205 protein-coding genes and 2 pseudogenes (2 of these 207 cut by a window edge) are annotated in these 228,655 nt (G+C 64.0%); 88 read left to right on the forward strand and 119 right to left on the reverse strand.

Features of this window, described 5'->3' with window-relative positions; genetic code table 11:
• The 11 genes from NLN62_RS13565 to cysG all read right to left on the reverse strand — a co-directional run.
• On the reverse strand, positions 1-961 hold the 5' portion of the coding sequence (locus NLN62_RS13565; protein ID WP_254109115.1) for a patatin-like phospholipase family protein. The gene continues 221 nt to the left of window position 1, outside the view; the window shows 961 of its 1,182 coding nt (coding positions 1-961); the start codon lies at positions 959-961; the stop codon falls past the left edge of the window.
• A gap of 79 nt (positions 962-1,040) precedes the next feature.
• Positions 1,041-1,544: a CAP domain-containing protein gene (locus NLN62_RS13570; protein ID WP_027521796.1), complete on the reverse strand. Its 504-nt coding sequence runs from the start codon at positions 1,542-1,544 to the stop codon at positions 1,041-1,043.
• 175 nt (positions 1,545-1,719) lie between these two features.
• On the reverse strand, positions 1,720-2,754 hold the full coding sequence (locus tag NLN62_RS13575; protein ID WP_027521795.1) for a sulfate/molybdate ABC transporter ATP-binding protein: 1,035 nt from the start codon (positions 2,752-2,754) through the stop codon (positions 1,720-1,722).
• Positions 2,744-3,655, reverse strand: a complete 912-nt coding sequence (cysW, locus tag NLN62_RS13580) for a sulfate ABC transporter permease subunit CysW (RefSeq protein ID WP_254109116.1) — start codon at positions 3,653-3,655, stop codon at positions 2,744-2,746. The genes NLN62_RS13575 and cysW overlap by 11 nt, the downstream gene beginning before the upstream one ends.
• 11 nt (positions 3,656-3,666) lie before the next feature.
• Positions 3,667-4,503, reverse strand: coding sequence for a sulfate ABC transporter permease subunit CysT (cysT, locus tag NLN62_RS13585; protein WP_256575918.1), 837 nt, complete (start codon positions 4,501-4,503; stop codon positions 3,667-3,669).
• 138 nt (positions 4,504-4,641) lie between these two features.
• Complete coding sequence (locus tag NLN62_RS13590) at positions 4,642-5,643, reverse strand: sulfate ABC transporter substrate-binding protein (protein ID WP_371932986.1); 1,002 nt, start codon at positions 5,641-5,643, stop codon at positions 4,642-4,644.
• 112 nt (positions 5,644-5,755) lie between these two features.
• Positions 5,756-6,487 carry a phosphoadenylyl-sulfate reductase gene (locus NLN62_RS13595; RefSeq protein WP_027521791.1) on the reverse strand — a complete coding sequence of 244 codons (732 nt, stop codon included), beginning with the start codon at positions 6,485-6,487 and terminating at the stop codon, positions 5,756-5,758.
• The gene (locus tag NLN62_RS13600) at positions 6,484-6,999 is read right to left on the reverse strand and encodes a DUF934 domain-containing protein (RefSeq protein ID WP_254109118.1); all 516 of its coding nucleotides are present in this window, start codon (positions 6,997-6,999) and stop codon (positions 6,484-6,486) included. The genes NLN62_RS13595 and NLN62_RS13600 overlap by 4 nt, the downstream gene beginning before the upstream one ends.
• Positions 6,986-8,641, reverse strand: coding sequence for a nitrite/sulfite reductase (locus tag NLN62_RS13605; RefSeq protein ID WP_027521789.1), 1,656 nt, complete (start codon positions 8,639-8,641; stop codon positions 6,986-6,988). The genes NLN62_RS13600 and NLN62_RS13605 overlap by 14 nt, the downstream gene beginning before the upstream one ends.
• A 10-nt stretch (positions 8,642-8,651) precedes the next feature.
• A complete protein-coding gene (locus NLN62_RS13610; protein WP_027521788.1) occupies positions 8,652-8,969 on the reverse strand; it encodes a DUF2849 domain-containing protein in 318 nt (105 codons plus the stop codon).
• Positions 8,966-10,393 (reverse strand): siroheme synthase CysG, encoded by a 1,428-nt coding sequence (gene cysG / locus NLN62_RS13615; RefSeq protein ID WP_254109119.1) that lies wholly within the window; start codon positions 10,391-10,393, stop codon positions 8,966-8,968. Before cysG ends, NLN62_RS13610 begins: the two co-directional genes overlap by 4 nt.
• A 244-nt stretch (positions 10,394-10,637) precedes the next feature.
• Between cysG and cysD the strand changes: the two genes are divergently transcribed.
• From cysD to NLN62_RS13630, 3 genes are all read left to right on the forward strand, one after another.
• Positions 10,638-11,432, forward strand: coding sequence for a sulfate adenylyltransferase subunit CysD (cysD, locus tag NLN62_RS13620; RefSeq protein WP_027521786.1), 795 nt, complete (start codon positions 10,638-10,640; stop codon positions 11,430-11,432).
• A 22-nt stretch (positions 11,433-11,454) separates the two neighbouring features.
• Positions 11,455-13,371, forward strand: a complete 1,917-nt coding sequence (gene cysC / locus NLN62_RS13625; RefSeq protein WP_254109120.1) for an adenylyl-sulfate kinase — start codon at positions 11,455-11,457, stop codon at positions 13,369-13,371.
• Positions 13,372-13,730: 359 nt separating this feature from the next.
• The gene (locus tag NLN62_RS13630; RefSeq protein WP_254109121.1) at positions 13,731-15,896 is read left to right on the forward strand and encodes a malate synthase G; all 2,166 of its coding nucleotides are present in this window, start codon (positions 13,731-13,733) and stop codon (positions 15,894-15,896) included.
• Positions 15,897-15,979: 83 nt separating this feature from the next.
• On the opposite strand, the gene NLN62_RS13635 is transcribed toward NLN62_RS13630, so the two are convergent.
• Positions 15,980-16,135 carry a Thivi_2564 family membrane protein gene (locus NLN62_RS13635; RefSeq protein WP_100235107.1) on the reverse strand — a complete coding sequence of 52 codons (156 nt, stop codon included), beginning with the start codon at positions 16,133-16,135 and terminating at the stop codon, positions 15,980-15,982.
• 267 nt (positions 16,136-16,402) lie between these two features.
• Here NLN62_RS13635 and NLN62_RS13640 point away from each other — a divergent pair, with 267 nt between their 5' ends.
• Positions 16,403-18,496: a methyl-accepting chemotaxis protein gene (locus NLN62_RS13640; RefSeq protein ID WP_254109122.1), complete on the forward strand. Its 2,094-nt coding sequence runs from the start codon at positions 16,403-16,405 to the stop codon at positions 18,494-18,496.
• A gap of 316 nt (positions 18,497-18,812) precedes the next feature.
• Here NLN62_RS13640 and NLN62_RS13645 read toward each other — a convergent pair whose 3' ends face one another.
• Entirely contained in the window at positions 18,813-19,460 is a 648-nt protein-coding gene (locus tag NLN62_RS13645) for a DUF2865 domain-containing protein (protein WP_254109123.1), read from the reverse strand.
• Position 19,461: 1 nt separating this feature from the next.
• Positions 19,462-20,265: a L,D-transpeptidase gene (locus NLN62_RS13650; protein ID WP_254109124.1), complete on the reverse strand. Its 804-nt coding sequence runs from the start codon at positions 20,263-20,265 to the stop codon at positions 19,462-19,464.
• A gap of 212 nt (positions 20,266-20,477) precedes the next feature.
• Here NLN62_RS13650 and NLN62_RS13655 point away from each other — a divergent pair, with 212 nt between their 5' ends.
• The 3 genes from NLN62_RS13655 (at position 20,478) to NLN62_RS13665 (ending at position 22,567) form a co-directional block, all read left to right on the forward strand.
• Complete coding sequence (locus NLN62_RS13655; RefSeq protein ID WP_027521780.1) at positions 20,478-21,590, forward strand: AI-2E family transporter; 1,113 nt, start codon at positions 20,478-20,480, stop codon at positions 21,588-21,590.
• A 78-nt stretch (positions 21,591-21,668) separates the two neighbouring features.
• Positions 21,669-22,040, forward strand: a complete 372-nt coding sequence (locus NLN62_RS13660) for a YqjD family protein (RefSeq protein WP_027521779.1) — start codon at positions 21,669-21,671, stop codon at positions 22,038-22,040.
• Positions 22,041-22,108: 68 nt separating this feature from the next.
• Positions 22,109-22,567, forward strand: a complete 459-nt coding sequence (locus NLN62_RS13665; RefSeq protein ID WP_027521778.1) for a hypothetical protein — start codon at positions 22,109-22,111, stop codon at positions 22,565-22,567.
• Positions 22,568-22,590: 23 nt separating this feature from the next.
• Here NLN62_RS13665 and NLN62_RS13670 read toward each other — a convergent pair whose 3' ends face one another.
• From NLN62_RS13670 to NLN62_RS13680, 3 genes are all read right to left on the reverse strand, one after another.
• Positions 22,591-22,989: a hypothetical protein gene (locus NLN62_RS13670; RefSeq protein ID WP_027521777.1), complete on the reverse strand. Its 399-nt coding sequence runs from the start codon at positions 22,987-22,989 to the stop codon at positions 22,591-22,593.
• A gap of 746 nt (positions 22,990-23,735) precedes the next feature.
• Positions 23,736-24,350, reverse strand: coding sequence for a nuclear transport factor 2 family protein (locus tag NLN62_RS13675; RefSeq protein WP_254109125.1), 615 nt, complete (start codon positions 24,348-24,350; stop codon positions 23,736-23,738).
• Positions 24,351-24,524: 174 nt separating this feature from the next.
• Positions 24,525-25,331, reverse strand: coding sequence for a response regulator (locus NLN62_RS13680; protein ID WP_254109126.1), 807 nt, complete (start codon positions 25,329-25,331; stop codon positions 24,525-24,527).
• 208 nt (positions 25,332-25,539) lie between these two features.
• On the opposite strand from NLN62_RS13680, the gene NLN62_RS13685 reads away from it, so the two are divergent.
• Both NLN62_RS13685 and NLN62_RS13690 read left to right on the forward strand, forming a co-directional pair.
• The gene (locus tag NLN62_RS13685; protein WP_027521711.1) at positions 25,540-25,770 is read left to right on the forward strand and encodes a NepR family anti-sigma factor; all 231 of its coding nucleotides are present in this window, start codon (positions 25,540-25,542) and stop codon (positions 25,768-25,770) included.
• Positions 25,770-26,318, forward strand: a complete 549-nt coding sequence (locus tag NLN62_RS13690; protein WP_027521710.1) for a sigma-70 family RNA polymerase sigma factor — start codon at positions 25,770-25,772, stop codon at positions 26,316-26,318. The genes NLN62_RS13685 and NLN62_RS13690 overlap by 1 nt, the downstream gene beginning before the upstream one ends.
• Before the next feature lie 133 nt (positions 26,319-26,451).
• Here the strand turns inward: NLN62_RS13690 and NLN62_RS13695 are convergent, their stop codons facing one another.
• The 16 genes from NLN62_RS13695 to urtA all read right to left on the reverse strand — a co-directional run bounded on the left by NLN62_RS13695 (position 26,452) and on the right by urtA (position 41,304).
• Positions 26,452-28,110: an HWE histidine kinase domain-containing protein gene (locus NLN62_RS13695; protein ID WP_027521709.1), complete on the reverse strand. Its 1,659-nt coding sequence runs from the start codon at positions 28,108-28,110 to the stop codon at positions 26,452-26,454.
• Between the two features lie 339 nt (positions 28,111-28,449).
• Entirely contained in the window at positions 28,450-29,073 is a 624-nt protein-coding gene (gene ureG, locus NLN62_RS13700; RefSeq protein ID WP_254109127.1) for an urease accessory protein UreG, read from the reverse strand.
• Between the two features lie 159 nt (positions 29,074-29,232).
• The gene (locus tag NLN62_RS13705; RefSeq protein ID WP_371933125.1) at positions 29,233-29,961 is read right to left on the reverse strand and encodes an urease accessory protein UreF; all 729 of its coding nucleotides are present in this window, start codon (positions 29,959-29,961) and stop codon (positions 29,233-29,235) included.
• Entirely contained in the window at positions 29,942-30,583 is a 642-nt protein-coding gene (locus tag NLN62_RS13710) for an urease accessory protein UreE (protein WP_254109128.1), read from the reverse strand. Before NLN62_RS13710 ends, NLN62_RS13705 begins: the two co-directional genes overlap by 20 nt.
• A gap of 13 nt (positions 30,584-30,596) precedes the next feature.
• Positions 30,597-30,896, reverse strand: a complete 300-nt coding sequence (locus tag NLN62_RS13715) for a putative quinol monooxygenase (protein WP_254109129.1) — start codon at positions 30,894-30,896, stop codon at positions 30,597-30,599.
• A 130-nt stretch (positions 30,897-31,026) separates the two neighbouring features.
• The gene (gene ureC, locus NLN62_RS13720; RefSeq protein ID WP_027521704.1) at positions 31,027-32,742 is read right to left on the reverse strand and encodes an urease subunit alpha; all 1,716 of its coding nucleotides are present in this window, start codon (positions 32,740-32,742) and stop codon (positions 31,027-31,029) included.
• 34 nt (positions 32,743-32,776) lie between these two features.
• Entirely contained in the window at positions 32,777-33,316 is a 540-nt protein-coding gene (locus tag NLN62_RS13725; RefSeq protein WP_254109130.1) for an HD domain-containing protein, read from the reverse strand.
• A gap of 3 nt (positions 33,317-33,319) precedes the next feature.
• The gene (locus NLN62_RS13730; protein ID WP_035661425.1) at positions 33,320-33,757 is read right to left on the reverse strand and encodes an endonuclease domain-containing protein; all 438 of its coding nucleotides are present in this window, start codon (positions 33,755-33,757) and stop codon (positions 33,320-33,322) included.
• A 389-nt stretch (positions 33,758-34,146) separates the two neighbouring features.
• Positions 34,147-34,452 (reverse strand): urease subunit beta, encoded by a 306-nt coding sequence (locus tag NLN62_RS13735; protein ID WP_027521702.1) that lies wholly within the window; start codon positions 34,450-34,452, stop codon positions 34,147-34,149.
• Between the two features lie 9 nt (positions 34,453-34,461).
• The gene (locus NLN62_RS13740) at positions 34,462-34,764 is read right to left on the reverse strand and encodes an urease subunit gamma (RefSeq protein ID WP_027521701.1); all 303 of its coding nucleotides are present in this window, start codon (positions 34,762-34,764) and stop codon (positions 34,462-34,464) included.
• 24 nt (positions 34,765-34,788) lie between these two features.
• A complete protein-coding gene (locus NLN62_RS13745) occupies positions 34,789-35,619 on the reverse strand; it encodes an urease accessory protein UreD (RefSeq protein ID WP_254109131.1) in 831 nt (276 codons plus the stop codon).
• Between the two features lie 35 nt (positions 35,620-35,654).
• Entirely contained in the window at positions 35,655-36,350 is a 696-nt protein-coding gene (urtE, locus tag NLN62_RS13750; RefSeq protein WP_027521699.1) for an urea ABC transporter ATP-binding subunit UrtE, read from the reverse strand.
• Positions 36,351-36,353: 3 nt separating this feature from the next.
• A complete protein-coding gene (gene urtD, locus NLN62_RS13755) occupies positions 36,354-37,115 on the reverse strand; it encodes an urea ABC transporter ATP-binding protein UrtD (RefSeq protein ID WP_027521698.1) in 762 nt (253 codons plus the stop codon).
• Positions 37,116-37,121: 6 nt separating this feature from the next.
• On the reverse strand, positions 37,122-38,291 hold the full coding sequence (urtC, locus tag NLN62_RS13760) for an urea ABC transporter permease subunit UrtC (protein WP_027521697.1): 1,170 nt from the start codon (positions 38,289-38,291) through the stop codon (positions 37,122-37,124).
• Positions 38,288-39,898: an urea ABC transporter permease subunit UrtB gene (gene urtB, locus NLN62_RS13765; protein ID WP_254109132.1), complete on the reverse strand. Its 1,611-nt coding sequence runs from the start codon at positions 39,896-39,898 to the stop codon at positions 38,288-38,290. Before urtB ends, urtC begins: the two co-directional genes overlap by 4 nt.
• A gap of 83 nt (positions 39,899-39,981) precedes the next feature.
• The gene (urtA, locus tag NLN62_RS13770) at positions 39,982-41,304 is read right to left on the reverse strand and encodes an urea ABC transporter substrate-binding protein (protein WP_254109133.1); all 1,323 of its coding nucleotides are present in this window, start codon (positions 41,302-41,304) and stop codon (positions 39,982-39,984) included.
• Positions 41,305-41,829: 525 nt separating this feature from the next.
• Here urtA and NLN62_RS13775 point away from each other — a divergent pair.
• The 3 genes from NLN62_RS13775 to NLN62_RS13785 all read left to right on the forward strand — a co-directional run bounded on the left by NLN62_RS13775 (position 41,830) and on the right by NLN62_RS13785 (position 44,101).
• Positions 41,830-43,305, forward strand: coding sequence for a DEAD/DEAH box helicase (locus NLN62_RS13775; protein ID WP_254109134.1), 1,476 nt, complete (start codon positions 41,830-41,832; stop codon positions 43,303-43,305).
• A 24-nt stretch (positions 43,306-43,329) separates the two neighbouring features.
• Complete coding sequence (gene infA / locus NLN62_RS13780; RefSeq protein WP_027521693.1) at positions 43,330-43,620, forward strand: translation initiation factor IF-1; 291 nt, start codon at positions 43,330-43,332, stop codon at positions 43,618-43,620.
• Positions 43,621-43,888: 268 nt separating this feature from the next.
• The gene (locus NLN62_RS13785; protein WP_011084262.1) at positions 43,889-44,101 is read left to right on the forward strand and encodes a cold-shock protein; all 213 of its coding nucleotides are present in this window, start codon (positions 43,889-43,891) and stop codon (positions 44,099-44,101) included.
• A gap of 86 nt (positions 44,102-44,187) precedes the next feature.
• On the opposite strand, the gene NLN62_RS13790 is transcribed toward NLN62_RS13785, so the two are convergent.
• From NLN62_RS13790 to NLN62_RS13805, 4 genes are all read right to left on the reverse strand, one after another.
• The gene (locus NLN62_RS13790; protein WP_254109135.1) at positions 44,188-44,769 is read right to left on the reverse strand and encodes a TadE/TadG family type IV pilus assembly protein; all 582 of its coding nucleotides are present in this window, start codon (positions 44,767-44,769) and stop codon (positions 44,188-44,190) included.
• A gap of 23 nt (positions 44,770-44,792) precedes the next feature.
• On the reverse strand, positions 44,793-45,380 hold the full coding sequence (locus NLN62_RS13795) for a TadE/TadG family type IV pilus assembly protein (protein ID WP_254109136.1): 588 nt from the start codon (positions 45,378-45,380) through the stop codon (positions 44,793-44,795).
• Between the two features lie 143 nt (positions 45,381-45,523).
• A complete protein-coding gene (cpaB, locus tag NLN62_RS13800; RefSeq protein ID WP_035661420.1) occupies positions 45,524-46,336 on the reverse strand; it encodes a Flp pilus assembly protein CpaB in 813 nt (270 codons plus the stop codon).
• A gap of 157 nt (positions 46,337-46,493) precedes the next feature.
• A complete protein-coding gene (locus NLN62_RS13805) occupies positions 46,494-47,321 on the reverse strand; it encodes a sterol desaturase family protein (RefSeq protein WP_254109137.1) in 828 nt (275 codons plus the stop codon).
• 281 nt (positions 47,322-47,602) lie between these two features.
• Between NLN62_RS13805 and NLN62_RS13810 the strand changes: the two genes are divergently transcribed.
• The 10 genes and pseudogenes from NLN62_RS13810 (at position 47,603) to NLN62_RS13850 (ending at position 55,958) form a co-directional block, all read left to right on the forward strand.
• Positions 47,603-47,767 carry a Flp family type IVb pilin gene (locus NLN62_RS13810; RefSeq protein WP_027521689.1) on the forward strand — a complete coding sequence of 55 codons (165 nt, stop codon included), beginning with the start codon at positions 47,603-47,605 and terminating at the stop codon, positions 47,765-47,767.
• Positions 47,768-47,845: 78 nt separating this feature from the next.
• The gene (locus NLN62_RS52975) at positions 47,846-47,980 is read left to right on the forward strand and encodes a hypothetical protein (protein WP_256576102.1); all 135 of its coding nucleotides are present in this window, start codon (positions 47,846-47,848) and stop codon (positions 47,978-47,980) included.
• Positions 47,981-48,078: 98 nt separating this feature from the next.
• Positions 48,079-48,603 carry a prepilin peptidase gene (locus tag NLN62_RS13815; RefSeq protein WP_027521688.1) on the forward strand — a complete coding sequence of 175 codons (525 nt, stop codon included), beginning with the start codon at positions 48,079-48,081 and terminating at the stop codon, positions 48,601-48,603.
• Positions 48,604-48,730: 127 nt separating this feature from the next.
• Positions 48,731-48,943: pseudogene (locus tag NLN62_RS13820) on the forward strand (Flp pilus assembly protein CpaB); the annotation flags it as partial.
• 49 nt (positions 48,944-48,992) lie between these two features.
• Positions 48,993-50,468 carry a type II and III secretion system protein family protein gene (locus NLN62_RS13825; RefSeq protein WP_254113482.1) on the forward strand — a complete coding sequence of 492 codons (1,476 nt, stop codon included), beginning with the start codon at positions 48,993-48,995 and terminating at the stop codon, positions 50,466-50,468.
• Between the two features lie 21 nt (positions 50,469-50,489).
• Entirely contained in the window at positions 50,490-51,227 is a 738-nt protein-coding gene (locus NLN62_RS13830; RefSeq protein WP_254109138.1) for a CpaD family pilus assembly protein, read from the forward strand.
• Positions 51,224-52,492: an AAA family ATPase gene (locus tag NLN62_RS13835; protein WP_027521684.1), complete on the forward strand. Its 1,269-nt coding sequence runs from the start codon at positions 51,224-51,226 to the stop codon at positions 52,490-52,492. The genes NLN62_RS13830 and NLN62_RS13835 overlap by 4 nt, the downstream gene beginning before the upstream one ends.
• A 20-nt stretch (positions 52,493-52,512) precedes the next feature.
• Positions 52,513-53,982, forward strand: coding sequence for a CpaF family protein (locus tag NLN62_RS13840; protein ID WP_027521683.1), 1,470 nt, complete (start codon positions 52,513-52,515; stop codon positions 53,980-53,982).
• 13 nt (positions 53,983-53,995) lie between these two features.
• Positions 53,996-54,973 carry a type II secretion system F family protein gene (locus NLN62_RS13845; protein WP_254109139.1) on the forward strand — a complete coding sequence of 326 codons (978 nt, stop codon included), beginning with the start codon at positions 53,996-53,998 and terminating at the stop codon, positions 54,971-54,973.
• A 10-nt stretch (positions 54,974-54,983) separates the two neighbouring features.
• A complete protein-coding gene (locus tag NLN62_RS13850; protein WP_254109140.1) occupies positions 54,984-55,958 on the forward strand; it encodes a type II secretion system F family protein in 975 nt (324 codons plus the stop codon).
• 184 nt (positions 55,959-56,142) lie between these two features.
• Here the strand turns inward: NLN62_RS13850 and NLN62_RS13855 are convergent, their stop codons facing one another.
• Entirely contained in the window at positions 56,143-56,955 is an 813-nt protein-coding gene (locus NLN62_RS13855; protein ID WP_254109141.1) for a tetratricopeptide repeat protein, read from the reverse strand.
• 200 nt (positions 56,956-57,155) lie between these two features.
• Positions 57,156-57,359, reverse strand: a complete 204-nt coding sequence (locus NLN62_RS13860; protein WP_027521679.1) for a hypothetical protein — start codon at positions 57,357-57,359, stop codon at positions 57,156-57,158.
• Between the two features lie 223 nt (positions 57,360-57,582).
• On the opposite strand from NLN62_RS13860, the gene NLN62_RS13865 reads away from it, so the two are divergent.
• Both NLN62_RS13865 and NLN62_RS13870 read left to right on the forward strand, forming a co-directional pair.
• On the forward strand, positions 57,583-58,959 hold the full coding sequence (locus NLN62_RS13865) for a M17 family metallopeptidase (RefSeq protein ID WP_254109142.1): 1,377 nt from the start codon (positions 57,583-57,585) through the stop codon (positions 58,957-58,959).
• Positions 58,952-59,794: an NlpC/P60 family protein gene (locus NLN62_RS13870; protein ID WP_254109143.1), complete on the forward strand. Its 843-nt coding sequence runs from the start codon at positions 58,952-58,954 to the stop codon at positions 59,792-59,794. The genes NLN62_RS13865 and NLN62_RS13870 overlap by 8 nt, the downstream gene beginning before the upstream one ends.
• Before the next feature lie 113 nt (positions 59,795-59,907).
• Here the strand turns inward: NLN62_RS13870 and NLN62_RS13875 are convergent, their stop codons facing one another.
• The 6 genes from NLN62_RS13875 to NLN62_RS13900 all read right to left on the reverse strand — a co-directional run bounded on the left by NLN62_RS13875 (position 59,908) and on the right by NLN62_RS13900 (position 68,434).
• Complete coding sequence (locus NLN62_RS13875) at positions 59,908-61,545, reverse strand: ABC transporter ATP-binding protein (protein ID WP_254109144.1); 1,638 nt, start codon at positions 61,543-61,545, stop codon at positions 59,908-59,910.
• Positions 61,546-61,548: 3 nt separating this feature from the next.
• Complete coding sequence (locus NLN62_RS13880) at positions 61,549-62,727, reverse strand: ABC transporter permease (protein ID WP_254109145.1); 1,179 nt, start codon at positions 62,725-62,727, stop codon at positions 61,549-61,551.
• Positions 62,727-63,836, reverse strand: a complete 1,110-nt coding sequence (locus NLN62_RS13885; RefSeq protein WP_254109146.1) for a microcin C ABC transporter permease YejB — start codon at positions 63,834-63,836, stop codon at positions 62,727-62,729. Before NLN62_RS13885 ends, NLN62_RS13880 begins: the two co-directional genes overlap by 1 nt.
• A 3-nt stretch (positions 63,837-63,839) precedes the next feature.
• Complete coding sequence (locus NLN62_RS13890; RefSeq protein ID WP_254113485.1) at positions 63,840-65,750, reverse strand: extracellular solute-binding protein; 1,911 nt, start codon at positions 65,748-65,750, stop codon at positions 63,840-63,842.
• 14 nt (positions 65,751-65,764) lie between these two features.
• Complete coding sequence (locus tag NLN62_RS13895; RefSeq protein WP_254109147.1) at positions 65,765-67,660, reverse strand: extracellular solute-binding protein; 1,896 nt, start codon at positions 67,658-67,660, stop codon at positions 65,765-65,767.
• 222 nt (positions 67,661-67,882) lie between these two features.
• Entirely contained in the window at positions 67,883-68,434 is a 552-nt protein-coding gene (locus NLN62_RS13900) for a cytochrome c family protein (protein WP_254109148.1), read from the reverse strand.
• A gap of 221 nt (positions 68,435-68,655) precedes the next feature.
• Between NLN62_RS13900 and NLN62_RS13905 the strand changes: the two genes are divergently transcribed.
• Positions 68,656-69,396 carry a 3-deoxy-manno-octulosonate cytidylyltransferase gene (locus tag NLN62_RS13905; protein WP_254109149.1) on the forward strand — a complete coding sequence of 247 codons (741 nt, stop codon included), beginning with the start codon at positions 68,656-68,658 and terminating at the stop codon, positions 69,394-69,396.
• 21 nt (positions 69,397-69,417) lie between these two features.
• Entirely contained in the window at positions 69,418-70,275 is an 858-nt protein-coding gene (locus tag NLN62_RS13910) for a prephenate dehydratase (protein WP_027521669.1), read from the forward strand.
• Between the two features lie 110 nt (positions 70,276-70,385).
• On the opposite strand, the gene NLN62_RS13915 is transcribed toward NLN62_RS13910, so the two are convergent.
• On the reverse strand, positions 70,386-71,405 hold the full coding sequence (locus NLN62_RS13915) for an LLM class flavin-dependent oxidoreductase (protein ID WP_254109150.1): 1,020 nt from the start codon (positions 71,403-71,405) through the stop codon (positions 70,386-70,388).
• A 386-nt stretch (positions 71,406-71,791) separates the two neighbouring features.
• Between NLN62_RS13915 and metF the strand changes: the two genes are divergently transcribed.
• The 3 genes from metF to NLN62_RS13930 all read left to right on the forward strand — a co-directional run bounded on the left by metF (position 71,792) and on the right by NLN62_RS13930 (position 77,622).
• Positions 71,792-72,724 carry a methylenetetrahydrofolate reductase [NAD(P)H] gene (gene metF / locus NLN62_RS13920; RefSeq protein ID WP_254109151.1) on the forward strand — a complete coding sequence of 311 codons (933 nt, stop codon included), beginning with the start codon at positions 71,792-71,794 and terminating at the stop codon, positions 72,722-72,724.
• Positions 72,725-72,727: 3 nt separating this feature from the next.
• On the forward strand, positions 72,728-76,585 hold the full coding sequence (gene metH / locus NLN62_RS13925) for a methionine synthase (RefSeq protein ID WP_254109152.1): 3,858 nt from the start codon (positions 72,728-72,730) through the stop codon (positions 76,583-76,585).
• Positions 76,586-77,055: 470 nt separating this feature from the next.
• On the forward strand, positions 77,056-77,622 hold the full coding sequence (locus NLN62_RS13930; RefSeq protein WP_254109153.1) for a YbhB/YbcL family Raf kinase inhibitor-like protein: 567 nt from the start codon (positions 77,056-77,058) through the stop codon (positions 77,620-77,622).
• 132 nt (positions 77,623-77,754) lie between these two features.
• Here NLN62_RS13930 and NLN62_RS13935 read toward each other — a convergent pair whose 3' ends face one another.
• The 3 genes from NLN62_RS13935 to glpK form a co-directional block, all read right to left on the reverse strand.
• On the reverse strand, positions 77,755-78,384 hold the full coding sequence (locus tag NLN62_RS13935; protein ID WP_254109154.1) for a glutathione S-transferase family protein: 630 nt from the start codon (positions 78,382-78,384) through the stop codon (positions 77,755-77,757).
• A 249-nt stretch (positions 78,385-78,633) separates the two neighbouring features.
• A complete protein-coding gene (locus NLN62_RS13940) occupies positions 78,634-79,227 on the reverse strand; it encodes an N-acetyltransferase (RefSeq protein WP_254109155.1) in 594 nt (197 codons plus the stop codon).
• 7 nt (positions 79,228-79,234) lie between these two features.
• On the reverse strand, positions 79,235-80,737 hold the full coding sequence (gene glpK, locus NLN62_RS13945) for a glycerol kinase GlpK (RefSeq protein ID WP_254109156.1): 1,503 nt from the start codon (positions 80,735-80,737) through the stop codon (positions 79,235-79,237).
• Positions 80,738-81,044: 307 nt separating this feature from the next.
• On the opposite strand from glpK, the gene NLN62_RS13950 reads away from it, so the two are divergent.
• Both NLN62_RS13950 and NLN62_RS13955 read left to right on the forward strand, forming a co-directional pair.
• Positions 81,045-82,403: an MBOAT family protein gene (locus tag NLN62_RS13950; RefSeq protein WP_254109157.1), complete on the forward strand. Its 1,359-nt coding sequence runs from the start codon at positions 81,045-81,047 to the stop codon at positions 82,401-82,403.
• Positions 82,404-82,405: 2 nt separating this feature from the next.
• Positions 82,406-83,281: a hypothetical protein gene (locus NLN62_RS13955; protein ID WP_254109158.1), complete on the forward strand. Its 876-nt coding sequence runs from the start codon at positions 82,406-82,408 to the stop codon at positions 83,279-83,281.
• Positions 83,282-83,504: 223 nt separating this feature from the next.
• On the opposite strand, the gene pimD is transcribed toward NLN62_RS13955, so the two are convergent.
• From pimD to NLN62_RS13980, 5 genes are all read right to left on the reverse strand, one after another.
• Positions 83,505-84,647, reverse strand: coding sequence for a pimeloyl-CoA dehydrogenase small subunit (pimD, locus tag NLN62_RS13960; protein ID WP_254109159.1), 1,143 nt, complete (start codon positions 84,645-84,647; stop codon positions 83,505-83,507).
• A 172-nt stretch (positions 84,648-84,819) separates the two neighbouring features.
• Positions 84,820-86,010, reverse strand: a complete 1,191-nt coding sequence (gene pimC, locus NLN62_RS13965) for a pimeloyl-CoA dehydrogenase large subunit (protein WP_254109160.1) — start codon at positions 86,008-86,010, stop codon at positions 84,820-84,822.
• Between the two features lie 154 nt (positions 86,011-86,164).
• Positions 86,165-87,352, reverse strand: coding sequence for an acetyl-CoA C-acyltransferase (locus NLN62_RS13970; RefSeq protein WP_254109161.1), 1,188 nt, complete (start codon positions 87,350-87,352; stop codon positions 86,165-86,167).
• Complete coding sequence (pimA, locus tag NLN62_RS13975; protein ID WP_254109162.1) at positions 87,349-89,034, reverse strand: dicarboxylate--CoA ligase PimA; 1,686 nt, start codon at positions 89,032-89,034, stop codon at positions 87,349-87,351. The genes NLN62_RS13970 and pimA overlap by 4 nt, the downstream gene beginning before the upstream one ends.
• Before the next feature lie 223 nt (positions 89,035-89,257).
• Positions 89,258-91,354, reverse strand: a complete 2,097-nt coding sequence (locus NLN62_RS13980) for a 3-hydroxyacyl-CoA dehydrogenase NAD-binding domain-containing protein (protein WP_254109163.1) — start codon at positions 91,352-91,354, stop codon at positions 89,258-89,260.
• A gap of 131 nt (positions 91,355-91,485) precedes the next feature.
• Between NLN62_RS13980 and NLN62_RS13985 the strand changes: the two genes are divergently transcribed.
• From NLN62_RS13985 to NLN62_RS14025, 9 genes are all read left to right on the forward strand, one after another.
• Positions 91,486-92,352 (forward strand): IclR family transcriptional regulator, encoded by an 867-nt coding sequence (locus tag NLN62_RS13985; protein WP_254109164.1) that lies wholly within the window; start codon positions 91,486-91,488, stop codon positions 92,350-92,352.
• A 66-nt stretch (positions 92,353-92,418) separates the two neighbouring features.
• Complete coding sequence (locus tag NLN62_RS13990) at positions 92,419-93,216, forward strand: ABC transporter ATP-binding protein (protein ID WP_254109165.1); 798 nt, start codon at positions 92,419-92,421, stop codon at positions 93,214-93,216.
• Positions 93,213-93,926, forward strand: coding sequence for an ABC transporter ATP-binding protein (locus NLN62_RS13995; RefSeq protein ID WP_254109166.1), 714 nt, complete (start codon positions 93,213-93,215; stop codon positions 93,924-93,926). Before NLN62_RS13990 ends, NLN62_RS13995 begins: the two co-directional genes overlap by 4 nt.
• A gap of 13 nt (positions 93,927-93,939) precedes the next feature.
• Positions 93,940-94,818, forward strand: coding sequence for a branched-chain amino acid ABC transporter permease (locus NLN62_RS14000; protein WP_027521301.1), 879 nt, complete (start codon positions 93,940-93,942; stop codon positions 94,816-94,818).
• 2 nt (positions 94,819-94,820) lie between these two features.
• A complete protein-coding gene (locus tag NLN62_RS14005) occupies positions 94,821-95,840 on the forward strand; it encodes a branched-chain amino acid ABC transporter permease (protein ID WP_027521302.1) in 1,020 nt (339 codons plus the stop codon).
• A gap of 20 nt (positions 95,841-95,860) precedes the next feature.
• Positions 95,861-97,087, forward strand: a complete 1,227-nt coding sequence (locus tag NLN62_RS14010) for an ABC transporter substrate-binding protein (protein ID WP_254109167.1) — start codon at positions 95,861-95,863, stop codon at positions 97,085-97,087.
• A 116-nt stretch (positions 97,088-97,203) separates the two neighbouring features.
• Positions 97,204-98,430, forward strand: a complete 1,227-nt coding sequence (locus tag NLN62_RS14015; RefSeq protein ID WP_027521304.1) for an ABC transporter substrate-binding protein — start codon at positions 97,204-97,206, stop codon at positions 98,428-98,430.
• 298 nt (positions 98,431-98,728) lie between these two features.
• Positions 98,729-99,958 (forward strand): ABC transporter substrate-binding protein, encoded by a 1,230-nt coding sequence (locus tag NLN62_RS14020; protein WP_027521305.1) that lies wholly within the window; start codon positions 98,729-98,731, stop codon positions 99,956-99,958.
• Between the two features lie 192 nt (positions 99,959-100,150).
• Positions 100,151-101,434 (forward strand): glycerate kinase, encoded by a 1,284-nt coding sequence (locus NLN62_RS14025; protein WP_254109168.1) that lies wholly within the window; start codon positions 100,151-100,153, stop codon positions 101,432-101,434.
• A 118-nt stretch (positions 101,435-101,552) separates the two neighbouring features.
• On the opposite strand, the gene NLN62_RS14030 is transcribed toward NLN62_RS14025, so the two are convergent.
• From NLN62_RS14030 to NLN62_RS14060, 7 genes are read right to left on the reverse strand one after another with little or no spacing between them, the layout of a single operon-like run.
• Positions 101,553-102,077, reverse strand: coding sequence for an NADH-quinone oxidoreductase subunit B family protein (locus NLN62_RS14030; protein WP_027521307.1), 525 nt, complete (start codon positions 102,075-102,077; stop codon positions 101,553-101,555).
• A gap of 3 nt (positions 102,078-102,080) precedes the next feature.
• Entirely contained in the window at positions 102,081-103,589 is a 1,509-nt protein-coding gene (locus NLN62_RS14035) for an NADH-quinone oxidoreductase subunit C (protein ID WP_254109169.1), read from the reverse strand.
• A 3-nt stretch (positions 103,590-103,592) separates the two neighbouring features.
• Complete coding sequence (locus NLN62_RS14040) at positions 103,593-105,032, reverse strand: hydrogenase 4 subunit F (protein ID WP_027521309.1); 1,440 nt, start codon at positions 105,030-105,032, stop codon at positions 103,593-103,595.
• Positions 105,029-105,691, reverse strand: a complete 663-nt coding sequence (locus NLN62_RS14045; protein ID WP_027521310.1) for a hydrogenase-4 component E — start codon at positions 105,689-105,691, stop codon at positions 105,029-105,031. Before NLN62_RS14045 ends, NLN62_RS14040 begins: the two co-directional genes overlap by 4 nt.
• A 3-nt stretch (positions 105,692-105,694) precedes the next feature.
• Entirely contained in the window at positions 105,695-106,651 is a 957-nt protein-coding gene (locus NLN62_RS14050) for a respiratory chain complex I subunit 1 family protein (protein ID WP_027521311.1), read from the reverse strand.
• Positions 106,648-108,648, reverse strand: coding sequence for a hydrogenase 4 subunit B (gene hyfB, locus NLN62_RS14055; protein WP_027521312.1), 2,001 nt, complete (start codon positions 108,646-108,648; stop codon positions 106,648-106,650). The genes NLN62_RS14050 and hyfB overlap by 4 nt, the downstream gene beginning before the upstream one ends.
• 34 nt (positions 108,649-108,682) lie before the next feature.
• The gene (locus NLN62_RS14060; protein ID WP_027521313.1) at positions 108,683-108,955 is read right to left on the reverse strand and encodes a helix-turn-helix domain-containing protein; all 273 of its coding nucleotides are present in this window, start codon (positions 108,953-108,955) and stop codon (positions 108,683-108,685) included.
• Positions 108,956-109,205: 250 nt separating this feature from the next.
• Between NLN62_RS14060 and NLN62_RS14065 the strand changes: the two genes are divergently transcribed.
• Entirely contained in the window at positions 109,206-111,320 is a 2,115-nt protein-coding gene (locus NLN62_RS14065; protein WP_254109170.1) for a bifunctional diguanylate cyclase/phosphodiesterase, read from the forward strand.
• A gap of 294 nt (positions 111,321-111,614) precedes the next feature.
• Here NLN62_RS14065 and NLN62_RS14070 read toward each other — a convergent pair whose 3' ends face one another.
• Positions 111,615-112,145 (reverse strand): MarR family winged helix-turn-helix transcriptional regulator, encoded by a 531-nt coding sequence (locus tag NLN62_RS14070; protein ID WP_254109171.1) that lies wholly within the window; start codon positions 112,143-112,145, stop codon positions 111,615-111,617.
• A 174-nt stretch (positions 112,146-112,319) separates the two neighbouring features.
• Here NLN62_RS14070 and NLN62_RS14075 point away from each other — a divergent pair, with 174 nt between their 5' ends.
• The 3 genes from NLN62_RS14075 to NLN62_RS14085 are packed head-to-tail and all read left to right on the forward strand — an operon-like array spanning position 112,320 to position 115,863.
• Entirely contained in the window at positions 112,320-113,360 is a 1,041-nt protein-coding gene (locus NLN62_RS14075; protein ID WP_254109172.1) for a branched-chain amino acid ABC transporter permease, read from the forward strand.
• 5 nt (positions 113,361-113,365) lie between these two features.
• Positions 113,366-115,135 carry an ATP-binding cassette domain-containing protein gene (locus NLN62_RS14080; RefSeq protein ID WP_254109173.1) on the forward strand — a complete coding sequence of 590 codons (1,770 nt, stop codon included), beginning with the start codon at positions 113,366-113,368 and terminating at the stop codon, positions 115,133-115,135.
• Entirely contained in the window at positions 115,132-115,863 is a 732-nt protein-coding gene (locus NLN62_RS14085) for an ABC transporter ATP-binding protein (protein WP_254109174.1), read from the forward strand. Before NLN62_RS14080 ends, NLN62_RS14085 begins: the two co-directional genes overlap by 4 nt.
• Before the next feature lie 206 nt (positions 115,864-116,069).
• On the opposite strand, the gene NLN62_RS14090 is transcribed toward NLN62_RS14085, so the two are convergent.
• Positions 116,070-116,693, reverse strand: coding sequence for a pyridoxamine 5'-phosphate oxidase family protein (locus NLN62_RS14090; RefSeq protein ID WP_027521318.1), 624 nt, complete (start codon positions 116,691-116,693; stop codon positions 116,070-116,072).
• Between the two features lie 123 nt (positions 116,694-116,816).
• Here NLN62_RS14090 and NLN62_RS14095 point away from each other — a divergent pair, with 123 nt between their 5' ends.
• Positions 116,817-117,701: a LysR family transcriptional regulator gene (locus tag NLN62_RS14095; RefSeq protein WP_254109175.1), complete on the forward strand. Its 885-nt coding sequence runs from the start codon at positions 116,817-116,819 to the stop codon at positions 117,699-117,701.
• Between the two features lie 133 nt (positions 117,702-117,834).
• Here NLN62_RS14095 and NLN62_RS14100 read toward each other — a convergent pair whose 3' ends face one another.
• On the reverse strand, positions 117,835-118,254 hold the full coding sequence (locus NLN62_RS14100) for a PaaI family thioesterase (protein WP_254109176.1): 420 nt from the start codon (positions 118,252-118,254) through the stop codon (positions 117,835-117,837).
• 235 nt (positions 118,255-118,489) lie between these two features.
• The gene (gene pobA, locus NLN62_RS14105; RefSeq protein ID WP_027521321.1) at positions 118,490-119,659 is read right to left on the reverse strand and encodes a 4-hydroxybenzoate 3-monooxygenase; all 1,170 of its coding nucleotides are present in this window, start codon (positions 119,657-119,659) and stop codon (positions 118,490-118,492) included.
• A gap of 261 nt (positions 119,660-119,920) precedes the next feature.
• Here pobA and NLN62_RS14110 point away from each other — a divergent pair, with 261 nt between their 5' ends.
• The 9 genes from NLN62_RS14110 to NLN62_RS14150 all read left to right on the forward strand — a co-directional run bounded on the left by NLN62_RS14110 (position 119,921) and on the right by NLN62_RS14150 (position 129,378).
• Positions 119,921-120,937: a TRAP transporter substrate-binding protein gene (locus NLN62_RS14110; RefSeq protein ID WP_254109177.1), complete on the forward strand. Its 1,017-nt coding sequence runs from the start codon at positions 119,921-119,923 to the stop codon at positions 120,935-120,937.
• Positions 120,938-121,197: 260 nt separating this feature from the next.
• Entirely contained in the window at positions 121,198-121,707 is a 510-nt protein-coding gene (locus NLN62_RS14115) for a TRAP transporter small permease (RefSeq protein WP_027521323.1), read from the forward strand.
• A 2-nt stretch (positions 121,708-121,709) separates the two neighbouring features.
• Positions 121,710-123,029, forward strand: a complete 1,320-nt coding sequence (locus NLN62_RS14120; protein WP_254109178.1) for a TRAP transporter large permease — start codon at positions 121,710-121,712, stop codon at positions 123,027-123,029.
• A gap of 227 nt (positions 123,030-123,256) precedes the next feature.
• Positions 123,257-123,718, forward strand: a complete 462-nt coding sequence (locus NLN62_RS14125) for a DUF3237 domain-containing protein (protein WP_254109179.1) — start codon at positions 123,257-123,259, stop codon at positions 123,716-123,718.
• 434 nt (positions 123,719-124,152) lie between these two features.
• The gene (locus NLN62_RS14130; RefSeq protein ID WP_027521326.1) at positions 124,153-124,962 is read left to right on the forward strand and encodes a crotonase/enoyl-CoA hydratase family protein; all 810 of its coding nucleotides are present in this window, start codon (positions 124,153-124,155) and stop codon (positions 124,960-124,962) included.
• A complete protein-coding gene (locus NLN62_RS14135; protein WP_027521327.1) occupies positions 124,959-126,842 on the forward strand; it encodes a feruloyl-CoA synthase in 1,884 nt (627 codons plus the stop codon). Before NLN62_RS14130 ends, NLN62_RS14135 begins: the two co-directional genes overlap by 4 nt.
• Before the next feature lie 25 nt (positions 126,843-126,867).
• Positions 126,868-127,629, forward strand: a complete 762-nt coding sequence (locus NLN62_RS14140; RefSeq protein ID WP_254109180.1) for an SDR family NAD(P)-dependent oxidoreductase — start codon at positions 126,868-126,870, stop codon at positions 127,627-127,629.
• Positions 127,630-127,715: 86 nt separating this feature from the next.
• Positions 127,716-128,135: a thioesterase family protein gene (locus NLN62_RS14145; protein WP_254109181.1), complete on the forward strand. Its 420-nt coding sequence runs from the start codon at positions 127,716-127,718 to the stop codon at positions 128,133-128,135.
• A gap of 91 nt (positions 128,136-128,226) precedes the next feature.
• Entirely contained in the window at positions 128,227-129,378 is a 1,152-nt protein-coding gene (locus tag NLN62_RS14150; protein ID WP_254109182.1) for an ABC transporter substrate-binding protein, read from the forward strand.
• Positions 129,379-129,437: 59 nt separating this feature from the next.
• Here the strand turns inward: NLN62_RS14150 and NLN62_RS14155 are convergent, their stop codons facing one another.
• Together NLN62_RS14155 and NLN62_RS14160 are read right to left on the reverse strand one after the other, a co-directional pair.
• A complete protein-coding gene (locus NLN62_RS14155; RefSeq protein ID WP_027521331.1) occupies positions 129,438-130,166 on the reverse strand; it encodes a glutathione S-transferase family protein in 729 nt (242 codons plus the stop codon).
• 36 nt (positions 130,167-130,202) lie between these two features.
• Positions 130,203-130,466 carry a hypothetical protein gene (locus NLN62_RS14160; protein ID WP_254109183.1) on the reverse strand — a complete coding sequence of 88 codons (264 nt, stop codon included), beginning with the start codon at positions 130,464-130,466 and terminating at the stop codon, positions 130,203-130,205.
• A 113-nt stretch (positions 130,467-130,579) separates the two neighbouring features.
• On the opposite strand from NLN62_RS14160, the gene NLN62_RS14165 reads away from it, so the two are divergent.
• Positions 130,580-131,278, forward strand: a complete 699-nt coding sequence (locus tag NLN62_RS14165; RefSeq protein ID WP_027521333.1) for a YafY family protein — start codon at positions 130,580-130,582, stop codon at positions 131,276-131,278.
• Between the two features lie 5 nt (positions 131,279-131,283).
• Positions 131,284-131,610 (forward strand): YkgJ family cysteine cluster protein, encoded by a 327-nt coding sequence (locus NLN62_RS14170; protein WP_254109184.1) that lies wholly within the window; start codon positions 131,284-131,286, stop codon positions 131,608-131,610.
• Between the two features lie 108 nt (positions 131,611-131,718).
• Here the strand turns inward: NLN62_RS14170 and NLN62_RS14175 are convergent, their stop codons facing one another.
• Complete coding sequence (locus tag NLN62_RS14175; protein ID WP_027521335.1) at positions 131,719-132,117, reverse strand: hypothetical protein; 399 nt, start codon at positions 132,115-132,117, stop codon at positions 131,719-131,721.
• Positions 132,118-132,243: 126 nt separating this feature from the next.
• A complete protein-coding gene (locus NLN62_RS14180) occupies positions 132,244-132,591 on the reverse strand; it encodes a DUF3307 domain-containing protein (protein WP_051389621.1) in 348 nt (115 codons plus the stop codon).
• A 399-nt stretch (positions 132,592-132,990) separates the two neighbouring features.
• Between NLN62_RS14180 and NLN62_RS14185 the strand changes: the two genes are divergently transcribed.
• From NLN62_RS14185 to NLN62_RS14205, 5 genes are all read left to right on the forward strand, one after another.
• Complete coding sequence (locus NLN62_RS14185) at positions 132,991-134,445, forward strand: TAXI family TRAP transporter solute-binding subunit (RefSeq protein ID WP_254109185.1); 1,455 nt, start codon at positions 132,991-132,993, stop codon at positions 134,443-134,445.
• Positions 134,446-134,553: 108 nt separating this feature from the next.
• Positions 134,554-134,772 carry a hypothetical protein gene (locus NLN62_RS14190; RefSeq protein ID WP_027521338.1) on the forward strand — a complete coding sequence of 73 codons (219 nt, stop codon included), beginning with the start codon at positions 134,554-134,556 and terminating at the stop codon, positions 134,770-134,772.
• 159 nt (positions 134,773-134,931) lie between these two features.
• Positions 134,932-136,041 (forward strand): cyclic nucleotide-gated ion channel, encoded by a 1,110-nt coding sequence (locus tag NLN62_RS14195; protein WP_027521339.1) that lies wholly within the window; start codon positions 134,932-134,934, stop codon positions 136,039-136,041.
• 12 nt (positions 136,042-136,053) lie between these two features.
• Positions 136,054-136,839 carry an enoyl-CoA hydratase/isomerase family protein gene (locus NLN62_RS14200; RefSeq protein WP_254109186.1) on the forward strand — a complete coding sequence of 262 codons (786 nt, stop codon included), beginning with the start codon at positions 136,054-136,056 and terminating at the stop codon, positions 136,837-136,839.
• Positions 136,840-137,297: 458 nt separating this feature from the next.
• Positions 137,298-137,537: a hypothetical protein gene (locus NLN62_RS14205; RefSeq protein WP_027521341.1), complete on the forward strand. Its 240-nt coding sequence runs from the start codon at positions 137,298-137,300 to the stop codon at positions 137,535-137,537.
• 61 nt (positions 137,538-137,598) lie between these two features.
• Here NLN62_RS14205 and NLN62_RS14210 read toward each other — a convergent pair whose 3' ends face one another.
• The 7 genes from NLN62_RS14210 to NLN62_RS14240 all read right to left on the reverse strand — a co-directional run bounded on the left by NLN62_RS14210 (position 137,599) and on the right by NLN62_RS14240 (position 146,156).
• Positions 137,599-138,297 carry a nitroreductase gene (locus NLN62_RS14210; RefSeq protein ID WP_254109187.1) on the reverse strand — a complete coding sequence of 233 codons (699 nt, stop codon included), beginning with the start codon at positions 138,295-138,297 and terminating at the stop codon, positions 137,599-137,601.
• A gap of 134 nt (positions 138,298-138,431) precedes the next feature.
• Positions 138,432-139,676, reverse strand: coding sequence for an acyl-CoA dehydrogenase (locus NLN62_RS14215; protein ID WP_254109188.1), 1,245 nt, complete (start codon positions 139,674-139,676; stop codon positions 138,432-138,434).
• Positions 139,677-139,787: 111 nt separating this feature from the next.
• On the reverse strand, positions 139,788-141,035 hold the full coding sequence (locus tag NLN62_RS14220) for an acyl-CoA dehydrogenase (protein WP_254109189.1): 1,248 nt from the start codon (positions 141,033-141,035) through the stop codon (positions 139,788-139,790).
• 143 nt (positions 141,036-141,178) lie between these two features.
• On the reverse strand, positions 141,179-142,306 hold the full coding sequence (locus NLN62_RS14225) for an acyl-CoA dehydrogenase family protein (RefSeq protein ID WP_254109190.1): 1,128 nt from the start codon (positions 142,304-142,306) through the stop codon (positions 141,179-141,181).
• 157 nt (positions 142,307-142,463) lie between these two features.
• Positions 142,464-144,335: an AMP-binding protein gene (locus NLN62_RS14230; protein ID WP_254109191.1), complete on the reverse strand. Its 1,872-nt coding sequence runs from the start codon at positions 144,333-144,335 to the stop codon at positions 142,464-142,466.
• A 319-nt stretch (positions 144,336-144,654) separates the two neighbouring features.
• Positions 144,655-145,413, reverse strand: coding sequence for an SDR family NAD(P)-dependent oxidoreductase (locus tag NLN62_RS14235; protein ID WP_254109192.1), 759 nt, complete (start codon positions 145,411-145,413; stop codon positions 144,655-144,657).
• An 83-nt stretch (positions 145,414-145,496) separates the two neighbouring features.
• The gene (locus NLN62_RS14240; protein WP_254109193.1) at positions 145,497-146,156 is read right to left on the reverse strand and encodes a TetR family transcriptional regulator; all 660 of its coding nucleotides are present in this window, start codon (positions 146,154-146,156) and stop codon (positions 145,497-145,499) included.
• A gap of 152 nt (positions 146,157-146,308) precedes the next feature.
• Here NLN62_RS14240 and NLN62_RS14245 point away from each other — a divergent pair, with 152 nt between their 5' ends.
• The 4 genes from NLN62_RS14245 (at position 146,309) to mbfA (ending at position 151,586) form a co-directional block, all read left to right on the forward strand.
• Positions 146,309-147,481: an acetyl-CoA C-acetyltransferase gene (locus NLN62_RS14245; protein ID WP_027521349.1), complete on the forward strand. Its 1,173-nt coding sequence runs from the start codon at positions 146,309-146,311 to the stop codon at positions 147,479-147,481.
• 187 nt (positions 147,482-147,668) lie between these two features.
• The gene (locus tag NLN62_RS14250; RefSeq protein ID WP_254109194.1) at positions 147,669-149,213 is read left to right on the forward strand and encodes an acyl-CoA synthetase; all 1,545 of its coding nucleotides are present in this window, start codon (positions 147,669-147,671) and stop codon (positions 149,211-149,213) included.
• A 181-nt stretch (positions 149,214-149,394) separates the two neighbouring features.
• Complete coding sequence (locus NLN62_RS14255; RefSeq protein WP_305881673.1) at positions 149,395-150,555, forward strand: alpha/beta fold hydrolase; 1,161 nt, start codon at positions 149,395-149,397, stop codon at positions 150,553-150,555.
• A gap of 59 nt (positions 150,556-150,614) precedes the next feature.
• On the forward strand, positions 150,615-151,586 hold the full coding sequence (gene mbfA / locus NLN62_RS14260; protein WP_254109195.1) for an iron exporter MbfA: 972 nt from the start codon (positions 150,615-150,617) through the stop codon (positions 151,584-151,586).
• Positions 151,587-151,810: 224 nt separating this feature from the next.
• Here mbfA and NLN62_RS14265 read toward each other — a convergent pair whose 3' ends face one another.
• Positions 151,811-152,899 carry a Zn-dependent alcohol dehydrogenase gene (locus NLN62_RS14265; RefSeq protein ID WP_254109196.1) on the reverse strand — a complete coding sequence of 363 codons (1,089 nt, stop codon included), beginning with the start codon at positions 152,897-152,899 and terminating at the stop codon, positions 151,811-151,813.
• A gap of 75 nt (positions 152,900-152,974) precedes the next feature.
• Positions 152,975-154,759: an acyl-CoA dehydrogenase family protein gene (locus NLN62_RS14270; protein WP_254109197.1), complete on the reverse strand. Its 1,785-nt coding sequence runs from the start codon at positions 154,757-154,759 to the stop codon at positions 152,975-152,977.
• A 243-nt stretch (positions 154,760-155,002) separates the two neighbouring features.
• Between NLN62_RS14270 and NLN62_RS14275 the strand changes: the two genes are divergently transcribed.
• Positions 155,003-155,704: an SDR family NAD(P)-dependent oxidoreductase gene (locus NLN62_RS14275; protein ID WP_254109198.1), complete on the forward strand. Its 702-nt coding sequence runs from the start codon at positions 155,003-155,005 to the stop codon at positions 155,702-155,704.
• Between the two features lie 118 nt (positions 155,705-155,822).
• Complete coding sequence (locus NLN62_RS14280; RefSeq protein WP_254109199.1) at positions 155,823-156,653, forward strand: enoyl-CoA hydratase; 831 nt, start codon at positions 155,823-155,825, stop codon at positions 156,651-156,653.
• A gap of 68 nt (positions 156,654-156,721) precedes the next feature.
• On the opposite strand, the pseudogene NLN62_RS14285 reads toward NLN62_RS14280, so the two are convergent.
• Positions 156,722-157,613: pseudogene (locus NLN62_RS14285) on the reverse strand (LysR family transcriptional regulator).
• Positions 157,614-157,737: 124 nt separating this feature from the next.
• Here NLN62_RS14285 and NLN62_RS14290 point away from each other — a divergent pair.
• A complete protein-coding gene (locus NLN62_RS14290) occupies positions 157,738-158,580 on the forward strand; it encodes an oxidoreductase (protein ID WP_254109200.1) in 843 nt (280 codons plus the stop codon).
• A 54-nt stretch (positions 158,581-158,634) separates the two neighbouring features.
• Here NLN62_RS14290 and NLN62_RS14295 read toward each other — a convergent pair whose 3' ends face one another.
• Both NLN62_RS14295 and NLN62_RS14300 read right to left on the reverse strand, forming a co-directional pair.
• A complete protein-coding gene (locus NLN62_RS14295; protein ID WP_254109201.1) occupies positions 158,635-159,258 on the reverse strand; it encodes a GNAT family N-acetyltransferase in 624 nt (207 codons plus the stop codon).
• 69 nt (positions 159,259-159,327) lie between these two features.
• Entirely contained in the window at positions 159,328-159,531 is a 204-nt protein-coding gene (locus NLN62_RS14300; protein ID WP_027521360.1) for a DUF1127 domain-containing protein, read from the reverse strand.
• A gap of 112 nt (positions 159,532-159,643) precedes the next feature.
• Between NLN62_RS14300 and NLN62_RS14305 the strand changes: the two genes are divergently transcribed.
• Both NLN62_RS14305 and NLN62_RS14310 read left to right on the forward strand, forming a co-directional pair.
• Positions 159,644-160,537 (forward strand): transcriptional regulator GcvA, encoded by an 894-nt coding sequence (locus tag NLN62_RS14305; protein ID WP_027521361.1) that lies wholly within the window; start codon positions 159,644-159,646, stop codon positions 160,535-160,537.
• 142 nt (positions 160,538-160,679) lie between these two features.
• The gene (locus NLN62_RS14310) at positions 160,680-162,011 is read left to right on the forward strand and encodes an MFS transporter (protein ID WP_027521362.1); all 1,332 of its coding nucleotides are present in this window, start codon (positions 160,680-160,682) and stop codon (positions 162,009-162,011) included.
• Between the two features lie 122 nt (positions 162,012-162,133).
• Here NLN62_RS14310 and NLN62_RS14315 read toward each other — a convergent pair whose 3' ends face one another.
• Genes NLN62_RS14315 through NLN62_RS14325 form a run of 3 tightly spaced genes read right to left on the reverse strand, consistent with a single transcriptional unit; the run spans position 162,134 to position 164,738 of the window.
• Positions 162,134-162,547, reverse strand: coding sequence for a Rieske (2Fe-2S) protein (locus tag NLN62_RS14315; RefSeq protein ID WP_027521363.1), 414 nt, complete (start codon positions 162,545-162,547; stop codon positions 162,134-162,136).
• Positions 162,547-163,656 carry an amidohydrolase family protein gene (locus tag NLN62_RS14320; protein WP_027521364.1) on the reverse strand — a complete coding sequence of 370 codons (1,110 nt, stop codon included), beginning with the start codon at positions 163,654-163,656 and terminating at the stop codon, positions 162,547-162,549. Before NLN62_RS14320 ends, NLN62_RS14315 begins: the two co-directional genes overlap by 1 nt.
• Before the next feature lie 23 nt (positions 163,657-163,679).
• Complete coding sequence (locus tag NLN62_RS14325; RefSeq protein WP_027521365.1) at positions 163,680-164,738, reverse strand: amidohydrolase family protein; 1,059 nt, start codon at positions 164,736-164,738, stop codon at positions 163,680-163,682.
• 140 nt (positions 164,739-164,878) lie between these two features.
• On the opposite strand from NLN62_RS14325, the gene NLN62_RS14330 reads away from it, so the two are divergent.
• Positions 164,879-165,361 (forward strand): CinA family protein, encoded by a 483-nt coding sequence (locus tag NLN62_RS14330; RefSeq protein ID WP_254109202.1) that lies wholly within the window; start codon positions 164,879-164,881, stop codon positions 165,359-165,361.
• 169 nt (positions 165,362-165,530) lie between these two features.
• Here NLN62_RS14330 and NLN62_RS14335 read toward each other — a convergent pair whose 3' ends face one another.
• The 13 genes from NLN62_RS14335 to NLN62_RS14395 all read right to left on the reverse strand — a co-directional run bounded on the left by NLN62_RS14335 (position 165,531) and on the right by NLN62_RS14395 (position 179,862).
• The gene (locus tag NLN62_RS14335) at positions 165,531-165,806 is read right to left on the reverse strand and encodes a DUF1488 family protein (protein WP_254109203.1); all 276 of its coding nucleotides are present in this window, start codon (positions 165,804-165,806) and stop codon (positions 165,531-165,533) included.
• 81 nt (positions 165,807-165,887) lie between these two features.
• Entirely contained in the window at positions 165,888-166,532 is a 645-nt protein-coding gene (locus tag NLN62_RS14340; protein ID WP_254109204.1) for a M48 family metallopeptidase, read from the reverse strand.
• A gap of 155 nt (positions 166,533-166,687) precedes the next feature.
• Positions 166,688-168,178, reverse strand: a complete 1,491-nt coding sequence (locus NLN62_RS14345) for an AMP nucleosidase (protein WP_035661277.1) — start codon at positions 168,176-168,178, stop codon at positions 166,688-166,690.
• Between the two features lie 182 nt (positions 168,179-168,360).
• Positions 168,361-169,695 carry an HlyD family type I secretion periplasmic adaptor subunit gene (locus NLN62_RS14350; protein WP_254109205.1) on the reverse strand — a complete coding sequence of 445 codons (1,335 nt, stop codon included), beginning with the start codon at positions 169,693-169,695 and terminating at the stop codon, positions 168,361-168,363.
• A complete protein-coding gene (locus NLN62_RS14355) occupies positions 169,692-171,443 on the reverse strand; it encodes a type I secretion system permease/ATPase (protein ID WP_027521371.1) in 1,752 nt (583 codons plus the stop codon). Before NLN62_RS14355 ends, NLN62_RS14350 begins: the two co-directional genes overlap by 4 nt.
• Positions 171,444-171,680: 237 nt before the next feature.
• Positions 171,681-171,950 carry a GlsB/YeaQ/YmgE family stress response membrane protein gene (locus NLN62_RS14360; RefSeq protein WP_027521372.1) on the reverse strand — a complete coding sequence of 90 codons (270 nt, stop codon included), beginning with the start codon at positions 171,948-171,950 and terminating at the stop codon, positions 171,681-171,683.
• Positions 171,951-172,327: 377 nt separating this feature from the next.
• A complete protein-coding gene (locus NLN62_RS14365; protein WP_254109206.1) occupies positions 172,328-173,305 on the reverse strand; it encodes an ABC transporter ATP-binding protein in 978 nt (325 codons plus the stop codon).
• Positions 173,302-174,717 (reverse strand): amidase, encoded by a 1,416-nt coding sequence (locus tag NLN62_RS14370; RefSeq protein ID WP_254109207.1) that lies wholly within the window; start codon positions 174,715-174,717, stop codon positions 173,302-173,304. The genes NLN62_RS14365 and NLN62_RS14370 overlap by 4 nt, the downstream gene beginning before the upstream one ends.
• The gene (locus tag NLN62_RS14375; RefSeq protein ID WP_027521375.1) at positions 174,714-174,911 is read right to left on the reverse strand and encodes a hypothetical protein; all 198 of its coding nucleotides are present in this window, start codon (positions 174,909-174,911) and stop codon (positions 174,714-174,716) included. The genes NLN62_RS14370 and NLN62_RS14375 overlap by 4 nt, the downstream gene beginning before the upstream one ends.
• Positions 174,908-175,969 carry an ABC transporter ATP-binding protein gene (locus NLN62_RS14380; protein WP_254109208.1) on the reverse strand — a complete coding sequence of 354 codons (1,062 nt, stop codon included), beginning with the start codon at positions 175,967-175,969 and terminating at the stop codon, positions 174,908-174,910. Before NLN62_RS14380 ends, NLN62_RS14375 begins: the two co-directional genes overlap by 4 nt.
• Positions 175,970-176,152: 183 nt before the next feature.
• Positions 176,153-177,055, reverse strand: coding sequence for an ABC transporter permease (locus tag NLN62_RS14385; protein WP_254109209.1), 903 nt, complete (start codon positions 177,053-177,055; stop codon positions 176,153-176,155).
• Positions 177,056-177,058: 3 nt separating this feature from the next.
• Positions 177,059-178,012 (reverse strand): ABC transporter permease, encoded by a 954-nt coding sequence (locus NLN62_RS14390; RefSeq protein WP_027521379.1) that lies wholly within the window; start codon positions 178,010-178,012, stop codon positions 177,059-177,061.
• A 191-nt stretch (positions 178,013-178,203) separates the two neighbouring features.
• Positions 178,204-179,862, reverse strand: coding sequence for an ABC transporter substrate-binding protein (locus NLN62_RS14395; RefSeq protein ID WP_027521380.1), 1,659 nt, complete (start codon positions 179,860-179,862; stop codon positions 178,204-178,206).
• Between the two features lie 201 nt (positions 179,863-180,063).
• Here NLN62_RS14395 and NLN62_RS14400 point away from each other — a divergent pair, with 201 nt between their 5' ends.
• Positions 180,064-181,659 carry an ABC transporter substrate-binding protein gene (locus NLN62_RS14400; protein WP_254109210.1) on the forward strand — a complete coding sequence of 532 codons (1,596 nt, stop codon included), beginning with the start codon at positions 180,064-180,066 and terminating at the stop codon, positions 181,657-181,659.
• A gap of 194 nt (positions 181,660-181,853) precedes the next feature.
• On the opposite strand, the gene NLN62_RS14405 is transcribed toward NLN62_RS14400, so the two are convergent.
• Together NLN62_RS14405 and NLN62_RS14410 are read right to left on the reverse strand one after the other, a co-directional pair.
• Positions 181,854-184,082, reverse strand: coding sequence for a CHASE2 domain-containing protein (locus tag NLN62_RS14405; RefSeq protein WP_254109211.1), 2,229 nt, complete (start codon positions 184,080-184,082; stop codon positions 181,854-181,856).
• 125 nt (positions 184,083-184,207) lie between these two features.
• Positions 184,208-191,785 carry a FecR domain-containing protein gene (locus NLN62_RS14410; RefSeq protein ID WP_254109212.1) on the reverse strand — a complete coding sequence of 2,526 codons (7,578 nt, stop codon included), beginning with the start codon at positions 191,783-191,785 and terminating at the stop codon, positions 184,208-184,210.
• Positions 191,786-192,409: 624 nt separating this feature from the next.
• Here NLN62_RS14410 and NLN62_RS14415 point away from each other — a divergent pair.
• Both NLN62_RS14415 and NLN62_RS14420 read left to right on the forward strand, forming a co-directional pair.
• A complete protein-coding gene (locus tag NLN62_RS14415) occupies positions 192,410-193,162 on the forward strand; it encodes a transglutaminase-like cysteine peptidase (RefSeq protein WP_254109213.1) in 753 nt (250 codons plus the stop codon).
• Between the two features lie 87 nt (positions 193,163-193,249).
• The gene (locus NLN62_RS14420) at positions 193,250-194,371 is read left to right on the forward strand and encodes a hypothetical protein (RefSeq protein WP_254109214.1); all 1,122 of its coding nucleotides are present in this window, start codon (positions 193,250-193,252) and stop codon (positions 194,369-194,371) included.
• Between the two features lie 195 nt (positions 194,372-194,566).
• Here the strand turns inward: NLN62_RS14420 and NLN62_RS14425 are convergent, their stop codons facing one another.
• The 9 genes from NLN62_RS14425 to NLN62_RS14465 all read right to left on the reverse strand — a co-directional run bounded on the left by NLN62_RS14425 (position 194,567) and on the right by NLN62_RS14465 (position 204,032).
• The gene (locus NLN62_RS14425) at positions 194,567-195,466 is read right to left on the reverse strand and encodes a DUF5677 domain-containing protein (protein WP_254109215.1); all 900 of its coding nucleotides are present in this window, start codon (positions 195,464-195,466) and stop codon (positions 194,567-194,569) included.
• Positions 195,467-196,026: 560 nt separating this feature from the next.
• Entirely contained in the window at positions 196,027-196,200 is a 174-nt protein-coding gene (locus tag NLN62_RS14430) for a hypothetical protein (protein WP_254109216.1), read from the reverse strand.
• Between the two features lie 108 nt (positions 196,201-196,308).
• On the reverse strand, positions 196,309-197,094 hold the full coding sequence (locus tag NLN62_RS14435) for a hypothetical protein (protein ID WP_254109217.1): 786 nt from the start codon (positions 197,092-197,094) through the stop codon (positions 196,309-196,311).
• A 161-nt stretch (positions 197,095-197,255) separates the two neighbouring features.
• Complete coding sequence (locus tag NLN62_RS14440) at positions 197,256-198,455, reverse strand: ABC transporter substrate-binding protein (RefSeq protein WP_254109218.1); 1,200 nt, start codon at positions 198,453-198,455, stop codon at positions 197,256-197,258.
• Between the two features lie 78 nt (positions 198,456-198,533).
• Positions 198,534-200,372 carry a long-chain fatty acid--CoA ligase gene (locus NLN62_RS14445; protein ID WP_027521387.1) on the reverse strand — a complete coding sequence of 613 codons (1,839 nt, stop codon included), beginning with the start codon at positions 200,370-200,372 and terminating at the stop codon, positions 198,534-198,536.
• 79 nt (positions 200,373-200,451) lie between these two features.
• Positions 200,452-201,240: an ABC transporter ATP-binding protein gene (locus NLN62_RS14450; RefSeq protein ID WP_254109219.1), complete on the reverse strand. Its 789-nt coding sequence runs from the start codon at positions 201,238-201,240 to the stop codon at positions 200,452-200,454.
• A 4-nt stretch (positions 201,241-201,244) separates the two neighbouring features.
• A complete protein-coding gene (locus tag NLN62_RS14455) occupies positions 201,245-202,003 on the reverse strand; it encodes an ABC transporter ATP-binding protein (RefSeq protein WP_254109220.1) in 759 nt (252 codons plus the stop codon).
• Positions 202,000-203,151 (reverse strand): branched-chain amino acid ABC transporter permease, encoded by a 1,152-nt coding sequence (locus NLN62_RS14460; protein ID WP_254109221.1) that lies wholly within the window; start codon positions 203,149-203,151, stop codon positions 202,000-202,002. Before NLN62_RS14460 ends, NLN62_RS14455 begins: the two co-directional genes overlap by 4 nt.
• Before the next feature lie 5 nt (positions 203,152-203,156).
• Entirely contained in the window at positions 203,157-204,032 is an 876-nt protein-coding gene (locus NLN62_RS14465) for a branched-chain amino acid ABC transporter permease (protein ID WP_254109222.1), read from the reverse strand.
• A gap of 265 nt (positions 204,033-204,297) precedes the next feature.
• Between NLN62_RS14465 and NLN62_RS14470 the strand changes: the two genes are divergently transcribed.
• Both NLN62_RS14470 and NLN62_RS14475 read left to right on the forward strand, forming a co-directional pair.
• On the forward strand, positions 204,298-205,050 hold the full coding sequence (locus tag NLN62_RS14470) for an ABC transporter ATP-binding protein (RefSeq protein ID WP_254113491.1): 753 nt from the start codon (positions 204,298-204,300) through the stop codon (positions 205,048-205,050).
• Positions 205,047-206,570, forward strand: a complete 1,524-nt coding sequence (locus tag NLN62_RS14475) for a permease (RefSeq protein WP_254109223.1) — start codon at positions 205,047-205,049, stop codon at positions 206,568-206,570. Before NLN62_RS14470 ends, NLN62_RS14475 begins: the two co-directional genes overlap by 4 nt.
• Positions 206,571-206,804: 234 nt before the next feature.
• On the opposite strand, the gene NLN62_RS14480 is transcribed toward NLN62_RS14475, so the two are convergent.
• Complete coding sequence (locus tag NLN62_RS14480) at positions 206,805-208,514, reverse strand: arylsulfatase (RefSeq protein WP_254109224.1); 1,710 nt, start codon at positions 208,512-208,514, stop codon at positions 206,805-206,807.
• A gap of 568 nt (positions 208,515-209,082) precedes the next feature.
• On the opposite strand from NLN62_RS14480, the gene NLN62_RS14485 reads away from it, so the two are divergent.
• The 4 genes from NLN62_RS14485 (at position 209,083) to NLN62_RS14500 (ending at position 212,498) form a co-directional block, all read left to right on the forward strand.
• Positions 209,083-209,604 carry a Cache 3/Cache 2 fusion domain-containing protein gene (locus tag NLN62_RS14485; RefSeq protein ID WP_254109225.1) on the forward strand — a complete coding sequence of 174 codons (522 nt, stop codon included), beginning with the start codon at positions 209,083-209,085 and terminating at the stop codon, positions 209,602-209,604.
• Between the two features lie 273 nt (positions 209,605-209,877).
• Positions 209,878-210,690, forward strand: coding sequence for an MBL fold metallo-hydrolase (locus tag NLN62_RS14490; RefSeq protein WP_027521395.1), 813 nt, complete (start codon positions 209,878-209,880; stop codon positions 210,688-210,690).
• Positions 210,691-210,764: 74 nt separating this feature from the next.
• Positions 210,765-211,292 carry a hypothetical protein gene (locus NLN62_RS14495; protein WP_027521396.1) on the forward strand — a complete coding sequence of 176 codons (528 nt, stop codon included), beginning with the start codon at positions 210,765-210,767 and terminating at the stop codon, positions 211,290-211,292.
• A gap of 150 nt (positions 211,293-211,442) precedes the next feature.
• Positions 211,443-212,498: an amidohydrolase gene (locus tag NLN62_RS14500; RefSeq protein WP_254109226.1), complete on the forward strand. Its 1,056-nt coding sequence runs from the start codon at positions 211,443-211,445 to the stop codon at positions 212,496-212,498.
• Between the two features lie 77 nt (positions 212,499-212,575).
• Here NLN62_RS14500 and NLN62_RS14505 read toward each other — a convergent pair whose 3' ends face one another.
• Complete coding sequence (locus tag NLN62_RS14505; RefSeq protein WP_254109227.1) at positions 212,576-213,031, reverse strand: cupin domain-containing protein; 456 nt, start codon at positions 213,029-213,031, stop codon at positions 212,576-212,578.
• A 235-nt stretch (positions 213,032-213,266) separates the two neighbouring features.
• Between NLN62_RS14505 and NLN62_RS14510 the strand changes: the two genes are divergently transcribed.
• Positions 213,267-213,827 (forward strand): hypothetical protein, encoded by a 561-nt coding sequence (locus NLN62_RS14510; protein ID WP_027521399.1) that lies wholly within the window; start codon positions 213,267-213,269, stop codon positions 213,825-213,827.
• 10 nt (positions 213,828-213,837) lie between these two features.
• Here the strand turns inward: NLN62_RS14510 and NLN62_RS14515 are convergent, their stop codons facing one another.
• On the reverse strand, positions 213,838-215,094 hold the full coding sequence (locus NLN62_RS14515) for an aminopeptidase (RefSeq protein ID WP_027521400.1): 1,257 nt from the start codon (positions 215,092-215,094) through the stop codon (positions 213,838-213,840).
• A gap of 316 nt (positions 215,095-215,410) precedes the next feature.
• On the opposite strand from NLN62_RS14515, the gene NLN62_RS14520 reads away from it, so the two are divergent.
• Positions 215,411-215,800 (forward strand): BA14K family protein, encoded by a 390-nt coding sequence (locus NLN62_RS14520; RefSeq protein ID WP_254109228.1) that lies wholly within the window; start codon positions 215,411-215,413, stop codon positions 215,798-215,800.
• 256 nt (positions 215,801-216,056) lie between these two features.
• Complete coding sequence (locus NLN62_RS14525) at positions 216,057-217,619, forward strand: winged helix-turn-helix domain-containing tetratricopeptide repeat protein (protein ID WP_027521401.1); 1,563 nt, start codon at positions 216,057-216,059, stop codon at positions 217,617-217,619.
• A gap of 185 nt (positions 217,620-217,804) precedes the next feature.
• Here NLN62_RS14525 and NLN62_RS14530 read toward each other — a convergent pair whose 3' ends face one another.
• Entirely contained in the window at positions 217,805-218,227 is a 423-nt protein-coding gene (locus NLN62_RS14530; protein ID WP_027521402.1) for a GFA family protein, read from the reverse strand.
• 47 nt (positions 218,228-218,274) lie between these two features.
• Complete coding sequence (gene mddA, locus NLN62_RS14535; RefSeq protein WP_254109229.1) at positions 218,275-219,063, reverse strand: methanethiol S-methyltransferase; 789 nt, start codon at positions 219,061-219,063, stop codon at positions 218,275-218,277.
• A 133-nt stretch (positions 219,064-219,196) separates the two neighbouring features.
• Between mddA and NLN62_RS14540 the strand changes: the two genes are divergently transcribed.
• Positions 219,197-220,738 carry a winged helix-turn-helix domain-containing tetratricopeptide repeat protein gene (locus tag NLN62_RS14540; RefSeq protein ID WP_254109230.1) on the forward strand — a complete coding sequence of 514 codons (1,542 nt, stop codon included), beginning with the start codon at positions 219,197-219,199 and terminating at the stop codon, positions 220,736-220,738.
• A 6-nt stretch (positions 220,739-220,744) separates the two neighbouring features.
• Here NLN62_RS14540 and NLN62_RS14545 read toward each other — a convergent pair whose 3' ends face one another.
• Positions 220,745-221,554 (reverse strand): alpha/beta fold hydrolase, encoded by an 810-nt coding sequence (locus NLN62_RS14545; protein ID WP_254109231.1) that lies wholly within the window; start codon positions 221,552-221,554, stop codon positions 220,745-220,747.
• Between the two features lie 207 nt (positions 221,555-221,761).
• Here NLN62_RS14545 and NLN62_RS14550 point away from each other — a divergent pair, with 207 nt between their 5' ends.
• Entirely contained in the window at positions 221,762-222,313 is a 552-nt protein-coding gene (locus NLN62_RS14550; protein WP_254109232.1) for a cytochrome b, read from the forward strand.
• Here NLN62_RS14550 and irr read toward each other — a convergent pair.
• The 5 genes from irr to NLN62_RS14575 all read right to left on the reverse strand — a co-directional run bounded on the left by irr (position 222,310) and on the right by NLN62_RS14575 (position 225,703).
• On the reverse strand, positions 222,310-222,795 hold the full coding sequence (irr, locus tag NLN62_RS14555; RefSeq protein ID WP_254109233.1) for a Fur family transcriptional regulator Irr: 486 nt from the start codon (positions 222,793-222,795) through the stop codon (positions 222,310-222,312). The two genes, NLN62_RS14550 and irr, sit on opposite strands and share 4 nt — an antisense overlap.
• A gap of 248 nt (positions 222,796-223,043) precedes the next feature.
• Positions 223,044-223,613, reverse strand: coding sequence for a DUF2147 domain-containing protein (locus tag NLN62_RS14560; protein WP_254109234.1), 570 nt, complete (start codon positions 223,611-223,613; stop codon positions 223,044-223,046).
• A gap of 21 nt (positions 223,614-223,634) precedes the next feature.
• Positions 223,635-224,297 (reverse strand): DUF3313 domain-containing protein, encoded by a 663-nt coding sequence (locus NLN62_RS14565; RefSeq protein WP_254109235.1) that lies wholly within the window; start codon positions 224,295-224,297, stop codon positions 223,635-223,637.
• Between the two features lie 253 nt (positions 224,298-224,550).
• On the reverse strand, positions 224,551-225,189 hold the full coding sequence (locus NLN62_RS14570; protein WP_254109236.1) for a TetR/AcrR family transcriptional regulator: 639 nt from the start codon (positions 225,187-225,189) through the stop codon (positions 224,551-224,553).
• A 175-nt stretch (positions 225,190-225,364) separates the two neighbouring features.
• Positions 225,365-225,703: a hypothetical protein gene (locus NLN62_RS14575; RefSeq protein ID WP_027521411.1), complete on the reverse strand. Its 339-nt coding sequence runs from the start codon at positions 225,701-225,703 to the stop codon at positions 225,365-225,367.
• 123 nt (positions 225,704-225,826) lie between these two features.
• On the opposite strand from NLN62_RS14575, the gene NLN62_RS14580 reads away from it, so the two are divergent.
• From NLN62_RS14580 to NLN62_RS14590, 3 genes are all read left to right on the forward strand, one after another.
• Positions 225,827-226,147, forward strand: a complete 321-nt coding sequence (locus NLN62_RS14580) for a hypothetical protein (protein ID WP_027521412.1) — start codon at positions 225,827-225,829, stop codon at positions 226,145-226,147.
• Between the two features lie 222 nt (positions 226,148-226,369).
• Positions 226,370-227,101, forward strand: coding sequence for an outer membrane protein (locus tag NLN62_RS14585; protein ID WP_254109237.1), 732 nt, complete (start codon positions 226,370-226,372; stop codon positions 227,099-227,101).
• 165 nt (positions 227,102-227,266) lie between these two features.
• On the forward strand, positions 227,267-228,655 hold the 5' portion of the coding sequence (locus NLN62_RS14590) for a methyl-accepting chemotaxis protein (RefSeq protein WP_254109238.1). The gene runs 753 nt beyond the window's last position; 1,389 of the gene's 2,142 nt are visible here — the first part of the coding sequence; the start codon lies at positions 227,267-227,269; the stop codon falls past the right edge of the window.

Here is a 228,655-nt window from a genome sequence, read left to right on the forward strand (position 1 = left end):
CGACGGTCACGGTACTTTCACGCGCCGCCTTGGCGAGGAATTCGACGGAGGGATCGTTCTTCAGATAATCCGGCAATTTGCTGATCAGGTCGCGCACCGCCCTGCGGGCATTGTGCAGCTGCTTGTTCTTGTCGGTGTTCATCCGCGTGCGGCTGGAATAGCGGATGTCCTTCTCGCGCTCGGCGGCGTCCAGCAGCGAGGTCGGCAATTCGCCCCGCGCGCTGAACAGGTCGACCTGGAAGATCAACATGTCGCGATCGATTTGGGCATCGAGCACGTAGTCGAGCGGCGTGTTGGATGCGATGCCGCCGTCCCAGTAATGCTCGCCTTCGATGATGACGGAGGGAAAGCCTGGCGGCAGCGCGCCGGACGCCATGATGTGCTCAGGGCCGATCTTCTTGCCGAGCTTCTTGAACTCGTAATTGTCGAAGTAGCGGAAGTTGCCGGAGGTGACGCCGACCGCGCCGACCGACAGGCGCGTCTTCAGATCGTTGATGCGGTCGAAATCGACCAGCCGCTCCAGCGTCTTCTTCAGCGGTCCGGTGTCGTAATAGCTTTCCGCCTCGGGATGGCCCGGCGGCCAGAGCGGCGCGGGCGGAACGCGCGGGACGAAGAATCCGGGCACGCCGAAGGTCGCGATCAGCGCCGCACTCGTGGAGTTGAACAGCTCGCGGCTGTGATCGCTCTTGCCGATCGGCTTCCACGGCACCGGCGCCGACACCATCTCCCAGAATTCCTTCAGCCGCTTGACGCGGGTCTGGCCCTCATTGCCGGCAATGATGGCGGCGTTGACCGCGCCGATCGAGATGCCGGCAACCCATTCCGGCTCGAAGCCGAAATGGCACAGTGACTGATAGGCGCCCGCTTGATAGGAGCCCAGCGCACCACCGCCCTGGAGCACCAGGACGCGCTGCGCATTGGCGGGGATTCTGTTCGATGCCGGGCCTTGATGATCGGTCATGAGGGGATCAATGGAATGAGGGCGGCCCACCGTGACCCCAGTTCACGGCGGCGTCAATGTTTTGGGGATCAAGACTGGCTTATCGGGGCTCGGTAGATGCCAGAATCATCGTCCAGAACACCTTGTATTTGGTGTTCGGAGCATAGCTCGCCGCTATGCCCAATTTTGTGACACCGCTCTTGAGCATGTTGGCCCGGTGCGGGGGCGAGTCGCGCCAGCCGGAAAATGCTTCCGCCAGCGTATGATAGCCGGCCGAGATGTTCTCGACCGCGACGGTCGCCGGATAGCCGCCGGCGGCGAGCCGCTTGGCGAGCGGCGCGCGGACGTCGTGGTCCATCTTGTTGGCGGCCGCCATCGCCTGGGACTGGGATTCGGCCAGTTTCATCAGGTCGGGATCGATGATGAGGGTACCGAGGCTGTTGTTCTGGCGGTACTGCGAGATCATCACGGCGGCTGCCTGCGCATCGAGCCGCGCGCCTGGTACGGCCATGTCGGCATACATCGACGGCTGTTCGACCGGCGCTTCGTTGCCCGCGCAGCCGGCGAGAAGCAAAGCGATGAGAATTGCGGCCGCAGCGCGCATGAATCAGGGCCCCCAAAAAGACGGGCCGTTGTTGCATACCAACCGTGGCTGAAAGGTGAATTTTGCAGAGAATTATACCGACGTCATTCCGGGCTGTGCGACGCGCAGACCCGGAATCTCGAGATTGTGGCACGAGATTCCGGGTTCGCGCTCACGCCCAGGAATGACGGGCTTCCTAACCCGCAAAGATCCGGTAGCGGCGGGGTACAAGGCCGATCCTGTCGCCTTGTCGCAGTTCCTTGTCGCGGGGGGCGTCGATCTCGATGGTCTCGCCACCGAACAGGGAAACCTCGGCCCGCTGAACGGGACCAAAATTTCGCACATGCTGCACGGCGCCGTCGAAGGCGCCCGATCCGGGCGGCCCGACCAGCATGTCGTGTCGCCGCACGAACAGCCTTGACGCGCCAGACGCCGTCGCTCCGGCTGTCAGGTTGAGCTGGCGCTCGCCGAGCCGTACCGCGCCGCCCGTCACCTCGACCGGCAGCACGATGGACTCGCCGATGAAACCATGGACGAAGGCGGTGGCCGGATTGTCGTAGACATCATCGGGCGAGCCGATCTGCTCAATCCTGCCCTTGTCCATCACAACGACGCGGTTGGCGACTTCGAGCGCCTCCTCCTGGTCGTGCGTGACGAAGATCGAGGTGACGTTGATCTCATGGTGCAGCGAGCGCAGCCATTTGCGCAGCTCCTTGCGCACCTTCGCATCCAGCGCACCGAAGGGCTCGTCGAGCAACAGGATGCGCGGCTCGATCGCGAGCGCACGCGCCAGCGCAATACGCTGGCGCTGGCCGCCCGAAAGCTGGCTCGGATAACGGTCGGCGAGCCAGTCGAGCTGCACGAGATCGAGCAGCTCTTTTACGCGCGCGCGGATGGCGGCCTCATCCTTCCGAACCGCACGCGGCTGCACGCGCAGGCCGAAGGCGACGTTCTCGAACACCGTCATGTGGCGGAACAGCGCGTAGTGCTGGAACACGAAACCGACATGACGCTCGCGCGCACCCCGCGCCAGCGCGTCCTCGCCATTGAAGGAGACTTCGCCGGAGTCGGGCCAGTCGAGGCCGGCGATGATCCGAAGCAGCGTCGTCTTGCCGGAACCGGACGGCCCGAGCAGCGCGAGCAACTCGCCATTGTCGACCTTGAGGTCGACGCCGTCGAGCGCGGCAAAGCTCCCGAATTTCTTGACGAGATTCCTGACTTCAATGGTCACGGGCGTCGTGTCCTTCGTCCAGCTGACGTTCGAGAATGGTTTTGGCGATCAGGGTGATCAGCGCCAGCATCGCGAGCAGCGAGGCGATCGCGAACGCGGCAACGAACTGGTATTCGTTGTAGAGAATCTCGACCAAGAGCGGCATGGTGTTGGTCTCACCGCGGATATGGCCGGAGACGACGGAGACCGCGCCGAACTCGCCCATCGCGCGCGCATTGCAGAGCAGCACGCCATAGAGCACGCCCCATTTGATGTTCGGCAGGGTGACGCGGAAAAACGTTTGCAGGCCCGAGGCGCCGAGCGAGATCGCAGCCTCCTCCTCCTGCGTGCCCTGCTCCTGCATCAAGGGGATCAGCGCGCGCGCAACGAACGGGAAAGTCACGAAGGTGGTCGCAAGCGCAATGCCGGGCACCGCGAACAGGATCTGGATGTTGTGGTCACGCAGCCAGCCGCCGAAATAGCCCTGCGCGCCGAACAGGAGCACGAAGACGAGACCCGAGATCACGGGACTGACCGAGAACGGCAGGTCGATCAGCGTGATCAGGAAGGTCTTGCCCCTGAACTCGAACTTGGCGATCGCCCAGGCCGCGACCAGACCGAACACGAGATTGAGGCCGACCGAAATCGCCGCCACCAGCAGCGTCAGTCGGATCGCGGCCAGCGCCTCCGGCTCCGACAGCGCGGCAAGATAGGCCATGATGCCCTTGGAGAAAGCCTGCGCGAACACGACGACCAGCGGCAGCACGACGAAGACGGTGAGAAAGAGGACCGCGACGGAAATGATCGCGATGCGCACCGCCTTCGGCTCGGTACGAAGGTTTTCGCGCGCGGCGACCGCATGCAGGCGCGCCTTCGCGTCGGGCGTGGAGAGCGAAACTGAATCTGCAATCTGCATCGTCATCGTATCAGCCCTCAATGCACCGGAATCCGGTCCTGCGCCCAGCGCTGTAACCGGTTGACGGCGAAGATGATGACGAAGGACACGATGAGCATGACGACCGCAATTGCGGTCGCATCGGCATAGCGGAACTCGGAGAGCCGGATCACGATGAGGAGCGGCGCGATCTCCGAGACGTTCGGCAGATTGCCGGCGATGAAGATCACCGAGCCGTACTCACCGACGGCGCGCGCGAAGGCGAGCGCCAGGCCCGTCAGCAGCGCCGGCCCGAGCGAGGGCAGGATCACGCGGATGATGGTCTGCCAGCGGCTTGCCCCCAGACTGCCGGCGGCCTCCTCGATCTCGGGATCGAGGTCCTGCAGCACCGGCTGCACGGTGCGCACCACGAAGGGGATGCCGATGAAGATCATCGCAATGAAGATGCCGAGCGGCGTGAACGCCACCTTGATGCCCAGCGCTGCGAGCGGCGCACCCAGCCAGCCCATCTCCGCAAACAGCGAGGTCAGCGCAACGCCGGCGACCGCGGTCGGCAGTGCAAAGGGCACGTCGACGATGGCATCGAACAGCCGCCGGCCGGGGAAGCGATAGCGCACCAGCGCCCAGACGATGATGCTGCCCATCACGAGATTGACGCAGGCCGCAGCGAAGGCGAGCCCGAAGGAGACGCGCAACGCGTTCAGGGTCCGGCGGCTGGAGAGAATGGCCCAGAACTGCTCGGGGCTGAGCTCGAGCGTGCGCAGGAAGAGGCCTGCGAGCGGAATCAGGATGATGATCGACAGCCAGGACAGCGTCAGTCCCATCGTGAGACCGAAGCCCGGCAATGTCCGTCGTCGTGTTGCGATTGCGCTCACCAGGCCCCCTGCTAAAGCCTCCTAAAGCGCGATGAGATTGGAATGAATCATCATCGCGCTTTAGGTTGTTGTTTGAGCATGATCTTTCCGGAAAACCGCTTCACACTTTTCCGGATCATGCTCTGCGACAGCGCCCGATCAGTTCTTGTAGATCTGATCGAAGACGCCGCCATCGGCGAAATGTTCCTTCTGCGCCTTGGTCCACCCGCCGAAAACGTCGTCGATCGTGAACAGCTCGACTTTTGCGAAAGAATTCTCGTATTTCTTCGCGACTTCGGAATCGCGCGGACGATAGAAATTGCGAGCGGCGATTTCCTGACCTTCCTTGGTATACCAATATTGCAGATAGGCATCGGCCACGCTGCGCGTGCCCTTCTTGTCGGCAACCTTGTCGACAATCGTGACAGGCGGCTCGGCGAGGATCGAGAGCGGCGGTGCCACGATCTCGAACTTCTCAGGGCCGAATTCCTTCAGGGCCAGGTACGCCTCGTTCTCCCAGGCGAGCAGCACGTCGCCAACGCCGCGCTCCACGAAAGTCACAGTCGAGCCGCGGGCGCCGGTGTCGAGCACCGGCACCTGCTGGTAAAGCTTGCCAATGAACTCCTTGGTCTTGTCGACGGAGCCGAACTTCTTCTGCGCATAGCCCCAGGCGGCAAGATAGTTCCAGCGCGCGCCGCCCGAAGTCTTCGGGTTCGGTGTGATCACGGCAACGCCTGGCTTGATCAAGTCGTCCCAGTCCTTGATGCCCTTGGGATTGCCCTTGCGCACCAGGAACACGATGGTCGAGGTATAGGGCGAGGAATTCTGCGGCAGGCGCTTCTGCCAGTCGGCAGCGGTGAGCCCCTTGGCCGCGATCGCGTCGATGTCGTAGGCGAGCGCGAGCGTCACCACGTCGGCCTGCAGTCCGTCGATCACCGCGCGCGCCTGCGATCCGCTGCCGCCATGCGACTGCTTGATCTCGACGCTCTTGCCGGTCTCCTTCTGATAGGCGGTCGCAAACGCCTTGTTGAATTCGACATAGAGCTCACGCGTCGGATCATACGACACGTTCAAGAGGTTGATGTCAGCAGCGAAAGCCAAGCTTGCCCAGAGGAGGCCTGCCGCGAGCGGAACGATACGGCGGATCATATCCATCTCCATTTACCTCGACGACATCGGCGTCATCGATGGCATGCGGGCATAACTCGGGTCGAAATGCTCTTAAGTCAACGGAACCGGATTTTCTTGTTTGCGGCGACGTAGCGCGGCTGTGCTACGAAATCTTCATCGTGTGGATGCCGCATTCTGTCTTGGCGCGACCGCGCCAACGACCCGCCCGCTCGTCCTCGCCTTCGGCGGCGCGGCTGGTGCAAGGCATACACCCAACCGACAGGAAACCTGAGGCCTGAAGCGGGTGCTGCGGCAATTTGGCACGCGCGAAGATCGCCTTGATGTCGTCACGCGAGACATTGGCGAACGGATTGAACTTCAACCGCGCGCCGTCATCCTCGACGACCGCAATCTCGGCACGCTCGCCGCCCTGAAAACGCTTGCGGCCGTTGATCCATGCGGCGAACGGTTTTAGTGCCCGCGCCAGCGGCTCGACTTTGCGGATCCGGCAGCAGGCGTCGGGATTGGAGAACCAGAGATCGCGGTCGGGATCTTCGCGCGTCAACGTTTCCTCGAGAGGCGTGATCGAGCGCACATCCTTCAGGCCGAGCGCTGCGATCAATGTATCGCGATAGGCGAGCGTCTCCTCGAACAGCCAGCCGGTATCGAGGAAGACCACCGGGATCGCCGGATCGACGTCGGCCACCACCTTGAGCAGTGCCGCCGACTCAGTGCCGAACGACGACACGACCGCCAATTGTTCGCGGCCGACGACCTTCAATGCCGCAGCAACGACCTCCCCCGGCGAGGCATCGCGCAACGCGCGATCCAGTTCGTCGGTGGACGGCAGCGCCGGCGCGGATGGCAATGATTCCTGAGGCGCGATCGCGCTCATGTGCCGACACCTTCCGAATGGCGCAGTTGCATGCGCCGATGCAGCGCCGTGATGCGGCCATCGCCGGTCGGCTGGTAAAACACCGAATAGCGCTTCACGGTCTGCGTAAAGGCTTCCGCATCGGCCTGCTTCTTCACCTCGAAGCTATCGAAGCCGGCACGCAGCATGAACACGAACTGGTCACGCAGCACTTGGCCCGTTGCGCGCAGCTCGCCGCGATAGTCGTGGCGTTCGCGCAGCAGCCGCGACTGGCTGTAGGCGCGACCGTCACGGAAGGTCGGGAAGACCAGCGCGACCGCGGCAAGCTTGCCGAGATACGGCACCAGCTCGTCGATGTCGCGGTTGTTCGGCCAGATCACGCCGACCTTGCCGCGACGCGCGAGCAAGGCGGCCGCATCCTTCAGGAAGCGATCGCCAGGTACCAGGATATCGCCGGCGGCGGGCAGCGGCGCATCGACGTCGAGCTTGACGAAACTATCCTCGACGATCTTTCCGCCCTTAACGAGTGGCATAAACCCGCTCCTTGAATGGTTCGACGCCGAGGCGCTTCACGGTATCGATAAAGAGTTCTTCCGGCCGCTCACGCAGCGCCAGATAGGCCTCGACGACATCCTCGATGACGTCGGCGACCTCGTCGAACTTCACGCCGGGCCCGATCAGGGTCCCGAGCGCCGCACTCTCGTCGGCGCGGCCGCCGATGGTGATCTGGTAGACCTCCTCGCCGTTCTTCTCGACGCCGAGAATACCGATATGACCGACATGGTGATGGCCGCAGGCATTGATGCAGCCGGAGATGTTGATGTGCAGCCGGCCGATCAGGTTGGCGAGCTCGTGATTGGCAAAGCGGCGCGTCAGTTCCTGCGCGATCGGGATCGAGCGCGCGTTCGCCAGCGAGCAATAATCCAGGCCCGGGCAGGCGATGATGTCGGTGATCAGGTTGACGTTCGGCGTGGCCAGCCCGAGCTTGTCGAGCGCCTTCCACAGGGCCGGCAGATCGCGCTTGGCGACATGCGGCAGCGCCAGGTTCTGCTCATGGCCGACGCGGATCTCGCCGAACGAGTATTTCTCGGCAAGGTCGGCGAGCGCGTCCATCTGCTCGGCCGTGGCATCGCCCGGAGGTCCGCCGGTCGGCTTCAGCGAGATCGTGACGATCGAGTAGCCCTGGACCTTGTGCGGAGCCACCGAGTTCTTCCGCCACGCCTCGAACTCCGGATCGGCCGCGGCCTGGCGGAGCTCGTCCGGCATATGCGGCAGCTTCTCGTAAGCCGGATAGGTGAAGCGCGAGCGGATGTCCTCGATCACGCTGTCGTCGATCTGGAGCGAGGAGTTGCGGATGTGCTGCCACTCGTCCTCGACCTCGCGCGAAAACTTCTCGATGCCGAGCTCGTGCACAAGAATCTTGATACGTGCCTTGTAGATGTTGTCGCGGCGGCCGTACTGGTTGTAGACGCGCAAGATCGCCTCGACATAGCTCAGGATGTCGCGGCCATGAACGAAATGCTTGATGGTCTTGGCGATGAACGGCGTGCGGCCGAGCCCGCCGCCGACCAGCACCTCGAATCCGGTCTCGCCCTTCTCGTTCTTGACGAGGCGCAGGCCGATGTCGTGGATCTTGATCGCGGCGCGGTCGTGATCGGACGCGGTGATCGCGATCTTGAATTTGCGCGGCAGGAACGAGAACTCCGGATGCAGCGTGGTGTGCTGGCGGAGCAGCTCCGACCAGATCCGCGGATCCTCGATCTCGCCCGGCGCGACGCCGGCCCACTGGTCCGAGGTGACGTTGCGCATGTTGTTGCCGGAGGTCTGCATCGCATGGATGCCGACTTCGGCGAGATCGGCGAGCGCATCCGGCAATTCGGCGAGCTTGATCCAGTTGAACTGGATGTTCTGCCGCGTGGTGAAGTGGCCATAGCCGCGGTCGTAGCGACGCGCGATGTGCGCGAGGCGGCGCAATTGTTCCGACGACAGCGTCCCGTAGGGGATCGCGACGCGGAACATGTAGGCGTGCAGTTGCAGATAGACGCCGTTCTGCAGGCGCAGGATCTTGAACTCGTCCTCGGTGAGCTCGCCTGAGAGGCGGCGCTTCACCTGGTCGCGAAACTCCGAGACCCGCTCGTTGACCAGCGTGCGGTCGATTTCATCGTAAGCGTACATCGAGAGTGCCTTAAACCTGGGCCTGCGATCCGATGGTCACACCGGTGCGGCGGATCTGCTCACGCAGGTTTCCGGGGAGGATCTTGCCTTCCTCGTCGACCTGTACAGGCGCGATATAGGCGCCGACTGCGCCGACGTCATCGGCTACCGACTCTGCTAGCAACGCCTTGGCCTCATCCGAGTTGCGCACGATCGCGGCATCCGACAGGTCCACGGACCAGCCCTTGGCGGCGGTACGATAGACCACGATGCCATCCCAGGTGCGGTTGGCGGTCACCACCGAGGGGCCGGCGATCTTGATTTTCTTTTGTTCAAGCGGAGAGGTCATTGGGCAGCTTCCAATAGCTCAGAGATGATTTGCCTGGGGGATTGATGGCGAAAGGCGCCGGCATGCCGGACCACATCGCCGATGATGAGAATGGCGGGACCGCCGTCGAGGCGTTTGACGAGCTCGGGCAACTCGGCAAGCGTGCCGATCGCGCCTTGCGCATCGGGGCGCGTGACACGGGCGAACACGCCGACCGGCGTCTCCGGCGAGCGGCCGGCGGCCAGAAGACCCTCGCGCACCGTGGGTGCTGCGGTCATGCCCATATAGACGACGACCGTCATCCTGGTGTCGGTCAGCGTCGACCAGTCCACGGTCTCGGCATCGCGCGCCTTGTGCGCGGTGACGAAGGTGATGCGAAGCGCTTCGTGACGATAGGTGAGCGGCACCTCGAAATCCGCAGCGGCGCCGAGACCAGCGGTAATGCCGGGCACGATGGAATAGGCGACGCCCGCTGCGCGCAGCGCTTCGACTTCCTCGCCGCCGCGGCCGAATACGAAGGAATCGCCACCCTTCAGGCGCACCACACGCTGGCCGGACTGCGCGGCCTCGATCATCAATTTGTTGATGGCGTCCTGGCCGATGCCGGGCTTGCCGACGCGGCGGCCGACCGGAATGCGCGCCGTGTCGCGACGGATACGATCGAGGATTTCAGGTGACACCAGCTCGTCATAGAAAACGACGTCGGCATCCTGGAGCGCGCGCAGCGCCTTGATGGTGAGGAGATCGGGATCGCCGGGGCCGGCGCCGACCAGCGCGACGTTCCCCGCCGGCTTGTCCGCCAGCGCGAATGCGGAGGGATCGGCGATGGCCTTGAGCGCGGCTTCTGCTTCGGCCTTTCGGCCTGCAAGCACCAGCGCGCCAATTGGACCATCGATCACGCGCTCCCAGAAGCGGCGGCGCAGCGGAAACTCGGCAATCGCGGCATGAATGGATTTGCGGAAGCCGCCGATGAATTCGGCGAGATCGCCAATTCTGGCGGGCAGCAGCGCTTCGATCTTCTCGCGCACGCGCCGCGCCACGACCGGCGAGGCGCCACCCGTGCCGACGGCCACCACGACGTCGCCGCGGTCGACGATCGCGGGGAAGATGAAGCTCGAATGTTCGAGATCGTCCATGACGTTGACGGGCAGCCCGAGCGACCGCGCGCGCGCCGACATCGCCACGCCAATGTCACCCGCGCCTGCGCATACTATGGCGATGACGCCGGTCAGATCAGCGGTCAGCGGATCGCCGGCAAGAAAGGTTACGCGTTGCGCATCATCAGCGCCGACGCCGCTGAGGTCGTGATTGCCGTCCGTCGCATGCACGCGGATACGCGCGCCGGCGGCCGCGAGCACGCGCAATTTGGCGCGCAGCAGCTCGCCGGCGCCGATGAGGACCACCGGACCGGTCTTGATGTCGAGGAACACCGGCAAGAAGCGCATACGGTACTCGCTTCCCCAATTACGGGGTTGACTGGAATTATTTTCTATATATGTCTCATTTCGAGCGCGCAAAGAGAAAATTTTTTCTTCTCTCCCGCGCCGCAACTATAGAATTTTCGCCTCCAAACGCAAAGTGGCAGAGATGCATCTTCTCAAGGACGATTCCGCAGCTGTCGGAGTGAGCAGCCCGGCCCTCATCGGGCGCGTCGGCGCGCAAGAATTTTCTGCAGATCTTCCGCCCAGCATGGACCATCTCGACCAGTTGGAAGCGCAGAGCATCTATATCTTCCGCGAGGCCTTCGCCCGGTTGAAGAAGATCGCTCTGCTGTGGTCGCTGGGCAAAGACTCCAACGTCATGATCTGGCTTGCGCGGAAGGCCTTCTTTGGCCGCATGCCGTTCCCCGCCCTGCATGTCGACACCGGCAAGAAGTTTCCGGAGATGTATCGCTTCCGCGATCATTACGGAAAGGAATGGGATCTCGACCTGCGCGTCGAGCCCTGCCCGCCCATCGATGCCGTCGATCCGACGCTGCCGCCTGCCGCACGCTCGGCCGCGCGCAAGACCGAAGGCCTCAAGATGGCACTCGCCAAATTTGGCTTCGACGGTCTGATCGCCGGCATCCGCCGCGACGAGGAGGCGACGCGCGCCAAGGAGCGCGTGTTCTCGCCGCGCGGCCTGGAGGGCAATTGGGACGTACGCGACCAGCCGCCGGAGTTCTGGGACCATTTCAACGCCTCGCCGCCGCAGGGCGCCCATTTGCGCATCCACCCGATCCTGCATTGGACCGAGGCCGACATCTGGGCCTACACCAAGCGCGAGAACATCCCGATCATTCCGCTGTATCTTGCCAAGGACGGCAAGCGCTATCGCTCGCTGGGTGATCAGGACATCACCAATCCGGTGAATTCGACTGCGTCGAACATCGACGAGATCCTGATCGAGCTCGAACAGACCAAGGTGCCGGAGCGCGCGGGCCGTGCGCTCGACCACGAGACCGAGGACGCCTTCGAGCGTCTGCGCGTCGCCGGCTATCTCTGATCCCTGAGGACGCAACGCGGCTATGAACATGATCGTCACTTCTGCTACGCCGGCAACTCCGAACGGCACCACGCGTCCGCAGGTCCGCATCGTCATCGTCGGCCATGTCGACCACGGCAAGTCGACGCTGGTCGGCCGCCTCCTGCATGAGACCGGCAGCCTGCCCGAGGGCAAGCTCGAGATGCTCAAGGCCGTGAGTGTGCGGCGCGGCATGCCCTTCGAATGGTCGTTCCTGCTCGACGCCCTCCAGACCGAGCGCGACCAGGGCATCACCATCGACACGACGCAGATCCGCTTCCGCACCAATTCGCGCGACATCGTGCTGATCGACGCGCCCGGCCACGCGGAATTCCTGCGCAACATGATCACCGGCGCCTCGCAGGCCGACGGCGCGGTGCTGATCATCGATGCGCTCGAAGGCGTGCGCGACCAGACCCGCCGGCACGGCTATCTCCTGCATCTGCTCGGCGTGAAGCAGGTCGCGATCGTCGTCAACAAGATGGACCGCGTCGATTTCAGCGCCGATCGCTTCAAGGAGATCAGCGACGAGATTTCAGCGCATCTGAAGGGCCTCGGCGTGACGCCGACGGCAGTGATCCCGATATCGGCTCGCGACGGCGACGGTGTCGCGGAGCGAACCGACCGCATCGGCTGGTACAAGGGCCCGACCGTCGTCGAGGCGCTCGATCATCTCGAGCCGGCGCGGCCGCTGGAGACGCTGGCGCTGCGCCTGCCCGTGCAGGCGATCTACAAGTTCGACGATCGCCGCATCGTGGCGGGCCGCATCGAATCCGGCAGCCTGAAAGCCGGAGACGAGATCGTGATCATGCCGGCCGGCAAGATCGCCAAGATCAAGACCGTCGAGAGCTGGCCGGTGACGCCGGTCGCCACCCGCCAGGGCGCGGGCCGCTCGGTCGGCATCACGCTCGACCGCGAGCTGTTCGTCGAGCGCGGCGACATCATCGCGCATGCCGGCGCCGCGCCGCGTGAGACGCGGCGTCTGCGCGCGCGCATCTTCTGGCTGCACGACAAGCCGCTCGCCAAGGGCGATCAGCTCCTGGTGCGCTGCGGGCCGAAGGAAAGCCGCGCCACGGTCGTTGCGATCGAGAAGGCGGTCGACCCCGGCGAGCTCGAGAGCAGCGAGAACAAGGCGATCGGCCGCAACCATGTCGGCGAGATCGATATTTCGCTTTCGAATCCGATTGCCACCGATCCCTATACCGAGAACCCGCGCACCGGGCGGCTGGTGATCGAAGTCTCAGGGCGCATCGCCGGCGGCGGCCTCGTGCTGTCGGTCGATGCCGGCCAGCGCGCCGTGCCGGTCGACATCGTGCCGGTGGAATCCGCACTCCGTCCCGACGAGCGCTCCGCGCGCTATCAGCACAACGGCGCCGTGGTCTGGCTCACCGGCCTTCCCGCCTCCGGCAAGTCGACGCTGGCAAAGGCACTGGAGCGGCGTCTGTTCACGAATGGCGGCTCGCCGATCCTGCTCGACGGCGACACGCTGCGCGCTGGCCTGAACAGCGATCTCGGCTTCTCCGCCGCCGATCGCAGCGAGAACATCCGGCGGCTTGCGGAAGTCGCGACGCATCTTGCTCGCAACGGTCACATCGCGATCGTCGCCGCCGTCTCGCCCGCGCGCGAGGACCGCGCCACCGCGCGCCGCATCGCCGACACGACGTTCCGCGAGATCTACGTCGCGACGCCCGCCGAAGTCTGCGAGAGCCGTGATCCCAAGGGCCACTACGCCAAAGCCCGCTCCGGCGCGCTTCAGTCGTTCACCGGCATCGGCAACGACTACCAGCCGCCGCAAGGCGCCGAGCTGAGCATCGACACCTCGACGCGTACGGTCGCGGATGCGACGGACGCGATCGAGCAGATGCTGAAGGCAAGCGGCGTGCTGTTCGACGAGGTCGTCGACCTCGCCGCGAATATTTGAGCCTGTCCTATTTCTCCAAGTCGTCGCCCGGCTTGCCGCCTTCGCTGAAGCTTCGGCGAGCAGAGTTCGCGAGCCTCGTCGGAGCCTTGGCGGAGACGGGACCGGGCGACCCAGTATTCCAGAGACAGCGATGGGATACGGAGAAGCGGCAGCGGCCTGGATTCCCCGCCTTCGCGGGGAATGACAACGGTGCGTGGGGCACCCACCTCATCTTGACATTTTGACAGACCTTTAGGGGTCTTCTCACGGCCCCAGTTTTGAGGCTAATAGGGCCTCGAAAGCCGCCCTTTATGGGCGCATTTTGCTGCCGACGGGTCAAAGGCAGCCAAAAAACGCCATTTCCAACAAGAAAGCCCCTCATGAAACGCCACGACGCCCATGGTTTGAAGATCGCCCCTGTTCTCTTCGACTTCATCGCGAAGGAAGCGGCCCCGAAGACCGGGATCGCACCGGACGCGTTCTGGGCTGGGCTTGCCGCGATCGTGAAGGATCTGGGTCCCAAGAACCGCGCGCTGCTCGCGGTTCGCGACAGCTTGCAGGCCAAGATCGACGACTGGCACCGCGCGAACAATGGCAAACCGTTCGACATCAATGCCTATACCGCCTTCCTGAAGGAGATCGGCTATCTCTTGCCCGAGCCTGCGACGCAGAAGGTCGAGACCGCTGATGTCGACGAGGAGATCGGCAATATCTGCGGGCCGCAGCTCGTCGTGCCTCTCACCAATGCGCGCTACGCGCTGAACGCAGCGAATGCGCGCTGGGGCTCGCTCTACGACGCCTTCTACGGCACCGATGCGATCCCGCATGACGCTGCCGATACCGCCAAGGGCTACAGCAAAGCGCGCGGCGACAAGGTCATCGCGAAAGCGAAGGCATTCCTCGACGCCGCCGTGCCGCTCGCGACCGGCAGCCACACCGACGTCACCGCCTATAGCGTGGTCGCTGGCCAGCTTGCGGTGAAGCTGAAGAGCGGCAACGCCACCGCGCCGAAGAACGCTGCGCAGTTCGCGGGCTTCCAGGGCGATGTGGCGGCGCCTTCCGCGGTGCTGCTCGTGAACAATGGCCTGCATGTCGAAGTGAAGATCGACCGCAGCAACACGATCGGCAAGGACGATCCGGCCGGGGTTGCCGACATGATCATGGAGGCGGCCGTCTCCACCATCCTCGACATGGAAGACTCCGTCGCCGCGGTCGATGCCGAGGACAAGGTGCTGGTCTACCGCAACACGCTCGGGCTAATGAACGGCACGCTGTCGGCGGATTTCGAGAAGGGCGGCAAGACACTGACCCGCGCACTCAACACCGACCGCAGCTACAAGACGCCGGACGGCAAGGGCGAGGTGAAGCTGCACGGCCGCAGCCTGCTCCTGATCCGCAATTGCGGTCACCACATGTTCACCGATGCGGTGCTCGACGAGACCGGCGAGGAGATTCCGGAAGGCCTGCTAGATGCGGCCGTCACCGGCCTGCTCGCGATCCACGACCTCAAGGGTCTTTCCAAGAGCAACAACAGCCGCACCGGCTCGGTCTACATCGTCAAGCCGAAGATGCACGGCCCCGACGAGGTCGCGCTGACCTGCGAGATCTTCGGCCGCGTCGAGCAGATGCTCGCACTGCCGGAGAACACGCTCAAGGTCGGCATCATGGACGAGGAGCGGCGCACCACCGTCAACCTCAAGGCCTGCATCCAGCAGGCCTCCAAGCGCATCGTCTTCATCAACACCGGCTTCCTCGACCGCACCGGCGACGAGATCCACACCTCGATGGAAGCGGGGCCGATGATCCGCAAGAACGAGATGAAGGCGCAGGCATGGATCAAGGCCTATGAGGACTGGAACGTCGACATGGGGCTGATCGACGGCCTGCCCGGCCACGCCCAGATCGGCAAAGGCATGTGGGCGGCGCCCGACAAGATGGCGGACATGCTGCAACAGAAGCTCGCCCATCCGCAGGCCGGCGCCACCACCGCCTGGGTGCCCTCGCCGACGGCGGCGACGCTGCACGCGCTGCACTACCATCAGGTCAACGTCATCGCGCGCCAGCAGGAGCTCACCAAGGGCGGGCCGCGCGCAAAACTCTCCGACATCCTCACCATTCCGGTGTCGAAGTCGAACTGGGCGCCCGATGACGTCAAGCAGGAGATCGACAACAACTGCCAGGGCATTCTGGGCTATGTGGTGCGCTGGATCGACCAGGGCGTCGGCTGCTCCAAGGTCCCTGACATCCACGACGTCGGGCTGATGGAAGACCGCGCCACCTTGCGCATCTCGAGCCAGCATCTCGCCAACTGGCTGCACCAGGGCGTCATCACCGAAGCGCAGGTGATGGAATCGCTCAAGCGCATGGCCGTCGTCGTCGACAAGCAGAATGCCGGTGACCTGCTCTACAAGCCGATGGCGCCGTCGTTCGACGGCGTCGCCTTCAAGGCCGCCTGCGACCTCGTGTTCAAGGGCCGCACGCAGCCGAACGGCTACACCGAATACATCCTCACCGCACGCCGCCGCGAGGCGAAGGCCGCCGGTTAATTACGGCTGGCCTGTCAGACGTCAAAAGCCCCGGTTCGCGCCGGGGCTTTTTTGCGAGATCCGTAGATGGATAACGGGCCCCGCTAAAACACCGTGAGGTACTTCAACAGCGAGACGATGCCGATGATGATGACGATGACGCGCGCGATCTGCTTGGCGCGGCCGTCCATCGGCAGCATGTTGATGAGATAAAGAACGAGGATGACGACGAGAAAGGTGACGAGTACGCCAACGAGCATCGGAAGGCCCCCTTCAGGCAAATTGCTAACGAACTCCTAACGCCGCGCCCGCCCTTCGGTTCCATTCAAGCAACCCGTTGCAACTTCTAGTAAATACGTACTTCTACCAGCCGAGCTACTGATTAAAACTTTACCCTTTTCCTTCCAAATGCCGAAGCGCTTGCGCCGCGCCGCAGGCGGGCATTGCCGATTTGAAGACCGCTCCTTCCTGATTCGATTGTCGGGGCGCTGCTTTCCGAGCTTTGAAATAGGAATTGGGGGACTTCGATGCTCAATCGTCTGACCGTATCCGTGCTGCTCAAGGCGGTGATCGCGATCACGTCGGTCTGCGTGGTGATTGCACTGTCCCTCACCGCCCTCGAGTCATGGGAGCGTCTCAGGACCGCAAACCGCATCTCGCGGATTGCCGACGCGTCCGCCGATCTCTTCAAGGCGATGCACAATCTGCGCACCGACCGCTCGACGACCTCGCGGCTCCTCAACGCGAGCGAGCCGATGGACGCCGAGATCGACAAATACCTGCGCGACTTGCGTGAGGCCGAGATGCCGGCGATGGCACGCGCGCTCGAGCTGCTGCCGACCATGGACTTCCCGCAATCGACGACGCTGGTGCCCGAGCTTGCCCGCCTGTTCAAGCTGCTCGGCGACGAGCAGAAGCAATTCTGGGACGAGGTGGTGAAGCCGAAGGAGCAGCGCCGGACAAGCCTCGCCAAGGAATATATGGAGACGACGCAAGGCCTGTTGGAGACGCTCGACAAGACCTCCAATATCCTCGCCGCCAGCGTCAATCACCAGGATGCAATGATCGACCAGTTGCTGGCGATCAAGCAGAATGCCTGGCTGCTTCGCAACACCGGTGGCGAGGCGTCGCTGATCGTCTCCAACGGCATCGGCGCCGGCCGTCTCGCGCCCGAGACCCGCATCGCCTACATCCAATATGTCGGCGGCATCGCCGCGACGTGGAAAGCGCTGGATTTATCGACCTCCGGCATGCAATTGCCGCCGGCACTCGTCTCGGCGATGACCGCTGCCAAGGCCGCCTATTTCGATCCCGATTACCTCGCGCTGCGCGATCGTCTCGCCAACGCGGCGGCCAATGGCGAGAAGCCCGAACTAACCGCAAATCAGTGGACGCAGGCCACGGTGGCGCGGCTCGCGAGCGCCGTCGTCGTTGCCGAAGCCGCGCTCGACGCCGCCAAGAGCCATACGCTGGAGCAGCGCATCGCAGCCCAGCGCGCACTGATCGTGCAGCTCACGCTCCTGGTGCTGGCCTTGGCACTGACCGCCGGAGCGATCATGCTCGTCACCCGCCGTGTCATCACGCCGCTGGTCAATATTCGCGATGCCATGCTGAAGGTCGCCGGCGGCGATCTCGCCGTCGATAGCGGCTATCTCGACCGGCAGGACGAGATCGGCGCGCTCGCCGGCGCGCTGGAAACCTTCAAGCAGCAGGCCAATGACAAGCTGAACATCGAGGCCCAGGAGCGCGAGCGCAATGCAGGTGCCGCGGCACGTCAACGCGCGGTCGAAACCTATGTCGGCGAGTTCGAGGGCGTCATCCGCAAGACACTTGGCGAGCTGGGTGAGGCCTCCGGAGAAATGCGCAAGACCTCGGGCGATCTCTCGGCCGTCTCACGCCAGACCAACGACCGCGTCCAGGTCGCCGGCAAGGCCTCGGGTGACGCCTCGATGAGCGTGGACAGCGTGGCGGCAGCGGCCGAGGAGCTCAGCGCCTCGATCAACGACATCAGCCAGCAGGCGGCGCACGCCGCGGGCATCGCCAGCCGCGCGGTCAGCCAGGCGCGGGAGACCGACGGCACCGTGCAGGGCCTTGCCAAATCCGCCGGACGCATCGGTGAGGTTGTCGGGTTGATCAACACCATTGCCGCGCAAACCAACCTGCTCGCGCTCAATGCGACCATCGAAGCCGCCCGCGCCGGTGAAGCCGGCCGCGGCTTTGCCGTGGTTGCCTCCGAAGTGAAGTCGCTGGCGAGCCAGACCGCCAAGGCGACCGAGGAGATCTCCGAGCAGATCTCCGACATCCAGAAGGTCGCGGGCGATGCCATCAACGCCATCCAGGCAATCGGTGGCATCATTGGCGAGGTCAACGAGGTCGCGACCGCGATTGCCACCGCCGTCCAGCAGCAGGGCGCGGCGACGCAGGAGATCACACGCAGCACGCAATTTGCCGCGCAAGGCACCAGGAACGTCTCGGACAATATCACGGGCGTGAAGGCCGATGCGGATGCCGCCGCGGCCGCAGCCGATAATGTCAAGCACGCCTCGGAAACGCTGGAGACCCAGAGCCGTCAGCTCGGCCACCAGGTCACCGACTTCCTCGGCAAGATCCGCGCGGCGTAGGCTGCGCACTCGATGTCGTTCATTGCCGTCATTGCGAGGAGCGAAGCGGCGAAGCAATCCGGAATCCCGCCGCGGAGACATTCTAGATTGCTTCGCTTCGCTCGCAATGACGGGATTGGGGCAGGGATGATCCCACAAGCCCGGGGGCCCCAACAAAAATGTCGAAAACAACCCCATGCAAAGTAGCCGGGACCTCTCAAACGACGCCAGGGGCGTTTGACGCGTCGGGCAAATCAGAGCGGAGATCCATCATCGGCCAGACTGGCCGCCCCGCCCTCGCCGGGCACGATGCCAGCCCGGCGCGCCGATATCGGCACTACTCCCGCGCCACCACCGGCAGGTGGCGGAATTTCGCCCGCACGGACTCCGGCAGCGGCGAGAAGTTCATGGTGACGCCACGCCTGTCGCTGGCGTTGCGATTGGCGACCACCAATCCGCCGGGGCTCGCGACGATATCGCCCTTGCGCAAGGTCGGATCGTCCGTGACCTTGACCGCGGCGAGGCCGACGAAATCCTTGCCGTTGCAGGTACAGCCCGCGACGAGCTCGTTGCGATAGCGGTAGGCATTCGGCAGGTCGGAATAGTCCTGCCCCGTCTCCGTGACTGCCTCGTCGATGTCGCTGCCATAGACCAGCGTGGTTTCGGCTGAGGGACAGAAGCTGTTGCAGCTCTGCGCCTTGCTCTCGCTGTCGTTGCCTTGCGCCGGAAAGTGGCGCCCATCGCAGGTGCGCACGCACCAGGCCTGCCCGCCGCCATAGGAACGCACCCGCGGCGCCTCGTAGCGCGGCATGTCGTCGGTGGGGAACGGCATCCTGATCTGTGGCGGCGGCCGGGCGCCGAACGCACCGAACAGCGCCGAGAGGAAATCCTCCGCGCGCGCCGACGACGTCAGCGCCAGGCTGAGCGAAGCGAACAGCAACACCGCCGCGCCGCCGGCCACTTTGACTGTCGAACGCCCGATCATGTTACCTCGGCGCCGAACTGTTCAGGGAGACGGGCGAAAGATTGAGCGCCTGGCGTCCCGAGGCCAGTGTCGTCGCGGCCGGGCGCGCCGCTTTGCGCGACTGATCGCCGCCACGCGCCAGCAGCGGCGCGTTCTTCGGGAGCACCACGACCCTGGTGCCGATATTGACCCGGTTGAAGAGATCGACGACGTCCTCGTTGGTCATGCGGATGCAGCCCGAGGAGACGAACTTCCCGATCGTGGTGGGGTCATTGGTGCCGTGGATGCGATACTCGCTCGCGCCCAGATACATCGCACGCGCGCCGAGCGGATTGCCGAGGCCGCCAGCGACAAAGCGCGGCAGATAGGGCTGGCGCGCGATCATCTCCGCCGGCGGATGCCAATCCGGCCATTCCGCCTTGCGGCTGATCGCCTGCACGCCGGACCAGGTGAAGCCGTCGCGCCCGACCCCGACGCCGTAGCGGATCGCACGTCCCTGGCCGAGCACGTAGTAGAGCACGGTATTGCCGGTATCGATCACGATCGTCCCGGCCGGCTGGCTGCCGTCGAAGCTGACGATCTGCCGGCGCAGCCGCTCGGGCAGGACGGAATCGTCCGAGGCGACCGGATCATCCGAGGCCTGCGGCTGCCCGGTTACATAGCCTTGCGCATAACCCTGCGGAAAAGCCTGCGGCTGCATTGGCATAAAGCCGAGCGTCTGCGCACTTGCGGCGCCGAGTGGCATCGTCAGCAATGCTGTCGCAAAGGCAAGCGTGGTGAAGGCGCGCGGCGAACGCCGGCGGTGGGATGCAGATAACTGTGTCATGTGCTGCCCCGTTTGAATCCAAGTGCATCAGGGTGATGCGCTGGCCGAACAAACGCGCTTGCGACGACTCAAGTTCCGCGCGCTCGCGCAGCCGGCCGGTCACAGTCAAGCGAAGGCAACTTCACGAGTCCGCGACGGAACCTTCCAGTCAGAGGCACGTTCTTCAGCAGTCTTGCGCGCGCGGAGCGTGAGCTTCGTGCGGGAGAATGGCTGTGCACGTCCTTCCCGGTGAACGTCTGCTTTCCAACGACAGCGAAGGCGCACCGCTTCCCGACAGCAAAAGCGACCTGCCGCCGGTGATCCGGCGCACCGAGTTCGTTGCCTTCTCGCTCGCTTGTATGCTTCTGATCGCGGTCGTGGCCGTGCTCTATGTCGGCAAGCCGTTCTTCCTTCCCGTCGTGATGGCCTTCGTCACCGGCACCATGCTGTCGCCGGCGGCAACGTCACTGGAACGGCAACGGGTGCCACGCGCGCTGGCCGCTGTGCTGATCGTGGTCACGGTCACCGCGATGGTTACCTTCGTCGTCGCCCTGATCGCTTCGCCGGTCATGGAATGGAGCACCCGCCTGCCGGAGCTCGGCGCACGGCTCAAGGACAAGCTGCATTTGTTCGACCGGCCGCTGGCACTGTGGCAGGAGCTGCAAGCAATGGTCGGCGGTTCGGAAGGCCTGCCGAGCTTCCAGATGCCGAAATTCGAATGGGTGCAGCCGACCCTGGAATTCCTGTCGCCGACCTTCACCGAATTCCTGCTGTTCTTCGCGACCCTGATCCTGTTCATCGCAAGCTGGCGCGACCTGAGGCGCGCGCTGATCATGACCTTCAGCGATCGCGACGCGCGGCTGCGCACCTTACGGATCCTCAACGAGATCGAGGTCCATCTCGGCAACTATCTCGTGACGGTGACGGTCATCAATATCGGCGTCGGCATCGCCACCGGGATCGTCTGTGCGCTGACCGGCATGCCCAATCCGGCCGGGCTCGGCGCGCTGGCGGCGGCGCTGAACTTCATCCCGATCATCGGACCGATCGCGATGTTCGTCGTGCTGGTCGTGGTCGGCCTGATCGCCTTTCCGACCCTCGGCAGCGGATTGATGGCAGCGGTCGCTTTCGGCGGCCTCACCTTCCTGGAGGGACATTTCGTCACGCCCACCATCATCGGCCGGCGGCTGGCACTGAATGCACTGGCGGTATTCCTCGCGCTCGCCTTCTGGACCTGGCTGTGGGGGCCGATGGGGGCCTTCTTGTCATCGCCGCTTCTGATCGTCGCGCTCATTCTGAAAGAGCATCTCCTTCCTCCCGATGCGCCGCAACTACCAGGCGACTGAGTGGTTTCCACAAGGGGAACTTCCGTCACGGCGGAACGTTTTTCCGGCTAGCTCACCGCCAACGATCCGGAGCTTTCGATGTCAATGACCAATGCCGAAACAGGAATGAAAGACTGGACCGACAAGGCCACCCGCGAACGCCTCGAAAAGGATGTCCTAGCCGTGAAAAACGATATCGCCGCCCTCACCGAACAGATCACTGACGCCCTCAATACCTTTGCCAACTCCGCGGGCAAGCAAGCCCGGCGCGGCTACAAGCAGGCGCGCCAGCAGATGGATTCGGCCATGGATGATGCCTCCGAGCGCGGCAGCGCGATGATGGATGCGGCACAGGACGCAGCGACCTCGCTGGAGGAAACGCTCGAGGATGCGATCACGCAGCGCCCGCTCGCGACCGTGGGTATTGCGCTCGGTATCGGCTTCCTGATCGGCATTGCCTGGCGCCGCTAAAAGCCGAAACCACGAAGAGGACCGAACTTCATCGCCGTGCTGGCGGGAGGGATTGAGGAGCGAGGGCGATGTTTCAGCGGATAATCGATGGCATCAGTGCCTCGACGGGTACGACCCTGCGGCTGACCTCGCTTGCGGCAGCCGCAGCGCTTGCGCTCTTCATCACCACGGCATTTCTCTGCGCCGCAGTCTTCATCCTGGTGCTGCAAAACTATGGTCCGGTGCAGGCATGCCTCGCCGGGGCCGGCGTGTTCTTCCTGCTCACGCTGGCCGCCGCCGGCAGCTACATCGCCTACAAGCGAGAGACCGAGAAGCGCGCGCGACAGGCAGCGGAAAAAGCCGCGCGATCCGCAGCCCAAAGCATGCTGTCCGATCCGATGCTGATCGCAACGGGCTTGCAGATCGTCCGCGCCATCGGCGTCAAGCGGCTGCTTCCCATCCTTGCGATCGGCGGCGTGGCGCTCGGTATCATGGCAAGCCGGGCCGGGACACCCGAAGAGGAGGCCTCGCCCGAGCCGGCCGAATAATTATCGGGCAAAATTCGAACTGATCAGGTCACGCAACGGCCGGGCTGGAGCAGCTTTGCGATTTCGGTCAGCGAGCTGACGACGGGCTCGCAGGCGACCGTGGGCTTGCGCCCCTGCTTTTGCAGCAAGACGGGCGGCTTGGCATGGCTGGCATTGCCGGTCTCGATCGTCGCGGGAACACGCAGCAGCACTGACGTATCGGCGAGATCGTTGAGACGCATCGACACGGTGCGGGTCGCAACGGCCGCGGGCCTCGGATTGGCGATGCGGTCGGCCTTGCCGGCGCGATTGACGATGTGGCCCGGCTCGTCGGCGACGGCCTGCCAGCGCTGCACGAGATCGTGGCCCGACGCCAGCTGCACGGCACCAACCGTCAACGAGATGGCGACCGCGCCTAAAAACGCTTTGCTGATCTGTGACATGGTTGTTCGTCCCTCGCCCCATGGCGATCACTGGAACAACGCTGCCGGATTGTCAGGGGTTCTCAGGCGTCACGATCACTTAACCGTGTGCGAAAAAGAGACAGGCAAGAGAAATACTGGGATCAAAAATAATTTGCGGCGCCCTGGAACGACTCTTGTGCGCCGGAGTCATCATGGCAGCCGGTTATTCCCCCCTGCCCCATAAACCGGCGACGTAGGGCGCGACTGTGGTGATGCCAGTCGCGCCTTACTTTTTTCTGCGACAGACCTGGATAGTCAGCTCGTCTCGATCGGGCGATTTGATCGCGTGGCTCGATCAGGTGACTTGATCAGGTGACTTGATCAGGTGACTTGATCAGGTGACTTGCCGGGCAACGTCGCCGACGTCGAATGGACGGTCATTTCCAAGCGACGTGGCAGTGAGGACCGTGGCTGTGAAGCAGGGCGGCCAAGCCTGAGAACGCACACACTCGCATGCAATCATCCGGCTAGCGCTGGGAAGCCAAGACGGCCGCCCCGCTATTCCTGCCAAGGTCAGGGAGAAGCAGGTTCTCTTCGGGTGGCGCTGGTGAATCCGCCGGCCATTGCGGGTAGACAAGCGCACTCCCTGTAGTTGCGCTTGTATTTACATACACGTCAAGACGTTAACGCGCGTTAAAGCGGACCATTCAAATCGCGCGCGACACAACCAACGATGCGCGGCAAGTTGCCGCATACGCGGAACAGGCGAGTTACCGGCTTGCTGATCAAGCTGCGCCGGGCCGCGCTACACCTGCCAGCCACTCGCGCCCTTCCGAATAAAGCTTCTCGACCTCGGCGCCGGTCAGGCCGGGCATGTCGCGCTTGACCTTGTAGCCGATCAACTCCTGCATGTAGCCGAGGTGGCAGTAGCCTTCGGGAAGCGCAGCCAAACGCGCCGCGTCGAGCCGGAGGACCGCGGCGGGATCGACCGGATCGAGCCGGTCCTTTTCATAGATCGGCTGGCGGCGAACGATGCCCCATTTGCCCTGCCGCTTCTCCAGGAAGTCGTAGAAGCGCCCGGTGCAGACCACGTCGCAGACGACATCGTGGACCGGCGCCCGCTGCGAGATCGTCATCTTGGTCTGCGCGATGGCGCGCTCGCCGGCGAGATCGATGCTGGTGCCACCGAGGAAGTGCAGGATGCGCACGCCCTTGGCAAAGCCTTCGCGGCTCACCCGGATGAAGTCCGCAGCCGGCCCCTGAAACCAGGTCGCCGACATCCACCCCTCCGCGTGCCAGACGGACGCAAAGCGCTCCCAGTCACCGGCGTCGCGCCAGACCACCCAGTTATCGATGAGATCGCGGATGGCGAGACGATCGAGCAATGCTTGGTCGAGCATGGGCAAAGTCTCCGGACAGAACACGGCCGCCTCACGACCGTTTCCGTCACCTATGGAGGACGAACTCCGCAGCCGTCAAGCGCGCCGGACGAACAACAAAAATCCGGCGCGCCATGTCGGCGCGCCGGATCAGTTCGTCACTACGTTCTATGCTTTACGCCGCGCGCGCCATCCTTAAGCCGCTGGCGCTTTGGGCGCGCGATTACGCGAGTTGCGCTGGAAGAAGAGCGCCTGGCTCGCCACCGCCGAGACCATCGCGGGCTGGAACGGCTTTGAGATCAGGAACGCCGGCTCCGGCCGCTCGCCGGTGAGGAAGCGCTCCGGGTAAGCAGTGATGAACACCACCGGCACCTCGAAGCTGCGCAGGAGCTCGTTGACCGCATCGAGGCCCGAGGAGCCGTCGGCAAGCTGGATGTCGGCGAGGATCAGGCCGGGCCGCTTGTTCTTGGCGAGCGCGACCGCATCAGCATGGGTGCGGGCGACGCCGACAACGTTGTGACCGAGATTCTTCACGAGGCTCTCGAGGTCCATGGCGATGAAGGTCTCGTCCTCGATGATCAGCACATCGGTCGCGATCTCCGCTGCCATCTCGCGGCCTGCAGCGTCCGCGAGCCTGCGCGTCTCGCCGACGTCGGTGCCGAGGATGAAGGCGACTTCCTCCTCCGAAAATCCCTCGAGCGACAGCAGCAGGAAAGCCTGGCGCGGCAGCGGCGTGATGTTCGACAGCCGCCGCTCCGGCGGCATCGGCAGCGTCGTCACCTCGGCATCATCGTTGAGCGAGACCGAATTCCAGATCTGGGTGAACAGCCGAAACAGGCCGGCGCGCGCTCCGTGGCTCTCGTCGAGCACCGCCGGATCCCCGAGCATGGCTTCCAACATGGCTGCGACATAGGCGTCGCCGGACGGCTGGCTGCCCGTCAGGGCACGCGCGTACCGGCGCAACAACGGCAAGTGTTCAGCAACAAGCTGTGAACGGGACATCCCCACTCCATTCGTCTTCGGGCCAGATATCGGCCAGGGGCGGCCCTGGTTCCCCTGCTGGCGTGACTACGCTTCAACCACAGAAAAGTTCCGGAACGGCTGGAACTTTTTGTGCAACTTCGCATTAGGCCTAACTAGGGAACGGCTCCCGGTTGAGAAAATTTCTCGATTTGACAGTGACTTAACTCGGGGAAACGTGGAACAGGTCATGAAAGATCTCAAATCTCAAGCCAGCAGAAACACGACCCCCGGCAAGGGAGGGCTGACACCGGAGATCCAATCCCGGATCGGCCATCAATTGCGCGCCATGTACGACGACGTCGTGCGGCAGGGGGTCCCCGAGCGGTTCGCCGAGCTGATCAAGAAGCTTGATGCGCCGGGAGGGACACCCCAAGATCAAACCAATGGGGGAACCAACGACAACAATGGGAGGGACTAATGCCTCTCACGGAATCCCTGCGCGACGACATCCTGGCGGCAGTCCCGAGCCTGCGCGCGTTCGCCATCTCACTGAGCGGCAATGCCGACCGTGCCGACGATCTGGTCCAGGAGACGTTGTTGCGCGCACTCGCCAACATCGACTCGTTCCAGCCCGGCTCGAACCTGCCGGCCTGGCTGTTCACCATCCTGCGCAACCTGTTCCGCTCCGACTATCGCAAGCGGCGGCGGGAGGTGGAGGATGCTGAAGGCAACTATGCCAAGACGCTGAAGACCCAGCCGTCGCAGAATGCGCATCTCGAGTTCGAAGAGTTTCGCGCGGCGCTCGACAAGCTACCGCAGGACCAGCGTGAAGCGCTGATCCTCGTCGGTGCGTCCGGCTTCTCCTATGAGGACGCGGCGTCGATCTGCGGCTGCGCGGTGGGCACGATCAAGAGCCGCGTCAACCGCGCGCGCTCGAAGCTCGCAGCACTGCTGTATGTCGACGGCGCCGAAGATTTCGGCCCCGACGAGACCGTGCGCGCCGTGATCGGCGGCAGCGGCGGCTGACGGACAGCTTCGGTCGGAATGATGAACGAGGGGAAGGCGGCCATTTCAATGGCCGCCTTCGCATGCGTGATTTAATGCGCGTGTGCTCTCCCTTCTCCCCTTGTGGAGAAGGTAAGCGAAGATCGCGTCGGCTTCAGCGCGCGGGCCTTACCGGCGCCGAGAATTTTTCCGTGCGGTCGCGCTCGGTCATGTCGACGACGGTCTCCATTGGCGCGGTCAGCTCGTAGACGTAGGACGCATCGGTGAAGTAGCGCTTGGCGGTGCCGCCGAGCGCTTCGGGCGCGACGCGGTCGAGCAGGATGAGGCCGAAATCGGAATCGGCGCGCCGCGTCGCCTCGCTGGTGTTGAACTCCTCCCAGCGGAAATGGAAGACCGTGTCGGGCTCCTCGCCCGTCACCGTCCAGTTCGCGGTGATGTGCGGATGCTTGCCGACCAGCGACAGGCCCTCGTCGGAATGCGAGGCGAGCTCGAAGAACAGCAGCGACAGGCTCTGCGCGGCGCGCGCGCTGACCGCGATGTCGGGCCCGCTGATGGCGATGCGGTCAGCATGCGGAATGGCGCGCGCCTCGAACAGACCCTTCAGCTTCACGCCCTGCCACTGGCTTTCGCTGAGCAGCGAAACGACGTTGGACATCGCGTGGATACGCCCGATCAACAATTCACGCGCGACGTCGATGTCGGAGCCGTGACGCAGCGTTCGCGTCACGATCGACTGGATCACCGCCAGAATGTTCTTCACGCGATGATTCAGCTCGTCGATGACCGCCGTCAGCCGGCGCTCGAATCCGATCCGCACCTGGATTTCGCGGCTGAGCCTCAAGTTGTTGTAGGCGACATAGCCGAACAGGCCGCACACCATCGCCGTGATGGCGAAGCCGATCGCCGCGACGATGACAGCGGTCTGCTCGGCGCGCCGCGCCGAGTTGGTCTTGGCGAAGTAGCTGAGCTGCCAGTCGCGGCCGCCGAAGCTGACCGTGCGCGTCGAGGAGGGCTGTGGACCATCCTGCGAGATGGTCCGCGCGCTGACGACGCCCTGATCGTTGGCGATCAGCTCGCCGCCGGTCGCGCGCGGATCGCGCAATGCGACCGAGAACAGCGACATGTCGTCATTGGTCAGCATCAGCGAGGCGAGCTCGTAGGAAAACGTGATGAACCCGGCAGGCTCCGTCTCGCCTTCCGGAATGACCGGCGCGGCCACGATGATGCCGATGGGTCCGTTCGGACGGAGCAGCGGCACCGGATCGGAGGCGACCGACTTCCTCTCGGCCATGGCGCGCGCCAGCATCGCGCCGCGCACGCCGTCCTGATCGAAGCTGCGACCGGGCAGCACCTTGGTCTCCTCGCTGCGCGGCTCGAGATCCATCAGCACGTTGATCGGCTGGGTGATCTTCGTGGTGTCGAGCAGCGTGTCGTCGTAGTTGCGGATGTGCGGATTGGGAAAGCCGGCAGAGCTGAGCGCCGCCTGCGCCGCGCTCAGCTCCGTCGGCTTGAGACGGGCGATCCAGGAGGCGACCACGAAGTCGGTCTTGAAGGCATAAATGGCCGAGCGCAGCGGCTCCAGCATGTTCGGCTTGATCACGGCGGGCGTGCGGAACAGACCGGAGGCGACGCGCGCCAGAAGCTCGCGCTCGGTCAGGCGGTCCTGCACCAGGCTCGCATGAACGTCGATCGCGCGAGCCAGCGCGATGCGATCGATCGCCAGCTCCTGATCGTGGACGCGATAGGCCGCGAGCCCGGAGAGCAGTATCCCGAGCAGCGCGATAAAACCGATGATAAATCCCAGCCGAACCACTCGTTTACTCAGAAGGTGAGAGGCTGGCGAATAACACGGAGCATCTGAACGCCGCTCGAACGGCCAGTTGCCGAAAGAGAGTGAAACCCCACGGAAGGCGATAATGAAGGAGGAGCCATCGTGACGCAACTTGGGTTGACCGGAATGCTTAATCCGCCAGCCGAGGCATCAGCGCTCCGGGCACCCGAAGTAAGTTAATCATCGTGGCGAACATTGGTTCCGCAGGGACATATTTTGCCGCAGATATTAACGGGCAGACACTAACAGTCGTGTCAGACTTGGCTAATGTCGCCAGGCACCGGACCTGCCCTTCGCCCCGTCCTCGTCAGCCCGCCCTTTTCAACCCGCCCTTTTTAACCCGCCTTTGGCCTCGATGAAGCCGATGATGCGGTCGAGTCCCTCGCTCTTCTTCAGGTTGGTCATGACGAAGGGGCGCTCGCCCCGCATCCGCTTCGCATCAAGCTGCATCTTCTCCAGCGAGGCGCCGACATGCGGTGCGAGGTCGATCTTGTTGATAACCAGGAGGTCGGAGCGTGTGATGCCCGGTCCGCCCTTCGACGGGATCTTGTCGCCCGCCGCGACGTCGATGACATAGATGGTGATGTCGGCGAGCTCCGGGGAAAAAGTGGCAGCGAGATTGTCGCCGCCGGACTCGATCAGCACCAGATCGAGTCCGGGAAACTTTGCGCGCATGTCCGCAACCGCCGCCAGATTCATCGAGGCATCCTCGCGGATCGCGGTATGCGGGCAGCCGCCGGTCTCGACGCCGGCGATGCGGTCCGGCGTCAGCGAGCCCGAGCGCACCAGGTATTCCGCGTCCCACTTGGTGTAGATGTCGTTGGTGATCGCCGCGATGTCATAGCGCTCGCGCATGGACTTGCAGAGCAGATCCATCAGCGCCGTCTTGCCCGATCCGACGGGACCGCCGACACCGACACGCAGGGGGCCGTGAGACGTAGCCATTGAGTCTTTCCTATTGTCGTCCTGGCGAAAGCCAGGACCCATTACCACCGAACTCTGTTGCCGCGGCAAACTGGGGCCACAGCCGCGCATAACCACGAGCATTTGTGGTTATGGGTCCTGGCTTTCGCCAGGACGACGGCGGAGTGCGCTGCCCCGCCCTCACGATCTAAACAGCCGCGTATATTGTGTCTCGTGCCGCAGACTTGCGAGATCGGCGCGGAACGTCGCGCTGCCGAGATCGTCAAGGGTCGCGCTCAACGCGCGGGCGGCGGTTGCGGCCACGGCGCCCTCCAGGGCGGCGAGCACACGCTGGCTGTCGGTCTGGCCGAGCGGGATCAGCCGGCTCGCCGCCGAAATCCAGTTCGAGACCAGCGCGTGCAGGAAGGCATGCAGCGTCGGCTCCAGCCGGACGCCATGGGCGCTAGCGACCACGCCGACCGCGACGGGATAGACCAGCGGCCCCGCGCAGGCCGCGACCATCGCATCCAGCCCGTCCGCATTCCAGGCCGCGCGCGCGATGTCGATGAAGGCGCGGCCCTGCGACGTGGTCTCGAGCTGTCGCTCGCGCGAGGGCACGAAGGCGGCCGCAAGCTCCGCGGTGTCACGCAAGCGAGCCTCATCGCCCGCCTCCGCCGCGCGAAACGCCTGAACCAGGAAAATCGCATCGCAAAAGCCCGCGCCGTCGCCGAGCATCGCGTCGAGCCAGTTCGCGAGCGTCGCCGTGTCGATGATGTCGCCCGCCTCCACCGCCCATTCGATGCCGCTGGAGTAGGAGAAACCGCCGACGGGAAACGCTGGCGACAACCACGTCATCAGCCGGTAGAGCGCCGCCGCCTCGCGTTCCGTCAGGCGGCCGGCACCAGCTGGCTCATTTGTGGTCATGAGCATGGCCGTGGCCGTGGTGATGGTCGGGATGGTCGCAATGCTCGTCGTGGTGATGATGGTGACCGTGGTCATGGTGGTCATGCGCGGCATGATCATGGTGGTCATGGTCATGACCGTGATGATCATGGTGGTGATGCCCGTGATCATGATGCGCATGGTCATCATGCCCATGATCGTCAGCATGCGCGTGGCCGGCATCAGCATAGGCGCCACCTTCGGGATCGAAGGGAGCCTCGATCTCGATCACCCGCGCACCCAGCCCCTTCACCATCGCCTCGATCACATGATCCTTTCGGATACGCAGGCTCTTGGCCATGATCTGCGTCGGCAGGTGCCGGTTGCCGAGATGCCAGGCGACGCGGACGAGATGGAGCGGATCGCGGCCGCGGATCTCGAGCAGCGGCTCGGGAGCCGCGACCACCTCGACCAGCCGGCCGTCCTCCAGCACCAGCGCATCGCCGCCGCGCAGCGCGACCGCGTTTTCAAGGTCGAGCAGGAATTCGAGCCCGCGCGTGCCGGTCATCGCCATGCGGCGGCGATGCCGATCGTCGAAGTCGAGCACGACCGTATCCGCCGCTGCTTCCGTGAAGCGGTGCTGTTCCCTGACCTGCGTCGCCCGGATCATGCGCTCTATCCTGTTACCTGGTCTCGACCTTTTCCGGCGTGATCACTTCGACCTTCGGCGGCGCCGCAAAGCACTTCACCGCAACGCGGCCGAACGTCTTCACGTGCTCCATGGCACGATGCGGTACCAGCGCTTCGGCATTTTCCCACTGCTCGACGAACACCATCTTGGTGTGATCGGTGACGCTCTCGTGCAGATCATAGGCGATATTGCCGGGTTCCTTGCGCGTCTCCTTGATGCAGGCGGTGGCCGCTGCAATGAACTCGGCGCGCGTTTCGGGCTTGATGGTCAAGGTGGCAACGACGTAGATCACGAAAAATCCTCCCGGCTTTTCTTTAAGGCTTCAAGATACCGGGCGCGACATTAGACCAAGCGCGACGAGACGCAAAACCGGAAAATCCGCCCTCGGACAGGCGCCGAGGGCGCAACGTTCGACGGTAATTTCAGTACATGAAATACCGCTGCGCCATCGGCAGCACCTCGGCCGGCGCGCAGGTCAGAAGCTCGCCGTCGGCGCGCACCTCATAGGTCTCCGGATCGACCTCGATGTCAGGCGTGGCGTCGTTGTGGATCATGCTCTTCTTGGAGATCTTGCCGCGGGTGTTCTGGACCGCATAGAGCTTCTTGTCGATGCCGAGCTTTCGCGCGAGGCCGCCGGTGACCGCGGCCTTCGAGGTGAAGACGACGGAGGATGCCGTGCGCGCCTTGCCGAAGGCGCCGAACATCGGCTGATAATGCACCGGCTGCGGCGTCGGGATCGAGGCATTGGGATCGCCCATGGGAGCGGCGACGATCGTGCCGCCCTTGACGATGCAGTCCGGCTTGACGCCGAAGAACGCCGGCGACCACAGCACGAGATCGGCGAGCTTGCCCTTTTCGACCGAGCCGATCAGCTTTGACACGCCATGGGCGATCGCGGGGTTGATCGTGTACTTGGCGATGTAGCGCTTGACGCGGAAGTTGTCGTTATCCTTGCCCTTGTCCTGCGGCAGTGACCCGCGCTGCTTCTTCATCTTGTCGGCGGTCTGCCAGGTGCGGATGATGACCTCGCCGAGGCGGCCCATGGCCTGCGAGTCCGAGGACATCATCGAGAGCGCGCCGAGGTCGTGCAGGATGTCTTCAGCCGCGATCGTCTCCTTGCGGATCCGGCTCTCGGCAAACGCGAGGTCTTCCGCGATCGAGGGATCGAGATGGTGGCACACCATCAGCATGTCCAGATGCTCGTCGATGGTGTTGCGCGTGAAGGGACGCGTCGGGTTGGTCGAGGACGGCAGCACGTTCTTCAGGCCCGCGACCTTGATGATGTCAGGCGCGTGACCGCCACCGGCACCTTCGGTGTGGAAGGCGTGGATGGTGCGGCCCTTGAAGGCCTTGATCGTATCTTCGACGAAGCCCGACTCGTTCAGCGTGTCGGAATGCAGCATGACCTGGACGTCGTAGTCGTCGGCAACCGACAGGCAGTTGTCGATCGCCGCCGGCGTCGTGCCCCAATCCTCGTGCAGCTTCAGCGCACAGGCGCCGCCCTTGATCATCTCGACCAGCGCGGCGGGCCGCGAGGCATTACCTTTGCCGGAGATTCCGAGATTGACCGGAAATGCGTCGAACGACTGGATCATCCGCGCGATGTGCCACGGCCCCGGCGTGCAGGTGGTGGCGAACGTGCCGTGCGACGGGCCGGTGCCGCCGCCCAGCATCGAGGTGACGCCCGACATCAGCGCGTGCTCGATCTGCTGCGGGCAAATGAAATGGATGTGGCTGTCGAAGCCGCCGGCCGTGAGGATTTTTCCTTCGCCCGCGATCACGTCGGTGCCGGGGCCGATGATGATGGTAACGCCGGGCTGGATATCCGGGTTACCCGCCTTGCCGATCGCGGAGATCATGCCGTCCTTGATCGCGACGTCGGCCTTGACGATGCCCCAGTGGTCGACGATCAGCGCGTTGGTGATGACCGTGTCGGCAGCGCCCTGCTTGTTGGTCACCTGCGACTGCCCCATGCCGTCGCGGATCACCTTGCCGCCACCGAACTTCACCTCCTCGCCATAGGTGGTGAAATCCTTCTCGACCTCGATGATGAGGTCGGTGTCGGCCAGCCGCACCTTGTCGCCGGTGGTCGGGCCGAACATGTCGGCATAGACGGAACGTTTCATCTTGACGGACATCACAAGCCCCGTTTGCGTTTGAATGTTTGGCCGGTCACAGCGAGGCCCTCGCTGCCTTTACGGCATCATCGAATTTCGTATCGAGCCATGGATTGCCGCCGCGGCAGCCGGCGACCACCTGCTCGGCCCAGCCCGTGTAATCGACGAGATCGTCGCGTTCCTCGGGGTTCGGCTCGGCATGAATGCGCGCGCCGATATTGCTGATCTTGTCGGCGATCTTGATCAGCTTTGCGTCGGCGGATTTTTTGGGCGCATCGATCACCTGGCGGCGCCGCCGCTCGGCCTTCGGCAGGCTCATGTCGTCCGTGCACTCGACGACGAGAGAGGCAACGCGGTCGGAAAATTTCGCAGCCAGCTCCTCGCGCGTGGTGTCGGTATCCTCGATGGTGTCGTGCAGCCAGCCGGCGGCGACGAGCTCGGCATCCGCGCCGTCGGTCGCGGTGGCAAGCAGGTTCGCGACCTCGGCGAGGTGATTGACGTAGGGTTCGCTGCCACGTCCCTTGCGCGCCATCCCGTTGTGGCGACGGGCAGCGAGCTCGGCGGCTTCGGAGATGAGGCGAACGGGTGACAGCATGCCTCACACCTCCTCGCCATTGGACGCATCGCTCTCTCCGTTCCCTCCCCCCTTGCGGGGGAGGGGCAGGGAGGGGAGTGCACCTTGCTCCGCAGCCTGCAGAATCGTGAGAGCCACGCCCTCCAGATTTTTCATCACGTCGTCATTGGTGAAGCGCAGCACGCGATAGCCGCGCGAGGCGAACCATTGGTCGCGCGCCTCGTCCTTGCGAAGCCGCTCTTCGAATTCATGGCTCTCGCCGTCGACCTCGACGATGAGCTTGCAGGAATGCGCGACGAAGTCGGCGATGTAATTGCCCATTGGCGCCTGCCGGCGGAGGCCGAGGCGAGCCAGCCGATGCGCTTTGAGATGACGCCACAACAGCGTCTCCGCGCGCGTCATCGCACTCCGCAACTGCCTGGCGCGAGTTCTTTGTAACGGAGAGACCTCGTCGTGTGGCATACCCCCCTCCCCGACCCTCCCCCGCAAGGGGGGAGGGAGCCAGACAGATGTGCTCACCTCACTGGATATTGCGGCATCCCAATGCGAGTCCGGACTCTCGGCTAGCAATCCGTCTTCGATCCATTCAGCTCCGCTCTCTCCGTTCCCTCCCCCCTTGCGGGGGAGGGTTAGGGAGGGGGGTGCACCTTGCTCCGTTGGACGACGTATCGTGAGGACAGCGCTCTGAGTGACGTCGACCGCGCCCCGGTTTGCAAGAGCTCGTCGCACGTCGTCGTGCCGAGCCTGGGGCTTACCCCCCTCCCCGGCCCTCCCCCGCAAGGGGGGAGGGAGCGAGACAGTCGTGCTCACCTCACTATTGATCACGGCCCGCATCTCGTCTTAGCGCGCGCTCACAGCTTCCCCATGACGTCGCCGCGGAAGCCGTAGATGGTTTTCTTGCCGGCGAGGGCGACGAGCTGGATGTCGCGGGTCTGGCCGGGCTCGAAGCGGACTGCGGTGCCGGCGGCGATGTCGAGGCGCATGCCGCGGGCTTTCTTGCGATCGAACTTCAAGGCTGGATTGGTTTCGAAGAAATGGTAGTGCGAGCCAACCTGGATCGGACGGTCGCCAGTGTTGGCCACCGTCAGCGTCACGGTCTTGCGGCCGACATTGAGCTCGATCTCGCCGTCCTGGATGAAGAGTTCGCCGGGGATCATGCTCTGCTCCTACCTGATCGGCTCGTGGACGGTGACGAGCTTGGTGCCGTCCGGGAACGTCGCCTCGACCTGGATGTCGTGGATCATCTCGGGAATGCCCGGCATCACCTGCTCGCGGGTCAGCACTTGCGCGCCGGCCTGCATCAACTCCGCCACGGTGCGGCCGTCTCGCGCGCCTTCCAGAATGAAATCGGAGATGATCGCGACCGCCTCCGGGTGATTGAGCTTGACGCCGCGATCGAGCCTGCGCCGCGCGACGATGGCCGCCATCGAAATCAGAAGCTTGTCCTTTTCGCGGGGAGACAGGTTCATGCGAAATCTCTTCCGTTCACGTCATCAATTCAGCCACAGCCGCGGCAGCGCGACGCCGGTGCGCGCCAGCACCGCCATCATGTCGGCGCGCAAGCGCGCCGCATCTTGGGCACAGAACCGCGCCATTGCAAAGCCATTCCAGGCGGATATCCCGACCTCGCCGGCGAAAGATTCCGAGGCTTCCCTGATGCGCTCGACCAGGGCCTCATCGCCCGGGACGATCAGTGCGGTGCCGATCGCTGCGCCGCCTTTGGCGACGGCAGGACGCGCCAGCTTGGCGCCGATATCGCCGTCGAGCCTGACGGTCTCGGCGAACACCAGCCGGCCGCCGCGGGAGAGGCGCCAGCGGTCGACGAATTCACCCTGCTCCATGCGCTCACCCATCGCGGTGCGTCCGAACACCACGATCTCGCAGAGCAGGAGCGAGGCCGCATCATCGAGCGCGATGTCGAAGCGGCGATGGACACGGGCGCGATCGAACAGGATCGTCTCCTGAGGCAGCCAGCCGAGATGCGCGCCCGCGGCAACCTTCAGGGCAATATTGAGCTCTGCCGCCGCACCGGGCGCGCGATAGACCTTCTCGGCTGCCGCCGTGGTCAGCGTCAGACGCGAGGCCTGGCCCGCCGCGATTTCGATATCAAAGCGGTCTCCGCCGGCAACCCCGCCGGCGGTGTTGACGAACACGCCGGAGAGCCCCTCACCTTCCGGCGAGGGAAAGCGCACGCGCAAGGAGCCAGACTCGTGCAGCGTCCCGCGCCGCGTCACGCCGTCGCGCGAATGCACGTCGAAGCGCACCGCGCCGCGGGCGCGGTTGGCCTCGAACACCATGGATGTGGCTGATAGCTCGCTGCGCATCCGCCTCCCCAACCGGTCGCGGCAGAATGAAAGGCTTACAGCGCCATCTGGCGGCTGATTTCGCCCGGGTCAAGGTTGGTGCGATCGCAGGTGTATTTCACCGCGCCGCGATCCATCACTGCAAAACTGTCGCCGAGTTCGCACGCAAAGTCGAGATATTGTTCGACCAGCACGATGGCGATGTTGCCGAGATTGCGCAGGTAGGAGATCGCGCGGCCGATGTCCTTGATGATCGAGGGCTGGATACCCTCGGTCGGCTCGTCGAGCAGCAGCAACTTTGGCCGCATCACCAGCGCGCGGCCGATCGCGAGCTGCTGCTGCTGACCGCCGGAGAGGTCGCCGCCACGCCGGCCGAGCATGGATTGCAGCACCGGAAACAGTGAGAACACATCATCAGGGATGAAGCGCTCGTCGCGCTTGAGCGGGCCGAAGCCGGTCTTGAGGTTTTCCTCGACGGTCAGCAGCGGAAAGATCTCGCGGCCCTGCGGCACGAAACCGATGCCCTTGCGCGCCCGCTCATAGGGCTTGAGTGCGGTGATGTCGCTGCCGTCGAACACGATCGCACCCGAGGAGATCGGATACTGCCCGACCATCGCGCGCAGCAGCGAGGTCTTGCCGACGCCATTGCGCCCCAGCACGCAAGTGACCTTGCCGGGCTCGGCCGCGATCGAGACGCCGCGCAGTGCCTGCGCCGCGCCGTAGAAGAGGTTGATGTCCTTGACCTCGAGCATGGCTCAGCGTCCCAGATACACTTCGATGACCCGCTCGTTCGACGAGACCTGGTCGATGGAGCCTTCGGCAAGCACCGAGCCTTCGTGCAGGCAGGTGACCTTTACGCCCAATTCGCGGACGAAGGTCATGTCGTGCTCGACCACCATCACGGTATGGTTCTTGTTGATCTCCTTGAGCAGCTCGGCCGTGAGGTGCGTCTCGACGTCGGTCATGCCGGCGACGGGCTCGTCGACCAGCAGCAGCTTTGGATCCTGTGCCAGCAGCATGCCGATCTCCAGCCACTGCTTCTGGCCGTGGCTGAGGCTGCCGGCAAGGCGGCTCCGCGCATCGGTCAGGCGGATGGTCTCCAGCACCTTGTCGATGCGCTCGGATTCCGCCTTGCTGCCGCTCCAGAACAGCGTGCCGCGGACCGAGTGGTCGACGTTGAGCGCGAGCAGCAGATTGTCCTCGACCGTCTGGCTCTCGAACACGGTCGGCTTCTGGAATTTGCGGCCAATGCCGAGCTCGGCGATACGGGTCTCGTCGAGGCGTGTGAGATCGGTGACGCCGTCGAACAGCACGGTGCCTTCATCCGGCTTGGTCTTGCCGGTGATGATGTCCATCATCGTGGTCTTGCCGGCGCCGTTCGGGCCGATGATAGCGCGCATCTCGCCGGGCGCGAGCGTCAGCGACAAATTGTTGATGGCGTGGAAGCCGTCGAACGAGACGTGCACGCCGTCGAGATAGAGCATCGCGGAGGTCGCGCGGGTATCCATGACGTTCATTTCCGCTTACTCCGCCATGTCAGGTTCGCTGACGCCGTCTTCGGCCGCAGCGCTCTCGGTGGTTTCAGCCGGGCGTTTTGCCTTGAACGGCTCCCACCAGGAATTGAAGGTGCCGACGATGCCCTTGGGCAGCAGCAGCGTCACCAGGATGAACAGCGCCCCCAACATGAACAGCCAGTACGGTGCGAGCACGCCGGAGGTGAAGAACGTCTTGGCGTAGTTGACGACGACGGCGCCGAGCGCTGCGCCGACCAGCGTGCCGCGACCGCCGACCGCGACCCAGATGACCGCCTCGATCGAGTTGCCCGGCGCGAATTCGCTTGGATTGATGATGCCGACCTGCGGCACGTAGAGCGCGCCGGCGACGCCGGCCATGCAGGCCGACACCGTGAACACGAACAGCTTGTAGGACTCGACGCGGTAGCCGAGGAAGCGCGTGCGCGATTCCGCGTCGCGGATTGCGATCAGCACCTTGCCGAGCTTGGAGGTGACGATGGCCCGGCAGATCAGGAAGCCGGCGATCAGGGCGAGACAGCTCAGCGCGAACAGCGTGGCGCGCGTGCCCTCCGCCTGCACGTTGAAGCCAAGGATGTCCTTGAAGTCGGTCAGGCCGTTGTTGCCGCCGAAGCCGAAATCGTTGCGGAAGAAGCCGAGCAAGAGCGCATAGGTCATCGCCTGCGTGATGATCGACAGGTACACGCCGGTGACGCGCGAGCGGAAGGCGAGCCAGCCGAAGCAGAAGGCGAGCAGGCCCGGCACGAACAGCACCATCAGCGCGGCGAACCAGAACATGTCGAAGCCGTACCAGTACCAGGGCAGCTTCTGCCAGTTCAGGAACACCATGAAGTCGGGCAGGATCGGATTGCCGTAGACGCCGCGGGTGCCGATCTGCCGCATCAGGTACATGCCCATGGCGTAGCCGCCGAGCGCGAAGAACGCGCCGTGGCCGAGCGAGAGGATGCCGCAATAGCCCCAGATCAGGTCGATCGACAGCGCCAGGATCGCGTAGCAGACATATTTGCCCCAGAGCGCGACCAGATAGGTTGGCACCTGGAAGAACGAGCCTGCGGGCAGCAGCAGGTTGGAGAGCGGAATGAGGATGCCGCAGGCGGCGACGATGGCCAAAAACATCGTCGCGCCGCGGTCCAGCGATCGCGTGAGCATGTGAGGGGTCATGCTTCCACCGCACGGCCCTTGAGCGCGAACAGGCCGCGCGGGCGCTTTTGAATGAACAGGATGATCAGGACCAGGATCGCGATCTTGCCGAGCACGGCGCCGGCGACCGGCTCCAGGAACTTGTTGGCGATGCCGAGCGTGAAGGCGCCGACCAGCGTGCCCCAGAGATTGCCGACCCCGCCGAACACCACGACCATGAAGCTGTCGATGATGTAGCTCTGGCCGAGATTGGGGCTGACGTTGTCGATCTGCGACAGCGCGACGCCGGCGATGCCGGCAATGCCGGAGCCGAGGCCGAAGGTCAGTGCGTCAACGCGTGAGGTGGCAATGCCCATCGAGGCCGCCATGCGGCGGTTCTGCGTCACGGCGCGCATTTCGAGGCCGAGTGCAGTGTAGCGTAGCATCGCGAGCAGGATCGCGAACACCGCGAGCGTGAAGCAGAGGATCCAGAGCCGGTTGTAGGTGATGGTGATCTGTCCGAGCTCGAACGCGCCACTCATCCAGGAGGGGTTGCCGACCTCGCGGTTGGTCGGACCGAACGCGGTGCGCACCGCCTGCTGGAGCACCAGGGACAGGCCCCAGGTCGCAAGCAGCGTCTCGAGCGGGCGGCCGTAGAGGAAGCGGATGATGCTGCGCTCGATCAAGACGCCGATCGCGCCTGAGACCAGGAAGGCGAGCGGCACCGCGATAATCAGCGAATAGTCGAACAGAGCGGGATAGCGGGTGCGGATCACCTCCTGCACCACGAAGGTGGTGTAGGCGCCCAGCATCACCATCTCGCCATGGGCCATGTTGATGACGCCCATCACGCCGAAGGTGATGGCAAGCCCGATCGCGGCGAGCAGCAGCACCGAGCCGAGCGACAGGCCGTACCAGGCGTTCTGTACCGTCGACCAGACCGCGAGCGAGCTCTGGATCGAGCCGATCGCGCTCGCGGCCGCCTTGGTCACTGAAGCCGGTTGGTCGCTGCCGGTATCGGAGAGAAGCGCCAGCGCGTCCTGGTCGCCGCGAGCCTTGAGGGTGGCGACGGCCTCGAGCTTCTCGACCTCCGTGGCGTCCGACTTGAATAGCAGAATCGCCGCGCGGGCTTCACTGAGCGCGGTCCTGGCGGACTTGTTGGTTTCCTTGGCGAGCGCGGCGTCGACGGCCTCGAGCGCCGTCTCTTCATGCGACTTGAAGACGGATTGCGCGGCCTGGATGCGCGTCGAAAGATCCGGCGACTGAAGCGTCAGGCTGCCGAGCGCGGCATCGACGCTGCGGCGCAGACGATTGTTGAGGCGGACAGCGCTGGCGCCGTCGGGAACGCTCGCGACCGGCTGACCGGTCGTGGCATCGATCGACTTGCCGTCCGTGCCGGTGACGTAAACCTTCTTACTGTCCGGATCGGCCATCAGGCGGCCGTCCTGCAACGCGTTGATGATCGGAAACGCGAGCGGATTGCCGCTGCTCGCAACCGCGCCGATCGCTTCTTCGGTGTCGGAAAAATCGTCGTTGGCGAATTTGGCGACCGCGTCCTCAAACGGACCGGCCAAGGCCGGCAGCGCGAACGCGATCAGGAGAAACGAAAGCGCAAGCGTGCAGAGACGGGCTGGCAATTTTGCGAGCACTGTGAATTACCCCGGCAGAAATGGGTGGAGAGGGCGGCGGGATCGCCGCCCTCTCCGTGTCGTCGTATCACGTCAGACCGCGATCAGGAGCCCGAACCGAGGCACTTGTTGGTCTTGATGTTGTAGTTGCCGCACTTCTTCTCGACCCAGTCGCCGATCAGGTCCTTGGAGCCGTCGAGCTCCTTCGACCAGGCGTCGCCCGGAACGAGGCTCGGGGTCTTCCAGACCACGTCGAACTGGCCGTTGCCCTTGATCTCGCCGATGAACACCGGCTTGGTGATGTGGTGGTTCGGCAGCATCTTCGAGGTGCCACCGGTCAGGTTCGGCGCCTCGATGCCGGGAAGCGCAGCGATCACCTTGTCCGGATCGGTCGACTTCACCTTCTCGACCGCCTTCACCCACATGTTGAAGCCGATCACGTGGGCTTCCATCGGGTCGTTGGTGGTGCGCTTCGGGTTCTTGGTGTAGGCCTGCCACTCCTTGATGAACTTCTCGTTCGCCGGAGTCTTGATCGACTGGAAGTAGTTCCAGGCGGCAAGATGGCCGACCAGCGGCTTGGTGTCGATGCCGGCGAGTTCTTCCTCACCCACCGAGAACGCGACCACCGGGATGTCCTTGGCCTTGATGCCCTGGTTGCCGAGCTCCTTGTAGAAGGGAACGTTGGCGTCGCCGTTGATGGTCGAGACCACCGCGGTCTTCTTGCCGGCCGAGCCGAACTTCTTGATGTCGGCCACGATCGTCTGCCAGTCGGAGTGACCGAACGGCGTGTAGTTGATCATGATGTCTTCCTGGGCGACACCCTTCGACTTCAGGTAGGCCTCCAGGATCTTGTTGGTGGTGCGCGGATAGACGTAGTCGGTGCCCGCGAGCACCCAGCGCTTCACCTTCTCTTCCTTCATCAGGTAGTCGACGGCGGGGATCGCCTGCTGGTTCGGCGCAGCGCCCGTGTAGAACACGTTACGCTCGGACTCTTCGCCCTCGTACTGCACGGGGTAGAACAGGATGCTGTTCAGTTCCTTGAAGACCGGGAGCACCGACTTGCGCGACACCGAGGTCCAGCAGCCGAACACGACCGCGACCTTGTCCTTGGTGATGAGCTCGCGCGCCTTCTCGGCGAACAGCGGCCAGTTCGAGGCGGGATCGACCACGACGGCCTCGAGCTTCTTGCCGTTGACGCCGCCCTTCTTGTTCTGCTCGTCGATCAGGAAAAGGATGGTGTCCTTCAGCGTGGTTTCGCTGATGGCCATGGTGCCAGAGAGAGAATGCAGCACACCCACCTTGATGGTGTCGTCTGCGGCCTTTGCGCCGGTAAAGGAAGCCAGACCCAGCATCAGTCCGGCGGTCGCGGCGAGCAAGCCGCGGCGGCTAAATGACGCCGCTATATCGTGAGTGGATTTAGTAAGCATGAGGTATCATCTCCCTGACGCAGACGTGAAAACGCTGCGAACGGCCCCACGGCCGCCAGCGATTAACGGAATCGCAAGAACCATGCCATGGGCCTGGAGAGCGCTAAGCCGCTGCTCCGTAACAGGAATTTTGCCGGAACCAAGGAGTTGGCACGCTTGGTCGGCCCAAATATTGGGCATAAAAAATGTATGCTTATGCGGCATACAGTCTATTTTTTGATCAAAATTCGCCCGCTGTCTAAATTTCCGGCATAACTATTCGTGCACCGCAACGCCAGGCTGCGGCCGCGTCGCCTTGAAAGCGCCCCCGGGATGCTGCATATGAAGCCGCGAGACCTCCGAATCATCCGAATGATCAGGGGTCGTAGCGAGCCGCGTGTTCTTAAGCCCGTTTGGGCCTCTGGCTTGCCCCTCTCATCAAGCAATCCGACACCCCAAACACGCAGGTGTCTTCTCGACACCCTTGCGCGCGCCACGCGGAAACAGCGTGGGCGCTCGCCTTTGACATTGGAAAGAACCCCTCTTTTGACTTCCTTTCAGGACTTCGGCCTGGCCGATCCCATTTCGCGTGCCCTCAAAGAAGAAAACTACGTCACGCCGACCCCCATTCAGGCTCAAACCATCCCCCTGGCATTGACCGGACGGGACGTCGTCGGCATTGCCCAGACCGGCACCGGCAAGACCGCGTCCTTCGCGCTGCCGATCCTGCACCGTCTGCTGGACAACCGCGTCAAGCCGCAGCCCAAGACCTGCCGCGTGCTCGTGCTGTCGCCCACCCGCGAGCTGTCCGGCCAGATCCTCGACAGCTTCAACGCCTATGGCCGCCACATCCGCCTGTCCTCGGCGCTCGCCATCGGCGGCGTGCCGATGGGCCGCCAGGTCCGCGCGCTGATGCCTGGTATCGAGGTGCTGGTTGCCACCCCCGGCCGCCTGCTCGACCTCGTGCAGAGCAACGGGCTGAAGCTTTCGAGCGTCGAGTTCCTCGTGCTCGATGAAGCCGACCGCATGCTCGACATGGGCTTCATCAACGACATCCGCAAAATCGTCGCCAAGCTGCCGATCAAGCGCCAGACGCTGTTCTTCTCGGCTACCATGCCGAAGGACATCGCCGAGCTTGCCGACTCGATGCTGCGCGACCCGGCGCGCGTCGCCGTCACCCCGGTGTCCTCGACGGCGGAACGCATCCGCCAGCGCATCATCCAGGTGGATTTCTCCGCCAAGCCCGCCTTCCTGACCAAGCTGCTGAAGGACGAGCCGATCGACCGGGCGCTGGTTTTCACTCGCACCAAGCACGGCGCCGACAAGGTGGTGAAGACGCTGGCCAAGGCCGGCATCGCCTCCAACGCCATTCACGGCAACAAGTCGCAGAACCATCGCGAGCGCACGCTGGCCCAGTTCCGCTCGGGCGAGATCCGCACGCTGGTGGCGACCGACATCGCCGCCCGCGGCATCGATGTCGACGGCATCAGCCACGTCATCAATTTCGACCTGCCGAACGTGCCGGAGACCTATGTCCACCGGATCGGCCGCACCGCGCGGGCCGGCGCCGACGGCACCGCGATCTCGCTGGTCGCAGGCGGCGAGGAACTCAGCTATCTCCGCGATATCGAGCGCCTGATCCGCGTCGCGCTCCCGCGCGAGGATCATCGCACCGACGCCGGCCGCGAGGCGGCGCATGCGCCGTCTGCTCCCGCCAAGCAGCATCGTCCGGGCCGCCCCGGCCCGCGCCTGCAGGGCGCGCGGCATGGCGATGGCCGGCATGGTGACGGACGGCATGGTGACGGACGGCATGTGGATGGCAGGCCCGGCGACGGCCACAAGGCCTCGAAGGGGTCTCGCCGCCGCCGTTCCGGTGGTAAGATGAATTCGTCACCAAATGATCGGTCGGAACAGCGTCCCGCGCATGGCGCCGGCCAGTCTGATGGGATACAAGGCGTTGCGTTTTTACGCCGCGAGAGTCGTCCGAACGGTCGGCCCAACCACAAACCCTATTCGCGCTAGCCGTCCCACGACCTGGAGAAATTCATGGCTAAGGAAGAGCTGATCCAGTTCGAAGGACTGGTCACCGAAATCCTCCCCGACGCGCGCTACCGCGTGCAGCTCGACGCCGGGCACGAGATCGTTGCCTACACCGCCGGCAAGATGAAGAAGAACCGCATCAAGACGCTGGCGGGCGACCGCGTGACGGTGGAGATGTCGCCCTACGACCTGGAGAAAGGACGGCTGATTTTCCGCCACAAGGACGAACGTCCGGGTCCGACCGGTGGCCCGCCGCGGGGCGGGGCTCAGCGCGGCGGACAGTTCCGCCGCCGTTAAGGCCTGCGGCCACGCCGCGGTACGGAAATAAAGTCCTGGCCTGATGCGATCTGCCGCCCACCCGGGCGGCGGATCAAAAAATCGTGCACGTCAGGATTGTTTTGAAACCCCCTTTCCAATAAAATGAATTAATCGATTTTCGGCCGGACGACATTAGCATCCACCGGTACAGCCGGTTCAGACACGCTGACGACCCTTCCAGAAATTCGATCTAACCCGTCCGCGAAAGCGGGCATCGACACTGTGTATCTGAGAAGGGACTACCCCCATGAGCATGGGAACCGTGAAGTGGTTTAACGCGACCAAGGGCTTTGGCTTCATCCAGCCCGACGACGGCGGCAAGGACGTGTTCGTGCACATCAGCGCCGTGGAACGTGCTGGCCTCGGCACGCTGCGCGAAGGCCAGAAGATCTCCTACGAGATCGTGGCCGATCGTCGGTCCGGCAAGTCGGCAGCAGACAACCTCCGCTCCGCCGGCTAAGCCGGCCCCGCTCCAGGCGGACCTGAGCAAACGAAAAGGCCGTGCGTGGCGCGCGGCCTTTTTTCATGTCCGAAGATCCGAGGCGCTCAGTAGGTCGTGCAGCTCGTCGACGGGCTGTAGTAGACGCAAGTCGATTGACGCGGGCGCGTATAGGCGACGTCGCTCAGCGCGATCGCGTTCTTGAGCACGTAGCCGATCGTCGGCGTGTAGACGTAGCTGACCTCGCTGAAGATCACATAGGTGCCGCCGATCGCGAGCGTCGAGGGGATGGTCACCACGGAGGCCTGCGACCGCGGCGAGGATCCCTTGCTCCATTGCACGCGCGCCACCTTGGTCGTGGGATCGACGTAGAGCTCGCTGATCGTCGCCGACGTGACCGAGCTATTGTAGTACGGCGTCATGATGCCGTAGGACGCCGCGAAGAAGTTGGTCATGTCGGTGTCGGCGACCGACGTCGATTGCGAGGTGAGGTCGGACAGCGTGCGTGCCATCATCGTGACCTTGCGGTCGATCGCCACCGCCGACGAAACCTCGACGGTACCGAAGAACAACACCAGCATCAGCGGCACCACCACCGCGAACTCGGTCGCCGCCACCGCGCGGCTGTCTGCACGGAAATCGCGCGCGGAGGAGGCGGCGTTTCGCCAGATTTTCGCAATCGCCTGCATGGTTCTGCTCGGGGCCGTTGGCATCAGTTGGAGTAGGGTTCGTTCTTGAAGGCGGCCGTCGCGACCAGGAGGCGCTTGTTGCCTGCGAGGTTCGAGGGGTTGTAGCCGAGCCCGGTGACGTAGAGCGGCCACTGGTAGAACAGCCGGACGACCACGATGTCGCCGGCACTGCCCGCGCTATAGCTCATGCTCGTATCGAAATTGCCGGCCGAATCGATATGGCTCGGCAGCGTGACCGCCGAGAACGACGAAAAGCTCGAAACGTCGACGTAGAGACTGCTGCAATCGAAGAACAGCGCCGGGATCTGGGTGCAGACGTAATTCTTGAACGTCGTCTGCGTGCAGGCGGCGGCCACACCGGAGACCGCGCAGGCCGACACCGAGCCGGTCTGCGCCTGGCCGGTCAGGACCGAGCGCGCGGCATCCTGCGTGACGGTCTCGAGCACCTGGCCTGCGAAGAACATGATCGCGGTCTCGATGATCGCGAACAACAGCGCGAAGAAGATCGGCGCGACCAGCGCGAACTCGACCGCCGCAGAGCCGCGGCGGTTGCGGCGAAACCGCTGGATCATGCTGCGGATCGAAAACTTCCAGACGGCAGGCGATGGCATCGCAGAAAATCCCCAGCGGCAGCGATCAACCGCCCAACGAAGAGAGAAGCGATTGCCTAAATGTTTCGCAGGATCGGCGGATCACGGCCACTGGCGTCAACAGTGCGTAAACCGGTTTCCGCGACTGCGCCGCCCGATGGAAGCTATTTTCGGCCGCACGCGGGCTTGCAGTTGAGCACCTCCGTGGTGGTGGCGCCCCGATAGACCGTCACGAGGTTGCTGGTGTTGTTCTCGGCAACGACATTCTTCTTCTCGTTGTCGGCAATGCTGCGCAGCGCGAGGGACAGGGTGCCGCTCTGACGCGATGCGGACAGCAATTCGACTTCGCCAGGGGTCAACTCCAGGGTAGCCGTCTTGCCCAGAACCGCATTCTGCCCCTCCTTTTCCTTGGGGGCTTGATCGATCGCGAGAACACGTATGTTGGTCAGAATGGCTTGCGACGAAATGGTGTCGGTCTGAGCTTCCGAGTTGGCGGGCGGTTTCTCGCGCTTTGTGAGAATCACGTCCACGCGATCATTCGGCAATATGAAGCCGCCTGCGCCAGTCTCCGCGGATATCTCGGTTGAAATGGCGCGCTTGCCCGAAGGCAGGATGGCCGCCATGAAGCCAGAACCGTCTGCCCTGACCAGTTTCTGCTCTCGGATCGGCTCGCCCGCGATAAATGGTTGACGGGCAATCGAACCCGTAATTTGCGTGATTGCCTCGGGTCGATCCGGGCGGCGAATAAAATTGCCGCTGGCCGAAGATTGCGTCCACGTCTGCCACTGAAGCTCGTTGGGGCCGACCGTCTGTCCCAATCCGATGTCCGTCTTGGCCACAAGGACCTCAATGGTCGGCAATTGGGCGACTTGTGGAGGCGGGGGCGCACCGCTATCGGTCGAACTGCTTGCGAGATAGGCAGCGAGGGCGCCGGCTACGAGGGCGATCGCTAGAACAATAAAACGCGCGGGCTTCATAACTCTACTCTCACACAACCCCGAGCGGGCTCGCCGCTGCTCCAAGAGTTAGCCAGCTATACGTCAAAGCGACGTTAATGCGCCGGCTTCAACTCGCTGCGAACGGCAATTTCGGCCCTGCCTTACGGCCTTCGGAAGCTCCTCCGGCCTATTCGTCCTAGTGACGGAACGGATAGGCGAGCTGGCCGCCGATCTCGCTCGGCATCTCCGCTTCGTCCTTGCCATAGTCCTGCGGCAGCTCGTTCGCCGGCATCCGGAAGGTCCCGAACAGGATGTCCCAGAGCGGGAAGGTGCCGGCAAAATTGGTATTGCCGCCCTGCTCGAGCGAGGTGTGGTGCCAGCGGTGAAACACCGGCGTCGCCAGCACATATTTGAACGGTCCGAGCGTCCAGTTGAGATTGGCGTGCACGAAGGCAGAATGGAAGGTGGTGAACGGCCCGAGCCAGATCATCACGTTCGGCGAGATGCCGACGGTGAGCAGCACGACGTCAACGCCGATCGTGCCGAGCACCAGATTTACCGGATGGAAGCGCGCCGCCGAGATCCAGCCCAGCTCCTCCGAGGAATGATGGATCGCGTGGTACTTCCAGAAGCCGCCGCCGTGAAACAGCCGGTGCAGCCAGTACAGCATGAAATCGGACAGGACGACGAACAGCACCGCCTGCGCCCATAGAGGCAGCTCCGACAGCGGACCATGGCCGTTGTCGTAGAAGGCGATCAGTTCGTCAGGACCGTGGATGTTGAAGATGACGCCGGCCGTAACGATCAACAACCCGATCCGCATCGTGCGGGCGAACACCGGCACGAAGAACCAGTAGCAGATGTCGGTGACGATCTCGCGCTTGCGCCACCACGCCACGCCGGGATTGCAGGCCCAGAAATGCTCGAGCACCGTGAAGACCACCGCGAGCGCCGCGGTAACGGGGATGACCTTTGCGATGGTCTCGCCGAGCATCAAGGCGACGTCCATGGGCAGGCTCGACATCAGCGTCTCACTTCTCATCTGTTCGGCCTTACGCCTACGCTTCGAAATTTAAGGGAGCGTGAAGCCGCTCTGCATATCAGCGGCCTTTCGGGCCGCCGACCGCAAAAGCGGGGGAATTCAGGCGAGCGCCTTAAGGGGAAATTGACTCTGCTGAAAAGCATCGCGCCACGATCGAGTTTCCGTGATCAGGTTAACCGTACCGCAACGGCTGAGCTCTCATCCTCGCAACGCTAGAGAATTGCGCGGAACGAAGCCACCCACACCCACATGGAGATCTACTCATGAAGAACCTCATTGCGCGTTTCGTGAAGGACGAATCCGGCGCCACCGCCATCGAGTACGGCCTGATCGCCGCCGGCATCGCGCTCGCGATCATCACCGTCGTCAACAACCTCGGCACCTCGCTGAACTCCAAGTTCGGCTCGATCAGCAGCTCGCTGAAGTAAGCCTCCGACCAGTTGCAGCAGAGGCCCCGGATACGTCCGGGGCTTTGTCTTTCCGGAAAGCCTCGAGTTCCAGTGGCGTTGCGTAAGACCAGGACCGATGCAGTGTTCGAAACGGCAGCCTCCGCGCATAGCGAGGCGCCGACCCATTGGGTCTGCCTTGCGCTGTTGCTCGCACTGGTCACGCTCGCGGCCCGGATCGCCAGCATCTGGTGACCTCCGCCGCATACCGTTTCAGGTTTGTTTAGCACTGCCGGCTAGAATCCCGCGAGCTCCGATCCCGCGCCGGCCAGCGCTCCCTTAAGAAGCAGATCATGATCCTCGACCTCGCGCGCCTTCTGCTCTTCCCGGCCCTGATAGCCTTCGCCGCCGCGAGCGACCTGTTCACGATGACCATCTCGAACCGGGTGTCGCTGGCGCTGATCGCCGGCTTCTTCGTTCTTGCCCTCATCGGCGGCATGGCGCCTTACGACATGCTGACCCATGTCGGCGCCGGTGCCCTGATGCTGGCCGTCGCGTTCACCTGCTTTGCCATGGGCTGGGTCGGAGGCGGTGACGCGAAAGTTGCAGCCTCCGTCGCGCTGTGGTTCGGCTTTACCCACCTGATGAACTTCCTGCTCTACGCCTCGCTGTTCGGCGGCGCGCTGACCTTGCTGCTGCTGCAATTCCGGCAATGGCCGTTGCCTTACGGACTTGCCGGACAGGCCTGGCTCGCGCGGTTGCACGCCAAGGAGAGCGGCATCCCCTACGGCATCGCGCTCGCGATCAGCGCGCTGATGGTCTATCCGGAGACGGAATGGGTGAAAGCGATTGATCTCGCTCACCTCGCGCTGCGCTGAACACACCGGATAAACCCGGCGTTAAGGCGATTTAGATACGCCTCATTAACCATGCTTTGACGTTTAGCTGGTCAACTGCCATCACGGCGGCGGCAGCGTCGCGGCGTTTTGTGGAAAGTGAAGCGTAATGAATACCGCACGCATTGTCGTCCTGACGATCGCTATCGGTGCCGGCGGCATCGCCGCGTACCTGGCGAGCGGGTCCGACAGCCCGGCGCCGCCCCCGGCCGCGCCGATCGCTCAGCTTCCGACCGCCGACATCCTGGTAGCCAAGTCCGACATCGACCTCGTTCAGGTCGTCAAACCCGAAGACATGCAGTGGCAGACCTGGCCGGTTTCGGCATTCCGAGCCTGATGACCGCACAGAAGTGACGATGGGGATCTTCGATATGAAATGCAGGGGCAATCGGGCGGCGTTGCGGACCAGCATGGTCCGCGCCCTGTCGTTTTCAGCCGCGCTCGCACTGACGCTCAACCCGGCGCTTACCCCGGTCATCGCCGCCGACTATCGCAACGCGGCGCCGATCGCGGCCGACGGCCAGATGAACGCGCGCTTCCTGTCGCTCGGCGTCGGCAAGTCGATCGTGATCGACCTGCCGCGCGACATCAAGGACGTGCTGGTCGCCGATCCCAAGATCGCAAACGCGGTGGTCCGCTCGGCGCAGCGCGCCTATATCATCGGCGCCGCCGTCGGCCAGACCAACATCGTGTTCTTCGATTCCGCCGGCCAGCAGATCGCGGCCTATGACATCGCGGTCAAGCGCGACCTCAACGGCATCCGCGCCGCGCTGAAGCAGGTCGCGCCCAACTCGGACATCCAGATCGACGGTCTCGGCGAGAACGTCATCCTGACCGGCACGGCGGCCACCCCGATCGAGGCCCAGCAGGCCAACGACCTCGCCACGCGTCTTGCCGGCGGCGCCGACAAGGTGGTGAACTCCATCGTGGTCCGCGGCCGCGACCAGGTCATGCTGAAGGTGACGGTCGCCGAAGTCGCGCGCAACATCGTCAAGCAGCTCGGCATCGACCTGTCCGCCAATCTCGCCTACGGCACCGCGGTGGTGAACTTCACCAACGCCAACCCGTTCACGGCTCTTGGTCGCAATCTTGTGGACGGCAACAGCCTGACGACGAGGTTCGGCGGGACCCCATCGGTGCAAGCCACCCTGCGCGCGATGGAAACCGCGGGCGTGATCCGCACGCTCGCCGAGCCCAACCTGACCGCGATCTCGGGCGAATCGGCGACCTTCATCGCCGGCGGCGAATTCCCGGTGCCGGCGGGCTATGCCTGCGATCCGACGACACACGTCTGTACCAACCAGATCAGCTTCAAGAAGTTCGGCATCTCGCTCAACTTTACCCCGCTGGTGCTGACCGAGGGCAAGATCAGCCTGCGCGTCATGACCGAGGTCTCGGAGCTGTCCAACGACAATTCGATCACGCTGTCGCAGTCGGTCGGCACGAACACGACGAACTCGCTGACGGTGCCCTCGATCAGGACCCGGCGGGCAGAGACCACGCTGGAAATTCCCTCCGGCGGCGCGATGGCGATGGCGGGCCTGATCCAGGAGCAGACCAAGCAAGCGGTCAGCGGCTTGCCCGGGCTGATGCAGCTTCCGGTGCTCGGCACGCTGTTCCGCAGCCGCGATTACGTCAACAACCAGACCGAGCTGATGGTCCTGGTGACGCCCTATATCGTGCGCGCCGTCGCGCAGAAGGACCTGTCGCGTCCAGATGACGGCTTTGCCGCGCCTTCCGATCCGCAGGCCGAGCTGCTTGGCAACATCAATCGCATCTATGGCGTGCCGGGCCGGGTCGATCCCGCGCGGAATTACCGCGGCACCTACGGCTTCATCACGGACTGAGGCGGAACGGGGACTTCGAGAATGGCCACCAGATCACCCCAGAATCGCAACAGCGCCCTTCGCGTCAGCGGCGCGCTCGTCGGCATTGCAATCGCGCTCGGCGCCTGCACTCATACCGATGAGGCGGTCACCGCTTCCATTCCCGACGATTTCAAGCAGCGCCACCCGATCGCGATCGAGGAGCAGAACCGCTCCATCGTCGTCTTCGTCGGTCACGCGCGCGGCGGCCTGACCGCAGCCCAGCGCGCCGACGTCATGGGTCTGGCTTCGACCTGGACACATGAGGGCACCGGTGCGATCCATATCGACGTGCCGACCGACACACCCAATGCGCGCCCGGCTGCGGAATCGCTGCGGGAAATCCAGGCCATGCTGGCCGCCGCCGGCGTGCCGCCGCGCGGCGTCCTCGTGCGCCGCTATCGCCCCGAAGACCCGCGCTTCCTGCCGCCGATCCGCCTGACCTATTCCAGGATCGCCGCGGTCGCGGGTCCCTGCGGGCTGTGGCCGGAGGATATCGGTCCCTCCTCGAAGAACCCGCGATGGTTCGAGAACAAGTCCTATTACAATTTCGGCTGCAGCTATCAGCGCAACATGGCCGCAATGATCGACAATCCGTCGGACCTCGAGCAGCCGCGGCCTGAAACGCCGGCCTACACCATGCGCCGCAGTGAAGCCTTCGAGAAATATCGCAAGGGTCAGACGACGGCGACCGTTTATCCCGAGGCCGAGAAGGCCAAACTCAGCGACACCGGCAAATGATCAGCTACGCTCGCCAGACTCAGGAAGAACAGCCGCAGGGCGCGCCGCCGCCGGCAGAGGAGCATATTGCACCTGCCCCGCGCGTCTCGGTCCAGGCGTTCTGCGAGACCGTGGAGACCGCCGCCGCCGTGCAGTCGGCCGGCGAGGACCGCCGCCTCGGCAAGGCTCATCTGAAGATCCAGATGGGCGGCATCGCGGCCGCGGCCGAAGCCTATCGCTCCGCCCCCACACCGAACGTGATCGTCCTGGAGAGCGACGGGCGGGCCGACCTGCTCGGCGGGCTCGACCAGCTCGCGACCGTCTGCGATGCCGGCACGCGCGTCGTCGTGATCGGCCGCATCAACGACGTCATGCTCTATCGCGAGCTCGTACGCCGCGGCGTCAGCGACTATGTGCTGGCACCGGTTGGCCCGATCGACGTGGTGCGATCGATCTGCAATCTGTTCTCTGCGCCGGAAGCCAAGGCGGTCGGCCGCATCATTGCAGTCGTCGGCGCCAAGGGCGGCGTCGGTGCGTCCACCATCAGCCACAACGTCGCCTGGGCGATCGCGCGCGACCTCGCCATGGACGCGGTGGTCGCCGATCTCGACCTCGCCTTCGGCACCGCCGGGCTCGACTACAATCAGGATCCGCCGCAGGGCATCGCCGACGCCGTGTTCTCGCCGGACCGTATCGATACGGCCTTCGTCGACCGTCTGCTGTCGAAATGCACCGACCATCTGAGCCTGCTGGCCGCGCCGGCCACGCTCGACCGGGTCTACGATTTCGGCACCGACGCCTTTGACGCCGTGTTCGACACGCTGCGCTCGACCATGCCCTGCATCGTACTCGACATCCCGCACCAATGGACGGGCTGGACCAAGCGCGCCCTGATCGGGGCGGACGACATCCTGATCGTGGCCGCCCCCGACCTTGCGAACCTGCGCAACACCAAGAACCTGTTCGACCTCTTGAAAGCGGCCCGGCCGAACGACCGGCCGCCACTGTACTGCCTGAACCAGGTCGGCGTCCCCAAGCGCCCCGAAATCGCCGCCACCGAGTTCGCCAAGGCGATCGAGAGCCAGCCGATCGCCTCGATCCCGTTCGAGCCCCAGACTTTCGGCTCCGCGGCCAATAACGGCCAGATGATCGCGGAAATCTCGGCCAACCATAAGACGATCGACATGTTCCTCCAGATCGCCCAGCGCCTGACCGGCCGCAGCGAGACCAAGAAGCAAAAGTCGTCGTTCCTTTCACCCCTGATTGAGAAGTTGCGCGGAAAATAGCCGCCGCATGGAGTTGTTAAGTGTTCGGTAAGCGTAGCGGAACAGACACCGACTTTCGGGCCCCCAAGCCCGGCGCCGTGTCGCCAGAGCCTGCCCAGGCCCCGGCGCCAAGTGTTTCGCGCGCGCCGCCGCCCCCGGCCATCGCCTCACCGCCGCTGGCGCCGATCAAGGCCCCGCCGCCTCCGCCCATGGAGAGCCGCCGCTCGGACAATTACTACGAGGTCAAGGCGACGATCTTCGGCGCCCTGATCGAGGCGATCGACCTCGCCCAGCTCGCCAAGCTCGATTCCGAGTCCGCGCGCGAGGAAATCCGCGACATCGTCAACGAGATCATCGCGATCAAGAACATCGTGATGTCGATTGCCGAGCAGGAGGAGCTGCTCGACGACATCTGCAACGACGTGCTCGGTTATGGCCCGCTCGAGCCGCTGCTGTCGCGCGATGACATCGCCGACATCATGGTCAACGGCGCCAACACGGTGTTCATCGAAGTCGGCGGCAAGATCCAGCGCACCGGCATCCGCTTTCGCGACAACCAGCAGCTCCTCAACATCTGCCAGCGCATCGTCAGCCAGGTCGGCCGGCGCGTCGACGAATCCTCGCCGATCTGCGACGCCCGTCTCGCCGACGGCTCCCGCGTCAACGCCATCGTGCCGCCGCTCTCGATCGACGGCCCCGCACTCACCATCCGCAAGTTCAGGAAGGACAAGCTGACGCTGGATCAGCTCGTCAAGTTCGGCGCGATCACCCCTGAAGGCGCCGAGATCCTCCAGATCATCGGCCGCTGCCGCTGCAACGTGCTGATCTCCGGCGGTACCGGTTCGGGCAAGACGACGCTCCTCAACTGCATGACAAACTACATCGAGCACGACGAGCGCGTCATCACCTGCGAGGACGCGGCCGAACTGCAGCTCCAGCAGCCTCACGTGGTGCGGCTGGAAACCCGCCCGCCCAACATCGAGGGTGAAGGCCAGGTCACGATGCGCGAATTGGTGCGCAACTGCCTGCGTATGCGCCCCGAACGCATCATCGTCGGCGAGGTCCGCGGACCCGAAGCCTTCGACCTGTTGCAGGCCATGAACACCGGCCATGACGGCTCGATGGGAACGCTGCACGCCAACAACCCACGCGAGGCGCTGTCGCGCTGCGAATCCATGATCACGATGGGCGGCTTCTCCCTGCCCTCGCGCACTATCCGCGAGATGATCTGCGCCTCCATCGACGTCATCATCCAGGCCGCCCGCCTGCGCGACGGTTCGCGCCGGATCACCCACATCACCGAGGTGATGGGCATGGAAGGGGACACCATCATCACCCAGGACATCTTCCTCTATGACCTCGTCGGTGAGGACGCCAACGGCAAGATCATCGGACGGCATCGCTCGACCGGCATCGGCCGCCCCCGCTTCTGGGAGCGCGCCCGCTACTACGGCGAGGAGAAGCGCCTTGCCGCCGCGCTCGATGCGGCGGAAGTGGCAGCGCAGACGTGAGCAGTAACGCACCATGAAGATGCAGGTCCTCGCCCTCTCCTTTCTCGCCACCGCCGCGGTCGGCGGCGTCGCCTGGGTTTTCCTCTATCCGTTGTTGTCCGGCGAACGGAAGGCGGAGAGCCGCCGCGCCTCAATCGGGCGCGCCGAACCCGTCGCCGCCCGGCAGGCCGAGAAGACGCAGCGCTCGCGCCGCGAGCAGGTCGAGACCACGCTCAAGGATCTCGAGGCGCGGCGCCTGCAGGAGAAGAGCGTTCCGCTCAGCGTGCGGCTCTCGCAGGCCGGGCTCGACTGGACGCCGCAGAAATTCTGGATCGTCTCCGCCGCGCTCGGCGGCGCGTTCTTCTTCCTCGCCATGTTCGCCGGCGGCGGGCTGCTGGGGGCCGCGGGCCTTGGCTTCGCCGGCGGCCTCGGCCTGCCGCGCTGGATGCTGAGCTTCCTGAAGAAGCGCCGCGAGAACAAGTTCCTGGCAGCGCTCCCCGACGCCGTCGACGTCATCGTCCGCGGCATCAAGGCCGGCCTGCCGCTGTTCGAATCGATCAAGGTCGTCGCAGCGGATTCGCCGGAGCCGCTGCGCAGCGAATTCCTGGCCATCATCGAGACCCAGGCGATCGGCATGCCGCTGGGCGAGGCCTGCTCGCGTCTCTATGAGCGCATGCCGTTGCCGGAGGCGAACTTCTTCGGCATCGTCGTGTCGATCCAGCAGAAGTCCGGCGGCAACCTCTCCGAGGCACTCGGCAACCTCTCGAAGGTGCTGCGCGACCGCAAGAAGATGAAGGAAAAGATCCAGGCGATGTCGATGGAGGCCAAGGCCTCGGCCGGCATCATCGGCTCGCTGCCGCCGATCGTGATGTTCCTGGTCTATCTCACGACCCCGCAATACATCTCGCTGCTGTGGACCCATCCCACCGGCCAGCTCATGCTGGTCGGCTGCGTCGTCTGGATGTCGATCGGCATCATGGTGATGAAGAAAATGATCAACTTCGATTTCTGACGGTGCCAGTATGGTCGATCTCCTCGTCACGAAACTGCACGACGTTCACTTCATGACGATGCTGCTAGCGGCGATCGCCGCCAGCGCCACCGTCTACACGCTGGTGATGCCGTTGTTCGCCGGCGAAGGCCTTGCCAAGCGCATGAAGGCGGTGGCAAGCGAGCGCGAGCGCATCCGGCAGCGCGAGCGCGACCGGCTCGCCAAGACCGAGAAGGTTTCGCTGCGCCAGACGCCGAAGCAGCTCGTCTCCAAGGTGGTCGAGGACTTCAACCTCACCAAATGGCTGGCGCAGGAGGCCGCGCGCGAAAAGCTCGTGATGGCAGGCTATCGCGGCCAGGCGCCTTACATCACCTTCCTGTTCGCCCGCATGGTGACGCCGCTCGTGCTGTTCGTCGGCGCCATGCTCTACGTGTTCCTGATCGCGCATATGCAGCAGTCGCTGCCGATCAAGATCGGCATTTGCGTCGGCGCCGCCTATCTCGGCCTCCAGGCGCCGATGCTGTTCCTGAAGAACGCGATCTCCAAACGCCAGCTATCGATCAAACGCGCCTTCCCCGACGCGCTCGACCTGCTGCTGATCTGTATCGAGTCGGGCATGTCGGTCGAGATGGCGTTCCGGAAAGTCGCGACCGAGATCGTCGGCCAGTCGATCGCGCTGTCTGAGGAGTTCACGTTGACCACGGCCGAGCTGTCCTACTTGCAGGACCGCAAGGTGGCCTATGAGAACCTGGCGCGGCGTACCGGCCTCGAAGGCGTCAAATCGGTCTGTCTCGCGCTCCAGCAGGCGGAGCGCTACGGCACCCCGCTCGGCCATTCCTTGCGCGTGATGGCGCAGGAAAACCGCGACATGCGCATGAACGAGGCCGAGAAGAAGGCCGCCGCACTGCCGCCGAAGCTGACCGTGCCGATGATCCTGTTCTTCCTGCCGGTGCTGTTCGTCGTCATTCTCGGACCGACCGGCATCAAGGTCTCCGAGCTGCACTGACCGTAGAGCGCGATGAGATCAAGCGCGAGCGGTTGCAAAGGTTCACCTCCGAGGGGCCGCAGCGTTCGGCGCAGGCCTTACCCCCTCACCCGGATCGCATCCAAAGATGCGATCCGACCTCTCCCTACGGGAGAGGTGAACCGCGCCTCCGGCTCGCGCCAGAAACTCGTCTTGTTCTAGCCAGCTATTCGGATTGGCTGAGGGAAGCGACCGGCACCGGCATACGCTTGGCCGGGCTGCGCGGCGTGTCGTTGCGGTTCAGCATTTCCTTGAGGTAGGCGACGTTCGCCGCGGCTTCGTCCGGCGGCAGGTCGGCCTTGACGATGGTCTCGGCCTCCGCGAAGCGTCCCTGCAAGCCGACCACCAGCGCAAGATTCTGCCGCACCCGCGCGTTGGCGCGTGGCGAGGCATAGGCCTGCCGGAGCGTCTCTTCCGCCCGCGGCAGTTCCTTCGTGAGCATGTAGGACAGGCCGAGATTGGACAGGACGCCGGGATCACCGGGCGTGATTTTCAGCGCGCTGACATAGTAGCGGCGCGCCTCCTCGTGCTTGCCCATCTGGTCGAGGCAGGTGCCCTGCACCGAGAGCAGGCGCCAGTCCGGGTTGTCGGGCGAGTGCGCCTTCGACAGCACGTCGAAGGCCTGCTGGAAATTGCCGTTGTCGGCGAGTGCGCGACCATAGAGCGCCAGAAGCGACTTGTTGCCGGGATGGGCGATGGTTGCCTGCTCCAGCACGGCGGCGGCCTGCGCCCGCTGGCCGTTGGCGCGCAACGCCTGGCCATAGACAAGCGCGGCGTCGGGATCTTTGGGATTGGCGCGGTAGCGTTCACCATAGACGTCGGCGGCGCGGGCAGGATCTGCGGGCGCTGCGGCTTCCGCGCGCGGCGTCACCGAGCCCGTGATGTCGGCCATGGTCTGGCAGCCGCCAAGGCTTGCGGCCAAGACCGCCACCAGCGAACTGGACGCAAGAAGCCGGGCAACACAAAACCGCTGACGCATGACGCTTTTGACTCTCGAGCCGATTGATCGAGCCGAACGCGCCAGCAATAGACTGTTAACCCTAACGGCCGGTTAACGGAACCGCAGCACGGGGTAGCGCGCCGGCTGGCGGCGGTCGGTCGAGGTCAGTCCCGGGATTTGGTGTCAGCTCTTCCTGCGAGCTGCGCGATCAGATCGCCAATGGTGTCGCCAGGCGCGGCTCAATATTCCATGGCCAGCCGCTTCCTCACCTCGTCGATGCGCTTGTCGAGCGCGTCGAAGCGCGCATGGACCGCGCGGTCGTGGAGATAGAAGACGTAGCCGCCGGCGAGGAACGCAAAGATCCAGTGATGATGCTCGACATAGGCGAAGACCGCCTCGATGGCCTGGCCGAAAAACGCGACCACGCTCCAAAGAAATTCCATTGCATTCCCTCCCGGCACGGCTTGTCTTGAACCCGCTCTTGGACCCGCCCTTGGACCCGCGGCACTGGCGCCGCGGACGAGTTTTGCCGGAACCTAGCATGGTGACGGCAAGCCGAGTAGCAGCTCGCGAGCGCGCCGGCTGGCGGCAAAGCCGATTGCAGGTGCCACGAAACTCTGCGAAGTCTCTTTTCATCATCTGAACCATCTTGGGGCGGCCCCGCCAATGCCTTCCGTATTCGAGACGTCGTCTGCCGCCATTCCCATCACCTTCGTGACCCAATCGAGCTGGGACCAGGTCGCCGAGACGCTGTCGCCGCCGCAACGCCAGTTCGCAACGGCCAATGGCTTTGCTGGCAAGCCGGGCGCATATCTCGCTTTGCCGGCGCCGGACGGCGCGGTCGCAGGAGTGCTGTTCGGCCTCGAGGACGAGGCCGCACGATCACGCGACCTGTTCCGGGCAGGCAGCCTGCCGGGCCTGCTGCCGCCGGGCATCTACCGTTTCGCCAATGCGCCGCATGATGCGCGCCTAGCCGCCCTCGCCTTCGCGCTCGGCAGCTACCGCTTTGCCCGCTACCGCAAGGCGGATGCGCCCGACGTCAGGCTGGTGCCGCCCGACGGTGTCGACATTGCTGAAGTTGCGCGGATCGCGGATGCCGCGTATCTGGCGCGCGATCTCGTCAATACCCCCGCCAACGACATGGGGCCGGAGGAGCTCGCTGCGACCGCAAAGGCGCTCGCCGCCGAGTTCGGCGCAAGCTTTGGCTGCATCGTCGGCGACGAATTGAAGGCGCAGAATTTTCCGCTGATCCATGCCGTCGGCATGGCTTCGACCCGCGCGCCGCGCCTGATCGACATCGCCTGGGGTAACCCTGCGCATCCCAAGGTCACGCTGGTTGGCAAGGGCGTCTGCTTCGACACCGGCGGGCTCGACCTGAAGCCGTCGAGCGGCATGCTGATCATGAAGAAGGACATGGGCGGTGCGGCCAACGTGCTGGCGCTCGCGCGCATGGTAATGGGCGCCAAGCTCAAGGTGCGGCTGCGCGTATTGATCCCCGCCGTGGAGAACGCGGTCGCCGGCAACGCCTTCCGGCCGCTCGACATCTTTCCCTCGCGCAAGGGGATCACGGTCGAGATCGGCAATACTGACGCCGAAGGCCGGCTGGTGCTGGCCGACGCACTGGCGCTGGCGGACGAGGAAAAGCCCGATCTGCTGATCGATCTGGGCACGCTCACCGGCGCGGCACGCGTTGCGCTGGGGCCGGATTTACCGCCCTTTTACACCAATGATGAGACGCTTGCCGCCGACGTCGCGCGCTGCGCCGTGAGGGAGAACGATCCGTTGTGGCGGATGCCGCTATGGCCGGCTTACGATTCCTGGCTGGACTCCAAGACGGCCAATATCACCAACGCGCCGTCGGGCACTTTTGCCGGCTCGATCACATGCGCCTTGTTCCTGCAGCGTTTCGTCGAGCAGGCGAAGAGCTGGCTGCATGTCGACATCTACGCGTGGACACCGTCGGCAAAACCCGCGCGCCCCGAGGGCGGCGAATGCCAGGCCGCGCGCGCACTCTACCTACTGCTGAGCGAACGCTATGCATGATAAGCGGGTGACGCCGGCACGCGGCGACATCGCCGCGAAATATCTCGAAGGCCAGGTCGAGGCGGATCGCTTCGTCGAGGGCGAAGAGTTCGAGGTGATCGAGGCCATCGCGCCGCTGCGTGAACAGCCGTCGTCGAACGCGATGCTGATGACCGAGGCACTGCGCGGCGAGCGCGTCACGATCTACGATCGCAACGGCGAAGGCTGGGCCTGGGGCCAGCTCGTGAGCGACGGCTATGTCGGCTGGCTTCCCGATGCGGCGCTCGCCAAGCCCGCGGCTGCGCCGACACACAAGGTCAGCGCGCTCCGGATCCTTGCGTTTCCGGGCCCGTCGATCAAGCTTCCGCCATCAGACGCGCTGGTGATGGGATCGAAGGTCGCGGTGACGCGCGAGGATGGCAGCTTTGCCATCACGCATGCGGGCCAATATCTGCCCAAGACACATCTGGCCAACCTCGACCATCGCGAGTCGGATTTCGTCACCGTAGCCGAGCGTTTCGTCGGCACGCCCTATCTCTGGGGCGGCAAGAGCTCACTTGGCATCGATTGCTCCGGCCTGGTCCAGGTTTCGCTGACCGCCGCCGGCATCGGCTGCCCGCGCGACAGCGACATGCAACTGGCCGGCCTTGGGCGAAGCTTGGAGCAGCATGAGAGGACCAAGCTGCAACGCGGCGATCTGATCTTCTGGAAGGGCCATGTCGCGATCGTGCGCGATGCCCATACGATAGTGCACGCCAACGCGCATCACATGGCGACCGAAATCGAGAACACGAATGACGCGATTGCGCGGATCAAGCAGGCCGGCAGCGAGATCGTCGCGATCAAGCGGCTCTAACCCCTGATCGTCATTCCGGGGCACACGAAGCGTGAACCCCAATGCGCAATTGCGCATTGGGGAATCTCGAGATTCCGGGTTCGATGCTTCGCATCGCCTCGGAATGACGGCAACTACGTCGCCACCGATCCATTCCCCGCCGTCTCCAGCCGGAACGCGGCCGCGAACAGCGCGCGCGTGTAGTCGGTCTTCGGACTCTTGAAGAGCTCCGCCGCCTGCCCTTCCTCGACCACCTTGCCGCCGCGCATCACGATCAAATGGCTGGCGAGCGAGGCCACGACGCGCAGGTCGTGCGAGATGAACATGTAGGTGAGATCGCGCTTGCGCTGCAACTCGCGCAGGAGATCGACCATCTGCGCCTGGAACAGCATGTCGAGCGCGCTGGTCGGCTCGTCCAGCACGACGAAATCGGGCTCGAGCACGATCGCGCGCGCAATGCTGATGCGCTGGCGCTGGCCGCCGGAGAATTCGTGCGGATAGCGGAAGCGCGTCTCCGGATTGAGGCCGACATCCTCCAGCGCCTTGATGACGCGCGCCTCACGGTCCTCGCGCGACAGGTTTGGCTGATGCACCGAGAGGCCCTCGCCGACGATATCGGCGACCGACATGCGTGGACTGAGCGAGCCGAACGGATCCTGGAATACGATCTGCATGTCGCGCCGGAACGGGCGCATCTCCTTGAAGCGCAGGCCCTGGATGTCTTTCCCCAGGAAGACGATGCGGCCGTTCGACGAGATCAGCCGCAATAACGCCAGCCCGAGCGTGGTCTTGCCGGAGCCGGACTCGCCGACGACGCCGAGCGTCTCGCCCTTGCGCACCGCGACATTGACGCCGTCGACCGCCTTGATGTGACCGACCGTCTTGCGCAGGAAACCGCGCTTGATCGGGAACCAGACCTTCAGCGCGTCCGCCGACATCACGATGGGCGCGTTCGGCTGGGGCGGCGCGGGGTCCGGCTTCGGCTCAGCCGCGAGCAGGTCACGCGTATAGGGATGTTTCGGCGCCTTGAAGACCTGCTCAACCGGCCCCTGCTCGACGATCTTGCCGCTCTTCATGACGCAGACAGTGTCGGCGATACGGCGCACGATGCCGAGATCGTGGGTGATGAACAGCAGGCTCATGCCGAGACGCGAGCGTATCTCGGCAAGCAGCGCCAGGATCTGCGCCTGCACGGTGACGTCGAGCGCCGTGGTCGGCTCGTCTGCAATCAACAGATCGGGCTCGTTGGCGAGCGCCATCGCGATCATCACGCGCTGGCGCTGACCGCCGGAGAGCTGGTGCGGATAGCTCGCGAGCCGCGTCTCGGGCTCGGGGATACCGACCTGGGTGAGCAGTTCCAGCGTCCGCTTGCGCGCCAGCGCATTGCTGGTCGGATTGTGGAGCTGGATGATCTCGCCGATCTGCGCCTCGATCGTGTGCAGCGGATTGAGCGAGGTCATCGGCTCCTGGAAGATGATCGAGATGTCGCTGCCGCGGACGGCGCGCATCTCCCGCTCCGAAAGGTTCAGGATCTCACGCCCCTTGAAGCGGATGCTTCCCGAGGGATGCGAGGCGTTCGGATAAGGAAGGAGCTTCATGACCGAGAGCGCGCTGACCGACTTGCCGGAGCCGGATTCGCCGACCAGCGCCACGCATTCGCCGCGCTTGATCTGGAACGACACCTTGTCGACGGCGAGCGTCGTACCCGCGCCCTGGTGGAAGGCCACCGAGAGGTCGCGCACGCTGAGCAGGGGCTGGTTGATCGCATCCATGGCTTACCTGAACGTCTTGCGCGGATCGAAGGCGTCGCGCACCGCTTCGCCAGTGAAGATCAGGAGCGACAGCATGATCGCGACGGCAAAGAAGCCGGAGAAGCCGAGCCACGGCGCCTGCACGTTGGCCTTGGCCTGCGCCAGCATCTCGCCGAGCGACGGCGAGCCGGGCGGCAGGCCGAAGCCCAGGAAGTCGAGGGCCGTCAGCGTCATCACCGACGAGGAGACAATGAACGGCAGGAACGTCATCGTCGCCACCATCGCGTTCGGCAGCAGGTGGCGGAACATGATCACGGCATTGGACACCCCGAGCGCCCGCGCCGCCTGGATGTATTCGAAATTGCGCCCGCGCAAGAACTCCGCGCGCACGAGGCCGACCAGCGCCACCCAGTGAAACAGCACCATGATGCCGAGCAGGATGAAGAAGCCCGGCGGGAGCACCGCCGATATGATGAGCAGCAGATAGAGATAGGGTATGGCGTTCCAGATCTCGATGAAGCGCTGGAAGAACAGATCGATCCAGCCGCCGAAATAGCCCTGCACGCCGCCGGCGATGATGCCGATGACGGAGGAGACGATGGTCAGCGTCAGGCCGAACAGCACCGAGATGCGGAAGCCGTAGATCAGCCGCGCGACCACGTCGCGGCCCTGGTCGTCGGTGCCGAGCCAGTTGTATTCGAGATCACGGCAGCTCTTCAGGCCCTTCTTCTCCACCACCGGCTTGCATTGCGCCTCCGTCAGCATCCAGGTCGGCGGCGACGGTGCGGGCGTCGGCAAATCGAGATTGTGCGTGTCGTAGGAATAGCGGATGAGCGGCCAGACGATCAGGCCGCCCTTGTCCTTGATCAGCTTCTGCAAGTAGGGATCGCGATAGTCGGCCGCGGTCTCGAAGTCGCCGCCGAAGGTGGTCTCCGAATAGGTGACGAAGGCGGGCCAGTAGAGACGGCCGTCGAACTTGATCATGAACGGACGGTCGTTGGCGATCAGTTCGGCGAACAGCGAGACCACGAACAGGACCATGAAAATCCAGAACGACCAGTAGCCGCGCCTGTTCGCCTTGAAGTTCTGCCAGCGCCGGCGATTGAGCGGCGATGGCTCGAAGGCCTTGCGCGGCGACGGCGCCGCCTCGCCGGCCGGCAATTTTGGCTTGGTCTCGATAGGTGTGGGCGCCGTGACCGACATCAGACCTCCCGCGCCTCGAAATCGATCCGGGGATCGATCCACATATAGGTGAGATCGGAGATCAGATTAACCACGAGCCCCATCAACGAAAAGATATAGAGCGTGCCGAACACGACGGGATAATCACGGTTGAGAACGCTTTCGAAACCGAGCAGCCCGAGCCCATCCAGCGAGAAGATGGTCTCGATCAGGAGCGAGCCGGAGAAGAAGGCGCCGATAAAGGCGCCGGGGAACCCAGCGATCACGATCAGCATGGCGTTGCGGAAGATGTGGCCGTAGAGCACCTGGCGCTCGCTACATCCCTTGGCCCGCGCGGTCATGACGTATTGCTTTCGGATCTCGTCCAGGAACGAGTTCTTGGTGAGGAACGTCATGGTCGCGAACGCACCGAGTGCCATTGAGATCAGCGGCAAGGTCAGGTGCCAGAAATAATCGAGGATCTTCCAGTACCAGGGAAATTGCGACCAGCCGTCCGACGTCAGCCCGCGCAGCGGGAACCAATTGAAGAACGAGCCGCCGGCGAACAGGATGATCAGGAGGATCGCGAACAGGAAGCCGGGAATCGCGTAGCCGAGCACGATCACCGCCGAGGTCCAGGTGTCGAATCGCGCGCCGTCCTTGACCGCCTTCCGAATGCCGAGCGGGATCGAGATCAGATACGTTATCAGCATCAGCCAGATGCCGAGCGAGATCGAGACCGGCAGTTTCTCCTTGATGAGCTGAATGACGCTGACGGTGCGGAAATAGCTCATGCCAAAATCGAACCGCGCGAAATTCCAGACCATCAGCAGGAATCGCTCGGGCGCAGGCTTGTCGAAGCCGAACTGCTGCTCCAGCTTCTTGATGAACTCGGGATCGAGCCCCTGCGCGCCGCGGTATTTCGAGTTGACGGCGTCGGCACCGGCGCCAACCTGTCCCGGCGCACGCTGGGCGAAGTCGCCACCGCCCGAGATGCGCGAGGTGCCGCCGGTGTCGGCGCCGGAGAGCTGCGCGATCACGCGCTCCACCGGGCCGCCCGGCGCGAATTGCACCACCACGAAGGAAATGAAGAGAATCCCGAGCAGCGTCGGGATCATCAGGAGAATACGGCGGGCGATATAGGCGCTCATGAGCTACTTCGCCTGATCGAGCTTGGCGGCCTTGGCGGCGTCGAACCACCACAGGGTCCGCTCGCCGACGTCGCTGGAATAGTCACTCAACTGGTAGCGCGGCAACTCCTTCGGGTGATCGAACATGTCCCAATAGGCCAGCCGGTGGCTGGTGTTGTTCCATTGCGGCACCCAATAGCGCCCGGCGCGAAAGACGCGATCGATCGCGCGGCATGCGACCGTCAGATCCTTGCGCGTCTCGGCCGCCATCGCTTTCTCCACCAACGCGTCGATCGCAGGATTGGTGACGCCGGCCAGATTATGGGATCCTTTCGTGGCTGCGGCCTGCGAAGTGAAGTAGGTCCGCAGGCTGTCACCGGGTGTCGGCGTCATGCTGATGCGCTCGATCGCGACGTCGAAATCGAACGCTTCGACCCGCGCACGATGCTGGACGGCATCGACGACGCGCAGACTTGCCTCGATCCCGAGCGTGTTCAGGTTTTTGATGAAGGACGCGTGATGCGGCTGGAACGACGGCTCGTCGATCAGGAATTCGACGGTAAAGACGTCGCCATTCGGCAGCAGACGCTTGCCATCCTTGATCGGCACCTTTGCCTCCTGCAGCAACTGCTGCGCCTTGCGCAGCAGCGCGCGGTCCTGTCCTGAACCGTCCGTCGCCGGCGGAACGAAGGGCTCGCCGAACACTTCGTCGGGGACCTGGCCGCGGAACGGCTCGAGCAGCTTCAACTCCTCTGGCGAGGGCACGCCCTGCGCAACGAGATCCGAGTTCTGGAACGGCGAGATTGTGCGCGCATAGGCGCCGTACATGATGGTCTTGTTGGTCCACTCGAAGTCAAACGCGCAATTCATGGCGTCGCGGACTTTCACGTCCTTGAACTTGTCGCGGCGGGTGTTGATGAACCAGCCTTGGCCGCCCGAAGGCGTTCGGTCCGGCACCTGTTCGCGCTTGACGCGGCCGTCCTTGATGGCCGGAAAATCGTAGCGCGTCGCCCAGATGCGCGAGGTGAATTCCTCGCGATAGAGGTAATTCTTGCCGGTAAAGCCCTCGAACGCGACGTCGCGATCGCGGTAGTACTCGTAGCGGATCACGTCGAAATTGTTGCTGCCGCGACAGACCGGCAGGTCGGCAGCCCACCAGTCCTTCACCCGCTCGAACTCGATGTAGCGATTGATTTCGAACTTCCCGACCTTGTACGGGCCCGACCCCAGCGGGACATCCGTCGTCGATTCCTCGAACGGCCTCGTCGCGTAATAGGCCTTCGAGAAGATCGGCAAGCCAGCCGCATAGAGCGGCACGTCGCGCGCGCGCTTCTCGGCGAAATTCACCACCACGGTGGCGTCATCGAGCGCCCCGGCGCCCTTGACGTCGCGCATCTGCAACTGGACCAACGGATGGCCCTTCTCCTTCAGCGTATTGATGGAGAAAGCGACATCATGCGCGGTCAACTTCGAGCCGTCGTGAAACCGCGCCTCGGGCCGAATCGTGAAGCGGTAGGCGAGCTTGTCTGGGGAGATCTGCACCGATTTGGCGGCATAGCCGTACATCGCATCCGGCTCATCGCCGGCATGCGCCATCAGCGAGACGAAGGTCAGATCCATGCCCTGCGCACCCTCGCCCTTGAGGATGAAGGCATTGAGCGAGCTGAACGTGAAGAAGGATTGATTGTAGGCGCGCACAGCCGGGATGAGCGAGAGCGTGCCTCCCTTCGGTGCATCGACATTGACGTAGTCGAAATGGTGGAAGTCGGCAGCATATTTGAGATCGCCGAACGCCGAGATGCCGTGCATCTCGGCCGGAATTTCGGCCGGCTCCTCGGATGCCTGCGCGCGGCGCAGCCAGGACGGGCTCAGCGACGCACTTAAGGCACCGCCAGCGCCGAAGGCCAGCACATGCCGGCGTGAAAGCTGCGCCATGCGCGAAAGCTTTCTCAAGAGCGTTTTCCGATTCGGGCGGCCTTCTCGGCGTCGTACCACCATAGCGTCGGCAGGCCTGACCTGCCATATTTCGGCAGCGGCTCGGCATGGCTGAAGCGGTCCCATCGGGCGTAGCGCGAGAATGGATAGGTAAACTGGGGCACGACGTAGAAATTCCACAGCAGCACGCGATCGAGCGCACGCGTTGCGGCGACGAGACCGGCGCGGTCCTTGGCGAAGATCACTTTCTCAATCAATGCATCCACGGCCGGGTTCTTGATGCCGATGGTGTTGCGCGCCCCCGGCACGTCGGCCGTCTGCGATCCCCAGAACTCGCGCTGCTCGTTGCCGGGCGAGAGCGACTCGCCCCACTGATCGATGATCATGTCGAAATCGAAGCTGCGCAGCCGGTTCTGGTACTGCGCGTCGTCGACCGTACGAACCGACGTATTGACGCCGATCCGCTCCAGCGACGGCTTGTAGAACAGCGCGATACGCTCGGACGAGGGATCCTGTACCAGGATCTCGACCGTCAGAACCTTGCCCGAGGCGTCGACCAGCTTGTGGTCGCGTACCTCGAAGCCCGCCTCTTTCAGCAGCTTTGCCGCTTCGCGTAAATTGGCGCGCACCGCTTCCGGATTGCCGCCGACCGGATTCTGGTAAGGCGTGGTGAAGACTTCCGGCGGCACCTTGTCCTTCACGGTCTCGAGGATCTGCAATTCCTCACCCTGAGGCAGGCCCGTCGCGGCGAGCTCGGTGCCTTCGAAATAGCTGTTGATGCGCTTGTACTGACCGAAGAAGAGCTGCTTGTTCATCTCCTCGAAGTCGAAAGCATAGTTGAAGGCCCGCCGCACCCGCGCGTCTTTGAACTGGTCGCGCCTGCTGTTGACCACGAAGGCCTGCATGCGGCCGGAGTCGTTGATCGGAAATTCTTCCTTGACCACCCGCTTCTCGGTGACCGCCGGAAAATCGTAGGCGGTCGCCCATTGCTTGGCGGAATTCTCCGCGATCCAGTCGGCCTGATCGGCCTTGAAGGCTTCCAGCGCGACGATGTTGTCGCGGAAGAACTCGAAGCGCAGCTCGTCGAAATTGTTCTGCCCGATCTGGCTCGGCAAGTTCGCGCCCCAATGGTCCTTGACCCGTTCGAGCTTGATCGAGCGTCCCGCCACGAATTCCTTGATCCGGTATGGACCTGAGCCGAGCGGAATCTCGAGCGTCGTCGCGCCGACGTCTCGCTTCCGTCCCTGCGCGTCGGTACCTTCCCACCAATGCTTCGGCAGCACCGTGAGCTCGCCGACGATGGTGGGCAGTTCCCTGTTGCCGGGACCGTCAAAGGTGAACTTCACGTCGCGCTCGCCGACCTTCTCGGCCTTCACCACGTGCCGGTAGTAAGACCCGTACATCGGGCTCTGCTTCTTCAAAGTCTCCAGCGAGAAGATAACATCCTCAGGCGTCACCGGCTTGCCGTCGTGCCAGCGGGCTTCCATGCGCAGACGATAGATCACCCAGGAAAAATCGCCCGGATGCTGGGCAGTTTCGGCAAGCTCACCGTACTGGGTCGCCACCTCGTCCTGCGCGCGCGTCATCAGGGTTTCATGGATCAGGCCGGCAGCTGGCGCGATCACGCCTTTGATGCCGGCGACCGCAATGTTGAAATTGTCGAAGGTGCCGATCGAGATCATGCGCGCGACGCCGCCCTTCGGCGCGTCCGGATTGACGTAGTCGAAGCGCTTGAAGTCTGCCGGATATTTGATGTCGCCAAACAGGGAGAGACCGTGGCGCCAGGGCAGCTCACTGGCCGATTGCGCCTCGGCGGCCCTGACAATCGGAACACCTGCGGCGGAACCGAGGACGGGGAGCGCAGCAGTCGCAGCGCCGGCTAGCAGAAGATCGCGTCGGGTAATGGCCAAATGAACGTCCCTGTCTGGAAGGAGGTTACCCCTTTAAGGCCCGAATATACGGCAAGGTTTCGACCGATTGTGTTGCTTTTTCCTCATCTTGGAAGCCCGAGGGGACGGTTCACTGCGGCGAAACGCCCCGATAACAACGCTGCGAGGCGGCCTAGCGGTAGATAAGGAAACGGCCAGGCTTTTCGAGCCTGGCCGCAGGTCGGCATAATTCTTTTGGCGATCTTACTTCGCCGCGGTCGGCAGCGGCTTCGGGCTATCGGCCAGGCTGTTCAGATAGGCAATGACGTCGGCGCGCTCGGAGTCCTTCGGAATGCCGGCGAAGCCCATCGCGGTGCCCGAGATAAAGCCCTTCGGATTGGTAATGAACTTGTTGAGATCGTCGATGGTCCACTCGCCGCCCTTGGCCTTCATGGCGGCGGAGTAGTTGAAGCCGGCCTCGGACGCGCGGGCGCGGCCGACGATGCCGAAGAGGTTCGGGCCGACGCGATTCGGGCCGCCCTTCTCGAAGGTGTGGCAGGCGCCGCACTTCTTGGCGGCCGAGGCTCCCTTCTCGACAGAGGCGGTCTGGAGCAGCTTCTCGATTGGCTCGGACGGCGCCGCGGCAGCGCCGCCCTCAGCGCCATGGCCAGCCTCTTCCTTCACGGCGATCTCAAAACCGGGCTTCTCCGGCGGTTTCGCAGCGAACAGCGCCTGGGCGGTGAAGCTTGTCACCAGGACGACGAGGCAGGTGCCGAGGATCGCACCGAGGATCTTGTTGAGTTCGAAAGAGTCCATTTCCGGCCAGGCCCCACACCGCAAGAAGGATAAAGCGGCCCCAAGCGGCCGCCAGGACGTGCCTCGGGAGAATCAAATGTTCCTTATCGTTCCCCCGAGTTTTGACATTGAGATATCGGTTTGCCCGTGGTCTGGCAACCCGTATAAACGGCCCCGCTTTCCTCCCATCCCCACCCGATTTCCCGGTGCGGAAAACGCCCCGTTTCCAGGCCCTTGACCCCATGACCGATCCCCGCATTTTAGTGCTGATCCCGGCCCGCATGGCGGCTACCCGCCTGCCCGGTAAGCCGCTGAAGGACATCGCCGGACAGCCGATGATCGTGCATGTGCTGCGGCGGGCCGAAGAGGCCGCGATCGGGCGGGTTGCGGTCGCAACCGACACCCAGGAGATCGCCGACGTCGTCACCGCGCATGGCGGCGTCGCCGTAATGACCCGCCCTGAGCATCCGTCGGGGTCGGACCGCATCCACGAGGCCATGCAGAAGCTCGATCCCGAAGGCAAAGCCGAAATCGTGGTCAATCTCCAGGGCGATTTCCCGACCATCTCGACCGCCAACATCCGCGACGTGCTGCCTCCGCTGGCTGACCCCGCCGTCGATATCGCGACGCTGGCCTCGCAGATCCACACCGAGGAGGAGGATCTCGCCCCGAGCGTGGTGAAGGCGGTGGGAACCTCGCTCGGCGGGCGGCGCATGCGCGCGCTATATTTTACCCGCGCGACCGCCCCTACCGGGGAGGGACCGCGTTACCACCATATCGGCCTCTACGCCTATCGCCGCGCGGCGCTGGAGCGGTTCGTGTCGCTGCCGCCCTCGCCGCTGGAATTGCAGGAGAAGCTGGAGCAGCTCCGGGCGCTGGAGGCCGGCATGCGCATCGACTTCACCATCGTCGATACCGTCCCCCGCGGCGTCGACACTGCGGCGGACTTAGAGACCGCCCGCAGCATCCTTTCCAAATCCTGAGCCGCTGTTACAAGGCCCGACATGAGCAAGATGAAAATCGCATTCCAGGGCGAGCCTGGGGCCAATTCCCACATCGCCATCGACGAGGCCTATCCCGACGCCGAGCCGATGCCGTGCGCGACCTTCGAGGATGCGCTGTCGGCGATCTCCTCGGGCGAGGCCGATCTCGGCATGATCCCGATCGAGAACTCGGTCGCGGGACGCGTCGCCGACATCCATCATTTGCTGCCGGCCTCCGGCCTCTTCATCATCGGCGAGTGGTTCCTGCCGATCCAGCATCAATTGATGGCGGTGAAGGGCACCAGGCTCGAAGACATCAAGAGCGTCGAGAGCCATGTGCACGCGCTCGGCCAGTGCCGCCGCATGATCCGCAAGCTCGGCGTCAAGCCGATCGTGGCGGCCGATACCGCGGGCAGCGCGCGCGATATTTCCGAGCGCAAGGATAAAAGCGTCGCCGCGATCGCCTCGCGGCTTGCCGCAAAGATCTACGGCCTCGACATTCTGGCCGAGGACATCGAGGACGAGGCCCACAACACCACGCGCTTCGTCGTGCTGGCGCGCGAGGCGAAATGGGCCGAGCAGGGTTCGGGCCCGCTGGTCACCTCTTTTGTATTCCGGGTGCGCAACCTGCCGGCGGCGCTCTACAAGGCGCTCGGCGGCTTTGCCACCAATGGCGTCAACATGACCAAGCTCGAAAGCTACATGGTTGACGGCAATTTCTTCGCCACGCAGTTCTACGCCGATGTCGACGGCCATCCCGACGACAAGGGCCTTGCCTTCGCGCTCGAGGAGTTGAAATTCTTCTCGCGCGAATTCCGCATCGTCGGCGTGTATCCGGGGCATCCGTTCCGGGCGACGTTCAGCGAGAAGATGGAGTAGCTATCGTGTCCCGGACGCGCGAAGCGCGAGCCGGGACCCAGGGGCCACGATGGGCCCCGGCTCAGCAGCGCATCACTCCGTGCCGCGCTGCGTCCGGGGCACGATAGCTTCTACGCCGCCTCTCCCTTCACTAGCCCGAACGCATCAGCCAGCAGCGAATACGACTTCTTCCGCGCCTCGTGGTCATACACGGCCGTGATGACCATCAGCTCGTCCGGCTTGCTCGCGTCGAGCAGCGGCTTCAGCTTCTGCTGCACCGTCGCGGGGCTCCCGACGAAGAGGCGCGAGCGGTTGCGGGCGATCGAGGCACGATCGGCGTCCGTATAGGGATAGGCAAGCGCCTCCTCCACGCTCGGCAGCGGCAGATATTGGCCGCGGTCGCGGCGCAGGCGATTGAGGTCGAAGGACGAGGCGAGCTTTTCCGCCTCCTCGTCGGTATCCGCCGTGACGACTGCCACCGCGAGAATCGCGTGCGGCGTCGCGCGCCAGGCCGACGGCTGGAAACGGTTGCGATAGTGCACCATCGCGTCGATCGCATCATGGCTCGCAAAATGATGCGCGAAGGCGAAGCCCATGCCGACCTGGGCTGCCAATTCCGACGAATAGTCGCTGGAGCCGAGCAGCCAGATCGGCGGCAGGGGCGTGTCGTCGGGCATTGCCACGACGTTGTTGTACGGATGGCCTGAGGGGAATTCGCGCGTCTCCCACAGGATCAATTCATGCAGCCGCTCCAGGAAATCGTCGCCCTCGCGGCGGTCGAGCCGGCTCCTGAGCGCGTACGCAGTGGCGCCATCGGTGCCGGGCGCGCGGCCCAGGCCGAGATCGATGCGGCCGGGAAACAGCGCCTCCAGCATCTTGAAACGTTCGGCGACCACCAGCGGTGCATGATTGGGCAGCATCACGCCGCCGGAGCCGACACGGATGTTCTTCGTCACCGCCGCGATCTGCCCGATCATGACGTCAGGCGCGGGGCTCGCGACGGAAGCAAGGTTGTGGTGCTCGGCGAGCCAGTAGCGGACATAGCCGAGCTGATCGACATGGCGCGCGAGATTGATGCTGTTGCGCAGCGCCGCTGCCGGCTTCGTGCCGGACGTGACGACGGAGAGATCGAGGACGGAGAGCGGAATCATGGCCGGTTCAAAGTAGTGCGCAGCGGCGGGGCGGCAATGGCCGGCAGGAGCAGAGCTGACGTGTGCTAGGGCGAGACGGCCGGGGGGATTTGCTCGAAGCCGGTGGGATATCGCAAGCCTCAATCATCAGCGATTCACACTGCCCACCGAGCTTATCAAGATCTGAAAATCTTAAACATCATATAACTCGTTGAAAGCGTGTGCATTTATAGATTTTACCGACTTCCCACCTCAATTGGCTTTGGCACAAAAATGTCGGTTCAGTGAGCAATAGTGGGCGATTTCCCATCACCGATGGGCTGTCGAGAAGATCCCGTTTGGCCTATCTTAGCGCTTCCCAAGCTAAATCTGCCGCAGGTGCGAAGAGATCTGGAGTGAGTGGTGCCATGACCGAGCCGACGACGCCTGCCCGTAACGGGCAAGACAATGGGCAAGACGGGCACCTCGCCAAGCGTCCGGCGATCTCCTTCGAGTTCTTTCCGCCCAAGACCGAGGAGATGGAGAAGAACCTGTGGGAGACCATCAATCGCCTCGCCCCGCTCGAGCCGAAATTCGTCTCGGTGACCTATGGCGCGGGCGGCTCGACCCGTGAGCGCACCCACGCCACCATCGCCCGCATCCTGAAGGAGACGTCGCTGTTGCCGGCCGCGCACCTCACCTGCGTCGGCGCCTCGCGCGGCGAGATCGACGAGATCGTCGACCGCTATCACGAGGTGGGCGTCCGCCACATCGTCGGCCTGCGCGGTGACCCGCCCGGCGGCATCGGTACGCCCTACTCCACCCATCCCGACGGATACCAGAGTTCGGCCGAGCTCGTTGCCGGCATCAAGAAGCGCCATGCCGACATCGAGGTTTCAGTCTCGGCCTATCCCGAGAAGCACCCCGAAGCGCGTGACTTCGACGCCGACATCGACACGCTGAAGGCCAAGGTCGATGCGGGCGCGACGCGCGCGATCACGCAGGTGTTCTTCGATAACGACCTCTACTTCCGCTATCTCGACCGCGTCCGCGCTCGCGGCATCGAGATTCCGATCGTGCCGGGCATCATGCCCATGCACAATTTCAAGCAGGCCCGCAATTTCGTTACCCGCGCCGGCACCAGCGTGCCGAACTGGCTCGCGGAGAAGTTCGACGGGCTCGACGACGATCCGGAAACGCGCAAGCTCGTCGCAGCGACGGTCGCCGCCGGCCAGGTGCACAAGCTCGCCAAGCACGGCGTCGACACCTTCCATTTCTACACCATGAACCGCGCCGATCTCGTGTTCGCGATCAGCCATTTGCTCGGCATTCGCGCCAAGAGCGCGCAGAAGGCGGCGTAACCGATGACCGTGACCGTTTCCCCGAAGCGTACTGCCCTGCTCGCCGCCGCGCGCGAGCGCATTCTGGTGCTCGACGGCGCCATGGGCACGATGATCCAGGGCCTGCAGTTCGACGAGGCCGCCTTCCGCGGCGAGCGCTTCAAGAATTTTCACCGGGACCTCCGTGGCAACAACGACCTGTTGATCCTCACCCAGCCGCAGGCGATCGAGGACATCCACGCCGCCTATTTGCGCGCCGGCGCCGACATCGTTGCGACCAACACCTTCTCCACGACATCGATCGCGCAGGCCGATTACGACCTCGCCGAAATCGTCTACGAGATGGCGCGCGAAGGCGCCCGCCTCGCCGGCAACGCCGCCAAACGTGTTGAGGCCGAGGACGGCAAGCCGCGCTTCGTCGCCGGCGCCATCGGTCCCACCAACCGCACCGCCTCGATCTCGCCTGATGTCGCAAACCCCGGCTACCGCGCCGTCACCTTCGACGACCTGCGCGAGTCCTACGGCGAGCAGATCCGGGGCCTCATCGACGGCGGCGTCGACCTCTTGCTGGTCGAGACCATCTTCGACACGCTGAACGCCAAGGCCGCGCTCTATGCGATCGCCGAGATCACGGAAGAACGCGGCATCGACATGCCCGTGATGGTCTCAGGCACCATCACCGACAAGTCCGGCCGCCTGCTGTCGGGACAGATGCCGGAGGCGTTCTGGAATTCGGTGCGGCACGCAAAGCCCATCACCATCGGCTTCAACTGCGCGCTCGGCGCGGAAGACCTGCGCGCGCATATCGCGGACATTGGCCGCGTCGCCGACACCCTTGTGTGTGCCTATCCCAATGCCGGCCTGCCCAACGAGTTCGGCCAGTATGACGAGACGCCGGAATATATGGCCCGCCTGGTCGGCGAGTTCGCGCGTGATGGTCTCGTCAACATCGTCGGTGGCTGCTGCGGCACCACGCCGGAGCACATCGCGGCGATTGCGGCTGCGGTGGCGCCGCACAAGCCGCGCCTTGTGCCGGCGATCGAGCCGCGCTTAAGGCTCTCCGGCCTCGAGCCGTTCGTGCTGACGGATGCGATCCCCTTCGTCAACGTCGGCGAGCGCACCAACGTCACGGGCTCGGCCCGCTTCCGTAAATTGATCACGGCCGGCGACTACACGGCCGCGCTCCAGGTCGCGCGCGATCAGGTCGAGAACGGCGCGGTAGTTATCGACGTCAACATGGACGAGGGTCTTCTGGACTCGGAAGCCGCGATGCGGACCTTCCTCAACCTCGTCGCCGCCGAGCCCGACATCGCCCGCGTGCCCGTGATGGTCGACTCCTCGAAATTCTCGGTCATCGAGGCCGGGCTGAAATGCGTGCAGGGCAAGCCGGTCGTCAACTCGATCTCGATGAAGGAAGGCGAGGAGAAGTTCATCCTTGAAGCCAAGATCGCGCGGCGCCACGGCGCGGCTGTCGTGGTGATGGCATTCGACGAGGTCGGCCAGGCCGATACGTTCGCGCGCAAGACCGAGATCTGCAAGCGCGCCTACGACATCCTGGTGAACCGCATCGGTTTCCCGCCCGAAGACATCATCTTCGATCCCAACATCTTTGCGATCGCGACGGGCATCGAGGAGCACAACAATTACGGCGTCGACTTCATCGAGGCGACGCGCTGGATCCGCCAAAATCTACCGGGCGCGCACATCTCGGGCGGTGTCTCCAACCTGTCCTTCTCGTTCCGCGGCAACGAGCCGGTGCGCGAGGCCATGCATTCGGTGTTCCTGTATCATGCCATCGAGGCCGGCATGGACATGGGCATCGTCAATGCCGGGCAAATGATCGTCTATGACGACATCGATCCGGAGCTGCGCCAGGTTTGCGAGGACGTGGTCCTCAATCGCGATCCCGGCGCGTCCGAGCGGCTGCTCGCGCTTGCCGAAAAATTTCGCGGCAAGAAGACCGAGAGCAAGGAAGCCGATCTCGCCTGGCGCGAATGGCCGGTCGAGAAGCGCCTGTCGCACGCCCTCGTGCATGGCATCACCGAGTTCATCGAGCAGGATACCGAAGAAGCCCGCAAGGCGTCCTCGCGCCCGCTCGACGTGATCGAAGGCCCGTTGATGGCCGGCATGAACGTGGTCGGCGATCTCTTCGGCGACGGCAAGATGTTTTTGCCGCAGGTCGTGAAATCGGCGCGCGTGATGAAGCAGGCGGTCGCCTGGCTGATGCCGTTCATGGAGGAGGAGAAGGCGCGCAACCTCGCGAGCGGCATCGGCGGCGATACCAACTCGTCCGCGGGCAAGATCGTGCTCGCGACCGTGAAGGGCGACGTCCACGACATCGGCAAGAACATCGTCGGCATCGTGCTCCAGTGCAACAATTTTGAGGTCATCGACCTCGGCGTGATGGTGCCGGCCGCAAAGATCGTCGAGACCGTGAAGGCGGAGAAGGCCGACATCGTCGGCCTGTCCGGCCTGATCACGCCCTCGCTCGACGAGATGGCGTTCTTCGCCGGCGAATTGCAGCGCGAAGGCTTGAAGCTGCCGCTGCTGATCGGCGGCGCCACGACCAGCCGCGTGCACACGGCCGTCAAGATCGACCCGAACTACAGGGCCGGCCCCGTCGTGCATGTCAACGACGCAAGCCGCGCCGTCGGCGTCGCCTCCTCGCTGCTCTCGCCCGAGAAACGCGAGACCTATGCCGCCGAAGTGCGCGCCGAATACGCAAGAATTTCGGAGGCGCATCTGCGCGCGCAGGCCGACAAGAAGCGCCTGAAGCTCACGGATGCCCGCGCCAACCGCGTGCCGGTCGATTTCGTCGCGACAAAGCCGGTGAAGCCGACCTTCCTCGGCACGAAGACGTTCGACGACTACGACCTCGCCGAGCTCGTCGACTCCATCGACTGGACGCCGTTCTTCCAGACCTGGGAGCTCGCCGGCCGCTTCCCCGCGATCCTCGACGACCCCAAGGTGGGCGAGGTCGCGCGCTCGCTCTATGACGACGCGCGCAAGATGCTCGACCTCATCGTCAAGCAAAAATGGTTCCGGGCGCGCGCCACGATCGGCTTCTGGCCGGCGAACGCGCAAGGCGATGACGTCGTGCTCTACGCCGACGAGAGCCGGACGAAGAAGATCGCGACGCTGCACACGCTGCGCCAGCAGCTCGAGAAGCGCGAGGGCCGATTCAACGCGGCGCTGTCCGACTTCGTTGCGCCTGCGGGGTCGGGCGTGCCGGACTACATCGGTGGCTTCGTCGTCACCGCCGGCATTGGCGAGGATGCGGTCGCCGACCACTTCAAGAAGGCCAATGACGATTACTCCTCGATCCTGTGCAAGGCGCTGGCCGATCGCCTCGCCGAAGCCTTTGCCGAGCGCATGCACGCCCGCGTCCGCCGCGAGTTCTGGGCCTATGCGCCGGACGAGAAACTCTCCAACGAGGAGCTGATCCTCGAAAAATATCAGGGCATCCGCCCTGCCCCCGGCTATCCAGCGCAACCCGACCACACCGAGAAGAAGACGCTGTTCGCCCTGCTCGATGCGGAGAACACCGCCGGCGTGAAGCTGACCGAGAGCTTTGCGATGTGGCCGGGCAGTAGCGTGAGCGGGCTCTATTTTGCGAATCCCGAGAGCTATTATTTCGGCGTCGGCAAGATTGAGCGCGACCAGGTCGAGGATTATGCGGCACGCAAGGACATGAGCGTTGCCGAGGTCGAGCGCTGGCTGGCGCCGATTTTGAACTACATCCCGGCGCAGCAGGAGACTAACAAGGCCTTCGCGGCAACGCCCGCGAACGACGAGACGTCAAATGACCTCGCCTCGCATCCGCCGGGCTGCACCTGTGCGGTACATCTCGTCTGGCAGAAGAAGCGCGCGGGAGCGGGGTAAGCGCACCACATCTCCGCTGTCGTCCTGGCGAAAGCCAGGACCCATACCGCGGGATCTATCGACCGCGGCGGTCGGAGTACCGAGCTACTTCGCCAAACTCCTCCCTGGGGTAATGGGTCCCGGCCCCCGTGCGCAATTGCGCACGAGGCCGGGACGACGTTGTGGTGAACAGGGTGCCGACCATCATGATCGCCGGGTGATGGTCGCAGATAGAGATGCGCCGACACCTCCCAGACCAAAAAAGTGAAAAACAACCCCATGCAAAGTAGAAAATTGCGGGGCCGACCAACTACGCATTTCCCGAAATGACTTGACTCGTCGGGCAAATCACCGGTAATATGTCATTATTGCGAACTGCGCCGGATGGACCCGCGCCGCAGCATCGAGAGCAACGGCGCAGACTGATTGAAACCAGGTTCCTCGGGCGCTACTTTGCGATCTCTGAGCTCATTGTTGAAGGGGTGCTTCCGATGACAAGGTTTGCATTCTCATTTGCAGCAGCTTGTGTGCTCCTGCTTCATGCGGGCGAAGCTGGTGCGCAGAGCCTCACGCTGAGCAGCCCGGACATCAGCGAAGGCGCCACGATTGCCGGCGAACATATATTCAAAGGCTTCGGCTGTACCGGCAACAACACCTCTCCGGCCTTGAGCTGGAGCGGTGCTCCGGCGGGCACCAAGAGCTTCGCCGTGGCGATACATGATCCTGATGCGCCAACCGGCAGCGGCTGGTGGCATTGGGTCGTCTTCAATCTTCCGCCATCCGTCACTGCGCTTCCCAAGGGGGCCGGCGATCCAAAGAAGAAGCTGATGCCGAAAGGGGCGATCCAGAGCCGCACTGACTTCGGCAGCGACGGCTATGGCGGACCATGCCCGCCGCCCGGCGACAAGCCGCACCGCTATCAGATCACCGTATTCGCCGTTGACGTCGATAAGCTTCCGAACGCCAAGGACCATTCAGCATCCGCGGCACTGGTCGGTTTCGATCTGCACTTCCATACGCTCGGAAAGGCTACCCTGACCGGTCTCTACGGCCGCTGACGGGACGCGGGAGGGTTCGCCAGGCGCGCGTAGGGTGGCTTAGCGTCAGCGTAACCCACCTCTTTGCTTTCCGCGCATTGAGAGAAGTGGTGGGTTACGCTTCGCTGACCCACCCCACGAACCTGCGCTCGCTCACCCCTTGGGCGGCGCGAGCGGCTGGACGATCTCTTTGAACGGCGCCAGCGCCTCGCAGAGCTCGGAATGCGCCGTGAGTGCCGGATAGCGCGCAGGATCGAACAGCTGCGGGTGCGCCTCGCGGGTGAAGCGGACGACGCAGGCAACTACGACGTCGGCGTGGCCGATGCGCGTCCCCAGCCAGTACGGCGTCGTTACTTTCGCGCGCTCGGTTTCCAGCACCTTCAACACATCGGCGATTTGCGCCTGGCAGCGCTCGACCCACAACGCGAGTTGTTCTTTCCGCAACACACGCTCATAGAGCAGGCTGACTGCCTTGTCGCCGAGGCCGCTCGCCAGCGCGCAGATGCGCAAATGCCGCCGCCGATCGATACCACCGCGCGGCAGCATCGCTTTCTCTGGCCCGGCGAGATCGTCGAGATAGTCGAGGATGATCGTGCTCTCGATGAGCCCCTCGCCGTCGTCGAGCACCAGCGTCGGCACGCGGCGCAAAGGATTGTACGGCGCGATCTTGTCGGCATCGCCGAACGTCGACCACGGCCTGTGCTCGAAGGCGATACCGTAAAGCTTCAACGCAATCGCGACACGGCGGACGAAGGGGGAATCATACTGGCCGATCAGGAACATGGTCTGCGCTCTTTCTCGTTGGCGCGGCAGGGCCGGCCAGTTCATCGCCAATGCGCGCGGCTGACAAGGAAAATCTTGGAAAGGGAGCATTGCGCCGGCTGCAACGAGCGTGGCTCAATGGACGACAGCACCGTCGGGAGGCTCACAGGAGGTGTTTTGAGCGCGTCGTAGCCCGCAAGAGCATAGCGACATGCGGGAAAGTCTTGCAGCAGCTCCCGGATATCGCTGCGCTCATCCGGTCTCGACCGATCACTCGATGACCGGCACATGCCTCGCCGCCGTGCGCGGCACCGTGCCATCGAGGCGCGGGTCGTCGGCGATTTCGATCTGACGGCAGAAGGCGCGGAAGCCGGAGCGCTGGTAGAAGGCGAGCGCCGCGGGGTGATCGAAGGTGCAGGTGTGCACCCAGACGCGCCTGACGCCTTGCGACCAGGCGCGTTCGAGCGCGCGGTTCATCAGCCAGCGGCCTGCGCCGGTGCCGATGAGTTTTGCGGTGACGCCAAAGAACACGATCTCGCATTGACCCGCCTCGCGGAAGTCGAGCTCGAGCAGGCCTTCTTCGCGGCCATCATCGACGAGCGCGTAGATCTCGACCCTCGGCGACTGCACGATCGCCGCGAGCTCCGCATCCGGCATGCACAGGCGCGAGAACCACAGCCAGTCCTCGCCAACCCGCGCATAGAGTGCACGAAACCAGTCGAGACCGGGTTGCTCGACTCGGCGCAACGTCCAGGCGCCCAGCGGATCGTCACGCAGCGGCGGCCGCGCGGTCATCTCCAGATGCGTGACGACCGCGGCGATCTTCCCGCTCGGCACGTCCGAATAGCCGTCGGGGAGGATCATTCGCCGCTCACTCTCCCTCGTCGCTCGCGAGCACGCCCTTCACCGCGCGCGCCCAGCCGGCAAGCTTCCGTTCGCGCGTCGCCTGGCTCATGCTCGGCTTGAAGCGGTGCTCGAGGCGCCAGTTGTCGGCGAATTGCGTCGGCTCGGGATAGACGCCGGCGTTGAGGCCGGCGAGATAGGCGGCACCCAGCGCCGTCGTCTCCTGGATCACCGGGCGGTCGACCGGCGCATCGAGGAGATCGGCAAGACGCTGCATGGTCCAGTCCGAGGCGGTCATGCCGCCGTCGACGCGCAAGACCACGCTCGCCGTTTCCGAGCTCGGCCAATCCGCCCGCATCGCGGCCCAGAGATCGAAAGTCTGGTAGCAGACGCTTTCCAGCGCGGCATGGGCGAGCTCGGCCGGGCCGGTGTTGCGGGTCAGGCCGAACAGTGCGCCGCGCACGCGCGGATTCCAGTACGGCGCGCCCATGCCGACGAAAGCCGGCACGAGATAGACGCTCTGCATGGAATCGGACTGGTCGGCGAGCGGGCCGGTCTCGGCCGCGTGCTTGATGATGCCGAGGCCATCGCGCAGCCATTGCACCGCGCTGCCGGCAACGAAGATCGAGCCTTCGAGCGCGTAGGTGCGTTTTCCGCCGAGCTGATAGGCGATGGTGGTCAGCAGCTTGTTCTTCGAGGCCACCGGCGTGGTGCCGGTGTTGAGCAGGGCAAAGCAGCCGGTGCCGTAGGTCGACTTCATCATGCCCGGGCGGAAGCAGGCCTGGCCGATGGTCGCTGCCTGCTGGTCGCCGGCGATGCCGCAGATCGGAATCGCGCCGCCGAACAGGTCGGGGGTGGTCTCGCCGAAACGGGCGGAAGAATCCTTCACTTCGGGGAGCATCGAGCGCGGCACGCCGATGAGCTCGAGCAGTTCGTCGTCCCATTCGCCGGTGTGGATGTTGAACAGCAGCGTGCGCGAGGCGTTGGTCGCATCCGTTGCATGCACCTTGCCGCCGGTGAGCCGCCAGAGCAGGTAGCAATCGACCGTGCCGAACATCAGTTCGCCGCGCGCGGCCCGCGCACGGGCGCCGGGGACGTTGTCGAGGATCCAGGCGACCTTGGTGCCGGAGAAATAGGGATCGATGATCAGGCCGGTCTTGTCTGAGATCCGGGGCTCGTGACCTTCGGCCTTCAGCTTCGAGCAGACATCGGCAGTGCGGCGGTCCTGCCAGACGATGGCGCGGTGTACGGCCTGGCCGGTGGCGCGGTCCCACACCACGGTGGTCTCGCGCTGGTTGGTGATGCCTATCGCGGCAACGTCCTTGGCCGTGACGCCGGCGCTCTGGAGTGCGTCGCGACAAACCATCACGGTCGAGGTCCAGATGTCCTCCGGCTCATGCTCGACCCAGCCCGAGGCGGGGAAATGCTGCGGAAACTCCTGCTGCGCCTTCGCCGCGATGGAAATATCGCTGCGAAACACGATGGCGCGCGAGGAGGTGGTGCCCTGATCGATGGCGAGAACGAAAGACATGAATGTTGACCTTGGCGATTCCGGTATCCCGGGAGGGTTATTGTGTCGCGGCTAAAGGGAGCGGATTGGGACGGGAAGGTCAAGACCGCCCTGTTCCATCGAAGCAAGCGCCTGTCCCGCCCCGCCGCAAGGCCAAAGCGCGATGAGATTTGGATGAATCGTTATCGCGCTTTAGGTCATTGTTTGAGCATGATCTTTTCGGAAAACCGCTTCGCACATCGCGCTAACGGGGCCCTTCGGGTCCGGATCATTCCCTGGGACGGCGGGAGCGAAAGTGTAACTTGCCGGGACCGGCAAACGGGGCGGCATGACCTTCACGTCTCTTCAGTTCGGCGTTTTCGTCGCGGTCGTATTCGGCGCCTACTATTTGCCGCCCTTGCGCCATTTCCAGGTCCAGCTCCTCGTGCTCGCGAGCGTATTCTTCTACGGCTTCGGCCAGCCGGAGCTCCTGCCGCTGCTGCTCGTTGCGGTGCTCGGCACCTGGGTCTGCCTGGTGCTGGCGTTCGACAACCGCGCGATGTGGATGCCGGCGGGGATCATCTTCAATCTCGGGCTGCTCGCCTTCTTCAAATACAAGTTCCTGTTCGTCGACCCGGCCTCGGCTCATCCGATCGGATTCGCGCCGGTCGACTTCCTGTTGCGCTTGCCGCTGCCGATCGGCATTTCGTTCTTCGTCTTCCACAACATCAGCCTGCTGGTCGACCTGACGCGCGAAAAACGCCCGCCGCCGCTGCGCGACGTCTTCCTCTACATCATCTTCTTTCCACAGCTCGTCTCCGGCCCGATCACGCGCGCGGGCCAGTTCATGCCGCAGATCGCGCCCAAGCACCTCGCCGACGTCGCCTTCGTGGAGGCGGCCAAATGGATCCTGACCGGCTATTTCTTCAAGCTCTATGTGGCGAACAACCTCAACGAGATGACATCCTATATGGACTTTCCGCTCTATGAGACGGTGCGCACGCAGGACCGCTGGCTGCTGGTGTTCTTGTACAGTTACCAGATCTATGCCGACTTCTTCGGTTATTCGGCGATCGCGCTCGGCCTCGGGCTTTTGTTCGGATACCGCCTGCCGGTCAATTTCGACCTGCCCTACATCTCGGCCTCGTTCTCCGAATTCTGGACGCGCTGGCACATTTCGCTGTCCAATTGGCTCAAGACCTATCTCTACATCCCGCTGGGCGGCAACCGAAAGGGCGTGGTGCGAACCTGTCTCAACCTGATGATCGTGATGATGCTCGGCGGACTCTGGCACGGCGCGAGCCTGAGCTACGCGCTGTGGGGCATGCTGCACGGGCTTCTGCTCGTCATCGAGCGGCCGTTTCTGAAAGTGCTGGACAAGGCCGGACCACTCACGCGGCTGCTCCGCATGGGCATCGTATTCCTGTGCGTGACGATGCTCTGGATCTTCTTCAAGCTGCCGAACTTCGATCACGCGCTCGGCTATCTCCAGGGCATGTTCACGCCGACGACCAATCCCAATCCGACGAAGCTGTTCTACAATCTGGCCCTGCTCTACAGCCTTCCCGTGATCATCCAGCATCTCGGTATCGGCGCGATCGTCGAGGGCCGACTGCGACGATGGGAGCCCTATCTCTATGGCGCGCTCGCGGCCCTTGCTTTTCTCGAGGCGGGCCCTGACGCCGCCTTCATCTATTTCCAGTTCTGATCATGCCGCGGACCTCGCCACTTCCATGGCTGGTTCGATGCGCCGCTACAGCGGCGGCGCTGCTGTTGGCCTGCGGTCTTGCGACGGCATGGATCGGCGCGGCGCTTCAGCAGCCGGCGGTCACGACCCGTGACGGCAGCCTCATCACCCTCAACCGTTATGTGAGGGAGCCCGTGCCTGACGTCGTGCTGGTCGGCAGCTCGGTCACCTGGCGTCTCAAGGAGGAATATTTCTCACGTCCCCGCGTACGCAATCTTGCGCTGGCCGGCGGCTCTCCAGTGACCGGCCTCGAGATCGTCGCGAAGCAACCGCGCCTGCCGAAAATCATCCTGATCGAGACCAACGTTCTCTCGCGCGCCGTCGACGGCGCGCTGGTTGAACGGTTCACCGGTGCCGAACGGGCGGGCGCGTTGTTTCTCCGTCCGGTGCGAACGGCGATCGCGGCGTTTGAGACCCTTAATCACGCGCCGCCGGATGCCGCGAAGGCGCGCGCCGAGCGCCAGGACCTGCTGAGCCAGTCGCCCTCCGGCTTCGACAACCACGTCTATGTCGAGCGCGCCGTAGGGGAGATGAACGCGGAGGAGCCGTCTGCCCGCGCCAAGGACAATGCGACGCTCATCAAACAACTCATCGGCGAGATCGAGCGCCGCGGCGGGCGCGCTTTTCTGATCGCCGTTCCGTTCTCGCCGGAGATCGAAGCGACGAGCTCCGTCAGGGCGACCAGGACGATCGTGCAAGACGCCTTCCCGGATCAAGGCGCATGGCTGGCGATCGACGCACCACTCTCGGAGCTGCGCTGGGCCGATGGCGTCCACCTCGACGAGCGCTCCGCCCTGATCGTCGCGCGCGCGACCGAGAAGGCGTTGGCGGAACGCTAGCTGCATCGCGTGGGTGGGCACGCAGTCGTCGATGACGATACGATTGCGACCTTGCCGGTGAGATCGAACGGAGATTTTTGCTGGGCTCCCTGGCTCAGCTCGTTCGACCGTCATCGCCCGGCTTGACCGGGCGATCCAGTAACGCAGAGGCGGCGCGGATAGAACCGAGAAGCCGCAGCGTACTGGATTCCCCGCTTTCGCGGGGAATGACAGCTTCCGTGCGTCAGATCAACCCGCCCGCATCCGCGACGCGGCGCTGGTGATACTCGGTGTCGCCAAACGTGTTCTCGATCATGGTCAGGCGCTTGAAGTAGTGGCCGATCTTCGCCTCCATGGTCATGCCGATGCCGCCGTGGAGCTGGATCGACTGCTGGCCGACGAACTTCAGCGACTTCCCGATCTGCACCTTGGCGGCTGCGATCGCGTTGGAGCGCTCCTTGGCGTCCTCGAAATCGTTCGCCATGGTCGCGAACATCGACATCGAGCGGGCCTGCTCGGCGGCGACGAACATGTCGGAGGCGCGGTGCTGGAGCGACTGGAACGAGCCGATCGCGACACCGAACTGCTTGCGCGTCTTGATGTACTCGACGGTGGTCTTCAGCGATTCATCCATCAGGCCGACCGCTTCGGCGCAAAGCGCGACGCGGGCCTCGTCGACGACGCGCTCGATCAACGCGAGCGAATCCTCAGGATTGCCGATCGCCGCATCGGCGCCGACCTCGACACCGGTCAAGGCGATGTCGGCAGCGTGCAGGCCGTCCTGCGTCGGATACGACTTCCTGGTGACACCCTTGGCGTTCGCCGGCACTAGAAACACGCCGATGCCGCTTCTCTGGCGGCGATCACCCTTGGTGCGGGCGATGACGATGAGCGTGTCGGCGTTCTCGCCGTTCAGCACGACGAACTTCTCGCCGTCGATGACCCAGCCGCTACCCTTCTTCTTCGCTGACGTGGCGACGTCGAAGAGGTCGTAGCGCGAATTCTTCTCGAGCTGCGCAAAGGCGAGCGTCTGGCTGCCGTCGATGATGCCGGGCAGGTGCGCGGCCTTCTGCGCATCCGAGCCGGCATGGCGCAGGAAGCCGCCGCCGATCACCACGGTTGCGAGATACGGCTCGAGCACGAGCGCCTTGCCGAGGGCTTCCATCACGATCATGGTCTCGACGCCGCCGCCGCCGAAACCGCCATCGGCTTCCGCGAAGGGCAGGCCCAGGAGGCCCTGCTCGGCGAGCCTGCCCCAGACGGCTTTGCTCCAGCCGCCCTTCTCCTGCATGTACTTCTTGCGGCTCTCGAAATCGTAGGAGTCGGTCAAGAGACCGTCGACACTGTCCTTGAGAAGCCGCTGCTCCTCGGTCAAATCAAAATCCATCTGTCTCTCCAAAATCGACGCAGGGTTCTGTTCGCCTGCCGTCGCCTCACCCTCAGACGTCATCCCCGCGAAGGCGGGGATCCAGTAAACGCAACCGCATGCCGTAATCACGACCGCCGCGGCGTACTGGGTCCCCCGCCTTCGCGGGGGACGACACCGTTTGTTGCGTCTCTCACAGCCCCAGCACCGCCTTGGCGATGATGTTGCGCTGGATCTCGTTGGAGCCGCCGTAGATCGAGACCTTGCGGTTGTTGAAATAGCTCGGCGCGATCTGCGCGGTCCAGTCCATGGCTTCGTTCGAGCCGTCGTCGCCGTGGATGTCGTAGGGCGCGGCGAACGGGCCGATGACTTCCATGAGCAGTTCGGTCGTGGTCTGCTGGATCTCGGAACCCTTGATCTTCAGCACCGAGGATGCCGGATTGGGCTTGCCCTTGCCGTGCTTGCCCTCATCCGCAACGACGCGAAGCTGCGTGAGCTCCAGCGCCTTCAGCTCGATCTCGCAAGCCGCAAGCTTCTCGCGGAAGGCAGCATCCTGGATGATCGGCTTGCCGCCGGACTCGACCTTGGACGCCAGCTCCTTGATGCGGCGGATGCGCTCCTTGGAGACGCCGACGCGCGCGATGCCGGTGCGCTCGTTGCCGAGCAGGAATTTTGCGTAGTCCCAGCCCTTGTTCTCCTCGCCGATCAGGTTCTCAATGGGCACCTCGACGTCGTCGAAGAAGACTTCGTTGACCTCGACGCCGCCGTCGATGGTCTGGATCGGGCGCACGGTCACGCCCTTCGACTTCATGCTGAAGACGATGAAAGAGATGCCCATCTGCTTCTTGGCCGACGGATCGGTGCGGCAGAGGCAGAAGATCATGTCGGCGTGCTGGGCGAGCGTGGTCCAGGTCTTCTGGCCGTTGATGATCCACTTGTCGCCCTTGCGCTCAGCCTTGGTCTTCAGCGAGGCGAGGTCCGAACCGGAGCCGGGCTCGGAGAAGCCCTGGCACCACCAATCGTCGACATTGGCAATGCGCGGCAGATACTTTTTCTTCTGCTCCTCATTGCCGAAGGTGTAGATCACCGGGCCCACCATGCTGACGCCGAAGGCGAGCGGCTGCGGCGCCGGATAGGACTGCAGCTCCTCGTTGAAGATGTAGTGCTGCACGGATGTCCAGCCGGTGCCACCATATTGCTTCGGCCAGTGGCTGACGCCCCAGCCCTTCTTGTTGAGGATGCGCCACCACGTCACCATCTCGTCCTTCGAGAGATGGCGGCCTTCGACCAGCTTGCGGCGCGTGTCCGGCGGCACGTTGTCGCGGAAGAACTGCCGCACTTCCTCGCGAAACGCCTGCTCTTCTTTCGTGAATGCGAGATCCATCGGATCCTCCTGTCCAGCTTCTTTCTCTTCGTCATCCTGGCGAAAGCCAGGATCCATTACCACCGGCCGTCATGGTGTCGGTCGGTGGCTGCCGTCCGTGCCTCATCGCGACACACGGGGTAATGGGTCCTGGCCTTCGCCAGGACGACAGCAACTACTGCAACACCTCAAAAAGTCCCGCCGCGCCCATGCCGCCGCCGACGCACATGGTGACGACCGCGTATTTGGCCTTGCGGCGGCGGCCTTCGATCAGGGCGTGACCGGTCAGCCGCGCGCCCGACATGCCGTAGGGATGGCCGACCGAGATCGCGCCGCCATCGACGTTGATCTTGTCGGGGTCGATGCCGAGCTTGTCGCGGCAGTAGAGCACCTGCACCGCGAACGCCTCGTTCAATTCCCACAGACCGATGTCGTCGACCTTGAGCCCGTGGCGCTTGAGCAGGCGCGGCACGGCGAAGACCGGGCCGATGCCCATCTCGTCGGGCTCGCAGCCGGCAGAGACGAAGCCGCGGAAGATGCCGAGCGGCTGCAGGCCACGCTTGGCCGCTTCCTTGTCGCTCATGATCACCGACGCGCTGGCGCCGTCCGAAAGCTGGCTGGCATTGCCGGCGGTGACGGTGAAGCCTTCGCCACGCACGGGCTTCAGGCCGGCGAGGCCTTCGGCGGTGGTTTCGGGGCGCGGACCTTCGTCCTGAGAGAGCGTCACGTCCTTGAAGGAGACTTCGCCGGTCGCCTTGTCGGTCACGGCCATCTTGGTGGTGATCGGCGCGAGCTCGTCCTTGAACTTTCCACCCTGCTGCGCGGCCGCGGTGCGGCGCTGGCTCTCCAGCGAATACTCATCCTGCTTCTCGCGCGAGATGCCATAGCGCTTCGCCACGACCTCAGCCGTGTCGATCATGGGCATGTAGACCTCGCCCTTGATCTTGAGCAGCGCCGGGTCCTGGGCGTGAAAGGCGTTCATCTTGTCGTTCTGCACCAGCGAGATCGACTCGCCGCCGCCACCGACCGCGATCTCGACACCGTCGAAGATCACCGAGCGCGCGGCAAGCGCGATCGCCTGGAGACCGGAGGCGCACTGACGATCGATGGTGGTGCCAGCGACGGTGACGGGCAGACCGGCACGCAGCAGCGCCTTGCGCGCGATGTTGCCGCCGGTCGAGCCCTGCTGGAGGGCGGCGCCCATCACGACGTCCTCAACCTCCTTCGGATCGATCTTCGCGCGCGCAACGGCCTCGCCGATGGCATGACCGAGCAGCGTCGCGCCCTCGGTGTTGTTGAGCGCGCCGCGATAGGCCTTGCCGATCGGCGTGCGGGCGGTGGAAACGATGACGGCGTCGGTCACGAGCGGACTCCTGTAGCGCTTTGTTGGGTGGATTGGGATGGTTTCTGCTGCTGGCGCAATTCATGGCGCGACAGCTTGCCGACCGGCGTGCGCGGCAGCTCATCGACAAATTCGAGGGCGGCCGGCAATTCATGCTTGCCGACCTTGCCGGTGAGGAAGGCGCGCAGATCGTCGATCGAGAACGACGTGGCATCCGGCTTGAGCTTGACGAACGCCTTGGCCGCCTCGCCGCGATATTGGTCGGGAATGCCGATGACGATGACCTCGTGCACGCCCGGGTGCGTATAGATCGCCTGCTCGATCATCTGCGGATAGACGTTGAATCCGCCGGAGATGATCATGTCCTTCTTGCGGTCGACCAGGAAGAAATAGCCGTCCGCGTCGCGATAGCCGATGTCGCCGGTGAGGAAGCGGCCATCGGCAAAGGATTCCACGCTCTCCTTTGGCTTGTTCCAGTAGCCCCTGGTGACGTTCGGGCCCTTGATGCGGATCTCGCCCACTTCGCCCGGCGGCAGCACCTTCGTGGGATCATCGAGCGACACCACATCGAGTTCGATGCCGGGCAGCATCAACCCGATCGAGCCCGGCTTTTCCGGACCGGCGGGCGGATGGCCGGTGCCTGGCGAGCAGGTCTCGGTCATGCCCCAGCCGCTCTTGAGCTTCTTGCCGACCTTGCGCTCGAAGAAATTCGCCACCTCCACCGGCAGCGGCGCGCCGCCGGAGCCGATCAGGGAGAGCGAAGAGAAATCGCGCTTGTCGAGATCGGGGAGCGCCGCGATCGCGATCCACATCGTCGGCACGCCCGGAAAGTAGGTCGCGCGCTTGACCTCGATGTCGTGCATGACAGCCTCGACGTCGAAGCGCTGGTGCAGCGAGATCAGGTTGCCGCGGCGGAGCGAGGACAAGAGAACGACGGTCAGCGCGTAGATGTGGAACAGTGGCAGCACGCAGATCACGCGCTCGATGACGTTGCCGCGCGCGGCGCGGGCCGGCTTGCCCCAGACGTCGTAGATCGACACGGCCGAGGTGAGATTGCCATGGGTGAGCATCGCGCCTTTCGGCAGACCGGTGGTGCCGCCGGTATATTGCAGCAGCGCGACGTCATCGGCGGTGACGACAGGCCACTGCGCCGGCTTGGTCGCGCCGTCGACGAAGGTCTTGAAGGTGACGATCCTGGGATCGGCGGGGATCGCGGCTTGCGGCGTGCCCACCTTGCCCCAATGATCGTCCTCGCAGACGACCAGGCGGTCGATCTGGTTTTTTTCCAGAAACTTCAGCGCGGTCGGCAGCAGCGCTGCCAAGTTCGAGGTGACGAGCACCCGCGCGCCGGAGTCGCGGACCTTGTGCGAGAGCGCGATCTCGCCGTCGAGCGGAGAGAGATGCGCGACGCGCGCGCCGGCCTTCAACGCACCGAAGAAATTGACGGGATGATCCGGCGTGTTGCCGAGGAACAGCGCAACGGAAGAGCCCTTGCTGCAGTCGGCGCGCAGGAAGGCAGCGGCGGCCGATTCCGCCATCGCCTCCAGCTCGGTGTAGCTGATCGGGCGATCGCGGAATTCGAGCGCGGCACGCGCGCCGAAGTCGGCGGCTGCCTTCGAGAGGAGATCAGGCAACGTGCCCTGGACGATCGTGTCGTCCCAATGCACGCCTTCGGGATAAAACTGTTCGCCGGGATGGGTCATTGAGGTTCGTTACTCTGCATGGCCTGCAGCGATTTTGCGTGAGGTGGGCACACTGCCCGAGCTCCCTTCCCCCTTGCGGGGAAGGGTTGGGGAACGGGGTGCCACGAGCGCTGACCTCGCCCGGGGCTACCCCCCTCCCTGGCCCTCCCCCGCAAGGGGGGAGGGAACGGAGAGAGAGTCCCCTGGAACGTGAAATTCACGCGGCCAGCGCGATCCAATTGCATCACGCCGCTTTCGACTCGGCTGCGAGCGAGGCGAAGGTCTTGCCTTCGGCCGCGAGCTTCTTCAGCAGCGGCGCGGGCTCGAGGCTCGGGTCGTTGGTCTCCTTGGCGTAGACCGACAAACGATCGGCGATGTGCTTGAGGCCAACCGTGTCAGCCCAGTACATCGGGCCACCGCGATAGATCGGCCAGCCGTAGCCATAGAGCCAGACCACATCGATATCCGACGGACGCGCGGCGATGCCTTCTTCGAGGATCTTCGCGCCCTCGTTGATCATCGGGTACATCATACGCTCGAGGATCTCCTCGTCGCTGACGACGCGCTTCTTGCGACCGAGCCGCAGCAAGGTCTCGTCGATCAGCTTCTCGACCTCGGGATCGGGCAGCGGCGCGCGGGAGCCGGCTTCATACTTGTAATAGCCCTTGCCGGTCTTCTGGCCGAAGCGGCCGGCTTCGCACAGCGCGTCCGCGATCTCCGACTTGATGCCGCGGTCCTTGCGCGAGCGCCAGCCAATGTCGAGGCCGGCGAGATCGCCCATCGCGAACGGACCCATCGGCATGCCGAACTTGGTCACGACAGCGTCGACCTGCTGCGGCAGCGCGCCTTCGAACAGCAGCTTTTCGGCCTGCTTGCCGCGCTGCGCCAGCATGCGGTTGCCGACAAAGCCGTCGCAGACGCCGACCACGGCCGGCACCTTCGCGATCTTGCGCGCGATGGTGACGGCGGTCACCAGCGCATCCGGCGCGGTCTTGTCGGCGCGCACGATCTCGCACAGCTTCATGACGTTGGCCGGCGAGAAGAAATGCATGCCCAAAACGTCCTGCGGACGCTTGGTGGACTTGGCGATCTCGTCGATGTTGAGATACGAGGTGTTGGAGGCGAGCACGGCGCCCGGCTTGACGTATTGGTCGAGCTTGCCGAACACTTCCTTCTTCACCGCCATGGTCTCGAACACGGCCTCGATGACGAGGTCGGCATTGCCGACATTCTCGATGCCGACAACACCGTTGATCAGCGCCATGCGCTTGGCGGGCGCGTCCGCCGGGATGCCACCGCGCGCCGCGGTCGCTTCCCAGTTCTTCTGCATGATGCCCATGCCACGCTTGAGCTGCTCCTCGCCGGTCTCGATCAGGGTCACGGGGATGCCGGCATTGGCAAAGGACATCGCGATGCCGCCGCCCATGGTGCCCGCGCCGAGGATGGCGACGCGCTCGACGGGACGCGACTTGGTGCCCTCGGGCACGCCGGCGATCTTGTTGGCCTCGCGCTCGGCGAAGAAGGCGTAGCGCTGCGCCTTGGACTGGTCGCTGGTGAGGAGCTTGAGGAAGCCTTCGCGCTCCTTTTTCAGGCCCTCGTCGAACGGCAGGTCGATGGCATAGCCAACGGCGTCCGCGGCGGCGAACGGCGCTTCCAGGCCGCGCGACTTCTTAGTCATCGCGGCGACCGCGTTGGTGAAGATCGAGCGATCGGCCCTGGCAGCCGCGATCTTGCTGTCGTCGTCGCGCAGGCGCCGCAAGGGACGCTTCTCGGCGAGCAGCTTGCGGACGAAGGCTTCGCCGCCGGCCGCCGGACCTTCGACGATCTCCTCGATCAAGCCGTTCTTCAGCGCTTCCGCCGCGCCGATCGGATCACCGCCGACGATCATCTTGACCGCGAGCTCCGGGCCGACCGCTCGCGGCAGACGCTGGGTGCCACCGGCGCCGGGCAGGAGACCGAGCTTCACCTCGGGCAGGCCGAGCTTTGCCTCTTTCGTCGCCACACGGAAATGACAGGCAAGCGCAACCTCGAGACCGCCGCCGAGCGCGGTGCCATGGATCGCGGCGACGACGGGCTTGGGCGAATTCTCGATCTCCGAGAGCACGTCATTGAGCGCGGGCGGCTTCGGCGGCTTGCCGAACTCGGTGATATCGGCGCCGGCGATGAAGGTGCGGCCGGCGCAGGTCAGCACGATGCCCTTGATGTCGGGATCGGCGACCGCCTGCTTGACGCATTCCAGGATTCCGCCGCGGACGGCCGCACTGAGCGCATTTACCGGAGGGCTATTGACCGTGACGACCCCGATCTCGTCATGACGCTCAAGCTTGACCACTTCGCTCACGGCATACCCTCCAGTTAAGGATTTACTTTTGTTTCAATTTCGCAGTGCGGAATTTAATTCCGCATCTTGACGGCAGGGTTATTTTGAAGCACGAGCCTTGTCAACGACTCCGCGCAAGAAGCAGATCAGGGATGAAGCGTACAGGAAAGAAACCAGCGACCGATCGGAACTTCGTCGTCGCGCTTTCCCGCGGGCTCGATGTATTGCGCGCATTCCAACCCAACGACGGGCTTCTCGGCAATCAGGAGATCGCGGCCCGCACGAATTTGCCCAAGCCAACCGTGTCGCGGCTGACTTATACGTTGACGAAACTCGGTTATCTTACACCGGTTCCCCGCTTCGAAAAGTACCAGCTCGCGCCCGCCGCCTTGGCGCTCGGTTACGCGGCGCTGGCCAATCTCGGCATTCGACACCTGTCCGAGCCGTTTCGCGAGGAAGTGATGCGCGCCACGGGCGGCGCGGTCGCGGTCGGCGGTCGCGACCGCCAGAGCATGATCTATTTCGGGCAGAGCCGGGGCAGCGAAACGGTCGGCGTTCAACTTGACGTCGGCTCCCGCGTGCCAATTGCAACCAGCGCGATGGGCCGCGCCTATTTCTGGGCGCTCGACGAAGAGGAGCGCGCTTCGCTCCTGCGCGACCTGCGCGAACACTACGGCAGCCGCTGGCCGAAATTGCGCGACGGGTTGGAGCGTTCCGGCGAGACGGTCGCGAAATACGGCTTTGCGATTTCAGTCGGCGACTGGCACGACGACATCGGCGCCGCGGGCGTCGCACTCAGGCTGAACGACGGAACCGGACCCTACGCGTTCAATTGCGGCGCGCCCGCATTCCGTTTCACGGAAGAGCGTTTGATCACCGACATTGGACCACGTCTCTTGGCGATGGTAAGGAACATCGAAGCGGCGCTCGGCGGAATAGCGCCGCAATTCAAAAAAGAAGCCGGCAAGAAGCTAAAATCAGGAGGAAAAGTTGCACGTGTGGCCGAGGGGATCAGATAGCCGTCGTCGTTGCAGAGGGCGCTTCGTGTCGCCCTCCGGCCCACTCAACGGTGTAGGCGAGACGAGATGACGCAGGTACAGCTCGCGCAGGGGAATTCTCCTCTGCTCGCGGTTCGCGACGTCAGCGTCGTGTTCGGCGGCATCGTCGCGCTCAACGGCGTGTCTTTTGACATGCACAAGGGCCAGATCCTCGGATTGATCGGCCCCAACGGTGCCGGCAAGACCACGCTGTTCAATTGCCTCTCGCGGCTCTACCAGCCCTCGTCCGGCGACATCCTGATGGAAGGCGCGAGCATTTTGACGCGCCCGCCGCACCGGATCGCCGAGATCGGCATCGGCCGCACCTTCCAGAACGTGGCGCTGTTCCCCAACCTGTCGGTGATGGACAATGTGCGCGTCGGCACGCATGCGCGCACCTCCAGCGACATCATCAGCGACTCGCTTCGCCTCGCCTGGGTTCGCCGCAGCGAGTCGAGCGTCAACAAGAAGGTGCACGAGATCCTCGCCTATCTCGACCTCGAGGACGTCGCTCACACCACCGTCTCCGGCCTGCCCTTCGGTACGCAGAAGCGCGTCGAGCTGGCGCGGGCGCTGGCGGCTGATCCAAAAATCCTGCTGCTCGACGAGCCGGCCGGCGGTCTCAACCATGAAGAGGTCTACGTGCTCGGCGACCTCATCCGCCGCATCCGCGACGACCGCCACATGACCGTGCTGCTGGTCGAGCACCACATGGGCCTCGTCATGTCGATCGCCGACCATGTCGTGGCGCTGAATTTCGGCAAGAAGCTCGCGGAAGGCACGCCCGCCCAGGTGCAGGCGGATCCCGACGTCATCAAGGCCTATCTCGGGAGCAAGGACCAATGACGATGCTGCTCAACGTCAAGGACCTGCGCGCCTATTACGGCCAGGTGCAGGCCCTTCACGGCCTGTCCTTTTCGCTCAACGAGGGCTCGCTGACCACGCTCTTGGGGGCCAACGGCGCGGGCAAGACCACGACGCTGCGCGCGATCTGCAACATGGTGCGTTCCACCGGTGCGATCGAGTTCGACGGCAAGCCGCTCGCCAGCCGCTCGACCGAGAACATCGTGCGCTTCGGCATCGCGCATGTGCCGCAGGGCCGCGGCACCTTCACCAACATGACGGTGGAGGAAAATCTTCAACTCGGAGCCATCACCCGCAAGGACAATGCCGGCATCGTCACCGACATCGAGCGCATGTATGCGCATTTCCCGGTCCTCAAGCAGCGGCACACCCAGCAGGCCGGCACGCTCTCGGGCGGCGAGCAGCAGATGCTCGCGGTTGCCCGTGCGCTGATGCTGCGGCCGCGCCTGATGCTGCTGGACGAGCCGTCCTTCGGACTTGCGCCGCTGGTCGTACGCGACCTTTTCAAGATCCTCGGCAAGATCAACCGCGAAGACAAGGTCACGATCCTGGTGGTCGAGCAGAACGCCCAGCTCGCGCTCGAGCTCGCCGACCAGGCCTACGTGATCGAGACCGGCCGCATCGTGATGTCGGGTAACGCCAAGGACATCGCGAACAACGAGGACATCCGCAAATCCTATCTGGGTTACTGAGGGAGCCGGGACGATGGAGCTTTTCACCAACCAGGTCCTGGCCGGGATTGCGACCGGCGCGATCTATGCCTGCATGGCGCTCGCAGTGGTCATGATCTACCAGGCGATCGACCATCTCAACTTCGCGCAGGGCGAGATGGCGATGTTCGCGACCTTCATCTCCTGGCAGCTGATGCAATGGGGTGTGCCCTATTGGGCCGCCTTCGTGATCACGCTGGCGTTCGCTTTCGTCGGCGGCATCGCGATCGAGCGCATCCTGTTCAAGCCGCTCGCCAAGGCGCCGATCCTGACCAACGTCGCCGGCTTCATCGCGCTGTTTGCCATCATCAACTCCTCGGCCGGCCTGATCTGGGACTTCACCATCAAGCAATATCCGACCCCGTTCGGCTCCTCGCCGTTCCTCGGCAGCCAGCTCATCTCGACCCACCAGGCCGGCATGATCGGCGTCACCTTGCTGCTGCTGGTTGGCCTGTTCTTCTTCTTCCAGTACACTCGAATCGGCCTCGCGATGCGGGCAGCTGCCTCGCTGCCTGAATCGGCGCGGCTCGTCGGCATCAACACGAGCTGGATGATCGCGCTCGGCTGGGGCATGGCATCGGCGATCGGCGCGATCGCCGGCATGCTGATCGCCCCGGTGGTATTTCTCGAGCCCAACATGATGGGCGGCGTCCTGATCTACGGCTTTGCCGCGGCCGTGCTCGGCGGCCTGTCGAGCCCGTTCGGCGCGGTGGTCGGCGGCTTCCTGGTCGGCATCTTCGAGAACCTCGCCGGCACCTACATCCCCGGCGTCGGCAATGAGCTGAAGCTCCCGATCGCGCTCGCGCTGATCATTTCCGTCCTGGTCGTCAAACCCGCTGGCCTGTTCGGCCGGCACATCGTCAAGCGAGTTTGATCATGAGCGCAGCAGAAGAAGTCGTTGCCGAAGGCCACGAGGCGGTCGAGGCAGTTCCGAAGCGGGCCATGACGCTGAGCACGACCACCTCGCTGGTGGTGCTCGCAGTACTCCTGATCGTTCCGCTGTTCGCCAAGAACTTCATCATCTTCCAGCTGACGATGCTCCTGATCTACGGGCTCGCAGTGCTGGCGCTGAACATTCTCACCGGCGGGAGCGGCCAGTTCTCACTCGGCCAGAGCGCGTTCTACGCCGTCGGTGCCTATGTCACTGCGGTGCTGATGGAGCAGTTCAACGTCAACTATGCGCTCACGCTGCCGGTCGCCGGCGTGATCTGCTTCGGCTTCGGCTTCCTGTTCGGCCAGCCGGCGCTGCGGCTCTCCGGCGTCTATCTCGCGCTCGCGACGTTTGCGCTCGCCACCGCCATGCCGCAGCTTCTGAAGCTGAACTTCCTCGAGCACTGGACCGGCGGCGTACAGGGGCTCGTCGTCACCAAGCCGGACGCCCCGTTCGGCCTGCCGATGGGCCAGGACATGTGGCTCTATTACTTCACGCTCGTCGTCACGCTCGCGATCTACATCTTCTCGGTGAATCTCTTGCGCTCCCGCTCGGGCCGCGCCTTCATGGCGATCCGCGACAACGAGATCGCGGCATCCTCAATGGGCGTCAACGTCGCTCTCTACAAGACGCTGGCCTTCGGCGTGTCCGCCGGCATCACCGGTGTCGCCGGCGGCCTCAGCGCCATCGCGGTGCAGTTCGTCGCACCCGACAGCTACACCATCACGCTCGCGATCTCGCTGTTCCTCGGCATGGTCGTCGGTGGCGTCGGCTGGCTGCCCGGCTCGTTCGTCGGCGCCGCTTTCATCATCTTCGTGCCGAACATGGCGGAAAGCATCTCAAAAGGCCTCTCCGGCGCAGTGTTCGGCGTGCTCCTGTTCCTCGTCATCTTCCTGGTGCCGCATGGCGCAAGGCAGGTTGCGATCGTCAGCCAACAGTTGATTGGCAAACTCAAGAAGAACTGAAACGTCTAAAGGAGACTGAATTGCTGTTCGCAAGAATACTGGGAATCGTCGCTGTCGGAACGGCGGTCGCAACGATCACCTCCGGCGCAGCACTCGCCCAAAAGAAGTACGATACCGGCGCGACCGACACCGAGATCAAGATCGGCAACATCATGCCGTATAGTGGTCCGGCCTCCGCCTACGGCGTCATCGGCAAGACCGAAGAAGCCTATTTCAAGATGATCAACGACAAGGGCGGCATCAATGGCCGCAAGGTCAACTTCGTCACCTATGACGACGCTTACTCGCCGCCGAAGGCGGTCGAGCAGGTCCGCAAGCTCGTCGAGAGCGATGAGGTGCTGGCCGTGTTCAACCCGCTCGGCACGCCCTCCAACACAGCGATCCAGAAATATCTCAACGCCAAGAAGATCCCGCAGCTGTTCGTCGCGACCGGCGCCACCAAGTGGAACGATCCAAAGAACTTCCCATGGACCATGGGCTGGCAGCCCTCCTACCAGAGCGAAGCGCAAATCTACGCGAAGTGGCTCTTGAGGGAGAAACCCGACGCCAAGGTGGCGGTGCTCTATCAGAACGACGATTTCGGCAAGGACTATCTCAAGGGCACCAAGGACGGGTTCGGCGGCAAGGCCTCGAACATCATCATGGAAGAGAGCTATGAGGTGTCCGAGCCGTCGATCGACGGCCATATCGTCAAGATCAAGGCCGCCAATCCGGACGTGTTCGTGATCTACGCAACGCCGAAATTCGCCGCCCAGGCCATCAAGAAGGTGGCCGAGCTTTCCTGGAAGCCCCTTCAGATCGTCACCAACGTTTCGAGCTCGGTCGGCGGCGTGATGAAGCCCGCGGGCCTCGAAAACTCGCAAGGCATCCTGTCTGCCACTTACGGCAAGGACGCCGGCGACCCGCAGTGGGACAGTGACCCCGGCATGAAGAAGTGGTCGGAGTTCGTCGACAAGTACATGCCTGGCACGGACAAGAACGACAGCTTCGTCGTCTATGGCTATGGCGTTGCGCAGACGCTCGCAAAGGTGCTGGAAATGTGCGGCGATGATCTAACCCACGCAAACGTCATGAAGCAGGCGGCGAGCCTGAAGGACTTCGCTCCTGACACCTTGCTGCCCGGCGTGAAGATCAATACCAGCGCGACCGATTTTGCCCCCATCAGCCAGCTCCAGATGCAACGCTTCAAGGGCGAGAAATGGGAACTCTTCGGCGAGATCATCAGCGGCGACGTCCCCTCCCAATGAAGCGCTGACGCAACAGCTTACCAGGTGAGCCCCCGCGAGCGATCGCGGGGGCTTTTTGTTGACGGCCGGCGCCAATCTTGTTCAATGCAGAGCCGATCCAACCGGGTGGGAGAGCAATGGCTGTCGTCCGTCTTCAGTTCGCGGCCCTGTCGGCCGCATTCATCTTGTGCACCGCAACGAACGGCACAGCTCTGGCACAAAAGAAATATGACACCGGCGCCACCGACACCGAGATCAGGATCGGCAACATCATGCCCTACAGCGGTCCGGCCTCCGCCTATGGCGTGATCGGCAAGACCGAAGAGGCCTATTTCAACAAGATCAATGCGGAAGGCGGTATCAACGGTCGCAAGATCAAGTTCATCTCCTACGACGATGCCTACTCGCCGCCGAAGACGCTCGAACAGGCCCGCAAGCTCGTCGAAAGCGACGAGGTGTTCCTAATCTTCGGATCGCTCGGCACCTCGACCAACGCCGCCATCCGCAAGTACATGAACGAGAAGAAGGTGCCGCAATTGTTCGTGGCGAGCGGCGCCTCCAAATGGAACGATCCGAAAAACTACCCATGGACCATGGGCTGGCAACCGAGCTACGCCAGCGAAGCGCGCATCTACGCCAAATACATCATCAAGGAGAAGCCCGAAGCCAGGATCGCCGTGCTCTACCAGAACGACGATTTCGGCAAGGACTATCTGAGGGGCCTGAAGGACGGCCTCGGGCCGAAGGCCTCGATGATCGTGCTCGAGGACGGCTACGACACCTCCGAGCCAGCGATCGACGAGCGCGTCGTGAAGCTAAAGGCCTCGGGCGCCGACGTCTTCATCAGCATTACCACGCCGAAATTCGCCGCCCAGGCGATCAAGAAGGCGGCCGAGATCAACTGGCATCCGATGCAAATCATCTCCAACGTCTCGGCATCGGTCGGCGGCGTGATCGAGCCGGCGGGCTTCGAGGTGTCGCAGGGCATCCTCTCGGCGACCTACGTCAAGGACGGCACCGACCCGCAGTGGAACGCCGACGACGGGATGAAGAGGTTCTACGATTTCCTCGCGCAATTTGATCCGAAGGCGAACAGGCTCGACGCCGCCGTCGCGTTCGGCTACGGCGCGGCGCAGACGATGGCGAAGGTTCTCCAGATGTGCGGCGACGATCTCACGCGCGAGAACGTCATGAGGCAGGCGGCGAGCTTGAAGGATTTCGCTCCGGACACGCTGCTTCCCGGCATCAAGATCAACACCGCGCCGGACAATTTCGCGCCGATCGCACAGCTCCAGATGATGCGCTTCAAGGGCAGGTCGTGGGAGCTGTTCGGCGACGTCATCTCCAGCGAACTCGGCCACTAGGGTACGCGGGGTGCGCACAACCGAAAATCGCAAGAGACAGTTTGAACAACTTCCATCAACAACATGCTCGGCGCGTGCCGCTATCTCGCAACTGCAACCGGTCACGTGCGCACATCATCCAATGTTTCGCACGCCTCCGCCAAGCGGATGACTACTAAAGGAGCAGCCCTCACGACGCCGTTGCGGGGGCTTTTTCTTGATGCTGCAACGCAAATCGTATTCAATTGCTGCCACGTCGCAAAAAAAAACAACGACAAGAAAAGGACGCACACACACCAAGAAAATCAGGGAGACTGGAATGCCCGCTGTCACTGGCAAACTTGCTGCCGCGTCAGTCGCGCTTGCGCTGTTCGCGGCCTCGACCTCCACTGCATCCGCCCAGAAGAAATACGATACCGGCGCGACCGACACCGAGATCAAGATCGGCAACATCATGCCCTATAGCGGCCCTGCGTCCGCCTACGGCATCATCGGCCGCACCGAGGCCGCCTATTTCAAGAAGATCAACGATGAGGGCGGCATCAACGGCCGCAAGATCAACTTCATCTCCTATGACGACGCCTATTCGCCGCCGAAGACGGTGGAGCAAGCACGCAAGCTCGTCGAGAGCGACGAGGTGTTGTTCATCTTCAACTCGCTCGGCACGCCGCCAAACTCGGCGATCCAGAAATACATGAACTCCAAGAAGGTGCCGCAGCTCTTCGTCGCGACCGGCGCCACCAAGTGGAATGATCCGAAAGACTTCCCCTGGACCATGGGCTGGCAGCCCAACTACCAGAGCGAGACGCAGATCTACGCAAAGTGGCTCTTGAAGAACAAGCCGGACGCCAAGATCGCGGTGCTGTTCCAGAACGACGACTACGGCAAGGACTATCTCAAGGGCCTCAAGGACGGTCTCGGCGCGAAGGCAGCGAGCATGATCGTCGCAGAGGAGAGCTATGAAACGTCCGAGCCGACCATCGACAACCATATCGTGAAGCTGAAATCGATCGGCGCCGACGTCTTCATGAACATCACGACGCCGAAATTCGCCGCGCAAGCGATCAAGAAGAACGCCGAGATCGGCTGGAAGCCGCTTCATTTCCTGAACAACGTCTCGGCCTCGGTCGGCAGCGTGCTCAAGCCCGCGGGCTTCGAGAATTCGCAGGACATCATCTCCGCGGACTATCTGAAGGACGTTTCCGACCCGCAATGGAACAAGGATCCCGGCATGAAGGAGTTTCTCGCCTTCATGACGAAGTACTTCCCGGACGGCGACAAGCTCGACCACGGCACCATCGTCGGCTACGGCGTGGCGCAGACCCTGGTGCAGGTGTTGAAGCAGTGCGGCGACAATCTCACGCGCGAGAACATCATGAAGCAGGCGGCGAGCCTGAAGGACTTCCGGACCGAGGTGCTGCTGCCCGGGATCCAGATCAATACGTCAGCGACCGACTTCGCGCCGATCAGCCAGCTCCAGCTCGAGAAGTTCAAGGGCGAGAAGTGGGAGCTGTTCGGCGACGTGATCAGCGCCGACGTCGGCGGCTAGCCGCCGGCAGATTGGCCCGCGAAAAACGCCCCCCGCGAGAGTCTCGCGGGGGGTTTTCGTTGCCCATCACGCGATCGCATAATCGAATGATGGGCAAGCCCGCTTACGCTTTGCGCGGCGATGCGCTAGGCAAGGGGCAGGCCTACTCCGGCGAGGTCGCCGGTGCCGCCTCTCCTTGACGAAAGCATCGCCATGACCGACCGACGTCCCCTGCTCCGCGCCCTATATGACGCCGCCGTTGCCGCCGCCCATCCGAGCACGATTCTCGCACCGCATCTGCGCCCCGCGCCGAAGGGCCGCGTGATCTGCCTCGCCGCCGGAAAGGGCGCGGGCGCCATGGCCGCGGCCGCAGAGCGGCACTATCTCGATGGGCTCAAGCTCGATCCGGAGCGGCTGGTCGGCATCGCCACCACCCGCCACGGCTACGGCGTACCGACGCGACGCATCCGCGTGGTCGAGGCCGGCCATCCCGTGCCGGACGAAGCCGGCCTGAAGGGCGCCGCTGACACGCTCGCGCTCGCTGGCGAGGCCGGCCCTGATGATCTGCTGCTGGTGCTGCTCACCGGTGGCGGCTCGGCGAACTGGATCGCGCCGGTGGACGGCATCAGCTTTGCCCAGAAGCAGGCGGTCAACAAGGCGCTGCTCCGCTCGGGCGCGCCGATCGGCGAGATGAATGTCGTCCGCAAGCATCTGTCGCGCATCAAGGGCGGGCGGCTGGCGCGCGCCGGCAAAAATGCCGCCGAGATCGTCACGCTCGCGATCTCCGACGTGCCGCATGACGATCCCTCCGCGATCGCCTCCGGCCCCACCGTGCCGGATCCGACCACGCTGGCTGACGCGCGCGCGATCGTCGCGAAATACAAGCTCGACATCGACGATGCCGTTCGCCGCGCGCTCGACGATCCCGCCAACGAAAGCTGCAAGCCCGGCGATGCCGCGTTTGCGCGCGCCCATTTCGAACTGATCGCGCGGCCCAAGCAGTCCCTCGACGCCGCCGTCAAGCTCGCGAAGGACGCGGGCTATGAGGTGATCGATCTCGGCGCCGATCTCGAAGGCGAGGCGCGCGAGGTTGCCGCCGAGCATGCGAGGCTGGCCTTGAAGGCGCGCGCCGCTGGCAAACGCACCGCCATCCTCTCCGGCGGCGAGCTCACGGTGACCGTGCGCGGCAATGGCCGCGGCGGCCCGAACCAGGAATACGCGCTGGCGCTCGCCGGCCTGTTGAAGGACACACCCGACATCGCCGCGCTCGCCGGCGACACTGACGGCGCCGATGGCGGCGCCGGCAAGCCCACCGACCCCGCCGGCGCACTGATCGATGCTGCAACCTTCGCGAAGATGAAGACGCTGGCGCTCGAGCCGCAGGCCTATCTCGACAACAACGACGCGACGGCGTTCTTTGCCGCAACCGGAGACTTGCTGCTGCCCGGGCCGACGCTGACCAACGTGAACGACATCAGGGTAATTCTGGTGGATTGAGCCACGGCTCTCCCCTGTCATTGCGAGCGAAGCGAAGCAATCCAGGCTGCGTCCACGGATACAGTCTGGATTGCTTCGTCGCTGCGCTCCTCGCAATGACGGGATGTGTGGGCGCAGCTCACTCCTTGCCGCCGACGTGCTCCAGGAGCGCGAGCAGGCCTTTCAGCAGGTCGAGCGGCGACGGCGGGCAGCCCTTGATGTGCAGATCCACCGGAACGACCTCGGACACGCCGCCGACGCAGGCGTAGCTGCCTTTGAAGATGCCGCCATCAGCGGCGCAGCCGCCCACCGCGACCACCCATTTCGGATCGGGCGTGGCGTTATAGGTCCGCTCCAGCGCCTGCCTCATGTTCTTCGTCACCGGTCCCGTGACCAGCAGGACGTCGGCATGGCGCGGCGAGGCGACGAAGCGCAGACCGAAACGTTCGATGTCGTAGAAGGCGTTGGAGAGCGCATGGATCTCCAGCTCGCAGCCATTGCACGAACCGGCGTCGACCTGGCGGATCGCGAGCGACCGGCCGAGTCTTGCCTGCGCCGCGCGGTCGACCTTGCTGGCAAGTTCAGCCAGCGCGGTCTCGTCCGGCGCCGGGGCGGGCTCGGTCAGAGAGCCGTGGGTGAGACTTTCGAGCAGGGTCTTGCGCATGGCTCAGAGATCCGCGCCCGAATAGGAACAGTTGAACGATTTGTTGCAGAGCGGGAAGTCGGCGATGATGTTGCCCTCGATCGCGGTCTCCAGCAGCGGCCACTGGAACCAGGAGGCATCGCGCAGGTGGCAGCGCTGCACGCGCAACTCCCGGTCCAGCCTGAGCCAGACCAGCACGTCACCGCGAAACGCTTCGGTCACAGCCAGGCCTTCGCATTCGCCGTGCCCGGCCGGCAGCGCGCTCATGATCTCGCCCGGTGCCATCAGGTCCAGAATCTGCGCGATCAGCGCAACGCTCTGCTCGACCTCGCGGATGCGGATCCAGACCCGCGCATTGACGTCGCCCGCCTCGAGCACCGGCACCTCGAACGACAGCCGATCGTAGGGGGCGTAGGCAAGCATGCGCCGCGCATCGAAATTGCGCCCCGAGGCACGGCCGACATAGCCGCCGGCGCCGAACTGGCGCGCATATTCCGTTTTCACGATGCCCGTGGTGACGGTGCGGTCCTGAAGCGACGCCGTGTTGTCGTAGAGTTCGATCAGGCGTGGAAACACCTTGTCGATTTCGGCAAGCAGCGTGCGCAGTGCCGCAATGCCGTCCGGTGCGATGTCGCGCACCACGCCGCCGGGCACGATGACGTCCATCATTAACCGATGGCCGAATGCAGCATCGGCGGCGCGCAGGCAGCGCTCGCGCAAAATGCCGGTCTGCGCATGCATCAACGCGAAAGAGGCGTCATTGCAGATCGCGCCGATGTCGCCGAAATGATTGGCAAGCCGCTCCAATTCCGCCATCAGCGCCCGCAAGTGCGTCGCGTGCGGCGGCGCCTCGATGTCGAGCGCTGCCTCGGCAGCGCGCGCAAAGGCAAAAGCGTAGGCGACGGCGCTGTCGCCAGAGGTACGATTGGCGAGCTTTGCCGCAGCCTCAAGGTTCGCGCCCTGCAGCAGGGATTCGACGCCCTTATGGGTATAGCCAAGCCATTGCTCCAGCCGCACCACATGCTCGCCATTGGCGGTGAAGCGGAAATGGCCGGGCTCGATGATGCCGGCATGGACGGGTCCCACCGCAACCTGATGCAGCGCCTCGCCTTCGGCCGGTAGGAACCGATACGGGACCGCCTCGCGCGGCGCGTTGCGGCTGCCGAGCGGGAACGATTTGTCCCAGACGTAATGGTCGAGCCACGGACGCACATCGTCGGCGCTGGTTGACGTCAGCCCGAACAGGTCGTGGATGGTACGCTCCAGCCGCAGCGCGGGCGAGTGATGGCGGGCGACGCTTGGAAAGCTACCCGCCGCACATTCGTAGGTGACGACCGCGATCTCGGCGACGGCTTCATTGAGCAGCGCCATGTGGACAACGGCCGGCTCACCCCAGAGGCCAAGCAGGGTCAGACGGCCGGCGGCCAGTTCGTCGACTGCGGCCCGCCAGCCCGCTTCTGCCACGACGACACGCGGCCAGGGGCGGTGCGACGGCACCGCGTGAACATGGGGGATGCTGTCGAGGATACCCATCGCCTATCCCAGCAGCTTTGCGACGTTAGTAAAGCCGGTCACCAGGACCGGCGGCAGATAGATCCCGGCCATCGCGACCAGCGCCAGATGCGTGAACATCGGCACGTAGGAGGCCTCCGCCGGCGCGGTCTTGCCTTTGGGCTCGCCGAACATCACGACGCCGATCCGCAGCAAGAGCCCGCCGAGCGCGATGATGATACCGAGCACCAGGATCGCGGTCAGCCATGGCGCGCGGGAAAAGGTCGAGCTGACGACCAGGAACTCGCTCATGAAGATGCCGAGCGGCGGCAGGCCGACGATGGCGATGACGCCGAGCATCAGGCCCCAGCCGAGCACCGGGTTGGTCACCGTGAGCCCACCAATGTCGGCGATCTTCTGCGTACCCTTGACCTGCGCGATGTGACCGACCGCGAAGAAGATCGCGGACTTGGTCAGCGAGTGCATGGTCATGTGCAGAAGGCCCGCGAAGTTCGCGAGCGGCCCGCCCATGCCGAAGGCAAAGACGATGATGCCCATGTGCTCGATCGAGGAATAGGCGAACATGCGCTTGATGTCGCGGCGGCGGTACAGCATCAGCGCCGCGAAGATCACCGAGATCAGGCCCATCGTCACCATCAGCGGCCCCGGCGCGATCGCCGCCGAATTGACCGCGAGCATCATCTTGAAGCGCAGAAGCGCATAGAGCGCGACATTCAGCAGAAGGCCCGAGAGCACCGCGGAGATCGGCGTTGGGCCTTCGGCGTGCGCGTCGGGCAGCCAGGCGTGCAGCGGCGCGAGGCCGACCTTCGTGCCGTAGCCAAGCAGCAGGAAGACGAAGGCGACGTTGAGCAGCGCCGGATCGAATGCGGCGGCGTGCTGGACCAGCACGGTCCACACCATGCCGTCGAGCCCTTCGCCCACCGCAGGACGCGCCGCCATGTAGACCAGGATGGTGCCGAACAGCGCCAGCGCGATGCCGACGCTGCCGAGGATGAAATACTTCCACGCGGCTTCGAGCGCCTCATGGGTACGGTAGATACCGACCATCAGCACGGTCGTCAGCGTCGCGACCTCGACCGCAACCCACATCAGGCCGATATTGTTGGCGATGAGCGCGAGGTTCATCGCGAACATCAGGATCTGGTACATCGCGTGATAGAAGCGCAGGAAGGCCGGCGTCAGCCGTCCGGTCTCGATTTCGTGATGGATGTAGCTCGCGCTGAACACGGATGTGGTGAAGCCGACGAAGGTCGTCAGCACGATGAAGACCTTGTTGAGGTCGTCGAGCAGCAGATATTGCCCTGACGTCGGTTCGATCACGAACAGCGAGAGCGAGGTGAGGAAGGTCGCGAGCGCCGCAACGACGTTGAGCTTTGCCGTCAGGAAGTAGCCGGGCAGTATCGCGAGCAGCGCGGCCGAGATGGCCGGGATCAACAGGATGGCACCGAGCGCGTCGATCGTCATCGCCGCTCTCCCCTGAAGCGGTCGAGCGCCTGCACATCGACACTGTCGAAACGCTCGCGGATGCGAAACAGGAAGATGCCGATCACGATGAAGGCGATCAGCACCGAAAAGGCGACGCTGATCTCGACCACCAGCGGCATGCCCTTGGCACCAGTCGCCGCCAGCACGAGGCCATTCTCCAGCGACATGAAACCGACCACCTGGCTCACGGCATTGCGCCGCGTCACCATGATCAGGAGCCCGAGCAGCACCACCGACAGCGCGAAGGCCAGATCCTCGCGCGCGAGCGCATCCGCGCCCGGCGTCACCCGCAGCATCACCACCATCGACAGCGCGACGAGGCCGATGCCGGCCATCATGGTGAGCCCGATGCCGATCACGTTCTCGATCTCGCGGTGAATGCCGAGCCGCCGGATGATCCGGTGCAGCGCTACCGGAATGATGATGGCCTTGAAAACGAGAGCGATCAGCGCGGTGACATAGAGATGCGGCGCCGCCTGCACATAGGCCTGCCAGGCCACCGACAACGCCAGCACGCCGGCGTGCAGCGCATAGACGTTGAGCAGCGCATAGAGCCGGTCCTGGTAAAGCAGCATGAAGCTCGCCAGCACGAGCGATCCGGCGAGCAGGTGGGCGATATCGAATTGCAGGCTGCTCATGTCCTACAGGCTCCCCGACACGAAGCGCAGCAGCGTCGCGAGCAGCGCCAGCATCAGCGCCGCCCCCAAAAACTCCGGAATACGGAATACGCGCATCTTGGCGATCGACGTCTCGAACAGCGCGAGCAGGAAGCCAAGAACTGCAAGCTTGCCGAAATAGAGCAGCGCGCCGAACGCCAGTGTCGCGACGCTCGCATCCGCAGTCGCGGTGCCCCAGGGCAGGAACACGCAGGCGATCAGCGAGACGTAGAGCAGCAGCTTGAGCTGCGACGACAGGTCGATCAGCGCAAGATGCCGCCCCGAATATTCCAGCACCATGGCCTCATGAACCATCGTGAGCTCGAGATGGGTCGCGGGATTGTCGACGGGGATGCGGGCATTCTCCGCCAGCGCCACAATGGTCAGCGCGACGAACGCCATGCCGAGCGACACGCGCAGACCGACCGCGTCCGAGCCCATGAACTCGGCAACGTTGGAAAGCTGGGTCGAGCCCGCGATCATGGCGACCGCGAACACCGTTATCAGGATGGCAGGCTCGGCCAGTGTCGCGATCATCACCTCGCGGCTGGAGCCGATGCCGCCGAAGGCGGTGCCGACATCCATGCCGGCAAGCGCCTGGAAGAAACGCGCGCTGCCGAGCAGCGCAATGATGGCGATGAGGTCGGCGGTCCCGGAGAACAACAGACCGTTGCCGAAGGTCGGCACCAGCGAAGCCGCTACCCAGGTGCCGGCAAACATCAGATAGGGAATGACGCGGAACAGCCATGAAGCGTTGTCCGCGAGCACGACGTCCTTGCGCATCAGGCGGACGAGGTCGCGATAGGGCTGAACCAGCGGCGGTCCGCGCCGGCGGAGCAGCCGCGCCTTCACCTTGCGGACAAAGCCGGTCAGCAGCGGGGCGAGCAGCAGCACCAGCAGCATCTGCGCGCCCTGCGAGAGGATGTCGCGCAGCGCGGTCATAGCGCCACCACCAGGAGCAGAACGATGAGCGCTCCGAAGACCAGCGTCAGATAGCGGCGGATGGTGAGGAATTGCAGGGTGTTGATGCGTTCGGTGGCGAAGCCGATGATCGTCGCGATCGGCGCGTAGAGCGCGTCCCAGATCAGATCGTGCAGTTCGACCTTGAGCCGTGCAGGCAGCGGCGATGATGGCGGTGGCATCTCGCCGATCTCGCGTGCCGCGAAGATCACGCTGCCGAACACGCGGCGGATCGGCTGCGAGAAGCTCGAGGCGGAGTATTGGATCGTGGGGTCGGGGTCGGGATACCCGCAATCCCAGGCGGGCGCGCGGCGCAGGCGATCGGAGGCGAGGCGGTGAATGGCCGACGCCGCGGCGGTGCCGCAGAGCGCAACGAACAGGAAGACGAGAAGGCCGTTATAAGAGCTGCGGCTTTCCGCGATCGGCACGATCGTGAGCCATTCCAGCCCGGTCTGATGCGGCATGACGTTGCCGACCATGGCCTTGCTCACCGGCGCCAGCGCGTCGATGAACAGGCCGGGCAGGATGCCGGCGACGAGGCAGAGTGCCGCAAGCGCGAACATCGCAGCCAGCGAGAAGCGATCGGTCTCATGCGCGCTTGCGGCGACATCCGTGCGCGGCCGGCCGAGGAAGCTGATGCCATAGAGTTTGACGAAGCAGGCCGCGGCGAAAGCCGCCGCCAGCGCCAGGAGGCCGCCGACCGCGGGGATGGCGAGCTTCAAACCCCAGGATGGCAGTTGCGGCGACAGCAGGATTGCCTGGAAGGTCAGCCATTCCGAGACAAAACCGTTGAAGGGCGGCAGCGCCGAGATCGCGACGCAGCCGACCAGCATCGCGAAGGCCGTGCGTGGCATGCGATGGATCAGCCCGCCGAGCTTCTCCATGTCGCGCGCGCCGGTTGCCTCCAGCACCGCGCCGGCGCCGAAGAACAGAAGGCTCTTGAACAGCGCGTGATTGAAGACGTGCAGCATCGCCGCGGTGAAGGCGAGCGCCGCCACCCAGTCGAGCCCCTGCGCCTTGAAAGCGAGCGCGAGCCCGAGGCCGGTGAAGATGATGCCGATGTTCTCGATGGTCGAATAGGCCAGCACGCGCTTGATGTCGCGCTGCATCAGCGCATAGAGCACGCCCAGCGTCGCGGTGGGGCCGCCGACCAGCAGCACCACCATGCTCCACCACCACTCAGGCTCCGGCAACAGGTCAAACACGATGCGGACGAAACCATAGACGGCGACCTTGGTCATCACGCCGCTCATGAGGGCCGAGACGTGGCTGGGAGCGGCGGGATGAGCAAGTGGCAGCCAGGCGTGCAGCGGCACGACGCCCGCCTTCGAGCCGGCGCCGAGCAGGACGAGGATCACCACCATGCCGGCGAGCGCGGCCGAGGGATGCGAAGCGCGGATCGCGTCGAAATCGTAACCGGCACCGCTCGCAAGCAGACCGAAGGCGAGCAGCAGGACCAGCGTGCCGAAGCTTGCCATCAGGAGATAGACATAGCCGGCACGGATATTCTCCGCCTCGCGGTGGTGCGACACCACCAGAGCCCAGGAGGTCAGCGACATGAACTCCCACGCCACCAGAAAGCTGAAGGCGTCGTTGGCGAGCACGACCGTATTCATGCCGGCGAGATAGGCGGGATAGAACGGCAGCACGCGACCGGGAGATTCTTCATGCGCGCCGTAGCCGAGCGCGAACAGGCTGGCGGCCGCGCCACCAAGATTGATCACGACCAGGAAGAAGGCCGACAGCGCATCGAGACGGAAGTGAGCCCCCAGCCAGGGCAGGCCGATCGGCAGAGTGGCACTCAACACGGGATGGGCCGAATCGAGCAGGTGAAGGAGCGCGGTGACGCAGAGTGCCGCGGTGACGACCAGGCAGGCGCCATAGAGCACGGCCGAACCGCGCGGGTACGACGACAGCACGATCCCGACCGGCGCCAGCGCCAGCAGCAGTGCCACCGACCATAGCGCCACCGAGATCATTAGAGCTCCCGGATTGCGAGTTGTGCGCGCGTCGTCATTTGTTGTCCTCGCCCGCGCTGGGCTGGGATTTCAGCCGTACGCCGCGGCCACTTCCGGTCGAGGGCGCGCCCTCGCCGATCAGCTCGATGCCCGCGGCCGCGAGCGCCTCGACCAGCTTCATCAGGGAATCGACATTGCCGCGAATGACGCCCTCGGAGGCCTCCATGCGCTGGATCGTCGGCAGCGACAGCGAGCAGCGCTGCGCCAGCTCGCGCTGGTCGATCCCGAGCAGGGCGCGAGCGGCCCGAAGCTGCGCGGCGGTAATCACTGACAGCACCTCCCATGGCAAGCGCCGTGATTGATAAAGCAAGCATATGACATCTAAAATGATGTATCAAGCATCAATTATACCGCGTTGCACATCAGGAGGCGGTTGCCTGCCCGCTGCAATCTCATTGCATCCCTTAACGTGAAATTCGCTGCAACTTCAGGAACCTGCCTGCGCGGGAGGCAGATCGTGGAGACCGTTCACCGGCCTCTGCTCTAATGCTTTCCGCGCTTGAAGGGGGCGAACATACATGGAGGATCGCGACAGGCAGGTCGCCGACAACGGCCCGCCGGAGCCGCTCGGCTCGCTCGCCTTGGGCGGGTTGCTCGAGCAGGCCGTCAACAATCTTTGGCTTGGCATCATCCTGTTCAACCGGAGCCGCGAAGTCATCTACTGCAACCAGCGCTACATGGACATGTACGGGCTTGCGCCGGACGAAGTGCGGCCGGGCACACCGGTCAGCAATCTGATCCAGCACCGGCTCAAGCTCGGATTGAAGGTCCGCGGTGAGGCCGATGACTATGTTCGTGCCCGCACAGAGCGCACGATCGTCAGCGAACGGGCCGTGCAGGACTTCGCGGACGGGCGGATCATCGCCTATACCGTTCACCCTCTGCCGGACGGCGGCGGCATGGCCACCCACGAGGACATCACCGAGCGCGAGGAGCTCAGCGCACGGCTGCAACAGCGCAACATGCAGTTCGACATCGCGATCAACAACATGTCGCACGGGCTGTGCTTCTTCGATGCCAATCACCGGCTGATCGTGTGCAACAAGGACTTCATCGACATGTACGGGCTGCCGCCTGAGCGTGTCCGTCCCGGCACGCCCCTGTCGGACATCGTCGACATGCGCTTTGAGGCCGGCAGCGTGCCCGCGATGTCGCGGGCCGAGTACATGAAATGGCGCACCGGCGTCGTGGTTTCGGCCGAGCCCGTCGACAGCATCGTCGAGATGCGAAACGGGCGTACCTTCAAGATCCGCCATCGCCCGATGCCGGACCTCGGCTGGGTGGCGACCCACGAAGACATCACCGAGCAGCGGCGGACCGAGCTCAGAATCGCGCATATGGCGCATCACGACGCGCTGACGGATCTTGCCAATCGCGCCCTGCTCAACCAGCGGCTCGAGCAGGCGTTCGCATCGAACCAGACCTTTGCCGTGCATCACATCGACCTCGACAAGTTCAAGTCGGTGAACGACACGCTGGGGCATCATGCCGGCGATGCCCTGCTCAAGGGCGTGAGCGAGCGTCTGCGCCGCCTCGTTCGTCCCGGCGACACGATCGCCCGGATGGGCGGCGACGAATTCGTCGTCCTGCAAAGCCCGATCAGCGAGGCAAGCGAAGCAAGCACGCTTGCACAGCGCATTATCGGGCAGATGAGCGCGCCGTTCGAGATCGACGCTCAGCAGACGATCGCGGGGGCAAGCATCGGAATCGCCATTGCGCCGACCGATGGAGCAACACCCGAGCAATTGCTGCGCAACGCCGACCTTGCGCTCTACCGGGCCAAGAGCGACGGTCGGGGCATGTACCGCTTTTTCGAGCCGGCGATGGACGAGCAGGTGCAAAGCCGCCGCGCATTGGAGCTCGATCTGCGCAAAGCGCTCGCTGGCGGCGAATTCGAGCTTCACTATCAGCCGCTGGTGAAGAGCCACAGCGGCGCGATCAGCGGCTTCGAGGCGTTGATCCGCTGGCAGCATCCGCAGCGCGGACTGATCCCTCGGGGCAGCTTCATTCCGCTTGCCGAGGAGATCGGCCTGATCGTGCCGATCGGCGAGTGGGTGATCCGGCAGGCCTGCATGACCGCCAGCCGGTGGCCAAAGCACCTCCACGTCGCCGTCAACATATCGGCCGTACAATTCCGTTACGCCGGTCTTGCCGAGGTGATCGTGGGCGCGCTCGCGGCCGCGGGGCTGGACGCCAGCCGGCTCGAAATCGAGATCACCGAGAGCGTCCTCTTGCAGGACAAGGAGGGGACGCTCGCCACGCTGCACCGGCTGCGCGAGCTCGGGATCCGGATCGCGATGGACGATTTCGGCACCGGCTATTCGTCGCTGACCTATCTGCAATGTTTTCCGTTCGACAAGATCAAGATCGACCGCTCCTTCGTGCGCGACGTCGCCACCGATGCCGGATCACTCAACATCGTGCGGGCGATTGCTGCGCTCGCAAGCGGGTTGGGAATGACGGCGACGGCGGAAGGCGTCGAAACGCACGAGCAGCTCGACCGGATCGCGGCGGAAGGATGCACGGAAATGCAGGGCTATCTGTTCAGCCGCCCACTGCCCGCAGCCGAAATCGAGCGCCGCTTCCTGTCCCCGGAAGCGCCCGCCTTGCCCGACCGGATCGCTGCGGCGTAATCGCTTCCGGCAGCGGGGCCGAGCAAGCGATCGCCTTGGCATCAAACGCAAACCGCCAAGCCCGCGAGCATCGAGTCTCTTGCCGCGCGACAGGTGCGTTCCCTCCCCCCTTGCGGGGGAGGGCCAGGGAGGGGGGTGCCGCACGGCGCGCTCTCTCGGCTCTAGCGAATCGACCGCTCGCGAATCTCACGCACCTTTTGCTGGGCTACCCCCCTCCCCTGCCCTCCCCCGCAAGGGAGGAGGGAGCGTAGGGTGTTGCGGGGCGAGAACCGAGCTCCGGGGTGACGAGATCGCTCAAAACTCGTTGGCGATCTTGGAGAGCATCGCGATCAGGGACTCGCGGTTGGCCCCACCCAACAGCTCGTTCAACCGCGCCTCATGCTTGGTGGCGACGAGCTTTTTGGCGCGGCCAAGCACGGCCTTGCCCTTGTCGGTCAGGACCAGGATGTGCGAGCGACGATCGTTGGTGGAACGGATCCGCGCGCAAAGGTCGCGACTCTCGAGATTATCCAGCATGGCCACGAAATTCGGGCGCAGGATGCCGAGCGTGGAGGCGATCTCGGTTTGATTGCGGCCGGGATTCTTTTCGACCAGCAACAGCACGGAAAACTGCGCCGGCGTGAGCTGGAGCGAAGCCATGCAGCGCAGGAAGTTCTCGAATACCTTGAGCTGGGCGCGCTTGAGCACGTAGCCGAGCTGTTCGGAGAGCTCGCCAAGCTGAAGCGCCTCGCCGGCTTCATCGCTGGCGTCCCTGCGCGCCCTGGCTGCCTCCGCGCCCTTTGCCGTTGCTTCCGCCGATTTTTCCGCCGCCTTGGAAACGGTCATCGCCTGTTGCTCGCAATCCCGTTAGATTTAAGCCCGGTGTTCCCCGGCCCTTGAAGTTATATTCGATAATTGTTATTGATCATATCAAATATCGTCAGCGATTTTCAATGGCTGTGAGGGACGATCCACCGCGAAAGGGGGATCGGTCCGGATCTTAAGGGGGAGCGTCCGGTCTTGAATACCACCATCCTGCTGTTCCTTCTCCAGGACGGCATCACCAACGGCGCGATCTACGCGCTGCTCGGACTGGCGCTGGTGCTGGTGTTCGCCGTCACCCGCGTCATCCTGATTCCACAAGGCGAATTCGTCACGTATGGCGCGCTGACCTATGCCTCGCTCGCCTCCGGCCAGATGCCGGGCACGGCCAAGCTTGCGCTCGCGATGGGCATCGTCGCCTTTGTGTTCGACCTTTTCGCGGCGCGCAAAGCGCTGCACGGGCGGTTGATCCTCCGCACCTTCCTCACCAACATCGTGCTGCCGGGAATCGTGCTGGCGGCGACCCTTTACTTCGCCGGCCAGAAGCCGCCGGTTGCGATCTCGATGGCGCTGTCGCTCGTCATCGTCGCGCTGATCGGCGTATCGCTCTATCGCATCGTCTTCCAGCCACTGGCGCACACCTCGGTGCTCGTGCTGCTGATCGCCTCCGTCGGCGTCCATCTTGCGCTGCAGGGCCTCGGCCTTCTGTTCTTCGGCGCCGAAGGCCAGCGCGGACCGGCGGTGCTGTCGACGGCCTTCACGCTCGGCGCGTTGCGCTTCACCGGCCAGAGCATCACGGTCTACGGCATCACCATCGCCTTCATCGTCGGCCTCTGGCTGTTCTTCGGCTTCACGCGCTACGGCAAGGCGCTGCGCGCGACCGCCGTCAACCGGCTGGGGGCGCGGCTCGCCGGCATCCGCACCTCGCTGTCGGGGCAGATCGCCTTCCTGCTGGCGTCCGTGATCGGTGCGCTGTCGGGCATACTGATCGTCCCGATTACAACTCTCTACTACGACAGCGGCTTCCTGATCGGCCTGAAGGGCTTCGTCGCCGCGATCATCGGCGGCCTCGTCAGCTATCCCTTGACGGCGATCGCCGCGCTCTTTGTCGGCATCGTCGAGGCGTTCTCGTCCTTCTACGCCAGCAACTACAAGGAGGTCATCGTCTTCATGCTCCTGATCCCGGTGCTGCTGCTGCGCTCGCTCGCGGCCCCCGCGGTCGAGGAAGAGAAGGACTGAGCGCGATGAACGGCCGGCTCCCCATTCTCGTCTTCGCGCTTGTCATGGCGGCGATCCCGTTCATTCCCGGCATGCCGCCGTTCTGGATCGTGCTCCTGGACAATATCGGCCTCGCCGCGCTGGTTGCGATGGGCCTCGTGCTGCTGACCGGCGTCGGCGGCCTGACCTCGTTCGGACAGGCGGCCTTCGTCGGCTTCGGCGCCTACACCACTGCGGTGCTCTCGACGGCGTATGGCCTGTCGCCCTGGCTGACCTTGCCGCTTTCGCTGCTCGTCAGTGGCCTGTTCGCAGTACTGCTCGGACTGATCACGGTCCGCCTTTCGGGCCACTATCTGCCGCTCGGCACGCTCGCCTGGGGGCTCGGACTGTTCTACCTCTTCAGCAAGCTCGAGTTTCTGGGACGCAACGACGGCATCTCCGCGATCCCCCCGCTGTCGATCGGCACGTTCAAGATGCTCTCACCCGGCTCGATCTATTACGCGATCTGGGTTGCGGTGATCGTCTCGGCGCTGCTCACCATGAACCTGCTGGACTCCCGCACCGGCCGCGCCATCCGCGCGCTCAGGCGTGGGCATGTCGCAGCCGAAGCCTTTGGCGTGCAGACGCCGCGTGCCAAGCTGCTGGTGTTCATCCATGCCGCCGTGCTCGCAGGTCTCTCCGGCTGGCTCTATGCGCATCTCCAGCGCGCAGTGAATCCGACGCCGTTCGGCGCGCAGGCTGGCATCGAGTATCTCTTCATCGCGGTGGTCGGCGGCGCCGGCTATGTCTGGGGCGGCGTTCTCGGCGCAGCGATCGTCGTGATCCTGAAGGAGGTGCTGCAGAGTTATCTGCCGCTCATCCTGCCGGGCTCCGGACAGGTCGAAACCATCGTGTTCGGAATCATGCTAGTGGCGCTGCTTCAGCTTGCACCCGGCGGCGTCTGGCCGTGGCTGATGTCGTTGCTGCCGCAGAAGGCTGGCGGCAGGAAGCCGGACACTGCGCTGACACTGCCGGCGCGGGTCCGCGCGCCAGGCGAGGCAAGCGTGCTGCTCCAGGTCGAAAAGGCGCGAAAGCAGTTCGGCGGCGTAATCGCGGTGAACAATGTCTCCTTCGACGTCCAGGCCCGCGAGATCGTCGCGCTGATCGGTCCGAACGGTGCCGGCAAGAGCACGACGTTCAACCTGATCACCGGCGTGCTGTCGGCGACGTCGGGCTCGATCTCGGTGCTCGGCAAGAAGGTCGACAGGGCGCCGCCGCAGGAGATCGTCAAGCTCGGCATTTCCCGCACCTTCCAGCACGTGAAGCTGGTGCCCGACATGACCGTGCTGGAGAACGTCGCGATCGGCGCGCATCTGCGCGGCCATTCCGGCCCCATTGCCTCGATGCTGCGGCTCGACCGCGCTGACGAGGCGCGGCTGCTGGCGGAAGCCGCGCGCCAGATCGAGCGCGTCGGCTTGGGCGAGCAGATGCATCAGCTCGCGGGCTCGCTCTCGCTCGGACAACAGCGCATCGTCGAGATCGCACGCGCGTTGTGCGTCGATCCGATGCTGCTGCTGCTGGACGAACCGGCCGCCGGCCTGCGCCACATGGAGAAGCAGCAGCTCGCCAAGCTGCTGCGCGACTTGCGCGACGGCGGCATGAGCGTGCTGCTGGTCGAGCACGACATGGGCTTCGTGATGAATCTGGCCGACCGGATCGTGGTGCTCGATTTCGGTACCAAGATCGCGGAAGGCACGCCCGCCACGATCAAGACCAATCCCGAAGTGATCAAGGCCTATCTCGGAGTGGCGGCATGAGCGCGCTGTTGTCAGTCACCGACGCGCATGTGTCGTACGGCAAGGTAGAGGCGGTCCGCTCCGTCTCGCTCGAGGTCGGTGCGAACGAGATCGTCACCATCGTCGGCGCCAACGGCGCCGGCAAGACCACGCTGCTCTCCGCCATCATGGGGATCCTGCCGCTGAAGGGCCGGGTCGCCTTTGCCGGGCAGGACCTCGCACGGCTCGACATCGAGGACCGCGTTGCGATGGGGCTAGGGCTCGTGCCGGAGCACCGTGAGTTGTTCGTGACCATGAATGTCGAGGACAATCTGGAGCTCGGGGCCTTCCGCATCGAGAAGAGCAGGGCGAAGAACTCGATCGAGCGCGTCTACGCGCTGTTCCCGCGGCTGAAGGAGCGGCGCAAGCAGCTCGCCGGCACGTTGTCCGGCGGCGAGCAGCAGATGCTCGCAATGGGCCGCGCGCTGATGGGAGAACCGAAACTGCTGATGCTCGACGAGCCGAGCCTGGGCTTGGCCCCGATCATCGTCGCCGACATCTTCCGCATCGTCATCGAGCTGCGCGCCAGCGGCGTCTCGGTGTTGCTGGTCGAGCAGAATGCACAGGCCGCGCTGAAGATCGCTGACAAGGCTTACGTGATGGAGCTCGGCGAGTTCGTGCTAAGCGGAAAGGCCAGCGACATCGCGGCCAACGAGCGCGTCGCGGCGAGCTATCTCGGCTTCCAGCACGAAGGTGAGAGTGCGCTGTAGTCTTGCCGCGAACTCCACTTCCCTTCTCCCCTTGTGGGAGAAGGTGGCGCGAAGCGCCGGATGAGGGGCTGTCTCCGCGAATTCATGCGAGAGATTTACTCGTGGAGAGAGACCCCTCACCCGTCTCGCCGCTACGCGGCGAGCCACCCTCTCCCACAAGGGGAGAGGGGGCAGCGTCTTCGCTGCGCTAGTTTGAATGCGACACTTCAGCTAACCACCGTCCGCCCCTTCAGCGCCGCCACCTCCGCCTCCAGCTCCGCAATCCTTGCATCGCGTGCCGCGAGTGCTGCGGCGACATCCGCCGCGTCGAATTTCTGCGGGATGTGCTGCGGGCAGTTGGTGTCCCAGGCTTCGATCCTGAACACGATGACCTGCTCGGGGCGGGCCTTGTAGCCTTTTGGCATCAGCGACTGCGTCAGCGCAGGATCGTCCTCCACCACGCGCGCTTCGCCCCAGATCTTCACCCTGCGGCGATGGGCGTAGTCCATCACGAAGATATAGGCTTTTGGATTTTCGGAGAGATTTCCTTGCGTGAGGTACTGCCGGTTGCCGGCGTAGTCGGCGAAGGCGAGCGTCTGCTTGTCCAGCACCTTCAAAAAGCCCTTGGGACCACCGCGGTGCTGGATATAGGGCTGGCCGTCGGCTGAGGCCGTAGCGAGATAGAAACTGCTGGCATCGGCCAGGAATGCCGCGAGATTTTCGTCGACCTCGGTGCGCCAACCGCGCTGCTCGGCGTGGGAATAGGCCTCGCGCGAGCCTTTTCGCGTCTGAATCGATTTGACTGCCGGCGTGAAGGCGACGTCGCTGGCATAGGTATGGGCGGACGGCATCGGAGCACCTCCAGGACACTGGCGCGTTCTCGCGCCCCTCACACGCGAAAATATGGCCTCCTTTCGATTTAGAACAATCAGCCAGCTTGACACTTCATCGTTGCGATATATGCAATAATGGCCATGGACAGGCTCGAGGCCATGCACGTCTTCGTCACCGTCGCGGAGCTGCGCGGCTTTGCGCCGGCGGCACGAAAACTGCGGCTGTCGCCCTCGGCGGTGACGCGGCTGATCGCGGCGCTGGAGGAACATCTCGGCGCCCGGCTGTTGCAGCGGACCACGCGGCAGGTCACGCTGACCGACGTCGGCACGCGCTATCTGGAGCGCGCGCGGCGGATCCTCGCCGATGTCGAGGAGGCCGACAGCTCCGCGCGGGAGGAGCGCAACCGGCCGAGCGGACGTCTCGTGGTGTCGGCGCCGGTCGGGTTCGGCCGGCTCCATGTCGGGCCGGTCATGACCGCCTATCTCAAGCGCTATCCCGAAGTCGCCTGCGAACTCAGGCTGTCGGATCATCTCGTCAACCTCGTGGAAGACGCCGTCGATGCCGCGGTGCGGATCGGCCATCTCGCCGACTCGTCTCTGGTCGCGCGCCAGGTCGGCGAGATGAGGCGCATCGTCGTGGCCTCGCCCGGCTATCTGAAGCGGTACGGCGAACCAAAGACGCCGGAGGCGCTGCTCGAGCATCAGACCATCCAGTTCGGCCCGGCGACCGACCGACGCTTCCTGCGCGACGGGCGCGAGATCGAGGTGACACCGTCTCCCCGCTTCATCAGCAACAGCGCCGACGCGGCCCTGCAATATGCCGAAGCCGGCGGCGGCGTGACGCGCGTGCTGGCCTATCAGGCCGCCGAGGGCTTGAGGCGCGGCGGCCTGAAAATCGTGCTGGCGAAGTATGAGCTGCCGGCGCTGCCGATCCACATCGTCTATCCGACCTCGCGGCTGCTTTCGGCCAAGGTGCGCGCATTCATCGATCTCGTGGTGGAAACGACGAACTGGCGGTTCGGGTAGCTCTCGTGCCCCTGACGCAGCGCAGCAGGTACTGATACGCTGCAGAGCCGGGGCCCATCTCTTCGCGGACGCATGGGTCCCGGCTCTGCGGAGCGGCACTTCGCGCCGCACCGCGTCCGGGACACAAGACCGTTCACTCCTTCTTCGGCACCACGCGGAACGCGCCGTTGGCCCGCGCGATCACGACGTCGTCGGCCTTGATCAACGACTGCGCGAAGCAGATCGTGCTGCCGGTCTTGATCACCTCGCTCTCGACCGCACACCACTGCCCGATCTCGGCCGCGCCGACGTAATCGACGGCGAGCGAGATCGTCACGAAGGAGGTCCTCCAGCCCGTCGCCTGCGCGCAGCTATAGCCCATCGCGGCATCGGCAAGGGCGGCAATGAGACCGCCGTGAATGAGCCCGCGCGCGTTGGTGTGCGGCTTTGCCAGCCGCAATCCAACGATCACGGCCTTGTCGGTGCGCTTTGAATAGAGCGGCTCCCAGGGATCGGTGAGTGGGCTTTTGCGGAAATGCGGCTCGAAGCCGTCGGGAATGGCGGTGGCGGTCATATGCATCTCGCATCGTTCATTGCCGCCATTGAACGCGATGGACGTGACGGATGCATCACCTACAAAGTTTTAAACGACATTTGCGCGGGCGTTTGAAATGCGCACGCGGCTGTCACGTCACGAAGATTGTCATCACCCGCGAAAGCGGGCGATCCAGTATTCCAGAGACAGCGATGGGATACGGAGAGGCCGCGGCGTACTGGATGCCCGCTTTCGCGGGGCATGACACCTGTGGTTAGAACGGCAGCCCGACATAATTCTCCGACAACGACGTCATCGCGGCCTGCGATTGCGTGACATAGTCGAGCTCGGCGAGCTGGATGCGCGCGCCGATGGTGCCGGTGTCGGGGAACTTGTGCAGCATCGAGGTCATCCACCAGGAGAAGCGCACGGCCTTCCAGACCCGCGCCAGCGCCTTGGTGGAATAGGCATCGATCCCGGCGCTCGACTTCTCGTCGTAATATTCGCGGAGCGCGGTTGCGAGGTAATGCGCATCTGACGCCGCGAGGTTCAACCCCTTGGCGCCGGTCGGCGGCACGATGTGGGCGGCATCGCCGCACAGGAACATCCGGCCAAAGCGCATCGGCTCGGCGACGAAGCTGCGCAAGGGCGCGATGCTCTTCTCGATCGAGGGTCCCGTGACGAGGCTGTCGGCCGCCTCCTGATCGATCCGGCGCTTCAACTCGTCCCAGAAGCGATCATCCGGCCACTGGTCGACGTGATCGTCGAGCGAGCACTGAACGTAATGCCGGCTGCGTTTCGTCGAGCGCATGGTGCAGAGCGCAAAACCGCGAGCGTGATTGGAATAGATCAGCTCATGACTGACCGGCGGCGTATCCGACAAAATGCCGAGCCAGCCGAACGGATAGATCCGCTCGAACTCCTCGATCGCCGACGGCTTGACACTGGCGCGGCTGACGCCGTGGAAACCATCGCAACCGGCGATGAAGTCGCAGAGAATCTCGTGGCTGACGCCGTCCTTGACGTAGGTTACGCGCGGGTGACTGCCGTCGAAATCATGCGGCTGCACGTCCTTGGACTCGTAGATCGAGGTCAGTCCCGCCGCCTTCCGCGCATTCATCAAATCGAGGGTCACCTCGGTCTGGCCGTAGATCATGACCGTCTTGCCGGTCGCTGCCTTCATGTCGATGCGGTGACGGCGGCCGGAAAAGGCAAGCTCGATGCCCTCATGCAAGAGGCCCTCGGCATGCGCGCGCGCTCCCGCGCCGACTTCGTCGAGCAGCGCAACGGTTCCCTCCTCGAGGAGGCCGGCGCGGATGCGCCCGAGCACGTAGTCCGGGCTCTGCCGCTCGAGAATGACATTGTCGATGCCGTAACTGTGCAGCAATTGGCCAAGCAGTAGTCCCGCCGGCCCAGCGCCGATGATTGCGACTTTTGTCCGCAATACTTGCTCCTCCCGATCCTGTAGGGTGCGGCGCGAGCTTGCTTGTCGCGGTCGTCCGCGCGCGATAATTATAACATATAACGTTTGAGCAAAAGGGAGTGCCATTCGCCGCAGCGCGACATATCCGGGCGACAGCTTTCCGCGAGACGAAAGCAGCCGCGCTGCCAGTTCCGGCTTGAACCAGCGATCCAATTATATAACATGTTAAATAACGAGACCGGGCCGAAGAAGCCTGCGGTCAAGAACAGGGAGAGACGAGCAATGAGGAAAGCCTGTCTGGCGTTGCTGCTGGCAGCAAGCGTGACGCCTGCCTTCGCGCAGGACAAGAATTTCGATCTGAAGATCTCGCACTGGGTGCCGGCCTCGCATCCGCTTCAGAAATCGCTGGAAGACTGGGCTGCCGCGGTGGAGAAGGATTCCGGCGGCACCATCAAGAGCAAGGTGTTCCCGGCGCAGCAGCTCGGCAAGGCGTTCGACCATTATGATATGGCCCGCGACGGCATCGCCGATGTCACCTATGTCAATCCGGGCTACCAGCCCGGCCGCTTCCCGATCGTCGGCGCCGGCGAATTGCCGTTCCTGGTCTCGGACGCCAAGGGCGGCTCGATGGGGCTCGATGCCTGGTATCGCAAATATGCCGAGAAGGAGATGAAGGACGTCAAATACTGTCTCGCCTTCGTCCACTCGCCCTCCTCGTTCCACTCCCGCACCAAGAAGATTGTGGTGCCGGAGGACGTGAAGGGGCTGAAGATCCGCCCGGCCCACGCCACCATGGCGAATTTCGTCACCTCGCTCGGCGGCACCAACGTGCAGTCCTCCGCGCCCGAAGTGCGCGACATCATCGAGCGCGGCGTCGCCGACGGCGTCACCTTCCCGTGGGGCTCGCTGTTGCTGTTCGGCATCGACAAGGTGACGAAGTACGACATGGAGGCGCCGCTCTATGTCACGACGTTCGTCTTCGTGATGAACAAGGACAAATACAATGCGATGTCCGACAGGCAGAAGGCGGCGATCGACAAGAACTGCACGACCGAGATGGCCGGCGTGGTCGGCGAGCACTGGGGCAAGTTCGAGGACGCCGGCATCGACAAGATCAAGGCGGAGGAAGGCCACGAGGTCTACAAGCTGAACCCGGAGCAGACCGCGTCCTGGAAGAAGGCCGCCGAGCCGCTGGTCAAGACCTGGGGCGAGGGCGTGAAGAAGACCGGCACTGATCCGGACGCAGCGCTTGCCGAGCTGAAGGCCTCGCTGAAGAAATACAACGCGCTGGCGGAGTGACGCGACGCCGTCGCGGGAGAGCTCTTCTTCCCCCTCTCCCCGTTCTTGCGGGGCCGCGACGAGCTTCGCTCGCGCTGGGAGGGTTGGGGTGAGGGGCAGCTTCCGCAGATATGGTGACAGACAGACTCGCGGAGACTCCCCCTCACCCGGAATCCGCGCTTACGCGCGCATTCCGACCTCTCCCCGCAAGCAGGGCGAGGTGAAGTACGCGGCGAGACCGGACACAAGCAAATGACGTCACGCAAAGGGATCACCACCCCATGAAGCGCGCCTGGATGGATCGCTTTATCGACACGATCGAATGGATCGCGGCCGGCTTCGTCGGCCTCGTCGCGCTCGACATCTTCGTTTCTGTCCTGCTGCGCAACACGCTGAACTATTCGATCCCCGACAGCTTCGACATCGGCCGCATGCTGCTCGGCATCCTGATCTTCTGGGGCATCGCCGCGACCTCCTATCGCGGCACGCACATCACGGTCGACCTGATCTGGGCCAATTCAAGCCCGCGCTACCAGCGCTGGATCGACGTGTTCGCAACGCTGGTGCTGCTGTTCGTCGTCACGGTGCAGACCTGGACGCTGTTCGACAAGGTACGCGGCACTTACAACGACAACGTCCAGACCTTCGACATGCACATGCCGACCTGGCCGTTCTTTGCGATCGCCTGGATCGGCGACGTCTCGGCGGTGCTGCTGATCGCGATCCGCACCTACCGGCTGATCTTCCACCCCGAAGAAATGCACGATCCCAAGCTGAAGGCGACGGAGTAATCATGAGCACCGATGCCGTCGCCGTAATCGGCTTCGTTTCCTTGTTTCTCCTGATGCTGCTGCGCGTGCCGGTCGGCATGGCCATGGGCCTCGTCGGCGTGTCCGGCTTCTCCTATCTGGTCGGCGCCACGCCGGCGCTGAAACTGGTCGGCCAGACGTCGATGCGCACGGTCACCGACTACACTTTTGGCGTCATCCCGATGTTCTTGCTGATGGGCTCCTTCGTCAGCAATTCCGGCATGAGCCGCGAGCTATTCCGCGCCGCCAACGGCTTCGTCGGCCATCTGCGCGGCGGCCTCGGCATCGCGACCGTCGGCGCCTGCGGCGGCTTTGCCGCGATCTGCGGCTCCTCCGTCGCAACAGCAGCGACCTTCTCCGCCGTCGCCTACCCCGAGATGCGCCGCTTCGGCTATCCGCAATCCTTTGCCACCGGCGTGATCGCGGCCGGCGGCACGCTAGGTGCAATGCTGCCGCCCTCCACCGTGCTCGCGGTCTACGGCATCATCACCGAACAAGACATCGGAAAGCTCTTCATCGCCGGCATCATCCCTGGCCTGCTCGCGATGAGCATGTACATGATCACCATCGGCCTGATCGGATACTTCCGTCCGGATTTTTTGCCAAAGGGCAAGAAGCTGCCATGGAACGAGCGCTTTGCGGGCCTGAAGGACATCTGGGCGCCGGCCTTGCTGTTCATCTTCGTCATCGGCGGCCTCTACGGCCTGCCCTTCCTGCCGCGCTTCACGCCGACCGAAGCCGGCGGCGTCGGCGCCACCGGCGCCTTCATCATCGGCGTGCTCACCGGGCGGCTCGACCGCGAGAAGATTTTGGCCTCGCTCCTGCAAGCGACGCGCACCGCGGCCGCCGTGTTTACCGTGCTGATCGGCGCGCTGATCTTCGGCTATTTCCTCACGGTGACGCAGACCCCGCAGAAGGTCACGGAATTCCTCACCGGCCTCGGCCTCGGCTCTTACGGCGTGCTGGCGCTGATCATGGTGATGTATCTCGTGCTCGGCTGCCTGATGGACGCCATGGCGATGATCATCCTCACGGTGCCGATCATCTTCCCCGTGATCACGCATCTCGGCTTCGATCCGATCTGGTTCGGCGTCATCATCGTCATGACGGTCGAGCTCGGCCTGATCCACCCGCCGGTCGGCATGAACGTCTTCGTCATCAAGAGCGTGGTGAAGGATGTGTCCTTCTCCACCATCTTCAAGGGCGTGATCCCGTTCGTGGCCACCGACCTGGTGCGTCTGGTGATCCTGATCGGCTTCCCGCTGCTTGCGACCTGGCTGCCGACGCGGATGATGGCGCACTAACGTGCTCGGGTTTCAGCCGTCACGCGCTGTCTTCCCCTCTCCCCTTGTGGGAGAGGGTGGCTCGCCGCGTTAGCGGCGAGACGGGTGAGGGGTCTCTCTCAGCGCACAGATCTTTTCGCGATAGAGTTTGCGGATACAACCCCTCATCCGGCGCTTCGCGCCACCTTCTCCCACAAGGGGAGAAGGGAGGGCCGCGCCTTGGTGGCGCGATGCAATGGAGGCGACTGATGACCACACCCACTCTCGAGACAAAATACGTCTTCACCATCACCGCCCGTATCGGCGACGTCATCACCGCAGGCGAGACCGGCACGGGTGTCCGCCGCATCATCCCGATCATCGGCGGCGAGGTGCGGGGTGCTGTCAACGGCAAGGTCTTGCCGTTCGGCGCCGACTTCCAGATCATCCGCCCCAGCGAGCTGATCGACCTGGAAGCCAAGTACGCCTTCGAAACCGACGACGGCGCCATTGTCTATGTCGAGAACAAGGGCATCCGCTTCGGCCCGGTGGACCTGCTGCAGAAGCTCAAGCGCGGCGAACTCGTCGACCCCGAGCTGATCTACTTTCGCACCGTGCCGAGGTTCGAGACCGGGCACGAGAAGTACCGCTGGCTGATGCAGCACATCTTCGTCGCCTCAGCCGCGCGGCACGCGGACCGCGTGGTGATCGACGTGCATCAGGTGATGTGAGGTCTTTCGCGAGCGCTGCAACTGGATCGCAATTCTGCCCCCTCGTCATTGCGAGGAGCGAAGCGACGAAGCAATCCAGAATTCCTCCGCGGAAAGACCCTGGATTGCTTCGCTGCGCTCGCAATGACGAGGATATTGCAACAGCAGCGCCTCACACTCCGCTCGTCGTCCCGGAGCGCGACAAAGTCGCGAGCCCGGGCCCCATAACTCCGGGATAGAGTTGTTGGGGAAATTCGGGCCACGAGCCTTCGCCAAACTTCTCCCTGGGGTTATCTCGACGAGCGCAAGCGCATGCGCGGGGGTCCCGGCCTTCGCCGGGACGACACCGGATGTGGACCGCCCCCGCCTACCCAGCTGATGCCCGGAACTCGCCACCCCCGTATTGACTCCCCCGAAATTCGTTATACAACATAACTATTCTGAAAAGGACGCAAATGACCCAGGGAAACGCCGATACCGCAGCAGCGGGACCTGATGCGCTGCTCAAGATCGAGAGGGCGGACAAGGTCTTGACCGTGGGCCTGAACCGGCCGGCCAAGCGCAATGCGCTCAATGACGGTATCATTCACGCGATCGGCGACTGCTTTGCGACGCTGCCGGACGACATCGGCGCGGTCGTCATCCATGGCATCGGCGACCATTTCTCCTCCGGCCTCGATCTCTCCGAGCTGACCGACCACGACGCCACTGGCGGCCTCCTTCACTCCCAGATGTGGCACCGGGTGTTCGACCGCATCCAGTACAGTCGCGTGCCCGTGATTGCTGCGCTGAAGGGTGCTGTGATCGGCGGCGGGCTGGAGCTGGCCTGCGCCGCGCATATCCGCGTCGCCGAGCCCTCGACCTATTTTGCGCTGCCGGAAGGCCAGCGCGGCATCTTCGTCGGCGGCGGCGGCTCGGTGCGGCTGCCCCGCCTGATCGGCGTCGCGCGAATGATGGACATGATGCTGACCGGCCGCGTCTATCCCGCGACCGAAGGTGCCTCCTACGGCTTTGCGCAATATCTGACCGAGGAAGGCGGCTCGCTGACGAAGTCGCTCGAACTCGCCGCGCGCATCGCCTCGAATGCGCCGCTGACGAATTTCGCCGTGCTCCAGGCGCTACCGATGATCGCCGAGGCCAATCCGCAGGCCGGCCTGTTGATGGAATCGCTGATGGCGACGGTTGCCCAGAGCGACAAGGAAGCCAAGCGCCGGATCCGCGAGTTCCTCGAGCACAAGACCGCCAAGGTGAAGCCCAAGTCATGAGCGCGAAGCCGTCCTCTTCCACCACGGAGCGCGGGGCGAGCACCTCCCCGCTGCGGCCGATCTCGTTCGGCGATCCCGTCGTCAACATCGAGCGGCGCGATGACGGCACGATTTACTTGCGGCCGAAACAGCCGCTCGGCGACTATCCGGTACGCATCACCGACCGCCTGCATCATTGGGCGAAGACGACGCCGGATCGCGTCTTCATGGCCGAGCGCGAAGGCGGCCGCGACTGGCGCAAGATCACCTATGCCGAGCTCCTCACCGCGAGCCGGCACATCGCATCTAGCCTGATCCAGCGTGGCCTGTCGGCAGAGAAGCCCGTCGTCATCCTCTCCGGCAATTCGATCGACCACGCGCTGCTCGCCTTCGGCGCGTACTATGCCGGCGTGCCGTTCTGCCCGGTCTCGCCGGCCTATTCGCTGGTCTCGAAGGACTACGGCAAGCTCTCTTATCTGATGAAGCTGCTGACGCCCGGCCTCGTCTTTGCCGAGGACGCCGACAGGTTTGCGGACGCGCTTGCCACCAACGTCTCGCCCGGCACCGAGATCGCCGCGTCCTACGGCACCGTGCCGGGACGCAACGTCACGCTGCTCGCCGACCTCATGGCAACGCCAATCCATCCTGCACTCGACGAGCTGCACGGGAGAATCGGCCCCGACACGATCGCCAAATTCCTGCTGACGTCAGGCTCGACCGGCAATCCCAAGGCCGTCATCAACACGCAGCGCATGATCTGCGCCAACCAGGTGATGCTGCGCGAGACACTGGCGTTCCTGAAGGACGAGCCGCCGGTCATCATCGACTGGCTGCCCTGGAACCACACCTTTGGCGGCAATCACAATATAGGCCTGACGCTCTATAACGGCGGCTCGATGTATCTCGATGCCGGCAAGCCGGTGCCTGGAGGTATCGAGGAGACCGTGCGCAATCTCCAGGAGATTTCGCCGACGGTCTATTTCAACGTGCCGAAGGGCTACGAATCGCTGCTGCCCTATTTGCGCGACGACCAGGGCTTGCGCGCAAAGTTCTTCGACCGCCTGCATGCGATGTTCTTCTCCGGCGCGGCGCTCTCGCCCTTCGTCTGGAACAGCCTCGACGAGCTCGCGGTAAAGGAGAAGGGCTATCGCGTGCCGATGCTGACGGGCTTAGGCGCCACCGAGACTGCGCCGTTCTTCATGTCGGTCAATCCACGCACCAGCCGCTCCGGCCATGTCGGCCTGCCCGTCTCCGGCAATGACGCCAAGCTCGTGCCGAACAACGGCAAGCTGGAAGTGCGTGCCAAGGGCCCGAACGTCATGCCCGGCTACTGGCGCCAGCCCGACGTCACGGCAAAATCCTTCGACGAGGAAGGTTTCTACAAGCTCGGCGATGCGCTGAAGCCCGCCGATCCTGATGACCTCAATGCCGGCTTCGACTTCGACGGCCGCGTCAGTGAGGACTTCAAGCTCGCGAGCGGCACCTGGGTCAGCGTCGGCCCCCTGCGCGCGCGCTTCGTTGCGGCCTGCGCGCCGCTGGTGCGCGACGTCGTCATCGCCGGCATCAACCGCGACGAGATTTCCGCGCTCGTGGTGCTCGACCTCGACGGCTGCCGCCTGATCAACCCGACGCTGCCGGCGGACGATCTCGTCGTCACCACGCGTGACCGTCTCGTCCGCGAGGCGTTCCGCGAGCGCCTCACCCAGTTCCTCGGCTCGGCCACCGGCTCCTCGACCAGGATCACCCGTGCGATCCTTCTGGACGCGCCGCTCTCGATCGACAAGGGCGAGGTTACCGACAAAGGCTCGATCAACCAGCGCGCCGTGATCGAGCATCGCAGCCTCCTGATTGACGAGCTCTATGCTGCAAATCCATCGGACCGTGTGATATCGGTCGCCTAGAAACAATCCGCCAAAGGAGAACGCCATGTTGTTGAAGGATCAGGCAGCCATCGTCACCGGCGGTGCATCGGGACTGGGTGCGGCGACCGCACGCAAGCTGGCGGCGCAGGGCGCCAAGGTCGCGGTGTGCGACCTCAATACCAAGCTCGCCGAAACCGTTGCGGCAGAGATCAAGGGCGTGGCCGTGACCTGCGACGTCTCCGACGCCGCCTCGGCCGAAGCCGCGATCGCGGCGGCCACCAAGGCCCACGGTCCGGCCCGCGTGCTCGTCAACTGCGCCGGCATCGGCGTTGCCAAACGCGTGGTCGGCCGCGACGGTCCGATGGCGCTTGCCGATTTCGACAAGGTGATCAAGGTCAACCTGATCGGCACCTTCAACATGCTGCGTCTTGCCGCCACCGAGATGTCCAAGCTCGAGCCACAGGCCAGCGGCGAGCGCGGTGTCATCATCAACACGGCTTCCGTCGCGGCCTATGACGGCCAGATCGGCCAGTCAGCCTATTCGGCGTCCAAGGGCGGCATCGTCGGCATGACGCTGCCGATCGCGCGCGAGCTCGCACAGTTCGGTGTCCGCGTGCTGACCATTGCCCCCGGCCTGTTCCTCACGCCTCTGCTCGCCAGCCTGCCGCAGGAGGCGCAGGACTCGCTCGCCGCCGCGATCCCGTTCCCGCGCCGCCTTGGCAATGCCGACGAGTTCGCCGCGCTTGCACTGCACATGGTCGAGAATGCCTATCTCAACGGCGAGGTGGTGCGGCTCGACGGCTCGCTGCGCATGGCGCCGAAGTAAACCGAATGACTGAATTTGTAGCCGCGATTTCGACCTTACCTCTCCCTCGGGAGAGGTAGGGCGCAGCATTAGTGGGTACATTACGCATGTTCGTTCATCGGCGCGACGTTCAGATCCAGTGGGGCGACTGCGACCCCGCCAACATCGTCTATTACCCGCGCTACTTCTCGATGTTCGACGATTCGACCTCGGTCCTGTTCGAGAAGGCCGGCTTCTCGAAGCAGGACCTGGTCCATAAATACGGCCTGGTCGGCATTCCCATGGTCGACACGCGGGCGAAGTTCTACATCCCCTCGACCCATGGCGACTGGATCACCATCGAGACGAAGATCGAGAGCATCAAGCGCTCGAGCTTCGAGGTGAAGCACAACGTCTACAAGGGCGAGGCCCTGGCAATCGAGGCCTTCGAGACCCGCGTCCTCGTCGGCCGCGACCCGGCCAATCCCGACAAGCTGAAATCCGCGCCCTTTCCGCCGGAGATGGTGGCCAAATTCGTGGGCAACTAGATTCTGGAGCTAAATCGCCGCACCGCCCAAAGACGGGGCTGAATTCGATCACAAAGTCTGCTTTCAAAGACACACCTTAAGGGAGGAAAGAATGAAACGGTTTTACCTGAGCGCCGCGATAACAGCGGCAACACTGGCTCTGCCGGCGCTGCCCGCGATGGCCCAGACCAACGAAATCACCGTCGGCATCACCACCACCACGACCGGCCCGGGCGCGGCGCTCGGCATTCCCGAGCGCAACGCGCTGGAGTTCGTGCCGAAGGAAATCGCCGGCGTGCCGCTGAAGGTGATCGTGCTCGATGACGGCGGCGATCCGACCACTGCGACCACCAACGCGCGGCGCTTCGTCACGGAATCCAAGGCCGACATCATCATGGGCTCGGCGCTGACGCCGCCGACGATCGCGGTCTCCAATGTCGCCAACGAAGCCGGCATTCCGCATTTCGGCCTCGCCCCCTTCCCGATCACGCCGGAGCGGGCGAAGTGGTCGGTCGCGATGCCACAGCCGATCCCGATCGTGGGTAAGGTGTTGTACGATCACATGAAGACCAAGGGCGTGAAGACGGTCGGCTACATCGGCTATTCTGACTCCTATGGCGACCTCTGGTTCAACGACCTGAAGGCGCAGACCGGGCCGATGGGCATCACCATCGCGGACGAGGAGCGCTTCGCGCGTCCCGATACGTCGGTGACCGGACAGGTGCTCAAGCTCGTCGCGGCCAATCCCGATGCGATCCTGGTCGGCGCGTCCGGCACCGCGGCGGCACTGCCGCAGACCGAGCTGCGTGAGCGCGGCTATCAGGGCCTGATCTACCAGACCCATGGTGCGGCGAGCATGGACTTCATCCGCATCGCCGGCAAGGCGGCGGAAGGCGTGCTGATGGCCTCGGGGCCCGTGATGGATCCGGAAGACCAGCCGGACGAGGCGCAGACCAAGAAGCCGGGCCTTGCGCTCAACACCGCCTATGAAGGCAAGTATGGCCCGAACAGCCGCAGCCAGTTCGCCGGCCACTCCTACGACGCCTTCGAGCTCCTGAAGCGCATCATTCCGACGGCGCTGAAGACCGCCAAGCCCGGCACGCCGGAATTCCGCGAGGCGATCCGCCAGGCCCTGCTGTCGGAGAAGGAATTGGCCGCAAGCCAGGGCGTCTACAACTTCACCGAAAAGGATCGCTACGGCCTCGACGAGCGCTCGCGCATCCTGCTCACGGTATCGAACGGCAAGTACAAGCTGGTGAAGTGAGCGCGCCTATCATTCCAGCCCGATCAGAGCCGGCCCCTTGGGCCGGCTCTTTTTCTTTGTCACGCCGCCTGCCGCAGCTTCGTCCAGGCGAACTCCGGATAGTACTGATCCATCATGCGGTCGACATAGGCGGTGAGGTTCGGAAACTCTTCCGCACGCTCGCGCAGCTTGGATTCGAAGAACGGCGTCAAAATTCCCGCGAGCGCACCGAAGGCGGTGGCGTCGACGCCTGAGGGCTTGTTGCCCATCAAATAGGCCTTGTCGCCGAGCTGCACGGACAGTGCAAACAGCGAGCGCACGGCGAGATCGACGTCGTCATCGGGCGCGTGGCGGCCAAGACCTGACAGCAGATAGTTCTCGGCGACGCGGAATTGCGCATCCTCCCGCAGCTTCTCGCGGTTGTGCTCCGGCGCGCCATCGAAGAAATGCGCCGGGCCCTTAGCGAAATTGACCGGGTCCACCCAGCGCGCGCCGACCAGTCCCCAATAGACGTGATGTTCGATCATGCGCTCGAAGGCCCAGGCCTGGGCGCGTTCCTGCAATGACAGGCCGGCATCGAAGTCGAAACCATAGCGACGTTCGATATGCGCCCGGATGAAGGTGGAATCGGCAACTGCCTCGCCATCGTCGTCGATGAACGGCAACTGCCCCTTGGGCGAAGCGGGCGGCATCGCCCGCTCCTTCCGGTAGGGCAGTCCTGCCATCTTCAACTGCACCTCAGTCTTGGTGACGAAGGGGCTGATTTCCGGCAGGCCGAAGCCGATGCCAAAGCCGTAAAGCGTGATCATGCTATTGCTCCTGATCCCCGAAACCGTTGTTGGAACCTACCGACCGGCTGCTGCCACCATGGTGGCAGCAGCCGTGATATCCTGCGCGAAACGGGCCCCCTGCCAGGCGCGGCCCATGACGTGGCGAACCACGGCGTCCGCAGCCCCGAGCAGCGAGCGTGCGATGAGAGCGACGATCGCGAGACGGAGATCGACGAACATGAGATCGAACGCGCCGAGACGGCCAAGAGTGAAGGTTTGCAGCAAGGCCTGCACCCGCCACAGCGGGCTCGCCTGGCTAAAGGTGGTGGGAAGCATCATGGACAAATCCTCTTCATTCGAAGTGTTGTCCCGGTATAAAACTCCCCTGCTGCCAACATCCTGTCAGCATCCGCGCGCCGGTTTTTAAACGGCGCCAAATCGGAAGACGTGTCATGAGACGTGCCGACCGGCTGTTTCAGATCATCCAGGTGCTACGGCGCAGCCGCAAACCGCTGACGGCGGACGCGATCGCGGCCGAGCTCGAGACCTCCAAGCGCACCGTCTATCGGGACATCGCAACGCTGATCGGCCAGCGCGTGCCGATCCGCGGCGAGGCAGGCATGGGCTACATCCTGGAAAAGGGTTTTGATCTGCCGCCCTTGATGCTGACACCCGACGAGATCGAGGCCGCGGTGCTGGGCGCGCAATGGGTTGCCGGCCACGCCGACACGGCGCTGGCGCGCGCCGCCGAGGATCTGATGGCGAAGATCGCCGACACAGTGCCCGAGCGCCTGCGTCCCTTCGTGCTGGAGCCGGCAAGCCGCGCGCGACCGAGCTGGAATCGTGAACCCGACCGCATGGACATGGTGCGCACGCGCACGCAAATCCATGAGGGCAAGAAGATCACGTTGCGCTATCGCGACGAGCAAGGCCGCGACAGCCAGCGCACGATCTGGCCGATTGCGGTCGGCTATCTCGAAGCAGTGCGGCTGCTTGCAGCCTGGTGCGAGCTGCGCAACGATTTCCGCAGCTTCCGCACCGACCGTGTGGTGGATGCGACCTATCTCGACGAGAGATATCCGGAGCGGCGCGACGTGTTGCGCGCCAAGTGGCGGCAGAGCCTGGTCTGGGGTCCGCCAAAGGACAATTGAGCGACATGGACCAGAATTCCGCGACCGACCCGTCGCAGCTCTGCCAGGCTTGCGGCGCCTGCTGCGCCTATTCGGCGAACTGGCCGCGCTTCTCGATCGAGAGCGAGGACGAGCTCGCAGCTATCCCGCAAGCGTTCGTCAACGAGAGGCAATCGGGCATGCGCTGCGACGGCGATCGCTGTTCGGCGCTGAAAGGGAAAGTCGGGGATGCGACTGCCTGCGGCATCTATGCCGTGCGGCCGGAGGTGTGCCGTACTTGCATGCCTGGCGATGCCGAATGCGCGATGGCGCGGCGGAAGTTCGGACTGCCGGTGATCGAGATCGGCGCTTAAAGCATGACCCGGAAAAGTATGAAGCGGTTTTCCCTCGCGACAAACGCGGGAGGCGTTTGCGCGGAGATCATGCGCAGACTAAAGAACTAAAGCGCGATCTATCGCGCTTTAGGCTGGAACGGCTTCAGCGAGATCGTCGTCGAACTCGTCCTCGAGCGGCGCAAGCACCGAGAGCGGTTTGGTCGACAGCGTGATCGGCTTGCGGCTGCCCGACAGCGCCGGCGATGCCTTGGCCGTGCTTTCACGCGACAGCGTGTAAAGCGTGGAGCCGACGCGCCCCCCGCTCTCGATCAGTTCGCGCTCCGTGCAGCTCGCCGCGATCGCGACCGCCAGCGAATGCAGATGGCTGCGGCGGTAGCAGAACAAGGCCAGCCTGGCGCGAGCCTCGGGGGCAACACTCTCGACCAGCCTCGGCAGGCCGCTCTCGCTGGCGCGATACATCTCGCCAAGGAGCTCGTCGCGGACCGGGCAGAAATCGCTTTCGTAGGCGTCTCGGCTTGAAAACATTGCGGTTCTCCCTCGTATGCGGAAGATGCCGCGCGACTCTCTAACGAAAGGTTAACCACACGGGCCGGTATGTCCCGGGGTCATGCGCCCGATTTACGAATCAGAACGCAGCCGAAGCCGGCGGGGTCAGTTCGCCGCCATGAAGATCGACAGGCCGAACCCGGTGAGGTGGTGCAGTGCCTGGTCCACGCCGATCAGGGTCCAGAACCAGGGATGCTCCTGGTTGACTCCGAAATTCGCGGAGACCAGCCCCTTGGCCCGATCAACGGTGATGTGGATCGCAAAATCGATCAGGGCGACGAACCAGAATCTTGGAGCGACCAACAGGATCAGCGGCAGCGCAACCGCAAGGTGAACGAGGCAGTGCACCAGGAGCGGCAGGGCCCAGCCATGCTTCTGGTCCTTGCCGTGCGCCATCCAGGCGGTCTGCAGGACGAAGTCGGCAATGATGTGCTTGAAGGTGAGCAGCAGCATCCAGCCAATGAGCGCTTCGACCGGAACCGCCGATGACATGGGTGGAAACGACAAAGCTGGACGCCCTCATTGAACGTGGAAGAAAAAATGGAGCGTTCAGTGCGACTTCTTCTTGGGTCCGGCCAAATCGCCGAGATCGCGCTTTTATGACATCTCTCGCGGCGGAATGCACCCCGGAAGGAACCGGAATATCGCAAGGTGTGGCCGAACGACGATAGGGACGGACCGCCGCCACGCCCCTCGCGGTAACGTTACCTGCGGCTCGAAATTTGCATTCTGCCGCCAGGGAGCTATCATCCCGAGGTAGAAGATTATCGTACTTTTTCAGGCGTTTACGAATTTTCGGACGGCCTTTGCCGGCAGGCCGGCCCGCCGCCTGGCAACGGAATAAGGCCAGCCATGAGTGCTGAAGGCCAGATGTCATCGACCGAGCAGACCCCACAGTCGCGCCCGAAGGTCATCAAGACCAATCAGCAGCAGGTCGTGCTCTATGTCGTGCTGACCTTGATCCTGTCGCTTGCCACCGTTTGGGGCGGCCGGGCCATGCTTCGCAGTTCGGAGACCCTGATCTTTGCCGTCGGCGATGCCAATAGCGGCGAGGCGCGTTTCGCCAATAAGCTCGCCGCCGTGCTCAAGAACAATGCGTCGCGGTTCCGGATCAAGATCGTCAGCAATCCTGACAACGCCAAGGCGATTGCCCAATTCGACCGCAAGCAGGCCGATCTCGCCATCCTGCGCACCGACGGCAAGGTGCCGCCGCGGGCGCGCGCGCTCGCCATCCTCGAGCACGATCTCGTGCTGCTGCTCGGCCCCGGCAACAAGAAGGTCAAGTCGCTCGCGGAACTGAAAAAGAAGAAGATCGCGGTGCTCGCCGAGAACGATTCTTCGCTCGCCTTCGTCCGCAGCATCCTCGACGTCCCCGACACGCCGGACGCTGCGGCACGCGTGCAGATGGCCCCGCAGGGCGTAACGCTGGACAAGCTGCTCGCACCCGCAAGCGGCTATAGCGCGGTGATTGCCATCGTCCACGCCTCGAAGGCGGTGCGCGACAAGGCCTATGAGCAGGTCGCCAGGCGCGGCGGATTCACACTGAACGCCATCGACGAGGCCAAGGCGCTGGCGCGCAAGATTCCCGGCATTTCCGAGGAAACCCTGACGGCGGGAACGCTGTCGGCCTCGCCGGAGATTCCCGACGACGATCTCGACACGATCGGGCTCGAATGGCTGCTGGTCGCGCAGTCGAAGATGTCGCTGTCCACTGCGGGCGATCTCGCGCGCATCGTCTACGAGAACAAGTCCGAGCTCGGCCTCGAAAGCGGGTTCGCGACCCGGATCGAGCCGGCCTCCGTCGACAAGGACGCCTTCGTCATGGCGCACCAGGGCGCGGCAGACTACATCAACGACGACACCAAGTCGTTCATGGATAAATACAGCGACATGATGTATCTGGGCGCCGGCGCGCTCAGCGTCATCGGCTCGATCTTCGCGGCGATCTACGCCAAGGTCACCAGGATCGCACCGGAGAAGGCCAGCGAGCTCTCCACGGCCATCCTCGATGTCGGCGAGCGCATCGAGCATGCCCATTCGCTCGACGAGCTCGAGTGCCTGGCGGACGAGCTCGAAGCGATCCTGCGCAGAGCCGTGGTGGGACTGAGAGACGGCACCATCAGTACCGACGGGCTCGATACATTCAAGCTCGGCTATGAATTCGTCCGCGACGAGATCGGCATGCGGCGCGAGCATCTGAAGCGGCACGCAGGCGATGCAGAGAAGCCTGGCGACGCCACAGCGCGCGAGGCTCTCGCGCATGACGACACCAACGTGGTGGTGGTGAAGACCGCACAGAGCGCCTGAAGCCTGGCCTCGCATGCGGCGCGGGAACCCGCGCGCGCGACGGCGCGCGCGGACCTGGAACTGACTTGATCTGCAACCGTTGATGCTCCGCGCAACCGGAGATCGGCCATGCGTTCACTGCTCATCATCATCCTGCTCGCGATGCTCGCCGGCGTCGGCTATTTCGCCTACTCTGCCCTGTCCGTCGACGGTGAGCCGATTCCGACCGAAGGCTACGTGGCGCTCGCGCTGGGCGCGGGCTTCTCGGTGATCGTCGGCGTCGGGCTCATGGCGCTGCTGTTCTTCTCGAGCCGCCGCGGCTACGACGAGCCGCCCCATTTCAAATAGCGGTCTCGGCCATTTCGTCCCCAGGATTGCGGCTTGCATGGCAGGCGCCGATAACGCTGTCAGCGTCCTGTCGTTGACGGCCTTCGCCTGCGAAGGCACTTTGGCGCGGCAGTCCCAACCGGGACAGGCAAACCAGCCAAGACCGGACCTCAATCCCGTATGTCCAAGCCGTTGACCCCCGCTCTGGCGAAATTCGTGGCCGCGACGGCCGGCCGGAACATGACCACGGCGGCCTATGTCGCGGTCACGGTCGGCGTCGTGACCACGATGCTGTTGACGGTCGACCCGGCCTATGAAGCCGCGCATCACTGGGCGAATGCGTTGCTCTGGGCGTGTCTGGCCTATTTCGTGTTCGAATGGCTGGTCCGGCTGCGCCACATGGCAAGACAGCAGCGGCTTGGGGTCTACCTGCTGTCCTCGAGCGGGCTGGTCGATGCGATCGGGGCGCTGGCGGTGCCGGTCGCGCTGGTGCTGGGCGTCGAACCCAAGACGGCGTGGCTCCTCAGCGTGCTCTGGGTGCTCAAGGTCGTGCCGGGCATCCCCGGCCTGCGCCAGCTTCGCCGCGTGCTGGTGCTGGAATCGGGGCCGCTGCTCAGCGTGCTCGTGATCTTCCTGATGGTGGTGTTTCTCGCCTCCGTTGCCGAGTATTTCCTGGAGCGCGACGTGCAGCCCCAGACCTTCGGCAGCGTGCCGTCGGCATTATGGTGGGCGGTGGTGACGCTGACGACGACCGGCTATGGCGACGTCGTGCCGGTGACGCCGCTCGGGCGGATGGTGGCCGCGCTGGTGATGATCTCCGGCCTTGGCGTGTTCGGCCTCTGGACCGGTATTCTGGCGACCGGCTTTGCCGCCGAGACGCGCCGCGACAACTTCCTCAAGACCTGGGAGACCGTCAGCAAGGTGCCGTTCTTTGCCGCTCTCGGACCTTCCGCGATCGCCGATGTCACCCATATGCTGCGCACCATGGACCTGCCGGCCCGCACCATGATCATCAGGAAGGGCGCGCAGGGCGACTGCATGTATTTCATCGCCTCCGGCGAGGTTGAGGTCGACCTGCCTGGCAAGAAGGTGGCGCTCGGCGAAGGTGCGTTCTTCGGCGAGATGGCGCTGCTCGGCAACAATGTGCGCGGCGCCAACGTCACGACCGTCACGGTCTCGCGGCTGCTCGTGCTCGACCTCGTCGATTTCCGCGTGCTGATGGCACGGCATCCCGATCTCGCCGAGACCATCGATGCCGAAGCCAAACGCCGCGCGCTCGAAAACAAGTAAGTGGAGACAGCAATGTCGGATGCGGCCGAGACCGCCAGCACGCCCCTGCTCGACATCGACGGCGCGCGCGCCACCATCCGCCTCAACCGGCCGAGGCATCTCAACCGGTTGCAGGCCGAAGATCTCGGCGAGCTCTTAAAACTGTTCGACCGGATCGAGGCCGATGCCGCCATCCGCGTGCTGGTGCTGACCGGCACCGGGCGCGCCTTCTCCGCCGGCTACGATCTCAATTCGGTAGCCGAGCGTGCGGTGAGCGCCAGGGAGCGGCAGAGCGCGGGTTCGGCGTTCGAGGTCGTGGTCAACCGGCTGGAGGATCTCGGCGTGCCCACGATCTGCCGCCTCAACGGCGGCGTCTATGGCGGCTCGACCGACCTTGCGCTCGCCTGCGATTTCCGCATCGGCGCCGACACTGCCGAGATGTTCATGCCGGCTGCACGGTTGGGACTTCACTACTACACCAGCGGTATCAAGCGTTATGTGACGCGGCTCGGCGTCGATAACGCCAAAATGCTGTTCCTGACCGCGCAAAGGATCAGCGCGCCGGAGATGCTGCGCATCGGCTATCTCACCGCCATGGTGGCACCAGAGCTTCTCGACGAGGAAGTCGACAAGCTCGCCAATATCCTCGCCGGCAACGCGCCGATCGCGATGCGCGGCATGAAGCGCGCCATCAACGAATTCTCCCGTGGCGCGCTCGACGAGGACGCCGCCGACCGCCGCCATCGCGAAAGCATGCGCGGCGACGAGATCAAGGAAGGCATCAAGGCGTTTGCGGAGAAGAGGTCGCCGCGGTTTTGACTTCGGCAAAATCGGCAACCGCGATCTCGCGCCACAACACCTTCCTGTGGTTATCGCGACGAGCGCAGCGCGCTCGCGCGGAGGTCCCGGGCTCGCGCTTGGCGCGCCCGGGACGACGAGTGGAGATTGAGCTCAACTGCCCTCCCACACGTCATTGCGAGCGCAGCTAAGCAATCCAGACTGTCGCCGCGGAAAGATTCTGGATTGCTTCGCTGCGCTCGCAATGACGGAAGAGAGATGGTGACGCCACCCTCATACAGTTGACCGCTGCTCGCCGCCGGAACGGCGCGCGGCGCCGCATCGCGACGCGCAAAACCCAGAGGCCGGCCCGCCTCCCGCTCTCCACGAAACAATCCTGAAACACGATTCTTCTCGGCGCATGTGAACGCGTTTCGGAGTCACACCGACCGAGATGCAGGGACACAACAACGGCTTCGTGCCACACTGGAGAGAAGAGAATGTTTCGTAAGCTTGCCCTTGGTCTCGTCGCCGCCGGTTCGCTCGGCGTTGCTGCCCTTGCGCCCAGCGCCGCGTCGGCCCACGGCTTCCATCATCATTGGGGTCCCGGCTGGGGCTGGGGTTATGGCGGAATCTATGTCAACACCGGCGCGAGCGGCTGCTACCAGCAACGCGTGGTGCCCACCCGGCACGGCCCGCGCGTGCGCGTCGTGAACGTCTGCGCGTACGGCATCTACTAGCGACAACTACGCCGACAACGAAGCCCCGATCTTGGCGATCGGGGCTTTCGTCGGCCGCAACTCACTCGTCCACGAACGTCACGGTATCAGCTACGCTTGCCCGCGAGGTGCGGTAGCTATTGACCTTGTGATCATGGTCGGCATAGCCGAACGAGATGCCGCACACGATGCGGCGGTCGTCGGCCAAATTGAAATGCCGGCGGATCAGGCCGGAATGACGCGCCAGCGCGGCCTGCGGAATCGTGCCGAGCCCGAGCGCCTGCGCGGCCAGCATGAAATTGCTGACATAGGCGCCGCAATCGATCGCACCATAGATGCCGAGCGGCTCGTTGGTGTGGATGATCGCGACATGCGGCGCACCAAAGAAGTTGTAGTTCTCCAGCGCCTGTTTTGCGTAGGCGGCCTTGTCGCCGCGGGCGATGCCCAGCGTGTTGTAGAGCTGAAAGCCGCTCTCGCGGCGGCGCTCGAGATACGCGCCGACATATTCGCGCGGGGGGGTGAAATCGTAGTCATCGCCGAGGCCGCCTGAGGCCTCCTGATAGATCGCCTTGCGAAACCGCTCCTTGGCCTCACCGCTCGCGATGACGACCTGCCAGGGCTGGCTGTTGCACCAGGATGCGGTGCGCTGGGCCGTCGTCAGAACATGCGCGATGGTCGCGCGATCGACCTCCTTCGGCAGGAAGGCGCGCACCGAATAGCGCTCGTTGAGGAGCTCTTCGAGCACGCCGATGCGGTCTTTTTGGTTCACGCTTGCGTCCATGGATCAACTCGCTTTCGTGCCCCGGACGCAGCGCAGCGCGAAGTGGTGCGCTGCAGAGCCGGGGCCCATTGTGCTGGGTCCCGGCTCTGCGAAGCAGCACTGCGTGCTGCATCGCGTCCGGGACACGAGAGATTTCACCGCCCCTTGGTCGGGATCTTGTTATATGGCACGTCCTTGTCGACACGAATGTCACCGGGCAGGCCCAGCACGCGCTCGGCGATGATGTTGCGCAAGATCTCGTCGGTGCCACCCGCAATACGCATCGAGGGCGATGACAGCAACATCTGCTGGAACTGGCCGTGGACAGTTTCCTCGTCCGCGCCTGTGAGAACGCCAGCCGCGCCTTGCAGGTCCATCGCATAGGTCGCGATGTCCTGGAGCATTATGCCCGACACCAGCTTGCCGATGGAGTTTTCCGGGCCCGGACGCTCGCCCTTCGACAGCGCCGAGATCGCGCGGTAGCTGGTATATTTCAGCCCGCTCGATTTCACCGCCCAGCTCGCAAGTTTCGACCGCACGGCGGGATCGTCGATCGCAAGGCCATCCTCCAGCATCAGGTTCGAGCAGAACTCGAACATCTCCGGCACGCCGGTCGCAAGCCGCGAGCCGATCGACATGCGCTCGTTCATCAGCGTGGTCAGCGACACGTTCCAGCCGTCGCCGACGGCGCCCAGGCGCTGGCTGTCCGGGATTACCACGTCGGTGAAATAGACCTCGTTGAACTCCTGCATGCCGTTGGCCTGCCTGATCGGCCGCACCTCCACGCCCGGGCTCTTCATGCTGAGGAAGAACATGGTGAGGCCCTTGTGCTTGGGCACGTTGGGATCGGTCCGCGCAATCAGGAGCCCATAGTCCGAATAATGCGCGCCCGACGTCCAGATCTTCTGGCCATTGACGACCCAGTTGTCGCCCTTCTTCTCGGCGCGGGTGCGCAAGCCCGCAACGTCGGAGCCGGCCGACGGCTCGGAGAAAAGTTGGCACCAGATTTCCTCGCCCGAGGCGAGCTTCGGCAGGTAACGGCGCTTCGCCTCCTCGCTGCCCCAGGCCATCACGGTCGGGCCGCACATGCCTTCGCCGATCTGGAACGGCTGCGTCAGCTTGCCGTAGACGCCCTCTTCCTGCTGCCAGATCACACGCTCGATCGGCGTTGCGCCACGACCGCCATATTCCTTCGGCCAGTGCAGGCAGGCCCAACCCGCCTCCGATTTCTTCTTCTGCCAAGCCTTGCCGACCTCGACCATGTCGTGTTTCGCAAGCCGGATGCGACCGAGCGAGGACTTTGACAGCTCCTCCTCGAACTCCTTCGGCGCGTTGGCGGCGACCCATGTACGGGCCGTAGCTCGAAACTCGGCTTCCTGCGGCGTGTCGTCGAAATTCATGGCGCTTCCCTTTTTCTTGTCATTCCGGGGCGCGCGAAGCGCGAACCCGGAATCTCGATCCACAACCTCTGGATTCCGGGCTCGATGCTTCGCATCGCCCCGGAATGACGGCTAAGTTCTCCCCTTCGTCGGGATCTTGTTGAATGGCACGTCCTTGTCGACGCGGATGTCGCCGGGCAGGCCCAGCACGCGCTCCGCGATGATGTTGCGCATGATCTCGTCCGTGCCGCCCTCGACGCGGGTGCCAGGCGCGCGCAGCAGCATGGCCTGGAAGCGGCCTGCGACTTCGGCATCCTCGGGGCCGCTGACGACGCCGGCCGCGCCCTGCAGGTCGAGCGCGTACATCGCGACCTCCTGGATCATGGAGCCTGCGACCAGCTTGCCGATGGAGTTTTCCGGCCCCGGACGCTCGCCGCGCGACAGCGCCGAGATCGCGCGCATGCTGGTGTACTTCAGGCCGCTCGCCCTCACCGCGTAATTTGCAAGCTTTGAGCGCACGCTACGGTCTTCGATCGCCGGACCCTCGTCGAGCATCAAGCTCGCGCAATAGTCGAACAGCTCCGGGAAACCGGTGGCAACGCCGGCACCGATCGACATCCGCTCGTTCATCAGCGTGGTCAGCGAGACGTTCCAGCCGTCATTGACCTCGCCGAGACGCTGGTGATCGGGAATGCGGACATTGGTGAAATAGACTTCGTTGAAGTCGGAATTGCCGTTGGCCTGCCTGATCGGCCGCACCTCGACACCCGGACTCTTCATGTCCAGGAAGAACATGGTGAGCCCCTTGTGCTTGGGCACGTTGGGATCGGTACGGGTGAGCAGGATGCCGTAGTCGGAATAATGCGCGCCCGAGGTCCAGATCTTCTGGCCGTTGATCACCCAGTCGTCGCCGTCCTTCTCGGCGCGGGTGCGCAGGCCTGCGACGTCCGAGCCGCCGGCCGGCTCGGAGAAGAGCTGGCACCAGATCTTCTCGCCGGAGGCAAGTGGCGGCAAAAATTTGCGCTTATGCTCCTCACGCGCGAACGCCATCATGGTCGGCCCGCACATGCCGTGGCCGATGATGAACATCGCCGAGAGCTTGCCGAATACGCCCTCTTCCTGCTGCCAGATCACGCGTTCGATCGGGGAAGCGCCACGGCCGCCATAGTCCTTCGGCCAGTGCAGACAGGCCCAGCCCGCATCCGCTTTCTTCTTCTGCCAGGCTTTTGCGACGTCCAGGATGTCAGCGTTCCTGAGCTGCGTGCGGCCGAGTGAGGATTCGCGAAGCTCGTCCTCATACTGCTTCGGCGCATTCGCGGCGATCCAGGCGCGCGCCGTGGTGCGGAACGCGGCTTCCTGCGGGGTGTCGTCGAAGTTCATCTTCTTGTCTCTCGGTTCGTTCCCCGGACGCAGCGCAGCACGAAGTGGTGCGCTGCTGATCCGGGGTCCATTGCGGCCACCTGGGTCCCGGCTCTGCGAAGCGGCACTACGTGCCGCATCGCGTCCGGGACACGAACGGCACGTTACGCCGCGTTCTTCTTGCGCATGCGGTCGATCAGCTGATCTTCCCAATACGATAGGCTGCCGAGCCCCAGCGCGAGCGCGTTGGCGCGGCGGTAGTACATGTGACAGTCGAACTCCCAGGTGAAACCCATGCCGCCGTGAACCTGGATGTTGTTCTTGGCGCAATGCTGGAACGCCTGCGTCGCGCTGATGCGCGCGGCGGCAGCGGCCTCCGGCAGCTCGGATGCATTGGTCGAAAGCGCCCAGGCGCCGTAGTAGCTGTTGGAGCGCGCCAGCGTTGCCGCGACATACATGTCCGCCAACATGTGCTTGATCGCCTGGAACGAGCCGATCGGACGGCCGAAGGCGATGCGGTCGAGCGAGTAGTCGCGCCCCATCTCCAGCGCGCGATCGGCGCCGCCGACCTGCTCGAAGGCCGTAAGCACCGCGGCGCGATCGAGCACCTGGGTCAGGATGCTCCAGCCTTCGCCGGCGGCGCCCAGCGGCTCGGCCTTGCAGTTCTTGAAAGTGAGCTCGGCCTGCACGCGCGTCGGATCGAGATTGGTGAGGCTCCTCGCCCCGACGCCGCCAGCCTTGAGATCGACGAGGAACAGCGAGATATCGTTATCGCGACCGCTGGATCCGGTGCGCGCAGCAAGGATCGCGAAATCGGCAATCGCGCCATCCGGCACCGGCTTCTTCACACCGTTGAGCAAACCGTTGGAAGCGGCAAGCTTGATGTTCTTCGGCGACGGATTACCCGTGCCCTCGAAAAGCGCCAGCGTACCGATGGCCTCACCGGAGGCGATCGCTGGCAACCATTTTGTCTTCTGCGCGTCGCTCCCGGCGATCAGCAACGTTTCGGCCGCGAGATAGACCGTGGAGGAGAACGGCACTGGCGCGTTCGCCCGGCCCATCTCCTCGGCGATCACGCAGAGTTCGAGATGGCCGGCACCCGCGCCGCCGAACTCCTCGGGAATGGCGACACCGAGGAAGCCCATCTCGGCGAGGCCCTTCCACAGCTCCTTGTCATAGGGCGCCTTGCCGTCGAGCACGACGCGCACCGCCTTGGGCGAGCATTTTTCACTGAGGAATTTGCGCGCCTGGTCGCGGAGCTGCTTTTGGTCATCAGAGAAATCGAAGTTCATGGCGGCTTACCTTTTTTATTTTGTCATTAGTTTGTGCCGTCATTCCGGGATGGCCCGAAGGGCCAGGCCCGGAATCCATACCCCCGACTGGTGGTTATGGATTCCGGGCTCGCGACTTCGTCGCGCCCCGGAATGACGAGTGGTGAGAGTGTTGATTTCATCGCAGCACGATCACGTCGTCATCAGGCTTCTCGGCATAAAGCCGCTCCACCAGCGCGGCGCGGCGCTCGAGGCCAGCGCGCTGGTTGATGTAGCCTTTGTCTGTCAGCTCATTGCCATCGATCGATGGCGGTTCGATCATCAGCATGGCGCGGGCAATGATGCGGCTGCTCGCGCCCTCGCATTCCCTGTTGTGTGTCTCCAGCCCACGCCTGAAGCAGGCGATCACCTCGGGGTGCTTCACTGCGTCCTCAAAACTCAGCTCCGAATTGCCGACGAGCTGGCGGCATGCATGCAGGTTCGGCCAAGCAAGCAAACCAATGCAGGCGCGATCCTGTCCGGCGACCAGCGCGTCATGCAAGACCGGCGTCGCGGCCGCGATCGCGTCGGTGCGGAGCGAGCCGACATGCACGAAGGTGCCAGTCGTGAGCTTGAAATCCTCGACGACGCGCCCCGCGAAGATGATGCCCTGTACCGGATCGGCATCGTCGACGAAGATGCCGGCATCGCCGATGCAGTAAAAACCCTCCTCGTCGAACATCTTCCTGGTCAGCTCAGCCTGACCGAAATAACCGGGCGTGACGTTGACGCCGCGCAGACGCAGCTCGTACTTCGAGCCGCATGGCACCATCTTCAATTCGACGCCAGGGAACGGCAGGCCGATCAGGCCGACGCGCTCGGTGTCCCAATAGGTGCCGGTCGAGGTCGGCGCGGTCTCGGTCGAGCCCCAGCCGGTGTAGAACACGATGCGTTCGCCGGTGGTTTTCACCGCGAGGGCCTGCATGCGGTCGTAGAGGTCGTCCGGTAGGCGCGCCCCGCCATAGGCCATGATGGAGAGGTTCTTGAAGAAGGAGCGGCAGAGCGCATCGTCCTTCTCCATCGCGGCAGCGAGCGCGGCGTAACCTGCCGGCACGTTGGCGTAGTAGGTCGGCGAGATCTCGTGCAAATTGCGCAGCGTCTCCTCGAACTGGCCCGGCATCGGCCGTCCGTCGTCGATATAGAGCGTGCCGCCATCGACCAGGATCGGATGAAACGCGGCATTGCCGCCCATGGTGTGATTCCAGGGCATCCAGTCGAGCATGGTCGAGATCGGACCATTCGGGTCGCGCGGCCGCACCTGCATCATCATCGCCGCGTTGGCACACATCATCGCCTGCGTGTTGATGACGGCCTTGGGCATGCCGGTCGAACCCGACGTAAACAGGAGCTTGCCGACCGTCTGCGGTGTGATCTGCGCGATCGAGGCATCGACGTCAGCCGTTACCGGCGGTGTCGCAAACTCAGCGAAACTGACGCTCTTGATGCCTTCACAGGGTCGCACGACGTGAACGACGGTAACGCCGTTGAGGTCGAGCGCTTTCAGCGCCTTCTCGAAAGTCGGACCGTCCTGCACCATCACGACGGCCGGCTTGATCAGGTCGAACAAATATTTCAGCTTGACGTGATCATGGCTCATCAACGAGTAAGCCGGCGACACCGGCGCGGCCGGCGAACGCGCCTGCATCGCAGCCTGCGTCATCAGCGCGTGCTCGATCGAATTGCCGGAGAGGATCGCAACGGGCCGGCCGTCGAGACCGAGATTGAGCAGCCCTTGCGTCAGCGCATCCACCGTTCGCTTGGCTTCACCGTAGGACACCTCGCGCCATGCGCGATCCGGCCCGCCGCGCTGCGCGAGCCAGATGCGCTCGGGCGCTTCCCTCGCCCATTTCGCCAGCGAGGCGGGAATGTGCGTCTCGTAAGGCTGCAGCGGAATGCGCGACTTCAGCACCACCGTGCCGTCGTCGCGCCGCTCGACGTCGATGTCGCGCGGCAGCCATTCGATCTTGCGAAAAGCGGGCTTCGTCATCACCGCCGCCGCATTCCCACTCATTTTGCGTCTCCCGGAATTATCGTCCTTTGCGGATCATTCTGGTTCAGCGCTTGATATAGACAGGCTTTCGCTCGTCGAGGAAGTGAACTTCCTGCATCCGCGGCATGAGGTGCCGATTGCTGCGCCCTCTCCGCTTGTGGGAGAGGGCATGGATCGCTGTGAGCCAAGAGTTCGCTTGGGTGAGGGGTTTGTCTCCACGGATAGAACCCCTCATCCGGCGCCATAGCCGATGCGAAGCATCGGCGTCCTTTTAAGAACGGCGGCCGAAGGCCGCCTATGCCACCTTCTCCCGCAAGGGGAGAAGGAAGAAACGCATCACTTACCGCGGCGCCATGCGGATGGCGCCGTCGAGGCGGATGGTCTCGCCGTTGAGCATGGCGTTCTCGACGATGTGCACGGCGAGCGCGCCGTACTCGGCTGCATCGCCGAGGCGCGAGGGATGCGGCACCTGCGAGCCAAGGCTCTTCAGTGCCTCTTCGCTCAGGCCCATCAGCAGCGGCGTGAAGAACAGGCCGGGCGCGATGGTATTGACGCGGATCTTCTGGCTCGCCAGATCGCGCGCTGCGGGCAGCGTGAGACCGACGACGCCGCCTTTCGAGGCCGAGTAAGCGATCTGGCCGATCTGGCCTTCATAGGCCGCAGCGGACGCGGTGTTGATGATGACGCCACGCTCCTCGCCGATCGGCTCTGCCGTGACTAGGCGCTCGGCGAACAGGCGCAGGCAGTTGAAGGTGCCGATCAGGTTGACGTTGATGATGCGCGCGAACTTCGCCAGCGGATAGACGCCGTCCCTGCCGACGATGCGCTGCGAGCCGCCGATGCCGGCGCAGTTCATCAGCACGCGCGCGATGCCATGCGCGCTTTCCCCCTTCGCGATCGCGGCCTTGATGCCGTCCTCGTCGGTGACGTCGGCGTGCAGCGCGACGCCCTTTACTTCCGCCGCGACCTTCTCGGCGTTCTCCTTGCTCTGGTCGATCACGCCGATCCTGGCGCCCTTGGCGGCCATGGCGCGGGCGGTCGCGGCACCAAGGCCCGAACCACCACCGGTGATGAGAACGGCTACGTCTTTCAACTGCATCGCTAGTACCTCTCCTTGGGCGTTTCTTCTCTGGACTTGAACGTCTCTGGACTTAAACGTCTCTCTTGAACGTTTTGGGCCGATTATCCGGCCGCGGCAGCTTCCTCGGCTTGCGTGAGGATGCCGCCGCAGATCAGCGTTTCCATGTGCTTGATGTATTGCCGGCAGACTTCGTCGGTGACCGGGCCGACGCCGGTCGCGCGAGACATCGCGTGCCGGCCGAAGAACAGGTGATCGCAGGCGCCGATCAGGCTGGTGTAGAACAGCACCGGATCGGTGATACGGAACTCGCCGCGGCTGACGCCCTCGGCGAGCAGGCGGCGATGGAAATCGAGCAGGGGCGCGACGAAGAACTTTGAGACCTCGTCGGCGGACTCCGCCGTGCTCTCATGCAGGAGATAATGGATCAGCCGGTTCATGTAGGGGAACCGGTGATAGGCGCGGATGATCCCGCCGATATGCAGCTTCAGCTTCGCGGTCGGCGTGATCGGCTGCACAAGGAGATATTCGAGGTTGGACAGCTCGGTCGCGGCATCACGTGCGAGCAGCGCGAGCAAGAGGCCGTCCTTGTTGCCGAAATGATATTTGACCAGCGCGGCGTTGGCGCCGGACTTCTGCGCAATGTCGCTGAGCGAAATCTCGATCGACGAGCGTTCGATCATCAGCTCGCTCGCGGCCACCAGCAGTTTCTCTGCCGTGGAATTTTTGCCGCCCGGAAGCCTGTTCGGTACGCTGGTAGTCACGGAGATCCCTGTCCCGCCGTGTGAAGGGCCGCAGATAAGCGCATGCAGCGCCTCCCCACAAGAGTTAATTGATCGATTGACTAAATCATCATCGCCCCCTTTAATCCGCCCCCGACAACCAACCGTTCAGAAGAATTCAGGGAGAAACCGATATGGCCGAGGCTTACATCGTCGCCGCCGCGCGAACCGCTGGCGGGCGCAAGGGGGGCCGCCTCGCCGGCTGGCATCCGGCCGATCTCGCCGCAAAGGTGCTGGACGAGCTGGTCGACCGCAGCAAGGTCGATCCGGCCCAGGTCGAGGACGTCATCATGGGCTGCGTGATGCAGGTCGGCGAGCAGTCCAACAACGTCGCGCGCAACGCGATCATGGCCTCGAAACTGCCGGAGAGCGTGCCGGGCACCTCGATCGACCGGCAGTGCGGCTCCTCGCAGCAGGCACTGCATTTCGCTGCGCAAGCCGTGATGTCCGGCGCGATGGACGTCGTGATCGCGGCCGGCGTGGAATCGATGACCCGCGTGCCGATGGGCCTGTCCTCGCAGCTCGCGGCGAAGAACGGCTTTGGCCACTACAAGAGCCCGGGCATCGAGCAGCGCTATCCGAACATCGTGTTCAGCCAGTTCACCGGCGCGGAGATGATGGCCGAGAAGTACGGCCTCTCCAAGGACGAACTCGACGAGTATTCCTACAACAGCCATCAGCGCGCGATTGCCGCGACGCAAGCAGGCCACTTCAAGGACGAGATCGTACCGCTCGAGATCACCCGCGCCGACGGCTCGAAGGACACCCATCACATCGACGAAGGCATCCGGTTCGACGCCAGCCTCGACGGCATCAAGAGCGTCAAGCTGATCGCCGAGAACGGCAAGCTGACGGCTGCGAGCGCCAGCCAGATCTGCGACGGCGCCTCCGGCGTGATGGTGGTGAACGAGCGCGGCCTCAAGTCGCTCGGCGTCAAGCCGCTCGCGCGCGTGCATCACATGACCATGACGGGCGGCGATCCCGTGATCATGCTGGATGCGCCGCTGCACGCCACCAAGCGCGCGCTGGAAAAGGCCGGCATGGCAATCGGCGACATCGACCTGTTCGAGGTCAACGAGGCCTTCGCCTCGGTTCCGACGGCGTGGCTGAAGGCCACCGGCGCCGATCCCGCCCGCCTCAACGTCAACGGCGGCGCGATCGCGCTCGGCCATCCCCTCGGCGGCTCCGGCACCAAGCTGATGACGACGTTGCTGCATGCGCTGAAGCAGCGTGGCAAGCGCTACGGCCTCCAGACCATGTGCGAAGGCGGTGGCATGGCGAATGTGACGATCGTTGAAAGACTGTAAGCTGCTGCCACAATCAGAAGTGTCGTCCGGACCAGCGAGCGTCAGCGAGTGCAGACCCGGGACCATAACCACAGGACGTGGTTTGGCGAAGAGTGGTAACCACTATCTCACGCTACAACCTCTCCCTTGAGTTATGGGTCCCCGCCTTCGCGGGGACGACATCTCGTTTGCCTTGGGATCTGCGTCAATGACCCACCCCTCCGTCTACGCCCGCACCACACCCGACAAGATCGCCTACCAGATGGCCGGAACCGGCAAGGCGATCACTTATCGCGAGCTCGACGAGCTCTCGAACCAGGGTGCAAACCTGTTCCGCTCGCTCGGACTGAAGGCCGGCGATCACATCGCGCTGTTGATGGAGAACCGTCTTGCATTCTTGGAGATCTGCTGGGCCGCGCAGCGCAGCGGGCTCTATTACACCGCGATCAGCCGCTACCTGAAGCAGGACGAGATCGACTACATCATCGGCGATTGCGGCGCCAAGATCGTCATCACCACGCCGACATGCGCCGACCAGATCAAGGGGTTGATCAAGGGCGCAACAGGCGAGCCCATCTTCTACATGATGGACGAGCCGCTGCCCGGCTTCCGCTCCTACGACAAGGAAGCCGCGGCCCAGCCGGTTACGCCGATCGCGGACGAGGTCGCCGGCTATGACATGCTGTATTCGTCGGGCACCACGGGCCGCCCCAAGGGCATCAAGAAGGCCTTCGAGGGCAAGCCCATCGACGAGCCGAACGCATTTCTGCGCGTGCTCTGCGCCGACATGTGCGGCATGAACGCCGGGACCATCTATCTGTCACCCGCCCCGCTCTATCACGCAGCTCCCTTGCGCTTCAACATGATGGCGATCGTGCTCGGCGGCACCTCGATCATCATGGAGCATTTCGACGCCGAGGAGTTCTTGAAGCTGGTCGAGAAGTACAAGGTGACGCAGTCGCAGCTCGTCCCGACCATGTTCGTGCGCATGCTGAAGCTGCCGGACGAGACCCGCGCGAAGTACAATGTCTCCACCCTCAAGGGCGCGATCCATGCTGCCGCGCCCTGCCCGGTCGACGTGAAAGCGAAAATGATCGAATGGTGGGGGCCGATCCTGATCGAGTATTATGCGGGCTCGGAAGGCAACGGCGTCACCGTCTGCAACTCCGCGCAATGGCTCGAACATCGCGGCAGCGTGGGCCGCGCGGTGGTCGGCAAGATCAAGATTTTGGACGAGAACGACGAGGAGCAACCGACCGGCGAGATCGGCACGGTCTATTTCGCCGACGCGCCGGCCTTCACCTATCACAACGATCCCGACAAGACGAAAAAGGCCTATAACGCCAAGGGCTGGTCGACGCTCGGCGACGTCGGTTATCTCGACAAGGACGGCTTCCTCTATCTCACCGACCGCAAGTCCTACATGATCATCTCGGGCGGCGTGAACATCTACCCGCAGGAGACCGAGGACGTGCTGATCAGCCACCCCGAGGTTGCCGACGTCGCCGTGTTCGGCGTGCCGAACGAGGAGATGGGCGAGGAGGTGAAGGCGGTGGTGCAGCCGCACGACATGGGCCGCGCCGGCAAGGAACTCGAAGCCGACCTGATCGCCTACTGCAAAAGCCGCCTCTCCGCCCTCAAGTGCCCGCGCTCGATCGATTTCGAGGCCGAGCTGCCACGCACGCCCACCGGCAAGCTGGTCAAGCGCCATTTGCGCGACCGGTATTGGCCGAAGGCGGCGGTGAAGATCTAAGTGAGCCTCGTGTCCCGGACGCGCCGCACCGCGCAAGCGGTGCGGCGCAGAGCCGGGACCCATGGCGATTTTCTGTATAGTGTCGAAAAGCTGGGCCCCGGACGCAGCGCGTCATTGCATGCCGCGCTGCGTCCGGGGCACGAGAAAGCTCGCTGCGTCCGCGACACGACGAGGAAATGCCATGACCGATCTCCCCGACATCCCCCTGCCCTCCGGCATCCGCTCGCGTTACGTCGATGGTATCAACGGCCTGCGCATGCACGTGCTCGAAGCCGGCTTCGAGACGCGGGGGCGGCCCTGCGTGCTGCTGCTGCACGGCTTTCCGGAGCTCGCCTTCTCCTGGCGCAAGGTCATGCCGGCGCTCGCCGCTGCCGGCTATCACGTGATCGCCCCGGACCAGCGCGGCTATGGGCGCACCACCGGATGGCAGGCAGACTACGACGGCGATCTCGCGCCCTTCCGGCTCTTCAACCTCGTGCGCGACGCACTCGGGCTGGTGTCGGCGTTCGGCTATCGGCACGTCGACGTGATCGGGCATGATTTCGGCAGCCCGGTTGCATCCTGGTGCGCGCTGGTGCGGCCTGACGTGTTCCGCTCGGTGGTGATGATGAGCGCGCCGTTCGGCGGACCGCCGCCCGTGCCGTTCAACACGATCGACAAGCCGGCGGCGGCGCCGAGCGATGATCCCGTGCATCGCGAGCTCGCCGCGCTGCCGCGACCGCGCAAGCACTACCAGTGGTACTATTCGACACGTGAAGCGAATGCCGACATGCATCTCGCGCCGCAGGGCGTACACGATTTCCTGCGCGCCTATTATCATCACAAGAGCGCGGACTGGAAAGACAACAAGCCCTATCCGCTGAAATCCTGGTCCGCCGGCGAGCTCGCAAAGCTGCCGACCTATTACGTGATGGATCTCGGCGAGACCATGCCGCAGACGGTCGCGAAGGAAATGCCCTCGCCTTCCGAGATCGCCGCCAACCAGTGGCTGCCGGATCAGGAGCTTGCCTACTATAGTGCCGAATATGGTCGCATTGGATTCCAGGGCGGGCTGCAATGGTACCGCTGCGGCACGTCGGGTGCTTTCAATAACGAATTGCAACTGTTCTCCGGCCGCACCATCGACGTGCCCTCCTGCTTCATCTCCGGCAAGCAGGATTGGGGCACGTATCAGCGTCCTGGCGTGTTCGAGGCGATGCAGGCCCGCGCCTGCACGAACATGCTCGGCTGCCATCTCGTCGATGGCGCCGGTCATTGGGTGCAGCAGGAGCAGCCCGCCGAGGTCAGCCGGCTGTTGATCGAGTTCCTCGCCCGGGCCCAAACGGCCAGCGGGACGGTTTGACCGCGGAAACTCGGAGCCCTATAACACTTTAGAACCATTCTAAAGTTGTTGGACCCGTCGTGAAGAATTTCGCCGATCTGACCGAACGCGAGGTGCTCGCGGTCGCCATCGCCTCCGAGGAGGAGGACAGCCGCATCTACATGGCTTTCGCCGAGGACCTGAAGGACCGCTATCCGGACTCGGCAAAACTGTTCGAGGAGATGGCCGAAGAGGAGCGCGGCCATCGCCATATGCTGCTGGAAATGTATGAGCAGCGCTTCGGACCGCATCTGCCGCCGATCCGCCGCGAGGACGTCAAGGGCTTCCTGCGCCGCCGCCCGATCTGGCTGACCAAGAACTTATCCCTCGACACCATCCGCAAGGAGGTCGAGACGATGGAGCTGCAGGCCGAACGATTCTACATCAAGGCCGCCGAACAGGCCCAGGACGTCGGCGTGCGCCGGCTCCTGGGCGATCTCGCCGAAGCCGAGAAGGCCCACGAGAAGACCGCAACGCGGCTGACCGGCGAGATCCTCAGTCCCGACGTGCGCGCCGAAGAAGATCGCACCAGCCGCCGCATGTTCCTGCTGCAATATGTGCAGCCGGGCTTGGCCGGCCTGATGGACGGCTCGGTCTCGACGCTCGCGCCGCTGTTCGCCGCGGCCTTCGCGACGCATCAGAACTGGCAGACGTTTCTGGTCGGCCTTGCAGCTTCGATCGGCGCCGGCATCAGCATGGGCTTTGCGGAAGCCTTGTCGGACGACGGCTCGCTCACCGGCCGCGGCTCACCCTGGTTGCGCGGCGTCACCTGCGGCCTGATGACGACGCTCGGCGGGCTAGGCCACACCATGCCCTATCTCGTCCCGGACTCCTGGCCCAACGCGTTCTGGATCGCCACCGTGATCGCCTGCGTCGTCGTGTTCTTCGAATTGTGGGCGATCGCATTCATCCGCGCGCGCTACATGGATACGCCGTTCCTCCAGGCGGTGTTCCAGATCGTGCTCGGCGGCGCCATCGTGCTCGGAGTCGGGATATTGATAGGCGCGGCGTAGGTCTTGCTGCGTTCCTGCGTCCCACCGCAATCACCGTCAAACGGCGGCTGCGGCGTTCGGCCAAGCTGCGCACCACTCTCCGCTGTCATGCCCCGGCTCGACCGGGGCATCCAGTATTCCAGAGGCCGCGAGGCCTGCAACAACTGCCGCGGCGTACTGGATCGCCCGGTCAAGCCGGGCGATGACACCTGAATTGGGGCAGCAACGCTGAGTTCGCGTCGGCACTAGCTATCGAACATGATCACGCTGCGCAGCGTCTTGCCGGCTTTCATGTTGGCGAAGCCTTCGTTGATTTCGGAGAGTTTCAGCTTGGCGGAGATCCAATCTTCCAGGTGCAGGCGGCCGCGCAGATAGAAATCGACCAAACGCGGCATGTCGACGCGAAAATGGTTCGAGCCCATCGAGGAGCCCTGGATCTTGCGCTCGCGCAGGAAGTCGAAGCCATGCAGCTCGATCTTCTGGCCGAACGGGATCATGCCGACGATCGTCGCGGTGCCGCCGGCGGCGAGCATGCCGAACGCCTGCTCGGCGGTCTCCTTGCGTCCGAGCACCTCGAAGGAATGATGCACTCCGCCATTGGTGAGGTCGCGCACCTGCTTCACAACGTCGCCCTCAGTGGGATTGATGATGTCGGTCGCCCCTAACTTGGTCGCGAGCTGGAGTTTTGCCGGGTTGGTATCGATGGCGATGATGCGGCCGGCACCCGCAATCTCGGCGCCGTTGATCGCGGCCATGCCGACGCCGCCGCAGCCGATCACCGCCACGGTCTCGCCCGCCTGGACTTTTGCGGTGTTCACGACCGCGCCGTAGCCGGTGATCACGCCGCAACCGATCAGCGCGGCAAGCTCGAGCGGCATGTCCTTGCGGATTTTGACGATAGCGTTCTCGTGCACCAGCATCTGCTCGGCGAAGGACGACAGGTTGAGGAACTGGTGCAGCTTCTCCGGCTTCGACCACTGCATCCGATCGGAGACGCCCGGCAGCATCTTGACCGTGGTGTCGGTGCAGAGCACGGTGCGTCCCGTCGTGCAATTGTCACAGGTGCCGCAGAACACGGAGAGACAGGTGACGACGTGATCGCCCGGCTTCACATAGGTGACATCGGAGCCCACCTGCTCGACGACACCAGCCGATTCATGGCCGAGCACCGCGGGCAGCGGATGCGGATAGAGCCCTTCCATGAAGTGCAGGTCGGAGTGGCAGAGGCCCGCGACCGCGGTGCGGATCAAAACCTCGCGCGGGCCCGGCTTCGACAGGCTGACATCCTCGATGACGAGCGGCTTGTTGACCTCATGGAGAACGGCAGCCTTCATCGGTCTTTCCTCGTTTTTTTGAGTTCGTTGGGTGCAGGCCCCCACCTCTCTCATCGGGAGAGGTGGGGGACGAGCCTACGCCGCCAGAACCAGCTCGCCAACCTCGGGCATCGCAGCCGCACGCTTGCCCAGCAGCAGCGACACGATGGCTTGTTGCGTCGGATTTTCCGTGACCCGGAACGGATCGCTCGCCGAGACCCGATGATCGATCACGAGCCGCGACAACAGCAGCCGTCGGGCATCGCCGCGCATCTCGTGGATGCGATGTGATTCCCATGCGAGCGCGACCGCGCTTGCGACATGATAGAGCAGGCTGGTGGCGCGCCGCGCATCGGCTTCATTGTCGGCGCTATCAGCGACCTCGCGCGCGAAGCCGACGGCACGATCGGTAAGCCCGTGCAGGCGATCGCGCCAGGCCTGCGGCACGGATGCGCTGTCGTTCAGCCGGGCATGCAGATCGGCGGCGAGTGCGGCTTCTGCGCCATGACGGCCGATCGCGCGCGTCAAGGCGTCGATCGCCACGATGTTGCCGGTGCCTTCCCAGATCGAGCCGAGATGGGCATCGCGCAACAGGCGCGCGGTGGCGAACTCCTCGATATAGCCGATGCCGCCGCGCATCTCGAGCGCATCGCCGCAGACCTTTCGCGCATCGCGCGTGGCGCGGAACTTCAGCGTCGGGGTGAGGATGCGCAGCAGCGCTGCTGCATCCTGGCTGCCGGCCTCGGCGCGGTCGAGTGCGTCGGCGGTCAGAAAGCTCATCGACAACGCCTGCTCGACCGGCAGCAGGATCTTCATCATCTGCCGCCGTCCGAGCGGCAGGTCGATGATGCGCTTACCGAACACGACGCGATTGGTCGCCACAGTCATCGCATCGTGGTAGGCGCGGCGCATCAGCGCCGTCGACTTCACGCCGTTCGAGAGCCGCGAGGAGTTGACCATCTCAGCCATCTGCACGAAGCCGCGTTCGAGCTTGCCGACAGCATAGGCGATCGCGCCTTCGAGCTTGATCTCGCCCGAGGCCATCGAGCGGGTGCCGAGCTTGTCCTTCAGCCGCACGATCCGGTAGTGATTTTGCGAACCGTCATCGAGGAAGCGTGGCATCAGGAACAGGCCGACACCACGTGTGCCGGGACCGGCGCCTTCAGGACGCGCCAGCAGCATCACGACTTTAGCGTCGGCATTCGAGCAGAACCATTTTTCGCCGTGGAGCCGCCAATGATCGCCCTCCGACACGGCGCGCGTCGTCAACGTGCCGACATCGGAGCCGCCCTCCTTCTCCGTCATGAACTGGCCGCCTTGCGTCAATTTGGTCATGTCGGTCTGGGTCAGGCCGTCCAGATATTTCGCCTTCAGCGCCTCACTGCCGAAATTCGCCAGAAGCTTGGCGCAGCCGTCGGTGACGTTGATCGGGCAGCCCATGCCGAATTCGGTCTGGTTGAACAGGAAGGTGAAGGCGTGTTTTGCCACGACGGGATATTTGTCCGGCCAACCCATGATGCCCTTGCGGATCGACAGCGCGTGAATGCCGAACTCGCCGAACGCAGCTCTCTCGAGTTCGCGATAGGCCGGATGATATTCGATCCACTGCACGTCGCGCCCGAACTTGTCGCGCTGATGCAGCACCGGCGTATGCCGGTCGGCGAGCCGCGCACATTCGTCGAGAGTGCCGCCGGCGAGCTCGCCGAGACGATCGAGATGCGGCTCGATGTGACGGAACAACGGATCGGGCAAGTGGATGCGCAACAGGTCCGTCAACGCCCGATCGGCGCGATAGAAATTCATGCCTGTGGTGTCGGGCGCAAGCAGGCCCGGCTGCTCGGCCGCGACGCTTTCCTGCTGCGACGTACCCGGCTTGTGCATGGTCGACCTCTTTCGTTTCCGTCCCGCGGCATTTCCTGCCGCTTTGGTGCTTGCTGCTTTGGATGATGTCGATCATGCTCCAGGCGAGGCTGTCGATAAAGCCGCAAATCGTCAGGGAGGCATGAGCGTGGCGATGGCCGGACCGCTCTGCGGAATTGTGATCGACCGCCTCAGTGGACGCGGCTGGTCGTCCGAGCGAAGCATGCATAGATCCGCTGTTCCCGCTCCCCAAAGGATCGCACCATGGAACATCCCAAATACAACATCGCGCTCATCGTCGGTGCCGGCGAAGGTTTGAGCGCCTCGCTGGCACGGCTGTTGTCCGCCCGGGGCCTGCGCGTAGCGCTCGCCGCGCGGAAGATCGAAAAGCTCGGCGCACTCTGCGGCGAGACAGGCGCTAAGGCCTATATTTGTGACGCAAGCAAGCCGGAGGAGGTCGAACGCCTGTTCGGCCTCGTCGAGCGCGAGATCGGCACGCCCGACGTCGTGGTCTACAACGCGAGCGGCCGGACGCGCGGGCCGTTCGTCGAGCTCGTCGCAGCCGATGTCGCGCAGTCGATCACGGTCAGCGCCTTCGGCGGTTTCCTGGTGGCGCAAGAGGCGGCCAAACGCATGCTGCCCAACAAGCACGGCGCGATCCTGTTCACGGGCGCATCGGCGAGCGTCAAGGGCTATGCGCAGTCGGCGCCATTTGCGATGGGCAAGTTCGCGCTACGCGGGCTCGCGCAGAGCATGGCGCGCGAGCTCGCGCCGCAGGGCATTCACGTCGCACATTTCGTCATTGACGGCGGCATCGGTAGCGCAGCCCGCACGGAGGCGCCGGACAGGCCGGATTCGATGCTCGATCCCGATGCGATCGCACAGAGCTACTGGAACGTCCTGCAACAGCCGCGCAGCGCCTGGACCTGGGAAATGGAGCTGCGCCCCTGGGTGGAGAAGTTTTGAGGTGAACTGCCGTAGGGTGGGCAAAGGCGCGCAGCGCCGTGCCCACCTCTCATGATCACACGGGATGCAGAAGCGGTGGGCACGCTGCGCTTTGCCTACCCTACGGGAGCATGGAAGCATGACCATCGAAACCATCATCGACACCGGCACCGACGAACTCCTCTGCGTCATTCGCGACCGCGTCGCGGTGATCACGCTGAACCGGCCCGAGGCGCGCAACTCGCTGTCGGACACGCTGACGCCGGCGCTGCGCGCCATGATCCGGACCTGCGGCGAGGATCAAAGTGTCGGCGCGCTGCTGATCACCGGTGCCGGCGCCGCCTTCTGCGCCGGCGGCAACGTCAAGGGCATGGGCGCGCATCGCGACAAGGCCAAGCTCGAAATGTCCTTCGACGACCGGGTCGCCGATTTGCAGGAGCGGCAGCGGCTCCTCACCGGCGCGCTGGTCTCCGTGCGCAAGCCGACAATCGCGGCCCTGTCCGGGCCCGCGGTCGGCGCGGGGCTCGCAATCGCCATGGCCTGTGACATCCGCATCGCCGCGCAATCGGCGTTCGTTGCCACCGGCTATGCCCGCGTTGCGCTCAGCGGCGACTACGGCATCGGCTGGTTGCTCACGCGTCTGGTCGGCACGGCGCGGGCGCGCGAATTGATGTTCACTGGCGACAAGGTGGACGCGGCACGCTGCGAGGCGATCGGCCTCGTCAATCGCGTCGTGCCGGACGACAAATTGCAGGAGGAGGCGTTCGCACTGGCCAAATCGCTGGCCGCGGGCCCACGGCTGGCGCTGCGTTACATGAAGGACAATCTCGACGAGGCCCTGCTGTTCGATTTCGAGACCGCCCGCGACCACGAGGCCGGGCGGCTGATCCGCCTGACCGCGACGGCCGATCACAAGGAAGCGGTGCAGGCCTTCATCGAGAAGCGCAAGCCGGTGTTCACGGGGAAGTAACGCGCTTCGCCGTTCATTCGGCAGCGATCGATATTTCGCAGCCCGGATTGCGCTTCGCTCCGGCCGGGCTACGCGGCAGGCGTCCGTGCGAAATCGACGAAGGCCCGTAGTGCTGCCGGCAATTGCCGGCGGCTCGGATAGTACAGGAAGAAACCCGGATAGGCCGGGCACCAGTCGGCAAGCACGCGGACCAGCTTGCGCTTCGCGAGCAGCTCTTCCACCTGCCCTTCGAGCACATAGGCAAGGCCGGCACCGTCGAGCGCTGCATCGACCATGAGGTCCTGGTCGTTCAGCGTCAGCGGTCCCATGACGTCGATATCGACCTCGATGCCTCCGCGCTCGAACTCCCAATGATAGAGCGCACCGCTGGTGAAGCGGTAGCGGATGCAGGGCAGTGCTTTCAGGTCGTGCGGCGTCGCCGGCGTCTTGTAGGACTTGAAGAAAGCAGGCGAGCCGATCACTGCAAAGCGATGACGCGGGCCGATCGGCACCGCGATCATGTCTGCAGCGATGGTCTCGCCAAAGCGCACGCCGGCATCGAAGCCGGCCGCGACCATGTCGATCAGGGCATCGTTGATCATGATCTCGATGCTGACGTCCGGAAACGCCCTGAGGAAACGCGTCACGATCGGCAACAGCACGAGCTGCGCCGACTGGCGCGCGGCGGTGAAGCGCAGCGTGCCGGCCGGCTTGCCGCGGAAAATTGTTGAGGTCTTCGAGCGCGTCGTCGATATCGCGAAACGCCGGCTTGATGCGGGCAAACAGACGCTCGCCGGCTTCGGTCAAGGCCACGCTCCGCGTGGTGCGGTTCACCAGCCGCAGGCCGAGCCGTTCCTCGATGTTGCGCAGCGCATGGGACAACGCCGATGGCGTGACACCGAGCTCGGTCGCCGCCGCCCGAAAGCTGCGGTGACGGGCAATGGCGAGGAAGGTCGCGAGGTCGGATGGGTCGATCCGCATTGATGAATTTTGTTCACTAACTTGAAGAATATATAGCGGATTATCTCAGCTATGGCGAGGCGCTACACGTTTGTCCATCAGCTTCGGCACGTCGTCGGGGCCTCAAATGGAAAGAGCAAACACCATGCGTGTCTGGTTCATCACAGGAGCGTCCCGCGGATTTGGCGCGTTGATTGCCGAAGCGGCACTCAAGGCTGGCGATGCCGTGGTCGCGACCACGCGCGATCCCTCGACCGGCACCGCGCGGCTCGGCAGTCACGAGCGCCTGCTGGCCACCCGGCTCGACGTCACCAGCGAGGCCGAAGCCCATGAGGCCGCGGGCCAGGCGGTGAAGCGCTTCGGGCGTATCGACATCCTGGTCAACAATGCTGGCTACGGCCTGCTCGGTGCGATCGAGGAGGCGAGCGCCGCGGAAACGCAGAAGCTGTTCGCCACGAATGTGTTCGGCCTGCTCGGCGTCACCCGTGCGGTGCTGCCGCATATGCGCCACCAACGCTCAGGCCACATCATCAACATCTCGTCGGTCGGCGGCTACACCGGCTATCCTGGCTGGGGCGTCTATGGCGCCACCAAATTCGCGGTCGAAGGGATCAGCGAGGCGCTGGCCGGCGAAGTGGCTCCCCTCGGAATCAAAGTGACCGTGGTCGAGCCGGGCTTCTTCCGCACCGATTTTCTCGACGAGACCTCACTGTCGCGCACGGCACTCCAGATCGACGATTACAGTGAGACCGTCGGCAAGACGCGCGCGCACGCCGCCGACGTCAATCACGGCCAGCGCGGCGATCCGCGCAAGCTGGCGCAGGCGTTCCTCGAACTGGCCGACGCGGCGAAAGCGCCGCTGCGCTTGCCGCTCGGCAGCGACACCGTGGAACGGATCGAGGCAAAGAACGCCTTTGTCGCGAGGGAGCTCGCGGAGTGGCTGATGGTGTCGACCTCGACCGACTTTACCGGCGATCAGGCCGTGTGATGTGGGAAAAAATCAGCCCGGTTCTGGTTCGACAGAACCGGGCTTTCAGTCGTGTCAGGCTGTGGCTGAGGGGCTTTCGGCCTGACGGGAAAGGGCGGCGAGACGCCAGCTTGCGCAGGGAATGTCGTTCGGCTCGACTGCGATCTCCTTGTCGAAGCGAACCAGCTTCCAGTCGTCCGGGTGATTGACGAAGGCAAAGCCGGATTTGCGGGCGAGCGAGATCATCACGTCGTTGGCGCGAAGCGTGTCGCCGAAAATGTGTTCGGCGCCGAAGGCAGCCGCGCGGCATTCGAGATTTTTGAGGAGCGCTGTGCCGATGCCGTGGCCCTGCCAGCGGTCGTCGACCGACAAGCCGAATTCGAAGCTCGAGCTCTCGGCGTGGAAGGCATAGCGCGCTTCGCCGACGATGGTCTCGAAACCATCGACCATCATGGTCGCGATCACGCTGAAGCGTTCGCGCTCGCCGACATGGGTGAAGTCGTGCAGGAGTGCCTTCGGCAACTCGCTCAGCGCTCCGAAGAAACGGTTGTAGCGGGAGCGGGACGACAGCGAGCGGAAATAGTGCTGGATTTCGTCGGTGTCGCGCGGCTCGACGAAGCGCACAGTCAGCACGTCGCCGTCGCGGGTCCGCAGGGTGTCCGAATATTGCTTGAGATCATCCAGACGCAGCGTGCTCATGGGAGCCTCCCGCGACAAAAAGGGACCGCCGGCGCCCCACTCCTGAGGCGGCGCCGGCCCGGCGGCCAATCAGGCCCGCCAGAAGGGCTTTTCAGCCTCAAAGGCAATGTCACTCCAGGAGAGGCCGACGTCCTGAAGATCGCGGGTGGTCCACTGGGACAGCTCTTTGCGGGTGCGGTAGCGCTCGTGCCAGACATGGAGGGTTTCGCCGATCTGGTAGAGCAGGCCTGGCGCATGATGATTTGTCATCGAATTGTCGGTCAACGTAGACATTTTCAGCTCCTGGAGCTAACTTACAGACTGCAATATCTGCCTTGATCATCGCTTCGACAAACGACAATTTGTACCCTTTCGCATGAAATAAGCTCATGCATCCTGCTGCCAAATGACTGCCAGATTGCCCTCCCTGAACGGTTTGCGTGCCTTTGAGGCCGCCGCGCGCCACCTCAGCTTCACGCTGGCCGCGACCGAGCTGAACGTGACGCAGACTGCGATCAGCCATCAGATCCGCAGGCTCGAGGAGGAGCTCGGCATCCGCCTGTTCGTCCGTCAGAACCGCGCGCTCTCGCTGACGCCCGAAGCACGCGACTACCTCCCCGGCGTACGCGCCGCCTTCAACGACCTCAGGCTTGCCACCGACCGGCTGCTCCGAAAGGACGACGACAAGGTGCTGACCGTCTCGACCATTGCCTCTCTCGCCGCCAAATGGCTGTTGCCGCGGCTGACCAATTTCCAGGAGCAGCATCCCGGCATCGACGTCCGCATCACGACATCGACGAGCCTCGTGGATTTCCAGCGCGACAATGTCGATGCCGCGATCCGTTACGGCCGCGGCCAATGGCCGGGCGTGCGCGCCGAGTGGCTGATGCGGGACGAGCTGTTCCCGGTGTGCAGCCCGTCGCTGCTCAGAGGTGACAAGCCGCTGCGCACGCCACAGGACCTGAAGGACCACGTGCTGCTGCACACCAACAATGGCGACGACTGGCGACTGTGGCTGACGGCGGCAGGACTCTCGACCAGCATTTCCAAACAGCTTGGCATCACCTTCGACATGACGCTCATGACGGTCCAGGCGGCGATCGACGGCATGGGGGTGGCGATGGGACGAACCACCTACGTGCAGGACGACATCGCCAAGGGCCGCCTCGTGGTCCCCTTCCGCATCGCGCTGCCCGCAGATGCCGGCTTCTACCTGGTCGCGCCGGATGGCCGCCGCGAGGCGCCGAAACTGGTTGCGTTCCGCGACTGGCTGGTCGCTGCAGCGCAGAATAAAGCCTGAAAAATCATCAGCTTCGTCCGCGAAATCGGTTGACTCCCGCCCCCCTGCGCGAGAGGGGTAAGACAGATTGTCGCACCTGAAATCTGTCGCCTGCGGCGAAGTCGAGTTCCGGGTCCGGCCACATGTTCAGGGAGTAAGCGTCATGGCAGGACCTGCCACTTCAACCAATCCGCCCGAGATCACGTCGCGAATCGGCGCCATCCTGCGCGCGACCTCGGGCAATTTCCTCGAGCAGTTCGATTTCTTCCTGTTCGGCTTCTATGCCGCGGCGATCGGCAAGGCGTTCTTCCCCTCGACCAATGAGACGGCCTCGCTGCTTAACACCTTTGGCGTGTTCTGGCTCGGCGCGTTGATGCGCCCCGTCGGCGCGATCGTGCTTGGGGCCTACATCGACCGCATCGGCCGCCGCCAGGGCCTGATCGTCACGCTCGCGATCATGGCCGCCGGCACGGTGGTGATCGCGTTCTGCCCGAGCTATGCGACCATCGGCATCGCCGCGCCGATCATCGTGCTGCTCGGCCGCCTGCTGCAAGGCTTCTCCGCCGGCGTCGAGCTCGGCGGTGTGTCGGTCTACCTTGCGGAGATCTCGACGCCCGGCAATCGCGGCTTCTACACCTCGTTCCAGTCCTCGAGCCAGCAGGTCGCAATCTTCGTGGCGTCGATCCTCGGCTACATCCTCTCCGAGCTGATGCCGGCCGACATGGTTGCCGACTGGGGCTGGCGCATTCCCTTCTTCGTCGGCTGCCTGATCATTCCGCTGATCTTCTTCCTGCGGCGAACGCTCCAGGAGACGCCGGAGTTTCTGGCGATGAAGAAGCATCCGACCGCTGCCCAGGTGTTCTCGTCGGCCCTCGCCAACTGGCGCATCGTCATCCTCGGCATGATGATCGCGATCCTCACCACCACGACGTTCTATTTCGTCACGGTCTACACGCCGACCTTCGGCAAGAACGTGCTGAAGCTGTCGACGCAGGATGCGCTGCTTGTCACGCTGCTCGTCGCCGTGACCAACTTCATCTGGAATCCGGTCGGCGGCGCGCTATCCGACCGCATCGGCCGCAAGCCGGTGCTGCTCACCATCGCCTGCCTGTCGCTGTTCACGGCCTATCCGGCGCTGCATTGGCTGGTGGCGGCGCCGACCTTCGGCAAGCTGCTCGCCGTCGAGATGATGTTCTCGTTCTATTTCGGCGTCTATAGCGGCACCATGCTGGGTGCGCTCGTCGAGATCGTGCCGGCGCATGTGCGCACCACCTGCTTCTCGCTCGCCTTTGCGCTCGCGGCCGCCTTGTTCGGCACCTTCACGCCGTTCGCCTCGACCTGGCTGATCGAAAAAACCGGCGACAAGGCATCGCCCGGCTTCTGGCTGATGTTCGCCGCCGCGCTCGGCATCATCGCGGCCACGACCGTCTATCGCGGCGGCGGCAAGGCGGTGGCGACGTATGATCCGGTGGCGGAGCCGGTTGCCGGTCGCTAACCGCATTGTCATTCCGGGGCGATGCGAAGCATCGAGCCCGGAATCCATGATGCCACAGGAGTGCTGGGAGAAATGGATTCCGGGCTCGCCTCTTCGAGTGCGCGCCGGAAATGACGGTGGTGCTAGAGTTCCACCACCACGTAGTCGCTCTCGACCCTGACAGGAATCGTCTCGGCGATATACGGGCCCTTCACGACGCTTGTGCCCGGTTCGACGCCGGCTGGATACGCCTTCACGCGGAAGCGGCGGGGGTCGCAGTAGGATTGCCCCGTGCGCACGTCAAATTCCCATCCGTGCCAGGGGCAGCGGATGATCTCCCCCAGCTTGCTGTACTCGATCTCGCCTGGATCCTTGGATTGCGCGAGCCCGATCAGCGGCCCCTCGCACAGCGCTGCGCCCTGATGCGGGCAGCGATTGAGCAGGCCGAAATATTCGCCCTTGATGTTGAAGACCGCGATCGGCCGGCCGTCGATCTCCAAAAATTTTCGTGTGCCGGGCGGCAACTCATCAACCGGCGCAATCACATGACGCGCCATCAATTGATCCCGTACAGCTTCCGCGCATTGCCGAGATAAAACGCCTCGCGGCTCGCTTCGCTGACGCCGGGCGGCAGCACGCGGGACGGCTCGTCATAGTCCCAATGCGGATAGTCAGTCGCGAACAGAAGCCGGTCCCAGCCGATCCATTTGATGACGTCGAACAGGTCTTCGCGCCGCTCCGGATCTTCCATCGGCTGTGTCGTCCACCACACCTGCTCGCGGATATATTCGGACGGCGGCCGCTTCACATGCGGCACCTCGCTGCGCAGCCGCTGCCAGACCTTGTCGAGCCGCCAGGCGAGCGACGGCGTCCAGCCGAAGCCGGCTTCAATCATCACCATCTTCAATTTTGGGAAGCGCTCGAACACGCCTTCGAGCACCAGACTCGCGAGCGCCGATTGTTGGCACTGCGAATGTCCCACCATCTCCTCGATGTAGTAGCTCGGCCAGCCCGAGGGCGTGATCGGATTGCCGCCGAAGCCAAAGGCGTGCACGCCGACCGGCAGGCCCGCCTCTTCCGCGGCCTGATAGATCGGCCAGTAACGGCGTTGGCCGATCGGCTCGACATTGCGGCTGAGCAGCAGCACTTGGACAAAGTTCTTGTCGCCTGCGCGCTCGCGGATCTCGGCAGCCGCCGTCATCGCATCCTCATTGCCGACGACGATCGAGGCCTTCAGCCGCTTGTCCTTGCTGGTCCATTTGTCGATCTGCCAGTCGTTGATCGCCGAGCACAGCGCCGCCGAGAGCTCGTGATTGCGGATGCCCTGCCCGGTGCCGAGCGGATTGAGTACCCCGAACTGCACGTTGTTGGGATCGAGGTGCTGCTCTTGCATGAAGGAGAGCGAAGAGCCCTGCGGGCCGCCTTCCGGCGGATAGGCATCGCGGCGCGAAGCGTTGGGCTGGGCTTTCGGATAGGGCGGGCCTTCCATCATGCCTTGATAGGCATGCACGCCGTAGACGTCGAGATGATGCTGCCAGCGTTTGGCGAGATAGGGATAGAGCTCGGTTCGAGTCGCGCGCGCCGGGTGAATGTCGCAGTCCGCAATTGCCGTTTTGGTGGTCACGGCGGACGCGGACTCGGTCGCTTCGCGGAACTGGATATTCATCGCCTTGCCTCCTTTGGCAGCGGCTAAGTCAGGCGGGGGTAGGTTGCATGCGGATTGTCGATCATGATCTTGCGCACGAGATCGGGGGTGAGACCTTCGGGCAGCGCGTCCTGGCCGTCGAATTGCCAGTGCGGATAGTCCGTGGAGAATAGGACTAATTCGTCAGACTGCATATGCTCAAACAGGCGAATTAATGTCGCCTGTTCCGGTGGTGCGTCAAATGGTTGTAACGAGAAACGGATGTTGCTGCGCACAATTTCCAGCGGAGCGCGATCGACCCAGGGAGTCTCCATCCGCACCCCGCGCCAGAACTTGTGCAGCCGCCAGAGATAGGGCGCGATCCAGGTGATACCGGATTCCAGCATCACCATCTTCAGCCGCGGATGGCGGGCGAACACGCCCTCGACGATCAGGCTGGTGAGTTGGGTCTGAAACGCCTGCGCCTGACCGACATAGTCCTCGATGTGATAGGAGCCCCACCCCACAGCGGTCGGCGGGTTGTGATAGGCGGAACCAGCATGGATGCCAACCGCGAGGTCGAACCGCTCGGCCGCCGCATAGATCGGCCACAGTGCGCGCTTTCCCAGCGGCGTGTCGCCCATGACAAGCATCAGCACCTGCACGAAGCGCTTGTCCGCCGCGCAGCGCTCGATCTCGGCCACCGACTTCTCGACATTTTGTACGGGAATAACGATCGAGCCGCGCAGCCGCGGTTCCCGGTCGAGCCATTCCCTCGCCAGCCAGTCGTTCAGCGCGCGGCAGAAGGCGTTTTGCATGTCTTCGGAAAACACCATCTGTACGCCATAGAGCGGGTTGCAGATGGCGTGGCTAAGCGCGAAGGGATCGAGCACATGGCGCTGCATGTCCTCAAGGCCGGATCCCGGCTTGCCGGTTTCCGGGCGCCAATCGGGGCGGGCCGTGATCGGCGAATTCTGCGGATAAGACTGCGAGACCAGATCGACCATGCCGCGCGTCGTCACCTGGTCGCGCCAGTAATCGTTCAGATACGGCAAAAGGCTGGTGAGATGCGGCACCGCCGGGTGCACGTCGCAGTCCACGCCGCCGGCGATCAGGGACGTCATGACGCTTCCTCTTCACGCGTGCTCGGCCGCGCCGCTTGCTGATGCCATTCAAGCAGGCCCGCAAGCCGCCTGCAACTCGGCCAGCGCCGCTGTCATATGCTAGAACAGCGCAGCTAGGTTGCCAGGTGGTGAGGCGCAAGATGAAAGAGCTCGTGGGGATTGCGGAACAGGCCGCGGCCAAATTGATCGCGCGCAAAGAAACCATTGCAGTGGCGGAATCCTCCGCCGGCGGCTTGATCGCCGCGAGCCTGCTCGCAGTGCCTGGCGCCTCGGCCTATTTCCTCGGCGGCGCCGTGGTCTATACACGCGATGCGCGGCGCGTGCTGATGGATATTTCGGATGACGGCATGAAGGGCTTTCGCTCCTCATCCGAGCCTTACGCAAGACTGCTCGCCGAACGGATGCGCAAGCGCTTCGGCTGCGACTGGGGCCTGTCCGAGACCGGCGCGGCGGGCCCGACCGGCAATCGCTACGGCGACGCCGCCGGCCATAGCTGCATGGCGATCGCCGGCCCCGCGACCGAAGTGATGACGCTGGAGACGGCCAGCAACGACCGCTTCGCGAACATGCAGACGTTTGCCGCGACGGCGCTGAGGCTGCTGCTGCGAAAACTTTCGGAGTGATTTCGATCCGCGACGTGAGGATGAGAAAGTATCGCTGCACATACCGCAGTCATGCCCCGCGAAAGCGGGGCATCCAGTACGCCGCGGCTTCTCGATTCTAGCTGCGCTGTCTCTGGAGTACTGGATCGCCCGGTCAAGCCGGGCGATGACGGCAGAAGGCGCATCGGCGCTATCCCCCCAGATGCTTGGTAAAAATCCGCACCACATACCCCTTGAAGCGCGGCGCTTCGTCGTAGAGGTCTGAGGCGATCCGTTCGATGGTCTCGCGCAGCGAGAGAAATTGCGCCTGGCGTGCGCTGCTTTCCGTGCCCTGCATGCCGGCGAGCTCATCCATCGCGGCGTCGCTGATCTGGCACGTCACTTCCTCGCCGTCACTCAGCATGGTGAAGCGGAAGGCCAGACGTTCAACGTCGTGGCCGATGATCTTGTCGCGCGTCAGCGGCATCCAATTGTCCCGGTCGCGCCCCCGGCCGGGACAATGCGGAAATTTTTGCGGCTTGTCACCGCTTTTGGGGTGAGTTAGCCGTCAATACACCAGCGCCGTGCCCGTCGGCTTGTCCAGTGCCGCGGCCAGCGACTTGTATTCCTCGCAAGTCGTGCCGCAGATTGCGGCGATCTTTTCCAGGTGATACATCGCCTGCTCGCGATTGCCCTGCTCGAGCTGCCACAGGCCGTAATACTGCCAGGTCAGCACGTGGTTCGGATCGATCGCCAGGGCGTGCTCGTACCAGACCTGCGACTGCCTGTAGTCGCCGAGCTTGCGGTAGGAATAGCCGATGAGATTGGCGACGTTCGGATTGTCGTCGCGGCCGAGCGCCTTCAGTTGCGCGATCGCGGAGGCATAATCGTTGCGCTCGTAGATGGTGTCATAGGCCGCGCGATAGGCAGCCGCAAAGGCGGGGTCGCCGATGCTCGACTGGTTGTTGGGCTTCTTGCCCTTCTGGGTGGCCTTCGTGCCGGACCGATTCGGATAGGACGGCGCGGGCGTATTCCGGTTCTGGCCTGCGGACGTACTCGCAAAGGGATCAACACCCCCCGCACCTCCGCCTCCACCTCCGCCTCCGCCGCCACCACCACCGCCTGCCGCAAAGACCGGGGCGAATATCGGCGGCACGAACAGCGCCACCACACATGCTCCCAGCACGACATACCTGATCAGGGGATTGCTCATGTCTGCTCCTGTGGCCTTGGTCAAGGGAGCCCCGGATAGGTGTTAACCCTGCACTGGCAGTGAATATTCCGGAGGGCTTGTGCGCTCACGCAGACGTCAGTGCGGCGTATGACAGTTACGCTGCCCTAAGCGCACGCGAGCATCAGACGCTGAAGCTACTGAAATGCCACCTCGGCAAAACTGCGCAGCTTACGCGAATGCAGGCGTTCCGACTCCTGGTGCTTGAGCCGTTCGAGCGCCTTCAGGCCGATCTCGAGATGCTGGCTGACGCGCTGCCGGTAAAATGCGCTCGCCATCCCTGCGAGCTTGATCTCGCCGTGCAGGGGCTTGTCCGAGACGCACAGCAAGGTGCCGTAGGGAACGCGGAAGCGATAGCCGTTGGCGGCGATCGCCGCAGATTCCATGTCGAGCGCAACGGCGCGGGATTGCGACAGACGGCGAATGACCGCGGCGCCGCTGATCTCCCAATTGCGGTTGTCGACGCTCGCGACCGTTCCGGTCCGCATCAGGCGCTTGAGCTCGAAGCCGGACAATCCCGTGACCTCCTCGACCGCCTCCTCGAGCGCGACCTGCACTTCGGCAAGCGCCGGGATCGGCACCCAGGGCGGCAGCTCCTGATCGAGCACGTGGTCCTCGCGGACGTAACCATGCGCCAGCACGTAGTCGCCGAGCCGCTGCGTATTCCGGAGGCCGGCGCAATGTCCGACCATCAGCCAGGCATGCGGCCGCAGCACCGCGACATGGTCGGTGACGTTCCGCGCATTGGAAGGGCCCGTGCCGATGTTGATCAGGGTGATGCCCTGATAGCCGGGCTCGACGAGATGGAAGGCCGGCATCTGCGGCGCGCGATCCGGCGCAGTCCCGCTCGTACCGCCGCCGAACCTCGCGTTGCGGGTGATCACGTTGCCCGGTCCGACGAAGGCCTCGATGCCGTCGTCGCCCGATGCGAGCCGCTGCTGGCAGAGTTGCACGAAGGCATCGACGTAGAACTGGTAGTTGGTGAAGATCACGAAATTCTGGAAGTGCTCGGGATCGGTGCCGGTGTAGTGATAGAGCCGCCGAAGTGAATAGTCGACGCGCGCCGCGCGGAACAGGGCCAGCGGCTCCGGCGCTCCGGGCGCCAGCGCGAGCGTGCCGTCGGCGATCGCATCATCCATGGCGGCAAGATCGGGCGTGTCGAACACGTCGCGCATGAGCCGTGTGCCGACCGTATCGCCCGTGCTGATCGCCGCCTCGATGTTGATGTCTCGCCGATAGGCGAAATGAATCGGGATCGGCTCAATGGACTCGCCGATCTCGACCGGCACACCGTGATTCTTGATCAGCAGGCTGATCTGCTCGGTGAGATAGGTCCGAAACACGTCCGGCCGCGTCACACTGGTCTCGTGCACGCCGGGTCCGGCAACGAAGCCGTAGGCCAGGCGCGAATCGAGCCGCGCATGGGTGGCGGTGGTCAGGCGGACGAACGGGTAGAACGCGCGCACGCGCGTCGTCGGCGACCTGCCGCCCAGATAGGCCTCGAAGTGATCGCGCAGGAATTTCGTGTTGCGCTCGTAGATCTCTTCGAGCCGGGCGACCGCAAGGCTCGCATCGGTGAAGGCTTCCGTGGCAATAGTCGGCGGGGTCTGGATCGGGGCGTGATGCATGTGTCTGACGCCGTTTCATGCTGAGTAGTCTGCTCGGAGCCAGAGTATAGCAACAACGGCGCCGCTCATTGCAACTCGTCATTGCGAGGAGCTCTTGCGACGAAGCAATCCAGGCTGCCGCCGCGGAACGATTCTGGATTGCTTCGCTACGCTCGCAATGACGATTGAAGCGGCGCTCCGCCTCACTTCTCCCGGAACGCCCGCATCAGCTGATCGTGCAGCGGCTTCATCAGGTAGGACAGCATGGTGCGGTCGCCGGTCTGCACGAAGGCCTCGACCGGCATGCCGGGGATCAGCTTGACCTCGCCGAGGCGGGCGACCTCTTCCGGCGGCATCGAGACGCGGATGGTGTAATAGCTCTGCCCGGTGCGCTGGTCGGTGGTGACGTCGGGCGAGACGCGGCTCACGACGCCGTTGAGCTCCGGCGTGGTGCGCTGGTTGAAGGCGGACAGGCGCAGCAGCGTCTTCTGGCCGACCTGAAGCTTGTCGATGTCGGTCGGATTGACTTTGGCCTCGACCTGCAGGTCGTCCTGCTGCGGCACGATCAGCATGAGGGTATCGCCGGCGGTGACGACGCCACCGACGGTGTGCACGGTCGATTGCAACACCATGCCATCCTGTGGCGCGCGGATGTCGACGCGGCGGAGCTGATCCTCGGCGGTGACCTTGCGCTCGATCAGCTCGCCGATCTTGTCGTTGGTCTCGCGCAAATCCTTTGAGACCTCGCTCACCATGTCCTTGTCGACCTGGATGATCTGCAGCTCGGTTTCGGTGATCTTGCCCTTGGCCTGGGCGCGCGAGGCGATGTACTGCGCGCGCTCGCCGTTGAGGCGGGCCGAGTCGCGCTCTAGCGTCGTCAGGCGCGAGAGCTGCACCAGGTGCTTGTCATAGAGATCGCGGACACCGGTGAGCTCCTGCTGCACCAGCACGATCTCCTTGTCCTTGGCGGTCTCCTGCGCCTTCAGGCCCTCGATTTCCTCGTTGAGCTGCTGGATGCGCTCACGAAGCTGCGCCTTCTGACCGGCACGGCCATTGACGCGGACGTCGAACAATTTGCCTTCACTGGCGAGCAGTGTCGCCACGTCGGGATCGCTTGCGCGATCGAGCAGCCCCTGCGGGAATTCGATCTTTGCAAGCCCGCGCTGCTCGGCCTGCAGCCGCGCCGCGCGCGCCTGGCCGGCGTCGAGGTTCTTGGTGACGATGGCGAGGTTCGCCTTGGTGACGGTGTCGTCGAGCCGCACCACGATGTCGCCGGCCTTGACCAGGTCGCCGTCGCGGGCGCGCACCTCGCCGACCACGCCGCCGGTCGGATGCTGCACCTTCTTCACGTTGGATTCGACGACGATCTGCCCCGGCGCGATCAGCGCGCCGGAGATCAGCACGGTCGACGCCCAGCCGCCGAGCCCGACGGCGAGCAGCAGCACGATCCCGAGACCGAGCAGCAGGTGAAACCTGATCGACTGCCGCACGCTTCGCTTTGCCGCGGGCTTGGCGCCCGCCATCGTCATCGAGCTCATGGTTTGGCCACTCCGCCTTCGCTGACGATCTTGATCGGCGGCGCCGGCGGGGCGACGCGCGGCTGCAGCACCTGTGCGAGCACCTGCTCCTTCGGGCCGAAGGCCTGCATGCGGCCGTCGCGCAGCACCAGGATCTGATCGACCGCCTCGACGCCAATCGGCCGATGCGCCACGACGACGACGATGGCCCCGCGCTCGCGCGCGGCGCGGATCGCGCGGGTCAGGGCTTCGTCGCCTTCGGTGTCGAGGTTGGAGTTGGGTTCGTCGAGCACGATCAGGAACGGATTGCCGTAGAGCGCGCGCGCCAGCGCCACGCGCTGGGCCTGGCCGGCGGACAACGCCGTGCCCTGCTCGCCGACCTGGGTGTTGTAACCCTCGCGCATCTTGATGATCATCTCATGCACGCCAGCCTCCTTCGCCGCGGCAATGATGGCATCGGAGGTCGCGTCGGGATCAAACCGGCTGATGTTCTGCGCGATACTACCGCCGAACAGCTCGACGTCCTGCGGCAAATAGCCGATGTGGCGGCCGAGCACGTCGGAGGCCCACTGGTCGAGCGCCGCGCCGTCGAGCCGCACCTTGCCGCGCACCGGCTGCCAGACGCCGACCAGCGCCCGGATCAGCGACGATTTGCCCGAACCGCTCGGGCCGATCACGCCGAGGCCCATGCCGGCATTGAGCGCGAACGTCACGTCCTGCACGATGACGCGCTGATCGCCCGGCGGCACGATGCTGACGCCTTCGACCGCGAGGCGGCTCGAGGGCGCCTGCAACTGGGTCGGCATCGCCTGGGCCGGAATCTGCTCCAGCAGGCGGCTGAGCCGCTGCCAGCTCTGCCGCGCGGCGACAAAGGACTTCCAGTGCGCGATCGCGAGATCGACCGGCGCGAGCGCGCGCGCCGAGAGGATCGAGCCCGCGATGATGATGCCGGCGGTCGCCTCCTGATGAATGACGAGATAGGCACCGACCGCGAGCACGGCCGATTGCAGCATCATGCGCAGCACTTTTGCGATGGCACCGAGACCGCCGGCGACATCGCTGGCGCGCTGATTGCCGGCGAGATATTTTTCGTTGGCCTCGCTCCAGCGCTGGTTGAGCCGGCCGGCCATACCCATCGCCACCAGCACCTCGGCATTGCGGCGGCTGGAAGCGGCGAGATCGTTGCGCTGTGCGGCGAGGCTCGTCGCCTCGCGTGCGGGCCGGCGGGACATGAACTCCGTCACCAGCGTGAGGCCAACCAGGATGATCGCACCGACCAAAGCCGTGACGCCGATCAGCCAATGGAAGGCGAAGCAGATGGCGAGATAGAGCGGCAGCCATGGCAGGTCGAAGAACGCGCTCGGTCCCATGCCACCGAGGAAGGAACGGACGTTGTCGAGGTCGCGCAGCGGCTGGAGGCCTTCGTTGCGGTTGCCGGCCAGGAGCGGCAGACGCACGATGGTGTCGAACACCCGCTTGTTCAGGGCCTCGTCGAGCGCAGTGCCGATACGGCCAAGGATGCGGCCGCGTATCAGGTCCAGAACGCCTTGCGCGATGTAGAGACCGCCGGCGAGGATGATCAGGCCGACCAGCGTCGGGATGCTGCGGCTGGGCAGCACCCGATCGTAGACCTCCAGCATGAAGATCGACCCGGTCAGATAGAGCAGGTTGATCATGCAGCTCATCAACCCGAGGCCCAGGAACGCAGCGCGACAGGCACGCAAGGCATTACCGAGTTCGGAACGGCGCAAGCCGGGAACCGCTGCCATCAGTCGCTTCTCATCGGATGAGGGGTAAAACCCCTGATTTCACAAGCTAAATTTGGGGTACTCGACCCAGATTAATATCGCGTTTGTGGCTGTCGTCCAATGCACGACAGTTGATCAACAATCTCTGGCTCAAAACCTCTAGCGCAGCCGCGCTGCGGCGCAAATCCGGAATTCCACAGTTTTTGGAGCTGCCGCGACGAATTTATCATCGCGGCGGCCGGTTTTTCGCAGGAACCGCTAGAGCCGCCCGCCGCCGCGCACCAGGCGGACCACCAGAAGCAGAATGATGGCGCCGATTGCGGAGTAGATGATCTCCGAGACCAGCCCCACGCCGAGATGGATGCCGAGCCGCGGGAACAGGAAGCTCGCGACAAACGCGCCCGCGATGCCGATCACGATGTCGCCGATGATGCCGAACCCGCTTCCGCGTACCACCTTGCCAGCAAGCCAGCCGGCAACCAGGCCGACGAACAGGATGACGATGAGGCTTTGGCCAGAAATGTACATAAGTTGAAGTCCCTCTCCGTGAATGGGGGCGCATGGAACCCTCCCCGGGATGAATGGGAACTGAATGCCTGTCACGTCTCCCCAGGAGGTCTCACCCCGACAAAATGTCGAAAACAACCCAATGCAAAGTAGAACCGGCCTTTGGCTGGACGCGCGCGGTGGATCGCGGCAACTGCGTGCTGGTGCTTGAGATTTTTGAGGTGAGGAGCATTTCGAAGTGAGGAGTGCACCCGCTCTCTCATTCCCTCCCCCCTTGCTGGGGAGGGGCAGGGAGGGGGGTGGCACGAACGCTGACCTCTCCCGGGGCTACCCCCCTCCCCGCGCAAGGGAGGGAGTGCAGTGTGCACGTGGCTGGGCTTGAGATCGAAGGGAGCAAGCTACGAAGCGACCGTCGCCGCCTCCGCGAGCACACACCGCGCCGCCCTGCCGGGTCCCACCTGCACGTTCGCGGGCAGTTGCTCCAGGCACTGCGGCTGGGCGACGGCGCAGCGGGGGGCGAAGGAGCAGTTGTGCGGTTTCTGGCCAAGCGAGGGCGGAGTTCCGGGGATGGTCTCGAGCCGCGCGCCGCGCTTGGCGCCGTGAATGGTCGAGGCGAGCAGGCCCTTGGCGTAGGGGTGCACCGGCGCGCGCACGATGTCGCGCAAGCTCCCCTGCTCCACGATCTGGCCGGCATACATGACCGCGACACGGTCGCAGATCTCGATCGCCACGCCGATGTCGTGGGTGACGAAAATGACGGACATGCCGAACTCGCGCTGCAGCTCGCGCAGCAGCAAGAGGATCTGGATCTGTACGGTGGCATCGAGCGCGGTGGTCGGCTCGTCCGCGAGCAGGATCTTCGGCCGGCAGGCGAGCGCCAGCGCGATCATCGCGCGCTGGCGCATGCCGCCGGACATCTCGTGCGGATAGGCATCGAGCCGGCGCTTTGCGGAAGGGATGCGCACGACCTCGAGCATCTCCAGCGCGCGCCCCCACCCTTCCGCATAGCTTTTGCCTTCGTGACGCACCACGCTCTCGGCGATCTGCGCCCCGATGGTGTAGACCGGATCGAGCGCAAGCGCCGGCTCCTGGAAGATCATCGACACCGTCTGGCCGCGGAATGTAGAGAGCTCCTCTTCGCCCATGGCGAGCACGTCGCGGCCCATGACGTTGACGGTGCCCGAGATCTGCGTGCGCTTCTTCGGCAGAAGCCGCATCAGGGCGCGCAGCGTCACGCTCTTGCCCGAGCCGGACTCGCCGAGCAGGCCCAGCACCTCGCCGTCACCGAGCGAGAGATCGAGATCGTTCACGGCATAGACCGTGCGCTCGCCGGTGAAGCGGATGTTGAGGCCTGAGATCGCGACGAGCTTTGTCATGACGGCAGCTTCGGCACCTTGGCGTGATAATCGGTCGCGCGCTGGAACGCGGCGCCGATGGTGAGCAGGGTCGCTTCGTCGAACGCGCGACCTATGAGCTGCATGCCGACCGGCAGGCCGCCTTTGGTGAAGCCCGATGGCACGACCAGCGACGGCAGGCCGAGATAGTTCACCGGACGGGTGAACAGCGTCAGCCGCTGCAACAGCGCCGGCGCATGCGCATCCCCGCCGACATCGCTCTCGGCGATCGTCGGCGCCGGCACCGGCGAGACCGGCGCGATCACCGCATCGACGCCGGCGATGGCCGCGTGATGGGCGGCAAGCGCAGGTCCGCGCCAGCGCATCGCTTCGAGATAGGTGATGGCGGGGACCGCAAGCCCGTTCTGGAGACGCATCAGCACCTGCGCGCCATAGTCCTGCGGACGTTCGATCAGCCAGCGCTTGTGGAAGGCGGCGGCCTCCACCGCCAGCACGAGCTGGCTCGCCGCCTGCAATTGCCGCTGATCCGGCAGCTCGACCTTGACGATGTCGGCGCCCTCGCGCTTGAGCACGGCGATGGTCTCGTCGAGCACGCGCGCCACTTCAGGATCGAGATCATCGACATAGAAGGATGTGGGCACGCCGATCTTGAGGCCCTTCAGCGAGCCTTGTGTCGCGGCAACGTAGTCCGCCACAGGCTCGGCGCTCGCTGTCGGATCCTCAGGATCAGGACCCGCCATCAGCGCGAGCAGCAGCGCGCAGTCCTCCGCGGTCTGCGCGAGCGGACCGACGGTGTCGAGCGATTGCGACAGCGGCATCGCACCGGCGCGGCTGACGCGGCCCCAGGTGACCTTGAGGCCCGTGACGCCGCAGAAATTCGCGGGCATGCGGATCGAGCCACCGGTATCCGAGCCGAGCGCGGCGAAGGTCAGCCGCGCCGCGACCGCCGAGCCCGAACCCGACGACGAGCCGCCGGTGATATGCGCGACATTCCAGGGATTGCGCACCGGACCATAATGGCCGTTGTGACCGGTCGGCCCATAGGCGAACTCGGCCATGTGCAGCGTGCCAAGCCGGACCTGGCCGGCATCCTTCAGGCGCTGGAGCGCCGTCGACGTCGTGGTGGCGACATAGTCGCGGCGGATCAGCGAGCCGCAGGTCACGACTTTCCCTGCGTCGTAATACATGTCTTTGTGCGCGAGCGGCACGCCGTGCAGCGGGCCGCGCACCTCGCCTTTGGCGAGCGCCTCGTCGGCCTCTTCAGCCGCCTTCAACGCAGCCTCCGACTCGATCGCCATGAAGGCGTTGAGATGCGGCTGCCACTGCGCGATGCGATGCAGCAGCGCGCGCGTCACCTCGTGCGAAGACAACTGCTTCATCGCGATCGCGCGCGCGACCTCGGTCAGCGTCATCAATGCGGGTTCAGTGCTCATGCCGGAACCTTCGTGGTTTGCGCCAGCACATAGAGAGACGGCTCGAGATCCATCGGCAGCGTGCCGGCGATGGTCGCAAAGCCGTCGAACACGGGACCCATGTTGTTCGCGATACGAACCGCGATCTCGTCCTCGACGGGGACGCCGGCTGTGTCAGCCATGGCCTTGATGTCTTTTGCGGTCGGTCTTGTCATGCTGCTCCATCTTGCGGCGCGCGGCTGTGGCCCGATCCCGGTATGGCCATATAGCAGGCGGCCTCGTGGCCCATTGTATCGAGCGCGGTGAGCTTTGGCGTTACTTTTGCGCAGAGCGGCTCCGCGAACGGACAACGGGTGTGGAAACGGCAGCCGGAGGGCGGATCGATCGGGTTGGGCGGATCGCCCGAGATCGGCGGCGTCTCGGTGCGCTTGTCCGGATCGGAGGACGGCATCGCCGCCAGCAACGCACGCGTATAGGGATGGGCGGGCGCGTCCCAGACCGCATCGACCGGGCCGAGTTCGACGACCTCGCCGAGATACATCACCAGCACCCGGTCGGAGATGTAGCGGACCACGTTGAGGTCGTGGCTGATGAAGAGATAGGTGAGCCCGAATTCGCGTTTGAGGTCGGCTAGCAGGTTGAGCACCTGCGCCTCGACCGACTTGTCGAGCGCAGAAACGGCCTCATCCAAAATCACCAGCCGCGGCGACAGCGCCAGCGCCCGCGCGATATTGACGCGCTGGCGCTGGCCGCCGGAGATCTCGTGCGGGTAGCGATTGGCGAAATTTTCCGGACGCAAGCCGACTTTGCCGAGCAATTCGCGCGCGAGCGCCCGGGCCGCGCCGTCGGTCATGCCGTGGACCTTGGGGCCGAACGCGATCGATTCCTCGATCGTCAGGCGCGGGTTGAGCGAGGCGTAGGAATCCTGGAACACCATCTGCATGCCCCGGCGCAGCTCGCGCAAGCTGAGCGCCTGGCCGACGGTCATGCCGTCATAGATGATGTCGCCGGCATCGCGCTGCATCAGATGCATCAGGAGCCGCGCGGTGGTCGACTTGCCGCAGCCGGATTCGCCGACGATGCCGACGGTCTCGCCCTTGGCAACGGAGAAGGACACGTTGTCGACGGCACGCACCGTGCGCTTCGCGCTGAACAGCTCGCCGCGCACGGGGAAATGCTTGGTCAGGCCATTCACCCTTAACAGCGGCTGCGCGACGCCACCGCGATCCTCGACGGGCTCCAGCATGGCAATGGAGGCGTTGGTGTCGATCATGATCGTCGCCCTTCACCTCTCCCCATCGGGGAGAGGTCGGCGCGCAGCGCCGGGTGAGGGGCACAGGTCCCTCGATAAAGCGTACCCCCTCACCCAGATCGCATCTGACGATGCGATCCGACCTCTCCCTTTGGGAGAGGTGATCTTCGCCGCGGAGCCAGTGTCGGTCGATGTCGTCATCTCTTAGTTCCTGATGTCCATGGCGCTGCGCAGGCCGTCCGAGAGCAGGTTGAAGCAGATCGAGACCGCGAAGATCATCGCGCCGGGCAACGCTGCGACCCAGGGATTGACGTAGATCGCGGTGCGCAGCGTGTTCAGCATCAGTCCCCACTCCGGCTCCGGCGGCTTTGTGCCGAGCCCGAGGAAGGAGAGACCGGCGGCCAGGATCATCGAGACCGAGATCAGGCTGGTCGCATAGACGAAGATCGCGCCCAGCACGTTGCCGAGGATATGCACGCGCATGATGGTGAACGCCCCCGCACCGGAGGCGCGCGCGGCCTCGACGAAATCCATGTTGCGCACGCCGGTGGTGACGCTTTCGGCGACGCGGGTGATCTGCGGCACGAACACGATGGTCAGCGCCACGATGGAGTTGAGGATGCCGGCCCCTAACGCACCGGAGATGGCGATAGCAAGCAGCACAGAGGGGAAGGCGTAGAACACGTCAACCGTGCGCATGATCGCGGTGTTGAGCTTGCCGCCGACATAGCCGGCGACGAGGCCGAGCGAGGTGCCGATGCCGAAGGCGAGGATCACCGGCAGAATGCCGATGACGAGGGAGAGACGACCGCCATAGATCAGCCGCGCCAGCATGTCGCGGCCGAGCTCGTCGGTGCCGAGCGGATAGCCCGTCGTGCCGATGTGGCGCAGGCGGCGAATCATCGAGCCCTTGTAGGGGTCCTCGAGGCCGAGCCACGGCGCGAGCAGTGCGGAGAGGAAGATCAGCAGCAGCACCAGCGCGCAGGCCATGCTGACCTTATCACGCATGATGCGGCGGCCCACTGTCGCCCAGTAGCCGCGCGCTTTCGTCGCGGGTGCGGCCTGAAGCGCTGCTTCGCTGGTGGCTGACAACGGAAGCTCGCTCATCGGCTAGCCCCGCTTGATGCGCGGATCGATCGCGGCTTGCGCGATGTCGACCAGCAGATTGAGAAAGACGAAGAACAGCGCCAGCACCAGGATCGTGCCCTGCAACAGCGGCAGGTCGCGCTGGAAGATCGCGGAGTTGAGCAGGAAGCCCGAGCCCGGCCAGGAGAACACCGTCTCGATCAGGATCGAGCCGCCGAGCATGTAGCCAAGCTGGAGGCCCATTACCGCCAGCGCAGTGGGCGCGGCGTTCTTGATGACGTGGCGGAACACACCAGTTTCGCGCAGGCCTTTTGCGCGCAGGGCCTCGACGAAATCCTGGCTGAGGATGTCGCCGGTGAGCGCGCGCACGGTTCGGGTGACGATGCCCATGGGAATCACGGATGTCGTGATCGCCGGCAGCACGAGATATTGCAGATGCGCCCAGTCCCAGGCCCATGCGCCGGAGCCGCCGGGGCCGGCGCCGACCGCGGGCAGCCAGTTCAGTTCGACCGAGAAGATGATGACGAGCAGCATGCCAAGCCAGTAATGCGGCACCGAGACGCCGGCGATGGCAAAGGATGTCGCCAGCTTGTCGATCCAGGTCTCGCGGAAATAGCCGGCGATCAGGCCAAGCAGGATCCCCATCGTGAAACCGATGATGGCAGCCGCGATTGCAAGCGTCACGGTGTTGCCGACCGCGCGCATCACCTCAGCAAGTACGGGCCGTCCCGTCGCAATGGAATTACCGAGATCGCCGTGCAGCGCGCGCAGCAGCCAGAGGCCGAACTGCACCGGCAGCGGCCGGTCGAAGCCGTAGGCCGCACGCAGTTGCGCCGCAAGCTCCTGTGACGCATCGGCCGGCAGCACGGCGACGAGCGGATCGCCGGGCGTGATGTGCACCAGCAGAAAACACACCAGCGCCACGCTGATGACGATCGGGATGACGTAGACGATGCGTCTGGCGATATAGGCGAGCACTGGTCTTCTTCCTTCCTTCTCCCCCTGTGGGAGAAGGTGGCGCGAAGCGCCGGATGAGGGGTTCTATCCGCGGGTACTGTCGTTTCAAATGCGAGAGGGTCATCCGCGGAGAGAGACCCCTCACCCGGCTTCGCTTTGCGAAGCCACCCTCTCCCGCAAGGGGAGAGGGTGCAGCGAGCGCGTTGCGCGAACTACGGCACCATCGACACCGGCGAGAAGTCGACGAACCAGCTCTTGGGCTGCACGAAGCCCTTCACCTTCGGGCTCATGGCGCGCGGGGCGACGTCGTGGGCGACGTAGAGAAAGGCGGCGTCGTCGACGGAGGCCGCGTGCAGCTCGGCGAGTGCGGCGTCGCGTGCGGCGGGATCGAATGTCTGCCGCGCCTTGGTGACCAGCTCGTCGAATTTGGGGTTGTTGATGTAGCCCCAATTGTTCGAGAGGGGCGGCGCCATTGACGACTGCAGGAAGCGCACCAGGGCGAAGAACGGATCCATCGCCGCATAGGTCACATTGACCGCGTTGGAGCCGTTGGCGGAAGCATCCTTGGCGCCGCGCCGCCAGTTGTTGACCAGCGTATTCCACTCGATGACGTCGAATTGCACGTCGAAGTAACATTCGGCGAGTGCCTGCTGGAGGTATTCGTTCATGGGCAGCGGCATCATCTGGCCGGAACCCGAGGCCGAGGTCTGGATCTTGACCGCCACGTGCTTGTTGGGACCATAGCCCGCCTCTGCCATCAATTTCAGCGCGGCCGGCTTGTCATACTTGATCAGGAAGGTTGGATTGCCGCGCCAGGGATGGCCGGGCTCGAAGGTGCCGGTCGCCGGCACCATGTATCCGCCGAGCAGGCCGTCTCGCAGGCCCTCCCGGTCGATACAGAGATTGGCCGCTTTGCGGACGCGGATGTCGCTCCAGGGCGAGCCTTCGACCCGCGAGAACTGCCACGGCCAGACATGGGGCTCTTCGTTGGAGTAGATGACGAAACCGCGCTGCTTGATCTGGGCAATCGCGTCGGGCGCGGGCGCCTCGACCCAGTCGACCTGCCCCGACAGTAGCGCCGCGGTGCGCGCATTCGCCTCCGGCATCGGCAACAGCACCATGCGGTCGACATGTGGAACGCGTGCCTTGTCCCAGTAGTTTTCATTCCTGGCGAGCTCCAGCCGCTCGCGCGGCGTAAAGCTCGTCATCTTCCACGGACCGGTGCCGGAGGCATCGCGTGCAAATGCTTCCCATGCGGCGGCCGATTTCGCCTTCGCATCAGCGCCGCTGGCGGCGTCATAAAGCTTCTGCCATTTCGCAGGGCTCGCCATGAACAGATTGGAGAGATTGATCGGCATAAAGCTGTCCGGCTCCTTCGTGGTCAGCTCCACCGCCAGGTCGTCGATCTTGCGAGCGGACAGCAGCGTCGGCATACGCGAGGCGGTGAGGCCGACCTGGCTCGGGTCGTATTGCAGGGCATCCTTGTTCAGCACCTTGTCAACGTTCCACACCACAGCATCGGCGTTGAAGTCGCTGCCGTCATGGAATTTCACGCCAGGGCGCAGCTTGAAAGTCCACTTCTTGTGATCGGTCTCGTCGACCTTCCACTCGGTCGCAAGCCCCGGGATCAGCACGCTCGGCTTGTCGGCCGAGGAGAGGTCCCACATGGTCAGTGCGTCGTACATGGTGAGGCCGGTGAAGCGATTGCCTTCGAATCCCTGATCGGGCTGGCCCAGCGTGCGCGGAATATCGGCAGCGGTCATGCCGATGCGCAGCACGGTTTCGGCACCGGCCGCACGCGGCCAGGCCGCGGCGGTTGTGAACGCCAGCGCCGCAATCAATGCTGCGCGGGTGGTTTTATCGATAAGCATCGCCTCAATCCTTTTCCGGCTTTCGATGATTATTTTTGATGCAAGCCCATGCAATGGCTGTGCCAATGGGGAAACTTATTCTGCAAATTGCCCCTGTGACGACAAGTCCTTGTGATGCTGCGCAGGCGAAGGTGCTACGCTGCCTATTCTGGCATCAAGATTGCAAGTTCGGCTCCAAATTATTCGTTGGGAGCTTTGGTCATGCGCAATCGAATCTCGACCGGTCTCGTCGCGCTTGCGCTGGCGTTCTCCGCAATCTCGGCACGTGCCGAAACCCTGGTGCGTTACGGCATCTCGATGGCGGATATTCCGCTGACCACAGGCCAACCCGATCGCGGCGCCGGCGCCTACCAGTTCACGGCTTACACGATCTACGATCCGCTCGTTGCGTGGGAGATGGACGTCGCCGACCGGCCGGGCAAGCTGGTGCCGGGGCTCGCCACCGAATGGAAGGTCGACAACACGGACAAGACCAAATGGCGCTTCACCTTGCGCAAGGGCGTGAAGTTTCACGATGGCAGCGATTTCAACGCCGATGCGGTGATCTGGAATCTCGACAAGGTGCTCAACGACAAGGCGCCGCAATTCGACAAGCGACAGAGCGCGCAGGTCAAGACCCGGCTTCCTTCCGTCGCGAGCTATGCCAAGATCAACGACGATACTGTCGAGATCACCACCAAGACGGTCGATTCCTTTTTTCCCTACCAGATGCTCTGGTTCCTGGTATCGAGCCCGGCACAGTATGAGAATCTCGGCAAGGACTGGGACAAGTTCGCAAGCCAGCCCTCCGGCACCGGCCCGTTCAAGCTCACGAAGCTCGTGCCGCGCGAGCTCGCCGAGCTCAGCAAGAATCCGGACTACTGGAACAAGAAGCGGATTCCGAAGGTCGACAAGCTCGTGCTCGTGCCGATGCCGGAAGCGCTGACGCGCACCAATGCGCTGCTCGCCGGACAAGTCGACCTGATCGAGACGCCCGCTCCCGACGCCGTGCCGCAGCTGAAGGCAGCCGGCATGAGGATCGTCGACAACGTCACGCCGCATGTGTGGAATTATCATTTGAGCGTGTTGCCGGGCTCGCCCTGGACGGACATCCGCCTGCGCAAGGCGCTCAATCTCGCGATCGACCGCGACGCGGTGGTCGGGCTGATGAACGGTCTCGCAAAACCTGCCAAGGGCCAGGTCGATCCGTCCAGCCCGTGGTTCGGCAAGCCGACGTTTGAACTGAAGTACGATCTCACTGCTGCGAAGAAGCTGGTCGAGGAGGCCGGGTACAGCAAGGACAAGCCGCTAAAGACCACCTTCATCATCGCGCAGGGCGGCACCGGCCAGATGCTGTCGCTGCCGATGAACGAATTCCTGCAGCAGAGCTTCAAGGAGATCGGCATCGACATCGACTTCAAGGTCGTCGAGCTCGAGACGCTCTACACCCACTGGCGCAAGGGCGCGGCCGACGAGATGAATTCCGGCATCACCGCCAACAACATCGCCTACGTCACCTCCGACCCGCTCTACGCCATCGTGCGCTTCTTCCATTCGGGCCAGATCGCGCCGGTCGGCGTCAACTGGGGCGGCTACAAGAACCCGAAGGTCGATGGGCTGATCGACGAAGCCAAGCAGACTTTCGATACCGCGAAGCAGGACGAGCTATTGGCGCAGGCGCATGCAGAGATCGTCGACGATGCCGCGCTGGTCTGGGTCGTCCACGATACCAACCCGCATGCGCTATCGCCGAAGATCAAGCAGTTCGTGCAGGCGCAGCACTGGTTCCAGGATCTGACGACGATCGGGGTGGAGTGAGGGGCGGCGCATGCTGCGCCATGCACTCCGATGTCGTCCTGGCGAAAGCCAGGACCCATAACCACCGGCCTTTGTTTTGCGGAGACTGGCGGTTGACAGCTCGGCACCACAGCTACGCCCTGGGGTAATGGGTCCTGGCTTTTGCCAGGACGACATGAATATTGTGCTACTACGATCCTCACTCATGCCATCTGCTACTTCGACAGCAGCGCGTAGGCGCCGTTCCAGTCGTCCGGCGGCGGATTGGCCTGGAAATACCTGATCCGCGCCTCGTACAGCCTGAACAGCCTCTCCAGCGTGTCGGCGTCTTCGCTTTTGCGGCCGCGCTCGATCGCGTCCAGCGCGCCCTGCCAGTCGCGGCTGCGGTAGCAGGCGAGCATCTCGATGGTGAGGTTGCGCAGGCGCTGGAAGGCGCCAGAATTCATCACGTCCTCGCGGCCGACGACGGCGTAGATGACCTCAGGCTCGGTCTTGCCCTTCACCATGATGAAGTCGAGCTCGAGGATCGCGAACTTGTCCTTCGCGGCAAGCGCGGTCTTCGAGCCGACGATGATCGGGAAGCCGTATTCCTTGGTCTGCCCCTCCAGGCGCGAGGCCAGATTGACGCTGTCGCCGAGTACCGAATAATTGAACTTGAGGTCCGATCCCATGTTGCCGACCACGCCGACGCCGGTGTTGAGGCCGATGCCGACATTGAGCGGAATGTAAACATGGCCGCCGTCGGCGGCTTCCTCCTCGCGCTCCTTGTTGACCTCGTCGATCTTCTCCAGCATGTCGATCGCCGCCTCGCAGGCGTTGATCTCGTGCTGCTTGTCGTCGAGCGGCGCGTTCCAGAACGCCATGATGGCGTCGCCCATATACTTGTCGACATAGCCCTTGCGGGCGAGGATGGCGTTGGTGAGCGGCGTCAGGAAGCGGTTCATCAGCGCAGTCAACCCTTGCGGGTCGTGCTTGTAGGTCTCCGAGATCGTGGTGAAGCCACGCACGTCGGAGAACATGATCGTCATCTCGCGCTCCTCGCCGCCGAGCACGACCTTTTCTGGCGACTGCGCCATCTGCTCGACCAGAACAGGCGACAAGTATTGCGCGAAGTGGCCGCGGATCTGCTTGCGCTGCTGCTGCTCGCGCACGAAGCTTGCAAAGACCAGCGTCAAATAGATCGCGGTGGTCGAGAACAGCGGATAGGTCGGATCGATCAAGAGGCGATAGTGCACATAATAGTACCAGGAGAAGCCGCCCAACACCGAAGCGAACAGCGCGCCGACGCCGACCAGCGTGACGGGCCCGAATTTCGGCGCGAAGATGATCACCAGGAGGCCCATGATGATGGCGGCGAAGAACTCGATCGCGAGGCCGTAATTCGGCTGCGAGATGACCGAGCCGGTCAGCGCGCTTTCCAGCACCTGGGCGTGGATCTCGACGCCGGGCATGGCGGGATCAACCGGCGTCGTCTTGATATCGTTGAGGCCTGTTGCCGAGGTACCAATCAGCACCAGCCGTTGCGCGATCCGATCCGGCGCAACCCGCCCCTCCAGCACGTCGACCGCTGGCACATAGATCGAGGGATCCTGCGGGGCGAAATGCACCCAGAGCTGGCCGTTCTTGTCGGTCGGGATCGAGAAGCCCTTCACGCCGACGCTGCGGATGCCTTCCTTGTCGGTCTTGACCAGCATGGTGTCGGAGCCGGTAACCACGCGCAGCATCTCGAAGGTCAGCGAGGGCATGATGACGCCCTGTGCCTGCATGATGACCGGTACGCGGCGCACGATCCCGTCGCGCTCGGGCCTGATGGTGAAGAGACCGCGGCCCGCAGCAGCGGCTTCGATCACCGGGACATTGCGCAAGAGGCCAGGGAATTCGTAGAGGAAGGGAAGCGGATCCTCGCCCAGCGACGCCAGCCCTGTCTGCGGCAGCTTCTTGTCAAGAAGCGCATTCGAGTTCGGGAGGCCGGACTCACCCACCACCACGCGCGACGACTTGATCGCCGCGGCAAAGATCTGGTCGTTGCTCGGCAGCGCCTTCAGCTTTTCGCGCGTCGCCTCGTCGAGGCTGCGAAACGTGTCGGCGGCGATGTCGGGGTTGAGCCGGTCGGGCTCAGAAAACACCGCGTCGAAGGCGATCGCGGCCGCGCCGAGCCGCGTCAGTTCGGTGACGAGGTCCGCAATCTTCGTGCGCGGCCATGGCCACTGGCCAATCACCTTCAGGCTCTTCTCGTCGAGATCGACGATGATGACGGGCTTTTGGGTCTTCTGACGGGGGTCGAACTTCTGGAAGTAATCGAAGGTGCGGACGCGAAACTCCTCGACGAACCCCGGATCGGCGAGGCGCACGGCGGCAAAGCCGACGAGCAGCGCAAGGCAGACCAGCCGCGCATAGCCGAACCTGCGCGCGAACCACCGCCGCCATATCCTGAGCCGCTTCATGCCTGTTGGACTTCCCGTAAACCGACCAGGGGCGATTTTGGATCGTCAGGACGCAAATGGCCATGGCCGCAAGCGACGATCCGGGGATTTTTTGCTGTCCCCGCGACCGGAGAGCGAGGCTCGCGCTACGTCGTGCCGTGGTTCGTGACGATGAAATCGCTCGCGTGCAGGTTGCCGGCGGCCACGTTCTTGAGCAGGATCGTCTCGTGATCGTCCAGCGTGATCAGCGTATCGGCGTTCTGCTGCGTGATGGTGAGGTCGGCGACCGAATTGATGGTATCGAACTGCCGCAGGTCGATCTTGTCCTGGGTCGTATCGAAGCCGTAGACGGTGTGCTGGACGGCGTCCGTCGTTGACGCCGGGCCGAACACGAACTGGTCCTGCCCGCCGCCGCTGATCAGCGTGTCGCTGGACTCGGTGGCGAAGATGACGTCCTTGCCGCTGGTGCCGGTCAGCGTGACCGGACCCGAGCCGCCTTCGTCGAAGATGAAGTTGACGGTGTCGCTGGCGCCAAGGCTGTCGGTCACCTTGAAGGTGATCATGTCGGTATCGGGCGGGTTGGCGCCCGGATCGTAGGTCACGCTGTGGAGAGCCGTGTTGACCTGGTCGAGCGAGACGCCATCGATGGAGGACGGCGTCACGCCGGTGCCTTCCTTCGCGCCCTCGGTCTCCGCCGTCACCGTGTAGGTTTCCGTCGAGGACCCCGAGATCGACAGACCCGTGACCGTGTCGGTATTCGTCGCCTCGTCGTGCACGTGGGTGAAGTGAGTGGTGTCGATCACCGGCGACTGGTGGCTCCAGAGGAGCTTGGTGCCGCCGCTGCCGTCGCTGCTCGTGCTGAAGCCGGTTTCGTTGTAACCGCCGGTAATGGTGAAGTAGTCGCCGTCGCCGGTGCCGTAGTGGACCTCGAGCCCGCTTTCGGTCGATACCAGCGAAACGTTCTTCGGGTCGATGCCGGCGAGATCGATATTGTCGCCGTAACTGAAGCCGGTCACCGTGCCCGTGAAGTGCGACGTAGAGTCCAGATGCAGCGTGCCGACGCCAGAGCCGACGAACTGGATCGCGGAATCGGAGGTGCCGCCGAGCTCGAGGCTCGCGCTCATGATCTGAACCGTGCCGGAGCCGGTGAGATCGCCGAGGATCGTCGTTGCCCCGGTATCGGCAACGAGAACGCCGTGGTTGGCAACCGAGCCGGTGTCGTTGATGGTGCCCTCGAGGACGAGCTTGCCGTAGACGTCGATATGGATGTCGCCGCCGACCGACATGGCGCTCGCCGAGCCGTTGAAGGTCGTGGTGCCCAACACCTCGAAATGGGAATAGGAGTCGGCGGTCAGCGTCGTGCCGTTGATGATCGAGGCGCGCAGCAACGCGACCGAGCCCTCTCCGAACAGGTCGATCTCGCCGTCATTGATCGTGGTGTAAAAGAGGCCGATATGCCCGCCGTCGTCCGCTTCCAGCGTGCCGCCGGCGTTGTCGATGGTGCTGCCGGACAGATTGCCGAAGTTCAAGATCCCATATCGTTCGTCGGCGACGATGGTGCCGGTGTTGACGACGTGCTGGACGGCGTCAAGATAGGCATCGGCGACGTCGATATGGCCGTGATTGACGAGGGTGCCGTTCACCAGCAGAAAGCTGTCAACGCTTTCGTACTCGGAGTCGTAGCCGGTGCCCTTAATGTCGAGCCTGGTCACGCCGGAGAGCGACAGCCCGCCGATCGTGGTGCCGTTGCCGTCCACCGCCAGATCCACCACGCTGTCGGTATCGACCAATGCGGTTTCGGTCGCGGTGGGGGCGTGACCCAGCGACCAGTTGCCGTCATTGTTCCAGCTCTGGTCGACGTCCCCCGTCCACACGTCGACATTCGCATCGTCAGCGGCATTCAACGTGATCAGCGTGTGGCCGGTGCCATCGTCACTGGCGGCGAAATGCGCGTTGCTGTAGTCGCCGATCAGCTTCACCGTGATGCTGTGGTCGTAGGCATCGCTGACGACGAGGTTGCCGGTCTCCGCGTCATAGGTCGCGGTGGTGCCGCCGTCGAAGGTGATCATCGACAGGTCCAGCTTGTCGGTCGTGGCCAGTCCCGCAATCGAACCGCCGAAACTCGCGGTATCGATCTGGAGCTCGGCGCCGTCCCCTGAGAAGGTTATGGTCTGCGCGACGGTGGCGTTGACCTCGAGCGTCGCATTGGCGTCGATGGTGACGGAGCCGGAGCCTGACAGCGAGCCGAACAGCGTCATGGTGCCGCTGTCGATCTCGATGCTGCCGGTGTTGGTGATGGCGCCGGTGATGGAGGTCGTGCCCCAGCTCTCGATCCCGCCGGAGTTGGTGATGGCGAAGGCCGCACCATCAGCACCGGAAATCGACGCGCCGTCGTGCAGATCGATCTCGCCGGCATTGCCGAGGGTGGACAGGGTGCCGAAGAAGCTCGAACCGGACACCGTCCAGGTGCCGCCGGCCTCGTTGCTGAAGGTCGCGCCGGCGACCGAGATATTGCCGTTGATGTCGCCGGTGTTGTTGATCGTGACGTGGCCGCCAGTCTCCACGATGGCATAGGTCGTGGAAGTCACGGCACCAGTATCGTCGGGCCCGATGGTGCCGGAATTGTCGATCAGCGCGGAGCCGGTGGCGTTCTCCTGGACGAAGATCGCGGCATGGCCGTCCGCGCCCACGACCGAGCCGGTGTTGGTGACGTGGGTCGAGCCGGTCGCGCCGTCGCTGTTCTGCGTGACGACGATGCCGACCGTGCCGGTGCCGGTAAGGTCGCCGTCATTGACGATGGTGATGTCGCCGCCGCCGGTGGCAAACGCGGACAGGCCGACAAAGCCGGTGGCGTCGCCTTCATTGGTGACGCTGACGTCGCCGCCGCCGTGATCGAAGGCGCCGATTGCGGTGCCGGCGGCCGTAATCGACGACGCCGTACCGGTCATCACCGTGACGTCGCCGACGCCCCAGGTGAAGGCCTCGATGCCAAAGCCGGCATCCGCCGTGATCGTGGCGTCGCTCTCGACCGTGACGTCGCCATTGACCTGGCTGGAGAAGGTGGAATTGCCGCCGGGCTTGTAGCCGGCGATGATCGCGCCTGGCGTGGTTTCGTCGTTGTTCAGAGTGGAGCCGGAATGGATCGTTCCATGCGCCTCGACCGTGATCGTGCTGTCCAGACCGCTCGCGATGGCAGTCGCATAGTTGACCGCCACGATGCCCGAGCTGCCCGACGTCAGCACGTCGCCCGTCGACAGCGACACGTCGATATCGCCGGCGTCGATGCTGTAGGCGAGGATGGCGTAGCCTGAGGTGCCCGTGACGTTGGCGTTGGCGCCGACGGTGACTTCGACATCGCCGGTGCCGCCGCTCAAGGCTTGCGCCCGGATGCCCTGAACGGCGCCGGTCACTGTGGTACCGGCCTCGTCGTTCACGGTCACGTCGCCATTGCCGTAGTTGTAGGCGTGCAGGCCATAGCCGGCGGCGGCCGTGACATTGGCGTAGTTGTTGATGGTCACCGAGCCGTTGACGTCGGTGTTGGCGACCGAGCCCGTCGTTGCGCCGTTGTAGCCAGCCTGGATGCCGGCCGGCGGATTGCCGCTCTGGTTGAGGTTGCTGCCGGAATTGATCGTGCCATAGGCGGTGACGGTGATCGTGCTGTCGCTGTCCGCATCGATCGAAGTTGCCCGGTTGACCGCGACGATGCCGGAGCTGCCGGAGTTGATGAAGGTGCCTGCATCCGTGGTGACAGTCTCGCTGCCGCTGCCGTAGCTGCGCGCACGGATGCCGTAGACCGAGCCTCCGGTGACGTTGCCACCCGCTTCGATGCTGATGTCGCCGTCACCCTTGGTCGTTGCGTCGATGCCGTAGGCGCCGCCCGCGGCGCCGCCGAGCTGCTCGATGGTGATATCGCCGGCATTGGCGGTGTTGAGATTTTCAACGAGCAGGCCAACGGAATTGGCGCCCGTTCCGGTCGCCTTGCCGGTGAGATTGGTCACGGTGATGTCGCCGGTTCCGGTCGCGCTATCGCGCAGCCAGATGCCGTTGCCGTTCAGGCCCGTGATGTCCTTTGTCGCCGCCAGCGAGATGTCGCCGACGCCGTTCTGGGTCACGAAGATGCCGCCCGCTGCGCCCGTCAGCGCGCCTGTCGGCGTGAGCACGATGTCGGCGGCATCGCCGATCGTGCCGCCGCTTGCCGTGAAGTCGAGCGCATCGCCGCTCGCCGTGGTGACGTTGCCAGCGCCCGCGATGGTGAACGTGCCGCCGGACGAGGACTGGCCGGCGATGGTGCCGGTAAAACTCTGGCCCGCGACATTGTCGAGCTGAAGCGTATCGGCGCCGCCGGCAAAAGTGACCGTCTGCGCGTTGGCGCCGGCGAGCTCCAGCGTCGCGCCGTCGTCGATGATGAGCGAGCCGGTGCCGCTGAGGCCGCCGGCGAGATCGAGCGTGCCGCCCTGCACTTCGATCGTGCCGGTGTTGGTGACCGCGGCCGTGATGCTGTTGCTGCCGGTGACGGCGTAGATATTGCCGGCGTTGCCGAGGCTTCCGCCGTTGATCGTGACGTCGGACAGATACAGCTTCGAGGTACCGTCGACCGTCACCGTCCCCGTCGTGTTGGTGACCGTGACCGTACCGAGCTTGAGCACGCCGCCGTTGATCGCCTCGAGCGTACCGGCGTTGATGATCAGATCGCCGGTGATGTCGAGCTCGCCACCATTCGCCTCGATGAGGTTCTGATTGGTGATGGTGTGCTGCACGAGCGGGTCGATCGTCAGCGTCCCGCCGGTGACGTCGATCGTACCGGCGTTGGTGATGTCTGCGCTGTTGATGGCACTGATTCCGGTCGAGACCAGCGTGCCGGACAGCGTCAGCGTGCCGCCGGTGATCTCGGCCTGATCGAGGACCAGCACGCCATGGTCGTCGACGGTGATGGTGCCGGACGAATTGGCGACCTTGGTCCCAATGTCCAGCGTCAGCGTCGCACCGGCCTGGATTTCGATGGTCGAGTCGTTGTCGACGGTCTCGTTGTCGAAAGCGACGGTCCCCGTGACGGTGACGGCGCCGGAATTGTCCAGCTTGCCATTGGTCAGGAAACTCGTCCCCTCCAGCACCAACGCGCCGCCGATGATCAGCTTGCCGCTGTCGATGGTCCCGCCGTTGATGTCCAGCGTTGCACCGGCATCGATCTTGAGCTTGCCGCCGGCATTGTGGATCTCGGCCAGCATCTTGAGTGTGCCGCCGGTGAGCTCGATCGTGCCGGCATTGGTGATAGAGGCGCCGACGGCGAAGTCGCCGCCCCCCGCGAGCGTCAGCGTGCCGGAATTCGTCAGCACGCTGGTGTCAAGGATCTCCGCTTTGCCGCCGACGGAAATCGTGGCGCCCACGGAATTGGTCAGGATCGAGTCGGCGCTGAGACTGAGCGCTCCGGCGATCGTCAGCGTGCTCTGGTTGATGACCTGCGGCGCCGTATGCCCGGCGGACGTGTCGAAATCGTTCATGGTCAGCGATTTGGCGAACGCCGCCTCGTCGATCGTGACCGGATAGGACGGCGTCAGGCCGTGCAGCTGATCGGTGATGACGATGACGTCGTCATTGATCGTCGGCACGGTGCCGGTTTCCCAGTTCGCGGCGTCCTTCCAGAAGCCGCCGGGCGGCGACCCGGCCTCGGTCGTCGCGACCCACACCACCGCGGGGCTGTCGGTGCCCTTGATGGTGACGGTGACGGTCTGGGTCGCGGTCGCGCCCTGCGAATCCGTGACCGTCACGGTGTAGGTCAGCGTCAGGACCTCACCCTTCGGAATGAAGTCGGCGAGGTAGACGGGCAGATCCGCGAGCGACCAGTCGATGACGCCGTCGCCCGTCCCGGTGCTGTCCGTATCGATCGCAACCGACATCGCTTTTTCGAAGATCGCCAGCGGTCCCGGCGGCACCGTGCTGCCGTCCGGCAGGGTCGCGCCGGTCAGTTTCACCGACACCTTGTGGGTGTCGGTGAGATCGACATCCTTGAAGGTCAGCGTCCCCGAGGTCGGCACCTCTGAGGTGAGCGGACCGCCGGGCACGCTGGTGCCGCCCGCGAAGGTGATGGTCGGAACGCTCGAGGTGATCACCGGCGTGTCGTTGGTGCCGGTCACCGTGATGGTGATGTCGACGAAGGCAGTTTCGTTGAAGGCGGCGAAATTGTTGTCGACGCGGACCTTGTAGGTCAGCGTCAGCGTTTCGCCGGCGGCGAGGAAATCGAACGCGTTGTCCGGAACGCTGTAGGTCCAGCTTGCCGAGCCGGTGTTGGTGTTGCCCGAGGTGGGAACGACCGTGATCTTGGCCTCGGTCGCGGCAATGTCGGCCTTTTGCAGGTCCGACAATCCGGCGGTGACGTCGTCGTGATTGGCGTTATGGTAGGTGAAGGAGTCGAAATTCACCTTCACGGTCGGCCGGTCACCGAGGTTGTAATCGAAGAAGGTGATCTTGCCACCGATCACGTCGAGATCGCTGGTATCGCCGGTCTTGCCGTCGAGCTCAGACAGCGCGAACGCCGCCTTCACGTTGCCGTTGAGGTCGAGGCTGCTCGCGAGCGGCGCGCCGGGAACACGGCTGACGGTCGTCGGCTTGTCGGAGGTATTGGTCGACTGTTCGTTGTTGCCGCTAGTGACTGTGTTGACGAAAGTTACCTGCGCCGTCGCACCGCTCGCCGTCTTGATCAGCAACAGGTTGGCGTCCTGCGTGATCGAATCGGTCGAGTTGTTGGTCAGCTTGGTGTTGGTGCCGTTGTCCGTGAACTTCAGCGAGAACACGTCCGTGATCAGCTTCTGCACGTCCGGCGACAGCAGCGCGTTGGTGACCGAGACGTTGCCGCCGCTGATCTGGATCATCTGCCCCGCCTGGTTGACGGTGGCGATCGGCAGCAGCGTGACCTTGTCGAACAGGATGTAGGAGCCGGTGGTGCCGTCCGGCTCGACCAGCACCTGGAAATTCGCCTGCGGTTGCGGATCGCCGCCGCCCGACGGAATCGAGAAGCTGATTTCCGTCAGCACGGCGGTGCCGCGGATGCCCATGGTGGCGACCGGCGTATCGATCTTCATGTCGCCGTGCTTGGCGGTCTCGCCGGCGACGAAGGTGATCGTGCCCGCGACCAGGCTCAGCAGTGAGGAGTTGCTCGACCCGTTCGGGTCATAGACCATCTCGTTCAGCACCATCCGCGCGTTGGAGGAGAGGCCGAAGACGGTGCCGTCGATGAAGGTGACGCCGAGGGTCGAGTCCGACCCGGTCGAGAGAACGTCGCCCTTCTCGACGTTGTCGCCGTTGTTCAGGATGATCGAGACGCCGTTGCGGACCGCGGTCGCGCTGCCGGTCAGTTTGGTGATATGGCCGATGACCTGCGCGGCGGCGGCGCCACCCGCCGCCTGCGCGTACTGGATGTTGCCGGCGAGCGCATTGACGAGGTCGCCGGTGAGATGGGCGCCATCGGGCGAGGCGATCGCGGCGCGCTTCTCGCCCTTGAAGTAGTCGTGAATGACGAACTCGTGTCCGTCATTGGACAGGACGAGATCAACGCCTGCGCGCTTGAAGTCGCCATGGAACAGCAGATTGGGATCGGGAACGAAGAACGCGCCCGGCGGCACGGTTCCATGACCCGAAACGGAAAACGATTCGACATGGCCATCGGCGGGCGCGTGGAAACCCTGGCCATGCAAGGAGAGCGCGGCGTCAAATTTGCCAGCGTAGTTCAACGGGGGAGCACCGCAAAAAGGGTTAATATTTAAAGAAGTATCTGCTGCCTATGCTTGCATATCATTACCAAGTCCTTAGCGAAACCGTCTATTGCTTGAGCGAATCGACACGGCGGCCGCACCACAGCCGTCAGAAGACCGCAAGAGACCAGAGTAGCAAAGGTAATTCCTGGAATTCTTACAGGTATAGTCCCCCAAAATCGGCGACATATCCCACCACCCCAAGTATTCTGACGTATAAATCAAACTCACGAATACTTACGTCATCTGTCCTTTGCAGAGCCCTGCAACATACTGCGGCAAATACGGAGTTTTAACCGTAACCTGGCTAACAGAAGTGACGCGATAAGCACGTCATTAGTCATAAGCAGCAGATTCGGCCGCTAACTCAAGCCCTGTCCGCAATTGATTCCATTTCGCGGCAGACTGTGGCTTTCCCCGGCTTGGCCGGTAAAATTTTACGTAAACCGGAGAGACCGGTTTCAGCCTGTTCCGCGGTTTTGAGCCCCCCGCGGGGCGCGTTAAGCAGAACAAAACGGCCTCCCCCCACTATCTCCGCACCAGAAACAAAGCCGGCACGTGCGGGTCAGGGGTGTCCTGCCGATGCTGGACAGGGGAAGTCAGATGGAGACCGTTGCTCACTCGCGCGCCTGGCGCGCAGTCCTGTTCCTATGCGGATTGATCCTGCTCGGATCGACCGCCGACCTTCGCGCCGGCACGCTGCTGTCGCCCGGGTCCGCCGTCCTCGTGCGGAAATCCGCAGAACCGTTCGGCGTGTTCGCCTTCGCGATCTCCGCAGGTCGCGTCCGCGACAAGTGGCTTCACCTGAAGGACAAGTTCGACGACGAGATGGTGCAGCTCGCGCTATGCGACGGCGACCGCGACAACTGCGTCTCGCCGGCTGCATTGAAGCTGCTCGCCATCGTCGACCAGGCGCGCAGCCGCGAAGGTCGCGCCCGCCTCGGTGAAGCCAACCGCGCCGTCAATCTCGCGATCAAGGCGGCCAGTGACGGCACTGACGACGTCTGGAGTTCGCCGCTCGCCACCTTCCAGCGCGGCGCCGGCGATTGCGAGGACTATGCAATCGCCAAGCTCGCCGCGCTCCGCCTCGCGGGCATTCCGCCAGAGGATCTCCGCATCGTTTTCGTGCGCGACACGCAAGTCGGCGAGGAGCATGCGGTCGCGGCCGCCAGGCTCGACGGCCACTGGCTGATGCTCGACAACCGCCGCATGGCCATGGTCGAGGATGAGGCGGCACGGACCTATCAGCCGCTGTTCGTGCTCTATCAGTCCGCAGTGCTGAAATATGTCGACGAGCCGGCTTTCGTGCCGGTGAGCAGCCGGACGGCGCAGGTCGCCGCCAACGAGGCACGCTGACACGGCGAGCCGCGGCCACAAACCCGTTTCGTCCCGCCGCAGGGGAAGCTAGCATGGCGCATCATGCGGGCTTCGGGGACAAGCGGAATGCGAGCGTTGGTGCTGGCGATGGTTGCGGCGATGGTGCCGCTGATGTCACCTGCGCGCGCGCAGGGGGTCAATCCGGATCCAGCGATCGCCGACAAGCTGCCGCTGTTTGCGAAAAATCACTGCGAGCAGCAGCGCGATCCAGCAGGTCAGCTGTTTTGCGGCGATGGCGAGCTTGCCGCAGCGGCCGAGAAACTCGGTGCGGCCATCGAGGCGCGGCTCTCCCGCCTGCCGGATCGTCTGCCGGCGATCGAGGAGAACGCGCTGTGGATCCGGCAGCGCAACCTCAGCTGCGGCATCGTCGGCCAGACCGCGCTCCGCACCGACGACATCGATCGCGTCAAGACCTGCCTGCTGAGGGAGACCGAGGAGCGCGCCGCGATCGTGCGCGACCCCGATTTCGATTGCCTCGCGGCCAACACGGCGGCCGGCGCGCTGATCTGTAGCGATCCGGAGCTGGCGCTGGCGGAGGAGGAGCTCAACGGCCAGGTCCTCGGCTTGATCGGCAAGCTGAACCCGAGCGAAGCCCGCTTTGCCTTCGCCGAATACGGCCGCTGGACAAGGGAGCGCGATCGCAAATGCGACCTCGTCGGCAAGGAGAACGTGCCGCTGGCCGAGCTGTCATCCGCGCAAGGCTGCATCGCCGAATATCTGAGCCGAAAGACGGCTGATATTCGTGGTGCCAAGGGCGATCCGAAGCGGGTGTTCGGCCGCCAGATCGCTGCACGGCTGCCTGACACCGATGCCGCCGACTTCTGCGTCGCCAAAATCCATGCGGCCAATTCCTGCGGCGACTTCGTCCGCATCAGTCGCGTGGTCGCGACCGGCAGCGACGTCGGGGAGCAGGACGCGAAGGTCACCGCCGACATCGACATGGTCGTGCTGTCGCCCTTCACCACCTGCAGCCCGGTCGCATCGACCTGCACCGGCACCTGCTGGGACCCCAGGTCCGGCAAGGCGCAACCGGCTGCCGCCAAGCAGAACTCCCGGGAAAGCTTCAATGTGACGCGCCGGCTCAGGATCCAGCGAACCTTCGCCTTCCAGAAAGCCGCCGACGGCTGGCGCTGCAGGGAGGACGAGCTGGCACCGGTGGAGTCCGGCGTCGCGGGCGGGGGATCGTAGGCTCGTTGCTTCCTTCTCCCCCTTCTGGGAAATGCAAGGGCGTAAATAGCCTTATAGAAACAATGCGGTCGGCCTCGTGTGTCCTCCATCGTGTCCCGATCCGCCGAGCTTCTGGGAAGGCCGCTGATACGGCGTTTTGTTCGCCCGATGTCCAGTAGCGGCGACGTCGATTCCGCTCATGGGCGGCGCGCGCGCTTAGATCGCCGGCCAAGTCTTGCCTGACAGGTAGCTCTCGTGGGCGTCGTCCACCGAGCCGATGCGCGCGGCGAGGTCGCGCAATTGCTCGCGCAACTGGTCGAGCGCGGGCTTGCCTCCGATGAACATCAGAAAGTCCGCCACGGCGGAGAGCGCCAGATGCCCGAGAGCAAAGAGAGGTTGCGGGCGCGGGCGGCCCCAGTCGAGTTTTGGTGTGAATGCGCCGGCCTCATCCGTTTCTAAGTGGAATTGATATAGGTCGTGCCAAGAGCCGTGAACGTTGTGGGACATGCCACCGAAGACGGCCAGATACGGCTGCTCCAGCCCGACCGCTATCGCCTTCTGACGTAGGTCTTTGCCGCCCCAAGGAGCTCGGTCCTTGAGATCAACGCTGTCGAGCGCGATAGCGGCTATCCGCGCCGCGCGATCAATGGAATTGAGCATGCGCTGCTCAACATGAAGAACGTCTCCGCCGCGCTCTTGGATATTGGCTTGGATCGTGTCGTGCAGCCTGCGCTCGTGCTTCAGCGAATATCGGACGAGGGAGTTGACGAGTTCTGGGGAGAAGTTCGCGATCAGATAGCGCACATTGACGATGGTCTCGAACGCCAGCCGGCTGAGGATGGTGCTAGTTTCCATTTTCTTCTGCACGGTTTGGTCGAGGAATGCCGAGAGCAATTTGGAGAGCCGCACCATGTTGCCGCCAACTGCAGCTTGATCGCGCGTCCATGCCGGTGCCGGTCCAAGCGTACATGCCGCCACGCTTACGTAGGATGTCACCTCTCGCAATAGCTCCGACGCGAGGACCATGAAGTCCCACTCGCGCGAGAAAGCGGCAATTGCGACCGGGTCTACGGTCACCCGCTCGACAGTGGGAAGTGGTTCTTTTGATGCGGTCATTACGCCAGCCCCATCGCTTGCCGCAGCATTTGGGCCTTGCCGCAAACGCTTATCAACCGATGCGTGCGGTTATCCCCGCGTTTCATAGCCTAGATGCCGCGACCACAACCAGCACGATGAGCAGAGCTGCCGCTATCGCTCCGATGCCCTCGGCCTTGAGATGCAATCCCCAGAAGCTGACCTGCAGTCGATTGCGCGTGGCAAAGCTCTCCATTGAAAAAACATGAGAGCCTTCGGGGGATGATTTATCTGCGCGTCGATTTGCCGGCGCGTCAACAAAGATGCTGCCGCCCTCTCCCTTGGCAAGGGAGATACCAAAAGCCGCAAAGCGTTGGCGTCACATGACAATCCACGGTGCTGACGAGCCGCTGTGTCAATTCTGCGCCAAACCAACCTGTGGATAATCCGTCTCCGCGCCCGCTGCACCCTCGCGATTGTTGATGGGGTTCAGGGGCTCTGCGGAGGCCGCTCGTGAGGAGGCCGCTGATGCGTCGGTCGGCTGGCCGGCGTGGTTGCCGGCGACGTCGATCGCGGCGCATGGGTGGGGCTGGCTGGGAGCCCTACCTACCCGCGAATTTGGTGAACACATGGTCAAGCGCAGCTAACACGCAGACCGTCGCGCGCTCAGGGTCTGTCGACCGGCGCTTCTCGTCCCGCGCGACGTTGATCCAAGCACTGCGTTCCTGCCCTAATGCGCGCACAAGCTCATCAACATCGATGTCTGCCAGTCTCATGGGGCTGCTTTCTCCTTGCGATTGCTGCGGCGGCTGCGGATCAAGCGCATCGGCGGGGCTCGGGTCGTTATCGGAAATCCGGGTTGGGCGGTCAACGGGGCGTGGCGGTCAAAACAGGAAAGACGTGGCGTTCGGGAAGATTTGCTGCGCCGTCTGAAGCGCATTGTCGATGTCGCGCAAGGTAACATCGAGGACCCGGACGTCCAGTTCAGAACTTAAACCGTCGTCGTCGGTGATGATCGGGCGCACCAGCAGTAGGGCAGTGGCAAGCGAATCCGCCACTGACAAAGCATTCGATCGCTGTAGGTTAGTCGCAGCCGATTGAGCGAGCGTAAGACCTGCGACGCTCGCTTCCATCGCCTGTGTTATGGCTCTGGCTTCCTGAATGCGCATATAAAATTCGATGGTGGCCTGCGGGTGCTTCAGCAGTGCGATGCGATCCGCGATTGCCGGATACACCACAGGGCTGACGAGGTTCTTAGTGATGTAGGAAGCGCGTGCGACCGGTATGATTTGATCTTTTGTTGCGATCTCTTGGCAAATTTTAAGCGCGTCGATCACGTACTTGGCGTACGTTGCGATTTCGGTGCGGAGGGCCGCACGAACGTTTTTGATTTCCTCAATCCGCGCCTCTTCCGCCGCGAACCTTTGCGCGGTGATCTGCTGCCGAACCGCGAACCATGCGACTACTGCCGCGACAAGCGCCACGACTGCACCGATGACGCTCCCGGCGAAGCCTAGCCAATCTGTCCGACTTCCTTCTTTCGCGACATTGATCGCGACCGTCACCCAAAGCGGGAGCGTGAAAAAGGAAATGCTCACCCCCGCGGTGAAGGCTACCGCAATCGCAACGATGTTTATCCTCGGCCCCATACCGCGAAGGTTGCCGCACACCCATGCCGTTGTCGAGGGGTATGAGGGGTCTGCCTCAACGAGCCCAATGCGAAAGCTCTATTCGCGGAGAGAACCCCTCACCCGGCTTCGATGCTTCGCATCGAATCCACCCTCTCCCACAAGGGGAGAGGGTGCAGCACCCTTGCGGAGAGAGGCGAAGATCAGAACATCAGATTGTCCTTCACGAGGACCCAGCGTCCGCCCTTGACCTGCTGCACCTGGGTGATGGTGTTGGCGAGGTGATCGGTCTTGGTGAACCTCGTCGGCGGCGAGTTGAAGATGTCGAGGAATTTTTCGCCCGACTCGAGCGAGTCCAGCATCGTCTGTCCCGTGAGATCCTTGCCCGCCTTCTGCGCGTAGAAGGCAAAGGTCATCACCGTGTTGTAGCCGATGATCGCCTGCGTATTGGCGTCCGAATTGAACATCTTCTTGTAGTTGGCAAGCCAGTCCTTCACCGGGCCCTTGGCGCTGTCCTCATAGGGAATCTCGAACTGGGACGCGGCATAAAGCCCTTCTACGGCATCCTTGCCCAGCGCCGGCACTTCCAGCACGTTGGTCGGCGTCGCGCCGAGGAAAGTGACGTCCCAACCGAGCTTCTTCGCTTCCGTCATCGCCCCGATGGTCTCGCGGATCACGGTGCCGAGCACTACGAGATCGCAGCCGTCCGACTTCATCTTGGCGACTTGCGCGCTGAAGTCCGAGGCGCCGCGCTTGTAGCTGGTGATCGAAGCCGGTTGCACCTTCATGGTGGCGAGCTGCCGATTGAAGCCGTCGAGCACGTTCTTACCGTACTCGTCGTCCTGATGCATGATGCAGGGCTTCTGGAAATTCTTCGACTCCATCATGTATTTCAGCGCGGCCCGCGTGCTCTCGACGTAGGGCAGCAGATTGCTGAACTTCAGCCGTTCCTGCGGCTTGGCCGGATCGAACTTGAAGGTGAACTCGGCTGCCGAGAGGGGGAAGAGCTGGAGCACGCCGGCGTCGAACAGGATGTCCTGCGCTGCAAGCACGGTCGGCGATCCCATCGCTCCCACCATAGCGAAGACCTTGTCACGCTCGATCAGCTTTTGCGAGGCCAGCACAGCCTTTTTCGGATCGTAGCCGCTGTCCTCGACGACCAGTCGAATCTTGCGGCCGTTAACGCCGCCTGCCGCGTTGATCTCCTCGACCGCCATCTTCATTCCGTTGGCGACGGGCACGCCCCACCCCTTGATCGGGCCTGACAGATCCTGATGGGTGCCGATGACGATCTCGCCCGCCGAGATGCCTTCATTGGTGAACTTGGTTTGCGCAGCAGCCGGCAAACAGATGAGCACCACCGCGCTTGCCGCAAGGCCGAACGCCCAAAACGATTTCGACATCGACGTCTCCTCTCCTCAAGGCCCTTGTTGCGCGAAGAACGGGGCCCATCGCTCCTTCGCTTTTTTTGAATGGTTTGCTCACGCCACCGCGCGCTCGCGATACATCGCGTCGATCTCGGCCGCATAGCGCCTGTTCACAAAGCTCCGTTTCAGCTTCATGGTCGGCGTCAGCTCCTCATCCTCGGGCGTAAGCTGGCGTTCGATCAAATAGAATTTCTTGATGGTCTCGACGCGGGCGAAGTTGCCGTTGACCTGTTCGATCTCGCGCCAGATCAGGCCCTGGATCTCGATCGCCCGGCACAGGCTGGCATAATTGGTGAAGGGAATGTCGTGGTCCTGCGCGAATTTCTCGACGTTCTCCTGGTCGATCATGACGAGGCAGGTGAGATACGGCCGCCTGTCGCCGATCACGACGGCGTCGGAGATATAGGGCGAGAATTTGAGCTGGTTCTCGATCTCCGACGGCGTGATGTTCTTGCCGCCGGAAGTGATGATGATGTCCTTCATGCGGTCGGTGATCCTGACGAAACCTTCGTCGTCCATGGTGCCGACGTCACCGGTGTGCAGCCAGCCGCGCGCATCAATGGTCTCGGCCGTCTTCTCCGGCTGGTTCAAATAGCCCATGAACAGGAAGTCGCCCTTGATCAGGATCTCGCCATCGGCAGCGAGACTGACCTCACCCCAGGGCACGGCCTTGCCGACCGAGCCGAGCTTGATGCGCTCGGAAGGCATCATGGTTGCCACCCCGCAATTCTCGGTCTGGCCATAGACCTCGTGCATGTCGATCCCGAGCGCGAGATACCAGCGGATCAGATCCGGCGAGATCGGCGCGGCGCCCGTGAACGCAATGCGGCAGCGATCGAGCCCGATCATGCGGCGGACATTGCGGAACACCAGCCAATAGGCGAAGCGGTTCGCGATCCTGAGCGCAAGCGACGGTGCTGCGCCCTCGAGCCGGCGATCGGTCATGAGGAAGCCGATGTCGACGGCGCGGCGATAGACCCATTGCTGGAACGGCGTCGCATCCTTCAACGCGATGGTAATCGCCGAATAGAACTTCTCCCAAACGCGCGGCACCGCGAGGAAGACGGTCGGCTGCACCTCGCGCAGATTGTCCGGTACGGTCTCGGGGCTTTCGGCGAAATTCATCACCGAGCCGAGTGCCACCGAGATGTAGTAGCCGCCGACCCGCTCGGCGACGTGGCAGAGCGGCAGGAAGATCAGCCGGTCCTCGTCCTCCCTCGCCGGGATGAAATCGTTGGCGTGGCGCATCTGATGCGTCACGCTGCGGTTGGAATGCATTGCGCCCTTGGGCGGGCCCGTCGTGCCCGACGTGTAGACGAGAATCGCCAGATCGCCCGGGCCGCGGCGGTCGATCATCTCGTGCCAGAGCTGCTCGCGGCCGACCATGTGATTGCGCCCGAGCGCGCGGAACTCGTCGATCGACATCACCATGTCGTCGGCGAAGCCGCGCAGGCCTTCCATGTCGAACACAACGATCCTCTCGAGCGTCGGGCATCGCGCGCGGCAGGCGAGGATCTTGTCGAGTTGTTCTTCGTCCTCGGCAAAGATCACGCGCGTAGCGGAGTCGTTGACGAGATATTCGACCTGCGCCGATGAATCGGTTGGATAGATCCCGGACGAGACGCCGGCCGCGCACAAGATGCCCATGTCGGCATAGATCCATTCCGGCACGGCGTTGGCCATGATGGAGGCGACGTCCCCCGGCTTGAAGCCCGAAGCATGAAGCGCGTAGGCGATCTCCTTGGATATCTCCAGCCATTCGCGCCAGCTCGTCGGCTGCCAGATGCCGAACTGCTTCTCGCGGATTGCAGGTCTGTCACCGCGCGCCTCCACCGCGCGCAGGAAACTCTTTGCGATCGTGTCTGCGACTGTCAGCATCGCCGGTCGGGCCATGCCATTCCCTCCTTGTCGCTTCATCCCTCGCGCTGCCGGCTTTGCCGGCGGTCTGTTCGTCAACGAGGAGATGCCATATTTAACGCCACGTTTTCTTCTTTTTCCAGCGCCGTTCGCCCCGCGCGCCAGCCTCCTTGGCACCAAGATAAAATTCCTGGATGTCCTGGGAATGCATCAAGCGGTCGCAGGTGTCGTTCATGACGACGCGGCCGATCTCCAGCACATAGCCGTAATGCGCCGTTTCCAGCGCCACCTTGGCATTCTGCTCGACGAGCAGGATCGACATGCCCTGCTCCTCGTTGACGCGGCGGATGATCGTGAAGATCTCCTTCACCAGGATCGGCGACAGGCCCAGCGATGGCTCGTCCAGCAGCAGCAGCGTCGGCCGGTTCATCAGCGCGCGGCCGATCGCCAGCATCTGCTGCTCGCCGCCGGAAAGCTGGCCGGCCGGCTGGTCGATGCGCTCCTTCAACCGCGGGAAATAGCCGTAGACGCGCTCCAGATCCTCCGTGACACCGTCGCGATCCTTCCGCGGATAGGCGCCCATCATCAGGTTTTCGCGCACCGAGAGGAACGGAAACACCTCGCGCCCCTCCGGCACGTGGCTGAGGCCGAGGCGAACGATCTTGTCGGCCTCCATGCGCTGGATCGGCTTGCCCATGAACTCGATCGTGCCCTTCTGCGGATCGAGAATCCCCGAGATGGTCTTCAGCACCGTGGTCTTGCCCGCGCCATTGGCGCCCAGCAAGGTGACGATGCGGCCGCGCGGCACCTCGAGCGAGATGCCGCGGATCGCCATGATCGGCCCGTAATAGCTCTCGATATTGGAAAGCTTCAGGATGATGTCGGGCGAAACGGCGGCGTCCATCGCGTCAGGCTCCGAGATAGGCGGCGACGACGTCGGGATGCTGCTGCACCTCGGCGGGCGAGCCCATCGCCAGCACCCGGCCGTAGTTCAGCGCGATCACGCGATCGGAGACGCGGTTGACCAGCGACATGTCGTGCTCGACCATCAGCACGGTGATGCCGAGCTCGCTTTTCATGTCGCGGATCCAGAACGACATGTCGTCGGTCTCCTCGACGTTCAGTCCCGATGACGGCTCGTCGAGCAGAATGAGCTTCGGTTCCGAGCAAAGCGCGCGGGCAAGCTCGATCACCTTGCGCACGCCGTAAGGCAGACCCGAGATCACCTTGTCGCGATAGGGCTCGAGATCGAGGAACTCGATCACCTGCTCGACGCGGCGCCGGTGCAGCTTCTCGTTGGCGCGCACGCTCGGCAGGAACAACAATTCCTGCCAAAGCTGTGTGGTCGAGTGACGGTGGCGCCCGACCAGGAGGTTCGCGAGCACGGTCGCATTCTCGAACAGTTCGATGTTCTGGAAGGTGCGGGCGATGCCGAGCCTCGCGATGTCGTAGGGCGGCTGTTCCGTGATATCCTGGTCCTCGAAGAAGATGCGGCCCGCGGTCGGGCGGTAGATCCGCGAGATCAGGTTGAAGATCGAGCTTTTTCCGGCGCCGTTCGGCCCGATGATCGAGAGGATCTCGCCCTTCTCGACCGCAAACGAGACCGCGTCGACCGCCTTGAGGCCACCGAAATGCAGCGACAGGTTTTCGGCGCGGAAATAGCTCATCGGTTCCGCTCCGACTTCACATAGATCTTCTGGCGCTTGAAGGTCGCGCGCTTGTAGAGCGGGAACAGCTGGAAGAAGAGCTTGATCTTCAGCCAGCGGCCGTAGAGGCCGAGCGGCTCGAACAGCACGAACAGCACGATGATGATGCCGTAGATTGCGCCCTTCAGGCCGTTGAGCGAGGCGAAGGCTGCGACCTTCGACTGGACGTTCGCCGCGCTCTCGCTACCAGCCCCGAGGGTCGCGGCGATGCCGGCGATGATGCCGGGCATGTCGTCCTTCAGATAGGTCAGGAACGGATCGATCATCACGATGAAGATCGCCCCCAGCACCGCACCGTGCAGGCTGAACGTGCCGCCGATCAGGATCACGATGATGAACTCGATCGAGAGCTGGAGCGTGAACATCTCCGGCGAGATGAAGGAGAGCTTGTGCGCGAACAGCACGCCGGCAAAGCCGGTGATCGCCGCCGAGATCGCAAAGGATTTCACCTTGTAGAGCGCGACGTTGACGCCCATGCTGCGCGCCGCCGTCTCGGAGTCGCGGATCGCAACGAAGGCGCGGCCCGTCGGCGAGCGCAAGAGATTGAGCGTTCCGACGATCGTCAGAATCAGAACGGCCAGGCAAAGGAAATAGAACGTCGGACTGTCGCGCGGCACGGCGACGCCGAGCAGCGAGAGCGTCTTGATGCGCATGCCCTCATTGCCGTTGGTGACGCTTTCCCAGCGTGCCAGAACTTCCTCGACGATGAAGGCGAAGGAAATCGTGGCGATGACGAGATAGATGCCCTGGAGCCGCAGTGCCGGGAAGCCGACCAGCGCGCCGATCAATCCGGTCAGGAGCCCAGCGGCGACGAAATAGACCGGAAACGGCACGTTGTATTTCTGCAAGTAGGCCGCGGTGTAGGCGCCGATCGCAAGGAACGCGGCATGCCCGAGCGACGCCTGCCCGGTGAAGCCGGTGAGGATCAGCAGCGCCACGCCGACTGTCGCATAGATGCAGACGAAAACGAGCTGGCTCATCAGATAGCTGGAGAGCACGTAGGGCGCGATCAGCAGCACCGCGATCAGGAGCCCGTAGGAGACCAAGTAGCCCGAATGCGGGAACAGGCGGATGTCGTCCTCATAGTCGGTCTTGAACAGGAAGCGCATGGCGTTCAGACCTTCTTGCGCACGTGAAGGCCGAACAGGCCTTCGGGCTTCAGCAGCAGCACCGCCAGCAGCACGATGTAGGGCGCAACGTCCTTCCAGCCTTCCGGCAGATAAAAGCCGGCCATGCTCTCGATGATACCGATCAAGACTCCACCAACGACTGCGCCGGGAATCGAGCCGAAGCCGCCGAGCACGGCGGCAGGAAAGGCTTTCAGCCCGAGCACGAGCCCGACATTGGAGTGAATGAAGGTGATCGGCGCCAGCAGCACGCCGGCGCAGGTCGCCACCGCTGCACTGATCGCCCACACGATCGACACGACGCGCTTCACGGGGATGCCCATGTAGTAGGCCGCGAGCATGTTCTCGGAGCTGGCGCGCATCGCGGTGCCGAGCGTGGTCTTGTTGAAGAAGAGATAGAGCAGCGCGCAGAGGATGACGGTTGCCGCGATCACGGACAGCTTGTCATAGGCGAGCACGAGCGCGCCGATGCGCAGCACGCCCTGGCTGAACGGCGTCTCGATCTTGAAGTCGTCGGTGCCCCAGATCATGCCGGCGATCGAGCGCAGGAAGTAGCCGAGCCCGATGGTTGCCATGATGATGGAGAATTGCGGATAGCCGAGAATCGGGCGCACCACGATGCGTTCGGCAAGCATGCCGAACAGCGCCATCGCGGCGAGCGCGCCGGCGAAGCCGACCCAGTAGTTCAGGCCCATCATGCCGATGAAGGTGAAGGCGAAGAAGCCGCCGAGCATCATCAGATCGCCCTGGGCGAAGTTGACGACCTCGGTTGCCTTGTAAACGAGCACGAAGCCAAGCGCGATCAGGCCGTAGACGCAGCCGAGTGCAATGCCACTGACCAGCTGCTGAACGAAGTCCAGCATCGCCGAGCATCCTCCCCGATGCGATCCTGCGGCTCTTGGCGGCCGTCTCGTCGCATCTTGTGTCCAGTCGCTACGCGATCATTATGAGTCGCGGAAAGCGCCATTTGCCCGGTGCAATTCAGCCTGAACCGCCAAGCGCTGTCAATAAAACGAGAGGCGGATGCATCCGTGCGGGATGACGGAATTTGTGGCAGGTTAATTCACCGTGCCGAAACATCTTCAGATCAAGGTCGCAAGCGATGCGAAACCGTATGGTGTGGCCGTCATGAAACCGGACAGCTCGGCGCTGAGCGTGCGAGGGTTAACGAAGCGTTTTGACCGCTTGGCGGTCGATTCCCTCGATCTCACCATTCACGCCGGTGAATTCTACGCACTGGTCGGCCCCAACGGCGCCGGCAAGACCACCACCTTGCGCATGGTCGCAGGGCTGCTGCGGCCCGATGCCGGCGAAGTGTCGATCTTCGGCATCGATGCCCTCGCCGATCCGGTGGCCGCCAAGCAGGTGATGGCCTGGGTCTCGGACGAGCCCATGATTTATGACAAGCTGACGCCGCTCGAATATCTCGAATTCGTCGCCGGCCTCTGGGGCATCGCGCCCGCCGCCTCCGAACCGGTCGCGCAGGAGCTGCTGAGCTCGCTCGGCCTTGCGCCGCACCGGCACGAGCGCTGCGAGGGATTTTCCAAGGGCATGCGCCAGAAGGTCGCGCTGGCCGGCGCGCTGGTCCACGGCCCCCGCCTCATCATTCTCGATGAGCCGTTGACCGGCCTCGACGCCGTCTCCGCCCGCCATGTGAAGGGCCTTTTGGCCGAGCGCGTCCGCGCCGGCTGCACCGTGATCATGACAACGCATATTCTCGAGGTCGCCGAGCGCATGGCCGATCGGATCGGCGTGATCGCGTCAGGCAGCCTCGTCGCCGAAGGCACGCTCGCCGAGCTGCGCCAGCAGAACGGCCACACCGACACCAGTCTCGAGGATCTCTTCATCGCGCTGGTCACGCTGGAGGCCGCCGCCGCATGAGCTCGGCGACTGCATTATCGTGGTTTGCCCGCCACGAGCTCCGCCTCGCCTGGCGCGAATGGCTCGCGATGATGACGGGCCAGCGCAAGCGGAAGCGCGCGGCGGTGATCGGCCTGGTCGCCTTTGCCGCACTCCTGCACCTGCCGGCCTGGGCCGTGATCGGCCGCTTCGCCGGACTTCGATTGCCGCTCGACAAACCGTCGCTGATCGTAATCACGGCGACGATCGCGCTCGCCTGGTCGCTGATGCTGTCGCAGGCGATCGAATCGGTGACCCGGGTGTTTTACGCCCGCGCCGATCTCGATCTCATCATGTCGTCGCCGGCAACTCTCACCAACCTGTTCTCGGTACGCATCGCCGCGATTGCGCTTGCGATCACGATGATGGCGCTGCTGTTCTCCACGCCCTTCATCGACGTTCTCGTGATCGGCGGCGGGCCGCGATGGCTCGCGGCGTTCGGCGTGGTCGTCGCCATGGGGCTGTCGGCCGCTGCTATCGCAATCGCGATCACGATTCTGCTGTTCAGGTTGATCGGTCCGGCACGGACGCGCTTCATCGCGCAGATCCTCGCCGCGATCATCGGCGCCGGCTTCGTCATCGCGCTCCAGATCGCCGCGATCATCTCCTACGGCACGCTGTCGCGCTTTGCAGTGCTGACCTCTGACGCCACGGCCGCCTATGCCCCCGATGTGGACAGCATCATCTGGTTGCCCGCACGGGCGGTGATGGGCGACAGCGAGGCGCTGGCGCTGCTGCTCGCGCTCGGCCTCATCATGCTCGGCGGCGTGATGGCGCTGTTCTCGGGCCGCTTCGCCGACACCGCCATCGACGCCGCCGCCCGCGGCGCGACCGGCCGCCGGACCACGCGCGAGCGGAAGTTTCGCACAGGCACGCGGCCACAGGCGCTGCGGCGCAAGGAGTTCATGCTGCTGTGGCGCGATCCCTGGCTGATCTCGCAAACCTTGATGCAACTGCTCTATCTGGCGCCGCCCGCGCTCCTGCTGTGGCGAAGCTTTGCCGACAGCTCTGCGGCGCTGGTGCTGATCACGCCCGTCATCGTGATGGCGGCAGGACAGCTTGCCGGCGGTCTCGCCTGGCTGACGATTTCGGGCGAGGACGCCCCCGATCTCGTCGCGACCGCTCCGCTGTCGCCTTCGCGCGTCATCCGCGCCAAGATCGAGGTCGTACTGATCGCGATCGCCGTGATCTTCGCCCCGCTGATCGCAGCGCTTGCCTTTGCCTCGCCGCTCCAGGCGGAGATCACGGCGGGCGCGATCATCGTCAGCGCGGCGTCCGCCACCGCGATCCAGCTCTGGTTCCGTGTGCAGGCGCGGCGCAGCCAATTTCGCCGCCGCCAGACCTCGTCGCGCCTTGCGACTTTCGCCGAGGCTTTTTCCTCGATCGGCTGGGCAGCAAGCGCCGCACTGCTGCTCGCGTTTCCCCTCGCCGGCCTCATCAGCGGCCTGATCACCGCGGGCCTCGTCGCCGTCACCTGGAAGTTCAGCCCGCGGCGGGAGTGAAGGGCAAAGCCACTCGCATGCTCGGATAATAACGCCAACGTGTTATGCTCGAGCGTGTATTCATAAATCAGAGCGGGGCCAATCCGCCTAGCCTCCAACAGCGCTGCGAAAGCAGACATTCCGGGACCGCCGCTATGGGCCATCGGCGGAAATGCGAGCTTTGGTCGTCCCCAGTTGCTACATGATGCTTGTCGGACGGGCGCCCCCTGAGCTTAGGGCGCCCGTCACCATATTCTACTTGCCAGCGTGCGACTGCATGGCCTTCTCGATCTGCTCCTTGACGGCTTCCAGGTTGAAGCTCGCACCCTTCTGCATCGGTGGAAACTCGATCGCAGTCTGGGCGAGCTTACCCACCTCCTGCTGAACGAACTGGAATCGCCAGAACTCGTAAGCGAACCAGTTATAGAATGCCAATGACCCCTTATCGCCGTTCGGCAAGTTTGTGCGTTCGAAGGGATCGAGGCGGAGATTGGTGAGGATCGGCCAATCAACCTTGACTGTGCCGCCCAACCAGCCGCCGGGCTGATCGGTGAAGCGATACTTGAAGTCGTCGACGCGCACCGCGCTCAGTGTGCCCTCCGTGAAATAGAAGATCGCGTGCCGCGCAGACGGGCCTTTTCCGGTAATCAGGTCCGTCTGGTTGTATCCGTCGAGATAGACCTTATAGGTCTTGTCGCCGAGCTGCTTTCCCTTCCTCAACTCGTCGGCGATATTCGGATTGCCGGCGGCGGCGACAAAAGTCGGGAACCAGTCTAGTCCGGACATGATGCCGTTCTCGACCTTTCCCGCCGGCACCTTACCCGGCCAGCGGATCATGCAGGGCACACGGAAGCCGCCTTCCAGGGCTGTTCCCTTGCCGCCCGCGAACGGCGTCTGGCCGCCATCAGGCCAGGTGAAGTTCTCGGCGCCGTTGTCGGTTGTGAACGCGACGATCGTGTTGTCGTCGAAGCCCTCGTCCTTGAGCTTCTTCATCACGGCGCCGACGATGTCGTCGAGTTGGGCGAACCCGCCCTCGGAAACCGACCAGCCGTTTTCCGAGTTGCGCATGTTCTCGTATTTTTCCGAAAGATGGGTGACGACGTGCATGCGCGTGGGGTTGAGCCAGACGAAGAACGGCTTATTGTCCTGCTTCGCCTTGTCGATGAAGGCGAAGGTGGTTTGCAGAATCTCGTCGTCGACCGTTTCCATCCGCTTCGGATACAGGGGCCCGGCGTCCTCGATCCGCTGCTTGCCGATCTTGCCCCAGCGGGCTTGCACCGACGGATCGTCGACGTTGGTCGCCCATGAATGAACCATGTTGCGAGGACCGACCGTGGCCAGTAGCGATTGCGGGTAATTGCGGTGGGCGGGGTCCTCCATCGCGTCGAGGTGATAGAGGTAGCCAAAGAACTCATCGAAGCCGTGCACCGTCGGCAGAAACTCGTTGAGGTCGCCGAGGTGGTTCTTGCCGAACTGACCCGTGGTGTACCCCATGGATTTCAGCACGGTCGCAATGGTCGGCGCTTGCGCCGGCATGCCGATCGGGGAGCCAGCCTGGCCGACTGTGGTAAGGCCCGTGCGGATCGGCAGTTCGCCGGTGATGAAGTTGGCGCGGCCCGCCGTGCAACTCGCCTCTGCGTAGTAGTCGGTGAAGCGCATTCCCTCCGCGGCGAGCCTGTCGAGGTTTGGCGTCCGGCTCGCCATGATGCCCTGATGGTAGGCACCAATGTTGAACCAGCCAATGTCATCACCCATGATGAAGACGATGTTCGGCCTCTGGCCGGCCGATGCGGGTGCTGGCCCGGTTGTTGGTTGCTGCGCCTGCGCGGGGGTTGTCAGTCCGACGGCCGAAAGCGCCGAAGCCGCGACAAGAGAACTGCCGCTCAACAGCAGGTCGCGGCGTTTCAGTCCTCCGTTGGCCAACTCGATGCTCTCAGGGTTTTTCGAAATCTTGTCATCGCTCATGACGCGATCCTCTTTCCTGTGATGCGCCTGAAGCCGACACGAAGGGGCAGCTTTCCGGGTTGATCTAGATCAAGGATGTCCGCAACGGGTCTTGGCCGTGTAAAAACGGCTTCAAAAGGCGTCCACCCAGGAAGCCAGGAAGCGCGCCTGTCTCAGACCGCGATCGCAGCGATCAGTGGCGTGGTCCCGACGATGTTCATGACCCGTGTTCGATCACCGCGCCCCCCGCGGGCACATTCGGGTAATCCCGCATTCCGAAGACCCTCAATCAACAGCAGGGCCACAAGCTGCCGTTCGCGTTGGGACGCTGACGCATTTCCATCCGCTTTTACCTCCCGTGCGCGACTTTTTGCCCCATCGCCTGAACTTTGGGATCGGTGTGCCGAACAAACAGAGATATCTGATGGGGAGTTTAGCTCCCTCGTAGAGTTCACAGCGGTAGCGTATACGTTTGTATGAGTCGCAATGCGGCTCGCAATTTCGAACTGACGACACGCTTTGTCCGCAAAGAGCCCAAGCGCTCCGAGTCATCCAGAGGTATCGCTGCCTTTTAGAAGGAGGAGACCTCATGCAACTCAAGCAAATCGCAATCCGCATATTAGCGGCCGCCTGTCTCACCTGGACCACGACAGTTTTCGCGGAGCAAGGCGAGCCTCAGGACGCGAGGATCAAGACCGCCATGGACCTCTTGGTGTCGATCGCGGCCCAACTGGGGCCGCCAAAAATCGAAGGTACTGACTCCGTTGCAGGCAAGGAGGTACCTGTCATTTACTTTGGTTCGGCCAAGATGAACAACAGTTTCGACCTGGTCGACGAAGTCGTGAAGAAAGCGCAGGGCACGGCCACAATCTTCGTCAAAAGCGGTGACGAGTATGTTCGCGTCGCGACTAACGTGAAGAAGGACGATGGCTCCCGAGCGATCGGAACCATTCTGGACCCCAAGGGCAAGGCCATCGAGTCCATCAGGAAAGGCGAAGCGTTCTATGGCGAGGTCGACATCCTCGGTAAGCCCTACATCACAGGCTATAAGCCTATCCGGGATGCCTCGCAAAACGTGATCGGCATCTACTACGTAGGCTATTTGAAGTAGACCCTCTCTGCCCTCTGTGGCGCCGCCAACGCTGCCCTGACGCCCAGGCTGAGCGCGATCGAGCAACCCGTGGTCTGGGCATCGATCGCGCACGGCGCGCTTTCCGGGACGTTCGGGTCTAGCCGAATGTCTTCGAGCGGCAATGGCGCGAAACGGCGCCGGAAAACTGATCAGGCTCCAATGTCCGCGATCCTGACGCGCTGTTGATCGCGGCACATTGGCCGCAGGCCGGATTGCACGCTAGACTTCCCCGACGTCATTGGGGACGGATCTATGTGGCGACTTGTTTCCGCGATCCTTGCGCTGCTCGGCGCATCCCTCGCGCCCGCGACCGCCCAACAGCCACAGCGCAGCGAGTGCCTGGCGATGGCCAATGCGGCGCCGCGCGTACTGCCGGTCGCCTTTCGGCAGGCGGCGAATGCCGCCGAGGTGGAGATCACCTATGCCGGCCATTCCACCTATTTCATCGACACACCCGGCGGCTTGCGCATCGCCACCGACTATAGCGGCGCCTATCAGGTCGGCCGGCTCCCCGACGTCGTCACCATGAACCGGGCGCACAGCACGCACTACTCGCTATATCCCGACAAGCGCATTCCCCATGTACTGCATGGCTGGGGCGAAGACGGCAAGCCGGCGGTGATTTCCGAGCGCATCGGCGACACCTTCATCCGCAACGTCACCACCGACATCCGCCGTTACTTTGGCGACGATTCCGGCACGGACATGATCCGTGACGGCAATTCGATCTTCATCTTCGAGGTCGCGGGCCTCTGCATCGGCCATCTCGGCCATCTCCACCACAAGCTCGACGACAGCCATTTTGCCCAGATCGGCCGCCTCGACATCGTCATGGTGCCGATCGATGGCACTTACACCATGTCGCTCGACGGCATCTCGGAGATCACGAAACGCCTGCGAGCCTCCGTGGTGCTGCCCATGCACCGCTTCGCCACCCCGCTCGACGACTTCATGCGCCGGATCGGCCGCGACTTCGAGATCGACCGGCGCCTCGAACGCTCCTTGCGGATCTCGCGGGATTCGCTGCCGGGCACTCCGACGGTGATCATTCTCGACGGCGTGTGAGTGGCCTCGCGCAATTTTCTCCAAGCCGGTCGCCGTCTGCGCGTGATGGTGTATCCGCAGCAACGGAGACTGACATGACCGACTTTGCCAGATTTCTGCACGCCGACGGGCCTAACCGCGAACATGCGCAAGCGCTAAGGCTTTACGGCCAGTTCATCGGCGATTGGGATGCCGAGGTCATCGCGCACGCACCCGACGGCACCACCCATCGCGCACCCGGCGAAATCCATTTCGGCTGGGTGCTTGAGGGCCGCGCCATCCAGGACGTCTGGATGATCCCGCGCGCAACAGACGCGCCACCCTTCCCGATCGCTGGCAACTGGTACGGCACGACGTTGCGCGTGTACGATCCGACCATCGACGCCTGGCGGATTTTTTGGCTCGATCCCGGCCGCAGCGTGTTCCGTCAGCAGATCGGCCGTCGCAGCGGCGCTGATATCGTGCAGGAAGGCACCACCGACAGCGGTGACCTGTCACGCTGGAGCTTTACGGAGATCACCGAGAACGCGTTCCACTGGCTCGGCGAGGCCAAGCCGGCCACCGCGCCGGAGTGGCAGCTGGTGGTGGAGGTGAAGGCGCGGCGGCGCCGGGTTATTGTTTGAGCATGATCCTTTCGGAGAACCGCTTCACACTTTTCCGGATCATGCTCCTGATGCGCTCCTGCCGAAGGGCGCGGTTGCGCAACACGCGCTGCCGCGCATCGTCCCCGGATGTTAGCTTCATCGGCAACGACAATCAGGGGAGCGAATGCGATGGCCGCGAGCAGCATGCCCGCCAACAAGAGCGGACTCTTTGCCGATCCGCGCGAGGACTGGCTCGCGCTCCACCGCGAGGACATCCTCGATCCCTTACGGCCGATCGTCGATCCCCACCACCATCTCTGGGATCGCGGCGGGCAGCGCTATCTGATCGAGGAGATGGCCGCTGACATCGCCTCCGGTCACAACCTCATTGCAACCGTGTATGTCGACTGCCGCTCGATGTACCGCGCACACGGGCCCGAGGCCTTCCGTCCCGTCGGTGAGGTCGAGTTCGCCAATGGCGTTGCCGCGATGAGTGCGAGCGGCGGCTATGGCAAGGCCGCGATCTGTGCCGGCATCGTCAGCCACGTCAATCTCTTGCTTGGCGATGCGGCAAAGCCGGTGCTGGAAGCCGAGATCGCCGCCGGTAACGGCCGCTTTCGCGGTATCCGGCATTCCTCCGCCTGGGACGAGGACCCGGTGGTCGCGGGCATGTATGCCAACCGGCCGAGGGGGTTGCTGGAGGACGCGACCTTCCGCAAGGGCTTTGCCTGCCTCGCGCCGCTTAATTTGAGCTTCGACGCCTGGCTGTTTCATCCGCAGATCGGCGAATTGACCGAACTGGCGCGGGCCTTTCCCGACACCAGAATCGTGCTCGACCATTGCGGCGGGCCGGCCGGCACCGGCCGGTTCGCAGGACGGCGCGAGGAGGTGTTTCCGGCGTGGCGGGCCGCGATCACGGAGATCGCGAGATGCGAGAACGTCGTGGTCAAGCTCGGCGGACTTGCGATGTGCCTGCTCGGCTTTGACTTCCATCTGCGCGAAAGGCCACCGTCGTCCGAGGAGCTTGCGGCGGCGTGGCGGCCCTATGTCGAGACCTGCATCGAGGCGTTCGGTGCGAGGCGCGCGATGTTCGAGAGCAATTTCCCGCCGGACAAGGGCCAGTGCAGCTACCAGGTGATCTTCAATGCGTTCAAGCGCATCGCGGCGCCGCTGAGCGAAGCCGAGAAGACGGCGCTGTTTTCGCAGACGGCGTCCAGCTTCTACCGGCTAGAACTGCCGTCATGACATGAGAAGGGGCCGGGACGTCAGTCCCGACCCCTTCCGACACCATTCGCTGGGTAGCGCCTTGGTAGAACTTCGGGTTAGCCGGCACCCATGAGGGTCGCGGGACGACGCTCGCCGGGCGAGAAGAACATCCGCTTCAGCTTGTTGACGACCCGGACCATGAAGCCGATCAGCGCCGGATTGGTCTTGCGGCAAAAGGCGATCTTCTTGACGTGGCCCTCGACGTGCCATTTGGCATGCGCACCGTCGCGGAAGAAGATCACGTCGCCGACGCCGTAGCGCTTCGGCGGCATGCCTTCACTCTCGAGCACGATCGATCCTTCCAGGATCATGATGGTCTCGTCGAAATCGTAGTACCAGTTGAAGCGCCCTTCGGTGCAGGACCAGATGATGGTCGATGCGGTGCCGTCGGCGCTGGTCGACAGGATGTGCGACCGCGACACCGGATTGCCTTCGATGATCCAGGACGGCTCGATCGGCCGCAGCTCCAGATCGACGGCACAACTTCCGGTTTCAATTGACGCGCGCGACATTGGCTTCCTCTGGGGATACAATATGACTGGCCGGCCCCTCGGGCCGCTTCAAACAGTGCCTATGACGCTAGAAGCCGTTTTTTAATTCTTCCTTACGCTTGCCCGGACAATCAGCCGCAAGTTGCATGTGCGGCGCGCCTAACGCGCCGATTTGCCTTTGGATTCGTGCATTTGAACCCGGTTTTTGCAGGGTGCGACAAAATGCGCGGAGTCCAATCAGCAAGGAGCCTGTCCGATGCCCCTCTTCCCCGAGGCCGTCAGCGCCAATAGCGAGGTCGCCGAGCAGCTCGCGGCCCTCGACGTCTCCCTTGAAGTCGACGACGGGCCGCCGGACTGGTTCTCCATCGACGGCATCGAGGCGCCCCGGCAGCTCGGCAGTGACGGCACGGGCGGCGCGTTCGTGCTGCTGCCGTCAAACCATGTGCTCTATGCGTCGTCGGAGGGCCGCGCCGGCATCATCGCAGCGACATTCGAGGACTTCATCCAGATCGTCGTCGCCTGTCCTTATTGGCTCGACATCCTCAAATTCTCCGCCGGCGGCGACGTCGACGAGATGCGGCGCGCGGCGGTCGCGCTGGAGGCGACGCTCGACGACGAGGACGACATCAACGACGCCCGCGACGCGATCCGTGACGCGTTTGGCCTTTCTGCCCTGGAGGATCCCGTCGGCGCGCTCTATGAAGCGGTCGCCGCGTCCGACGCCATCGTGCGCACGACCGATGGCAGTCCGTTCACCACGCTGTTCAACCGCTTCACGATCGATCGCAATCCGATGCTGCGCAACGCAGCGGCGTGAGGCTCGCGGCCTACTTTGCCCACTCGCCCTTGCGGAACACCGGCTCCTTGCTGCCGTCGGCCAGGATGCCGTCGATGTCGGTCTCGGCTGAGCCGATCATCCAGTCGATGTGGATCAGGCTCTGGTTGCCGCCCTGTGCCGCGATCTGCTGCGGCGTCAGCTTGGCGCCATTGATGAAGCACTTCGAATAGCACTGGCCAAGCGCGATGTGCGAGGCCGCGTTCTCGTCGAACAGCGTGTTGAAGAACAACAGCCCGCTCTGCGAGATCGGCGAGGAATGCGGCACCAGCGCCACCTCGCCGAGCCGCCGCGCGCCTTCGTCGGTGTCGAGCACCTTGTTCAGCACCTCCTCGCCGCGCGAGGCCTTTGCATCGACGATCTTGCCGTCCTCGAATCGCACCGCGATGTTGTCGATCAGCGTGCCCTGATAGGACAGCGGCTTCGAGCTGACGACGTGGCCGTAGACGCGACGGCAATGCGGGGTGGTGAAGACCTCCTCGGTCGGGATGTTGGCATTGCAACTGATGCCGTTCTTGGAGAGCGAGGCACCGCCTTCCCATTCATGACCATCGGCAAGGCCGATGGTGAGATCGGTGCCGGGACCGGAGTATTGCAGCGCGCGGAAACGCTTGCCGTTCAACCAGTCCGTGCGCTCGCGCAGCGCTGCATTGTGCTGCGCCCAGTTCGCCATTGCATCCTCGCGATCGACGCGGGACGCGGCGAAAATCGCATCCGCGAGCTTGCCGATCGCGATCTCCTCGGGATCATCGGGAAACACCTGCTTCGCCCAGGACGAGCTCGGATAGGCGATGATATTCCAGTTGGTGTCGAAATTGACGATCTTTTCCAGCGCAGGCTGGTAGGCCATGGAATTGGCCTTGCTGGCGCGCGCCACCTTGGCGGGATCCTCGCCCGACAGCAGCATCGGATTGTCGCCGACGATGGCCAGCCGCGCGGTATTCTCCGAGAATGCCTTCGCCATGCCCTCGTAGAGCCAGCCGGCGGCACGATCAAAACTTTCGTCGTGGCCGTGGCGGTAGCGCGCCAGCGTCATCTCTTCATCGGAGAGGATCGGCGTGACGATGCCCGCGCCGGCCTTGTAGGCATGCACGGCGATCCGCCGCACCAGGGGCAGCGCGATCGCCGGTGCGGTGAGCAGCAGATCCTGGCCCGGCCGCAAGCCCAGGCCCACCTTCACCGCCACCTCGGCCAGCCGGTCGAGTTTTGCGGGATCGATGGGAGTTGAGGTATTGCGTTGATCGGTCATGCCGGGCCCTCTGCCGAAATCTCTATTCCATCTAAGTCTAGCATCGCATGGCGCAAGTGCGCGAGCCAATTGCGCGCCTTGAGCCAAGATACGCAATTTCACGCATCTTGGTTTTCAACACGTTGCCGCGCCGGCAGCCTGATCGAGCGAGGCCGAGGTCATTTTTCGGTGAAACGGGCGCCGCGATTGTGGCGCGGTTCTGCAACGCAGTCGTTGCGAGCCGTCATCCTGTCGAAACTTTAATCCATCGGCACCGGCAGGTTGCTTTATCTCTGGCGCGAGGCGTCGATCGCCTTTGCATGACGATGAGACCTTGATGTTGAAATCGTTTCGTTCTGTTGCCGGGGTCTTGCTGCTTGCAAGCCTCACAGCAGGCGCGCTGTCGCCAGCGTCCGCTGCACCGATCGGCGATCCGTTGGCGGTCACGCCATCGCAATCCGCAAATGTCGAGCAGGTCCGCTGGTACGGACATCGCGGCTTCGGCGGCGGCGCATTCGTCGGCGGCCTCGCAGCCGGCGCGCTGATCGGCGGCGCGCTCGCTGCACCTTCCTATTATGGTCCAGGCTATCCGCCTCCGCCGCCCGCCTACTATGCCGCACCGCCTGCCGACGATGCGGTCGCCTATTGCATGCAGCGCTACCGGTCCTTCGATCCGAATAGCGGCACCTTCCTCGGCGATGACGGCCGCCGTCATCCGTGTCCGTAACCCCCTCGTCATAAATCGCAGGGCGGACAGGGCGCAAAGTGCGGCTTTTGCCCACCCTTGGAAGTCCTGACCCCCCTCTCGGCCGGTTCCATCGCCCGGCCGCCCATCGACGACATGGCTGGCATCTGCCCAGTTCAGGGCAACCGACGCCCCTTCGATGAACCAGGAGTGCGTCTCGATGGACTCACAGAATCAAAGCCCAATTCATGTTGCCGTTTCAGATGCCTGATTTTGTCGTGAGGCCAGAGCCGTCGCAGTGCAGTTTCTGTTTAGCGATCATCTACTTGACACCGACAGGCGGGAGCTGAGCCGCGATCAGGTTCCCGTCGCAGTCGAGCCCCAGGTCTTCGACCTCGTCGTTCACCTGATGCGGAATCGCGACCGCGTGGTGACGAAGGATGAGCTGATCGACAAGATCTGGCTTGGGCGTTCCGTCTCGGAATCGACCCTGACCAGTCGGATCAATGCGGCGCGCAAGGCGATCGGCGATTCCGGCGCGAGCCAGGCGCTGATCCGCACCGTGGCGCGCAAAGGCTTTCGCTTCGTCGGCAACGTCGAGATGCGGAACGGCCATGGCCGCCCAGCGGAGCCAGCCGGCCAGGCCAGGGAAGCCCCGGCGGCGCTGCCGCTGCCCGATCGCCCTGCAATCGCCGTGCTGCCCTTCACCAATTTGAGCGGCGACCGCGAGCAGGATTACTTTTCCGACGGGATCAGCGAGGACATCATCACCGCGCTGTCGAAGCTGCGCTGGTTCTTCGTCATCGCGCGCAACTCCTCCTTCGTCTACAAGGGCCGCGCCGTACATATCGGCGAGATCGCCCGCGAGCTCGGCGTGCGCTACGTCGTCGAGGGCAGCGTCAGGCGGAGCGGCGACCGGGTGCGCATCTCCGCGCAGCTCAACGACGCCACGACCGGCAGCCATCTGTGGGCCGAGCGCTACGATCGCAGCATCGCCGACGTCTTCGCCGTGCAGGACGAGATCACCGACGCCATCGTCGCCGCGATCGAGCCGCAGCTCTACGCCGCCGAAAGCTTTCGCGCCCAGCAAAAGCCGCCCGGAAGCCTGGATGCCTGGGATCTGGTGATGCGAGCGCTGTCGCATTACTGGCGCATCACGCGGGGCGACAATGTCGCAGCCCAGGGGCTACTGGAGAAGGCGATCGCGATCGATCCGGCCTATGGCAAGGCGCTCGGCCTGCTCGCGACCAGCCATATGTTTGGCGCCCATATGGGCTGGGCCGACATGGCGGCCACGCTGCCGATCGCGGAGCGCGCCGCTTTCGCCGCGGTCGAGGCAGACCGCGACGACGCCTGGGCCCATCACGGGCTCGGCTACACCTATCTGTTCCGGCGGCGCTTCGACGACGCCATCGCTGCATTCGAACTGGCGCTGCGCCTCAATCCCAATTTTGCCATGACGCACGCCTTCTACGGCGTGACGCTGTGCTATGCGGGCCGCTGGCAAGACGGCGATGCCGCCGCGCGCCGGGCCCTGCGGCTCAGTCCGCGCGATCCTTTCTCGGCGATCTATTGCGGGGTCGCCGCCTATGCGCAGTTCATCGGCCATCGCTACGAAGAAGCGATCCAGTTCGCGCGCGAATCGCTCAGGCAACGCAGCGATTTCGTCGGCGCCCATCGCGCGCTGACGGCCGCCGCCGGCATGCTCGGCAATCGCGAGCTGGCGGCCTCCGCACTCGAGGGCCTGCGTCGCGCCCAGCCCAACGTGTCGCTCGCCTGGATCGCCAGCGAGCTGCCGATGCAGCGCGCCGAGGATCGGGAGCATTACCTCAAGGGCTTGCGGCGCGCGGGGTTGAGGTAGCCTACCCCCTCTCCCCGTTCTTAGGGGGCCGCGACGAGCTTCGCTCGCGCTGAGAGGGTTGGGTGAGGGGCTGCATCCGCAGTCACGGCGAGAGTTGGACTCGCGGAAGCTCCCCCTCACCCGGAATCCGCGCTGCGCGTGCATTCCGGCCTCTCCCCGCAAGCAGGGAGAGGCGAAGCAATCACCTACTCCTTCATCATCTCGCCGCTGCCGCCGAACTCTGCAGGAAAATCCTTCAGCTTAGGCAGGCCGTCGCGCATCGGCAGCACGGTGTCGGCGTAGTTGACGTGGACGGTGGGCGTGAAAGCGAGCGTCGGGATGGTCGCGGTGAAGACGTCGATCAGGCCGAGCGGCGGATGGCTGGTCATAAGATGGCCACCGCATTTGCGGCAATATTTGCGCTGGCTGAGCGGCGTCTTGGCGTAGGTCGCAACGTGATCAGCGCCGTCGGTGATGCGCACGGCCTCCGGCTTCCACAGGCTGAAGGCGGTGACCGGCCCGCCCGACCACGAGCGGCAGGAGCGGCAATGGCAATAACCCATCGCCTCCGGCGCGCCCGTCACTTCGATCGCGACCGCGCCGCAGAAGCAGTTTCCGAGGTGTTTCATTGAAGTGTTCTCCTTGGATGAGGATGCAGATCTAGTTGAGGCGAAGATCAAACTGACCGGCGCCAGGGAATAAGCATCGATACGCGCTGTTTGTATTGCCGGTACTCGTCGCCAAACAGCGCGACGAGGTCGCGCTCCTCGAGCGTGATGCCGAGCAGGATGTAGAGCGTGATCACGGATGCAAATAGCAGGTGCCCCACGGTCATGGTCGGCGCGGCCCAGACTGCGATGATGAAGCCGAGATAGAGCGGATGCCGGACGAATTTGTAGAACAGCGGCGTCCTGAAACGCGGCGGCGAGGCCTGCTTGTCGACCAGTTGCTGCGTCACCTGCTGCAGACCGAACAACTCGAAGTGATTGATCAGGAAGGTCGAGGTGAAGACCAGCACCCAACCGGCGAAGGATAGCGTGACGATGGTCACGGCGACATCCGGGTCCTGGACGTCCCATATGATCGCCGGCAGCGGCCGCCACTGCCAGAACAGAAGCAGCAGCGACAGGCTCGCCAGCAACACATAGGTGCTGCGCTCGACGGCCTTTGGCACAAACTGCGTCCACCACTCCTTGAACTGCTGCCGTGCCATCACGCTGTGTTGAACGGCAAACAGCGCCATCAGGAGCAGATTGATGACGACGGCCTCGATCGCCGAGGAATCGGTTCCGGTGTCGATGCTTTTCGGCACCACCAGGCCCGTGATGAAACCGATGGCGTAAAGGATGGTCGCGAGAAATACGAGATAGGCCGCAATTCCGTACAGAAAGGCGATGAACCTGAACACTTTGGAGCCCACGACATTCGGGCTGATAGAATGAACTTGCTGATCCAGTTGGGTCATAGACAGCTCCGTTGTGCCGAACGACTGGCACTCATTAAGTCGCTGCACCCTGCCGGATCGGACGTCCCCAGGCTTTTGCGGACGATTGATTTTCGCCTGAGACGACGCTGATTTTTGCTTGAGACGATGAGACGTGCGATTTCGCTTTGAAAATCATGTGCTGGACTGCGACCTGCGCGAGCTCACGCGTGACGGCGTTCCGGTTCCATTGCAGCCGCAGGTATTCGATCTGCTCGTGCACCTCGTCGCGCAGCGGGGCCGCGTCGTCACGAAGGACGACCTGATCAGCGAGGTCTGGGACAACCGCATCGTTTCGGACTCTGCGCTGAATAGCCGCATCAACGCGGCGCGAAAGGCGCTCGGCGACGACGGCGCGGCGCAGCGGCTGATCAAGACCATCCCGCGCAAGGGTTTTCGCTTCGTCGGCGAGGTGCTGGACGAGACGCCGGCGCCGCCTGCGGCCGAGACGAAGGCGCTACGAAGCGCGCCCGAGCGCCCGGCGATCGCGGTGCTGGCGTTCGAGAACATGAGCGACGACCCCGAGCAGGAGTATTTTTGCGACGGGATCGCCGAGGACATCCTCACCTCGCTGTCGAAGGTGCGCTGGTTCCTGGTGATCGCCCGTAACTCGTCCTTCACCTACAAGGGACGCGCCGTCCATATCAGGCAGATCGCCGAGGAGCTCGGCGTCGGCTATGTCGTCGAAGGCAGCGTGCGCAAGGCCGGCGGCAGCGTGCGGATCACTGCGCAGCTCAACGATGCCGTCACCGGCAGCCACATCTGGGCCGAGCATTACGATCGCGAGCTCGGCGACGTCTTCGCCGTTCAGGACGAGATCACCAACGCGATCGTCGCGGCGATCGAGCCGCAGATCTATGCGGCGGAGAATTTTCACGCCCGGCGCAAGCAGCCGGCGAGCCTGGACGCCTGGGAGCTCGTGATGCGAGGGCTGTCGCACTACTGGCGCGTGACGCGGCAAGATCATCTGATGGCGCAGGCGCTGCTCGCGCAGGCGATTGCGATCGATCCCGACTATGGCCAGGCCCAGTCGGTGCTGGCGGCAAGCCACATGTTCGGCGTGCATCTCGGCTGGGCGGAGCTTGCGACCGCCGCGCCGATCGCCGAAGCAGCCGCGCTCGCGGCGGTCAAGTGCGACCATGAGGATGCCTGGGCGCATACCGCGCTCGGCAGCGTCTATTTCTCGACGCGGCGGCTCGACGACGCGCTGTCGGAGTTCGAGCAGGCGCTCAGGCTCAATCCGAATTTCTCGCTGGCGCAGGGCTATTACGCGCTGGCGCTGTCCTATGCCGGCCGTTCGAGCTGCTCGTTCGACGCGGCGCAAAAGGCCATCCGCCTCAGTCCGCGCGATCCGTCGCTCGCGATCTACTACGGGATCGCCGGCTATGCCCGCTTCACCGAGCGCCGTTATGACGAGGCGATCGCACTTGCCCGGGAGGCGATCCGCCACCGCGGCGATCTCACCGGCGCCTATCGCGTGCTCGCGGTCTCGGCCGGAATGGCCGGCGACCAGGAGCTCGCCGCGACCGCCTTGCAGGAGCTGCACCGCACCCAACCCAACATCTCGCTCGCCTGGATCACGACGCAACTGCCCTGGCGGAGCGAAGCGGATCGCGAGCACTATCTGGAGGGATTTCGAAGGGCGGGATTGAGGTAAGGAAGATCAAACGCTCGACGCGAATTCGTCGAGTACCTTGTTGAACGCCTCCGCCTTCTCCCATTGCGGCGCGTGGCCGGCGCCGTCGATCACCTGCACCTCGCCGCGCCACAGCGTCGGCGCCGCCAGTCGCTGGAGATAGCGGAGATCGACGATCTGCTCTTCACGGCCGTGGACGATCGCAAGCGGAATTTTGAGATTGCGGACGATCTCGGCCTCGTCGGAGATGCGGCCGGCCTGGACGTTGGCGCCGAGATAGCCCCGAGCGTTGCCGTCCGTGTTGCGGAAGTCCACGACGACGAAATCGGGAATCGGCGCATAGCCCGGCGCGAAGGCCGATTTCGTCCATTCCTCGATCTCGGCCTCGCTCGGCTTCGGCGTGAACACCGTGGCCGACAGGCCCTTGAAGCCGGAAAAGCCGTCCGGCGCCTTGCCGATCGGCGGCGTGCCGAAGATCATCAGACCGGCGGCCATCGGCAGCGCGGCCGCCGCATTGAGCACGGCATGGCCGCCGAGGCTCCAGCCGACCACCACGGCGTTTTTCAGATCGAGCTCACGGGCGATCGCGGCGATCACTGACGCATAGCCACCACCTGAATAATTGGCTTCAGGATTGGGCGGCGGCGACGACGCGCCGTGGCCCGGCAGGTCGATCGCGATCACACGGAATTTTGCCCCCAACGGCCCCTGCAACTGCTTCTGCCAGATCCGGGACGAGGACGAATTGCCGTGGATCAGGAGGATCGGGCGGCCGGTGCCTGCGCTCTCAAAGCCGGCGATTTTCTGGGCGCCGATCTGCAAGCTCAGCGGGCGCAAGGCGGGTCCTGGAAAAGGCCGATCATTCATGATCCACCGATCTGGTTGTTGAAACTGTTCTTGGCGATCGGACGCATCTTGGCACGCGGCATGGAACAGTGTCATCACCTTTGCGGTGATCCGGACATGACGCGATCCGCGAAATTGACCTGCATCAATGGCCGTTGACCGCCCGTCCGCCACACTGTCTGAGGACGGGAATTCTCGATGCAGGTTCGCAATTCAGCCGAGGGCTATGGCGCGGTCGCGATGACGCTGCATTGGGCCGTCGTGACGCTGGTGTTCTGCGCGTGGCTGCTCGGGGAGTTCGGCGACGCCCTGCCGCGCGGACCGCAGCGCGAAACCGGCGAGGTCATCCACATCTTCCTCGGGCTTTTGATCCTGGTTCTGGTCGCCGTGCGGCTGTGCTGGCGCCTCACCGACCCGCCGCCCGCGCCAGATGCAGCGATCGGCCCCTGGAGCGAGCGCGCGGCGAGCGCGATGCACTATATAATGTATGCGCTGCTGGTCGCCGCGCCGGTCGCCGGCATTCTGGTACAATTCGCCCGCGGTCATGCCTTGCCGGTGTTCGACCTGGTCGAGATCGCCTCGCCCTGGGCGGCCGACCGCGCTTTCGCTCGCGACGTCAGGGAAGTGCACGAGGCGCTCGCCAACGCGCTGCTGATCCTGATCGGCCTGCACGCCGCAGCCGCGCTTCTTCACCACTACGTGCTGCGCGACCGCACCCTGAAGCGCATGCTGCCGTGGTCGCGGGGCTAGCCTCTTGGCGCCGGCTTCTTGCGAAGGTGCACGACGACGTCGAGCCGCACGATATCGTGCCCCGGCAGCGCCTCCGGCAGTTTGGTGAAGCTCAGCCCCTCGGAGACGTCGACCAGAATGTCCTCGCCTTCGAGGTAGAAGTGCGGATGCACGCTGGTGTCGGTATCGAAGAACGATTTCAGGCCGTCGGCTGCGATCCGGCGCAACAGGCCCGCCTCGGTGAACTGGTTCAGCGTATTGTAGACGGTTGCGAGCGACAGCCGCATGTTCGCCGCGATCGCCTCCTCGAACAGCGCCTCTGCCGTGACATGCCGGTGGCCGTTCAGGAACAGGAGCTGCCCGAGATCCACGCGCTGGCGTGTCGGTCTCAATCCGGCATCGCGCAGCAATTGAACGCAGCGGGCAAGGCCGACGTCGTCGGCGCTTTCCAGCGTGAATTCGCCTGCATCGCGAGTGGAGATATCGGTCGAAAGGACGTCCATTGCCAATCCGCTGTTGTTGCCATCGGATCGCAAAAGCGAGGCGTTGGCTTTGATCCGGATCAAATTCAGCGGACGGGACGGTCGGGCGAACCTCTACCGATTAGCGAGCAACTGCCTCCACGCCGTCATTGCGAGCGCAGCGAAGCAATCCAGCGTCCCTCCGCGGAGAGATTCTGGATTGCTTCGCTACGCTCGCAATGACGAGCTTGTCGCGACAGCACGGGCGAGCGGCCGCTGCGGCAAAGTCCTTACTTTGCCTTCACCTGCGCCGGCTTCGGCGGCGGCGCGGCGGCCCATTCCTTGTCGGCGCGCGGACCGTTGACGTCGCCGGTCAGGCCAACGAGCTGGCCGGGCTGGACGTCGAGGGACTGTTGCCAGGTCTGGGTCTGGCACAAGAACCTGATCAGGCAGCCTTTGAGTTTCAATTTGTCGGCAGCCTCGCGCCACAGCGAGACCGCATAGCGCTTGCCGTCCTCGGCATTGTAGATCTCGCCAACAAAGCGGCCCTCCGGTGTCGCCTCGAGGCCCATGATGAGCTGATGGCCGAGCAGCGCGCGGGCGCGCTTGTCGGGATCGGGATTTTCACTGTCGCGGAGCGGTTGGCCGCGCGCATCCAGCGGGGTCTTCATCCAGACGATGAAGCCGCAGATGCGGTCGCGCCCCAAACCGCAGCGCTCGAGCCGGATGCGGGCGCGGCCGTCCTCGGTGACCCAGGTGCCGGCGGGATCAGTTGGGCTCACCGCCCCGGCGCGGCCGTCGAAGATCATCAGCGCGACGGTGATCGCGACGCGGACGACGATGCGAAGAAGGATGTTCATCTTTCGGCGGCCTCTCTGGCTTCAGTTCAGTTGCGCCATGAAGGCGTCGGCGCCCTTGTCGATGCCGGCCGTGGCGGCGGCGAGCGAGCCGACGCTCGCCTTGATGTCGTAGGCGCCGGGATATTGCTTGGTGACGTAAGCGCTGAGCAGGCGCGAGGTCGAGGCGTCGAAGATCTCGACGCCGTAGATGACCGAGCCGGTCAGCGTGCCCTCGCCATCGCGCGCGGCCTGCACGCCGTTATAGACGGCGCCCGCGACATCGAAGCGCGACAGCGTGCCGAGCACCGCCGTGTTGGCGACTGCGCCGGTCAAGGTGAGCCGCACCCGCAGCGTGTTCGGCCCGCGGGCAGTCACCAGCGCAAAGCGGCTGCGCAGCTTGTCGGCGAAGCGGTTCTGCATGTAGGCGGCGAGCGTCGCCTTGTCCTTGTCGGACATGTCGCCGAACTGATGATCCTTGCCGCGGTAGATTACGACGGGGTCGAGGATGACTTTATTGTAGGTGCGCCAATCGACCTGCGTGGCGTAGCGGTAGGGCACGCGGCCGGAGGTGTCCGACTTGTCCGGCGCCATGTAGGCCGACGAGGCCATCTCCGAATAGGGCACCGGCGTCACGCTGGCGCAGCCGACCACGACGGCGCACAGCGCAAGCGTTCCCAGACCGCGCATGGCGATCGAGCGATCCATTCCTCACTCCTCTTAAGGCGCGACGCGAGGCAGCGGCGACCGCAGCCGCGTACGGGACAAGAACGCGGCTGCGGTGCTCACAATTACCGACCCAAGGCATCTTCCGGGGCCATGATCCGAAGCCTTGGGCCGGGCCTCAGTGTTTTCGCTTATAAAACCGACTAGTCGGTTTGTAAAGTGCCAAAAGCGGGTGATGCCGTTTGGCCGCAGACCGGGCCGACGAGAGGATCGAGGCAGAATTGTTAACGGCGAATCAGGCGCGCTTGCGCGCGGTCGCGCTCTTGGCGGGTGTCGCTGCACCCGCCTTCACGGCGCGCGGCTTGGCAGGCTTTTCCAGCGCGCTCCACTGGCTATCGTCGAGCAGGCGCGCGAACAGGCGCTGATGCTCCTCCTTGCTGAGCGGCGACATGCCGAACAGGCCGCTGAGCAGCAGTCCGCGTGCAGCGGCCCAGCGCAGCAATGCAAGATCCGGGTCGGCGGCCTCAGCCTTGATGGCCGCGACCCTCTTCATCTCGCGATCGCGCGGCAGCGACATCAGGCCCGGGTTTTCGACCATGGCCGCAACCAGCGCCAGCGCCGCCGAATTCGGCGACGCGGCTGCTTCTCGGACTGTCGCGAGCTGGGTCGCGAGCGCGGGGTTCGCGGAGGTGGCGCTCACCTTCGCCATGTAGCCTTTGGAGAACTCCTCGAAATGCGCCATCTGCCGCTCGAGCAGCGCCTTGAGCACCGATTCCTTGGTGCGGAACTGGTGCATGACGCCGCCCTTGCTGAGGCCGCTCTCGCGCGCGATGGCGTCGAGCGTCAGCCGGCCGGGTCCATCGCGCGCAATGATGGCAATCGCCGCTTCAAGCGCAGCGTTGCGAGATCGTTCCGAGCGGGTGGCGTTGTCCATGGCGGACTTGTCTCCGTGACAGGGAGATGAATCAAGTGAAAACAGGATCGCGCTGTACGTTTTTTGTGCGACGGCTGTCGAGACTTTCATCTTGCGGCGCGGAACGGGACCTGTGAGCCCACGCGCGAGTGCTCGCGGCCATGCCGGACGGAAAGAGCGCGCGCCGGCGGCGTGATCAGTCGCGCGGACGGCGCGCCTCGCGACGGTGAGCTTCCTTCACCTTCGCCACGCCGTGCAGCATCGCCTTGAACTCCTTGATCGCCTTGTCGCGCTCGAGCGTCCCATCGGCCTCACCTTCCAGATGCTCGATGACGACCAGCAGCGCATCCGCGATCTGGCCGATCTGCCTGCCGTAGCTGCCGACATCCGACAGCACGTCCCTCTCGACCTCGGGCGCCGAGGACTGCCCGACCGTGATGTTGACCAGCCCGAACTGGCTGCCAGTGGGGCTGAAGAACGACGGATAGATGGACTGCACGACATCCCCCGACAGGGGCAGCTTGAACACAGGCATGCGATTTCCCCTCGCTGACGCTCGACCGGCAAGGGGAACATTAGCACGACCACGCCCGCCTTCGGATCGGCCCGAATCAGCGCTAGTGCATTCACCTCATCGACGTCGCTTACTCGAGGTGACATGACGGGCCCCGAACTGAAGCAATTGCGCGCCGACCTGTCCGAAGCGATCGGCCGGGAGCTCACGGTCGCCGACATGGCGAAGCTGTGCGGCCTGCCGGCCGCGAACGGAACCGTGACGATCCGGCGCTGGGAGGTGCGCGGCCCGAGCGCGTCGGCGGCCAAGGTGCTCGGCGTGCTCGCGATGGCGAGCGAGCGCTATCCGATCCTCGACAAGTTCGACATCTTCGATCGCCACACCATCGCCGAGAAGGATCGGCCCGCACAGCGCCAAAAATTTCGCGAGCAGATGCGCGAGGAAGTCCGCAGGCGTCTTGCTTGACGAAGAGCGGCCGATCGTCTCCTCAAGCGCTGCGCGTTAAGCCTTCCTTCACCGTTTCTTAAGCTGCCGTTAAGCACGAAAAGCATTTGCCGGCCAATGCGTTGGGTTGGCTGCCGCTGTGCCACGCATGTGACAGCATTTTAGTCAAAAGCCCGCTATCTGCGAAGCAACGACGGCGCGGGATGCGCGCCTGCCGGGAATGAAGTGTTGGAGTTAGAGACGATGAAGAAGATTCTGTTCGCGACCGTTACGCTGCTCTCGTTAAGCGCGGCCGCGCCCGCCGTCGGTGCCGATCTCGGCGCCCGCCCCTATTACAGCAAGACGCCTGCGCCGGCTTATGTCGCGCCGATCTACAACTGGACCGGCTTCTATCTCGGTGCGCATCTGGGCGGCGCGTTCTCGAGCGACAACAATTTCAACGGCCTCTCCACCGGCAACAACGGCAACGGTCGCTTTCTCGGCGGTCTCCAGGTCGGCGCGGACTGGCAGTTCCACCCGAACTTTGTGGTCGGCGTCGAAGGCCAGTACTCCTGGCTGTCCGGCAGCGTCGGCGCGGTGTTCCCGAGCGGCTACGCCTACACCAACGACCAGCGCGGCCTCGGCTCGATCACCGGTCGCGTCGGTTACACCTGGGGTCCGGGCCTGCTCTACGTGAAGGGCGGCTACGCCTATTCGAACAACAACGAGACTGTGACGCTCGGCGGCGCGCCGGTCGCGTTCGCGATCTCCGGCGATCATCGCAACGGCTACACCGTCGGCGCCGGTCTCGAATACATGTTCGCCCCGAGCTGGTCGGCCAAGGCCGAGTACCAGTACTACAATTTCGGCAGCGCCACCTTCACCGCTCCGGCCGCGCTGGTGCCCGCCGGCAGCTTCACCACCGACGACCACACCGTGAAGGCGGGCGTCAACTACCGCTTCAACTGGGGCGCCCCTGTGGCCGCGCGTTACTGATCGCTAACCACAACTGATCCTGCGGAAGGGCCGGCAGACTCGCCGGCCCTTCTTTTTTCGCCGTGTGGAAAGAGCGCAAGCGATTGCGCCACTTGCGATTTTTTAACTCGCTCCCCCGATACTGCCGGCCGCAAAACATAAAGTAATCGGCGTGGGGGAATTCTGATGGCGATCCGTGTGAGCCTGGGCAGATTCAGGCCTCGTGTCTCGTTGCCTAAATGGGGCGTGCGCGGCAGCCTGTTCGCTGCCTTCGCAGTGATCGCGGGCATGGGCCTCGTGATCTCGGCGGGCGCCGGTTACGTGCTGCAAAATCTCGGCGAGCGAATGATCGACCTGAGCGGACGGGACATCCCGCGCCTCGCCGCAAGCCTGCAATTGTCGGCACTGAGCGCGAGCCTCGCGGCACAGGGACCGGCCCTGCTCGCCGCGCCGAGTGAGGACGCGCTGAACGAGCGCACCAAGAAGCTGAAGGAATTGCAGCAGCAGGTCCAGCAGAAGCTCGGCGAGATCATCGAGCTCGGCGCCGACAAGACGATCGTCACGGGACTCAACGACACCATCAAGAATCTCAATGAGGCAGCTCAAAGCCTGACTTCGGCCGCGCGCGAGCGGCTCGACGTCGCGGCGCTTCACGACAAGCAATACGATGCGCTGCGCAAGGCGCAGGGCGATTTCGTAGGCGCGGCAAGTCCCGCGATGCTCAACGCCCAGACCCAGGTGAACGCGATTCTCGGTTCGGCGAACCTGTCGGCCGAAGACGCCACCGAAGCTGCGCAGACCGTCGGCCAGCTCGGCAATGTCGTCGCCAGCGGCAATCTCGCGGCAGCCGACATGAGCGCAGCGCTCTCGGCCAATACCGCCGACAAGCTCGACGACATCCAGAAGGATTTCAAGACGGCGCAGGGCCGCCTGCGGTCCAACCTCGACCTGCTGCCGGACAATCAGGGCAGCAAGATGCTGCGCGAGACGGCCGAAAGGCTGCTGGCGCTCGGCACCGGCAAGACCGGCGTGTTCAACCTGCGCGAGAAGGAGCTCGACGCCACCGACTACGGCCAGACCGTGCTCGACGAAACCCGCAAGCTCAATGTCGGCCTCGGCATCAGCGTGCAGCAACTCGTCGAAGGCGTGCAGAAGGAGACCAACGACTCGACCTTCCAGGCGCGCAGGCAAATTTCGTTCGCCACCATGGTCATGTTGGCGCTGGGCGCGCTGACCCTGGTCGGCTCGGTGCTGTTCGTCTGGCTCTATGTCGGACGCAACATCCTGCGCCGCATTGGCGGACTGCAGCGCGCAATGCAGCTGCTCTCGACCGGCGATCTCGACGCAGAGATCGTCCGCACCAAACACAATGACGAGATCGGCGCCATGACCGATACGCTTCAGGTGTTCCGCCAGAGCATGATCGAGGCCCGCGCGCTCTCCAGCGAGCAGGACAAGGACCGCGCCGCCAAAGCCGAGCGCGCCGCGCGCATGGAAGCGCAGATCGGATCGTTCGAAGGCACCGTGCGAACAGCCCTCGACAACCTCGCTCAATCGGCCAATTCGATGCAGACG

Origin of the sequence: Bradyrhizobium sp. CCGUVB23, assembly GCF_024199885.1 — a bacterium.
Taxonomy (GTDB): Bacteria; Pseudomonadota; Alphaproteobacteria; order Rhizobiales; family Xanthobacteraceae; genus Bradyrhizobium.

Bases quoted from the DNA above. Each gene is read 5' to 3' on its own strand.
- NLN62_RS13570 (WP_027521796.1), bottom strand. From the start codon at position 1,544: ATGCGCGCTGCGGCCGCAATTCTCATCGCTTTGCTTCTCGCCGGCTGC.
- cysW (WP_254109116.1), bottom strand. From the start codon at position 3,655: ATGACGATGCAGATTGCAGATTCAGTTTCGCTCTCCACGCCCGACGCG.
- NLN62_RS13590 (WP_371932986.1), bottom strand. From the start codon at position 5,643: ATGGAGATGGATATGATCCGCCGTATCGTTCCGCTCGCGGCAGGCCTC.
- NLN62_RS13595 (WP_027521791.1), bottom strand. From the start codon at position 6,487: ATGAGCGCGATCGCGCCTCAGGAATCATTGCCATCCGCGCCGGCGCTG.
- NLN62_RS13600 (WP_254109118.1), bottom strand. From the start codon at position 6,999: ATGCCACTCGTTAAGGGCGGAAAGATCGTCGAGGATAGTTTCGTCAAG.
- NLN62_RS13605 (WP_027521789.1), bottom strand. From the start codon at position 8,641: ATGTACGCTTACGATGAAATCGACCGCACGCTGGTCAACGAGCGGGTC.
- NLN62_RS13610 (WP_027521788.1), bottom strand. From the start codon at position 8,969: ATGACCTCTCCGCTTGAACAAAAGAAAATCAAGATCGCCGGCCCCTCG.
- cysG (WP_254109119.1), bottom strand. From the start codon at position 10,393: ATGCGCTTCTTGCCGGTGTTCCTCGACATCAAGACCGGTCCGGTGGTC.
- cysD (WP_027521786.1), top strand. From the start codon at position 10,638: ATGGACCATCTCGACCAGTTGGAAGCGCAGAGCATCTATATCTTCCGC.
- cysC (WP_254109120.1), top strand. From the start codon at position 11,455: ATGAACATGATCGTCACTTCTGCTACGCCGGCAACTCCGAACGGCACC.
- NLN62_RS13630 (WP_254109121.1), top strand. From the start codon at position 13,731: ATGAAACGCCACGACGCCCATGGTTTGAAGATCGCCCCTGTTCTCTTC.
- NLN62_RS13635 (WP_100235107.1), bottom strand. From the start codon at position 16,135: ATGCTCGTTGGCGTACTCGTCACCTTTCTCGTCGTCATCCTCGTTCTT.
- NLN62_RS13640 (WP_254109122.1), top strand. From the start codon at position 16,403: ATGCTCAATCGTCTGACCGTATCCGTGCTGCTCAAGGCGGTGATCGCG.
- NLN62_RS13645 (WP_254109123.1), bottom strand. From the start codon at position 19,460: ATGATCGGGCGTTCGACAGTCAAAGTGGCCGGCGGCGCGGCGGTGTTG.
- NLN62_RS13650 (WP_254109124.1), bottom strand. From the start codon at position 20,265: ATGACACAGTTATCTGCATCCCACCGCCGGCGTTCGCCGCGCGCCTTC.
- NLN62_RS13660 (WP_027521779.1), top strand. From the start codon at position 21,669: ATGTCAATGACCAATGCCGAAACAGGAATGAAAGACTGGACCGACAAG.
- NLN62_RS13665 (WP_027521778.1), top strand. From the start codon at position 22,109: ATGTTTCAGCGGATAATCGATGGCATCAGTGCCTCGACGGGTACGACC.
- NLN62_RS13670 (WP_027521777.1), bottom strand. From the start codon at position 22,989: ATGTCACAGATCAGCAAAGCGTTTTTAGGCGCGGTCGCCATCTCGTTG.
- NLN62_RS13675 (WP_254109125.1), bottom strand. From the start codon at position 24,350: ATGCTCGACCAAGCATTGCTCGATCGTCTCGCCATCCGCGATCTCATC.
- NLN62_RS13680 (WP_254109126.1), bottom strand. From the start codon at position 25,331: ATGTCCCGTTCACAGCTTGTTGCTGAACACTTGCCGTTGTTGCGCCGG.
- NLN62_RS13685 (WP_027521711.1), top strand. From the start codon at position 25,540: ATGAAAGATCTCAAATCTCAAGCCAGCAGAAACACGACCCCCGGCAAG.
- NLN62_RS13690 (WP_027521710.1), top strand. From the start codon at position 25,770: ATGCCTCTCACGGAATCCCTGCGCGACGACATCCTGGCGGCAGTCCCG.
- ureG (WP_254109127.1), bottom strand. From the start codon at position 29,073: ATGGCTACGTCTCACGGCCCCCTGCGTGTCGGTGTCGGCGGTCCCGTC.
- NLN62_RS13705 (WP_371933125.1), bottom strand. From the start codon at position 29,961: ATGCTCATGACCACAAATGAGCCAGCTGGTGCCGGCCGCCTGACGGAA.
- NLN62_RS13710 (WP_254109128.1), bottom strand. From the start codon at position 30,583: ATGATCCGGGCGACGCAGGTCAGGGAACAGCACCGCTTCACGGAAGCA.
- ureC (WP_027521704.1), bottom strand. From the start codon at position 32,742: ATGTCCGTCAAGATGAAACGTTCCGTCTATGCCGACATGTTCGGCCCG.
- NLN62_RS13725 (WP_254109130.1), bottom strand. From the start codon at position 33,316: ATGCTGTCACCCGTTCGCCTCATCTCCGAAGCCGCCGAGCTCGCTGCC.
- NLN62_RS13730 (WP_035661425.1), bottom strand. From the start codon at position 33,757: ATGCCACACGACGAGGTCTCTCCGTTACAAAGAACTCGCGCCAGGCAG.
- NLN62_RS13735 (WP_027521702.1), bottom strand. From the start codon at position 34,452: ATGATCCCCGGCGAACTCTTCATCCAGGACGGCGAGATCGAGCTCAAT.
- NLN62_RS13740 (WP_027521701.1), bottom strand. From the start codon at position 34,764: ATGAACCTGTCTCCCCGCGAAAAGGACAAGCTTCTGATTTCGATGGCG.
- NLN62_RS13745 (WP_254109131.1), bottom strand. From the start codon at position 35,619: ATGCGCAGCGAGCTATCAGCCACATCCATGGTGTTCGAGGCCAACCGC.
- urtE (WP_027521699.1), bottom strand. From the start codon at position 36,350: ATGCTCGAGGTCAAGGACATCAACCTCTTCTACGGCGCGGCGCAGGCA.
- urtD (WP_027521698.1), bottom strand. From the start codon at position 37,115: ATGAACGTCATGGATACCCGCGCGACCTCCGCGATGCTCTATCTCGAC.
- urtC (WP_027521697.1), bottom strand. From the start codon at position 38,291: ATGACCCCTCACATGCTCACGCGATCGCTGGACCGCGGCGCGACGATG.
- urtA (WP_254109133.1), bottom strand. From the start codon at position 41,304: ATGCTTACTAAATCCACTCACGATATAGCGGCGTCATTTAGCCGCCGC.
- infA (WP_027521693.1), top strand. From the start codon at position 43,330: ATGGCTAAGGAAGAGCTGATCCAGTTCGAAGGACTGGTCACCGAAATC.
- NLN62_RS13785 (WP_011084262.1), top strand. From the start codon at position 43,889: ATGAGCATGGGAACCGTGAAGTGGTTTAACGCGACCAAGGGCTTTGGC.
- NLN62_RS13790 (WP_254109135.1), bottom strand. From the start codon at position 44,769: ATGCAGGCGATTGCGAAAATCTGGCGAAACGCCGCCTCCTCCGCGCGC.
- NLN62_RS13795 (WP_254109136.1), bottom strand. From the start codon at position 45,380: ATGCCATCGCCTGCCGTCTGGAAGTTTTCGATCCGCAGCATGATCCAG.
- cpaB (WP_035661420.1), bottom strand. From the start codon at position 46,336: ATGAAGCCCGCGCGTTTTATTGTTCTAGCGATCGCCCTCGTAGCCGGC.
- NLN62_RS13805 (WP_254109137.1), bottom strand. From the start codon at position 47,321: ATGTCGAGCCTGCCCATGGACGTCGCCTTGATGCTCGGCGAGACCATC.
- NLN62_RS13810 (WP_027521689.1), top strand. From the start codon at position 47,603: ATGAAGAACCTCATTGCGCGTTTCGTGAAGGACGAATCCGGCGCCACC.
- NLN62_RS13815 (WP_027521688.1), top strand. From the start codon at position 48,079: ATGATCCTCGACCTCGCGCGCCTTCTGCTCTTCCCGGCCCTGATAGCC.
- NLN62_RS13825 (WP_254113482.1), top strand. From the start codon at position 48,993: ATGAAATGCAGGGGCAATCGGGCGGCGTTGCGGACCAGCATGGTCCGC.
- NLN62_RS13830 (WP_254109138.1), top strand. From the start codon at position 50,490: ATGGCCACCAGATCACCCCAGAATCGCAACAGCGCCCTTCGCGTCAGC.
- NLN62_RS13835 (WP_027521684.1), top strand. From the start codon at position 51,224: ATGATCAGCTACGCTCGCCAGACTCAGGAAGAACAGCCGCAGGGCGCG.
- NLN62_RS13845 (WP_254109139.1), top strand. From the start codon at position 53,996: ATGAAGATGCAGGTCCTCGCCCTCTCCTTTCTCGCCACCGCCGCGGTC.
- NLN62_RS13850 (WP_254109140.1), top strand. From the start codon at position 54,984: ATGGTCGATCTCCTCGTCACGAAACTGCACGACGTTCACTTCATGACG.
- NLN62_RS13855 (WP_254109141.1), bottom strand. From the start codon at position 56,955: ATGCGTCAGCGGTTTTGTGTTGCCCGGCTTCTTGCGTCCAGTTCGCTG.
- NLN62_RS13860 (WP_027521679.1), bottom strand. From the start codon at position 57,359: ATGGAATTTCTTTGGAGCGTGGTCGCGTTTTTCGGCCAGGCCATCGAG.
- NLN62_RS13865 (WP_254109142.1), top strand. From the start codon at position 57,583: ATGCCTTCCGTATTCGAGACGTCGTCTGCCGCCATTCCCATCACCTTC.
- NLN62_RS13870 (WP_254109143.1), top strand. From the start codon at position 58,952: ATGCATGATAAGCGGGTGACGCCGGCACGCGGCGACATCGCCGCGAAA.
- NLN62_RS13875 (WP_254109144.1), bottom strand. From the start codon at position 61,545: ATGGATGCGATCAACCAGCCCCTGCTCAGCGTGCGCGACCTCTCGGTG.
- NLN62_RS13880 (WP_254109145.1), bottom strand. From the start codon at position 62,727: ATGTCGGTCACGGCGCCCACACCTATCGAGACCAAGCCAAAATTGCCG.
- NLN62_RS13885 (WP_254109146.1), bottom strand. From the start codon at position 63,836: ATGAGCGCCTATATCGCCCGCCGTATTCTCCTGATGATCCCGACGCTG.
- NLN62_RS13890 (WP_254113485.1), bottom strand. From the start codon at position 65,750: ATGGCGCAGCTTTCACGCCGGCATGTGCTGGCCTTCGGCGCTGGCGGT.
- NLN62_RS13900 (WP_254109148.1), bottom strand. From the start codon at position 68,434: ATGGACTCTTTCGAACTCAACAAGATCCTCGGTGCGATCCTCGGCACC.
- NLN62_RS13905 (WP_254109149.1), top strand. From the start codon at position 68,656: ATGACCGATCCCCGCATTTTAGTGCTGATCCCGGCCCGCATGGCGGCT.
- NLN62_RS13910 (WP_027521669.1), top strand. From the start codon at position 69,418: ATGAGCAAGATGAAAATCGCATTCCAGGGCGAGCCTGGGGCCAATTCC.
- NLN62_RS13915 (WP_254109150.1), bottom strand. From the start codon at position 71,405: ATGATTCCGCTCTCCGTCCTCGATCTCTCCGTCGTCACGTCCGGCACG.
- metF (WP_254109151.1), top strand. From the start codon at position 71,792: ATGACCGAGCCGACGACGCCTGCCCGTAACGGGCAAGACAATGGGCAA.
- metH (WP_254109152.1), top strand. From the start codon at position 72,728: ATGACCGTGACCGTTTCCCCGAAGCGTACTGCCCTGCTCGCCGCCGCG.
- NLN62_RS13930 (WP_254109153.1), top strand. From the start codon at position 77,056: ATGACAAGGTTTGCATTCTCATTTGCAGCAGCTTGTGTGCTCCTGCTT.
- NLN62_RS13935 (WP_254109154.1), bottom strand. From the start codon at position 78,384: ATGTTCCTGATCGGCCAGTATGATTCCCCCTTCGTCCGCCGTGTCGCG.
- NLN62_RS13940 (WP_254109155.1), bottom strand. From the start codon at position 79,227: ATGATCCTCCCCGACGGCTATTCGGACGTGCCGAGCGGGAAGATCGCC.
- glpK (WP_254109156.1), bottom strand. From the start codon at position 80,737: ATGTCTTTCGTTCTCGCCATCGATCAGGGCACCACCTCCTCGCGCGCC.
- NLN62_RS13950 (WP_254109157.1), top strand. From the start codon at position 81,045: ATGACCTTCACGTCTCTTCAGTTCGGCGTTTTCGTCGCGGTCGTATTC.
- NLN62_RS13955 (WP_254109158.1), top strand. From the start codon at position 82,406: ATGCCGCGGACCTCGCCACTTCCATGGCTGGTTCGATGCGCCGCTACA.
- pimD (WP_254109159.1), bottom strand. From the start codon at position 84,647: ATGGATTTTGATTTGACCGAGGAGCAGCGGCTTCTCAAGGACAGTGTC.
- pimC (WP_254109160.1), bottom strand. From the start codon at position 86,010: ATGGATCTCGCATTCACGAAAGAAGAGCAGGCGTTTCGCGAGGAAGTG.
- pimA (WP_254109162.1), bottom strand. From the start codon at position 89,034: ATGACCCATCCCGGCGAACAGTTTTATCCCGAAGGCGTGCATTGGGAC.
- NLN62_RS13985 (WP_254109164.1), top strand. From the start codon at position 91,486: ATGAAGCGTACAGGAAAGAAACCAGCGACCGATCGGAACTTCGTCGTC.
- NLN62_RS13990 (WP_254109165.1), top strand. From the start codon at position 92,419: ATGACGCAGGTACAGCTCGCGCAGGGGAATTCTCCTCTGCTCGCGGTT.
- NLN62_RS13995 (WP_254109166.1), top strand. From the start codon at position 93,213: ATGACGATGCTGCTCAACGTCAAGGACCTGCGCGCCTATTACGGCCAG.
- NLN62_RS14000 (WP_027521301.1), top strand. From the start codon at position 93,940: ATGGAGCTTTTCACCAACCAGGTCCTGGCCGGGATTGCGACCGGCGCG.
- NLN62_RS14005 (WP_027521302.1), top strand. From the start codon at position 94,821: ATGAGCGCAGCAGAAGAAGTCGTTGCCGAAGGCCACGAGGCGGTCGAG.
- NLN62_RS14015 (WP_027521304.1), top strand. From the start codon at position 97,204: ATGGCTGTCGTCCGTCTTCAGTTCGCGGCCCTGTCGGCCGCATTCATC.
- NLN62_RS14020 (WP_027521305.1), top strand. From the start codon at position 98,729: ATGCCCGCTGTCACTGGCAAACTTGCTGCCGCGTCAGTCGCGCTTGCG.
- NLN62_RS14025 (WP_254109168.1), top strand. From the start codon at position 100,151: ATGACCGACCGACGTCCCCTGCTCCGCGCCCTATATGACGCCGCCGTT.
- NLN62_RS14030 (WP_027521307.1), bottom strand. From the start codon at position 102,077: ATGCGCAAGACCCTGCTCGAAAGTCTCACCCACGGCTCTCTGACCGAG.
- NLN62_RS14035 (WP_254109169.1), bottom strand. From the start codon at position 103,589: ATGGGTATCCTCGACAGCATCCCCCATGTTCACGCGGTGCCGTCGCAC.
- NLN62_RS14040 (WP_027521309.1), bottom strand. From the start codon at position 105,032: ATGACGATCGACGCGCTCGGTGCCATCCTGTTGATCCCGGCCATCTCG.
- NLN62_RS14045 (WP_027521310.1), bottom strand. From the start codon at position 105,691: ATGAGCAGCCTGCAATTCGATATCGCCCACCTGCTCGCCGGATCGCTC.
- NLN62_RS14050 (WP_027521311.1), bottom strand. From the start codon at position 106,651: ATGACCGCGCTGCGCGACATCCTCTCGCAGGGCGCGCAGATGCTGCTG.
- hyfB (WP_027521312.1), bottom strand. From the start codon at position 108,648: ATGATCTCGGTGGCGCTATGGTCGGTGGCACTGCTGCTGGCGCTGGCG.
- NLN62_RS14065 (WP_254109170.1), top strand. From the start codon at position 109,206: ATGGAGGATCGCGACAGGCAGGTCGCCGACAACGGCCCGCCGGAGCCG.
- NLN62_RS14070 (WP_254109171.1), bottom strand. From the start codon at position 112,145: ATGACCGTTTCCAAGGCGGCGGAAAAATCGGCGGAAGCAACGGCAAAG.
- NLN62_RS14080 (WP_254109173.1), top strand. From the start codon at position 113,366: ATGAACGGCCGGCTCCCCATTCTCGTCTTCGCGCTTGTCATGGCGGCG.
- NLN62_RS14085 (WP_254109174.1), top strand. From the start codon at position 115,132: ATGAGCGCGCTGTTGTCAGTCACCGACGCGCATGTGTCGTACGGCAAG.
- NLN62_RS14090 (WP_027521318.1), bottom strand. From the start codon at position 116,693: ATGCCGTCCGCCCATACCTATGCCAGCGACGTCGCCTTCACGCCGGCA.
- NLN62_RS14095 (WP_254109175.1), top strand. From the start codon at position 116,817: ATGGACAGGCTCGAGGCCATGCACGTCTTCGTCACCGTCGCGGAGCTG.
- NLN62_RS14100 (WP_254109176.1), bottom strand. From the start codon at position 118,254: ATGACCGCCACCGCCATTCCCGACGGCTTCGAGCCGCATTTCCGCAAA.
- NLN62_RS14110 (WP_254109177.1), top strand. From the start codon at position 119,921: ATGAGGAAAGCCTGTCTGGCGTTGCTGCTGGCAGCAAGCGTGACGCCT.
- NLN62_RS14115 (WP_027521323.1), top strand. From the start codon at position 121,198: ATGAAGCGCGCCTGGATGGATCGCTTTATCGACACGATCGAATGGATC.
- NLN62_RS14120 (WP_254109178.1), top strand. From the start codon at position 121,710: ATGAGCACCGATGCCGTCGCCGTAATCGGCTTCGTTTCCTTGTTTCTC.
- NLN62_RS14125 (WP_254109179.1), top strand. From the start codon at position 123,257: ATGACCACACCCACTCTCGAGACAAAATACGTCTTCACCATCACCGCC.
- NLN62_RS14130 (WP_027521326.1), top strand. From the start codon at position 124,153: ATGACCCAGGGAAACGCCGATACCGCAGCAGCGGGACCTGATGCGCTG.
- NLN62_RS14135 (WP_027521327.1), top strand. From the start codon at position 124,959: ATGAGCGCGAAGCCGTCCTCTTCCACCACGGAGCGCGGGGCGAGCACC.
- NLN62_RS14140 (WP_254109180.1), top strand. From the start codon at position 126,868: ATGTTGTTGAAGGATCAGGCAGCCATCGTCACCGGCGGTGCATCGGGA.
- NLN62_RS14145 (WP_254109181.1), top strand. From the start codon at position 127,716: ATGTTCGTTCATCGGCGCGACGTTCAGATCCAGTGGGGCGACTGCGAC.
- NLN62_RS14150 (WP_254109182.1), top strand. From the start codon at position 128,227: ATGAAACGGTTTTACCTGAGCGCCGCGATAACAGCGGCAACACTGGCT.
- NLN62_RS14155 (WP_027521331.1), bottom strand. From the start codon at position 130,166: ATGATCACGCTTTACGGCTTTGGCATCGGCTTCGGCCTGCCGGAAATC.
- NLN62_RS14160 (WP_254109183.1), bottom strand. From the start codon at position 130,466: ATGATGCTTCCCACCACCTTTAGCCAGGCGAGCCCGCTGTGGCGGGTG.
- NLN62_RS14165 (WP_027521333.1), top strand. From the start codon at position 130,580: ATGAGACGTGCCGACCGGCTGTTTCAGATCATCCAGGTGCTACGGCGC.
- NLN62_RS14170 (WP_254109184.1), top strand. From the start codon at position 131,284: ATGGACCAGAATTCCGCGACCGACCCGTCGCAGCTCTGCCAGGCTTGC.
- NLN62_RS14175 (WP_027521335.1), bottom strand. From the start codon at position 132,117: ATGTTTTCAAGCCGAGACGCCTACGAAAGCGATTTCTGCCCGGTCCGC.
- NLN62_RS14180 (WP_051389621.1), bottom strand. From the start codon at position 132,591: ATGCTGCTGCTCACCTTCAAGCACATCATTGCCGACTTCGTCCTGCAG.
- NLN62_RS14185 (WP_254109185.1), top strand. From the start codon at position 132,991: ATGAGTGCTGAAGGCCAGATGTCATCGACCGAGCAGACCCCACAGTCG.
- NLN62_RS14190 (WP_027521338.1), top strand. From the start codon at position 134,554: ATGCGTTCACTGCTCATCATCATCCTGCTCGCGATGCTCGCCGGCGTC.
- NLN62_RS14195 (WP_027521339.1), top strand. From the start codon at position 134,932: ATGTCCAAGCCGTTGACCCCCGCTCTGGCGAAATTCGTGGCCGCGACG.
- NLN62_RS14200 (WP_254109186.1), top strand. From the start codon at position 136,054: ATGTCGGATGCGGCCGAGACCGCCAGCACGCCCCTGCTCGACATCGAC.
- NLN62_RS14205 (WP_027521341.1), top strand. From the start codon at position 137,298: ATGTTTCGTAAGCTTGCCCTTGGTCTCGTCGCCGCCGGTTCGCTCGGC.
- NLN62_RS14210 (WP_254109187.1), bottom strand. From the start codon at position 138,297: ATGGACGCAAGCGTGAACCAAAAAGACCGCATCGGCGTGCTCGAAGAG.
- NLN62_RS14215 (WP_254109188.1), bottom strand. From the start codon at position 139,676: ATGAATTTCGACGACACGCCGCAGGAAGCCGAGTTTCGAGCTACGGCC.
- NLN62_RS14220 (WP_254109189.1), bottom strand. From the start codon at position 141,035: ATGAACTTCGACGACACCCCGCAGGAAGCCGCGTTCCGCACCACGGCG.
- NLN62_RS14225 (WP_254109190.1), bottom strand. From the start codon at position 142,306: ATGAACTTCGATTTCTCTGATGACCAAAAGCAGCTCCGCGACCAGGCG.
- NLN62_RS14230 (WP_254109191.1), bottom strand. From the start codon at position 144,335: ATGAGTGGGAATGCGGCGGCGGTGATGACGAAGCCCGCTTTTCGCAAG.
- NLN62_RS14235 (WP_254109192.1), bottom strand. From the start codon at position 145,413: ATGCAGTTGAAAGACGTAGCCGTTCTCATCACCGGTGGTGGTTCGGGC.
- NLN62_RS14245 (WP_027521349.1), top strand. From the start codon at position 146,309: ATGGCCGAGGCTTACATCGTCGCCGCCGCGCGAACCGCTGGCGGGCGC.
- NLN62_RS14250 (WP_254109194.1), top strand. From the start codon at position 147,669: ATGACCCACCCCTCCGTCTACGCCCGCACCACACCCGACAAGATCGCC.
- NLN62_RS14255 (WP_305881673.1), top strand. From the start codon at position 149,395: ATGACCGATCTCCCCGACATCCCCCTGCCCTCCGGCATCCGCTCGCGT.
- NLN62_RS14265 (WP_254109196.1), bottom strand. From the start codon at position 152,899: ATGAAGGCTGCCGTTCTCCATGAGGTCAACAAGCCGCTCGTCATCGAG.
- NLN62_RS14270 (WP_254109197.1), bottom strand. From the start codon at position 154,759: ATGCACAAGCCGGGTACGTCGCAGCAGGAAAGCGTCGCGGCCGAGCAG.
- NLN62_RS14275 (WP_254109198.1), top strand. From the start codon at position 155,003: ATGGAACATCCCAAATACAACATCGCGCTCATCGTCGGTGCCGGCGAA.
- NLN62_RS14280 (WP_254109199.1), top strand. From the start codon at position 155,823: ATGACCATCGAAACCATCATCGACACCGGCACCGACGAACTCCTCTGC.
- NLN62_RS14290 (WP_254109200.1), top strand. From the start codon at position 157,738: ATGCGTGTCTGGTTCATCACAGGAGCGTCCCGCGGATTTGGCGCGTTG.
- NLN62_RS14295 (WP_254109201.1), bottom strand. From the start codon at position 159,258: ATGAGCACGCTGCGTCTGGATGATCTCAAGCAATATTCGGACACCCTG.
- NLN62_RS14300 (WP_027521360.1), bottom strand. From the start codon at position 159,531: ATGTCTACGTTGACCGACAATTCGATGACAAATCATCATGCGCCAGGC.
- NLN62_RS14305 (WP_027521361.1), top strand. From the start codon at position 159,644: ATGACTGCCAGATTGCCCTCCCTGAACGGTTTGCGTGCCTTTGAGGCC.
- NLN62_RS14310 (WP_027521362.1), top strand. From the start codon at position 160,680: ATGGCAGGACCTGCCACTTCAACCAATCCGCCCGAGATCACGTCGCGA.
- NLN62_RS14315 (WP_027521363.1), bottom strand. From the start codon at position 162,547: ATGGCGCGTCATGTGATTGCGCCGGTTGATGAGTTGCCGCCCGGCACA.
- NLN62_RS14320 (WP_027521364.1), bottom strand. From the start codon at position 163,656: ATGAATATCCAGTTCCGCGAAGCGACCGAGTCCGCGTCCGCCGTGACC.
- NLN62_RS14325 (WP_027521365.1), bottom strand. From the start codon at position 164,738: ATGACGTCCCTGATCGCCGGCGGCGTGGACTGCGACGTGCACCCGGCG.
- NLN62_RS14330 (WP_254109202.1), top strand. From the start codon at position 164,879: ATGAAAGAGCTCGTGGGGATTGCGGAACAGGCCGCGGCCAAATTGATC.
- NLN62_RS14335 (WP_254109203.1), bottom strand. From the start codon at position 165,806: ATGCCGCTGACGCGCGACAAGATCATCGGCCACGACGTTGAACGTCTG.
- NLN62_RS14340 (WP_254109204.1), bottom strand. From the start codon at position 166,532: ATGAGCAATCCCCTGATCAGGTATGTCGTGCTGGGAGCATGTGTGGTG.
- NLN62_RS14345 (WP_035661277.1), bottom strand. From the start codon at position 168,178: ATGCATCACGCCCCGATCCAGACCCCGCCGACTATTGCCACGGAAGCC.
- NLN62_RS14350 (WP_254109205.1), bottom strand. From the start codon at position 169,695: ATGAGCTCGATGACGATGGCGGGCGCCAAGCCCGCGGCAAAGCGAAGC.
- NLN62_RS14355 (WP_027521371.1), bottom strand. From the start codon at position 171,443: ATGGCAGCGGTTCCCGGCTTGCGCCGTTCCGAACTCGGTAATGCCTTG.
- NLN62_RS14360 (WP_027521372.1), bottom strand. From the start codon at position 171,950: ATGTACATTTCTGGCCAAAGCCTCATCGTCATCCTGTTCGTCGGCCTG.
- NLN62_RS14365 (WP_254109206.1), bottom strand. From the start codon at position 173,305: ATGACAAAGCTCGTCGCGATCTCAGGCCTCAACATCCGCTTCACCGGC.
- NLN62_RS14370 (WP_254109207.1), bottom strand. From the start codon at position 174,717: ATGAGCACTGAACCCGCATTGATGACGCTGACCGAGGTCGCGCGCGCG.
- NLN62_RS14375 (WP_027521375.1), bottom strand. From the start codon at position 174,911: ATGACAAGACCGACCGCAAAAGACATCAAGGCCATGGCTGACACAGCC.
- NLN62_RS14380 (WP_254109208.1), bottom strand. From the start codon at position 175,969: ATGATCGACACCAACGCCTCCATTGCCATGCTGGAGCCCGTCGAGGAT.
- NLN62_RS14385 (WP_254109209.1), bottom strand. From the start codon at position 177,055: ATGAGCGAGCTTCCGTTGTCAGCCACCAGCGAAGCAGCGCTTCAGGCC.
- NLN62_RS14395 (WP_027521380.1), bottom strand. From the start codon at position 179,862: ATGCTTATCGATAAAACCACCCGCGCAGCATTGATTGCGGCGCTGGCG.
- NLN62_RS14400 (WP_254109210.1), top strand. From the start codon at position 180,064: ATGCGCAATCGAATCTCGACCGGTCTCGTCGCGCTTGCGCTGGCGTTC.
- NLN62_RS14405 (WP_254109211.1), bottom strand. From the start codon at position 184,082: ATGAAGCGGCTCAGGATATGGCGGCGGTGGTTCGCGCGCAGGTTCGGC.
- NLN62_RS14415 (WP_254109213.1), top strand. From the start codon at position 192,410: ATGGAGACCGTTGCTCACTCGCGCGCCTGGCGCGCAGTCCTGTTCCTA.
- NLN62_RS14420 (WP_254109214.1), top strand. From the start codon at position 193,250: ATGCGAGCGTTGGTGCTGGCGATGGTTGCGGCGATGGTGCCGCTGATG.
- NLN62_RS14425 (WP_254109215.1), bottom strand. From the start codon at position 195,466: ATGACCGCATCAAAAGAACCACTTCCCACTGTCGAGCGGGTGACCGTA.
- NLN62_RS14430 (WP_254109216.1), bottom strand. From the start codon at position 196,200: ATGAGACTGGCAGACATCGATGTTGATGAGCTTGTGCGCGCATTAGGG.
- NLN62_RS14440 (WP_254109218.1), bottom strand. From the start codon at position 198,455: ATGTCGAAATCGTTTTGGGCGTTCGGCCTTGCGGCAAGCGCGGTGGTG.
- NLN62_RS14445 (WP_027521387.1), bottom strand. From the start codon at position 200,372: ATGGCCCGACCGGCGATGCTGACAGTCGCAGACACGATCGCAAAGAGT.
- NLN62_RS14450 (WP_254109219.1), bottom strand. From the start codon at position 201,240: ATGGACGCCGCCGTTTCGCCCGACATCATCCTGAAGCTTTCCAATATC.
- NLN62_RS14455 (WP_254109220.1), bottom strand. From the start codon at position 202,003: ATGAGCTATTTCCGCGCCGAAAACCTGTCGCTGCATTTCGGTGGCCTC.
- NLN62_RS14460 (WP_254109221.1), bottom strand. From the start codon at position 203,151: ATGCGCTTCCTGTTCAAGACCGACTATGAGGACGACATCCGCCTGTTC.
- NLN62_RS14465 (WP_254109222.1), bottom strand. From the start codon at position 204,032: ATGCTGGACTTCGTTCAGCAGCTGGTCAGTGGCATTGCACTCGGCTGC.
- NLN62_RS14470 (WP_254113491.1), top strand. From the start codon at position 204,298: ATGAAACCGGACAGCTCGGCGCTGAGCGTGCGAGGGTTAACGAAGCGT.
- NLN62_RS14475 (WP_254109223.1), top strand. From the start codon at position 205,047: ATGAGCTCGGCGACTGCATTATCGTGGTTTGCCCGCCACGAGCTCCGC.
- NLN62_RS14480 (WP_254109224.1), bottom strand. From the start codon at position 208,514: ATGAGCGATGACAAGATTTCGAAAAACCCTGAGAGCATCGAGTTGGCC.
- NLN62_RS14485 (WP_254109225.1), top strand. From the start codon at position 209,083: ATGCAACTCAAGCAAATCGCAATCCGCATATTAGCGGCCGCCTGTCTC.
- NLN62_RS14490 (WP_027521395.1), top strand. From the start codon at position 209,878: ATGTGGCGACTTGTTTCCGCGATCCTTGCGCTGCTCGGCGCATCCCTC.
- NLN62_RS14495 (WP_027521396.1), top strand. From the start codon at position 210,765: ATGACCGACTTTGCCAGATTTCTGCACGCCGACGGGCCTAACCGCGAA.
- NLN62_RS14500 (WP_254109226.1), top strand. From the start codon at position 211,443: ATGGCCGCGAGCAGCATGCCCGCCAACAAGAGCGGACTCTTTGCCGAT.
- NLN62_RS14505 (WP_254109227.1), bottom strand. From the start codon at position 213,031: ATGTCGCGCGCGTCAATTGAAACCGGAAGTTGTGCCGTCGATCTGGAG.
- NLN62_RS14510 (WP_027521399.1), top strand. From the start codon at position 213,267: ATGCCCCTCTTCCCCGAGGCCGTCAGCGCCAATAGCGAGGTCGCCGAG.
- NLN62_RS14515 (WP_027521400.1), bottom strand. From the start codon at position 215,094: ATGACCGATCAACGCAATACCTCAACTCCCATCGATCCCGCAAAACTC.
- NLN62_RS14520 (WP_254109228.1), top strand. From the start codon at position 215,411: ATGTTGAAATCGTTTCGTTCTGTTGCCGGGGTCTTGCTGCTTGCAAGC.
- NLN62_RS14530 (WP_027521402.1), bottom strand. From the start codon at position 218,227: ATGAAACACCTCGGAAACTGCTTCTGCGGCGCGGTCGCGATCGAAGTG.
- mddA (WP_254109229.1), bottom strand. From the start codon at position 219,063: ATGACCCAACTGGATCAGCAAGTTCATTCTATCAGCCCGAATGTCGTG.
- NLN62_RS14550 (WP_254109232.1), top strand. From the start codon at position 221,762: ATGCAGGTTCGCAATTCAGCCGAGGGCTATGGCGCGGTCGCGATGACG.
- irr (WP_254109233.1), bottom strand. From the start codon at position 222,795: ATGGACGTCCTTTCGACCGATATCTCCACTCGCGATGCAGGCGAATTC.
- NLN62_RS14560 (WP_254109234.1), bottom strand. From the start codon at position 223,613: ATGAACATCCTTCTTCGCATCGTCGTCCGCGTCGCGATCACCGTCGCG.
- NLN62_RS14565 (WP_254109235.1), bottom strand. From the start codon at position 224,297: ATGGATCGCTCGATCGCCATGCGCGGTCTGGGAACGCTTGCGCTGTGC.
- NLN62_RS14570 (WP_254109236.1), bottom strand. From the start codon at position 225,189: ATGGACAACGCCACCCGCTCGGAACGATCTCGCAACGCTGCGCTTGAA.
- NLN62_RS14575 (WP_027521411.1), bottom strand. From the start codon at position 225,703: ATGCCTGTGTTCAAGCTGCCCCTGTCGGGGGATGTCGTGCAGTCCATC.
- NLN62_RS14580 (WP_027521412.1), top strand. From the start codon at position 225,827: ATGACGGGCCCCGAACTGAAGCAATTGCGCGCCGACCTGTCCGAAGCG.
- NLN62_RS14585 (WP_254109237.1), top strand. From the start codon at position 226,370: ATGAAGAAGATTCTGTTCGCGACCGTTACGCTGCTCTCGTTAAGCGCG.